Source organism: Bacteroidota bacterium (assembly GCA_017303905.1).
Classification (GTDB): Bacteria; Bacteroidota; Bacteroidia; order B-17B0; family Aurantibacillaceae; genus JAHEYG01.
The window spans coordinates 57,672-288,357 of record JAFLBH010000005.1 but is presented as its reverse complement, the minus strand read 5'-3'; the positions used below and the strand labels follow the sequence as shown (position 1 = coordinate 288,357).

Annotated in this window: 212 protein-coding genes, 2 tRNA genes, 1 pseudogene and 1 riboswitch (2 of these 216 only partly in view); of the genes and pseudogenes, 113 read left to right on the top strand and 102 right to left on the bottom strand. The window is 36.8% G+C overall.

Features of this window, described 5'->3' with window-relative positions; genetic code table 11:
* Both J0L69_16610 and J0L69_16605 read left to right on the top strand, forming a co-directional pair.
* Positions 1–1,285, top strand: partial view of a SurA N-terminal domain-containing protein gene (locus J0L69_16610; GenBank protein ID MBN8694818.1) — the 3' portion only. Its footprint begins 875 nt before the window's first position; 1,285 of the gene's 2,160 nt are visible here — the last part of the coding sequence; its start codon lies beyond the left edge, outside the window; the stop codon is at positions 1,283–1,285.
* A 59-nt stretch (positions 1,286–1,344) separates the two neighbouring features.
* Positions 1,345–1,674: a 2Fe-2S iron-sulfur cluster binding domain-containing protein gene (locus tag J0L69_16605; protein MBN8694817.1), complete on the top strand. Its 330-nt coding sequence runs from the start codon at positions 1,345–1,347 to the stop codon at positions 1,672–1,674.
* Here the strand turns inward: J0L69_16605 and J0L69_16600 are convergent.
* From J0L69_16600 to J0L69_16585, 4 genes are read right to left on the bottom strand one after another with little or no spacing between them, the layout of a single operon-like run.
* Positions 1,667–2,848, bottom strand: a complete 1,182-nt coding sequence (locus J0L69_16600) for a serine hydrolase (protein ID MBN8694816.1) — start codon at positions 2,846–2,848, stop codon at positions 1,667–1,669. The genes J0L69_16605 and J0L69_16600 overlap by 8 nt on opposite strands.
* A 3-nt stretch (positions 2,849–2,851) precedes the next feature.
* Positions 2,852–3,580, bottom strand: a complete 729-nt coding sequence (gene lipB / locus J0L69_16595; GenBank protein MBN8694815.1) for a lipoyl(octanoyl) transferase LipB — start codon at positions 3,578–3,580, stop codon at positions 2,852–2,854.
* A complete protein-coding gene (locus tag J0L69_16590) occupies positions 3,581–4,561 on the bottom strand; it encodes a bifunctional phosphoglucose/phosphomannose isomerase (protein ID MBN8694814.1) in 981 nt (326 codons plus the stop codon).
* A 36-nt stretch (positions 4,562–4,597) separates the two neighbouring features.
* Positions 4,598–5,149, bottom strand: a complete 552-nt coding sequence (locus tag J0L69_16585) for an NUDIX hydrolase (protein MBN8694813.1) — start codon at positions 5,147–5,149, stop codon at positions 4,598–4,600.
* A gap of 157 nt (positions 5,150–5,306) precedes the next feature.
* Here J0L69_16585 and J0L69_16580 point away from each other — a divergent pair, with 157 nt between their 5' ends.
* The 4 genes from J0L69_16580 to J0L69_16565 all read left to right on the top strand — a co-directional run bounded on the left by J0L69_16580 (position 5,307) and on the right by J0L69_16565 (position 17,468).
* Positions 5,307–13,823: a gliding motility-associated C-terminal domain-containing protein gene (locus tag J0L69_16580; GenBank protein ID MBN8694812.1), complete on the top strand. Its 8,517-nt coding sequence runs from the start codon at positions 5,307–5,309 to the stop codon at positions 13,821–13,823.
* A gap of 1 nt (position 13,824) precedes the next feature.
* Complete coding sequence (locus J0L69_16575) at positions 13,825–14,739, top strand: type IX secretion system membrane protein PorP/SprF (GenBank protein ID MBN8694811.1); 915 nt, start codon at positions 13,825–13,827, stop codon at positions 14,737–14,739.
* 113 nt (positions 14,740–14,852) lie between these two features.
* Complete coding sequence (locus J0L69_16570) at positions 14,853–16,451, top strand: Ig-like domain-containing protein (GenBank protein ID MBN8694810.1); 1,599 nt, start codon at positions 14,853–14,855, stop codon at positions 16,449–16,451.
* Positions 16,452–16,934: 483 nt separating this feature from the next.
* Positions 16,935–17,468, top strand: coding sequence for a hypothetical protein (locus J0L69_16565; protein MBN8694809.1), 534 nt, complete (start codon positions 16,935–16,937; stop codon positions 17,466–17,468).
* A 46-nt stretch (positions 17,469–17,514) separates the two neighbouring features.
* On the opposite strand, the gene gldC is transcribed toward J0L69_16565, so the two are convergent.
* Entirely contained in the window at positions 17,515–17,838 is a 324-nt protein-coding gene (gene gldC / locus J0L69_16560) for a gliding motility protein GldC (GenBank protein ID MBN8694808.1), read from the bottom strand.
* A 10-nt stretch (positions 17,839–17,848) separates the two neighbouring features.
* Positions 17,849–18,859 (bottom strand): hypothetical protein, encoded by a 1,011-nt coding sequence (locus J0L69_16555; GenBank protein ID MBN8694807.1) that lies wholly within the window; start codon positions 18,857–18,859, stop codon positions 17,849–17,851.
* 45 nt (positions 18,860–18,904) lie between these two features.
* On the opposite strand from J0L69_16555, the gene J0L69_16550 reads away from it, so the two are divergent.
* From J0L69_16550 to J0L69_16540, 3 genes are all read left to right on the top strand, one after another.
* Entirely contained in the window at positions 18,905–19,771 is an 867-nt protein-coding gene (locus J0L69_16550) for an outer membrane beta-barrel protein (protein ID MBN8694806.1), read from the top strand.
* Positions 19,772–19,834: 63 nt separating this feature from the next.
* A complete protein-coding gene (gene nadE, locus J0L69_16545; GenBank protein MBN8694805.1) occupies positions 19,835–20,614 on the top strand; it encodes an NAD(+) synthase in 780 nt (259 codons plus the stop codon).
* A gap of 2 nt (positions 20,615–20,616) precedes the next feature.
* Entirely contained in the window at positions 20,617–20,922 is a 306-nt protein-coding gene (locus J0L69_16540) for a YbaB/EbfC family nucleoid-associated protein (GenBank protein ID MBN8694804.1), read from the top strand.
* On the opposite strand, the gene J0L69_16535 is transcribed toward J0L69_16540, so the two are convergent.
* Both J0L69_16535 and J0L69_16530 read right to left on the bottom strand, forming a co-directional pair.
* The gene (locus tag J0L69_16535; protein ID MBN8694803.1) at positions 20,923–21,438 is read right to left on the bottom strand and encodes a GNAT family N-acetyltransferase; all 516 of its coding nucleotides are present in this window, start codon (positions 21,436–21,438) and stop codon (positions 20,923–20,925) included.
* 10 nt (positions 21,439–21,448) lie between these two features.
* Positions 21,449–22,609, bottom strand: coding sequence for a SpoIIE family protein phosphatase (locus tag J0L69_16530; GenBank protein ID MBN8694802.1), 1,161 nt, complete (start codon positions 22,607–22,609; stop codon positions 21,449–21,451).
* 196 nt (positions 22,610–22,805) lie between these two features.
* Between J0L69_16530 and J0L69_16525 the strand changes: the two genes are divergently transcribed.
* Positions 22,806–23,171, top strand: a complete 366-nt coding sequence (locus tag J0L69_16525) for a group III truncated hemoglobin (protein MBN8694801.1) — start codon at positions 22,806–22,808, stop codon at positions 23,169–23,171.
* On the opposite strand, the gene folE is transcribed toward J0L69_16525, so the two are convergent.
* Both folE and J0L69_16515 read right to left on the bottom strand, forming a co-directional pair.
* The gene (gene folE / locus J0L69_16520; GenBank protein ID MBN8694800.1) at positions 23,172–23,798 is read right to left on the bottom strand and encodes a GTP cyclohydrolase I FolE; all 627 of its coding nucleotides are present in this window, start codon (positions 23,796–23,798) and stop codon (positions 23,172–23,174) included.
* On the bottom strand, positions 23,798–24,214 hold the full coding sequence (locus tag J0L69_16515) for a 6-carboxytetrahydropterin synthase (protein MBN8694799.1): 417 nt from the start codon (positions 24,212–24,214) through the stop codon (positions 23,798–23,800). The genes folE and J0L69_16515 overlap by 1 nt, the downstream gene beginning before the upstream one ends.
* A 35-nt stretch (positions 24,215–24,249) precedes the next feature.
* Here J0L69_16515 and mqnB point away from each other — a divergent pair, with 35 nt between their 5' ends.
* The 10 genes from mqnB (at position 24,250) to J0L69_16465 (ending at position 35,829) form a co-directional block, all read left to right on the top strand.
* Complete coding sequence (mqnB, locus tag J0L69_16510) at positions 24,250–24,903, top strand: futalosine hydrolase (protein MBN8694798.1); 654 nt, start codon at positions 24,250–24,252, stop codon at positions 24,901–24,903.
* Between the two features lies 1 nt (position 24,904).
* Positions 24,905–25,777 carry a 1,4-dihydroxy-6-naphthoate synthase gene (locus tag J0L69_16505; GenBank protein MBN8694797.1) on the top strand — a complete coding sequence of 291 codons (873 nt, stop codon included), beginning with the start codon at positions 24,905–24,907 and terminating at the stop codon, positions 25,775–25,777.
* A 2-nt stretch (positions 25,778–25,779) separates the two neighbouring features.
* Positions 25,780–26,346, top strand: coding sequence for an aminoacyl-tRNA hydrolase (locus tag J0L69_16500; protein ID MBN8694796.1), 567 nt, complete (start codon positions 25,780–25,782; stop codon positions 26,344–26,346).
* Between the two features lie 33 nt (positions 26,347–26,379).
* Positions 26,380–27,453, top strand: a complete 1,074-nt coding sequence (locus J0L69_16495) for an alpha/beta hydrolase (GenBank protein ID MBN8694795.1) — start codon at positions 26,380–26,382, stop codon at positions 27,451–27,453.
* Between the two features lie 36 nt (positions 27,454–27,489).
* Positions 27,490–31,335: a 1-acyl-sn-glycerol-3-phosphate acyltransferase gene (locus J0L69_16490; protein ID MBN8694794.1), complete on the top strand. Its 3,846-nt coding sequence runs from the start codon at positions 27,490–27,492 to the stop codon at positions 31,333–31,335.
* A gap of 81 nt (positions 31,336–31,416) precedes the next feature.
* The gene (locus J0L69_16485; protein MBN8694793.1) at positions 31,417–32,508 is read left to right on the top strand and encodes a M42 family metallopeptidase; all 1,092 of its coding nucleotides are present in this window, start codon (positions 31,417–31,419) and stop codon (positions 32,506–32,508) included.
* 7 nt (positions 32,509–32,515) lie between these two features.
* Positions 32,516–34,048: a GH3 auxin-responsive promoter family protein gene (locus J0L69_16480; protein ID MBN8694792.1), complete on the top strand. Its 1,533-nt coding sequence runs from the start codon at positions 32,516–32,518 to the stop codon at positions 34,046–34,048.
* A 1-nt stretch (position 34,049) separates the two neighbouring features.
* The gene (locus J0L69_16475; GenBank protein MBN8694791.1) at positions 34,050–34,688 is read left to right on the top strand and encodes a LysE family transporter; all 639 of its coding nucleotides are present in this window, start codon (positions 34,050–34,052) and stop codon (positions 34,686–34,688) included.
* A complete protein-coding gene (locus tag J0L69_16470; GenBank protein ID MBN8694790.1) occupies positions 34,685–34,957 on the top strand; it encodes a DUF493 family protein in 273 nt (90 codons plus the stop codon). The genes J0L69_16475 and J0L69_16470 overlap by 4 nt, the downstream gene beginning before the upstream one ends.
* A complete protein-coding gene (locus J0L69_16465) occupies positions 34,957–35,829 on the top strand; it encodes an aldose 1-epimerase family protein (GenBank protein ID MBN8694789.1) in 873 nt (290 codons plus the stop codon). Before J0L69_16470 ends, J0L69_16465 begins: the two co-directional genes overlap by 1 nt.
* Here J0L69_16465 and J0L69_16460 read toward each other — a convergent pair.
* From J0L69_16460 to J0L69_16440, 5 genes are all read right to left on the bottom strand, one after another.
* Positions 35,816–36,739, bottom strand: coding sequence for a hypothetical protein (locus J0L69_16460; protein MBN8694788.1), 924 nt, complete (start codon positions 36,737–36,739; stop codon positions 35,816–35,818). The two genes, J0L69_16465 and J0L69_16460, sit on opposite strands and share 14 nt — an antisense overlap.
* Before the next feature lie 76 nt (positions 36,740–36,815).
* The gene (locus J0L69_16455; GenBank protein MBN8694787.1) at positions 36,816–37,190 is read right to left on the bottom strand and encodes a hypothetical protein; all 375 of its coding nucleotides are present in this window, start codon (positions 37,188–37,190) and stop codon (positions 36,816–36,818) included.
* On the bottom strand, positions 37,191–38,231 hold the full coding sequence (locus J0L69_16450; protein ID MBN8694786.1) for a c-type cytochrome: 1,041 nt from the start codon (positions 38,229–38,231) through the stop codon (positions 37,191–37,193).
* Positions 38,232–38,233: 2 nt separating this feature from the next.
* Positions 38,234–39,016 carry a hypothetical protein gene (locus J0L69_16445; protein ID MBN8694785.1) on the bottom strand — a complete coding sequence of 261 codons (783 nt, stop codon included), beginning with the start codon at positions 39,014–39,016 and terminating at the stop codon, positions 38,234–38,236.
* Positions 39,017–39,169: 153 nt separating this feature from the next.
* Entirely contained in the window at positions 39,170–39,538 is a 369-nt protein-coding gene (locus J0L69_16440; protein ID MBN8694784.1) for a hypothetical protein, read from the bottom strand.
* Positions 39,539–39,654: 116 nt separating this feature from the next.
* Between J0L69_16440 and J0L69_16435 the strand changes: the two genes are divergently transcribed.
* Positions 39,655–41,094 (top strand): XylR N-terminal domain-containing protein, encoded by a 1,440-nt coding sequence (locus tag J0L69_16435; GenBank protein ID MBN8694783.1) that lies wholly within the window; start codon positions 39,655–39,657, stop codon positions 41,092–41,094.
* Here the strand turns inward: J0L69_16435 and J0L69_16430 are convergent.
* The gene (locus J0L69_16430; GenBank protein ID MBN8694782.1) at positions 41,091–42,566 is read right to left on the bottom strand and encodes an NAD(P)/FAD-dependent oxidoreductase; all 1,476 of its coding nucleotides are present in this window, start codon (positions 42,564–42,566) and stop codon (positions 41,091–41,093) included. The two genes, J0L69_16435 and J0L69_16430, sit on opposite strands and share 4 nt — an antisense overlap.
* 129 nt (positions 42,567–42,695) lie before the next feature.
* On the opposite strand from J0L69_16430, the gene J0L69_16425 reads away from it, so the two are divergent.
* The 7 genes from J0L69_16425 to J0L69_16395 all read left to right on the top strand — a co-directional run bounded on the left by J0L69_16425 (position 42,696) and on the right by J0L69_16395 (position 50,821).
* Positions 42,696–45,485 (top strand): sodium-translocating pyrophosphatase, encoded by a 2,790-nt coding sequence (locus J0L69_16425; GenBank protein ID MBN8694781.1) that lies wholly within the window; start codon positions 42,696–42,698, stop codon positions 45,483–45,485.
* Between the two features lie 127 nt (positions 45,486–45,612).
* Positions 45,613–46,857: a U32 family peptidase gene (locus J0L69_16420; protein ID MBN8694780.1), complete on the top strand. Its 1,245-nt coding sequence runs from the start codon at positions 45,613–45,615 to the stop codon at positions 46,855–46,857.
* Positions 46,857–47,084 carry a ferredoxin gene (locus tag J0L69_16415; protein ID MBN8694779.1) on the top strand — a complete coding sequence of 76 codons (228 nt, stop codon included), beginning with the start codon at positions 46,857–46,859 and terminating at the stop codon, positions 47,082–47,084. Before J0L69_16420 ends, J0L69_16415 begins: the two co-directional genes overlap by 1 nt.
* Positions 47,085–47,121: 37 nt before the next feature.
* Positions 47,122–47,580, top strand: coding sequence for a hypothetical protein (locus J0L69_16410; protein ID MBN8694778.1), 459 nt, complete (start codon positions 47,122–47,124; stop codon positions 47,578–47,580).
* Positions 47,577–49,205, top strand: a complete 1,629-nt coding sequence (locus J0L69_16405) for a T9SS type A sorting domain-containing protein (GenBank protein MBN8694777.1) — start codon at positions 47,577–47,579, stop codon at positions 49,203–49,205. Before J0L69_16410 ends, J0L69_16405 begins: the two co-directional genes overlap by 4 nt.
* Positions 49,206–49,230: 25 nt before the next feature.
* Positions 49,231–49,965 carry a 23S rRNA (guanosine(2251)-2'-O)-methyltransferase RlmB gene (rlmB, locus tag J0L69_16400; GenBank protein ID MBN8694776.1) on the top strand — a complete coding sequence of 245 codons (735 nt, stop codon included), beginning with the start codon at positions 49,231–49,233 and terminating at the stop codon, positions 49,963–49,965.
* 1 nt (position 49,966) lies between these two features.
* A complete protein-coding gene (locus J0L69_16395) occupies positions 49,967–50,821 on the top strand; it encodes a hypothetical protein (GenBank protein MBN8694775.1) in 855 nt (284 codons plus the stop codon).
* Here the strand turns inward: J0L69_16395 and hemL are convergent.
* Complete coding sequence (gene hemL, locus J0L69_16390) at positions 50,804–52,084, bottom strand: glutamate-1-semialdehyde 2,1-aminomutase (protein ID MBN8694774.1); 1,281 nt, start codon at positions 52,082–52,084, stop codon at positions 50,804–50,806. The two genes, J0L69_16395 and hemL, sit on opposite strands and share 18 nt — an antisense overlap.
* A 107-nt stretch (positions 52,085–52,191) precedes the next feature.
* Between hemL and J0L69_16385 the strand changes: the two are divergent.
* The 12 genes and pseudogenes from J0L69_16385 (at position 52,192) to aroA (ending at position 63,825) form a co-directional block, all read left to right on the top strand.
* A pseudogene (locus J0L69_16385) lies at positions 52,192–52,569 on the top strand (GxxExxY protein).
* Positions 52,570–52,647: 78 nt separating this feature from the next.
* Entirely contained in the window at positions 52,648–53,910 is a 1,263-nt protein-coding gene (kynU, locus tag J0L69_16380) for a kynureninase (GenBank protein MBN8694773.1), read from the top strand.
* A 192-nt stretch (positions 53,911–54,102) separates the two neighbouring features.
* Entirely contained in the window at positions 54,103–55,542 is a 1,440-nt protein-coding gene (locus J0L69_16375) for an anthranilate synthase component I family protein (protein ID MBN8694772.1), read from the top strand.
* Entirely contained in the window at positions 55,520–56,086 is a 567-nt protein-coding gene (locus J0L69_16370; GenBank protein ID MBN8694771.1) for an aminodeoxychorismate/anthranilate synthase component II, read from the top strand. Before J0L69_16375 ends, J0L69_16370 begins: the two co-directional genes overlap by 23 nt.
* Positions 56,087–56,158: 72 nt before the next feature.
* Positions 56,159–57,145, top strand: coding sequence for an anthranilate phosphoribosyltransferase (gene trpD, locus J0L69_16365; protein ID MBN8694770.1), 987 nt, complete (start codon positions 56,159–56,161; stop codon positions 57,143–57,145).
* Positions 57,142–57,948, top strand: coding sequence for an indole-3-glycerol phosphate synthase TrpC (gene trpC, locus J0L69_16360; protein ID MBN8694769.1), 807 nt, complete (start codon positions 57,142–57,144; stop codon positions 57,946–57,948). Before trpD ends, trpC begins: the two co-directional genes overlap by 4 nt.
* Positions 57,938–58,558 carry a phosphoribosylanthranilate isomerase gene (locus tag J0L69_16355; GenBank protein ID MBN8694768.1) on the top strand — a complete coding sequence of 207 codons (621 nt, stop codon included), beginning with the start codon at positions 57,938–57,940 and terminating at the stop codon, positions 58,556–58,558. Before trpC ends, J0L69_16355 begins: the two co-directional genes overlap by 11 nt.
* 1 nt (position 58,559) lies before the next feature.
* Positions 58,560–59,744, top strand: a complete 1,185-nt coding sequence (gene trpB, locus J0L69_16350; GenBank protein MBN8694767.1) for a tryptophan synthase subunit beta — start codon at positions 58,560–58,562, stop codon at positions 59,742–59,744.
* A gap of 2 nt (positions 59,745–59,746) precedes the next feature.
* Positions 59,747–60,520 (top strand): tryptophan synthase subunit alpha, encoded by a 774-nt coding sequence (locus tag J0L69_16345; protein ID MBN8694766.1) that lies wholly within the window; start codon positions 59,747–59,749, stop codon positions 60,518–60,520.
* Complete coding sequence (gene aroF / locus J0L69_16340; GenBank protein MBN8694765.1) at positions 60,517–61,521, top strand: 3-deoxy-7-phosphoheptulonate synthase; 1,005 nt, start codon at positions 60,517–60,519, stop codon at positions 61,519–61,521. Before J0L69_16345 ends, aroF begins: the two co-directional genes overlap by 4 nt.
* Positions 61,522–61,532: 11 nt before the next feature.
* A complete protein-coding gene (aroB, locus tag J0L69_16335; GenBank protein ID MBN8694764.1) occupies positions 61,533–62,606 on the top strand; it encodes a 3-dehydroquinate synthase in 1,074 nt (357 codons plus the stop codon).
* A complete protein-coding gene (gene aroA, locus J0L69_16330) occupies positions 62,593–63,825 on the top strand; it encodes a 3-phosphoshikimate 1-carboxyvinyltransferase (GenBank protein ID MBN8694763.1) in 1,233 nt (410 codons plus the stop codon). The genes aroB and aroA overlap by 14 nt, the downstream gene beginning before the upstream one ends.
* Before the next feature lie 49 nt (positions 63,826–63,874).
* On the opposite strand, the gene J0L69_16325 is transcribed toward aroA, so the two are convergent.
* Entirely contained in the window at positions 63,875–65,353 is a 1,479-nt protein-coding gene (locus J0L69_16325; GenBank protein MBN8694762.1) for a T9SS type A sorting domain-containing protein, read from the bottom strand.
* Positions 65,354–65,509: 156 nt separating this feature from the next.
* Between J0L69_16325 and tatC the strand changes: the two genes are divergently transcribed.
* The 3 genes from tatC to J0L69_16310 are packed head-to-tail and all read left to right on the top strand — an operon-like array spanning position 65,510 to position 67,869.
* Positions 65,510–66,352, top strand: a complete 843-nt coding sequence (gene tatC / locus J0L69_16320) for a twin-arginine translocase subunit TatC (GenBank protein ID MBN8694761.1) — start codon at positions 65,510–65,512, stop codon at positions 66,350–66,352.
* Positions 66,352–66,693 (top strand): carboxymuconolactone decarboxylase family protein, encoded by a 342-nt coding sequence (locus tag J0L69_16315; protein MBN8694760.1) that lies wholly within the window; start codon positions 66,352–66,354, stop codon positions 66,691–66,693. Before tatC ends, J0L69_16315 begins: the two co-directional genes overlap by 1 nt.
* Before the next feature lie 33 nt (positions 66,694–66,726).
* Positions 66,727–67,869, top strand: a complete 1,143-nt coding sequence (locus J0L69_16310; GenBank protein ID MBN8694759.1) for a T9SS type A sorting domain-containing protein — start codon at positions 66,727–66,729, stop codon at positions 67,867–67,869.
* 1 nt (position 67,870) lies between these two features.
* On the opposite strand, the gene J0L69_16305 is transcribed toward J0L69_16310, so the two are convergent.
* Positions 67,871–68,857: a hypothetical protein gene (locus tag J0L69_16305; GenBank protein ID MBN8694758.1), complete on the bottom strand. Its 987-nt coding sequence runs from the start codon at positions 68,855–68,857 to the stop codon at positions 67,871–67,873.
* A gap of 60 nt (positions 68,858–68,917) precedes the next feature.
* On the opposite strand from J0L69_16305, the gene J0L69_16300 reads away from it, so the two are divergent.
* The gene (locus J0L69_16300; protein MBN8694757.1) at positions 68,918–69,118 is read left to right on the top strand and encodes a hypothetical protein; all 201 of its coding nucleotides are present in this window, start codon (positions 68,918–68,920) and stop codon (positions 69,116–69,118) included.
* A 51-nt stretch (positions 69,119–69,169) separates the two neighbouring features.
* Here J0L69_16300 and J0L69_16295 read toward each other — a convergent pair whose 3' ends face one another.
* The 6 genes from J0L69_16295 to J0L69_16270 all read right to left on the bottom strand — a co-directional run bounded on the left by J0L69_16295 (position 69,170) and on the right by J0L69_16270 (position 74,013).
* Positions 69,170–70,186 carry a BtrH N-terminal domain-containing protein gene (locus J0L69_16295; GenBank protein ID MBN8694756.1) on the bottom strand — a complete coding sequence of 339 codons (1,017 nt, stop codon included), beginning with the start codon at positions 70,184–70,186 and terminating at the stop codon, positions 69,170–69,172.
* Positions 70,186–70,584 (bottom strand): hypothetical protein, encoded by a 399-nt coding sequence (locus J0L69_16290; GenBank protein ID MBN8694755.1) that lies wholly within the window; start codon positions 70,582–70,584, stop codon positions 70,186–70,188. The genes J0L69_16295 and J0L69_16290 overlap by 1 nt, the downstream gene beginning before the upstream one ends.
* A 3-nt stretch (positions 70,585–70,587) precedes the next feature.
* Positions 70,588–71,721: a beta-ketoacyl-ACP synthase III gene (locus tag J0L69_16285; protein MBN8694754.1), complete on the bottom strand. Its 1,134-nt coding sequence runs from the start codon at positions 71,719–71,721 to the stop codon at positions 70,588–70,590.
* 18 nt (positions 71,722–71,739) lie between these two features.
* Entirely contained in the window at positions 71,740–73,431 is a 1,692-nt protein-coding gene (locus tag J0L69_16280; protein MBN8694753.1) for a hypothetical protein, read from the bottom strand.
* A gap of 166 nt (positions 73,432–73,597) precedes the next feature.
* Entirely contained in the window at positions 73,598–73,891 is a 294-nt protein-coding gene (locus J0L69_16275; GenBank protein MBN8694752.1) for a GIY-YIG nuclease family protein, read from the bottom strand.
* A 45-nt stretch (positions 73,892–73,936) separates the two neighbouring features.
* Positions 73,937–74,013: transfer RNA gene (locus J0L69_16270), tRNA-Ile, on the bottom strand.
* Positions 74,014–74,208: 195 nt separating this feature from the next.
* On the opposite strand from J0L69_16270, the gene J0L69_16265 reads away from it, so the two are divergent.
* Positions 74,209–74,838, top strand: a complete 630-nt coding sequence (locus J0L69_16265; GenBank protein MBN8694751.1) for an HAD family phosphatase — start codon at positions 74,209–74,211, stop codon at positions 74,836–74,838.
* Here J0L69_16265 and J0L69_16260 read toward each other — a convergent pair.
* Positions 74,825–75,595, bottom strand: a complete 771-nt coding sequence (locus J0L69_16260; protein ID MBN8694750.1) for an alpha/beta fold hydrolase — start codon at positions 75,593–75,595, stop codon at positions 74,825–74,827. The two genes, J0L69_16265 and J0L69_16260, sit on opposite strands and share 14 nt — an antisense overlap.
* 124 nt (positions 75,596–75,719) lie before the next feature.
* Between J0L69_16260 and typA the strand changes: the two genes are divergently transcribed.
* Positions 75,720–77,528, top strand: coding sequence for a translational GTPase TypA (gene typA / locus J0L69_16255; protein ID MBN8694749.1), 1,809 nt, complete (start codon positions 75,720–75,722; stop codon positions 77,526–77,528).
* Positions 77,529–77,605: 77 nt separating this feature from the next.
* Here typA and J0L69_16250 read toward each other — a convergent pair whose 3' ends face one another.
* The 21 genes from J0L69_16250 to J0L69_16150 all read right to left on the bottom strand — a co-directional run bounded on the left by J0L69_16250 (position 77,606) and on the right by J0L69_16150 (position 95,363).
* Positions 77,606–77,926 (bottom strand): hypothetical protein, encoded by a 321-nt coding sequence (locus J0L69_16250; protein MBN8694748.1) that lies wholly within the window; start codon positions 77,924–77,926, stop codon positions 77,606–77,608.
* A 10-nt stretch (positions 77,927–77,936) separates the two neighbouring features.
* Positions 77,937–78,332, bottom strand: coding sequence for a hypothetical protein (locus J0L69_16245; GenBank protein MBN8694747.1), 396 nt, complete (start codon positions 78,330–78,332; stop codon positions 77,937–77,939).
* A 97-nt stretch (positions 78,333–78,429) separates the two neighbouring features.
* Positions 78,430–78,885, bottom strand: a complete 456-nt coding sequence (locus tag J0L69_16240; GenBank protein ID MBN8694746.1) for a hypothetical protein — start codon at positions 78,883–78,885, stop codon at positions 78,430–78,432.
* Positions 78,886–79,098: 213 nt separating this feature from the next.
* Positions 79,099–79,794 (bottom strand): response regulator transcription factor, encoded by a 696-nt coding sequence (locus tag J0L69_16235; protein ID MBN8694745.1) that lies wholly within the window; start codon positions 79,792–79,794, stop codon positions 79,099–79,101.
* 108 nt (positions 79,795–79,902) lie between these two features.
* Positions 79,903–80,496 carry a bifunctional phosphoribosyl-AMP cyclohydrolase/phosphoribosyl-ATP diphosphatase HisIE gene (locus J0L69_16230; protein MBN8694744.1) on the bottom strand — a complete coding sequence of 198 codons (594 nt, stop codon included), beginning with the start codon at positions 80,494–80,496 and terminating at the stop codon, positions 79,903–79,905.
* A complete protein-coding gene (gene hisF, locus J0L69_16225) occupies positions 80,493–81,248 on the bottom strand; it encodes an imidazole glycerol phosphate synthase subunit HisF (GenBank protein ID MBN8694743.1) in 756 nt (251 codons plus the stop codon). The genes J0L69_16230 and hisF overlap by 4 nt, the downstream gene beginning before the upstream one ends.
* Before the next feature lies 1 nt (position 81,249).
* On the bottom strand, positions 81,250–81,996 hold the full coding sequence (gene hisA, locus J0L69_16220; protein MBN8694742.1) for a 1-(5-phosphoribosyl)-5-[(5-phosphoribosylamino)methylideneamino]imidazole-4-carboxamide isomerase: 747 nt from the start codon (positions 81,994–81,996) through the stop codon (positions 81,250–81,252).
* Between the two features lies 1 nt (position 81,997).
* Positions 81,998–82,591 carry an imidazole glycerol phosphate synthase subunit HisH gene (gene hisH / locus J0L69_16215; GenBank protein MBN8694741.1) on the bottom strand — a complete coding sequence of 198 codons (594 nt, stop codon included), beginning with the start codon at positions 82,589–82,591 and terminating at the stop codon, positions 81,998–82,000.
* A 31-nt stretch (positions 82,592–82,622) separates the two neighbouring features.
* Entirely contained in the window at positions 82,623–83,018 is a 396-nt protein-coding gene (locus tag J0L69_16210) for a four helix bundle protein (GenBank protein MBN8694740.1), read from the bottom strand.
* A 15-nt stretch (positions 83,019–83,033) separates the two neighbouring features.
* A complete protein-coding gene (gene hisB, locus J0L69_16205; protein ID MBN8694739.1) occupies positions 83,034–84,140 on the bottom strand; it encodes a bifunctional histidinol-phosphatase/imidazoleglycerol-phosphate dehydratase HisB in 1,107 nt (368 codons plus the stop codon).
* Between the two features lie 37 nt (positions 84,141–84,177).
* Positions 84,178–84,546: a four helix bundle protein gene (locus tag J0L69_16200; protein MBN8694738.1), complete on the bottom strand. Its 369-nt coding sequence runs from the start codon at positions 84,544–84,546 to the stop codon at positions 84,178–84,180.
* 23 nt (positions 84,547–84,569) lie between these two features.
* Positions 84,570–85,625 (bottom strand): histidinol-phosphate transaminase, encoded by a 1,056-nt coding sequence (gene hisC / locus J0L69_16195; protein ID MBN8694737.1) that lies wholly within the window; start codon positions 85,623–85,625, stop codon positions 84,570–84,572.
* A 16-nt stretch (positions 85,626–85,641) separates the two neighbouring features.
* Positions 85,642–86,919 (bottom strand): histidinol dehydrogenase, encoded by a 1,278-nt coding sequence (gene hisD / locus J0L69_16190; protein ID MBN8694736.1) that lies wholly within the window; start codon positions 86,917–86,919, stop codon positions 85,642–85,644.
* Positions 86,919–87,773: an ATP phosphoribosyltransferase gene (locus tag J0L69_16185; protein MBN8694735.1), complete on the bottom strand. Its 855-nt coding sequence runs from the start codon at positions 87,771–87,773 to the stop codon at positions 86,919–86,921. Before J0L69_16185 ends, hisD begins: the two co-directional genes overlap by 1 nt.
* 195 nt (positions 87,774–87,968) lie before the next feature.
* Positions 87,969–88,637, bottom strand: a complete 669-nt coding sequence (locus J0L69_16180) for an SGNH/GDSL hydrolase family protein (protein ID MBN8694734.1) — start codon at positions 88,635–88,637, stop codon at positions 87,969–87,971.
* Between the two features lies 1 nt (position 88,638).
* A complete protein-coding gene (locus J0L69_16175) occupies positions 88,639–89,892 on the bottom strand; it encodes a homoserine dehydrogenase (GenBank protein MBN8694733.1) in 1,254 nt (417 codons plus the stop codon).
* Positions 89,893–89,904: 12 nt separating this feature from the next.
* Positions 89,905–90,960, bottom strand: coding sequence for a homoserine O-acetyltransferase (gene metX, locus J0L69_16170; GenBank protein ID MBN8694732.1), 1,056 nt, complete (start codon positions 90,958–90,960; stop codon positions 89,905–89,907).
* A 1-nt stretch (position 90,961) separates the two neighbouring features.
* Entirely contained in the window at positions 90,962–91,189 is a 228-nt protein-coding gene (locus J0L69_16165; protein MBN8694731.1) for a hypothetical protein, read from the bottom strand.
* A gap of 293 nt (positions 91,190–91,482) precedes the next feature.
* Positions 91,483–91,616, bottom strand: a riboswitch (SAM riboswitch).
* Between the two features lie 114 nt (positions 91,617–91,730).
* Positions 91,731–92,783, bottom strand: coding sequence for a 4-hydroxythreonine-4-phosphate dehydrogenase PdxA (pdxA, locus tag J0L69_16160; GenBank protein ID MBN8694730.1), 1,053 nt, complete (start codon positions 92,781–92,783; stop codon positions 91,731–91,733).
* Positions 92,784–92,793: 10 nt separating this feature from the next.
* A complete protein-coding gene (locus tag J0L69_16155) occupies positions 92,794–93,921 on the bottom strand; it encodes a hypothetical protein (protein MBN8694729.1) in 1,128 nt (375 codons plus the stop codon).
* Positions 93,922–93,923: 2 nt separating this feature from the next.
* Entirely contained in the window at positions 93,924–95,363 is a 1,440-nt protein-coding gene (locus J0L69_16150; protein MBN8694728.1) for a peptidase M17, read from the bottom strand.
* Between the two features lie 78 nt (positions 95,364–95,441).
* Here J0L69_16150 and mqnC point away from each other — a divergent pair, with 78 nt between their 5' ends.
* Positions 95,442–96,569: a dehypoxanthine futalosine cyclase gene (mqnC, locus tag J0L69_16145; GenBank protein ID MBN8694727.1), complete on the top strand. Its 1,128-nt coding sequence runs from the start codon at positions 95,442–95,444 to the stop codon at positions 96,567–96,569.
* Between the two features lie 109 nt (positions 96,570–96,678).
* Here the strand turns inward: mqnC and J0L69_16140 are convergent, their stop codons facing one another.
* The 3 genes from J0L69_16140 to J0L69_16130 all read right to left on the bottom strand — a co-directional run bounded on the left by J0L69_16140 (position 96,679) and on the right by J0L69_16130 (position 99,990).
* Positions 96,679–97,944, bottom strand: a complete 1,266-nt coding sequence (locus tag J0L69_16140; GenBank protein ID MBN8694726.1) for an aminopeptidase P family protein — start codon at positions 97,942–97,944, stop codon at positions 96,679–96,681.
* 116 nt (positions 97,945–98,060) lie between these two features.
* On the bottom strand, positions 98,061–98,732 hold the full coding sequence (gene clpP / locus J0L69_16135; GenBank protein ID MBN8694725.1) for an ATP-dependent Clp endopeptidase proteolytic subunit ClpP: 672 nt from the start codon (positions 98,730–98,732) through the stop codon (positions 98,061–98,063).
* A gap of 115 nt (positions 98,733–98,847) precedes the next feature.
* Entirely contained in the window at positions 98,848–99,990 is a 1,143-nt protein-coding gene (locus J0L69_16130) for a hypothetical protein (GenBank protein MBN8694724.1), read from the bottom strand.
* Between the two features lie 44 nt (positions 99,991–100,034).
* Here J0L69_16130 and pheS point away from each other — a divergent pair, with 44 nt between their 5' ends.
* The 7 genes from pheS (at position 100,035) to folB (ending at position 109,537) form a co-directional block, all read left to right on the top strand.
* Positions 100,035–101,060: a phenylalanine--tRNA ligase subunit alpha gene (pheS, locus tag J0L69_16125; protein ID MBN8694723.1), complete on the top strand. Its 1,026-nt coding sequence runs from the start codon at positions 100,035–100,037 to the stop codon at positions 101,058–101,060.
* Positions 101,061–101,381 (top strand): tetratricopeptide repeat protein, encoded by a 321-nt coding sequence (locus J0L69_16120; protein ID MBN8694722.1) that lies wholly within the window; start codon positions 101,061–101,063, stop codon positions 101,379–101,381.
* A gap of 15 nt (positions 101,382–101,396) precedes the next feature.
* The gene (locus J0L69_16115; protein ID MBN8694721.1) at positions 101,397–101,969 is read left to right on the top strand and encodes a MarC family protein; all 573 of its coding nucleotides are present in this window, start codon (positions 101,397–101,399) and stop codon (positions 101,967–101,969) included.
* Positions 101,969–102,337, top strand: a complete 369-nt coding sequence (locus J0L69_16110) for a DMT family protein (protein ID MBN8694720.1) — start codon at positions 101,969–101,971, stop codon at positions 102,335–102,337. The genes J0L69_16115 and J0L69_16110 overlap by 1 nt, the downstream gene beginning before the upstream one ends.
* A 46-nt stretch (positions 102,338–102,383) precedes the next feature.
* The gene (locus tag J0L69_16105; GenBank protein ID MBN8694719.1) at positions 102,384–106,490 is read left to right on the top strand and encodes a gliding motility-associated C-terminal domain-containing protein; all 4,107 of its coding nucleotides are present in this window, start codon (positions 102,384–102,386) and stop codon (positions 106,488–106,490) included.
* Between the two features lie 168 nt (positions 106,491–106,658).
* Entirely contained in the window at positions 106,659–109,184 is a 2,526-nt protein-coding gene (locus J0L69_16100; protein ID MBN8694718.1) for an outer membrane beta-barrel protein, read from the top strand.
* Positions 109,184–109,537 carry a dihydroneopterin aldolase gene (gene folB / locus J0L69_16095; protein ID MBN8694717.1) on the top strand — a complete coding sequence of 118 codons (354 nt, stop codon included), beginning with the start codon at positions 109,184–109,186 and terminating at the stop codon, positions 109,535–109,537. The genes J0L69_16100 and folB overlap by 1 nt, the downstream gene beginning before the upstream one ends.
* On the opposite strand, the gene J0L69_16090 is transcribed toward folB, so the two are convergent.
* Complete coding sequence (locus tag J0L69_16090; GenBank protein ID MBN8694716.1) at positions 109,534–110,097, bottom strand: hypothetical protein; 564 nt, start codon at positions 110,095–110,097, stop codon at positions 109,534–109,536. The two genes, folB and J0L69_16090, sit on opposite strands and share 4 nt — an antisense overlap.
* 16 nt (positions 110,098–110,113) lie before the next feature.
* Entirely contained in the window at positions 110,114–110,764 is a 651-nt protein-coding gene (locus J0L69_16085) for a hypothetical protein (protein ID MBN8694715.1), read from the bottom strand.
* A 93-nt stretch (positions 110,765–110,857) separates the two neighbouring features.
* Between J0L69_16085 and J0L69_16080 the strand changes: the two genes are divergently transcribed.
* From J0L69_16080 to J0L69_16040, 9 genes are all read left to right on the top strand, one after another.
* A complete protein-coding gene (locus J0L69_16080) occupies positions 110,858–111,832 on the top strand; it encodes a T9SS type A sorting domain-containing protein (GenBank protein ID MBN8694714.1) in 975 nt (324 codons plus the stop codon).
* Between the two features lie 17 nt (positions 111,833–111,849).
* The gene (locus J0L69_16075) at positions 111,850–113,661 is read left to right on the top strand and encodes a T9SS type A sorting domain-containing protein (GenBank protein ID MBN8694713.1); all 1,812 of its coding nucleotides are present in this window, start codon (positions 111,850–111,852) and stop codon (positions 113,659–113,661) included.
* A complete protein-coding gene (locus tag J0L69_16070; protein MBN8694712.1) occupies positions 113,662–113,982 on the top strand; it encodes a hypothetical protein in 321 nt (106 codons plus the stop codon). It abuts the gene before it with no gap.
* A 109-nt stretch (positions 113,983–114,091) separates the two neighbouring features.
* On the top strand, positions 114,092–116,959 hold the full coding sequence (gene gcvP / locus J0L69_16065; protein MBN8694711.1) for an aminomethyl-transferring glycine dehydrogenase: 2,868 nt from the start codon (positions 114,092–114,094) through the stop codon (positions 116,957–116,959).
* A 22-nt stretch (positions 116,960–116,981) separates the two neighbouring features.
* A complete protein-coding gene (locus J0L69_16060) occupies positions 116,982–119,129 on the top strand; it encodes a tetratricopeptide repeat protein (GenBank protein MBN8694710.1) in 2,148 nt (715 codons plus the stop codon).
* Between the two features lie 108 nt (positions 119,130–119,237).
* Complete coding sequence (locus tag J0L69_16055) at positions 119,238–124,493, top strand: GAF domain-containing protein (protein MBN8694709.1); 5,256 nt, start codon at positions 119,238–119,240, stop codon at positions 124,491–124,493.
* A 62-nt stretch (positions 124,494–124,555) separates the two neighbouring features.
* Positions 124,556–127,336 (top strand): TonB-dependent receptor, encoded by a 2,781-nt coding sequence (locus J0L69_16050; protein ID MBN8694708.1) that lies wholly within the window; start codon positions 124,556–124,558, stop codon positions 127,334–127,336.
* A gap of 151 nt (positions 127,337–127,487) precedes the next feature.
* On the top strand, positions 127,488–128,648 hold the full coding sequence (hppD, locus tag J0L69_16045) for a 4-hydroxyphenylpyruvate dioxygenase (GenBank protein ID MBN8694707.1): 1,161 nt from the start codon (positions 127,488–127,490) through the stop codon (positions 128,646–128,648).
* Between the two features lie 62 nt (positions 128,649–128,710).
* Positions 128,711–129,580 carry a hypothetical protein gene (locus J0L69_16040; GenBank protein ID MBN8694706.1) on the top strand — a complete coding sequence of 290 codons (870 nt, stop codon included), beginning with the start codon at positions 128,711–128,713 and terminating at the stop codon, positions 129,578–129,580.
* Between the two features lie 45 nt (positions 129,581–129,625).
* On the opposite strand, the gene J0L69_16035 is transcribed toward J0L69_16040, so the two are convergent.
* Complete coding sequence (locus J0L69_16035; GenBank protein ID MBN8694705.1) at positions 129,626–132,070, bottom strand: TonB-dependent receptor; 2,445 nt, start codon at positions 132,068–132,070, stop codon at positions 129,626–129,628.
* A 48-nt stretch (positions 132,071–132,118) separates the two neighbouring features.
* Positions 132,119–132,649, bottom strand: a complete 531-nt coding sequence (locus tag J0L69_16030) for a hypothetical protein (protein MBN8694704.1) — start codon at positions 132,647–132,649, stop codon at positions 132,119–132,121.
* Positions 132,650–132,737: 88 nt separating this feature from the next.
* On the opposite strand from J0L69_16030, the gene J0L69_16025 reads away from it, so the two are divergent.
* The 8 genes from J0L69_16025 to J0L69_15990 all read left to right on the top strand — a co-directional run bounded on the left by J0L69_16025 (position 132,738) and on the right by J0L69_15990 (position 138,642).
* On the top strand, positions 132,738–133,091 hold the full coding sequence (locus tag J0L69_16025) for an aspartate 1-decarboxylase (protein ID MBN8694703.1): 354 nt from the start codon (positions 132,738–132,740) through the stop codon (positions 133,089–133,091).
* 11 nt (positions 133,092–133,102) lie between these two features.
* The gene (locus tag J0L69_16020) at positions 133,103–134,119 is read left to right on the top strand and encodes a flippase-like domain-containing protein (GenBank protein ID MBN8694702.1); all 1,017 of its coding nucleotides are present in this window, start codon (positions 133,103–133,105) and stop codon (positions 134,117–134,119) included.
* The gene (rfaE2, locus tag J0L69_16015; GenBank protein MBN8694701.1) at positions 134,106–134,621 is read left to right on the top strand and encodes a D-glycero-beta-D-manno-heptose 1-phosphate adenylyltransferase; all 516 of its coding nucleotides are present in this window, start codon (positions 134,106–134,108) and stop codon (positions 134,619–134,621) included. Before J0L69_16020 ends, rfaE2 begins: the two co-directional genes overlap by 14 nt.
* Positions 134,622–134,788: 167 nt before the next feature.
* On the top strand, positions 134,789–136,276 hold the full coding sequence (locus J0L69_16010; protein MBN8694700.1) for an oligosaccharide flippase family protein: 1,488 nt from the start codon (positions 134,789–134,791) through the stop codon (positions 136,274–136,276).
* A complete protein-coding gene (gene dut / locus J0L69_16005; protein ID MBN8694699.1) occupies positions 136,276–136,710 on the top strand; it encodes a dUTP diphosphatase in 435 nt (144 codons plus the stop codon). Before J0L69_16010 ends, dut begins: the two co-directional genes overlap by 1 nt.
* 37 nt (positions 136,711–136,747) lie before the next feature.
* A complete protein-coding gene (locus J0L69_16000) occupies positions 136,748–137,941 on the top strand; it encodes a phosphoglycerate kinase (GenBank protein MBN8694698.1) in 1,194 nt (397 codons plus the stop codon).
* A gap of 22 nt (positions 137,942–137,963) precedes the next feature.
* Positions 137,964–138,155, top strand: a complete 192-nt coding sequence (locus J0L69_15995; GenBank protein MBN8694697.1) for a hypothetical protein — start codon at positions 137,964–137,966, stop codon at positions 138,153–138,155.
* Between the two features lie 4 nt (positions 138,156–138,159).
* Entirely contained in the window at positions 138,160–138,642 is a 483-nt protein-coding gene (locus J0L69_15990; protein ID MBN8694696.1) for a 2-C-methyl-D-erythritol 2,4-cyclodiphosphate synthase, read from the top strand.
* A 13-nt stretch (positions 138,643–138,655) separates the two neighbouring features.
* Here the strand turns inward: J0L69_15990 and pcaF are convergent, their stop codons facing one another.
* The 5 genes from pcaF to J0L69_15965 form a co-directional block, all read right to left on the bottom strand.
* Entirely contained in the window at positions 138,656–139,861 is a 1,206-nt protein-coding gene (gene pcaF, locus J0L69_15985; protein MBN8694695.1) for a 3-oxoadipyl-CoA thiolase, read from the bottom strand.
* Between the two features lie 77 nt (positions 139,862–139,938).
* Positions 139,939–140,382 carry a hypothetical protein gene (locus tag J0L69_15980; GenBank protein MBN8694694.1) on the bottom strand — a complete coding sequence of 148 codons (444 nt, stop codon included), beginning with the start codon at positions 140,380–140,382 and terminating at the stop codon, positions 139,939–139,941.
* Positions 140,383–140,450: 68 nt separating this feature from the next.
* Positions 140,451–140,861 carry a hotdog fold thioesterase gene (locus J0L69_15975; protein MBN8694693.1) on the bottom strand — a complete coding sequence of 137 codons (411 nt, stop codon included), beginning with the start codon at positions 140,859–140,861 and terminating at the stop codon, positions 140,451–140,453.
* A gap of 1 nt (position 140,862) precedes the next feature.
* Positions 140,863–141,420: a cob(I)yrinic acid a,c-diamide adenosyltransferase gene (locus tag J0L69_15970; GenBank protein MBN8694692.1), complete on the bottom strand. Its 558-nt coding sequence runs from the start codon at positions 141,418–141,420 to the stop codon at positions 140,863–140,865.
* 34 nt (positions 141,421–141,454) lie between these two features.
* The gene (locus J0L69_15965; protein ID MBN8694691.1) at positions 141,455–143,833 is read right to left on the bottom strand and encodes a TonB-dependent receptor; all 2,379 of its coding nucleotides are present in this window, start codon (positions 143,831–143,833) and stop codon (positions 141,455–141,457) included.
* A gap of 213 nt (positions 143,834–144,046) precedes the next feature.
* On the opposite strand from J0L69_15965, the gene J0L69_15960 reads away from it, so the two are divergent.
* From J0L69_15960 to J0L69_15930, 7 genes are all read left to right on the top strand, one after another.
* On the top strand, positions 144,047–147,616 hold the full coding sequence (locus J0L69_15960; protein MBN8694690.1) for a PKD domain-containing protein: 3,570 nt from the start codon (positions 144,047–144,049) through the stop codon (positions 147,614–147,616).
* Between the two features lie 238 nt (positions 147,617–147,854).
* Positions 147,855–148,229, top strand: coding sequence for a response regulator (locus tag J0L69_15955; GenBank protein ID MBN8694689.1), 375 nt, complete (start codon positions 147,855–147,857; stop codon positions 148,227–148,229).
* 89 nt (positions 148,230–148,318) lie between these two features.
* Positions 148,319–150,223, top strand: a complete 1,905-nt coding sequence (locus tag J0L69_15950; protein ID MBN8694688.1) for a PAS domain-containing sensor histidine kinase — start codon at positions 148,319–148,321, stop codon at positions 150,221–150,223.
* A 159-nt stretch (positions 150,224–150,382) separates the two neighbouring features.
* Positions 150,383–150,700 (top strand): hypothetical protein, encoded by a 318-nt coding sequence (locus J0L69_15945; GenBank protein ID MBN8694687.1) that lies wholly within the window; start codon positions 150,383–150,385, stop codon positions 150,698–150,700.
* Positions 150,701–151,142: 442 nt separating this feature from the next.
* On the top strand, positions 151,143–151,367 hold the full coding sequence (locus J0L69_15940; GenBank protein ID MBN8694686.1) for a hypothetical protein: 225 nt from the start codon (positions 151,143–151,145) through the stop codon (positions 151,365–151,367).
* A complete protein-coding gene (locus J0L69_15935) occupies positions 151,346–152,164 on the top strand; it encodes a hypothetical protein (protein MBN8694685.1) in 819 nt (272 codons plus the stop codon). Before J0L69_15940 ends, J0L69_15935 begins: the two co-directional genes overlap by 22 nt.
* The gene (locus J0L69_15930) at positions 152,148–152,804 is read left to right on the top strand and encodes a response regulator transcription factor (GenBank protein ID MBN8694684.1); all 657 of its coding nucleotides are present in this window, start codon (positions 152,148–152,150) and stop codon (positions 152,802–152,804) included. The genes J0L69_15935 and J0L69_15930 overlap by 17 nt, the downstream gene beginning before the upstream one ends.
* A gap of 6 nt (positions 152,805–152,810) precedes the next feature.
* Here J0L69_15930 and J0L69_15925 read toward each other — a convergent pair whose 3' ends face one another.
* Both J0L69_15925 and J0L69_15920 read right to left on the bottom strand, forming a co-directional pair.
* Positions 152,811–153,443 (bottom strand): response regulator transcription factor, encoded by a 633-nt coding sequence (locus J0L69_15925; GenBank protein ID MBN8694683.1) that lies wholly within the window; start codon positions 153,441–153,443, stop codon positions 152,811–152,813.
* 136 nt (positions 153,444–153,579) lie between these two features.
* On the bottom strand, positions 153,580–155,343 hold the full coding sequence (locus J0L69_15920) for a SpoIIE family protein phosphatase (protein MBN8694682.1): 1,764 nt from the start codon (positions 155,341–155,343) through the stop codon (positions 153,580–153,582).
* Positions 155,344–155,574: 231 nt separating this feature from the next.
* Between J0L69_15920 and J0L69_15915 the strand changes: the two genes are divergently transcribed.
* Positions 155,575–156,198, top strand: a complete 624-nt coding sequence (locus J0L69_15915) for a hypothetical protein (protein MBN8694681.1) — start codon at positions 155,575–155,577, stop codon at positions 156,196–156,198.
* A 111-nt stretch (positions 156,199–156,309) separates the two neighbouring features.
* A complete protein-coding gene (locus J0L69_15910) occupies positions 156,310–156,690 on the top strand; it encodes a response regulator (protein MBN8694680.1) in 381 nt (126 codons plus the stop codon).
* On the opposite strand, the gene J0L69_15905 is transcribed toward J0L69_15910, so the two are convergent.
* From J0L69_15905 to J0L69_15895, 3 genes are all read right to left on the bottom strand, one after another.
* Complete coding sequence (locus tag J0L69_15905; GenBank protein ID MBN8694679.1) at positions 156,673–158,100, bottom strand: hypothetical protein; 1,428 nt, start codon at positions 158,098–158,100, stop codon at positions 156,673–156,675. The genes J0L69_15910 and J0L69_15905 overlap by 18 nt on opposite strands.
* A gap of 92 nt (positions 158,101–158,192) precedes the next feature.
* Complete coding sequence (locus tag J0L69_15900; GenBank protein ID MBN8694678.1) at positions 158,193–158,597, bottom strand: response regulator; 405 nt, start codon at positions 158,595–158,597, stop codon at positions 158,193–158,195.
* An 8-nt stretch (positions 158,598–158,605) separates the two neighbouring features.
* Entirely contained in the window at positions 158,606–160,006 is a 1,401-nt protein-coding gene (locus tag J0L69_15895; GenBank protein ID MBN8694677.1) for a PAS domain-containing sensor histidine kinase, read from the bottom strand.
* A gap of 251 nt (positions 160,007–160,257) precedes the next feature.
* On the opposite strand from J0L69_15895, the gene J0L69_15890 reads away from it, so the two are divergent.
* From J0L69_15890 to J0L69_15845, 10 genes are all read left to right on the top strand, one after another.
* The gene (locus J0L69_15890; protein MBN8694676.1) at positions 160,258–164,895 is read left to right on the top strand and encodes a PAS domain S-box protein; all 4,638 of its coding nucleotides are present in this window, start codon (positions 160,258–160,260) and stop codon (positions 164,893–164,895) included.
* Positions 164,896–165,076: 181 nt separating this feature from the next.
* A complete protein-coding gene (locus J0L69_15885) occupies positions 165,077–165,631 on the top strand; it encodes a hypothetical protein (GenBank protein ID MBN8694675.1) in 555 nt (184 codons plus the stop codon).
* A gap of 22 nt (positions 165,632–165,653) precedes the next feature.
* Positions 165,654–167,174, top strand: coding sequence for a T9SS type A sorting domain-containing protein (locus tag J0L69_15880; protein MBN8694674.1), 1,521 nt, complete (start codon positions 165,654–165,656; stop codon positions 167,172–167,174).
* Between the two features lie 262 nt (positions 167,175–167,436).
* Positions 167,437–168,165 carry a GAF domain-containing protein gene (locus tag J0L69_15875; protein MBN8694673.1) on the top strand — a complete coding sequence of 243 codons (729 nt, stop codon included), beginning with the start codon at positions 167,437–167,439 and terminating at the stop codon, positions 168,163–168,165.
* A gap of 42 nt (positions 168,166–168,207) precedes the next feature.
* Positions 168,208–169,269 carry a PAS domain-containing sensor histidine kinase gene (locus J0L69_15870; protein ID MBN8694672.1) on the top strand — a complete coding sequence of 354 codons (1,062 nt, stop codon included), beginning with the start codon at positions 168,208–168,210 and terminating at the stop codon, positions 169,267–169,269.
* Between the two features lie 147 nt (positions 169,270–169,416).
* Positions 169,417–170,073: a DUF5343 domain-containing protein gene (locus tag J0L69_15865; protein MBN8694671.1), complete on the top strand. Its 657-nt coding sequence runs from the start codon at positions 169,417–169,419 to the stop codon at positions 170,071–170,073.
* Complete coding sequence (locus tag J0L69_15860) at positions 170,070–170,654, top strand: hypothetical protein (GenBank protein ID MBN8694670.1); 585 nt, start codon at positions 170,070–170,072, stop codon at positions 170,652–170,654. The genes J0L69_15865 and J0L69_15860 overlap by 4 nt, the downstream gene beginning before the upstream one ends.
* Positions 170,655–170,815: 161 nt before the next feature.
* Positions 170,816–171,529, top strand: coding sequence for a hypothetical protein (locus J0L69_15855; GenBank protein MBN8694669.1), 714 nt, complete (start codon positions 170,816–170,818; stop codon positions 171,527–171,529).
* Positions 171,526–171,801 carry a hypothetical protein gene (locus J0L69_15850; protein ID MBN8694668.1) on the top strand — a complete coding sequence of 92 codons (276 nt, stop codon included), beginning with the start codon at positions 171,526–171,528 and terminating at the stop codon, positions 171,799–171,801. Before J0L69_15855 ends, J0L69_15850 begins: the two co-directional genes overlap by 4 nt.
* A 171-nt stretch (positions 171,802–171,972) precedes the next feature.
* A complete protein-coding gene (locus J0L69_15845) occupies positions 171,973–173,604 on the top strand; it encodes an SIR2 family protein (GenBank protein MBN8694667.1) in 1,632 nt (543 codons plus the stop codon).
* Positions 173,605–173,736: 132 nt separating this feature from the next.
* Here J0L69_15845 and J0L69_15840 read toward each other — a convergent pair whose 3' ends face one another.
* The gene (locus tag J0L69_15840) at positions 173,737–174,639 is read right to left on the bottom strand and encodes a SiaC family regulatory phosphoprotein (protein ID MBN8694666.1); all 903 of its coding nucleotides are present in this window, start codon (positions 174,637–174,639) and stop codon (positions 173,737–173,739) included.
* 261 nt (positions 174,640–174,900) lie between these two features.
* On the opposite strand from J0L69_15840, the gene J0L69_15835 reads away from it, so the two are divergent.
* The 4 genes from J0L69_15835 to J0L69_15820 all read left to right on the top strand — a co-directional run bounded on the left by J0L69_15835 (position 174,901) and on the right by J0L69_15820 (position 178,077).
* On the top strand, positions 174,901–175,443 hold the full coding sequence (locus J0L69_15835) for a dihydrofolate reductase (GenBank protein ID MBN8694665.1): 543 nt from the start codon (positions 174,901–174,903) through the stop codon (positions 175,441–175,443).
* A 313-nt stretch (positions 175,444–175,756) separates the two neighbouring features.
* The gene (locus tag J0L69_15830; GenBank protein ID MBN8694664.1) at positions 175,757–176,662 is read left to right on the top strand and encodes a pentapeptide repeat-containing protein; all 906 of its coding nucleotides are present in this window, start codon (positions 175,757–175,759) and stop codon (positions 176,660–176,662) included.
* Between the two features lie 217 nt (positions 176,663–176,879).
* A complete protein-coding gene (locus tag J0L69_15825; GenBank protein ID MBN8694663.1) occupies positions 176,880–177,416 on the top strand; it encodes a hypothetical protein in 537 nt (178 codons plus the stop codon).
* A complete protein-coding gene (locus J0L69_15820) occupies positions 177,391–178,077 on the top strand; it encodes a hypothetical protein (GenBank protein ID MBN8694662.1) in 687 nt (228 codons plus the stop codon). Before J0L69_15825 ends, J0L69_15820 begins: the two co-directional genes overlap by 26 nt.
* A 124-nt stretch (positions 178,078–178,201) precedes the next feature.
* On the opposite strand, the gene J0L69_15815 is transcribed toward J0L69_15820, so the two are convergent.
* The 9 genes from J0L69_15815 to J0L69_15775 all read right to left on the bottom strand — a co-directional run bounded on the left by J0L69_15815 (position 178,202) and on the right by J0L69_15775 (position 188,507).
* Entirely contained in the window at positions 178,202–178,663 is a 462-nt protein-coding gene (locus tag J0L69_15815) for a hypothetical protein (GenBank protein MBN8694661.1), read from the bottom strand.
* Positions 178,644–179,117, bottom strand: a complete 474-nt coding sequence (locus J0L69_15810) for a helix-turn-helix transcriptional regulator (protein MBN8694660.1) — start codon at positions 179,115–179,117, stop codon at positions 178,644–178,646. Before J0L69_15810 ends, J0L69_15815 begins: the two co-directional genes overlap by 20 nt.
* The gene (locus J0L69_15805; GenBank protein ID MBN8694659.1) at positions 179,104–179,685 is read right to left on the bottom strand and encodes a hypothetical protein; all 582 of its coding nucleotides are present in this window, start codon (positions 179,683–179,685) and stop codon (positions 179,104–179,106) included. The genes J0L69_15810 and J0L69_15805 overlap by 14 nt, the downstream gene beginning before the upstream one ends.
* A 165-nt stretch (positions 179,686–179,850) precedes the next feature.
* Positions 179,851–180,186 carry a single-stranded DNA-binding protein gene (locus J0L69_15800; GenBank protein ID MBN8694658.1) on the bottom strand — a complete coding sequence of 112 codons (336 nt, stop codon included), beginning with the start codon at positions 180,184–180,186 and terminating at the stop codon, positions 179,851–179,853.
* A 205-nt stretch (positions 180,187–180,391) separates the two neighbouring features.
* Positions 180,392–180,724 (bottom strand): single-stranded DNA-binding protein, encoded by a 333-nt coding sequence (gene ssb / locus J0L69_15795; protein MBN8694657.1) that lies wholly within the window; start codon positions 180,722–180,724, stop codon positions 180,392–180,394.
* 322 nt (positions 180,725–181,046) lie between these two features.
* A complete protein-coding gene (locus J0L69_15790) occupies positions 181,047–184,109 on the bottom strand; it encodes a PAS domain S-box protein (GenBank protein ID MBN8694656.1) in 3,063 nt (1,020 codons plus the stop codon).
* 185 nt (positions 184,110–184,294) lie between these two features.
* The gene (locus J0L69_15785) at positions 184,295–184,912 is read right to left on the bottom strand and encodes a PAS domain-containing protein (protein MBN8694655.1); all 618 of its coding nucleotides are present in this window, start codon (positions 184,910–184,912) and stop codon (positions 184,295–184,297) included.
* 144 nt (positions 184,913–185,056) lie between these two features.
* Positions 185,057–186,400, bottom strand: a complete 1,344-nt coding sequence (locus J0L69_15780) for a serine/threonine-protein phosphatase (GenBank protein ID MBN8694654.1) — start codon at positions 186,398–186,400, stop codon at positions 185,057–185,059.
* Between the two features lie 4 nt (positions 186,401–186,404).
* Positions 186,405–188,507, bottom strand: coding sequence for a tetratricopeptide repeat protein (locus tag J0L69_15775; protein MBN8694653.1), 2,103 nt, complete (start codon positions 188,505–188,507; stop codon positions 186,405–186,407).
* Positions 188,508–188,597: 90 nt separating this feature from the next.
* Here J0L69_15775 and J0L69_15770 point away from each other — a divergent pair, with 90 nt between their 5' ends.
* The 4 genes from J0L69_15770 (at position 188,598) to J0L69_15755 (ending at position 190,851) form a co-directional block, all read left to right on the top strand.
* Complete coding sequence (locus J0L69_15770) at positions 188,598–189,377, top strand: helix-turn-helix domain-containing protein (protein MBN8694652.1); 780 nt, start codon at positions 188,598–188,600, stop codon at positions 189,375–189,377.
* Positions 189,378–189,681: 304 nt separating this feature from the next.
* On the top strand, positions 189,682–190,062 hold the full coding sequence (locus J0L69_15765) for a hypothetical protein (protein ID MBN8694651.1): 381 nt from the start codon (positions 189,682–189,684) through the stop codon (positions 190,060–190,062).
* 7 nt (positions 190,063–190,069) lie between these two features.
* On the top strand, positions 190,070–190,450 hold the full coding sequence (locus tag J0L69_15760; GenBank protein MBN8694650.1) for a hypothetical protein: 381 nt from the start codon (positions 190,070–190,072) through the stop codon (positions 190,448–190,450).
* A gap of 5 nt (positions 190,451–190,455) precedes the next feature.
* Positions 190,456–190,851, top strand: coding sequence for a hypothetical protein (locus J0L69_15755; GenBank protein ID MBN8694649.1), 396 nt, complete (start codon positions 190,456–190,458; stop codon positions 190,849–190,851).
* A 171-nt stretch (positions 190,852–191,022) separates the two neighbouring features.
* Here the strand turns inward: J0L69_15755 and J0L69_15750 are convergent, their stop codons facing one another.
* Entirely contained in the window at positions 191,023–191,442 is a 420-nt protein-coding gene (locus tag J0L69_15750) for a hypothetical protein (GenBank protein MBN8694648.1), read from the bottom strand.
* A gap of 91 nt (positions 191,443–191,533) precedes the next feature.
* Positions 191,534–193,159 carry an ATP-binding cassette domain-containing protein gene (locus J0L69_15745; GenBank protein ID MBN8694647.1) on the bottom strand — a complete coding sequence of 542 codons (1,626 nt, stop codon included), beginning with the start codon at positions 193,157–193,159 and terminating at the stop codon, positions 191,534–191,536.
* 88 nt (positions 193,160–193,247) lie between these two features.
* Here J0L69_15745 and J0L69_15740 point away from each other — a divergent pair, with 88 nt between their 5' ends.
* Positions 193,248–194,081 (top strand): carboxypeptidase-like regulatory domain-containing protein, encoded by an 834-nt coding sequence (locus J0L69_15740; protein ID MBN8694646.1) that lies wholly within the window; start codon positions 193,248–193,250, stop codon positions 194,079–194,081.
* Here the strand turns inward: J0L69_15740 and J0L69_15735 are convergent, their stop codons facing one another.
* From J0L69_15735 to xerD, 5 genes are read right to left on the bottom strand one after another with little or no spacing between them, the layout of a single operon-like run.
* A complete protein-coding gene (locus J0L69_15735) occupies positions 194,082–194,885 on the bottom strand; it encodes a 3'-5' exonuclease (protein ID MBN8694645.1) in 804 nt (267 codons plus the stop codon).
* A 5-nt stretch (positions 194,886–194,890) separates the two neighbouring features.
* Positions 194,891–196,126: a 4-hydroxy-3-methylbut-2-enyl diphosphate reductase gene (locus J0L69_15730; protein ID MBN8694644.1), complete on the bottom strand. Its 1,236-nt coding sequence runs from the start codon at positions 196,124–196,126 to the stop codon at positions 194,891–194,893.
* An 8-nt stretch (positions 196,127–196,134) separates the two neighbouring features.
* On the bottom strand, positions 196,135–196,392 hold the full coding sequence (locus tag J0L69_15725; protein MBN8694643.1) for a type II toxin-antitoxin system RelE/ParE family toxin: 258 nt from the start codon (positions 196,390–196,392) through the stop codon (positions 196,135–196,137).
* Positions 196,392–196,595 carry a hypothetical protein gene (locus tag J0L69_15720; protein MBN8694642.1) on the bottom strand — a complete coding sequence of 68 codons (204 nt, stop codon included), beginning with the start codon at positions 196,593–196,595 and terminating at the stop codon, positions 196,392–196,394. Before J0L69_15720 ends, J0L69_15725 begins: the two co-directional genes overlap by 1 nt.
* 48 nt (positions 196,596–196,643) lie before the next feature.
* On the bottom strand, positions 196,644–197,555 hold the full coding sequence (xerD, locus tag J0L69_15715) for a site-specific tyrosine recombinase XerD (protein MBN8694641.1): 912 nt from the start codon (positions 197,553–197,555) through the stop codon (positions 196,644–196,646).
* Positions 197,556–197,589: 34 nt separating this feature from the next.
* Here xerD and aroQ point away from each other — a divergent pair, with 34 nt between their 5' ends.
* Positions 197,590–198,009, top strand: a complete 420-nt coding sequence (aroQ, locus tag J0L69_15710) for a type II 3-dehydroquinate dehydratase (protein ID MBN8694640.1) — start codon at positions 197,590–197,592, stop codon at positions 198,007–198,009.
* Positions 198,010–198,079: 70 nt separating this feature from the next.
* Here aroQ and J0L69_15705 read toward each other — a convergent pair whose 3' ends face one another.
* Together J0L69_15705 and J0L69_15700 are read right to left on the bottom strand one after the other, a co-directional pair.
* Positions 198,080–199,099, bottom strand: coding sequence for a T9SS type A sorting domain-containing protein (locus J0L69_15705; protein ID MBN8694639.1), 1,020 nt, complete (start codon positions 199,097–199,099; stop codon positions 198,080–198,082).
* 87 nt (positions 199,100–199,186) lie between these two features.
* Positions 199,187–199,810, bottom strand: a complete 624-nt coding sequence (locus J0L69_15700) for a threonylcarbamoyl-AMP synthase (protein ID MBN8694638.1) — start codon at positions 199,808–199,810, stop codon at positions 199,187–199,189.
* Positions 199,811–199,915: 105 nt separating this feature from the next.
* Between J0L69_15700 and J0L69_15695 the strand changes: the two genes are divergently transcribed.
* From J0L69_15695 to J0L69_15685, 3 genes are all read left to right on the top strand, one after another.
* Positions 199,916–201,202 carry a T9SS type A sorting domain-containing protein gene (locus J0L69_15695; GenBank protein MBN8694637.1) on the top strand — a complete coding sequence of 429 codons (1,287 nt, stop codon included), beginning with the start codon at positions 199,916–199,918 and terminating at the stop codon, positions 201,200–201,202.
* 89 nt (positions 201,203–201,291) lie between these two features.
* The gene (locus J0L69_15690; GenBank protein ID MBN8694636.1) at positions 201,292–202,599 is read left to right on the top strand and encodes an aminotransferase class V-fold PLP-dependent enzyme; all 1,308 of its coding nucleotides are present in this window, start codon (positions 201,292–201,294) and stop codon (positions 202,597–202,599) included.
* Positions 202,599–203,048 (top strand): RidA family protein, encoded by a 450-nt coding sequence (locus J0L69_15685; GenBank protein MBN8694635.1) that lies wholly within the window; start codon positions 202,599–202,601, stop codon positions 203,046–203,048. The genes J0L69_15690 and J0L69_15685 overlap by 1 nt, the downstream gene beginning before the upstream one ends.
* Here J0L69_15685 and J0L69_15680 read toward each other — a convergent pair whose 3' ends face one another.
* Together J0L69_15680 and truA are read right to left on the bottom strand one after the other, a co-directional pair.
* Positions 203,049–204,803 carry an ABC transporter ATP-binding protein gene (locus J0L69_15680; GenBank protein MBN8694634.1) on the bottom strand — a complete coding sequence of 585 codons (1,755 nt, stop codon included), beginning with the start codon at positions 204,801–204,803 and terminating at the stop codon, positions 203,049–203,051.
* Positions 204,784–205,560, bottom strand: coding sequence for a tRNA pseudouridine(38-40) synthase TruA (gene truA / locus J0L69_15675; protein MBN8694633.1), 777 nt, complete (start codon positions 205,558–205,560; stop codon positions 204,784–204,786). Before truA ends, J0L69_15680 begins: the two co-directional genes overlap by 20 nt.
* Before the next feature lie 48 nt (positions 205,561–205,608).
* On the opposite strand from truA, the gene rlmD reads away from it, so the two are divergent.
* Both rlmD and J0L69_15665 read left to right on the top strand, forming a co-directional pair.
* Positions 205,609–207,015: a 23S rRNA (uracil(1939)-C(5))-methyltransferase RlmD gene (gene rlmD / locus J0L69_15670; protein MBN8694632.1), complete on the top strand. Its 1,407-nt coding sequence runs from the start codon at positions 205,609–205,611 to the stop codon at positions 207,013–207,015.
* 44 nt (positions 207,016–207,059) lie between these two features.
* Positions 207,060–207,644, top strand: coding sequence for a tRNA-(ms[2]io[6]A)-hydroxylase (locus J0L69_15665; protein ID MBN8694631.1), 585 nt, complete (start codon positions 207,060–207,062; stop codon positions 207,642–207,644).
* Positions 207,645–207,979: 335 nt separating this feature from the next.
* Here the strand turns inward: J0L69_15665 and J0L69_15660 are convergent, their stop codons facing one another.
* The 6 genes from J0L69_15660 to J0L69_15635 form a co-directional block, all read right to left on the bottom strand.
* Positions 207,980–208,636 carry an SCO family protein gene (locus J0L69_15660; protein ID MBN8694630.1) on the bottom strand — a complete coding sequence of 219 codons (657 nt, stop codon included), beginning with the start codon at positions 208,634–208,636 and terminating at the stop codon, positions 207,980–207,982.
* Complete coding sequence (locus tag J0L69_15655; GenBank protein ID MBN8694629.1) at positions 208,620–209,288, bottom strand: hypothetical protein; 669 nt, start codon at positions 209,286–209,288, stop codon at positions 208,620–208,622. Before J0L69_15655 ends, J0L69_15660 begins: the two co-directional genes overlap by 17 nt.
* Positions 209,289–209,369: 81 nt before the next feature.
* Entirely contained in the window at positions 209,370–210,407 is a 1,038-nt protein-coding gene (locus J0L69_15650) for a T9SS type A sorting domain-containing protein (protein MBN8694628.1), read from the bottom strand.
* A 48-nt stretch (positions 210,408–210,455) separates the two neighbouring features.
* The gene (locus J0L69_15645; GenBank protein MBN8694627.1) at positions 210,456–211,466 is read right to left on the bottom strand and encodes a T9SS type A sorting domain-containing protein; all 1,011 of its coding nucleotides are present in this window, start codon (positions 211,464–211,466) and stop codon (positions 210,456–210,458) included.
* Between the two features lie 92 nt (positions 211,467–211,558).
* Positions 211,559–212,788, bottom strand: a complete 1,230-nt coding sequence (locus tag J0L69_15640; GenBank protein ID MBN8694626.1) for an MFS transporter — start codon at positions 212,786–212,788, stop codon at positions 211,559–211,561.
* Between the two features lie 58 nt (positions 212,789–212,846).
* Positions 212,847–213,362 (bottom strand): DUF1905 domain-containing protein, encoded by a 516-nt coding sequence (locus J0L69_15635; protein MBN8694625.1) that lies wholly within the window; start codon positions 213,360–213,362, stop codon positions 212,847–212,849.
* A 68-nt stretch (positions 213,363–213,430) separates the two neighbouring features.
* On the opposite strand from J0L69_15635, the gene J0L69_15630 reads away from it, so the two are divergent.
* From J0L69_15630 to J0L69_15615, 4 genes are all read left to right on the top strand, one after another.
* A complete protein-coding gene (locus J0L69_15630; protein MBN8694624.1) occupies positions 213,431–213,700 on the top strand; it encodes a zinc ribbon domain-containing protein in 270 nt (89 codons plus the stop codon).
* A 129-nt stretch (positions 213,701–213,829) separates the two neighbouring features.
* Positions 213,830–213,903 (top strand) — tRNA-Pro (locus J0L69_15625).
* Positions 213,904–214,188: 285 nt separating this feature from the next.
* Positions 214,189–215,451, top strand: a complete 1,263-nt coding sequence (locus J0L69_15620; protein MBN8694623.1) for a site-specific integrase — start codon at positions 214,189–214,191, stop codon at positions 215,449–215,451.
* Positions 215,452–215,667: 216 nt separating this feature from the next.
* A complete protein-coding gene (locus tag J0L69_15615) occupies positions 215,668–216,801 on the top strand; it encodes a hypothetical protein (GenBank protein ID MBN8694622.1) in 1,134 nt (377 codons plus the stop codon).
* Between the two features lie 98 nt (positions 216,802–216,899).
* On the opposite strand, the gene J0L69_15610 is transcribed toward J0L69_15615, so the two are convergent.
* Entirely contained in the window at positions 216,900–218,351 is a 1,452-nt protein-coding gene (locus J0L69_15610; protein ID MBN8694621.1) for a T9SS type A sorting domain-containing protein, read from the bottom strand.
* Positions 218,352–218,569: 218 nt separating this feature from the next.
* Between J0L69_15610 and J0L69_15605 the strand changes: the two genes are divergently transcribed.
* Entirely contained in the window at positions 218,570–219,613 is a 1,044-nt protein-coding gene (locus J0L69_15605; protein ID MBN8694620.1) for an alpha/beta hydrolase, read from the top strand.
* Positions 219,614–219,620: 7 nt separating this feature from the next.
* Here the strand turns inward: J0L69_15605 and J0L69_15600 are convergent, their stop codons facing one another.
* Positions 219,621–219,722, bottom strand: a complete 102-nt coding sequence (locus J0L69_15600; protein MBN8694619.1) for an LPXTG cell wall anchor domain-containing protein — start codon at positions 219,720–219,722, stop codon at positions 219,621–219,623.
* A 223-nt stretch (positions 219,723–219,945) separates the two neighbouring features.
* Here J0L69_15600 and J0L69_15595 point away from each other — a divergent pair, with 223 nt between their 5' ends.
* On the top strand, positions 219,946–220,464 hold the full coding sequence (locus J0L69_15595; protein ID MBN8694618.1) for a DUF4199 domain-containing protein: 519 nt from the start codon (positions 219,946–219,948) through the stop codon (positions 220,462–220,464).
* A gap of 17 nt (positions 220,465–220,481) precedes the next feature.
* Here J0L69_15595 and J0L69_15590 read toward each other — a convergent pair whose 3' ends face one another.
* The 6 genes from J0L69_15590 to J0L69_15565 all read right to left on the bottom strand — a co-directional run bounded on the left by J0L69_15590 (position 220,482) and on the right by J0L69_15565 (position 227,141).
* Entirely contained in the window at positions 220,482–221,204 is a 723-nt protein-coding gene (locus tag J0L69_15590) for a hypothetical protein (protein MBN8694617.1), read from the bottom strand.
* 329 nt (positions 221,205–221,533) lie between these two features.
* The gene (locus tag J0L69_15585) at positions 221,534–221,854 is read right to left on the bottom strand and encodes a hypothetical protein (protein ID MBN8694616.1); all 321 of its coding nucleotides are present in this window, start codon (positions 221,852–221,854) and stop codon (positions 221,534–221,536) included.
* Between the two features lies 1 nt (position 221,855).
* Positions 221,856–223,271, bottom strand: coding sequence for a beta-lactamase family protein (locus J0L69_15580; GenBank protein ID MBN8694615.1), 1,416 nt, complete (start codon positions 223,269–223,271; stop codon positions 221,856–221,858).
* A 119-nt stretch (positions 223,272–223,390) separates the two neighbouring features.
* On the bottom strand, positions 223,391–223,720 hold the full coding sequence (locus tag J0L69_15575; protein MBN8694614.1) for a hypothetical protein: 330 nt from the start codon (positions 223,718–223,720) through the stop codon (positions 223,391–223,393).
* Positions 223,721–223,740: 20 nt separating this feature from the next.
* Positions 223,741–225,336: a T9SS type A sorting domain-containing protein gene (locus J0L69_15570; GenBank protein ID MBN8694613.1), complete on the bottom strand. Its 1,596-nt coding sequence runs from the start codon at positions 225,334–225,336 to the stop codon at positions 223,741–223,743.
* On the bottom strand, positions 225,333–227,141 hold the full coding sequence (locus J0L69_15565; protein MBN8694612.1) for a T9SS type A sorting domain-containing protein: 1,809 nt from the start codon (positions 227,139–227,141) through the stop codon (positions 225,333–225,335). The genes J0L69_15570 and J0L69_15565 overlap by 4 nt, the downstream gene beginning before the upstream one ends.
* A gap of 252 nt (positions 227,142–227,393) precedes the next feature.
* Here J0L69_15565 and J0L69_15560 point away from each other — a divergent pair, with 252 nt between their 5' ends.
* Positions 227,394–228,056, top strand: coding sequence for a hypothetical protein (locus J0L69_15560; protein MBN8694611.1), 663 nt, complete (start codon positions 227,394–227,396; stop codon positions 228,054–228,056).
* Here J0L69_15560 and J0L69_15555 read toward each other — a convergent pair.
* The 3 genes from J0L69_15555 to J0L69_15545 all read right to left on the bottom strand — a co-directional run bounded on the left by J0L69_15555 (position 228,043) and on the right by J0L69_15545 (position 230,307).
* Positions 228,043–228,753: a response regulator transcription factor gene (locus tag J0L69_15555; protein MBN8694610.1), complete on the bottom strand. Its 711-nt coding sequence runs from the start codon at positions 228,751–228,753 to the stop codon at positions 228,043–228,045. The two genes, J0L69_15560 and J0L69_15555, sit on opposite strands and share 14 nt — an antisense overlap.
* The gene (locus tag J0L69_15550) at positions 228,734–229,738 is read right to left on the bottom strand and encodes a histidine kinase (protein ID MBN8694609.1); all 1,005 of its coding nucleotides are present in this window, start codon (positions 229,736–229,738) and stop codon (positions 228,734–228,736) included. The genes J0L69_15555 and J0L69_15550 overlap by 20 nt, the downstream gene beginning before the upstream one ends.
* Positions 229,739–230,157: 419 nt before the next feature.
* Positions 230,158–230,307 (bottom strand): hypothetical protein, encoded by a 150-nt coding sequence (locus J0L69_15545; protein MBN8694608.1) that lies wholly within the window; start codon positions 230,305–230,307, stop codon positions 230,158–230,160.
* Between J0L69_15545 and J0L69_15540 the strand changes: the two genes are divergently transcribed.
* Positions 230,306–230,686 carry the 5' portion of a hypothetical protein gene (locus tag J0L69_15540; GenBank protein ID MBN8694607.1) on the top strand. The gene runs 246 nt beyond the window's last position, so only the first 381 of its 627 coding nucleotides appear in the window; the start codon lies at positions 230,306–230,308; the stop codon falls past the right edge of the window. The two genes, J0L69_15545 and J0L69_15540, sit on opposite strands and share 2 nt — an antisense overlap.

The window sequence follows — 230,686 nt, the reverse complement described above, 5'->3', positions numbered from 1 at the left end:
AGATTCATCTTATATTGCTCAGGAAAGTGAAGAAGGACAAGTAACCATCAGTGATTTAACAAAGAAGACAATGATCATTCGTGATTCATCAGTTTATACAGATCCTGTTGGAACAGTTTATGGTCCTTACAACGAAGGCGCTTACTTTAAAGTTTACAAACTATCCGGTGTAAAACAAGTAGCTGATTCAGCTCGTGTTCGTCACATCTTAATTGGATTAACAGATACCCGCACTAATCAACCGCGTACTGCTCCTGTTGCAAAACGTATGGCTGATAGTATTTTAACTTTATTAAAAAACAAACAAGTTGTATTTGATTCTAATTATGTAAAAGCAGTGAGTGATGATCCGGGTTCTTTTGGTAATGGTGGAGATTACGGTTGGTTTGATGAGAACAAAGGATTTGTTGAGCCATTTAAAAAGGCAGGTTTAGAAGGAACTAAAGGAAATATCAGCGTTGTAGAAACACAATTTGGTTACCATATTATCGAAGTGTTAGATGTTTCTAAAACTTCACACACTGCGTACCGTGTAGCTCAGATTTTCAAGTTAATTGGTCCTAGTCCTGAAACAACCAAAGAATATTATAAGCTTGCTACTGATTTCGGTGGACAAAACAACACTTCTGATTTGTTTGAAAAAGCTATCGAAAAACAAAAGTTAAATAAGCGTATTGCTGATAACATTAAGGAAAACGACAAAACTTTACCAGGACTTGATAACGCGAAGGAATTAGTTAAGTGGATGTATGCTGCTAATAAAGGAGATGTTTCTTCTCAAGTGTTTGAGTTCAAAGATAAATTCGTTGTTGCGCACTTAACAGGAATCAGAAATAAAGGCACTTTACCTTTGGATGAAGTTCGTGAAGAAGTTATCGTTAAAGCACGTCGCGATAAGAAAGCTCAGGAAATGATGAAAGAATTTACTGCTAAAGCAGGAGGTTCAAAATCTATTGATGAGATTTCTTCTAAGTTAGGTTTAGGCGTTGAGAATATGGAAAACTTAACATTCACTTCATTTAATGTGGTAAATGTTGGTCGCGAAGACGCATTAATCGGAACAGCAAGCGGATTAAAAGCCGGAGCTATTTCAAAACCCGTGATTGGAGAAAACGGTGTGTTTATTGTTGCAGTTTCTGCGGTAAACGAAGCTAAAGTTCCAACCACAGTAGCTGATGCAAAAAATCAAGCTGAGCAAGTATTAGTAGGTCGTTCTGATTATGAAGTTTACAACGCAATGCGCGATGTAGCTAACATTGAAGATCACCGTGCTAAATTCGAATAATATTAATTGATTATTTAAGCCCTGTCGCCACACGACGGGGCTTTTTTTTAAATACCAACATGGCAGATATTACAATAAACATTCAAAATCCTGATAACACAATTACTTCTTTGGTTGCTCCAACCGACATGGGATTAAGTTTGATGGAGTTTTTAAAAGGTAACGAATACGACATTCTTGCTACTTGCGGAGGCATGGCTTTATGCGCAACATGTCACGTTGAGGTAATAACAGGTTACGATAATTTGCATGAAATAAGCAATGATGAAGGAGCAATGCTCGATACATTACCTAACATCACAAACACTTCACGTCTTTCTTGTCAGTTGAAGTTGAATGATAGTATGGATGGCATTACCGTAAAAATTATGGGCGACGGCCTTAGTTAATTTTTGAAGGATACATTTTCTCAAAGGCTTCAATACACATTGTTACGTCATCCGGACAATGATTATCATTTAGTTTAGGACGACGTTCTCTTCCCAATTTTACTATCACTAATTTGTATTTTGGAATACACATAATGTATTGTCCTAAAATTCCTCTTGCGTAAAATACCTCCAGGTTATTATAGGATGTAAGCCACCAACTGTAACCATACGTTCTGTTTTTGCAACCATCACTTTCATTGCAATCATATGGTAAAATACTTTGATGGATATAAACGGAATCTATAATTTGTTTACCATTCCATTTCCCAAAATTTAAATACAACATGCCTAATCGAGCGAAATCTTTAGCATTGCTGTTTAAGCAACAAAATCCTTTTTCGTAGCCATCTTTTTTATCCAAACTCCACCAGGCAGGTTGTTCGCAACCTAATTCCTTCCATAAACGTTCACTCAAATAATCCGACAAAGGTTTACCAACCGCTTTAGAAATGCAAACGCCGAGAAGGGCTGTATTACCGCTCATGTAGCGAAATGTTTTTCCCGGTTCCTCTCCTAAAGGATATTTGGTAGATGCTTCTAGTAAATTTTCGCCGTAATAGCCTTCGGCAGGATAGGCAAACGGATTGATATAGTTTTCATCAAAATCAACTCCGGAAGTCATGCTTACTAAATGTTTTAAAGTAACATGTTCGCGGCCCTTCTCTTTAAATTCGGGAATAAATGTTGAAACAGGTTCGTCAATAGTTTTTATGTAGCCATCCGTTAAAGCACAACCTAATAAAGCACTAACATAACTTTTCGAAACGCTAAATGAATTTGTATGTGAAGTGTCAGAATAACCATCCCAATATTGTTCATGTAATAAACTATCGTTATGTAATATCACTAAGGCATGGGTAGCATAATTCTCTAATGTTTTTTTCGTTTCTTCAGGAAGAGGAACACTATTATAGTGTTTGGAAAGATGTAGTGGAGTAGGTGAAAGCGCATGTATTTTTCGATTCTCAAAAATTTGAAATTCAGTCGCGGAAGGGCCGGTTCTGCCTTTGAAGTAGGTATTCCACATGCCTTTGTATAAATACAACTTACCGCTTACTAAAATAGCGATATTGAAAAGGACGAAGGCTCCTATTATAAAGTAAACTAAAAACTTAACTATTTTTTTGAGCATAATTTATGGTAAAACGATCGGTTCTTCCACTATATTGCATTCGAACAATGCCGTGAAGTGTTTTTTTAACTTTTGTTTTACTTCATCAAGATTTACTTTTTCAACGCCCAACTCTTTATGTAAACTCGTTACAGCTTTGTTCTGAATGCCGCACGGAACGATATTATTAAAATAATCAAGATTTGCATTTACATTGAAACCCCATCCGTGCATGGTTACCCAACGGCTGCATCTTACACCAAACGCACAAATTTTACGGGCTTTTAGAGGATCGTTCACATCAATCCAAACACCTGTTTCACCTTTGCTTCTTTCACCTTTAACGCCATATTCTGCAATTGTTAATATAATAGTTTCTTCCAATAAGCGCAGATATTGATGAATGTCGGTGAAGAAATTATCGAGATCCAGAATAGGATAACCAACTAATTGCCCGGGTCCGTGGTACGTTATATCTCCACCGCGGTTAATTTTATAATAAGTTGCTTGCTTTTGTTTAAGAGCCTCGTCGTTAATTAATAGGTGGGCGGCATCGCCGCTTTTACCTAAGGTATAAACATGTGGGTGCTCAACAAATAATAAATAATTTTTAGTTGGAATTGAGGTGTTATTGTTACGATTGTAGATTTTTTGTTCAATCGTAGTATTAAACAAACTCTCCTGGTAATCCCAACAGGCTTTGTAATCCATTAAACCAAGGTCGCTGAATATAACCTCTTTGTTTTTGGACATTTAAAATTTTGAGAGTTCGTTTTTAAGATGATTGATAATGTTTACTTCAACCGCATCGATATTTTTAATTTCCGCGATGTAAACACTAATCCAATCTCCGATATTAATGAGATAAATAAATTGTTCTAACTTATTTTGGCCTTTTGCCATTACATCAATTACGCCTGAAGAATATTTTTCAAAAACGGGTTTGCACACTTCATAACGTTTTTTAGTGCGGGCATAATCAAACGAAGTGTGGAAAGTAATAACTTTTAAAGCATCATTTTTTGAAGTCCAGCCTACCAATTCATTGTGATTCATTTCAGGAAATACATGATGCCAGCAAAGCATTTTACTGTTTTCATTAATTTGTTGTCTGAATCGAACACACACACCTTCACTTCCTCCTAAAGAATAAATAATCGGTAATTTGTTATTTAATTCTTTCGCAATATGAAGGGCTTCCTGAGTGATATGAGTTTTTTCTTTTTCTAATAATGTAACGCAGCCTTTAACTTCATTTAGTAATGATTCCGGCGCGAGCTTATAGAAGGTAAATATTTTTATTAGTTGAACTAAAGAATAACCAATACAAGAACGTGGTGGATTTCCTCCGGGAATTGTAATCACATCAAAATTATTTTTTGAAGCTAATTCAGCCACTTTACCGCCGCTGGTAACACAAACCACTTGTGCTTTTTTTGCAATGGCTTGTTCCATGGCTTGTAGTGTTTCTTCCGTATTTCCGGAGTAGGAAGAAATAATCACTAAAGTATTAGGGCCGGTAAATGCCGGTAAAAAATAATCTTTGTTAATGGTAACAGGTACAGGACAATTATCTGAAACAAGTTCGCTGATAATAGTACCTCCAATGCCTGAGCCGCCAAGCCCGGTAATGATAACATTTTGAATATTGTTTTTAGGAGATAATTTTGCTCCATTCGCAATATCAAATGCTTCACGTAATTGGTTTGGAAAATTTTCAACTAGCTTTTTCATAAAAAGGGAAGCTAAAGGTAAGAATAATATCGGACATCAAATGAGGCCTTGCTCCATCATAATTTTTGTTTTTAATATAGCAGCAACAGAGATGGCATCCGTAATTTTCCCTGTCATTACCCAATCGTAGGCTTCATTCAGATGAATTCGTTTTACTTGAAGAACCTCGCTCTCTTCAGGTTCGGCCGATTCAAAATCTAAATTTTTAGCTAAATAAACAATGGCTAATTCATTAGTGGCCGAGTTGCTTAAATGCAAACGCATAATTTCTTGGAAGTCTTTGGCAACAATCCCGGTCTCTTCTTTTAATTCGCGTTTGGCAGAATTTAAAGGATCAATTCCAAGAGGTCCTCCGCCTTCCGGAATTTCCCAGCAGTACTCTTCCAATGGATAGCGCCATTGTCCAACGAGCCATGTAAAGCCTTCATTATCAATGGGTAAAATTCCAATGGCGAGGTTTTTAAAATTAACAACGCTATAAGTAGCCGGTTTTCCGGCTGGGTTTAAAACATCGTGTTTCACGACTTTAATCCAAGGAGATTCGTAAACATCTTCAGATTTTTTTGTAATCCAGGGGTTGTTTTCCATTGCGTAATTGAAAGGTTTAACTAATTGTATAATTCCGTTCGCTAAGTAATAAATAGATTTCCAACAAGCAAATTGTTAATTACCTGTTTATTGCATTAATTTTTAGTAACTTTTAACACTTAAATTCGTACAACTTTCAAAGTTTATGACACTTCGCGTGAAAAGACATTTATACTCACTTCTATTATTTTTCTTCTTAACAACTTCTTATGCTCAAACGTATTATTGGGTGGGTGGTTCCGGTAAATGGAATGATCCGAAACATTGGTCATTAACAAGTGGAGGTAATCCGGTTTTTAAAGCGCCGGATATTAATTCAGATGTAGTTTTCGATAATTACTCAGCAGACAATGTTATTGAATTGGTGGGTAAGAATGAAGTGCGTTCGATTTACTTTAATAATAAAACAAAGATTTATGTTGTCGGTGATGCAAGTACTGAACTTGCGATTGCAGGAAATTTTAAATTAAGTAACGCTACACGTTTCGATGCTCAAACCAAATTAGTTTTTAAGAGTAATTCAAGTCAGAAGAACACAATTTACTCGGCCTTTGGAGAACTTAACAATGATATTGTTTTTGAAAATGGTAGTTGGGAAATATCTCAATTACAAACCAAAAAGAACATTTATGTGAATGGCGGAAAATTTGAGTTATTAAACGGGTATTTAAAATGTTATGATTTTATTGCCACCGATAATTCGAATGTTTCATTTATTAATTCGGGAACTACGATTATAAATAAAATCAGTATTTCGAATTTAGCTACTGTGAACGCTAAAGATTATTTTTTATTGGCGAAAAAATCAAATCCATTATTATATAAAGTTCCTCCTGTATTTAATGATGTATCTAAAGTAAAATCAGGAGAGCAGATTTTAGCCTGCGGCATTACTACTGCGGTTACGCTTCCTACTTGTCCTAATATTTGTAATGGTGTAATCTCTTTTACTTTTGATGCTGGTTGTCTTTCTAATCCGTATTTTATTTCTTATCCAGGATGGCCGGCGGCTTGTACGGCCGCACCAACTGCAACTTCCATTAATGCTCCAACAACTTTTTCTTTAAGCAATCTTTGTAAATGCGGTTCCTTATATCAGATTGCAGTAACGGATGCAACTCTTGGTGTGGTTGGTTTTTTTCAGGTAGCGATGGTAATGGCTGATTTGGATTTTACGCCATTATCAGTAACACAACCAAGTTGTAATGCTGCATGTAACGGTTCTATCAATGGATTTATTTCAGGTGGTACTCCAAATTATTCAGGTACTGTTACGCCGGGCGGACAAACATTTACAACGGCCATTGGCGCCAACTTAACTAATCTATGTGCTGGTAACTATACTTTAAATATTACAGATAGTAAGGGTTGTGCTTATAGTGAAACTGTAACAATGACGCAACCAAATCCTATTTTACCTAATTTAGTTACACAAAGTATTTCATGTTTTGGTCAATGTACGGGTTCAGCTTCCGTTTCTCCAACCGGTGGTAATCTTGGTACATATACTGCAACTTGGCTTCCTTCAGGAACAACCGTTTCCATTCCTTCTGGTAATACGGCCGGATTAAATGGCCTATGTGTAGGTAATAATACCGTTATTATTCGCGACGTTAATACATGTAGTGTCAGTACTACTTTTTCTATTTCTCAACCTGCAACATCAGTTACAGCAACACAATCACAAACAAATGTGACTTGTGGTGGATTATGTAATGCAAGCGCATCCATAACTGCAAGCGGTGGTTCTCCGGGTTATACATATACATGGTCGCCGGCACCGGGTGGCGGACAAGGAACAACATTAGCAACCGGTTTGTGCGGTTCTTTAACACCCGCTCCTGCTAATTATACTGTTTCCATTGCAGATTCGAAAGGATGTACTATAACAAGAACGTTTTCAATCACTGCTCCTCCAACACTCACAGCAAATCCCACATTTACTAATGCTACTTGTAATGGAACCTGTAATGGTTCTGCGAATGCAAATCCAAGTGGAGGAGTGCCGCCGTACGTTATAAGTTGGTCTGGTCCTTCCGGATTTTCTTCAACATCAGCAAACATTACCAATTTGTGCGCAGGCAATTATACTTTAACAGTTACAGACGCTTCTTTATGTGTAACTACACCTACTGTTATTACAATCACTCAGCCGCCACCTATTACGCTTACGGTAAACTCGGCAAGTATTACTTGTTTTGGTGCATGTACAGGTTCAGCTGTTGCTAATGCTTCCGGTGGAAATGGTGGTTTCACTTATACATGGTCGCCGGGTAACCCAACCGGACAAGGCACACCTACTGTTACTAATTTATGCGCAGGAAATTACACTATTGCGGTAAGAGACGCAAGTTTGTGTGCGGCAAACACAACCTTCACCATTTCTCAACCCATTCAAATTAATCAGAATGTTACAACAACGAGTTTAACATGTAATAATGTATGTACAGGCGTAATTAACTCTACACCTAGTGGAGGAAGTGGAGCGCCTTATACCTTTACTTTAGCATCAGCAAGTTCAACCGTTACTACCAATCCGCCTTATAACGGATTGTGTGCAGGCGTTTATACATTATTTGTAAGAGATGCCGGTGGTTGTGTACGAACACAAACGTATAATATTGCCCAACCTAACGCGTTAACTATTTCTGCAAATACAACTTCAATTTCTTGTTTTGGAAATTGTAACGCTTCTTTATCTGGAAGTGCCGGTGGGGGAACACCAATATATACATTCGTTTGGACAACTCCTACTTCAACTATTAACGGTGCAGTCATTAACGGACAATGTGCAGGAAATTTTACTTTAACTGTAACGGATGCAAACGGATGTGCCACAAACACGGCAGTAACAATTACGCAGCCTACTGATGTTACCGTAGCTTTAACACCTAATCCGCCAAGTTGTAATAATGGTTGTAATGGTTCCATTACCTCAACTGTTTCCGGCGGTACTCCAGCTTATACGTATAATTGGTCAACCGGAAGCACACTTACAACAGTTGGTTCTTTATGTTCGGGGAATTATACTTTAGTCGTAACTGATAGCAGAGGGTGTACAAAAACTACAACCACAAATATTTCGAATCCGTTGCCAATTGCTATTACAACAACAGCTGTACCTACGAATTGTGCCGGTACTTGCGACGGACAAGGCTTAGCACTTGCATCGGGTGGTACACCCGGATATAATTATAGTTGGAGTACAGTTCCGGTTCAAACCGGAACGGTTGCATCTAATTTATGTAGCGGAAACTATGTTGTTACCGTAACGGATTCTCAAGGATGTACTAATTCTGCTAACGTAAATATCACATCGCCGCCAACATTAACAGCGGCTATTACAGGAATACAACCAAGTTGTAATGCGTGTACGGGTGCCGCAACAATTACGGCCGGAGGAGGAACACCTGCATTCACTTATTCTTGGATTCCATCTTCACAAACAAATTCGGTGGCCACCAATTTATGTGTTGGTCAACAAACAGTAATTGTTTCCGATAGTCGCGGATGTACCGTTACCAGAACAGTTAACATTGTACAAACGGTAAGCGTAAATATCACAACAACCGGTACAGTTTTAACTTGTAATAATGGTTGCACAGGTGCCGCAAGCGCTAATGCAAGTGGTGGAACACTACCTTATACTTATACATGGACTTCTGTTCCGACACAATCAACGCAAGTTGCAAGCGGATTGTGTGCCGGCTTATATACTGTTACTGTTGCAGATCAATTAGGATGTTCTAATACCGGAACGATTAGTTTTGTTAATCCACCGGCAATAAATGTAACATCTACTGTTACAGCAGCTACGTGTAATTCGGTTTGCAACGGTGCAATTAGTGTTACCGCTAGTGGTGGTACAGGCGCACTTTCGTATACATGGTCGCCGGGTAATCCAACCGGACAAGGAACACCAAATGTTACAAATTTATGTGCGGGGAATTATACAGTTGATATTCGAGATGCGAATAATTGTATTCAAACACGTACGTTTACGATCTCAGAGCCAAGTGCAATTACATCAACATTTACTTCCGTTAATCCAACAACATGTTCTGGAACTAACGGTTCGATAACTGCTACAATTGGTGGAGGAACACCGGCATATCAATTCACCTGGACACCGGGCGGATCCACATCGGCAACATTAACTAATGTAGGCGCAGGCACATATACTCTAACTATTCGTGATAATGCAGGTTGTACGCAAACCTTAGTGACAACTTTAAGTGACCCAACAGGTCCAACTATAACAGTTACTTCTTCATCTGTTACATGTCCTGCATTATGTAATGGAACTGCATCGGTTAGTGCAGTGGGTACAGCACCAATAACTTTTAGTTGGTCAACCGGCGCTACCACTCCAAACATTAGCGGATTATGTCAGGGAACATTTGCAGTAAATGTTTCGGATGCTACAAATTGTACCGTTAGTCAAACATTTGCAATTGCACAGCCACCAACGTTTAGTTTAAATGCAACTTCATTTAATGCAGGATGTAATTCATCATGCAACGGAAGCATTACTACCTCACCGGCAGGTGGTACGCCGGGATATACTGTAACTTGGTTACCAGGTTCTGTAACTACACAAACCTTAACAAACCTTTGTGCGGGAACGTATTCCGCTAATGTAACCGATGCGAATGGTTGTGCCTATGCGCAAACATTTACAATTACTCAGCCAACATCAGTAGCGGCTTCAGTTACGGGAACAAATGTTTTATGTAATACAGCATGTAACGGATCAGCATCTGTAACACCTTCCGGAGGAACTGCGCCGTACACCTTTACCTGGACACCTTTACCACCTTTCGCAGGATCGTCTTTCCCAACAGTAAACGGATTATGTCCGGGTGTATATAGCGTAACAGTTATTGATGCCAATCTTTGTCAGACAACAGCAACTGTTCAGATTACAGAGCCTAGTGCTTTAACAGGAACTGTTAATGTAACGAACGCTATTTGTAATTCACAATGCAACGGATCGGCATCGGTAACAATTGGTGGAGGAACACCAACTTATACTTTCAGTTGGTCAGGCTCAGCATCAACAACCAGTGTAGCTTCCAATTTATGTGCCGGAACTTATTCCAGTATTGTTACCGATCTTAACGGATGTTCAGTAACAACAACATTTGCAATTACGCAACCTTCTCCAATATCAGTAACAGCTACGCCAACTAGTCCACTTTGTAACAGCGCATGTAACGGTAGTATAACAACTAATGTAACCGGTGGAACCGGTGCTTATTCTTATACATGGATTCCAACCGGAACCGGTGCGAATCCAACAGCTTTGTGTCCTGGTTCATATACAGTATTTGTAAGAGATATAAATAATTGTTTAGGACAAAATGTAACAAATCTTGTGAATCCTTTGCCGCTGCAAGCGAATGCTACCTTTACTAATCCTAGTTGTAATAGCAATTGTAATGGTGTTGCTATTAGTAATCCTGCCAATGGAACCGCGCCATTCTCTTATACCTGGACTTCAGTTCCAAATCAAAATACACAATCGGCTACGGCGCTTTGTGCAGGTACGTATAGTGTATTTGTATCTGACTTCAACGGTTGTTTAGATACACAACAAGTTGTTTTAGTATCACCTCCATCATTAACAATTAACCCATCTACCAGTGCCGCTACCTGCGGTACGTTATGTAATGGGTCAATTAATGTTGCTCCTTCCGGCGGTACACCTGCTTATACATTTACGTGGACGCCTTCAGTATCTACAGGATCTGTCGCTTCAAATATCTGTGCAGGTATCTATACAGTAATTGTGCGTGATGCCAATAATTGCTCAACTACTTTCCAAATTCCATTGAGTAATTCAAATGGTCCAAGTAGCGCGGTGGTTACTTCTACTAATGTAAATTGTAACGGACAATGTACAGGTGCCGCTTCAGTAACAAATCCGGTGGATGGTACAGCGCCTTATGTTATCGCGTGGGTACCTCCTGTTACTTCAACTGTCAATCCTGCAACAAGTTTATGTGCGGGCACATACACAGCACAGATAACGGATGCAAATTCCTGTATATTATTCCAATCTGTTACTATTACAGAACCGCCATTGATTAATGCAAACACTACGGTTAATCAACCATTATGTGCAGGAAATTGTAACGGAACAATTACAGCAAACGCTTCCGGTGGTTCACCGGCATATACTTATAGCTGGAGTACCGGTGCAACAACATCTTCAATCACGAATATCTGTCCGGGTAATTACACATTAACTGTAACGGATGCTTTAAGTTGTGCGATTACTCAAACGTTTAATTTACCGGGATTAGTTAGTATAACATCCACAACTATTGTAACTAATAATCTTTGTAATGGAACATGTAATGGTAGTATTCTTGCATCTGCTGTTTCAGGAGGCATTGGTCCATATACATTTAGTTGGAGCGATCCATTAGGTCAGAACACACAACAAGCTATCGGATTATGTGATGGTACTTACTCAGTAACTATCACGGATACGCAAGGATGCTTTAATGTCTTCCCGGGAAGTATCACATCACCGGCAGCAATTACAATGACTTCAGCAATTACACAACCATCGTGTGGTTTATGTAATGGCTCTTCAACAGTAACAGCTATTGGTGGAACAGCGCCATTCACCTATTCATGGAGTAATGGTGCAACGGGTGTATCTAGTAATAGTTTGTGTGCAGGTGTTTACATGATTACCATAACAGATAACAATGGTTGTGCTCAGAATGTCAGTTTACCAATTAATAACTCAAGCGGAATTACAGGTGAGACCATTAATATAACGAACGAGGCATGTTTCAATCAGTGTAATGGTGCTGCAACTGTTACAGCTGTTGGTGGAACAGCACCAATCACTTATAATTGGTTAAGCCCTGCATCCACATCTAATACACTTACAGGTTTATGCGGTGGAACATATTTTGTTCAAATGACCGACGCGCAAGGTTGTATTAGAAATGCATCCGTCACCATAAATTCCGCAACCGATTTAACTTTAACTCCAACTGTAACGCAGCCTAGTTGTACCGTTAATAATGGTTCAATAGTAGTAGCGGTAACAGGAGGAACCCCAACGTATACCTTCGCTTGGTTACCTGCAGGTAGTACTGCTACGTTAAGTAATATTGGTCCGGGTAATTATACAGTAACAGTAACTGATAATTCAGGATGTTCAAAAACATTAACGTTCCCAATCAATAATCAGAATGGACCAACATTAGTAGCAAATACAACCAGCGCAACATGTAGCGGAACATGTAATGCAGTAGCAACTGTTAGCGTAACTTCAGGCACATCACCATTTACTTATAACTGGAGTAGTGGAACAGTTGTAAATTCCGGCACCATCAGTACATCAAGTGGATTATGCAGTGGTGTTGTGAATGTAACTGTAACCGCTGCGAATGGTTGCGTTTCGTTACAGAATTTAAATATTTCGCAGCCAACACCTATTGTAGCAGGCTTGCCAATAACAAGCGCACCTCAGTGTAATGGAGATTGCAATGGTAGTATTAATCTAGTGCCAAGTGGCGGAACATTGCCTTATACATATACATGGAGTCCTTCCGGTAGTACAAATCCTTTAACAGGATTGTGTTCCGGAACTTATTCGGCAACAATAACGGATGCTAATGGATGTAATATTTCTTCCACATTTACACTCGTAGACCCTCCTGTATTAACACTAACAACTTCCGTGGTTGACGCATCATGTAACACTGCAAACGATGGTGCCATTACAACTACTGTTACCGGTGGTGTTCCTGTTTACACGTATACTTGGACAGGTCCTTCGGCATTTACAAATACTAATAGTAGTGTAACAAATATTTTACCAGGTACCTATTCATTAACATTGATTGATGCGGCAGGTTGTAGAAAAGACACTAGTATTACCGTTACATCAACCCTAACAGTTTTAGCAGTTGCCGGTAATGATTCAACTTTCTGTCAAACATCAACATTTACACTCAACGGTAGTAACTCAATTAATGGAACTACCTTTAATTGGTATCAAGTTCCATCAGCTTCACCAATCGCAACTGTAGTTACAACAACAGTTAATCCTCCTGTTGGAACAACAACATTTGTTTTAGAAGCAATAAATGGAGCATGTATACATCGTGATACAATTTCCATTACTTCAAATCCTTTACCAATTGTTGATGCCGGACCTAACTATACCATTACTGTATTGACCTCAACCATTATTGGTGGTTCACCAACGGGTCCTGCCGGAAGTACGTTTACCTGGATTCCTTCTTCTACATTAGACAATCCAACTTCATCAAATCCTGTCGCGTCCAATTCGGTTAATACAACTTACACTGTAATAGTAACAGATTCGAATGGATGTGTTGCTTCGGATACAATGCATGTACACATTTTCCCTGAAATTGTAATTCCAAACGGATTTAGTCCGAATACAGATGGCAAAAACGATACGTGGGTAATTGATAATATTATTCAGTTCCCGGATTGTGAAGTGGAGGTATATAACAGATGGGGTGAGCAATTATTCTACTCTAAAGGTTATGGTGTACCATGGGATGGTCGATTCAAAGGAAAAGACTTGCCGGTGGGAACTTATTATTACATCATCAATTTAAATCATAAAAATTTCCCTAAAGCATATACGGGACCTTTAACTATATTCAGATAACATGAAAAGATTTATTTACATACTATTCGGAATACTGTTATTGGCAAGCGCCAATGCGCAGCAATTACCGCAATACACGCAATACATGTTAAATGAATTTGCGATTAATCCTGCAGTAGCCGGGAAAGAAGAATTTGCAGATGTTCGTTCTAATAACCGTTACCAGTGGGTAGGTATTACCGATGCGCCACGCACCTACATGTTAACTGTTCATGGTCCGATGAAATTAAAGAACATGGGATTGGGAATGAATTTATTTACGGATATCGTTGGTCCTACCCGTCGTGTGGGTTTAAATTTTTCTTACGCTTACCATATTAAATTGAATGAGGAAACAAAAGTATCTTTAGGATTAAGTGCAGGTGTTTTGCAGTGGGGAATCGACGGACATAAATTGCAATTACATGATGCAGGCGATGAGAATTTATTAACCCAATATCAAACTACTTATGTGCCTGATTTTGGTGCCGGGGTTTTAGTGTATTCAAAAAAGTATTACATCGGAATCGCTGTTCCGCAGATGTATCAAAGTAAAATTAATTTATATCCCGGTGTAGAAAGCAAATCAAAATTGGTGACTCATTTTAATGTAAATGGTGCCTATAAGTTTAATTTAGATGATGATTTTATAATCGAACCATCCTTTATTTTAAAATATGCTACACCGGCGCCAATGAAACTGGATGTTGGAGTGCGAGGTATTTACAGAGAGCAAGTTTGGTTAGGAGCAGCATACCGACATAATGATGCTGTTACTGCACTTGTCGGATATTTATACAAGAACTACTTAATGATTGGTTATTCTTACGATTTTTCAACTACAAATATCCGTCGTTACAGTTCAGGAACACATGAAGTAATGCTTGGATTGAGATTCTCGCGTCAGCACAATCGTGCCTGGGTTGCCGATAAATAATAGAGCTTCTTTTGTTTTTTTAATAATTGTAATTCGCAGGATTGATTAATTTTATGCGAGTTTATTGTCTGGTAAAGTTTAAGCACATAATTGTATTATTTCTGGCCCTTTTAATGTGGCGTTGCGCTCAAGTAGCACCGTTAACAGGAGGTCAGCGAGATAGCCAAGCACCGAAACTGCTTAATGCCATTCCTCAAAACATCAGTTTAAACTTTAAGGCGAAGTTTATTGAGTTAACCTTTGATGAATATATTCAAGTAAAGGATATCGCCAATCAATTAGTTATTACCCCGCAATTAAAAAATCAGCCGGAAGTAGAAGCAAAGGGAAAGAAGGTAATAATAAACTTAAGTTATACAGAGTTATTGCCGAATACAACTTACCGCTTCTTTTTTGGAAATTCAATTCAGGATATGCATGAAGGAAACACGCTTTCCAATTTTGAATATGTGTTTTCAACAGGAGATAAAATCGACTCCCTTATTATCGAGGGAAAGGTTAATAATGCGTTTAATTTAAAAGCAGAATCGGATATCACTGTTGGATTATATAATAGTAGCGAAAGTGACAGTGTTGTGTGGAAACAAAATCCACTTTATTTTACAAAGACCAACGCAAACGGGATTTTTAGTATAAATTATTTGCCTACTGGCGATTTTAAAGCCTTTGCGTTCTCTGACAAGAACAAGAACCTTAAGTATGATGGCGGGGAAGAGATGATAGGTTTTTTAAACAATACGATTAACACAAATGTGGATTCAAATCTGATCTTTACTTTATTTAAAGAAAAACCGATAAAGTTCTTCGTGAAAAAGGCTTTTTCTCTTTATTATGGAATGGCCAAAGTGATTTATAATGCGGAGCAGGATAATAATGTTAAAGCCTTCCAAGAATCACAAGATAAGTTATTATGCACAGAAGGCGGCACTAACGATACGTGTTTAGTGTATTATCATGATATATTTGATACGTTAAAGCTTGTGGTTAAACATGCCAATAAATCTTTAATCGATACAATTTCTATCAATCTTCTTTCAAAGGAGAAGTTAGAGAGATTAAAGCAAGAGCGAAAACTTTTATTGGATATTGAGCTCAAGCCATTGGTAAATGGTGTAATGCCGTATTACGAAACTGCTGCACTAAAATTTAATGCGGCTATGGATTTTACCAGTATCGACATGACCAAGGTTAGTTTAACCAGAAAACAAGATACCATCCTTACTAAACTGTCTCCTCAATTTAAGGCAGAGGGTTGTGATAGATTATTACTCTTAGAAAAATTATCGGAAGATGCAGTTTATGATCTGGTAATAAAGTCAGGCGCCATTAAAACTAAATTTGGCTTACCAAACGATTCGGTTAAAATCAGCTTTAGAACTAGTTTGCCGGATGATTATGCTTCATTACAACTTAAATTGTTATTTCCTGATAAGAGTGATTACATTATTCAATTAATGAATGATAAACAGGAAATAGCTCGAGAATTGTACTGTGAACAAAGTATTTCTTCAAGCGCAGAACAAACTTTTTCGTTTAAAAATTTGTTGCCGGGTAATTATTATGTGAAGTTAATACGTGATGAAAACAAAAATAAAATGTGGGATACAGGTCATTTATTACAAAAAACACAACCTGAAACAGTTTATTTAAACGCCATTCCAATAAAATTATTAGCAAATTGGGATTCGGAATCGGAGTGGAAAGTGAAATAAAAAGCTTACAAAACTGAAAATTATTTACGCAGAAAAAAATATGACATCCTCTGAAACACCAGTAAAATCAATGCTTGCAGAGGATCAACAAAAAAATATTTTTTATTTCTTCATTGGAGAAAATATTTTAGCGGAACACACGATTTACGTAATTAACAATATCAACATTTTGATGTTGAAAAAATAATGGGTTAATATTTAGTAGAGAACGATTTATTTTATTACTTCGTATTAACAAAAACTCAAAAACAAGAAACCATGGCAAAAAAAGCAACAAAGAAAAAAGCTGCTCCAAAGAAAAAAGTAGCTAAGAAAAAAGCCGCTCCAAAGAAAAAAGCAGCTAAGAAAAAAGCTTCTAAGAAGAAGTAATAAAAAGCCCCGCTCAGCGGGGTTTTTTTATGTCCATACTTTTCTATTTGCCCTATTGTTGCAATTAATTCCTGAATTAATTTATCTTTACACAAATTAAAAACAAACACATCAATGAAAAAGCTATTATCAATTATTTCTGCTATCGCGATCATTGCTTCGGTTCAAAGCTGCGGCGATAAAAAAGAAGAACCTGCCGCTGTAGTGGCTCCTGCAGGTATGATTACTCTTGATTTAAGTAAATACGGTAAGCCGTTTACTATTTTCGTTCCGGATACAACTAACTCTAAAATGGAGATTATGGAACAAACCTGGGGAGCACTTGAAATTAAAATCGGTAAGGATTTTCAGTTATCGATTACAGAAGATCCGGGTGATATGGAATTACGTAAAACAGATATCCAAGGTGATGAGGTGAATAAGTTCAAATCATTCGTTGTGGATGAGCCAACCACAATTATGTGGGAAAGCGAAATTACCAAACCTGAATTCCATTTTTATTCAATTCAGAAATTAGGTAATTCAACCTATGTGTACGAAGATATTAAGAGCACAGAAGGTGAGCCATTATCGAAAGAAGCAGTTCAAAAGATGGTTGACGCTGCAAAAAGCATGAAAGAGGTAGTTAAAAAAGCACCAGAAGCTTAATCGAAATATTAAATAACAAAAAAGCCGCAGTTTACTGCGGCTTTTTTTATTGTATAATGCCTAATTTCCGGCCCACATCGCTTATTAATGCCTTTACTTCGTCAGCGGTAGCCGTGTCGCTGGTGGCTCTTGTATAAGTATCAGTCAGTGTCATGATGTTTTGTATAAAGAATTTCTTCATTTCATCAACACTCATGTCTTTGGTCCATAAATCAATTCGAAGCGTATTGTTTTCTTTAGCGTCCCACAATGCAATCATGGCGCTTTTACATTCGCTGGTTTCTCCTGCGTCTTTGGCTTCCCACTTTATATCAATCGGTAAATAATTCTCATCTACCGTCACTTTAAAATTAATCTCGCTTGTTTTCATGTTTTATGTATTAAGGCCTGTATTTGCTTTTATTTAATATTTTTTGAGCGTCTTTCTCATTCAATAAATCCTCTAAACTTACTGTTTCATTATTATCCATATAACTTCGTACAATTTGCCATCCAATCCACATAGCAACCCTTGGAGGACAATCTTTACTAATTGCGCCGGTAAACGGACCATCACTTGTAAACTCAGTTATGGTTTTAAGATTGTTTTCATATAACCTGTTTTCTTGAGCTAAAAATCCCCAAACATTCTTCTCATACTTCTCACAATAGTTCATTTGGGCAGTAGAATAATTCACTTTTAAACTATCATGCATATCAGGTAAAAGCGCATCCATTGTATAAAAAAGCTTTCCGTAAAATATCATGTGATGCAATAAGGTATTAGTTGGCTCCGAATTGTCGAATTCGGTAATTAACCAGCCTCTTACTAAATTCGGAAGCATATTTTCTTTGGTCATCGACCTCACCTGATATTGTGGCCACTGCAGCATCTTATAATATTTGTTATTATTACCTAAATACATCTCCAAGCTAATGCCTAAAGTAGAATCCGGATATACAATGTTATAATTATAACCGCTGAAATAAGCTACATGCTTCAATGGAAGTTTGCGTTTCGGGAAAAAGTACTTGAATCTTTTTTCGCAAAATGTTAATTCTTCAGCAAGTTTACTAATGTCTTCATCTTTTATGTTTTTTTGAACTTCTTCATAGCTTCCACGCATATCTTTATCCGTTACAAAATGCAATAGATAATTCGTATCGGCTTTGTTGGCATTTATTATAGTATAAACAAACTGACGATAAAAGGTGCCGTACTTATCAATAAGTTCTTTCTCTTTTGTTAAATGGTTTTGAGGTGTAATGGAAAACAAATCCCTGTCAAGTCTTTCAAATTTAACAGGCGCTATTTCAATACCTGAAATATCCGCTTCTAAGCGATTGTTTTTACATCCTATAAATAACGTAATAACAAAGCTTGCTATGGATAACTTAATAAGGTTCTTCATTAAAAAAGTTTATCTTTGTAAAGATAATTTTTAAATATAAAGAAAATGAAAAAGATTTTTTCACTTGCTGTAGCCTCATTGTTAATTACAAATGTAATCTTAGCAGATGATGACGCGGATAAAAAATTCCGATTTGGCTTAAAAGTTACCCCAACTCCAACCTGGTTAAGAAGCCAGGACAAAAAGGTAGTTGAAAGTACCGGCATCAAATTTGGTTTTGGCTTTGGTTTACAATTAGAATTTCGTCTTAATTCTACAGCTCATTTCGTAACCGGTATTGGTGGCGATTTTTTAGGAGGAAAACAAACGTTTAAAAATGGACAAGGATATGTTTTAACTAAAGATAATGCGTACGTAAATTCTACAGATCAAGCGATTATTTGGGAAAGAACGCCTTTAGATATGAACACAGACGCTGGCACGGAAAGAAAATTCTACGAAATAAAAAGCCGCGATGTAAAAATGACTTATGTAACGCTTCCTGTATTATTAAAATTAATGACTAAGGATATTGGAGGGTTTAAGTACTTTGGTATGTTTGGCGGGAATATTGCTATTCAAACTAAATACAGAGCTACAGATGAGATTGTAGAACTCCAATATAACTCTACCAGCAATCATTTCGAAACTGCCGGAACAAGTACCATTACCGATATGCGTCCGAAAGGAGATTTAATTCCGTTTAATGTGGCTTTAAATGTTGGTTTAGGATTTGAATATAATCTTTCCGGTTCAACCTCAATTTTTGTAGGGGTTAACTATATCCGTGGCTTTATTAATCAGTATCAATCGAATTCCGATATTATGGTTGAGAAATTAAAGGATAACTTAAATAATTCAATTAGACCTGCAACAGCTAAACAAAGTGGTTTTAGTGATGGCGTTCAGCTTAACATTGGCTTCTTATTCTAATAATTATCATCTCATTTAAATCCCGGAAATTCTCCGGGATTTTTTATTTTTATACCATCCATTATGAAAAACAAAGAAGTTATAAAATACATTACGGAATGGCTTAAAGGTTATTGTGAAACATCAAAAACCCAAGGGTTTGTGATTGGTATAAGTGGCGGTATAGATAGCGCTGTTACTTCAACACTTTGCGCTCTTACCGGTAAGAAGGTTATCGCGCTGAATATGCCAATTCGCCAGCATAAATCGGAATTCGACAGAAGTACAGAACACATGAATTGGTTGAAGCAAAATTTTAAGAACGTAGAGTCGGATACAGTTGAACTTACTGCTCCTTTCGAAAGTATTGAGAAGGCACTGCCTGCGAGCATCCAGGATTTTTTAACCATGGCTAATGTTCGTTCGCGCTTACGCATGATCACTTTATATTCGTTCGCTTCTCACCATAAACTTTTAGTGGCAGGTACCGGAAATAAAGTCGAAGATTTCGGAATAGGCTTTTTTACCAAATACGGAGATGGTGGTGTTGATTTAAGTCCGATTGCCGACCTTACTAAAACAGAGGTGTATGAATTGGCTAAGGAATTAAATGTTATCGATAGTATTCAGAATGCAAGACCAACCGATGGTTTATTTGCGGATGGAAGAACTGATGAAGATCAAATTGGCGCAACGTATCCTGAATTGGAGTGGGCGATGGCTTACATTGAAAATATGGAAAACTATGCGCTTAATGATCGCCAAAGGGAAGTAATGAAAATATACACAACACGTAATAAAGCAAACCGACATAAAATGGATCCAATCCCGGTTTGTTTAATACCTCACGATTTAAAAAAATAATTATGTTCGGAAAATTTGGAGACATGATGGGCAAGCTTCAGGAAATGAAGCAAAAAGCCGATGAAATGAAAAGAAAGCTGGATGATACAATCATTTCAACAGAAGGTGCCGGTGGCGATATTAAAATTGAGATTACCGGAAACCGCGAAATAAAGTCATTAAGCATTGCTTCTTCTTTGCAACATGGCGATAAAACTGAATTGGAAGAGCAGTTATTGGTAACACTCAATAAAGCGATTTCAAAAGCCAATTCAATTAATGAGGAAGAAATGAAGAAGGCAGCTTCGGGATTATTACCGGGATTGTAATTAAAATTCTAAATACATCCAATAATTCGGATTACTGTGGGTGTCACTGATTTTAAAATAAGTTTCACCCACAATTTTAAACCCTTGTTTTTCATAAAAACGTAAAGCTCGCGGATTACCCGTCCAAACATAGAGCCAAATACCTTTTTGCTGATGTTGCTTCGCAATTTCTACGTTTAGGTCAAACAACACTTGTCCGATTTTTTTATCGAAATATTCTTCCAGTACGTATAACCTGTCCATTTTACACACCTTTTGCTCCGCGATATTCGGATTCGGACAATTTAAAGTAATCTTCGAATAAGCCGCAGGTTGTTGATTGTAATAAGCAATTTGAAAGATGGAATTGTCATCTGCCAGCTCTGATTCTAATTGAGGAATATTAAATTTTGACTGTACATAATTGCGTATGTCTGTTTCGGATGCACTCTTTCCATGCGATTCAATAAAGCTTCGCGCGCCAATATCGGTAATTAGAGCTGCATCATTTATGTTTCCCGTTTTAAATTCCAACATTTATTAAATATCATAATTTTATTCCAATCATCAATACATCATCTGTTTGTTCTTCTTGCTGTTTCCAGTTATTGAAAGAGTATTCTAAAAACGCCTCTTGTTCTTCTATCGGCATTTCAAAAGCAGTTTTTAGCAATTCCTTAAAATTAACTCTGTTCATTTTTTTGCCTCGCAAACCGCCAAACTGATCGGCAAAGCCATCACTGCCCAAGTATATACAAGTACCTTTGTCGTAATGGATGATCGCTTTTTCAAAGTTCTTCTTCACTTCGGGATAAAATCCAAGCGGATAGCGACTGCCTCTTATTTCACTGACACCTGAACTGTCGGAAATGAAAAGTGGGCGTAATGCACCCGAAAACTGAAGTTCATTTCTTGATTTATCAATTCTGATTAACGCTACATCCATACCATCATTAAAAGATTCGGTTTGATTTTTATGGATGGCCTTTTCTAACTCCTCATCTAAAGCGTAAAGAATTTTATCGGTTTCCATTTCCTTCCTGTTAAGAAAAACTTCTTTAAATATCGAGTTAGCTACCATGCTCATCATCGCGCCGGGCACACCATGTCCGGTGCAGTCTACTGCAGCCACATATTTATAATTTTCGTTTTCATAAAACCAATAAAAATCACCGCTCACGATGTCTTTTGGTTTGTATAACAAAAATGATTCTTCAAGAATACTTTTTACAGATTCTTTACTTTGAAGTATAGATTCCTGAATGCGTTTTGCGTAACGTATGCTGTCGGTTATATCTTTATTTTGTTCCGATAAACGTTTGTTGCTTTCTATTAATCGCTTTTCATTCAGTTTTTTTTCGGTGATATCATAACCAATTCCAACTAACTGCTCCTCGTTTAATACAGAAACATTCCAGTTAATCCATTTTTGTCCGCCTTGCGATGTTTTAAGTAAGTGCTCAAAAGTTTGCACACCACTATTACGATTCTTGAAAATGGATTGTAGTTTTCTTTTCACTTCAATACCTTCAGGTTTCGAAAAGCGGGTGGCAATCCACCAATTGTTACCTAATAAATCATCGGGTTCGTAGCCCAAAAGCTGGCGAGCCGATTTACTTACATAATCCACACTCCCGTCGTTATTCAAAACAACTATGAGAGTATTTAATTTATCCAGGATTTGCTCCTGTATGTCAAGCGCTACCATGTGAATGGATTTTTTTGGGTTTGTAAAATGATTAAAAGAAAAAGGACAATAGATTAACACACACAGAACGCCATAATGGAATAATTCGGCGTAATGCTATTAATGAGAATAATATTTGTGTTAAATGTCATTTTGATGGCACAAATGTAGAGGCTTTTTTGATGATTGCAAAAAAATAAGTGAAATTTGAAGCCGAATGAGCAAGCATGATATTAGAAATAAAGAGGATATTGAGTTAATGATGCGGACTTTTTACGGATCATTACTTACCAACGAAACCATAAATCCTGTATTTGCGCATACTGATTTTGAAGCGCATATGCCTCAAATGATTGCGTTTTGGAGTTTTGTTTTATTGGATGAGGAAGGATATAAAACCAATGTGTTCGAAAAGCATCTTCATCTCGATATCAAGCAAGAGCATTTCGCCATCTGGCTACATCATTTCATGAAAACTGTAGACGATTTATTTGAAGGTGAGAAAGCCGATTTAGCCAAACAGCGCGCGCAAACCATTGCTTACACCTTTGAAATGAAATTAAAGCAGATGGGTAGAATCTGATTAGTGTAATACCGAACCAATTAAACTGATAAATTCTTTACGCGTGGTATCCTTTAAAAACTCACCCGTAAAAGCAGAAGTGGTGGTAACACTGTTTTGTTTTTGTACACCGCGCATTTGCATGCACAAGTGACTGCACTCCATTACTACGGCTACACCCAAAGGTTTTAAAGTATCCTGAATGCAATCGCGAATTTCGTTAGTTAAGCGTTCTTGTACCTGTAAACGACGCGCAAAAGCATCAACTACTCGCGGCAATTTACTTAACCCAACAATATGTCCGTTTGGTATATAGGCAATATGTACTTTACCGAAGAAGGGTAACAAATGATGCTCACATAAACTATACACTTCAATATCTTTTACAATCACCATCTGACTGTAATCTTCTTTAAACATGGCTGAGCGTAAAATCTCTGCAGGATTTAAATCATAACCATGGGTTAAATATTGCATGGCCTTCGCCGCGCGAACCGGTGTTTTTAATAAACCTTCACGTGTAGAATCTTCGCCTACATCACTGAGTATGTTTTTATACATATCGGAAATGGAATCAATCAGTTTATCGTTATACTGATCTACCTTTTTATATCCGGTTGCGTCTAATTCAAATTCTTCGTTAAGCATTATTTACCTCCAAAATATTCTACGTAATTGTTTTCTGTTTCGCGTAATTTCACACAATGTAACTCGGCGCCCATTAGCGCTATTTTAGGTTTTAAAATATCCCAAATAAAAATAGCCAAATTTTCGGTAGAAGGTAATGTATTTAACAATCCTTCCACGTCCATATTTAAATTTTTGTGATCTAATAATTCCGTAATATCTACTTTTATTAAATCACCTAAATCTTTCAAATTAACAACAAAGCCGGTCTCTTTGTTCACTTCACCTTTAATGGTGACTTCTAATTCATAATTATGACCGTGCCAGTTTTTATTGGCGCATTTACCAAATACTTCATAATTCTGAGCTTCGGTCCAGTTCGAATTGTATAGTTTATGAGCCGCGTTGAAGTGCTCCTTGCGGGTAATGTAAATCATGCTGCAAATTTACGTATTATACTTAACTTTACCGTATGCCAAAAATTCTCATAGTTGCCGCTACCAAAGCAGAGGTGGAACCTATCCTAAACTATTATAACATAAATGTTGTAGGCGAGGGTTTGTTTATGGCTGAGAGCGGAGATGATATTTCAGCTTTAATAACCGGAGTGGGGATGGTAAATACTGCATTTTATATGGGAAGGTATTCTCATAATGCTTTTGATTATGTCATTAATTTGGGAATTGCCGGTGCATTTAACCGAAGTATTAAGCTGGGTGAAGTTGTAAATGTAACAGCAGATACATTATCTGAAATGGGTGCCGAAGACGGAGATGATTTCATTAAATACCCGGATTTAAATTTAGGCGGAACAAACTCGTATATAAATGAGTCGAATCTTAACAACACACATTTATCACGATTAAGAATAGTAAAATCCATTACAGTGAATAAGGTGCATGGTAATGACGTGAGTATCGCGAATGCCGTAACATTATTTAACCCCGATATAGAAAGCATGGAAGGCGCGGCCTTTATGAAGGCAGCTTCTCGCTTATCAGCTGATTTCATTCAATTGCGCGCTATTTCTAATTATGTGGAAAAAAGAGATAAGAGTAAATGGGATATTCCTACAGCGATTAAGAACCTCAATACGGTGGCCTTAGAATTCATTCAAAGTTTGTAACATGAAATTAAGTTTAGGTTTTTCTCCCTGTCCAAATGATTGTTTCATTTTTGATGCCATGGTGCATCATAAAATCGATACGGAAGGTTTGGATTTTGAGGTAGTAATGGAGGATGTGGAAGCCTTAAACCAACGCGCCTTAAAAGGCGAATTGGATATTACGAAACTCAGCTTTCACGCTTATTTATACGCTATGCAAAATTATATTTTGCTTCGTAGCGGAAGTGCCTTGGGGTTTAATTGCGGACCATTATTAGTTGGTAGTTCGGAGTTGGTAGTTCGTAGATTGAGAGACCAGCTTAACAATAACACAGAATTCCCAACTCCCAATACAGAATTGTCTATCGCGATTCCGGGCAAAAACACAACCGCAAATTTTTTATTGTCTTTGGCTTTACCTCAGGCAAAAAACAAAGTTGAGTTATTGTTTAGCAATATTGAACAAGCGGTTTTGGATGGAAAAGTTGATGCCGGATTAATTATTCATGAAAGTCGATTTACTTACGAGCAAAAAGGTTTGAAGAAGATAATGGATTTAGGCGAATTTTGGGATGGATTAATTCATGCACCGATTCCTTTGGGAGGAATTGTTGCAAAAAGAAAATTTGATAAAGAGCTTCTTCAAAAAATAAACCGTTGCATTCAAAAAAGCGTTTTGTATGCGTTTGCCAACACACAAGATGTAATGCCTTATGTGCGTTGTCATGCTCAGGAAATGAGTGAGGAGGTCATGAAAAAGCATATCGATTTATATGTTAACGAATTTTCAATAGATTTGGGGAACAAAGGAATGGAAGCGATTGGCTTGATGATAAACAAAGCAAAAGAAAAAAAACTGATTACTTCAATTACAGAACCTATAATGATTGATTAAACATGTCGAAATTTTTAATAGTTGGATTAGGAAATATTGGTGAGGATTATGAGCACACCCGTCATAATATTGGTTTTGATGTGGTAGAGTTCATGGCAAATGAAGCGGGCGTGAAATTTGTCAACGACCGCCATGCTTATGTAGCTGAAATGAAATTTAAAGGGAAAACTTTGGTGCTAATTAAACCAACTACCTATATGAATTTAAGTGGTAAGGCGGTTAATTATTGGTTGCAAGCCGAAAAAATTCCGGTAGAGAATATGATGGTGATTGTGGATGAGCTGGCACTTCCGTTCGGTAAAATCCGTATCGGACCAAAAGGAAGTGACGGAGGCCATAACGGATTAAAAAACATTCAGGAAACTTTAAATACTTCCAGCTATCCGCGTTTACGATTTGGAATTGGTAACGAATTCGGAAAAGGTTATCAGGTTAATTATGTGTTGGGAAAGTGGAACGATGAGGAGAAGAAAACGTTGAGCGAGCGAATTAAAATTGCCTCAGATGCAATTAAAGCCTTTGCTTTTGCCGGACTTCAACGCTGCATGAATGATTATAATACCAAATAGTGAACATAATTTTATTTGAACTGTTAAACCCTCGTGAAACCTTTTAAAGTAATTTTATTCTTAGTTTTCTTAACGAAAGCACTGTGCTCACAACACAATGCCTACTTCTTTAAAAGCGATTGGGAAAACGTAAAGCTCGAAAAGGAATATATCCCCACAAAGGATGATACCTGCATTACTTTCGCGTCTGTTCGAACATGTTCCGAGAGCGAAAAAAATTTCATGGGTTATGATTGCGATAAGAATGTAAATATTAAATATTTCAATATTTATTTTAACGGTGATAAATGGAGAGCAGTACCAAAGAAAAGTCTTCAGGAGTGTTTAAATGGTGAAGATAGTTTGCATGCGGTAACCTTTGTTGAAGGATTTGGAAGAACCTTTCTTACGGCTTTAGATAGAGCTACATTATTTAGCCGGCAATACGGATATCATATCATTATGTTCGATTGGCCAACCTATCGTCCCGCCATGAAAAGCGGTAAAAATTATAAACTCACATTAAAGGAAAGTGAAACGTTAGCCCCTTATTTCTCACAATTTCTGAGTGAATTAAGCACTTTGAAGAATAATCAGCCGCAAACTTTTAAAACCTTATCCTTACTCATGCACAGTATGGGAAATCTCTTAATGATGCATGCGGTTAAAGGCAATCAGATTACGGTAAAAGACACCTTGTTTAATAGCATCATCATGAATTCTTCCTGTGTTCCACAAAAGAAGCATCGTGTATGGGTAGAGAAAATCAACATACAGCAACATTTATATATTACACGCAATAACCGCGATCGTACCTTAAATGGAGCAAAAATTATTTCCGGCTTTAAACGTCAGTTAGGAGAACGGCCTCGTAAACCTTACGCTAAAAACGCACTTTATTTAAACTTTAGCAGGGTTTTAGATCGGGAACATAATTACTTTTTGTACCCTTCAGTATTAAAACGAAAGCCATATATTAAGGAGCTTTATCGTGTATTACTCATTGGTAAGGAGCCTGATTTTAATGACGAGAACCGTTATATCAAAAAGCCGAAACGGCATGCCATTGATTTGTTTGATTTGGAAGAGGCTCAGAAGGGCGGAATCAGTCTTGGTGTTGGTATGTAATTTTCTCTAATAGGCCATAATTGTTATTTTTGCACAATGCAGAATTGGCCCTATCTGGTTTATCTTTTTTTTACCAAACGTAAGTTGTTTTTTACGCTTTTGGTTTTGGCTGTCTGTGGTGTACTTGGTTTTTATGCTTCCAAAATTAGGTTAGAAGAGGATATCACGCGCTTCGTCCCCAAAGATAAAAACACCGCTAACATCAATTCGATTCTCAGTAATTTAAAATCAAAGGATAAATTAGTTCTGCATTTTTATTCGGATTCAGGTGATAAAATTGATAAAATCATTGAATCTGCCGATGCGGTTTACGATTCTATTCTTAATCAATTACCGGATACTGCGTATGCAGGCATTACCTATAAGGTTTCTGATAACACCATGCAGGGTGTTTATGATATTTTCTATCGCAACTTGCCTTTTTATTTGAACGAAAGCGATTATGAGAGGTTAAGCGGACTAATCAGCAAAGACAGTGTTGATTACACACTAAAACGTGATTATGAAGCTTTATTAAGTCCCAGTGGCATTGTTCTTTCTAAGTATATTCGTCGCGACCCCTTAAACATTGTTCCGCTTGCCTTAAAAAAAATCAACAACATTCAGCTGGATGAAAATTTTGAAACGCATGATGGCGCCATCGTAACAAAAGACCATAAGCATTTGCTAATGTTTGTAACACCGGCTTATGCTGCAACAGAAACAGCGAAGAACAAGCCGTTAATAGATACAGTAAAATCTTTAGCAAAAAGATATAGCAATGCAGAAATAAAAGTAGAGCCATTTGGAGCCTGTATGGTTTCATTAGGAAATGCCGAGCAATTGAGAAAGGATACAATTCTCACAACGACGATTACGGTTATTTTGATTTCCCTGCTTATAGGTTTGTACTTTAAAAATCCTTTTCCAATTGTATTTATTTTTTTACCGGTTGGGTTTGGCATGGCGTTTTCATTGGCCATGTTGTTTTTATTTAAAGGCGTTGTATCAGCCATTGCAGTAGCAGCAGGCGCGGCGGTACTAGGAATTGCCATCAATTACAGCTTACACTTCTTTACACATTACAAACACGTTCGAGACGTGAAGGAAGTAATTGCTGATTTAACTGTTCCAATGCTCATCGGGTGTACAACAACAGTTGGTGCATTTTTTAGTTTAGTTTTTACCAAGAGTGAAGCTTTACATGATTTCGGACAATTCGCAGGCTTTTGTTTAATCGGAGCCCTGCTATTTTCGGTTTTGGTATTACCACATTTATTGAAATTGTCGTTTAAAAAGGAAAAGGAGGAAGAGGTTCATCACGATTCCTGGTTAGATAAATTAGTGAGTTATCGTCCAGATAAAAATAAATTGGTTGCATTGGCCGCGCTCATTATCACGATAACACTCAGTTTCTTCGCTTCCAATGTTGGTTTCGAGAGTGACATGAACAAGATGAGTTACATGGATGAGGAAACGCGGTTAGCAGAGAAACATTTAGATGAGATTAACAATTTCGCTGCCCGTTCGGTGTATATTTTTGCAAGCGGCAATACCTTGCAGAAGGCTGTAAGTTTGAACGATAAAATTTACACGCAGTTAGATTCTTTAAAGCAGAATAATGAGATTAAACGGGTAAGTTCGATCGCTTCTGTATTTCCTTCTCAAAAAACGCAGAAAGAGAGATTAAATAAATGGAATGCTTTTTTTACCAATGAAACAAAGGATAGCTTAAAGCAACACATTATTACATACGGAGCAAATTACAAATTTAAACCCGAGGCATTTCAGTCGTTTTACGATTTAATGCAGTCTGATTTTAAGGAAATCCCGCAAGAAGATTTGGATTCCATTAAAAAGAATCTCTTGTCAGAATATGTTTCCATTGTAAAAGGCAAGCCAACCGTGTTGACGCACGTAAAGGTAGATGCGGAGAAAAAAGAAAAGTTGTACGAATTATTTAAGGATAATGAAAACATTATTGTATTCGATCGTCAACACCTTACTTCGCAATTTGTAGATGTTATCAGTTCTGATTTTTCAACCATACTTTGGATTACTTCCATTTTGGTATTTGGTTTTATGCTTTTATCACACGGACGATTAGAATTAGCGATTATCAATTTTATGCCAATGTTTATTTCGTGGCTGTGGATTTTAGGTTTAATGGGGATTTTGGGAATTAAATTCAATGTCATCAATATTATTATATCCACTTTTATTTTTGGTTTGGGCGACGATTATTCCATTTTTATTATGGATGGTTTGCTCACCGAATATAAATACGGAAAGAAAAACTTAAGCAGTTACAAAACCTCCATTTTACTTTCTGCCTTAACAACAGTGATTGGAATTGGTGTAATGATTTTCGCGAAACATCCGGCTTTGCAATCCATTGCGCTCATCACCATACTAGGAATGATTTGCGTTGTTTTGGTATCCTTCGTTATACAACCTTTTCTTTTTAATTGGTTAGTGTTGAACAGACGTTACAGAGGCTTACAGCCATATACATTAAAGTACTTACTCATTACGTTTTTCGGTTTTATAATGTTTACTGTTTTCTCATCTATATTAACCTTATTAGGATTATTAATCATTACCATTTATCCGGCAGGGAAGAAAAAGCGCAAGCTCGCATTTCATTATGTGATTGCCTATACATTCAGAGCCGTTCTGGGTATTTTCTTTAATGTAAAAAAGAAGATTATCAATGAAAACAAAGAAGATTTTTCTAAGCCGGCGTTAATTATTGCCAATCATCAATCGCATATTGATTTAGCATTAACGCTGCAGTTGCATCCTAAAATTATTGCTTTTACAAACGATTGGGTTTATAATTCTCCATTTTACGGATGGATTGTAAAGATGGCAGATTATTATCCGGCTTCCGCTGGCTATGAAAATAGTTTGGAGAAATTAGAATCGATGGTGAAAGACGGTTATTCTATTTTAATTTTCCCTGAAGGAACAAGAAGTATTGATGGAGAAATTCATCGTTTTCACAAAGGCGCATTTTTACTCGCGGAAAAATTACAATTAGATATTTTGCCGGTGTTGTTACATGGTGCCGGTGATGCTGTCACCAAGAAAGATTTTCATTTTAAAGATGGGGCTTTAACAGTGAAGTATCTGCCTCGCATAACGCCAGACAATAAAACATTCGGCAATACTTATCAGGAAAGAACGAAAGGTATCTGTAATTACATGCGTGTTGAATATGATAAGATGCGGGAAACGTGTGAGCCGGTGGAATATTTCCGCTCACGATTAATTAATAATTATATTTATAAGGGTCCGGTTCTCGAATGGTATTGCCGTATTAAAACTGCCCTGGAAGGAAATTATAAATTGTTCGAGAGCCTAATGCCAAAGCAAGGAAAAATTATTGATGTTGGTTGTGGCTATGGATTTTTGCCATACATGCTGATGTATAAGAGTAAGCACCGCGAAATTTTGGGATTGGATTACGACGAAGATAAAATTGCAGTGGCGGCTAATTGCGTACATAAAACCGAAAAAGTAAATTTTGAAACAGCTGATGTAACAGTCTTTGAATTTCCAAAGGCAGACGGAATTATCATCAGTGATGTGTTACATTATTTAAATCCGGAACACCAGGTGTCTGTCGTAAATAAATTAGCCGGAAGCTTAAATAAAAATGGTGTGTTGGTAATTCGCGATGCAGATGCTGATTTAAAATCTAGGCAGGCCGGAACATGGTATACCGAATTTATCAGTACAAAAGTGGCAGGCTTCAACAAAACAAAAGAGGAAGGATTACATTTTGTGAGTGGAAAATTAATTAAAGATACCATTGCTAAATTTCCGGATTTGAGTCTGGAAGTAATTGATAACACCAAGCTTACTTCCAATATAACCTATGTGATTCGTAAGGCCTAAATGGCTTTAATTTTTTAATATTTTTTGCTTTTAAATGCCGATTAATTTGCCTTAATTTAGGAGTTGTAATTAATTAAAATTATGGCTAAGCAAAAATCAATTCTGAACGATAAATCCTTAAAGTTTTTACGTGAATATTTAAATAATCCATCACCAACCGGTTTCGAGTCGGGCGGACAAAAAATCTGGTTAAATTATTTAAAGCCTTATATCGATGATTATTTCGTTGATACCTATGGCACTGTTGTAGGTGTCATCAATCCGAAAGCGCCTTACAAAGTAGTGATTGAAGCGCATGCAGACGAAATCAGTTGGTTTGTGCATTATATCACTAAAGACGGATTTATTTATTTACGTCGTAATGGCGGAAGCGACCATCAAATCGCACCTTCCAAGCGAGTAAATATTCATACAGACAAAGGCATTGTAAAAGGAATATTTGGTTGGCCGGCTATTCACGTGCGTGATGCAGCAAAAGAAGAAACGCCAACTTTAAAGAATATATTTTTAGATATCGGTTGTAAGTCAGACAAAGAAGTAGAGGCTTTAGGCGTGCATGTTGGATGTGTTATAACTTACGAAGATGAGTTTATGGAGTTAAACGATCGTTATTATGTAGGTCGTGCTTTGGATAATCGCATCGGTGGTTTTATGATTGCCGAAGTGGCCCGTTTGCTTAAGGAGAAAAAAGATAAGTTACCATTCGGATTATATATTGTTAACTCTGTTCAGGAAGAGGTTGGATTAAACGGTGCTCAAATGATTGCCCGTAAAATTAATCCGAATGTGGCTATTGTAACAGATGTGTGTCATTGTACGCAAACACCAATGATGAACAAAATTACAAGTGGCGATCAGGCTTGCGGCAAGGGTCCTGTGTTGAGTTACGCGCCGGCTGTGCAGAATAATTTATTGAAATTAGTCATCGATACTGCTAAGAAAAATAAAATTGAATTTCAACGTCAGGCAGCTTCGCGCGCAACAGGAACAGACACCGACGCATTTGCTTATAGCACCGATGGTATTGCATCAGTGTTGATTTCTCTACCGTTGCGTTACATGCATACCACAGTTGAAAGTGTACATAAACAAGACGTAGAAGACGTGATCAAACTCATGTATCACTCTTTAAAATCAATTAAGAACAATCACGATTTTCGTTACATTAAATAATTTGTAAATGGCCGCTATTTTAGGTTCTATAATTAAACGCACCATTGATATTCGCGGAAAAATTCCGCACTGGAAAAATCCGTACAAACTTCAGGTGAAGCAATTACGTAAATTGTTAACCAAAGCTCAGAACACGGCATTTGGACAGCACTATAAATTCGACCGTATTTTATTGGAAGACGATATTATCAAAGCTTACCAAAAAAACGTAAAGATTTATGATTACAGCAGTATTTACAAAGAATGGTGGCACCGTAGTTTGAAAGGTGAAGCTTATGTGTGTTGGCCCGAGCAAATAAAATATTTCGCTTTAAGTTCAGGTACTTCAGAAGCTTCGAGCAAATACATTCCTGTAACAAAGGATATGTTGAAGAATTTTAAGAAGGGAAGTATTCGTCAGATGTTAGCGATGGCGCATTATGATTTGCCTAAGGAACATTTCCAAAAAGGTTTTTTAGCGATAGGAGGAAGTACTGCTCTTGATTTTAATGGAACATACTACGAAGGCGATTTGAGTGGAATTACAGCGGCTAATATTCCAACCTGGTTCCAGCATTTTTATAAACCTGGTAAGCAAATTTCTAAATACAAAGATTGGGATACCAAACTTTCTGAAATTGTAAAAGCAGCTAAAGATTGGGATATCGGAATTATTGTTGGCGTACCGGCATGGGTTCAAATCTTGATGGAAAAAATCATAGAACATTACAAGGTCAAAACTATTCATGATATCTGGCCCAATCTCCGAATTTATGTTCACGCAGGTGTGTCCATTGCGCCTTACATGAAGAGTATTAGTAAGCTAACCAGATTCCCTTTAATTTTTTCGGATACATATTTAGCATCCGAAGGATTAATTGCTTTTCAGGAAAGACCTAATGTAGAGCAAGGAATGCGCATGTTATTGGATGCAGGATTGTTTTACGAATTCGTTCCTTTTAATGAAAGTAATTTCGATGGAGATGGAAACATTAGACCGGAAGCACAAGCTTTGTGTATAAAGGAAGTTGAGGAGGGAAAAGAATACGCCTTGTTATTGTCCAGTTGTTCCGGTGCTTGGCGTTATTTAATCGGCGATGTTGTTAAGTTCACAAGTTTGGAACACAGTGAAATTGTTATTACGGGTCGTACTAAGCATTTTTTAAGTTTATGCGGCGAACACTTATCCGTTGAGAATATGAGTAAGGCCATTAGTTTTACAGCGGAGCAAATGGGCATAGAGATTAATGAATTTGCCGTTGCCGGAATTCCGCACGGTAATTTGTTTGCACACCATTGGTATATTGGTTCTAACGTAAAAGTGAGTGCAGATGCTTTACGTGAAAAAATCGACGAGCATTTGAAAGTCATTAATGATGATTATAGAGTTGAGCGCAGTTCAGCTTTGAAGGAAGTTATCGTAACTGTTCTGCCTGACGATGCCTTTATTGATTTTTTAGCAAGCAAAGGAAAATTGGGATCGGCTCATAAATTCCCTCGTGTGATGAAGGGTAAACAATTAGAAGAATGGCAGGAATTCATTAAAAAATATCAGGCGTAAGTTGATTTTAAGTCTCATATATCAAACCATCATCATTGTTATTCTTTTGACCTTTTCGTTTGGTCCGGCATTTTTTGCATTAATTAATACCGGTATTAAACACGGTTACAGACCCGGAGCCTTACTCGCGGCGGGTGTTGTGTTATCCGATTTGTTTGTATGTATGATTATTATCGCGATGGTTCATTTTGGCGCCGTTAATTTTTTACAGGATGAAAAGAATCAGCGCTTCGCGGGAATTGTGGCGGGTATTATCTTAATTGTTTTTGGTGCGTTTTATTTTAGAAAGCCGGTAACAAAATCAGAGGAGAGTATTGAAATAAAAGTGCCTTCACCATTGATGTTAATTTTAAAGGGATTTTTCATGAACTTATTTAACCCTGCTGTCTGGTTTTTATGGTTAGGTAACGTTACTGCTGTTGGGAAAACATTCGACTATTCAATGATAAAAATGATAATTTATTTTTCGATAGTATTAGGGTTGGTATTGTTGGTTGAATTATTCAAAGTGTTTTTAGCTGGTAAAATCAAAAAGTTTCTCACCGATAAAATTATGTCAACAATTAATCACGTTACAGGCGCGGCATTAATTGTATTTGGCATCGTATTAATTTATAATCACTTTTTTTGGCATAAATGAGCAAGGTAAATTTCGAAGAACTAAGAAAAAAATTGAACGAAACTCAAACCTATCCTTCTGTGTATATGTTTAAGTTTATAATGAGTGCCGAACATCGTAAAATAGCGCTCATCGAAAATCTGTTTGGCGGCGATGCTGAGATCTATACAAAGGAGAGTGATAAAGGGAAGTACATTAGTATTACTGTGAAAGAAGTGGTAATGAGTACGGATGAAATCATAGATATATACAGTAAGGCGTCCGACATTGAAGGCGTTATGTTTTTATAATGGCGGTTTATTCCATCAATAATAGTTTTCTTGAAGTAAAAGTTAATTCATTTGGCGCGGAGTTAATTTCGTTATTAACCTCCGATGGAACTGAATTATTGTGGCAAGCCAGCAAAGATATTTGGCCACGATTCGCTCCGGTATTGTTTCCTATAGTCGGACGATTAAAAAATGGCCGTACCGAGTATAATGGTAATAGTTATAATTTAAGTCAGCATGGTTTCGCTCGCGATAAAGAGTTTGTTTTGATAGAGCAATCCAATAGTTGTTTGAAATTTGAACTTACGGCTGATGAAGCTACCCTTGAATTATTTCCTTTCCACTTCTCGTTAATCATAGCGTATACTTTAACAGACAATACGCTCGACGTGTCTTATCAGATATTCAATCCGGATAATAAGGAATTATTATTTAGTATCGGCGCGCATCCGGGATTTTCAACTACGCGATTCAGCGAAGAAAACATACACGATTATTATTTGGAAATAGACGGACTTTCTCATTTAACTGCGGAGCGATTGCAAGACGGTTTACTCAGCGGCAGTACTTATAATATCGATCTTGATAAAGGCGTATTGCCTTTAAGTATTGAGCTTTTCAATAATGATGCTTTGGTTTTTAAAAATAATCAGATTAACAGCATCAGACTTAAATCAAAAAAATCGAAGAATGTAATCGAGCTGATTTGTAAGGATTGGCCTTATTTTGGTATTTGGTCAAAAAAGGGATGTGATAAGTTTGTTTGCTTAGAGCCTTGGTACGGTATAACGGACACTACGAATAGCAAAGGAGAATTACAAAGCAAAGAGGGAATTATTAAATTAAATCCCTGCACTGTAAAAGCTGTAAGCTATCAAATTAGTTTACTTTAGGTTTTTTATTCAGGAGGTATTTAGTTTGGTTAAAATTGTAACTCAATCCAGCCATTACCCTACCGGCATTTTGTAAATTATCTCCTTGTTCTTCTTCATACGCACAAAACTGGTAAGCCAAGTTCAATCCAATATTCTTGTAGACTACATCAAGTCCCGGACCTAACATTAATGCATTCATTTTTGTATTTGATTGTAATATGTTTTTAACGATTAATCCATCTGTGTATTCGTAATACGATTGTATGGAAGGAATAACAAACCAGTTCTTTAGTTTAATACGGGCGAATATATTAAAGTATGTAGAGAAACTATTTGCGATTCTTTCTTTGTAATAGTTCTGACCATTGAATTTATACATCACATTGAGATTTATCCCAATTATTTTGTAGCCGGCAATGTAATTCATGTAAGTGAAATAATCTATGCTACCTGTACCTGTTTGTAATAGAAGGGGAATTCGGTTTCCTGCGGCATCTTTATCGTAATAATTTCCGCTTGGGATTTTTATTCCTGCACCCACTATTAAACGTTGCTGTATCTTCTCAACTTCAATTTTTCGGATGAGATGATAGCCAATAAAAAAGTTAGGGTCACCTATACCTAAAGTTGTTGCTATTGCAGTATCTTGTTTGCTTTTATTATAGTTAAATGGAACAATCCCATTAAGTTCAATTCTTTTATGAATATAATACTTCACACGTAACTCGTAAGTTTTGTATGATTCATAATCCTTCGAGGAATACGTTTTTTGGTATCCAGTTGTTGAACCGTGTTCGCCATGGGCTAATTTATAAGCTCCGGGCGTAAATAAATTACTTTTCTGATTATAAGTTCTGTAACCATTAAATGCTCTGTAGCGATGTAAAAAAGAAATTTGACTTTGATTGTCATATGGTGTGATTCCCATATAACAACCACATATGTCACATGCTTTTATACCGGAAAAATAAAATATGAACAGTAATATAGCTAAGCGGAGTTTATTAGTCGCCTTCTGTAACATAAATATCTGTATTTATTTCTTCGTTTGTTCTTAATTTAATGGGAACTCCACCGACAACTTCATAAGGCGCCGGTATTGCGTAATCTTTACCAACGGCATATAAGTAATAGCTTCCTTTATAAAATTTCACCGTGTAATTCCCTTCGGAATCTGCAATTACTTTGTCATCATAAACTGATACATCTTTCCCGGGGAATTCAGTGGCATTAAACTTAATATAAACAATTGCTTCCGGAATTCGTTTAGAGTGATGGAATACGGTTCCTTTCACTTCACTTTTTCCTCCGGTTTGATTTTTTTTGCAGCTAGCAAATAAAAGTATACTTAAAACTAATAAGCTTATGGTTTGTTTCATTTAGTTAGGGTCTTTAAATCGTTCGTCATATAAAAAATCATAATCACTTAGCGTAGATAGAAATTCAATAATATCTGCTTTCTCTTGCTCTGTAAGCGGAATACCTGTACTTAGTAATGGATCGAGTGTACTACTTGTATTAATCCCTGTGTCATAATGATCCAACACTTGTTTTAATGTAGTAAAGCGTCCATCGTGCATGTAAGGCCCGCTTTGCAAAACATTTCTTAAGGTTGGAACTTTAAATTTATAAAGATCGTTTAAGTCGCCTGTAATCCGCGCTCTGCCTGAATCTTGTAACGAGGCGTTGATGCTTAGTCCGTTATTCCTGTAAGTGAAATCAGATAATAATGGTTCGCTATGACACTGTGCACATTTGGATTTAAATAAATTGTACCCGCTTGTTTGCTGTGCAGTAAATTCTCCGCCTTGTTCTCCATTAATGTGTAAATCATACTTGCTTTTATAGCTATAAAGCATACCCATGAATTGCGCCATCGACTTAAAAATCCTCTCCGTATTTACAGTTTCATCACCATAGGCATTTTTGAATAAATTTTTGTATTTCTGGCTATTGCTTAATTTGTTAATCACATTCTGCATGGTTTCATCCATCTCTACCGGATTTGTAATTGGCGCCAATGGTTGTACTTCAATATGATTAACCCCTCCGTCCCACATAAAAGCTGGATGCCAATTTAAATTAAACAGCACAGGTGAATTACGGTTGCCTAATAAACCATCAATACCATGACTCACATCGTGTTCAGAATGAGCAAATGCAGCAAATTGCTGGTGACAACTTCCGCAAGAAACGGTATTGTCACGGGAAAGCATTTCTTCATAGAACAATTCGCGGCCTAATTTAAAACCATCTATAGTTAAAGGATTGTTTTGAAATTGATAGACAGGCTGAGGCCAACCCTTTGGAATTACCTGCTGAATGTTATCAGCAGGTAATTCGGGTTTGATTTCAGGATCAACCTTACAGCTAGTTAGTATAGTAATACTAAAAAGAAATATGATTTTTTTCCTGGTCATTATTAGTGATTATGAATGTGTTCAAGAGAAAACATATCGGCATAATTATCAGCAATCATTTTTGCCATGGTGCCGGGCATATGAACTGTGTGCATTGTAGCAAAGCTTACGGTATTAGGTGTTTTAAACCATTGCGAAAGGTCTGTTTTAAAATGCACAGTTGAACCATGCTCACCATTAATCGTTGCGGTAGAAGTACCAAACGACGGACTCACCGTTTTTAAAGTATTGTTGACTCCTGAGAATCCACCAACATGAAATTTCAAAGCTTTGCTTGCGTTTCCGGATTGTGGTGAAGTCCCTTCCATCTTAGCCATAATGTATCCGCTGCTCCAACTCCAGAACATTCCGTTAACCGGATCTAATGCTCCTGATTGAACACCGCTTACATTACGAGTAGAATCAACTCCTATTAAAAAGGTAATTGCTTTGTATGTTCCATTAGGAACTCCACCAATACTTACCACCGGATTTGAGGTGCCATTATGCGTCACCAAGTAGTAGCTATTAGGTACAGTATACGTGCTATTGTCACTTTTGGTTAATACAACATTACTGATGTAATATTTAAATAAGCTTACATTAAAAGTATCTCCATTTGCATTAAGGTAATTTTGAGTGTTAAACACTAGGGCGTTGGTGTCAACCATAGCCTCAAATTCAAGTTCCAATGTACCTTCGCTTGCTTCATGGGTGTGGTTATCTTCAGGTTCAACCGGGTCTTTTTTACATGAAATAAAAGCTACACTTAAAAAAAGTGTGATGATTAATAATTTAGTTTTCATAATTTTTTTGTTTTTTGTGATTTAATTTTTTTAATATTTTAATAATATCTAAATAAATGCCAACCAATACGGCAAGCATAATAATTGCGATACCGCCTAACAGTTTCATAAATAATTCTAATAAGTGAATAAATGATTTTTAGAAAATAAAAATCAAGAAATCTGGGGTGGATGAAAAATACTCAAAGGATAATCCTTGGTTGGCTTATCCATATAAATAAAATGAATATTTGAAATTATTTGACCTGTTTCTATTGTTTGATTTAATTGGACCGGGATATAAAAAGTTTCTGATTTATCTTTGGGTAAATTAGGAAGCGGGCTTTCTGATTTTTCTTCTTTCTCCAATGATTCTTTTAAACAACATCCACCCTCACAATCATTGTTCGCAATTTCTTTCTTAACACACAAATTTTTGGCAATGAAGTCTTGATTTAATTTAAAATTTACATAAATGATAAATTTAGCTGAAGCTTGAATCAGGAAGACAGAAAGAAGTACTATGGAAATTAAGTTCCTCACGTTGTAAAGATACTTCCTAAAATATCTAAAACCTAGCTTTTTACTCAATAGCTAACATAAATCACTAATTTTGTTTACTTTAGTGTAAAGGTTCTTGATTCGATTAATTATGAGCAATGCCTGAAAACCTTAAAGAAATAAAGCGCTTAAAACGCATCATTGAAGAATTAAGTGAGGAAAACGCCGATCTTAAAAAGCAATTACTAAAACCTGATAACAAACCAAAGGTAAGTGCGCCGGAGGTATTTAAACCTATTTTCAAAAAGGCAGAGGAAACCGTAGGCGCTTATTTTAAAAATTTAAAGTTTTCTCCTTCGGAAGGTACAATTGAAATCAACGATCAACGTTATGTGCTGGTGCGGGCGTCGGCGCTCTCTTATGAGTTTTTAAATTCCTTTGTTCAATTGTATAGCAATAGAGGTGAGGACGAAGCGATCGGAATTGCAAAGAATATTTTATTTGACTTAGCACATTTAATCGGAATGGAGGATGCTAAAAACTTCCACAAGAAAATGAAGTTGAAAGATCCAATTAGCAAGTTGTCTGCCGGACCTGTTCATTTTGCTTATTCTGGTTGGGCATTTGTTGATATTCTTCCTGAAAGTAAACCAAGTCCGGATGAAAATTGCTTTTTGAAATATCATCATCCGTTTTCATTTGAGGCCGATAGTTGGATAAGGGCCGGTAAAAAGTCAAAAACACCGGTTTGCATTATGAACTCAGGTTATTCCAGCGGCTGGTGTCAAGAAAGTTTTGGTGTTCCATTAACTGCTGTGGAAATTTCTTGCAGAGCGAAAGGCGATAAGCATTGTACATTTATTATGGCGCCGCCTCATAAAATTGATGCCTATCTTAAAAAAGCAAAGCGAGAAAAAAAGAGCGATGCAATTTCCATTCCTGCTTTTTTGGAAAGAAAGAACATCGAAGAAAAATTAAAATCTTCGCTTAACGAAAAAGAATTTTTGATTAAAGAAATTCATCACCGGGTGAAGAATAATTTGCAAATCGTTTCCAGTTTACTGAATTTACAGGCGGAGAAAATCAACGATTCAGAAGCAAAGGAAAAATATACAGAGAGCATTGGTCGAATCAAGTCAATGGCGATCATACACGAGCTTTTATACCGATCAAAGAATTTATCGCAAATTAATATTAAGGAGTACTTACAAGAATTAGTCAGTTTTATTTCTTCTACTTACCGTGTTAATAAGGATATAAAAGTAAACCTGAAAGTTTTGGTGAGCGAACAGTTTATTGAGATTGATAAAGCGATTCCGTGTGGCATTATCATCAATGAGCTTCTTTCTAACTCTTTTAAACATGCATTTAAGAACACAACTAAAGGGCGCGTTGATATTTTATTTGCTACTCGAAAAAACGCGAAGACACATTATTTATTAAAAGTCTCTGATAACGGTTCCGGAATAAAAGGAAAAATAAATTTGAAGAATCCTTCCACTTTGGGCTTGCAATTAATTACAGCTTTAACGGATCAATTAGATGGTAAATTAAGAACCGAAGTTAAATCCGGTACCGCCTTTACTTTCGAATTTTAAACCAAACTATTGATTGGCGTACATACGCCATTTTCACAAACGTAACATTTTAAACGATCGTTGAAGATGTACGGTTTGTAAATGGATTTATTAAGTAACATACGTAAACATTCCTGAACACCTTCAATAATACTTGGATGCGGATGCATCATGTCGGCGAGTTCACGTATTCCCTGATTGGTATGAATTAAATAGGCCACGCCTTGAATGGCACTACTGGCATGTTCACCAACTACGCGCATTCCTAATATGCGCATACCACTATCATTAGTTACAATGATTTTAAAAAAGCCTTTTGTTTTTCGCATCGCAATGGCGCGCGCATTGGTACTATAATCGAGCTTCACTACTTTATGCGGAATTCCTTTGGCATTGCATTCTTGTTCATTCATTCCAACGGCGGCCACTTCCGGATTTAAAAACATGATAGTAGAAATGTTTTTGTAGGTAAGCGGTTTAATAGTAGGACCAAACATTCTTACTACGGCATGTCGCGCTTCGCGTTCGCCAACATTTACTAAAGCCATTTCAGTTGTTACATCGCCGGCAACATATATATTACTAATGTTGGTTTGTGTATCGTCATCCCAAACACAACCACGCTCATTTAATTTCACATCTGCATTTTCCAAACCTAAATTCTCAATATTCGGAACACGTCCTATAGAGACCAAGGCTTTCTCAACTCTTAAAACTTCATTTCTTCCGTCTTTGTAGGTTAATTCGTATTCTACACCCTCCGGCTTAATATCCATACGTTTTAAAGAAGCGCCGCTATGAACCACGGCCCCATTCGAGGTTAGATTGTCCGTGACTACTTTTGCTACATCTTCATCTTCAAAAGGCAAAATACGTTCGGCTTTATCAATTAAATAAACTTTAGTTTGTCCGAGGTTGGAAAAGATTGTAGCAAATTCGCAACCAATCACACCGGCACCTAACACAACAATACTTTTCGGAATTGTTTTTAAATTTTTTATGCCATCGCTTGTAATGATGGTTTGTTCGTCGACCGTTATATTCTGCGGAATGCGAGGTCGGCTTCCGGTTGCTATTAAAATATGATCTGCAGTAAATTCTTTTTTGGAACCATCCTCTTTTGTAACGAGTACGGTATGCTTATCAACGAAGGCTGCCGTTCCTTTTTCGTAAAAAAATAAATGGTTTCTGAACTTTTGAAGCAGGTGCAAGTGAATCGTCATTTGCGATTTGCGTTCAAATACGGCTTCATTCACTGTTTTAGACAATTCGGAATAGCTTATTTTGTAATCCGGAATAGTTTCACGGATAGAAGCTACTTTCATCGAACTTTCCCACAACGTTTTGGACGTAAGAACGCCGTCGTAAACGCCTGCACCACCTATTTTTTTCTTTTCGATTAATAGAACCTTTTTCCCAAAATCAATGGCGCGCATGGCCCCCGCATATCCGCTCGGACCGCCGCCAATAACTATTAAATCGAAGTGTTGCATAGCAAGTGCTGCAAATATAAAGGTAAAGGACCTAAATCACTATTTTATGTAAGTTATTGATATACAAATCAATATATAATTTCATATTTCCAACAATTTTCCTATTTTTGCACCCCTATATTATTAATTATGAACGAGAACGTTATTTATTTGATTCCTGTACTTGGAATTATCGGTTTGTTAGTAATGGCAGTAAAATCGGCTTGGGTTAGTAAACAAGATGCCGGTGATGCCAATATGAAAGAGCTTGCAGGTTATATTGCCTCAGGCGCTATGGCTTTTTTGAAAGCTGAATGGAAAGTTTTAGGTTATTTCGTAGTTGTAGCGGCTATCCTTTTGGGATGGAGCGGTACTATTCATGAAGTAAATGGCCGCGAAATCCACTCACACTGGATTATTGCTGTTGCATTTATTATTGGTGCCGTTTTTTCTGCAACTGCAGGATATATTGGTATGAAAGTAGCTACAAAAGCTAACGTTCGTACTACTCAAGCAGCACGTACTTCTTTAGCACAAGCTTTAAAAGTATCATTTACAGGTGGTACTGTAATGGGATTAGGTGTTGCTGGTTTAGCAGTGTTTGGATTAGGCGGTTTATTTATCGTATTCTATGGTATGTTTGTGGATAGCGTTACCGGCGAAGGTATGCAACGTGCTATCGAGGTATTAACCGGTTTCTCTTTAGGTGCTGAATCTATCGCGTTATTTGCACGTGTTGGTGGTGGTATATATACAAAGGCTGCTGACGTTGGAGCTGACTTAGTAGGTAAAGTAGAAGCAGGTATTCCTGAAGATGACGTTCGTAACCCTGCAACAATTGCAGACAACGTAGGTGATAACGTAGGTGACGTAGCAGGTATGGGTGCCGATTTATTCGGTTCTTACGTTGCTACCATTTTAGCAACAATGGTATTAGGTCAGGAAATTGATGCAACCGGCGATAAATTCAATGGTCTTTCTCCGATTTTATTACCAATGTTAATTGCAGGTTTAGGAATTATTTTCTCTATCATCGGTACCATGTTTGTTCGTGTGAAGGGTGAAAAGGATTCTGTACAAAACGCGTTAAATCTTGGTAACATCATTTCTATTGTATTAACCGTTGTAGCATCATATCCTTTAGTAAAATGGATGTTGCCTGAAACTCTTAGCTTACGTGGATATGAATTCACCAGCATGAGTGTTTTCATTGCAATTTTAATTGGTTCTATCGTTGGTGCGATCATGAGTTGGATTACTGAATACTATACCGCAATGGGTAAACGTCCGGTAAATTCTATCATTCAAAAATCTGCAACCGGACACGCTACAAATATTATCGGTGGTTTATCAGTTGGTATGGAATCTACTGTTGTTCCTACAATCGTATTAGCTGCAGGTATCATGAGTTCTTATTATTTCGCAGGTTTATATGGTGTGGCTATCGCTGCTGCAGGTATGATGGCAACTGCTGCTATGCAATTAGCAATTGATGCTTTCGGTCCGATTGCTGATAACGCAGGTGGTATCGCTGAGATGAGTCAGTTACCTCCTGAAGTTCGTGAGCGTACGGATAATTTAGATGCAGTTGGTAACACCACTGCAGCAACCGGTAAAGGTTTTGCTATTGCTTCTGCAGCTTTAACTTCATTAGCTTTATTCGCAGCGTTTGTTGGTGTAGCAGGAATTTCTGCTATCGATATTTATAAAGCTAATGTATTAGCAGGTTTATTTGTTGGTGCAATGATTCCATTTATCTTCTCGGCTTTAGCAATTGCTGCTGTAGGTCGTGCTGCAATGGACATGGTACAGGAAGTGCGTCGTCAGTTCCGCGAAATTCCTGGTATTATGGAATACAAAGCAAAACCTGAGTACGAAAAATGTGTGGCTATCTCAACAAAAGCTTCGATCCGCGAAATGATGATGCCGGGTGCTATCGCTTTAATTACTCCGGTAATCGTTGGTTTCATTTTCGGTCCTGAAGTATTAGGTGGTTTATTAGCAGGTGTTACTGTATCAGGTGTATTATTAGGTATCTTCCAAAATAATGCCGGTGGTGCTTGGGATAACGCTAAGAAATCTTTCGAAAAAGGTGTATTAATTAACGGTGAGATGTTCTACAAAAAATCTGAACCACACAAAGCATCTGTAACAGGTGATACAGTTGGTGATCCATTCAAGGATACTTCAGGTCCATCTATGAATATCTTAATTAAATTAATGAGTATCGTTTCTTTAGTTATCGCTCCTTATATCGCTGTTACAGGTGGTGAAGGTGGAGAATGTTGCGAAAAAGGAATGGTGACTGAAGAAGTATTAAAGTGTAACATTAACGGACAAGAATATACTTGTACCAGCAAAGAACAATGCGACAGCATCATGAATGCTAACAAAAAGAGCATCGATGAATTAAACGGTGCTTATGAAGTAGATGCTTCTCATAGTTCAATTGCTTTCAGTGTACGTAACGTGGTTACGGATGTGAAAGGTACAATTCAAATTGATAGCGGTTATGTTAACTTACAAAACGCTAACGGACCAAAAATCTTTATCGTAATGAATATGGAGTCAATCAACACTCAAAATTCAATGCGTGATGGTCACTTAAAAGAAAAACCTGAATTGTTCGAAACAGCTAAATATAAAACAGCAACTTTCGAAGCTTCTGAAGTTGTAAAAGACGAAGATGCAGCTGCTGAATACGCTTACATCGCAAAAGGTAAATTAACTTTAAAAGGTGTAACGAAGGATTTCGAATTGTATTTTAATTACATGGGAACTTCAATGCAGGATTATGGTGATCACGGTAAATATAACATCGCAGGTTTTGAAGCGCGTGGTGCTATCAGCCGCGGTGAATTTGGAATCGGTGGTGGCTTAACAGTTGGTGAAAACGTGAAGTTGAACATTACTGTTGAAGCAATGCAGCCGGCAAAATAATTTAACGAATCATTTTAAAAAGCCTCCATAGAAATATGGGGGCTTTTTTATTGATTTTTCATTGGTAAAAATGACTTTAGTCATACACATTCTTCTGTGTTTGTCATAATTTCACGCGACAAATTCCATGAACAATTCAAGTCAGAAAATAGAATTAATGTCGCCGGCCGGTTCGTTCGAATCGTTAATGGCGGCTATTAAAGCAGGATGTAATTCTGTTTACTTTGGTGTTGAACAATTAAACATGCGTGCACGCAGCGCCAATAATTTCACACTGGAAGATTTAAAGCAAATTGCTCAGATAGGAAAAGATAATGATGTAAAGACGTATTTAACGCTTAACACGGTGTTGTATGATCATGATATTGCTTTAATGAAAAGTATTGTGAATACAGCTAAGGAAAGCGGTATCACGGCCATTATTGCCTCTGATCATGCTGTATTGAATTACGCGAAGAAAGAAGGCGTTGAAGTGCATATTTCAACACAGGCGAATATTTCAAACATTGATACGATAGAGTTCTACGCCAATTTTGCGGATGTAGTTGTTCTCGCCCGCGAATTAAGTTTAAAGCAAGTTGCGGAAATCACCCGTGAAATTAAACGTAGAAACATCACCGGTCCGGCAGGAAGATTAATTGAAGTAGAAATCTTCGCGCACGGCGCCTTATGCATGGCTATTTCAGGAAAATGTTATTTGAGTTTGCATTCGAATTACGCTTCTGCTAATCGTGGTGCCTGCATTCAAAATTGCCGCAAAAGTTATATCGTTACCGACAAAGAAGACGGTGTAGAATTTGAAGTTGACAACGAATACATCATGTCGGCAAAGGATTTATGCACTATTGATTTTCTTGATCAAATTTTAGATGCCGGCGTGTCTGTTTTAAAAATTGAGGGACGCGGACGCTCTGCAGATTACGTTTACACGGTTACCAAATGTTACCGTGAAGCCATCGATTCCTATAATGAAGGGACTTACACCCAAGAGAAAATTGAAGACTGGAAGAAACAATTAGAGACGGTTTTCAACCGCGGATTTTGGGATGGCTATTATCTTGGAAAGAAAATGGGAGAATGGAATAAAGAATATGGAAGCAATGCCACCAAGCGTAAAATTTATATTGGTCGCGGATTAAAGTATTTTGAAAAATCCGGTGTGGGAGAATTTAAATTGGAATCTCATAATTTAAACGTGGGCGATGAAATCATGATTACAGGACCAACTACCGGTTATATTGAAACTAAAGTTGCTGAATTAAGATTAGAGGATAAGGCAGTGGAGAAGGTAAACAAAGGTGATGTTTTTACTTTTCCGGTTTCAGAGAAAGTTCGTCCTTCCGATAAATTATATAAAGTTGTGGATGCCTGATGGTACGCATTATTCAGCAGCGCGATAAATGTATTGGTTGCAATGCCTGCGTAGAAGCAGCATTTGATCGTTGGCGTGTTTCGCGAAGGGATGGGAAATGTACTTTGGTAGGCGGTATTGATAAAAAAGGATTTTATCAGGTTTTAGTTAACGACCACGAATACGAAGATAATTTAAGAGCCGCTGCAAATTGTCCGGTTAAGATTATTCAGGTAATGAAGGTTTAGGTCTTTACTTTTTCAACTTATTTGCTTAGCTTTAACTATGGCAAATAAGGAACTCTTCTTCACGCAGGAATATATTCCTCTTCTTAAAAAACTAAACGGTAACGAAAAGGGCAATTGGGGTGTATTGTCGCCACAAGGCATGATAGAACACATGACCGATTCCATTGGTATAGCCTGGAAACGTGTTGAGCACCCGTTGCAAACGCCTGAAACAATTTTGGAGAAAGTGAGAAGTTTTGCTTTAAGTGATAAGGAGTTTAAGCCCGGCACCAAAAATTCCTTAATGACAGAAGAGGCTGCGCCCTTACGTAATTTCAGCATAGAGGCGGCCATTACAGAAATTGATAGAGAAATCAAATCCTTTGTCGATTTCTATAAGAAAAATCCCAATGCTGTTGTAATGAATCCATTCTTTGGCGATTTTAATTACGAGCAATGGTTGCATTTGTTACATAAGCATGCTTTACATCATTTGAAACAATTTAATTTAGCTTGAGAAAAATCTTCTGCATAATCGTAATCTTAATTGCTTTATTCTCAAATGCACAAGTTCCGAATTGGCAATGGGCAAAAAGTCACGGCAGCACAGCTTCAGAAAATATTTCAGGTCTGGCTGTAAATAGCATCGGCGAATCTTATACTTGTGGTTATTATTTCAGTTCTAATTTTACAATCGGCACATATACTTTAACCAACAATGGTAATTACGATTCTTATGTTGCCAAGTTTGATGTGAATGGAAATCCATTATGGGTAAAAAGTTTTGGCGGCGGTTTTGATGATAATGCCAATGCTATTGCCATAGATGCTATAGGTAATTCGTATGTTGTAGGAAGTTTCATTAGTGCAAGCATGGTTTGCGGTACCACAACCTTAACTAATTCTGCTTTCGGTGACATGTTTATTGTAAAAATGGATGTGAATGGAAATATATTGTGGGCGAAAAATTTCGGGGATGGCGGAAGTACCGTTGCTAATGCAGTTGCAGTTGAAGCTAGCGGTAATGTATTGATAACGGGCTATTACAACAGTGCCACCTTAACCATGGGAACTTTTACTTTAAACACTTTCGGAAACAATGATGCTTTTGTTGCTAAACTGGATGCCAGCGGAAATGTAATGTGGGCACAAAGCTTTGGTGATAATCTCGCTGAAAATGCTAATGGGATTACGGTTGACCCTTCCGGAAATTCTTATGTTACCGGATTGTACAAAAGTTCAAGCCTAACGGTTGGTACCACTACGCTTAACAACACGTCTCCTGCCAGCGCAGATATTTTTCTGATTAAATTGAATAACATGGGAAATGTTTTAACTGCAACAACGTTTGGAGACATGCTGGATGAGGTAGCAACCGGAATAACGCGTGACATCAATGGAAATATTATTCTAACAGGATATTATTTTAGTCCGAGTTTAACGATTGGCACATCCACATTAAGTAATTATGGTAGTCGCGATATGTTGGTAATTAAAACCAATTCGAATTGTGTTTCGCAATGGGCACAAGGTGGGGGTGGTAATAACGATGATTACGGTTATGGTATTGGGGTTGATGCGGTAGGACGAATTTATGTAAACGGACATAATCACAGTTTCCTGGCTTCATTCGGAACTCAGACTTTAAGTTTTGGTGGAGTGGGCGATGCTTTTTTAGTAGCGTATAGTCCAACCGGGACAGCCTTATGGGCGGACGGCGTAGGCGGAGGAACAGATGATGGTTGGAATGCCTTGGCTTTGGACGGCGCCGGAAATATTTATTGCGGGGGCTATTTTTCAAGTACGTCGGTGAGCTTGGGAGCTACTAGTTTAAATTGTAATGGAAGCGGTGATTTGTTATTGGCAAAAATGTTGAATACAACCGGACTAGAAGTTATAGCTAAAAATGAGAATGATTTTGTCATGTATCCAAATCCAAGTTCGGGTATCGTTAATTTCAGATTATTACCGGAGGAGGGTTTTGATTTAGAAGTTTACGATGCGCAAGGAAAATCACTTATCAATTTTAACCACCAACCGGCTAGTTTGGCTTTGGATTTTAGCAATTATCGCAAGGGAATCTATTTGGTTCGTGTGACTAAAGGTGAATTTGTTCTCACTAAAAAACTCATCATTAATTAAATTTTAATAAGTACCTTTACCGCACATGAATGAAGGTACACTCATATTCGGAATTCGCGCCATTATTGAAGCGATAAACGCCGGTAAAGCCATTGATAAAATTTTATTACAAAAAGGATTATCCAATGAATTGTTTAATCAGTTACGTCAGGCATTGCGTGGTTCTGAAATTCCGTTTCAGTTTGTGCCTCCTGAGAAACTAAAGCGACTTACCGATAAAAATCACCAAGGTGCCATTGCATACATTGCCGAAGTAAATTATTACAGCACGGAAGATTTATTGGCAGAAGTTTTTGAAGCCGGCAAAACACCTTTAGTTTTAATTCTTGATCGCGTTACTGATGTGCGCAATTTCGGTGCCATTGCCCGCAGTGCCGAATGTGCAGGTGTTGATTTTATTGTTATTCCCAGCAGAGGAGCAGCGCAAATTAACGGTGATGCTATCAAAACCAGTGCAGGAGCTTTACATCGATTAAAAGTTTGCAGAGAGGATAATTTAAAGCACACCATAGAGTATTTAAAGGAATATGGTTTGCAAATAGTAGCCTGCCACGAGAAGACAGATAAATTAATTTACGATGCCGATTTCAAAAAGCCAACAGCCATTATTATGGGCTCCGAGGAAAATGGAATTAGCGGGGAGTATTTAAAGCGCAGCGATGTACAGGTTAAAATTCCTATGACCGGAAATATCGCATCTTTAAACGTATCTGTAGCCACAGGCGTGGTGTTGTTTGAAGTAGTTCATCAACGTTTATAGATTGTCACAACAAAGCAAAATATCTAACTCGTTTTTTGATTTCTTCGGCTTTTCAAATTTATTTCTTGCTATTGCCGTTTGTTGTTCAACGTTTCAAGGCGCATTCATTTTTGACAACATTGCACAACCTTCTTTTTCATTCGCGATTTTAAATTTCGCCGCGGCTTTTTTTCTTTACAATTTACAGCGTGTGTATCAAAGCACTTTACCTACAACGGATCATCGTTTGCATTGGTATAGAAAGAATAAGAAATGGATTTTTACACTGGCTATTCTTTTTGTTTTCGGATTTTGGGAAGTGGTATGGCGTATTTTTATGACCTATAGTGAAGGTATATTTGTTTATAGCATTTGTGCTTTTTTAAGTTTGTTATATTTTCTTCCCCCTCTCAGTTTACGAAAAGTGAAATTCGTGAAGCAATTTGCCATCGCATTTGTATGGGTCACCGTTTGCATTGTTATTCCTTTTATGTTTCATGACAATGAATTTACGGGCATAAGAGCTTTTACCAAAGACGAGTGGCTATATGTAATATCTCAATTCTGTTTTATTGCCGCGCTGTGTATTCCTTTCGATATCAGAGATTACGTGAAAGACAAATCGGAGGGAACTCAATCATTCCCTGTTTCTATTGGAATTAAGAACAGTAAGCGAGTGGCAATAGGATTAATGCTGATTTATTTTATCCTGTCTTTTTTTATTGAGGTAAGAAGCCTGATTGTCATTCGCGGATTAATTTTTATGGTAACAGTAATCGTGATTACTCAGGCCAACGAAAAACGCCATCCGTATTATTTTGTTTATTTAACGGACGGAATAATTATTCTGCAAACATTACTATTGTACGTGTTGTAAGGCTTTATGAAAAGCTGCAATGGTTTTCGTGATGTCATCATCGCTGTGCGCTTCACTCATAAATCCAACTTCATAACCGGAAGGTCCCATGTAAATACCATGTTCTAATAAATGATGGTACATGGTACGGAAGTATTGCATTGAATCCGCATCAATATCTTCTGCTGTTTGAATTTTGTCTTTATCTGTAAATGCAATCCAGAAAATACTTCCAACTGAAAACACTTTAAAGTTTTTTGTTTTGAATTGCGATAATCCGCTTAGTAATTTCTGAGTTTTACTTTCCAGTTTTTTATAGAAGTTAGGCTTTAAGCATTCGCTGAGTTGCGCGATACCGGCACTCATGGCAACAGGATTTCCACTTAAAGTTCCCGCTTGGTATACGCCACCTTCCGGAGAAATTTTACTCATGATTTCTTTACTCGCACCATACGCGCCTACAGGGAATCCGCCACCAATGATTTTTCCATAAGTAATAATATCAGGTTTAATGTTGTAATAACCCGCCGCACCGGTAAATCCTACTCTGAATCCGCTGATCACTTCATCAAACAATAAGAGCGTTCCGTTTTTTGTACAAATATCTCTGAGGAATTGTAAATAATCTTTGTCTTGCAATAATAATCCATTGTTAGCAGGAATCGGTTCAATAATAACGCAAGCAATCTGATTATGAAATTGCGCAAACGCTTCTTCCACTGCTTTTTTATTATTTAATGAAACAACAATAGTTTCATTAACAAAACTCTCAGGTACGCCTGCAGAAGATGTATTACCAAAAGTAACTAAACCTGAACCCGCTTTTACCAACAAAGAATCACTGTGGCCGTGATAACATCCTTCAAATTTTAAAATTTTATTTCTGCCTGTAAATCCTCTTGCTAATCGGATGGCGCTCATGACTGCTTCTGTTCCGCTACTGACAAAACGAATTTTTTCAATAAATGGATTGTTACTTAAAATTAATTCGGCCAATTCATTCTCTAGGCGTGTCGGAGCTCCAAACGAAGTACCGTTACGCATGGTTTTTTCCACCGCATTAAGAACTTTTTCATTCGCGTGTCCTAAAATCAATGGACCCCAGCTACAGCAATAATCTACTAATTCATTCCCGTCAGCATCCCAAATATGCGAACCTTTACCCTTTTCAATAAATAAAGGTGTTCCGCCCACGCTTCTGAATGCGCGTACCGGAGAGTTTACGCCACCGGGGAAGAAATTTTTAGCTTTTTCGAATAATTGTGCAGAGTTGCTGTTTTTCATAGAAAAAAATTTAGGTGCAAAGTTATATATTTGTTAGCTAACAATATAATTTTTAGTTTCACGCAGAGACGCAAAGGCGCAGAGAGCTGTATGATAGGTAAAGTTTTATGACAGAGAATGAGATTTCAGGATATTTGTTGGACTTATTTATTAAGATTCATACGCAGCTTGGTCCTGGCTTATTAGAGAGTGTTTATGAAGAGGTTATTTGCTTCGAACTAAGTCAGTCTAAAATTCCGTTTAAGAAGTAGTGTGGAATACCGGTAGTGTATAATGGATTTAAGCTTGATTTGGGATTTAGAGCGGATATAATTGTAGATGAGAAGGTTATTGTTGAGATTAAATCTATCGAACAACTGGCTCCTGTGCATCATAAACAATTGCTCACTTATTTGAGATTAACTAATATTAAATTGGGTCTTTTAGTTAATTTTAATGTAGATTTAATGAAGAACGGATTTCATAGAATAGTAAATAAATTATAAATAGTTTTAATAAAAAACTCTGCGTGCTCCGCGCCTCTGCGTGACACTTTTAAAATGAGTTGTAATTGAATTAATCATATGAACTTTCAAAACACAAAAGAATTTGCACAACAAAGTGATAAAGCTGATAAATTAAGTGTTTATCGTCAACGCTTTTTATTTCCACAACATAACGGACAAGATGTAGTGTATTTCACTGGAAACTCTTTGGGATTGCAACCTAAAACAACCCAGTCGTATATACAGCAAGAATTGGAAGATTGGGCGAAGTTTGGTGTGGAAGGGCATTTCCTGGCTAAACATCCATGGATGCCATACCATGAATTTCTTACCGATAAAATGGCAAAAATCGTTGGGGCACTTCCTGAAGAAACAGTCATGATGAATCAATTAACTGTTAATCTTCATTTATTGATGGTTTCTTTTTACCGACCAACTAAGCAGCGTTATAAAATTCTTTGTGAGGCAAAGGCGTTTCCTAGCGATCAATATGCTTTACAATCGCAAATAAAATTCCACGGTTATTCTATCGAAGATGCTTTAATAGAAATTTCTCCAAGAGAAGGTGAGTATACCATTCGTCATGAAGATATTTATTCTGCGATTGAGAAGAACAAAGATTCATTAGCATTGATAATGATTGGTGGCGTGAATTATTTTACGGGTCAGGTTTTCGATATGAAAGCGATTACGGAAGCCGGACATAAAGCAGGCGCCATTGTAGGATTTGATTTAGCGCACGGCGCCGGAAATTTAAAATTAGCATTGCACGATTGGGGTGTTGATTTTGCTGCATGGTGCAGTTATAAATATTTGAATAGCGGTCCGGGCAGTGTTGCGGGAGCCTTCGTACACCAAAAACATTTAAAGAATACGGATTTGCCAATGTTTGCAGGATGGTGGGGCCATGATAAGAAAACCCGTTTCTTAATGGACAAAACATTTGTACCTATGCAAACGGCTGAAAGATGGCAAATGAGTAATGCGCCAATTTTTGCAATGGCAGCATGTCGCGCCTCATTAGATATTTTTGATGAAGTAGGCATGGATGCGTTGGTGGAAAGAAGCAAGCGGTTAACTGCCTATCTTGAATTTATTGTTGGAGAGGTGAACAAGCAAAAAAATAATTGCTTGGAAATTATTACACCAAAAGAAAACAGAGGATGTCAGATTTCAATTGTTGCGAATGGATACGGAAAGCCATTGTACAATAAATTAATCGAAAACGGTGTGATTCCGGATTGGCGTGAACCAAACGTAATACGTTGTGCACCTGTGCCTTTATATAATTCTTTCGAGGATATTTTCAGGTTCGGACAAATCTTAAATTCGCTTTTATAAAAATATTTTTTTGGTGAATTGATTTTTTTAATACTTTTGAAGCGTTAATGAAAAAACAATTTGTAAATAATTCTTGGTGGTGGTTCGCGACACATGTTGTGAACAGCTAGATTATTTACCTATCTATACAGGCCATTTTGAAGCCCGCTGTTCCTCTACAGCGGGCTTTTTGTTTTAAATAATAATTGAAAAATGAAATTACACACACAAATAAAGAAAATACTCTCAGATAGATATACGCCGGTCTCGCTCTACATGAACCTGCGCGATCATTATCAAAAGCCATTGCTTCTTGAAAGCTGTGACTATAATTCACGGGTAGGTCATTATTCCTATATCTGTTTGAATCCGCTTGCGGATATTACCTTGAAGGGCGGAGTACTTAAAACCAAATCAGAATTGGCAGAGAATTCTAACAAAGTATTTAATTCGGCAGAAATTATCCGGCAATTAAATGCATTTTATAAATCGTTCGAATTCGAAACGTATCCGTTTGATTTCTGCTATGGCGGATTATTTGGTTTCATGGCTTATGATGCCATACCTTATTTTGAAGACATCCGTTTTAATAAGGAGAAAGAACTGGATTTGCCGGAGATGTATTATGCCTGTTATTCCCTTCTGTTGGTCTTCGATCATCAATCGGATAGTCTTTATCTGATTAGTCACGCCATCGACAACAAGCAATGTCAAATTCAATTGTCGGATCTGGAACAAAAGATAAAATCAGGAAAGGAAGTATGCTATCCGTTTTCGGCTATTGGTGGTGAAGAGGTCAATTGTACCGATGATGAATTTAAGGCCATGGTAGAAAAAGCCAAATACCATTGTCAGGCCGGTGATGTGTTTCAATTGGTGTTGTCAAAACGTTTCAGTCAGAAATTCGCCGGTGATGAGTTCAATGTTTACAGAGCACTTCGCAATTTAAATCCATCGCCATACTTGTTTTATTTTGATTTAGGGAATTATAAGTTTTTCGGTTCTTCCCCTGAAGCACAACTGGTCATCAATAATCAATCGGCGGAAATTCATCCTATCGCAGGTACTTATAAACGCACCGGTGATGATGCGCAAGACACTGAAAGCGCCGCTCAGTTATTTCATGATCCAAAAGAAAAATCAGAACACATGATGCTGGTGGATCTAGCACGAAATGATTTGAGCAAGTATTGCAAGCAGGTGGAAGTAAAAAAACTGGCGCAGATACAATTCTATTCGCACGTAATTCACCTGGTAAGCAAAGTAGAGGGCCGATTGAAAGATGAGTTTAGTCCTTTTGAACTTTTAACCGGAACATTTCCTGCAGGTACTTTGTCAGGAGCACCGAAATTCAGAGCGATGGAATTGATTGAGGAAATGGAACAAACATCGCGGGAATTTTATGGTGGTTGCATTGGTTTAATTTCGCATTGCGGCAAAGTGAATCACGCCATCATGATCCGTACATTTTTAAGTAAAGATTATTGTTTAACCTATCAGGCCGGTGCCGGGATAGTGATAAATTCCGATCCTGAGAGCGAGAACAATGAAATTTACAATAAAAGGCGTGCTTTAAAAAGAGCCGTACAGCATGCCGAAAAATTTAATAATATTACAAATCAAATCAGCCATGAAATTATTAGTGTTGGATAATTACGATAGTTTTACTTACAACCTCGTGCATTTAGTAGAAAAGGTAAGTGAAATCCCCTTTGAAGTTCATCGTAATGATAAGATTACCTTGAGCGAAGTGGCTGCATTTGATAAAGTACTTTTATCGCCGGGACCGGGATTACCAAAGGACGCAGGCATCATGCCTGAACTTATTAAGCAATACGCTTCTTCCAAATCCATTTTTGGAGTTTGTTTAGGATTGCAGGCAATCGGCGAAGCTTTCGGCGCTCAACTAAAAAATCTGGATACGGTTTATCATGGCATTGCTACTCCAATTCATGTTACCGGGAATGATATCCTGTTTAAGGATTGTCCCGCTACTTTCACAGTAGGCCGCTACCATTCCTGGGTAGTGGATAGAAATGCGCTAACCTCTGATTTAATAATTACTGCTGTTGATGAGCAAAATGAAATCATGGCACTGAAACATCAGTCGTATGACGTGAGAGGTGTGCAGTTTCATCCTGAATCTATTCTTTCTGAATACGGAGAAACCCTGCTCCGCAATTGGCTTAAAGCCTAATCGTTTAAACATAGTATTGAATTAATCATGCAAGCTTCAAAAGGAGCTTGCGACGTATTTATTATTTCCATTATGAAAACATATTTCGAAAAATTATCACAGGGCTATGCCCTCACACAAGAAGAAGCCTACTCCGCGATGACAGGCTTAATGCAAAAGGAGTTAAATGCAACTCAAACCGCAGCTGTATTGGCTTTCTATCGCGCAAGACCAATTACGCTGCAGGAATTAAGTGGTATGGCAGCGGCACTGGAAGAACATTGCATCAAAATAGAATTTGAGCAAGAAACAATGGATGTATGTGGAACAGGCGGAGACGGAAGAAACACTTTTAATATTTCCACTTTAAGCGCGATTGTTTTAGCGGCAAGCGGCATTCCCGTTGCCAAACACGGTAATCATGGCTCCACATCAGTCAGCGGATCATCCGACATCTTAAAATATCTCGGGTATGAATTTACCAATGACATCAATGTGTTGCGTCGTCAGCTCGATGAAAACAATATTTGTTTTTTGCATGCGCCATTATTCCATCCTGCTTTAAGCAGTGTAGTCTCCTTAAGAAAGGAAATTGGCTTCCGAACTTTTTTTAATCTTATCGGACCATTAACCAATCCTGCTAATATATCGGCCAAGTTTGTTGGCGTATATAATCAGGAAACCGCACGATTGTATCATTACTATCTGCAAACACAAAACATCCGCTACACGATAGTCAATTCAATTGATGGGTATGATGAAATCAGTTTAACCGGCGCGGTTAAGTCTTACTCCAATCAATCCGAAAAACTTTACACTCCCACAGAATTATATTTTGAAGCTGTAATGCCTGAGGATATTGTGGGCGGCCATAGCATGGAAGAATCGGCAAGGATATTTGTGAACATATTACTGAATAAAGAAACTCATCAACGTAAACATGTGGTGCTTGCTAATGCCGCCGCCGCATATTGTTGTTATTCGCCTCAAACTCCTTTTCATCAGGCAGTGGAAATCTGTAAAGAAGCAATTGATTCCGGAAAAGCATTTAACGTATTAAAAAATATAACTAAAAAATGAAAACACTATTTGACATTGTAGATTTCAAAAAACAGGAAGTTGAACAACGTAAGCAGCTTTATCCTGTTCGTTTATTAGAGACCTCCATTTATTTTGAAAGCGATTCCGTATCTCTCAAAAAGTATCTTTTGCGTAAGGACAAGAGTGGTATTATAGCGGAGTTCAAGAAGCAGTCGCCGTCTCTGGGCATCATTAATAAATATGCTGAAATTGAAAAAATATCCATCGGTTATATGCAGAGCGGTGCCAGTGCTTTATCTGTTTTAACCGATTCGAAATATTTTGGCGGGAGCAATAGCGATTTAACACTGGCGAGGAAGTTTAATTATTGTCCCGTTTTACGCAAAGATTTTATAATAGATGAGTATCAGATTCTGGAGGCAAAATCCATTGGAGCGGATGCTGTTTTGTTGATTGCATCTATATTAACGTCTCAGGAAATAAAGAACTTTACCCGTTTAGCGCATCAGTTGAAAATGGAAGTTTTGCTCGAGTTGCATGGTGAAGAAGAAATAAATAAAGTTTACGGCGACGCAGATGTGATTGGCATCAATAACCGCGATTTAAAAACCATGTCAATCGATCTTACACATTCCGTAAGAATGAAAAAATTACTTCCATCCAATGCAGTGTTGGTATCGGAGAGTGGTATTAATAAACCTGAGGATGCTTTACTGCTTAAAAAGGAAGGTTATAATGGTTTTTTAATTGGCTCACATTTCATGAAACAAGCCAAACCACATGAAGCCTGCAGGACTTTTATTGCAAAATTTAATCAGTTAATACAAAGCCATGAAAATTAAAGTATGCGGTTTAAACAATCCGCTTAACATAGTGGAATTGGCCGGCGCAGGTGTCGACTTGTTCGGATTTATATTTTACAAGAAATCGCCGCGCTATTATAACAGTTCACTGGATAATCATGTTATCAGGGATATGTATCACTCGATACAAAAGGTGGGCGTGTTCGTTAATGCCAACGAGTATGAGATAATGGATGCGGCGGCTAAATATTATCTGGATTATGTGCAATTGCACGGGAATGAATCTCCTCAATTGTGTACAAAGCTCAATCAACATGTCAAAGTGATTAAAGTATTTTCTGTAGAGAACAAACTGAATAAAGCGTTTATGGAAAAATATAGCGAAGTCTGCGATTATTTTTTATTGGATACCAAAACTAAGTTGCATGGCGGCTCCGGTAAGCAATTTGATTGGCACGCCCTAGAGGATTATGATTTCAAACAACCGTTTTTTCTGAGCGGAGGTATAGGAATAGAGGATGTGGAGACTATCAAAAGGATTGAACACCCTAAGCTTTATGGCATCGATGTCAATTCCAAATTTGAAATTATTCCAGGTACAAAGGACACGCAATTAGTAAAAGAATTTATAAAACAAATCAACTATTAAAATGAAAACAGAAATACTAAACAGAAAGGGATATTACGGCGAATTTGGAGGTGCCTATATTCCTGAAATATTATACAACAACGTGCATGAATTAGAGAGTTACTTTCTCGATATCCTATCTTCTCCCGATTTTAAGATAGAGTATGATCATTTGCTCAAAGAATATGTGGGCCGTCCAACACCTTTGTATCACGCGAAAAATCTGTCTGAAAAATATAAAGCCACCATCTTACTGAAACGCGAAGATCTTAATCATACGGGTGCACATAAAATTAATAACGCTGTTGGGCAAGCATTGCTTGCAAAACGTTTAGGCAAGAAAAGAATCATTGCGGAAACCGGCGCGGGACAACATGGTGTTGCCACTGCTACCGTATGCGCACTAATGAATCTGGATTGTGTTGTGTACATGGGACAAACTGACATTGAACGGCAAGCTCCTAATGTGAGCAGGATGAAAATGCTGGGTGCAAAAGTTATTCCGGTGCATTCGGGAAGTCGATCACTTAAGGATGCAACCAATGAAGCTATTCGTGACTGGATGAATAATACAGAGGATTCCTATTATCTAATTGGCTCCGTGGTTGGACCGCATCCTTATCCCGATTTAGTGGCACGACTACAAGCTGTAATTAGTGAAGAGATTAAGCATCAATTGAAGGAGAAATTTAACCGCAGCTCTCCTGATTATGTGATAGCGTGTATTGGCGGAGGCAGTAATGCCGCAGGTGCCTTCTATCATTTTATTGATGACGCTAAGGTTAAGCTCATTGGTGTTGAGGCGGCAGGAAAGGGCATACACTCAGGACTAACGGCTGCTACATTAGCCATTGGTAAACCGGGTATTATTCATGGCTGCAAAACCTATTTAATACAGAATGCCGACGGACAAATAACGGAACCGCATAGTATATCAGCGGGGCTTGATTATCCGGGAATAGGACCGCTGCATGCAAACTTATTCAAAACACAACGCGCGCAGTATTTAAGCGCGACTGACGAAGAAGCTTTGGAAGCGGCTATGGAATTAACGCGAAGGGAAGGCATAATTCCTGCTTTGGAAAGCGCGCATGCACTGGCGGCGCTTCAACAACTTCAGTTCAGGAAAGAAGATATTGTGGTAGTTAATTTATCCGGAAGAGGAGATAAGGATTTGAATACATACATCAATCATTTAAATTATTAAACATGAATAACAGAATAGAAAAATTATTTCAGAATAAAGACAGAGATATTGTCTCGATATTTTTTACCGCGGGTTATCCCAATTACACTGATACTTTGGAAATTGTGAAGGCGCTTGATTCGGCAGGTGCCGACTTAATGGAGATAGGAATTCCGTTTTCTGATCCATTGGCGGATGGAAAGACCATTCAGGAAAGCAGCAGTAAGGCAATCGCCAACGGTATGACGCTATCCAATTTGTTCGATCAGCTAATTGTGCTTCGGAAAAAAACACAGAAGCCGGTTATTTTGATGGGCTACTTAAATTCCGTTTTGCAATACGGTATAGAATCATTCTACGCCAAATGCCATGAATGCGGCATTGACGGTGTGATTCTTCCTGATTTACCGATTGAGGAATATGAAGGTGAGCATAAACAGCTTGCTGATAAATTTAATGTGATTATGATTTTTCTGCTATCTCCCTTATCACAACATAACCGTGTTGAGGAAGTAAAAAAAGCAGCTAAGGGATTTGTTTACCTGGTGTCTTCCAATTCAACTACAGGGAATGAAATTAAAAATTCGCATCAATTGGAAGAGGTTATTCCTCGCTTCAATTTAAATCTGCCGGTGTTAATCGGATTCGGGATAAAAGACAAAGCAAGTTTTGAAACAGCCTGTAAAGCGGGCAACGGCGCCATTATTGGTTCTGAATTTATCAGAAGAATAGGACAGTCTGAAAATATTAAAAGTACAACGGAACAATTTATTAATGAATTAAAACATCAGTCATGATCATACAGCTTAAAGAAAATATTTCCTCGACAGAAAAATCCGGCATCGGAAATTATTTATCAGAAAAGAAATTTGCTAGCAAAGAAGTCAGAACCCAATTAGGGCATTATCTGGTTTGTATTGGAAAAACAGACTTCGATATCAGAACCGTTGGAAATATGAATGGGGTAAAGGATATCCATGTTGTTTCCGACAGCTATAAACTCGTAAGTAAAAAGTGGAAAACCAATAACACAAAGATTCATTTGGATGATGAATTGGTGATTGGCGGTGAACGTCCTGTTATTATGGCCGGTCCATGCTCTGTAGAAAGTGAGAAGCAAATACAAAGCATAGCGGAGCATTTGGTAAAAAATGGAGTCAGAATAATGCGTGGCGGTGTGTTTAAACCAAGAAGTTCTCCTTATGCCTTCAGGGGAATGGGTATTGAAGGTTTGAAATTAATGCATGCTATTTGCAAACCGCTCAACATAAAAATCATTACGGAGGTGATGCAAGAATCACAACTGGAACAGATGGAACCTTATGTGGATATTTTTCAGGTGGGGGCGCGTAATTCGCAAAATTTTAATTTATTGGATGCATTAGGAGAATTAGATAAGCCTGTATTAATAAAAAGAGGCATCAGCGGAACCATTGAAGAGCTGCTTTATTCGGCGGAGTATGTATTCAGCAAAGGGAACGAAAAATTAATTTTGTGTGAAAGAGGTATCCGTACATTCGAAAATGCGTATCGGAATACATTTGATATTAATGCCATTCAGGTTTTAAAAGATAAGTCACACCTGCCGGTCATTGCTGATCCCTCGCATGGCGTTGGAATAAGGGATTATGTGTCGAAATTAGCCTTAGCAAGTTTAATTAGTGGCGCGGATGGTGTTATTTATGAAGTACATGAAAAACCCGAAGAGGCTTTATCGGATGGGCAACAAACATTAAATTTTGAGGAATCTAAATCGTTAATTGATAAAATTCATGTTTTAAGCAATTCATTCATTTAGTATATTTAAGCATGAAAGCAATCGCCTCAATCGGATATAAAGTTCATTTCGGTAAGAACGTTTTTAAGGAGCTTAATTCTTTTCTTACAAAAAATAAATATTCAAAGTATTTTGTGATTTGTGATCAGAATTCGTTTCATAATTGCTACACCGAACTGCTAACAAACTGCAAGAAATTACAATCTGCGGAGATTATAGAAATTGATCCGGGCGAAAGTTCAAAAAACCTGGATACCTGTGCTCAGATATGGGAAACCATGCTGGAGTTAAATGCTGATAGAAATACATTGGTTATAAATTTAGGTGGCGGTGTTGTTTCCGACATGGGAGGTTTTATCGCTTCCGTTTACAAGCGTGGTGTAGATTTTATAAATATTCCAACTACCTTGCTCTCGATGGCCGATGCAAGCGTTGGTGGAAAAACGGGAATAGATTTCGCTAACCTCAAAAATGTTATTGGTACCATTACACAACCCAAAGCAGTTTTTGTTAATATAAACTATTTGTCTTCCCTGTCGCAACGAGATACAAAAAATGGAGCGGCGGAAATTTTAAAAATGGCTTTGATTAGCGATAAGGTGCTGTGGAAGAAAATGAAATATGATTACGAACTTAAAAGCATTGGTGAGTATTTATATAGGAGTGTAGAATTAAAAAATAAATTTGTCAAAAAGGATCCATCAGAAAAAAATGTACGGAAGGCGTTAAATTTCGGGCATACGATTGGGCATGCAGTAGAAGCTGTTTTATTGGGTACCGATGATGAACTGCTGCATGGTGAAGCAGTGATAGTAGGAATGATTGCAGAAAGTTTTATTTCATATAAGAAAAAATTGATTTCTAAAAACGAACTTGATGAAATCGTGAGTTGCTTTAAAAATACGTTTACATTAAGTCCGGTTCATCCGCAACATTTCACCGCGATGGATTTACTTATCTTAAACGATAAGAAAAACAGCAACGGCAAAGTACTCTTCTCACTGTTGAACAAAATAGGTTCCTGTAAAATAAATCAGATTGTTCCCGCTTCATTGGTAAAATCCTCTCTGGAATATTATAATTCAGTTGTGCATGATAAAAATTAGCACGCCAAATAAATCGATAAATACCGAAATTCATATTTCGGGTTCTAAAAGTTTGAGCAATCGCCTTTTAATGGTGCGTGCAATTTCAGGATTGGATTTACACTTCAAAAATTTATCCGACTCAGACGATACCATCACGATGGCAAAGGAACTTGGTTTGGTAAAGGGGAAAACTTCTTCCGTAATTGATGTCGGGCATGCAGGAACCGACATGCGGTTTTTATCAGCGTATTTAAGCGGTAAAATTGGCGACTGGACTTTAACTGGATCGGAGCGGATGCAACAACGTCCGATTGGTGAGTTGGTAAATACATTGAGAAAGCTGGGCGCTAATATTACTTATCTGAATAAAGAAGGCTTTCCTCCTTTAAAAATTGTTGGGAGTAAATTAAATGGTGGTGCAATTGAAATCGATGGAAGTGTAAGTAGTCAATTTATTACAGCTTTATTATTAATTGCACCAACCCTTGAAAGTGGATTAACCCTTCAGATAAAAAACGAATCAGTTTCGAAGCCGTACATTAAAATGACGATTGAAGTGATGAATCAATTTGGTGTAGCTGTTGAACAAATCGGTAATGTGATTAAAGTTCCTTCTGCTCATTACAAAAAAGACGGACTTGATTACTATGTAGAGTCCGATTGGTCATCTGCTTCGTATTGGTACAGTTTTGTGGCATTAGCAGATGAAGCAAAAGTAACACTACGGAATTTCAATAAGTCCAGTTTTCAATCGGATTCTATTGTTCAATCTTTATATGAGAAATTAGGAGTAAAAACACACTGGGATGCTACCGGGATAACTTTAACTAAGCAAGCTTCATCTATATCGGAGTTGCAATATGATTTTCTTGACTGTCCTGATATTGCGCAAACAGTAGCTGCTACTTGTGTTGGATTAGGACTTAAAGCGCATTTAACCGGACTACAAACATTACGCATTAAAGAAACAGACAGAATTGCTGCCATGAAAGCCGAACTCGAAAGATTTGGCGCAGCAGTTGAGATGACAGATAGTTCAATTAAGATAAACCCTAATGCATCACCATTAACACCAACCGACGAGATTAAAACTTATCATGATCATCGCATGGCCATGAGCATTGCGCCACTTGTGATGAAATGTAATACACTTACTTTCGATGATGAAGACGTGGTGAATAAATCTTATGCGGCGTTTTGGGATGACTTACAAGAAGCCGGTATCGATGTAGAATAAAAAATCCCCAACATTTCTGAAGGGGATTTTTTTGTCGAAGAAAACTATTCTATTCCTTAATGATTTTGTTTTTGTAAACCTGTTTTTCTCCTGACATCAAGCGGATGTGATAAATTCCGGACGCGTATTCGGAAAGATTAATTTTTGAATTCAATTCTTTCACTTCTTGTTTTTTAATCAATTCACCTAAGCTGTTGTAAATTTCAATTACATTATTGAACTGACTTGAATTTACATTTAAATTGAATTCTCCGTTGGTCGGGTTTGGATATAATGAAATCGAAGTGTTTTTAGTGTTACTCTCGATGTTCGTACAAACATTAACTGTAATCGCAACTATTGTGGAGCTGGAACATCCGCCGGGTCCTGTTCCTGTAACTGTGTAGTTAGTGGATGTGGTAGGGCTCACAACCGTTGTAGGTCCGCTCGCTCCTGAACTCCAGCTATACGAACTTACCGGGCCAATGGCAGTGGCAGTAAGTGTTGAACTTTGTCCGGCACAAATGCTGGTAGGGATTCCCACAGCAACAACAGTTGGTGTCGTATTAACTGTTACCGTTACTGCTGCAGTTTGTGAACAGGCACCACTGGTACCGGTTACAACGTAAGTAGTAGTGAAGAAAGGTGACACGGAAATACTCTGTGTTGTTTGGGACGTGCTCCATGAATAGGAGGTAGCTGAACCGCTCGCGTATAAATTTGTTGAGTTGCCGCTACAAATAACAGCAGGACTGGCAGTAACCGCAACAGAAGGCATTGTGCCAGATCCAACGTTAACAGTTTGTGTTGATTTACATCCATTTCCATCTGTAACTGTTACAGAAAAGTTACCCGGTACCGGCGTGATGGCCACACTTGTGGTTGAACCGGTTGACCATGAATAAGAAAGCGGTCCGGTACCAATAGCCAAGGCTGTTAAAGTTGCATGTTGTGTTGGAATACAAATAGCCGTTGGATTAGAATTGATTAATACGGTAGGAGGTGGTATTACGGTGGCTACAGCACTCTGTGTGTTAGTACACCCGTTACTGCCGGTGATAACACAGGAGTAAATGGTGGTTACTGTTGGAGAAGCATTAATGCTAAATGTGGTAGCTCCAGTGTTCCAGCTATAAGTAAATGGCGATGGCCCTACCGCAATCACCGAAAATGTTGCCGAACTTCCTGAACATACAGAAAGAAAATTTGGCATCATGGTGGCAACAGGGTTGGCGTTTACAGTAATGGTTTTAATTACTGGTAAGCTTGAACCGGATAAATTAAAAGCAGTTAGTCCAACTGTATAAACGCCTGCTGTATTATACAATACAGTTGGGTTTTGAACGGTCATAACAGAGGGCGTAGCACCCGCTAAGGTATAAGACCAAATTACCGGCGCATTGGTTGACATATCAGTGAAACTTACTGTGGAACCAGCACAAACAGGGTTGGGCGAAAAAGAGAAATTAGCAACCGGAACCTGAGCAAATATCCTTCCTGTAAGAAGAAATAAGCAAGCCATGATTAAAAAGTGTAATTGTTTTTTCATAGGTTTTGTTTTATACAATACTATTAAAATTTCACTTGTCATTTGTGTTTTTTACTCGATTAATGAGGGGATTGCCTCATTTGGGGGCTTGTCCCTACGATATGAATAAGCCAATTGCTTAAGACCGACCTAAATCGTACATTTGTCGCTCTTACAATGGCCTTATTCGGAAATACAGATAGTAACGGACAACCAAAGGAAATGTCATTTCTGCAACACCTTGAGGAATTGCGTTGGCATTTGGTAAGAAGTGCTGCTGTAATTGTTGTTTTCGCGATTGCCATTTTTTGTTTACCCGGAATTTTTATTGATGAGATTTTTTTAGGACCAATTAAGCAGGATTTCATTTCATACCGCGCCTTATGTGCCTTAGGTCATAAAATCGGAGCGGGTGACGTGATGTGTATGCAGGTGAAAGAGGTGAAGTTGCAAACACTTGGTATATCAGAACAGTTTTTTACACACATGTGGTTTGCCTTTATGGGTGGATTAATTTTAGGTTTCCCTTTCTTGTTGTGGGAGTTATGGAAGTTTGTTCGTCCGGCATTAAAAGATAAAGAGATTGGACCTGTGAAGATATTTGTTGTTATCGCTTCTCTTTTGTTCTTATTTGGAATTTGTTTCGGTTACTTCATTATGTTTCCAATGTCTTACAATTTCCTTATCAACTATCAAATGTCGGATAGCGGATTGATTGAGACGAATCAAACCTTGGATGATTATTCATCTTTTATTACTACCATGACTTTGGTATCGGGAATTATTTTCGAGTTGCCAATATTGGTTTATTTCCTTTCCCGCATGACATTGCTAACCCCGGCATTCATGCGTAAATACCGCAAGCATGCTGTTGTTATTATTTTAATTGCAGCGGCAGTCATTACACCAAGTCCGGATGTTACTTCACAAATGGTTGTTGCTGTTCCAATGTATTTGTTATATGAAGTAAGTATTTATGTTTCTAAGTACGTCGTAAAAAAATATAAACTCGAAGACTAATGAGCAATCCTGTACAAGAATTTAATGATTATCGTTCGCGTATGAACGATGTATTAATGAGTAAAGATAATCTGGTTTTAAAACGATTATTTAATCTCGATACTAACACATATGCAGAAGGCGCATTAAATGTAAAAACAAAAGAGATGCTTGGACTTGTTGCCAGCATGGTGCTTCGCTGCGATGACTGCATAAAATATCACCTGGGAAAATGTAAAGAGCAGGGATGTACCACCGAAGAAATTTATGAAATTTTTGCCGTTGCAAATATTGTAGGAGGTACCATTGTTATTCCACACACACGCCGTGCTGCTGAGTATTGGGAAGAGTTGTGTAAATAATATTTTACTCTTTAATTTTACTAAATTTAGATTATGAAACGGTTTTTAATAATCTTAGTATCTGTTGTTTTTTTTAATTCGGCAGCTAATTCCCAGACTTTAGTAAAAGGACTTTACGTCGATAAATTCAATTTGATTTTAGGTAATATTCAAAAGGAAGATAGCTTATTAAATTATGCACAAAGTCAAGGTTTTAATTATCTTGCTTTGTACAATTTGTGGAATGTACATACAACTGCCAGCTTAACAAACACTACAACCGCTTTGCCATTAGCGAATTTTATCAATAAAGCAAAAACAATGTATGGCATCACAAACGTTGGCGCAACCGGCGAAAGTTTTTGGTTTTTTAGTAATGTAATTCATGTTTATAATCAACAACACACTAATCCTAATCATAAATTTGATGTATACAATCTTGAATTTGAATTCTGGATTAATTCATCTGTAAATACAGGCGGTATTTATTGTACTACATATCTTCAGCCTCAGGGTTTCACTTGTGATACGTCCGGTGCTTTTAAGTTTTTTAAACGTGAATTAAGACGAATCGATTCTTTGGGAAACACCGTTGGTGTAACGTCAGAGACCTATATAGGCTGGCCAAATGCAGGACAAGCAAAAGCAATAGTTCAAAATTGCGACAGGGTATTGATAAGTGCTTATGTGAATAATCAATCTACTACATACACCTACACGCGTCCACGGTTAATTGATTTAGCCGGAGCTAGTGTTCAGGCAAAAGTCATGCCCATATTTTCGGCAGAACCTGTATTCATGGGGCCTTGGGTACAAAGCAATACACCACTTCAGGCATTTACTAATTACAGTGTGAATTTCACAAACGAAACTGGTTTGTGGAAGAGTAATATTTCCTTGTTAGGGTATCAATGGTTTGCTTATAGTTTTATGCCAAAAACATTTTCTTTGAATCTTAATGAAATATTTCATGAGAGTAAAATACAGGTTTATCCAAATCCGGTTATCGATGGTAAATTAAAAGTAAAATGTAGTGACTGTGAAATAAAAATTTTAAACAACATGGGTCAAATTGTAAAAACTAAGATAATGCCCCGTGAAGGAAAAGGTGAAATCGATGTGAATGACCTTGAAAATGGAATTTATTTTGTTTCTATAAATAATTCTTACAATAAAATAGTTGTCAGTAAAAATTAGTTTAAAGCAGATTCATTTTCATTAAGAGCAATAAGAAACTACTCGCGATAAGCAAAAAAAACAATGTATTCGCTACTTTTAATTGCTTTATGTTATAGAAATAATCGCTCAGTAAAATACTTATTGGGATAATAGAGGCGATAAGCGGAAAGTAATAACTGTTGTCCTTTGCGAAAAAATTGATTACCGAAAAAAGCATTAACCAATACATAAGTCCGAGATTTTTTTGCGTTTTAATTCTGGAGCCTAATCCTCTTGTGGCATGTTTCGAGGCCGTTAGTAACAGTAAAATGATTAAAACAATAAACAACGGATAGAAAAATTCAGATATCACCGGTTTCCGGAAGTTAGTCAATAAACTACCAAGATTATTCAGGTAATCATGAAAGTCATAGTTCGCTAAATATCCAACAGAACTATAAATTAAAAGAGGTGTTGATAATCCCATAAATCCGATGGTCCACTCGCGCCAGTTAAACGGACGTAACACCAACAAACAAATGATAAGCAGGAAAGCGTAAAAGGCATAGTTGATGTAGAAGAATGTAGCTAGTGAAATAAAAAATGCAGCTTTAAAAATCATTGGTAATACATTATCTTCACGATAGGTTTCAATCAAATAAATCAATGCCAATAAAATAAATACATTGGCAATTAATGAAGGGTGAATTAATGCAGATCCTAACTCTATACTTCCAAAGAGTAAATAAAGAAATCCCGGAATGTAATTGGTTTTTTCAACCATTTCCTCGCGAATGGCAAGTATTGAAATAAGTACTGCGCCAACGGCTAAGGACGAGAGGTTGACTAAACTCACCGCAAGTGTTGACGAAACATTACTGAGAAGTAAAGTATAAAAAACACTCTCGTAATTATCAGATTGTGAGTTAGTTGTAATTAAGAAGTTGAGTGCGCTTGCAACAAGAAAATATATAATAATCAGCGGTAGTGCCCCTTTTAATCCCTTTTTTAATGTACCGACTACCACAATTTTTTAGATTTCTAATTATTTATATATTTGTACGGTAAACTTACAAAATTTATACAAATGAAACTTTTAATGATTACTTGGACAGATATCTTTGAAGGAACAGGAACTTTCTTCTACTGGTGTTTCAAAGGTATGCGTGCTTTAAGCCAAATGCCAAACGTTTTGATGGGTGGATTTGTTATTTTTCTTTTAGCTTATTGGACATTACGTTTGATGAAGTACAAGAAAGAAGCAGTTCGCAACGGAACTTACGAGTAATCTATCATGATAATAAAAAAAGCCCTTAAGAAATTAAGGGCTTTTTTTATTCTAGTATTTTAAGGTCATATTCTTTAGCTCTCGAAACGCGCCTTTTTCAATTGCAGAAATTTGATTGAGCATATCGGCACATTCGTCATAATATTTCTGATCGTCTAATCTTCCTTTATAGATTCTTCCCATTTGTACTGCACTTGTTCTCCATAAATCACCGGCTTTTGTAAATTCATCTGATACTTTTAATAACCGATCGTCGCTGAGGTATTTTGATGCTTCTTCTAAAAATGCAGCGTATATAAAACGGAATCCGCCGCCACCGGTTCCGATTTCTTCTTGCATACGAACAATTTGTCCTAAATATAAAGCAGCTTTTTTAGCGCCTAATTTATCGCGCCATTTACGAATGTGTTTAGCTGTATAATTAATACCAGAAACTCCTGCGATTGGTCCGGGAATATAAAGCATATCACGCGAAGCACGTTTAATGCCTTTCACAATCGCTCGCCTGATCGTTTCGTCACTCACTGCTTTTATGTTTTCAGGGTAATATACATGACCATTTGGAGCGAAAGGTCCTTTTGCAAAGCGAACTTTCATCATGTCTTGTTCTGTCAAACGTGTTACGCCTTCCATTACAGGATCACTAACTAAATATTCATTTCCTTCTTTTGCAAAAGTGATTAAGTTATGTGCGTTAAAATGGAAACGATATTCAGGCGGAAAGTATGGTAAGTTGAATACACCAACCTGACAGCCCACCGGCTCACCTAATTTTATTTTGTTGTCTAAAAACTCTTTTGCGCGCTGTTCGTTGCTGAATTTTTTTCTGGTTACACTTAGCCCCAATAGTTTTGCTGCACGCGAGAAAATAAATCCCGGCATCGTACGGTAAGAAACCGCCGGCCCGCCGTTAATCATTAAGAATGGAATATGAATGTAAAAAATCCCTGAACCCATTCCGAACACTAAAGGTTCAGTTGCAAAATCTAATCCGTGATATCTTAATAAACTCGTGGCAACGCCGTTTTCGCAATGCGCGGCTTGTATGTGCTTAAATTCTTTCTTCACTATCCTTTGAAATTTTTTAATTCTTGTAATGTAATATCGAATGCTTTTGCATAGCGTGACAGTTTCTCATCACTAAGTTTGGCAAATACGGATGGTTTCATGTGACGCTTGATATTAAATTTCCAAAAACCTGTATATGCAGAAAGTAGAGTTAAGTCCATTAATTTTAATTCCATATAATAAGCGACCGGACTTTTTTCTCCGTTTTTCACCGCTAATGCAGTTTCTTTCACGCGTTCATTAATATCTTCCCATGCGTTATCCAAGGCCACTTTTTTAACTTCCCATCCTGTGCTTAGTGCAGTGGTGTATTTCCCATCCGCATTTTTCACATACAACATATCGCGCGTGTATTTTTCAAGCGCTGATTTATCTTGCGGTATTTCTTCTTTTTTCATGAATTAATAAGCGGTTAACAAAGCGTAGGCGTATGTAAAGCGCGCGCTCTCAGGAACCATTAATAAAATCTTATCGCCCTTTTTTAATTTACCTGAATTCATTAATTCTTCAATCATTAAATATACCGAGCCCGCTCCAACATTTCCTAATTGAGTAAGGTTGGTAAACCATTTCTCCTGCGGGATATTGATATTGTACTTAACAATTTCTTCCGCAATTTTATTTCTGAAAAATTCTGATGACAGATGAGGTAAAAAATAGCTGATTGTATTTATATCCAGTTTATGTTTTTCAAGAAGGTCTTTCAAATACAAAGTTCCGGTGGGTACAATGTGTTTTCCCAGTAACTTCACATCCTGTTTTAATGCGAAAGTAGAATGAGCCATCCATTCGTCAGGTGTCATCTCTTTCCAGCCGGTGGTTGTTCCATCTGCATTTTTATCAGCGCCCGCATACATACAGGTTTCAATTTCATTGGCAAATGATTTTATTTCTAACCATTCGATTTTTAATGATACAGGACCTCTTGGTTTGTTTTCTAACAAAACTGCACCTGCGCCGTCAGAAAGCATCCATCTTAAAAAATCTTTTTCGAATGAAATGAGAGGTTGTTGTTCAAGTTCAGCTAATTTTTCAGTTTCTTTTTCAAACTGTTCAGAGCGCAACCAAGAAGATGTTTTTTCTGATCCGGTACACACAGCGTTTTTTGTGTTACCTGAAGCAACCGACATGTATCCGTATTTTAAAGCTTGCATACCGGCACAGCAGGCACCTGAAGGAGAAACGAGTTCAACAGGACTGGCTTTTAATTCGCCATGTACCATCGATGCATGGGAAGGTAATAAGTTATCAGGAGTAGTTGTTCCACAAGCTATCAATTCAATATCCGCTAATTTAAAATCTCCATTGGCTAATTTTTGAATTGCCATAGCCGTCATTTGAGCATTGTTATGCGTAGAGTGCCCGTTTTTGTCAATGGAATAATATCTTGATTTTATTCCATTATTGCGTAGTGTAAGACTTTTGCCTTTGGAAGGTTTTCCATCAATAAGACCTAAGTAGGCATCCATCTCATCATTGGAGATGGGATCATTCGGTAAAAATCGGGAGGCTTTTGTTATATAAACTTCAAACATAAAAAAAGTAACAAGGTGTTAAATTAATTCTTTCTCTTTATAAAACCACATAACCTTAACATCTTTTGCAATTTGTTCATCATATGGTAATGCGTCTTTGCTGGTTGTATCAGTAGTGCCATTTTCAAGATCAACAGTGTAAGGATTTACTTTCATATCCAAATCAGTTCCTTTGGCATGGTGACTCACTAACCTGAAAATTTCAGCCGCCACTTTTTCTAAAATAGCAATGTTTTCTGAAACTTTTTTCAATAAATTTTGCGAATTGCCATGTTGCACATCAATTCCTTGCTGGAAGTTTTTCAAGAAGTCTAAATCAAATGGGTCGATGTAACGGTTCTCAAACACTTCCGTATCGTAAGGTTTCCATTGAATAAAGAAATTCTGCATTTGAATGTGAAGCTTAGTGAATTTTTTTCCTAATCCGTTTTCGGAGGCAAATAGTTCTTTCAACACTTTTAAATCTGTAAACGCATTATTGGTAAATAATAAAGCTAACACCGACCAATACACCGCCCAGTCCCAAAAGATTTTTACAACCATGATTTGCGTATTTCCCCACAGTTGATATTTGTTCTGGTAAATCTGTGTCCAGGCTTCAAAAATATTCAAGTGTGTTTGTTCATACACCAATGTTCTTAGTGCGATATCTTCACCGGCAAGATCGCGTAAAATTAAATCGCTCAGCCAGGTATTATTTAAGGAAATAAAATCTGTACCCGGAGAATAGAATGGGTCTAAGAATGGTCCCGACTCACCTGTTGTTGCCCAGCGTTGTTCGGCTGAATATATTTTTTGTGTGGAGTGTCCATAATGTTTTAATATCAGAAAATCCATTAAGCCATCGCCTTTTCCTAGAGGCTCCAACATTTTATGGCAAAGCGGTTCATTTTTTTCTAACCACGCAATTGCCTTGTGATATTGGTTAAGTTGATCGAAGGGATGAATTTTTTGATCGGCAACAATTCCAATACTTGTATTTTCTGTTCCTAATGGAATCACCCACACCCAATAACCTTTATCCATAAAATGGACAGTGCTTAAATAGCGCAAACGTGGTTTAAGTTTGTTTTTCCACTCCTGATTATCGGTCCACTCGTCAATATCAATCACACCTTTCAATCGCCACCACACTGCATTTACATCATGATCCCAATCTTTTTTAAATCCTAATTTGTGTTTTAAAACATTACCGCGACCGGATGCATCCGGGGTCCATTTGCCTCTTGCTTTGAATTCTTCTTTATTAACTGTGTAGGTTACTTCATTATAACCATCGCAAAATCCAACATCTTTTACACGCGCACCTAAAACCACTTCTGTGCCTAATTCTTTGGTGCGTCGGAATAATTCATTCTCTAGTGTGCCTCTGTCGAGTTGGTGACTTGGAACAAATAATTTTTCACGAGGGCCCAATTCAACACGAGAAGCAATGTCAGATTTATTGTGGGATGGAAAGAAAAAGCGTAGTCCATGTTTAGGTAATTCGTCTTTCTCTAAATAATCTTTTAAGCCAAGTACTTCACGTAAATAATAACTTCCCAATTCAACAGTTGATTCTCCCACTTTGTGAGCAGCTTTTGGTGCTTCTGTTTCGCGTTTTTCCAATACCAAAATACTGATATCGGGTTTAGATTTTTTCAACTGAATAGATAAGCAAAGGCCTGCAAGCCCGCCACCCATTATCACTACGTCGTATGTTTTTTGCATCGAAATTTGTATTGAATAAATATAATAAATAAATGAAAGAGAGACGATAATTGTTAATACGTATGTAAATGAAAAAGCCTGATTAAAAAATCAGGCTTACTTTTCTTGGTGCTCTTATCTGTGTATTAATAAGATGGAAAGATTCTTGAAATTTCGGTAATATCTTTTAGTCTTTAAACTTATTCAAAAGTTGCAGACTGATATCGGGATATTTGGCTAAATTCCTTATGTACACACGACTCTTCATGGCCTTTATGTGCTTTTCAATTTTAACGGCTTGCGAGTAAGATTCGCAATCAATTAAAAAAAACAATATCCAATCACTTGCTTTAGCGGTAAACCGATGATTGCCGTAAGTGTGATTGTTGTGTTTTAGAATGCGTTCATTAAGGTCGTCTTGACAAACACCAATGTAAAATCGATTAAGTTTTTCGCTAAATAGAATGTAACAGCATTTCATCTATAAAAACAAAACCCCTAAGTATTGTTTACTTCAGGGTTTAAATGGTGGGCCCACTTGGGATCGAACCAAGCACCCACAGATTATGAGTCTGTTGCTCTAACCGAATGAGCTATGGGCCCTTTAATTAATTTATATTTTAAAGAACATTTTTTTCTTTTCTGCACCCTCAGTCCCGATAGCTATCGGGAGAGTCTGATGCTCTAACCGGCTGAAGTCCCGATAACTATCGGGAGAGCAAAATTCCGGTTTTTTGAATGGTTTCTTGCGAAACGGATTGCAAAAATAGATATTTGTAAAGATATTACAAATTATTTATGCAAGGGATAAAAAACGTGATTTTTGATTTAGGCGGGGTGATAATAAACCTTGATGTAAACAAAACTATAGCTGAATTCAATAAGCTCAGTAAAATACCGTTCGAACAAATTTATACTCAGAAGCAACAAACCGATTTATTTAATGCCATTGATAAAGGTGAGATTTCCGAAAAAGATTTTTTCAAAGAAATCGCTAAACAAATTCAATTTGATGGTTCGCACGATAAATTATTGAAAGCGTGGAATGCCATGTTGCTCGATGTGCCGGAACATCGTTTGGATACTTTGGTGACCATGAAGCACAATTACAACACCTACTTATTAAGTAATACTTGTGAACCGCACATCGAAGCTTTTGAAAGGGAATTAGAGCATAATTACGGCATAAAAAATTTTAACGACTACTTCGATAAAGTCTATTATTCGTGCCGGATAGGCATGCGTAAACCTGATGCCGAAATCTTCGAACATGTTTTGCGCGACAATCATTTGAAAGCTTCGGAAACAATTTTCATTGACGATTCTCCACAACATGTGAAAGGAGCGGGGGAGTGCGGAATCAATGCGTTTTTACTAGAGAAAAACAGAGAAATATCCGATTTACTCGAGGAGCTTAAGCTTTTATAAAATTCATCACTACATCAAAGAAATCATTTGGTTTTTCGGCGTGAACCCAATGACCGGCATCTTTAATTTCGCTTAATTCATAATTCGGAAAATGAGATTTAATATCAGTTAAATCCTTCTCGGTTATATAATTTGATTTTTCTCCCTTTACAAAAAGTGTTGGTACATCGCTGAACCCTTCCGGAATGGCAACACTGATGTTATCGTATTCTTTAGAAATGGTTTTTAAATTAAAACGCCAATCCATTAAGTTATTTTCAGAATCACGCCAATAAATGTTTTTGAGTAAAAACTGTTTTGTGCCAAAATCATCAATATGCTCGCTTAATACAGATTCTGCTTCTTTTCTTGTTTTAATTACATCAAATTTTACGCTATGCAGAGCTTTTAATACTGCATCGTGATGTGGTTCGTAAGCGCGAGGCGCTATGTCGGCAACAATTATTTTTTGAGCTACACCGCTGTACATTAACTCAAAAAACATCACGGTTTTTCCGCCCATGCTATGGCCAAGTAATATAGGATTCTCTAATTGATGTTGCTGAATAAATTCATTTAAGTCCTCAGCCATACTTTGGTAATCCCAAACATCACTGTGTCCTGATAATCCATGATTGCGTTGATCAACGGTAAACACTCTGAATCCTTGCTCTCCAAAGCGTTTGGCGAGCGTATTCCAATTGTCGCTTTGTCCGAATAAACCATGTAAAATAATTAAAGGCGTGCCTGTTCCGTATTCCTTGTATGCAAGTTCCATAAACTAAATATGATGCAAATTTACTGCAAAAAGCACCTAAATATTTAAAATAAAAGCAATTATGTGTATAAATTATTGATTTAACAGGATAATTAATGTATCTTTGCGCCCTTAAAATCAGTACATGTCAAGTATTAAGAACATTGCAATTATTGCTCACGTTGACCACGGTAAAACTACTTTGGTTGACAAAATTTTACACACCTGTAAATTATTCCGAGATAATCAGGAAACAGGCGAACTTATTTTAGATAACAACGATTTGGAACGCGAACGTGGAATTACCATTTTAGCAAAGAACGTTTCTGTTGTTTATAAAGGAACAAAAATTAACATCATTGATACTCCGGGCCACGCCGATTTTGGCGGGGAAGTTGAGCGTGTGATGAACATGGCCGACGGCGTAATTTTATTAGTGGATGCTTTTGAAGGCCCAATGCCTCAAACACGTTTCGTAACGCAAAAGGCAATTGCTGCAGGTAAAAAGGCTATTTTGGTTATTAATAAAGTAGATAAACCAAATTGTCGTCCTGATGAAGTGCATGATGCAGTTTTCGATTTGTTTTTCAACCTGGATGCTACCGAAGATCAGTTAGATTTTCCAACTGTTTATGGTTCATCAAAACAAGGTTGGATGGGTCCGGATTATAAAACTCCAACAGAAGATATTACTCATTTATTAGATGTTATTTTGGATAAAATTCCGGAAGCGCCAAAACGCGAAGGAACTTTACAAATACAAATTACATCCTTAGATTATTCATCATTTATCGGACGTATTGCTATTGGTCGCGTTTATCGCGGCACCATTAAGGAAAACATGCCGGTGAGTGTTGTGAAACGTAATGGCACCATTCAGAAATCACGTGTAAAAGAATTATTCGTGTTTGATGGTTTAGGAAAAGTAAAAGTTCAGGAAGTACAAGCCGGAGATATTTGTGCATTTACAGGAATTGAAGGATTTGAAATTGGTGATACAGTTGCTGATTTTGAAAATCCTGAAGCTTTACCAAATATTTCTATTGACGAACCAACAATGAGTATGTTGTTTACAATTAACACCTCTCCGTTTTTTGGTAAGGATGGAAAATATGTAACCTCTCGTCACTTGCGCGACCGTTTATATAAAGAATTAGAGAAAAACTTAGCGATGCGTATTGAAGAAACCGGTTCTCCCGATTCGTATTTAGTATTTGGTCGCGGTATTCTACACTTATCGGTATTAATTGAAACGATGCGTCGTGAAGGTTACGAGTTACAAGTTGGTCAGCCACAAGTAATCATTAAAGAAATTGATGGCGTAAAACACGAACCTGTTGAGGTTTTAACAATAGATGTTCCTCAAGAATCATCTAGTAAGGTAATCGACCTGGTAACGCAACGTAAAGGCGATATGTTAATCATGGAGCCAAAAGGTGATTTGATTCATATTGAGTTTTCAATTCCTTCTCGTGGTATTATTGGTTTACGTAACAATATTTTAACTGCTACAGCCGGTGAAGCTATTATGGCGCACCGCTTTAAAGCATTTGAGCCATGGAAAGGCCCAATCCCTAATCGTATTGCTGGAGTTTTGTTGAGTAAAGAAAAAGGAACATCTGTTGCATACAGTATGGATAAATTACAGGACAGAGGACGTTTCTTTATTGATCCAGGTGAGGAAATTTATCCGGGTATGGTTGTAGGTGAACATATTCGTCCGGATGACTTAGTAATTAACTTATGCGGCGAGAAGAAATTAACAAACATGCGCGCAAGTGGTACTGATGAGAAAATGCGTATTGCACCTAAGGTACGTTTCAGCTTAGAAGAAGCAATGGAATATATTCAGGGGGATGAATACGTAGAGATTACTCCAAATCACATTCGCATGCGTAAAATTATATTAGACGAAAACGAAAGAAAGCGTGTTTCAAAAGCAATGACAGCTTAATTAAAAGCCCCGGAAATTTCCGGGGCTTTTTGCTGCACACAACATTTACGATTAATCGTCAAACAAGCAGCCATGAATTATTTAAATCGTGAAAGAGTATTTACGTATCTACTTTCTAATCTTCTTCTTCTATTATTTTGATAATTGCGTTTAATTTGTTTGAAATATGCAGAATTAATTTCTTTTTTATTTGCTAAAGCACCAATAATAAATATCAGCAAATTAAAACTCACAACAATAATTGCAGCGTATATAATTGTCAAAAGCATTTCGTAATTATCAAAGTATTTTTTGATCTGTTGCGCTAGGTTGTTTTCAGTAATAGTTAAAATTAGAGCAGATATAAATAACAGACTTATTGCTATAATTATTGCGTTTTTTACAGGAGATGATTTCATGAGATTGATTTTAGGTGGCTACTTTTTGATTAATTGTTTTTAACCAAATTCTTGCTTCCGTTACATTTGAAAAGAATTTAGTTTTTATTGACTCACTACTGATATTAAAGTAATCTAGCCAGTTATTAGGGATTGTGCTCCTAGAAATTATCGCTCTGGAAAGGACTTTATCCGCTCGTTTACTCCATTCATCGGCTAAAAAATTTATTGCATCTTGACTTATATTTATATTCTCATTAAAAATCAAGAGATAGTTAAGTTTTCTTTGACACGATAGCTGTTCGGTAATTAAAATATGTTCAATCAGGTCTGTTTTGTCAATCTCTTCATTATCGAAATAATTAATTTCAATTGTTAGTGGATCAATTAATCTAAAGCTTGCAGTGTCTGAAATATACTTTATCATAATTTTATCTTTTTAGGTTATTTATTCACTTACAGTCTCAGAGTTATTCTTTCTGAATCAGGAGAAGTCATCAAGCAACATCTAATGGAGTGTATATTTAATGCACTGCGTAAAGATCTTTTATGATTTGGTCGTTATTTGCTTTATTCTTTTTAAATAAAAAATGTGACTGATGATGTTTGTTTTCGATATGAATAACTACTCTTAGCGACAGTGCACCAACTAATGATCCCCAGGCGGTAGTTGCCATATCAGCGGTACTATATGTTCCTCGATTCATGGCTTTATCATAAATAATTTCTTTGCCTATTCCAATTGCAGCACCTGTAACAAATCCTGCTAAACTGGATAATACAGGTTTTTTAGTTAAGAAATTCATAGTGTAACCAACTCCCGCCGATATACCGTTACCTGCTAAATAATGTAGTTGATCATCTGAAATTTTTACTGCTTGTTTTCTTGTTTCTTGTGCATTAATTGCAAAGCTGATTACTAATAATGCGGTTAAAATTGTTGTTTTCATGGCTTTTTGTTTTAGGATGAGTTTTCCCATCTTATTTTTTATTATTTTATTTTTTAGAATTTCTATTCGTTGAATTCTGATACAATATTACGGTGGTTTAAAAGGGGGAGTGGAAGTATTCGTTAAAAGGCGCCGGGTTTTCGAAGTTTGGCGCAAATGTTTCGGAGTATGGAATTGGTCAAAAACAAAGAACCCTTGGTTTTTAACCAAGGGTTTAGCGAGAAAAGAGTATAGATAGTATTATTACATAATATTTAACCTTGAATAAACCTGAGTTTTGTAAGTTTTTCCAATAGGAATATTTTTTTTACCATATCGTATACTATCATCTTCAATAACTTCAATCTTATCAATTCTTATAATGTATGAACGATGTACTCGGATAAATTCTTCTGACGAAAATTTTTTCTCCATAGCTTTCATAGTTGAGTGTATCGTGAATTTTTGATCAGATGTGTATAAATTAACATAATCTCCAATACATTCGATTAAGCCTAGGTCTTTGATGTTCAATTTTGCAATTGTGTCACCATTTTTAATGAAGAGAACACTGTCTTTATTGCTTTTTTGTGTTTTGCTTTCTTTAATATTGTCTTTTACTTTTAAAATGGCATTACAAAAAGCAGGATATTCGACGGGTTTAATAAGGTAGCCGGTTACATTGTATTTGAAAGCATTAATGGCGAAATCTTTATAACTGGTTGTGAAAATAGTTTGTGGTAATTTTTTATTCAATAACTCTATAAATTCAATGCCGGTCATTTCGGGCATTTCAATATCAAGAAACAATAAGTCAAAATCTGTATTATTCACGTAATTAAGTGCTTCAGTCGGATTATTGAATTCGTTTAGTAAATCTAATTCACTATCCTTAGAAATGTACTGTTTAAGTAATAAACGAGCAGTCGGATCATCATCTATAATTACACACTTTAACATATCGTATATATCAAAAATACAATTTTTGGCTTCTTTTTGAAAATTATTTACGACAATAAATCAAACTTGTAATGACCCAAAGAACGCTTAACCACTAACTTTTCGGGATTATTTATGTCTCTTTTTCAAAACATTAATCACTTGATCGAGGTTTTTGTTTTTAGCTTGAAGTAATATTAAATAGTGGAATAACAAATCTGCAGCTTCCCCTAAAAATAATTCGTCATTATTATCTTTCGCTTCAATGACAATCTCTACGGCTTCTTCACCAACTTTCTGGGCAATTTTGTTGATGCCTTTTTTGAAAAGGGAGGAAGTATAAGATGAATCTGTAGGATTATTTTTACGGTCGTTAATAATGCTCTCCAGTTTATATAAAAATGCGACATCTGCGTTGCTTTCATTAAAGCAGGTATCGCTGCCGGTATGACAAACCGGACCAACAGGATTTGCTTTAATGAGAAGTGTATCATTATCACAATCGATAGTGATAGATTGAACGTTTAAAAAATTACCGCTTTCTTCACCCTTCGTCCAAAGTCTGTTTTTGGTACGGCTGAAGAAAGTTACTTTTTTTAATTCCTGTGTTTTGTTCAATGCTTCGTTGTTCATGAAGCCTAACATAAGCACATTTTTGGTGGTTGCATCCTGTATAATTGCCGGAACTAGTCCGTCTTTATATTTATTAAAATCCGGTTTCATAATCTTACTTCAATAGTTGAGTTTTGTAATTCTTTTTTTAATGGTCTAATGTTTATTTCTCCAAAGTGAAAAACACTGGCGGCTAATGCGGCATCTGCTTTGCCTTTCATAAAAGCGTCTTTAAAGTGTTCCATAGTGCCTGCGCCTCCACTGGCTATCACCGGTACGCTTACATTTTCTGAAATGAGCTTAGTAATATCGTTGGCAAATCCTGCTTTGGTACCATCATTATTCATGGAGGTAAGTAGAATCTCTCCAGCCCCTAAGCGAACGCCTTCTCTGGCCCAGTCCAGGGCTTTTGTTTCTGTTTTTACTTTTCCGCCATTTAAGTATACATACCAATCGCCGTCTTCAAATTTTGTATCGATCGCTAAGACCACACACTGACTGCCAAATTGCGCAGCCATATCAGCAATTAATTGTGGGTTCTTAAAGGCACTTGTATTAACAGATACTTTATCAGCGCCTGAGTTCAATAATACAGAAACATCTTCTACACTGCTTATGCCGCCTCCAACAGTAAATGGTATGTTTATATTTTGAGCAATGCGCGATACTAATTCAGATAATGTTTTTCTTTTTTCATTGGTTGCAGTAATATCTAAAAATACTAATTCATCGGCACCTTCTTTACAATAGCGAATTGCTAATTCTACAGGATCACCTGCATCGCGGATATTTTCAAAGTTCACACCTTTCACGGTACGACCATCTTTAATATCCAAACATGGTATAATTCTTTTTGTAAGCATATTAATTTCCCGCAGATTTCGCGGATGATCGCAGATTAAATTCAGTTATTTCTTTCATAGTTATTCGTTGCTCATAAATGGCTTTGCCTACAATAACACCGCCACAACCTATTTTTTTCAAGGCTAAAACATCTTTCATGTTGGATACTCCACCGGATGCAATGATTTTTAAATCTTGTATTTCTTTCATGATATTCATGTACAGGTCTAAGGCTGGTCCTTGTAACATGCCATCCTTTGATATATCGGTACAGAATATATTTTTTATGCCTTTGTAAAAATTGATTTTAATAAAATCTATAACATCAATGTCTGTAGTCTTGAGCCATCCGCCAATCGCGATTTTATTATTGCTTACATCCGCGCCAAGCATAATTTTGCCGGCACCGTATTTTTCAATCCAGCTAAAAAACACTTCAGGTTCTTTTACGGCCAGACTTCCTATTGTTGCAAGATTAGCACCAGCAGTAAATACACTCTCCAACGATTGTTCGGATTTAATACCACCGCCAAAATCAATTACGAGCCCGGTATTGGAAGCAATTGTTTCGAGAACTTTCAGATTAACTATTTCTCCTTTTTTGGCACCATCTAAATCCACCAAGTGTAATCGTTTAATTCCAATGTCTTCAAACTGTTTAGCAACTTCCAAAGGGTTTTCATTGTAAATGGTTTTCTTGTCGTAATCGCCTTGGGTAAGTCGTACGCATTTTCCATCTATTAAATCTATTGCAGGAATTATATCCATTTTACATTTTTATAAAGTTTGCTAATAATATTTCACCGACTTCGGCCGATTTTTCGGGATGAAACTGAACACCAAAAAAATTATTTTTATTTAAAGTGCTCGAGTAATTTATTCCGTAATCTGTAACGGAGATAGTGTCATTGCATAAATTGGCATAGTATCCGTGAACAAAATACATGTAATCTTTTTCTTTTATTCCTTTAAACAAATCAGATTTGAGATTAAAAATTTTATTCCAGCCGATTTGCGGCACTTTTAATTCGCTATCTTTTCCAAAGTTAAATTTTTTAATTTCAGCATCAAATATCCCTATGCAATTGGTATCACCTTCTTCCGAATGTTTACACAATAATTGCATACCAAGACAAATTCCTAATACAGGTTGTTTAAGTTGTTTAATAACCTGATCAAGTTGTTTCTCTTTCAAATAATTCATGGCGCTTGAGGCTTCACCTACACCCGGAAAAATAACTTTATCGGCAGAAAGTATATCGTTCACATTATCGGATACAATCGGCTCTATGCCTAATCGGTTTAAGGCAAACTTCACCGACTGTATATTTCCCGCGTTATATTTTATTATTACTATTTTCATTTAGTGTAAGGAGAAAGTATAAGGAGTAAGGTTAGTTGTTTTTGGAAACACCAATGGAGTATCCGTTTATCAACCTGCCGACCTCATTACACATGTTTTCTAAATTATCATATTCTTTTTCTGTAATGTATTCCAGATCTTTTGACAAGAGTATATAGTACTTTACTTCTTCCAATGACCCTTCTGAAATATTCAGAAAATTCAATTTGCTAGCTTTAGTTTTCTTTTTATAACCTTCAGAAATGTTAGCAGCTATTGAAACAGATGCACGTCTGATTTGACTAGTAAGTGCATAAACTTCTTCTTTTGGATAGCTCTTTGTTGTTCTGTATATTTCTAATACTAGTTTGTGACTCTTTTGCCACACGATTAGTTCCTTAAATGTCTTGTTTTTTCCATAATTTGTTTTGTGTAAATATTTACTGATACTTACTCCTTAACTTCACAGAAGCCCCTTAGTAGAAGGTAATTCCATTCTCTCCGGATCCCTCTTTAAAGCAAATTTCACCGCCTTGGCAAACGATTTAAATATCGCTTCAATCTTATGGTGCTCATTTTCGCCTTCTGCTTTAATATTTAAGTTGCATTTTGACGCATCACTAAAGGATTTGAAAAAGTGAAAAAACATTTCTGTTGGCATGTCACCAACTTTTTCCCTATTGAATTTTGCGTCCCATTCAATCCAGTTTCTTCCGCCAAAATCAATAGCCACCTGTGCTAAGCAATCATCCATCGGCAAACAAAAACCATAGCGTTCAATTCCTTTTTTATTGCCAATGGCTTTTGTGAAGGCTTCACCAAGAGCAATACCAATATCTTCAATGGTGTGGTGCTCGTCAATGTGCAAATCGCCTTTCGCTTTTATGGTTAAATCAATTGAACCATGGCGTGCAATTTGTTCCAGCATGTGATTAAAGAAATTCAGGCCGGTATCAATATTTGCTTTTCCGGTTCCGTCAAAATTGAGTTTAATATTAATATCGGTTTCGTTTGTTTTGCGGGAGTGTTCTGCAATCCTCGGAGGAAGTTTCAGAAGGTTGTAAATCTGTTCCCAGTTCTCCACAATGGCTTCTATTGCTTCGTGACCTTGTGGAATGTCGTTATTTTTTATGAGTATGGCTTTGCATTTAAGATTTGCTGCCAATTTAATATCGGTGAGTCGGTCGCCAATTACAATGGAGTTTTGTAAATCGTATGAACCGTCCACGTATTTCGTGAGCATACCTGTGTTAGGTTTGCGCGTAGGTTTATTTTCAAACTCAAATGAGCGGTCGATGCAGACATCAGAAAAAACAATGCCTTCGTTGGCTAAACTTTCAACCATAAAATTCTGAACCGGCCAAAAGGTGTTTTCGGGAAAAGAATCTGTTCCTAATCCATCCTGATTGGTTACCATTACCAGTTCATAATCCAGTTCCTTTGCAATTTTACCCAGCCAGGTGAATACGCCAGGCAGGAATTTTAATTTTTCGAAACTGTCAATTTGAAAAGTATCCGGTGGTTCCCAAATTAAAGTTCCATCGCGGTCAATAAATAATACTTTTTTCATAAATAAGAATATAGTGTTTAGAATACAGAAGTTAGAATTATTTGTTAATTGAATTACGAATAGCTATTGAATATGCATTAAGTAATTTTGATACTTCTTCACTCAGTTCAAATAATTTATCGTATTCGTTTTTTATAAATTTCAAGTCACGTATTAATATTAAATAATATTTTGTTTCATCAAGTGAGCCTTCAGCAATATTTAAAAATCTTAGCTTGTCAGCTTTACCTTTTTTTCTGTAGCCCTCTGAAATATTGGCCGCAACAGAAACAGAGGATCTTCTTACCTGAGAAGTAATTCCATAGGTTTCTTCTTTAGGGGAGTCTTTAGATAGTTTGTAAATTTCTAAAACCAAAGCATGTGCTTTTTGCCATACTATAAGTTCTTCAAATCTCTGTGTTTTCATTGTCATACTTCTTTCTTCTGTTACTAATTACTAATTTCTTTAAGTGTATCAATTAATTTTCTATTCTCTTCTTTAGTTCCAACAGTAATACGTAAACATCCTTCACATAATTCTACTTTGCTTCTGTCGCGTATGATGATTTTCTTAGTTACAAGGTAATTGTAAATTGCCAAAGGATCGTTTGTTTTAACCAGTATGAAATTTGCATCGCTCGGGTATACTTTAATGATAAAAGGAAGCATAGCTAGTTCAGCGCTGAGTTTATCTCGCTCTTCAACGGTTTCTTTTATCCAAGCATTAATTTTGTCTGTATTGTTTAAGGCTTCTAAAACTAATTTTTGCGAAGCGATGTTAATGTTATAGGGAGGTTTTATGCGGTTAAAAATATCGATAATGGGTTCAGAAGCAAACGCCATTCCTACACGTAATCCTGCAAGTCCCCATGCTTTGGATAAGGTTTGTAGAATAACCAGGTTAGGATAATTTAAAAGTTCGGGAATCAGACTTCTGTATCTGGCGAAGTTGATGTAAGCTTCATCAATAATGACTAGTCCTGAAAAATTCTCAAGTATTTTTTTAATGGCTTCCCATTTTACACCGTTCCCTGTAGGGTTGTTCGGACAACAGATGAAAATTAATTTAGTGTTGTTGTCGATTGCCTTTAAGATGTTTTCTGTGTCTAATTGAAATTCTTCAGATGTTAACGGAACTCTTTTAATTTTTACATCGTTGATATTTGCCGACACTTCATACATGCCATAAGTAGGCGGACAAATAATGATGTTATCTACTCCGGGATTACAAAACGCCCTGAATAAAATATCAATCGCTTCATCACTGCCATTGCCAAGAAAAATGTTCTGAATAGGTAAACCTTTTATTTTACCCAGTTTTTCTTTTACATCTAATTGCAACGGGTCGGGGTAACGATTGTAGTTAGCGTCCAATGGAGAACCAAATGAATTCTCGTTAGCATCTAAAAATATTCCTTCTTTGCCTTTAAACTCGCTGCGTGCTGATGAATAAGGCTTAAGGTTTTTTATGTTTGTTCTTGTAATAGTATCTAAATTGAATTCCATATTAATATTTTTAATCTTAATACTTTAATCTGATTGAAACTGCATTTTTGTGCGCATCAAGTCCTTCTGCTTCTGCCATTAACTCGATGGTTTTTCCAATTGTGTTGATTCCTTCTTTGCTTAATTTCTGGAAAGTAATTTTCTTTACAAAACTGTCTAAAGAAACACCGCTATAGGCTTTCGCATATCCATTGGTTGGCAAAGTGTGATTTGTTCCGGAGGCATAATCACCAGCACTTTCACAGGAGTAATTGCCAATAAAAACAGATCCTGCATTTACTACTATTCCTGCTAATTCATCTGCATTACTACAAGCAATAATTAAATGCTCTGAAGCATATTCGTTTAGCAATTCCAATCCTTCTTCTAATGAATTGACAAGAATGGCTTTGCTGTTTTGTAAAGCTTTTTCAGCAATAGTATTTCTGCTAAGTGCTTTTAATTGCAGCTCTAATTCCTCATTTACTTTTTTGATTACATTTTCAGAATTGCTTACTAAAATAACCTGACTGTCTGCTCCGTGTTCTGCCTGTGATAGCAAATCAGCCGCTACAAACGCAGGCACACAAGTTTCATCTGCAATAACAGCTACTTCTGATGGTCCGGCCGGCATATCAATAGCTACACCTTCTTTATTAATGAGTTGTTTAGCACAAGTTACATATTGATTACCCGGTCCAAAAATTTTGTAAACCTGTGGAATGCTTTCGGTACCATAGGCCATTGCGGCAATAGCTTGCACACCGCCAACTTTAAATATTTTGGTAACACCTACTAATTGTGCTGCAAATAATATAGCAGGATTAATATTTCCATTCGAATCAGAAGGAGTACATAAAATAATTTCTTTGCAGCCCGCCAGTTTAGCCGGAACCCCCAACATCAACACAGTAGAGAAGAGTGGAGCAGAACCGCCGGGTATATATAATCCTACTTTTTCAATGCCCACAGATTTTCGCCAGCAATTTACGCCGCTAGTTGTTTCTATTTGCTGTGTTTCTTCTTTTTGAGCAGAGTGAAATTTCTCAATATTGTTTTTGGCATTTTGAATGGCGTTCTTTAATTCAGTACTTAGTTTTGTTTCAGCCGACTTAATTTCATTCTGATTTACTTCAAATGCATTTAAATTGGCCTTATCAAACTGTAAGGCATATTTCTTCACCGCGCTATCCCCATTTGATTTGATGTCTGCTAAAATGGATTTAACAGTAGTTTCCAATGAAGTTGAATCAAGCGCAGGACGCTTTAATATTTCTTTCCAAGTGGATTTATCCGGATAATTAATTGTAATCATTATAAAATCATTTTTTCAATTGGTACAACTAAAATTCCCTGCGCGCCATTCGCTTTTAATTTTTCAATTATATCCCAAAACTGATTCTCTTCTACGACAGAGTGCACTGAACTCCAGCCTTTGTCGGCTAAAGGCAAAATAGTCGGACTTTTCATTCCCGGTAATATTTTACAAATGGCATCCAGTTTGTTATTTGGAGCATTTAATAAAATGTATTTGTTGTTTTTAGCTGATCTTAATGCTTTAATACGGAACAATAATTTATTCAGTAATTCTGTTTTCTCTTTGCTTAATTTTTTGTTGGCAATTAAAACCGATTCTGATCTCAATATGACTTCAACTTCCTTTAATCCGTTACTTAAAAGTGTACTTCCTGAACTTACTAAATCACAAATGGCATCAGCTAATCCAATGCTTGGTGCAATTTCAACGCTTCCGCTGATTTCGTGAATTTCAGCCTTTACTTTATTTTGTTTAAGGAATTTTGAAAGTATGTTAGAGTAGGAGGTAGCAATACGCAAACCGTTTAAATCTTTAATTGATTTGTAATTTTTATCCTTTGGAATTGCCAGAGACAAGCGGCATTTACCAAATCCTAATTTGTCTACTGTTTTAACCTGTTTGTTTTTTTCCAGTAAAACATTTTCACCAACGATACCGATATCAGCAACACCGTCCTCAATGTATTGCGGAATATCATCATCACGTAAGAAATAAATTTCTAGCGGAAAATTATAAGCTTCGGTTTTCAATTTGTTTAAGCCGTTATTAATATCGATGCCGCATTCCTTTAGAAGACGCAATGAGTCTTCGCTAAGTCGTCCTGATTTTTGTATGGCAATTTTTAGTTTCATAATTTTTGTGTCTATTAATTTAATAAAAAAAGGCTTACCGTATTTGGTAAGCCTTCGTATGGTTGTTGTTTGTTATCTAAGTTATATACCAATACCATCATGACCTACCTGGGTAAGTGAAGCGTGATGATGGATATGGCTCATTAATTTCATTTGTGTGACAAAATAATGGCAAAAAAACCGATTCTCCAAATATTATTTTTCTAAAAGCGATTTAGCAGCCGGAAAAATGAGTTTTTCCCATTCGGTATACTCTTTAGCGCTTGGGTGTAGTCCATCAGCAGCCACTAGATCAGGCTTATTCCCCATTTCCTTAGATAGTTTGAAAATATCCACTACCGGAAGTTTTCGCTTTGCAGCTTCCGTTTTGATAATCGTGTTAAATTCATTGATGCCTTCAGAAATGTTCCGCCCGTTTCCATAATTTTTACCCTCGGGCGTCACACCAAAGTCAGGAATAGTTATCAGTAGAATTTTTGATTTATCCTCTAGTTTCGCCTGAACTTTATCTAAGATGAATTGAAGATTTTTGGTATACGTTTGTTTGTCTACGTTTCTCACCCAATCATTTACTCCAATAAGTAAAGTGACAAAATTTGCTTTTGATTCTTCAAAAACAGAAAGCTCATAGTCAATAAGATTTTGAGTGCTGAATCCATTCGCGGATGGGTTGGCTATAAGCTCAATGTCAATTCCCGCATCCTTCAAATGTTTGCTCAACAGAACCGGCCATGCTTCACTCGGTTTTGCCCCTGTACAAATTGTATACGAATCGCCCAGCGCCACATATCTTATTTTCTTTTTCGACTGCATGATGAATGAGCAGAAAATAAAAGTAAGTAAAACAATAGATATGTATTTCAATTTAAGCAAAAGCAACTTGTTTTTTAGCAGACTCATTTATGTTTTCAGATTTGCCAATTAATTTGATGTCATCACCAACGGAAGCTACAAAGAGTTTATTCTTCAAAATGAATTCCTTGTTTTTTATAAGTGCGGCAAGTTTAATCACGCCAATAACATAATGATATTCTCCGCCTGTGTATTGTTCGTTGATGCTGTCAAATACAAAATTCTTTAGTTCCTCCTCGTTATTATACCTTAAGTAAATTTTTAGTGTAACATCGTTAGTGAACTGAATTTTTGGATTTTGTTTTTGCTTTTTGTACTCGTATTTATAACCATATGACAACGCGGAAATGTCGGATAATACAGCAGCTCCTGTTGGGTGTCCGCCTGCACCGCGACCTTTCAGGAACTGTTCTCCAGAAAATTCTCCGTCAACAATCACACCATTAAATTCATTATCCACACTAAACAAATGATTGTTGTTGTTAACATATTTAGGAAGAACAAAAATGCTCACCTTATCATCAGCAACCTTAGTTACAGTTGGAATTAATTTAATCTTGTAGCTTTTTTCGGCTGCATAATTGATGTCATAATCGCTTAATGTGGTGATGCCGATATTCAATACGTCTTCCGGTTTCGCAAAAACACCAAAGGCGTGTAAGGCAATAATGATGGCTTTGAATTTTGCATCAAAACCTTCCACATCATTAGTTGGATCGCTTTCAGCAAATCCTTTTTCCTGGGCTTGTTTTAAAGCTGCTTCATAGGATAGTTTTTCTGAAATCGTTTTTGTAAGGATGTAATTCGTGGTTCCATTAAAAATGCCGCTCACTTTTTGAATTTGTTCGTTATCGAAATATTCCTCCAATGTTCGGATGATAGGAATACTTCCACAGCTGGATGCTTCATATAAGAACGAAACGTTTTTCTCATGTTGCAGATTGTACAATTCCTGTAAATGCTGCGCTACCATTTTTTTATTGGCCGTAACCACATGTTTGCCTTTGCTCAGAGCGTACTTAACTATATTGTAAGCTTCATCTGCATCGTCAATTAATTCAACTATTACGTCGATTTCAGGATTGTCTAATATCTCAAACTTATCAAAGGTGAAAACGCCTTTATCTAAGGGACGATCTTTCGATTTGTTCTTAACTGCAATTTTTACAATATCCGCTTTGAATCCCTTGCTGTTGTTTAATACGTGGTATAATCCCTGACCAACACAGCCAAATCCGAATAATCCTATTTTTAAATTCTTTGCCATTTTATTTACTAATTAAATTAAGGTTAATAGTTGTTTGTTCTTTTTTGTTGTACTAGAGTAAAATTCCTTTAGTAATTCTGTTAATTGTTTTGTTTCCAGTAAAAATCCATCGTGTCCGTAAAATGAATCAATGGTTTTAAATTGCGCGTTCGGTATATGTTTTGCCAAAAATTCCTGCTCGCTTGGAGGAAATAGCAAGTCGGAGCTGATGGCAACAACCAATGTTTTGGATTTAATGGTGCTTAAAGCATGCTCGGGCGTTTCGCTTCTGTTGCGCGCAACGTTATGCGCATCCATTGCTTCGGATAAACGCACATATGAGTAAGCATTAAATCGTTTCACTAATTTTTCACCCTGGTAACGCTGATACGATGAAGAAGCAAAATCGTTTATTTTGTTATGATTTGTTTCTTGCTGTGTATTATGATAGGTGTGATAATTACGGTAACTCAACAAAGCAATACTTCTTGCGGCTGCTAATCCTTTTTGTCCGCCGTCTTCGGTGTTCGAATAGTAAGTTCTATCGGCTTTCACCGCTAAGCGTTGCGATTCATTAAAAGCTACTCCCCATGGAGAATGTTTAGCATTGGTAGCAATTAAAATTAAATTTTCAACCAGTTCCGGTTTTAATAAACTCCACTCTTGCGCAATTTGTGCACCTTGAGATCCACCAATTAAAGTTTGTATTTTATTTATTCCCAAATGTTCGCGTAAAACATCCAGCAATCTTGCCTGATCGCGGGTAGTGATGTGTGGGAAATAACTAAACCAGGATTGATTGGTATCAGGATTTATACTTAAAGGACCGGTTGTGCCATAGCATGAACCCAAGTTGTTTGCACAAACAATGAAATGTTCTTTGGGATTATAGAAATCATTTTCACCGAATAATCCTTTCCACCAATCAAACACGTCGCTGTTGGCAGTGAGCGCATGACTAACCCAAATGACATTATTTTTTTCTTTGTTTAAAGTGCCATAGGTGTTGTAGGCAATCTCCAATCCGGGAAGTGAAGCTCCTCCTTCTAACTGAAATACTTTATTGTATTTATAAACAGATGTGCTCATTTTAATTACCAAAGATTATTTCGTTAAACACTAATTTTTTTAATTCAGCACTTTCGAGAATGTTAATGTTACTCACTAATCTTTTTGACTGAGATGATTCGTAAAATGGAACTTTTGTTCCACCTCTTTGCGCGAAACCGTAGGTAGCTTGAATTTCCAGATACTGCTTATAGTTTTGTTGTCCGATTAATTCGGCACTTGATTTTATGTTTGTTTTATTTGTTTTCATGTTTGTTTTATTTGGCCTCCTTCATCTTTTTTAAGGTGAATTTGGAATTAATTAAAATAAATTTGACCGGACTTTTTGTGCCCGGCATTACTTAATGAATTAAAAAAGTAAAATGACTAGCACATGCAGCAACAGCAGCACATACAACACATGAAAGTATGTCGCGAGGCTTGGCTCGCGATGGCGATTGAAACATCGCCAATGAAAGAATAAGATGTAATTACCGAGCGCGTGCAGGTGATGCCGCCGCCAATTCTGTTTGTTGAGATTTGTTTTTTCATTGTTTCGTATTTAATTTATTTTTCCCTGCTCTCTCATCAGGGTAGGAATTGGCACCGGTTTTCCAATAGCGAGGTAAATACTCGCTACTTTTAGTTGGTTGCCAGTGGGTCAGTGAGCCTATTCTCTCGCCACTTCTTTATAAACTAACTACGCACTGGGTGGGTAATTAATTCGATGCAAATATAAATCAATAATTTAATTGACTCCAAATTTATTTTGTAATTGCACTTAAAAACAGACAATTAGAGCGATTTGTACTCTATCTTTCCTTTTTAATAGTCGTATGCTGTAAAGGATTGGCGTTAATTTCCTGGTAAAGTTTTCTGTTCTTATAAATATCAATAGCTGTATAGATAGCCTTTTTAAAAGATGACTCGTCTGCCAGGTTTTTTCCTGCAATATCATAACCTGTTCCGTGATCAGGACTGGTTCTAACATAATTTAAGCCTGCAGTAAAATTGACACCACTATTAAATGCTAAAGTTTTGAATGGAATTAATCCTTGATCGTGATACATCGCAAGCACAGCATCAAATTGTGATTGCAAACCTTTTCCAAAAAATCCGTCGGCAGAGTAAGGACCATAAACCAATTTATTTTCATCTAATGCTTTTTGAACTGCGGGCGCTATTAATTCTTTATCTTCAACACCAATCACACCATTATCGCCGGCATGTGGATTTAATCCTAATACGGCGATTTTAGGTTTTCGTATTCCAAAATCTTCTTTTAAAGATTTATAGAGCTGATTAATTTTTTGGTAAACTTTATCACTTGAAATTTTTGAGGCTACATCTTTTAAAGGAACATGTCCGGTAACAACAGCCACCTTTAAATCATCAGAAGTTAAAAGCATTAAAGGCTCGCCACCCAATTTTGCACCTAAGTATTCTGTATGTCCCGGAAAATTAAATTCAGCACTTTGAATGTTGTGTTTGTGAATTGGTCCGGTTACTAAAACATCCACTTGGTTGTTTAATAAAGCCTGCGTTGCTTTCTCTAAAGAATTAAGCGCATATTTTCCGCTCAACTCAGTGGCTTTACCAATCTCAATATTTACCTCTTCTTCGTAGCAAACAAAAACATTTACTTTTTTGTTGTTAAACTGACTGAAGTCGCGAATAGGATTGAAATTAAACTCATCAAGATTGAGTGCCTTACGGTGATAAGACACTGTTTTTTGAGAGCTAAATAAAACGGGCGTACATATTTCTGTAATTCCGGGTTCCATTAACGTTTTTAAGATAACTTCAAGGCCAATGCCATTGATGTCTCCTTGAGAAATTCCAACCTTTATTTTTTCGTCTGACATAATCCTATCTTTATTCTTTTATCCAACCAATCAAAGCTACCACATCTTCACAGTCTACTGATTCCCATCCCGGCTTTGTGTTATTCCAAACCGACATACCTTGTTGGTAGGAATCTGTACCGATTACTAATTCTTTAACGATGGCGGCAATGTTGTTTTCTGTTTTGAAATTTTTTAATTGAAAATGATTTTTACCAATTTCTTTATCATTTAATTTGATGAGTCGTCCGTAACCTTTTTTCGCGCATTCCACAGCAAAACCATTTTGCGGAACAGTAAATAGGATTTCAGTTACCGCGTTCTTCTCTACATCAATTGTAAATTGTTTCTCACCAATAACAAAGAGTAATTGCGATTTTGAAAGTTTTGTAAAGGTACCGGCTTCACTTTGTGGCTTAATAACGCCTTTACCTATAACGGTTGACGCCTTACTCTCTATGTTTATTTTCACAAATTCAACCGCGTTATTTTCTTTATTGAATTTTGCATAAACTAAATTACTGTTATCGAGCCAAGCTAGGGCAGGATCCGGTTTTTTACCATCTATGATTTGTCCGAAACCGGCATCCGTAGTTAAAACCACCTTAGGTTTGTTTTGAGGATAATAGTTGATGATGTAGGGCGCATTGGTTTTATCAAATTCCACATCTTGACCAACAATGGCTTTAAACGTTAGCTTTTTTACTTCTGCGTATTGTTTGGTGGTGAAATTATAAACTGAGTAAAATTTTCCTTTGAAAGCATCATTCGTGTAATAGATAGCGCTGTCATTACTGCATCTTACTAAATTTGCTCTTTGATCAAATAAAATTTTCTTTTCCTTTAAGTCAACAATGTGTCCCATACCGGTAATCATGTAACGGTTTTGATAAATAAAATTGTTACCCTTATCTGTCCTTACATAATCAGCATTGTTTACTCTGCCTTTAAATGACATCAGTTCCTCACGTCCGGTAAAATGCCCGTTTAAAAAATGGTAGGCATAAACTAATTGTTTAAAATCAGTTTTGCTGGACGGGTCATAATGAATTACAATCAACGCGTATTTACTGTCTTGTGCTTTAAATGAGAATGAAATTCCATTAAGCGTTAACAGTAAAAGGCAAATTAATTTGTATTTTCTTACTGAACGAAACATTTCTATTTATACAAGTTCGAAAAGAAATCAAATAATAATCGTACACCTACACCGGTGGCGCCTTTAGTGCGATAAGCGTCTTTTCCGGCAATGAAAGCAGGTCCAGCAATATCTAAATGGTAATAAGGATAGTTTGTAAACTTCGCCAAAAACTTACCTGCAGTAATAGCACCACCGTAAGGTCCGCCAATATTTTTTTGATCCGCAATATCAGACTTCATTAACTCATCATACTCCTCCCAGAAAGGAAATTCAGCTAAACGCTCATGAACTCTGTGTCCGCTATCTTTCAAGCGATTCGTATGACGTTCTGCCGCTGTACCCATAGACACAATTCCGTATTGTCCGATCGCTGCCGCAGCTGCGCCTGTTAATGTAGCTAAGTCGATTGTTAATTCGGGTTCGTATTTTTTCGCAAAGTGTAATGCATCTGCTAAAATCATTCGGCCTTCTGCATCGGAGTTTAACATCTCTACAGTACTTCCATCCATCATCGTGATAATATCACCCGGTGCAAATGCATTAAAGCCCGGACGATTATCAGTGGCAGGAACTAAACCTACAACATGAACATTCAATTTGGCTTTAGCAATTGCATACATGGTTGCTCCAACAGCAGCAGCACCGGCCATGTCGCATTTCATAGAGTCCATGCTGTTTGGGGTTGGCTTTAAACTTAATCCACCTGTATCATATACCACGCCCTTGCCAACTAACACGTAAGGTTTTTTGTTACGCGCATTTTTTGGTTTGTATTCCATAATGGTAAAGGTTGGTTCGTCAACACTTCCTGCATTCACGGAAAGTAACCCTCCCATTTTTAACTGTGTGATTTTTGCTTTGTTGTAAACTTCTACTTTAAAACCCGCGCTCTTGCCGAAATCCTTAAACGCATCTGCTAAGCCTTGAGCATTTAAAATATTTACAGGTTCGTTTACTAAATTTCTTGCTTTGATGGTAGCATCAACAACAATATTTAATTTGCTTATTTGCTCATCTTTTAATCTGCTGTCAACTATAGAAACAGATTCGAATGTGTTAGCTCCTTTTTTAGCGCTAGGTTTGTGCTTGATGAATTGGTAATTTCCTAAAGCCAATCCTTCAGCTAATGCCAACGAATGAGAACTTTTTGCAGTTTCGTTTATAACGGTAAGGTGTTTGCCTTTTGTGCCATTAATAGCATCAGTAATGGAACTTCCGTTCTTTCGCAAACCTTCATGGGTTTTATTAATGTCTTTTTTAGGGTCGATAATGATAACATAAATCAATTGTCCAAGGTGATTTAAAGAAACAAACTTCTTATCGGGATCGGATAATTGTTTAGTGATATATTCAGTCACAGAATTATCAAAATGATAAGTCGGTTTATTCTTAAATTTTTCGCAAATAATGGCCAGGTTAGAACCTTTTACCGGATTGCTTGTTTTCTTAATTGTTATCATAATAAATTGGTGCCTACGAATATACAAATTTGTAATTATTAACCTAAAATATGAAGGCTTTATTGTAACTTTGAGGTGATGAATATCAGCGACATTTTAAAGAGGGCTTTGAACCTCGAATTTTTGAGTATTGAAGAGGGCGTTTTTTTGTTTGAAAACGCTTCTACAACTGAATTAATGTTTGTAGCCAATGAGATACGTAACATTAAGAAGAATAACTCAAAGAAGGTGACCTGGATCATCGACCGAAACCTTAATACTACCAACGTTTGTATTGCCAATTGTAAATTTTGTAATTTTTACCGAATTCCGGGACATGCCGAGGCTTATATCACGGATATGTCGACTTACAAGGCTAAAATTGAAGAAACAATAAAGTACGGAGGAGAGCAGTTATTGTTGCAAGGCGGACATCATCCGGATTTGGGGTTAGAGTACTACACCAAAACTTTCCGCGAGATCAAAAAAATGTTTCCGCAGATAAAATTACATGCACTTGGTCCGCCTGAAATCGCTCACATTACTAAGCTTGAAAAATCAACACATACAGAGGTTTTAAAAGCATTGATGGAGGCCGGTATGGATAGTTTACCGGGAGCCGGTGCTGAAATTTTAAATGACAGGGTGCGTCGATTAATTTCTAAAGGAAAATGTACCGGGCGTGAATGGTTAGAGGTTATGAAAGCCGCTCATCAATTGGGATTAACAACATCTGCCACCATGATGTTTGGGCATGTTGAGACGATTCAAGAACGCTTTGAGCATTTAGTGTGGTTACGCGAAGTACAAGCGCAAAAACCGGAAAGCTCTAAAGGATTTATCGCTTTTATTTTATGGCCATTTCAGGATGACGGTACTTTATTGAATCGTTTGAAAGGAATTAAGAATAATGTTAGCTCCGACGAATATATACGTATGTTAGCCTTAAGTCGTATTATGTTGCCAAATATTGAGAATATTGGAGCATCGTGGTTAACTGTTGGCAAAGCAACAGCGCAAATTTGCTTACATGCCGGCGCTAACGATTTTGGAAGTATTATGATAGAGGAAAATGTAGTGAGTGCAGCAGGTGCACCGCATCGTTTTACCTACAAAACAATTCAGGATGCGATTAAAGAAGCAGGCTTCGAACCTCAGTTAAGAAATCAGCAATACGAAGACCGTAAGTTGCCGGAAGGAATAGAAGAGCAGGTGATTAATTATTAAGAATATTCTTAAAGTTTTTTGTTAATTCACTTTTATGCTGTCACTTCGAGCGAAGTCGAGAAGTGATTTTGCAAATGATAGGTCTCGACTACGCTCGACCTTACAAGGCTTAAAACATCACTTCCAGACTTTGTTGTTTCGGTAATAATAATTTAGCGCCGTTTTCGGTAATCAGCATTTCGTCTTCTATGCGAATGCCGAATTCATTCAATAAATAAATGCCCGGCTCATTGCTCATCATGTTGCCTTTTTCCATCAGTCGTTTATTTCCTCCAACCACATAATACCATTCGTGGCCATCCATCCCAATGCCATGACCTAAACGGTGTGTGAAATATTTATAACCCGGACCATAACCCGCATCACTGATAACTTTTCGAGCCACTGCGTCAACCGATTCAAAACTTACGCCGGGTTTTGCAAACTTCAAAGCTTCTTGTTGTGCTTTTAAAACAATTTCAAAAACATCATTCATTTTTTTAGAAGGTTTTCCATACACAACCGTGCGGGTAATGTCTGATTCATAACCTTCAACCGAACAGCCACCATCCATTAATACAATATCATTTGCTTTTAACTTAACCTCTTGTACTAAACCATGTGGATGCGCGCTAGCTTCACCAAATAAAACCAAAGCACCGCCGCCTACACCAAACTCTGCAAATAAATCGGAGATAATTTTACCATATTCTCCTTCTGTCATTCCTTCTTTTAGTTGCGTAACCGCCACTTTGTAAACTTCCATCGCCATATCATTGGCAATTTGCATGAGCTCAATTTCATGTTCTGTTTTTACACCGCGACAACCGGCAGTAATAGGTGTGGCGGAAGTAATATTGAGATTAATGTTAGTGTTTTTTAGTCCCTGTGTAATAAAAAAGCGTGTAGTTTCTTCCATGCCAATGGTATTGAAACCGGAGGCAATTTCTTTAAAGAGTTTGTTTAGTAATTCAAACGGACTCTCATGTTCTTCCCAGCAAAATAATCTGGCATTGCCTATTTGTTCTTTTGCGCGTGTTTCTTCAAATTTGGGTGAAATGAAAATTGGCACGCCGTTTTTCAGAAGCAGCATTCCGAATAGTCTTTCCGAGCGACCCCATCTTACGCCGGTGAAATAATCTAAACTGGTACCGCCTTCCATAAAGATGGCATCCATTTTATTTTGCGCCATTAATTTTTGGGCTTTTTCAATTCTCAAAGAACGTTCTTCCGAAGAGATGGGAACAATGCGTGAACGTAACTTCTCAATGATTTCAGGATCGATTAAGTTTTTCTTATCGTTCGTTGAAGAAATAGTTTGTGCAAAAGAACTAGTTGATGTAGCAGCAAAGGCACTCACTAATCCGGTGGTTTTTAAAAATCGGCGTCTGTCCATATTATTGTCTGCATTAAAAGTAGTAAAACGGAATTATTTTTCATCCATTAAACTACACGAAAAACAAAAAACCCCGACAATTAGCCGGGGTTTTTTATTTCTATTTAATCCGAAGTTTATTTCTTCAATAAAACCTCATCAATCATACCGTAAGCTTTTGCTTCTTCGGCAATCATCCAGTAGTCACGGTCACTATCCGCCCAAACCTTATCATAAGTTTGTCCACTGTGATGCGCAATGATTTCATATAATTCTTTTTTCAATTTCTGAATTTCACGTGCAGTGATTTCGATATCTGAAGCTTGTCCTTCTGCGCCGCCTAATGGTTGGTGAATCATGATGCGTGCATGTTTTAATGCTGTACGCTTTCCTTTAGCACCGGCGCATTGTAATACCGCACCCATTGAAGCGGCCATACCTGTACAAATTGTTGCCACATCCGGACGAACAATCTGCATGGTATCATAAATACCTAAGCCTGCATAAACAGAACCACCCGGAGAGTTAATATAAATCTGAATATCTTTCTTAGCGTCTACCGATTCTAGGAATAACAACTGCGCCTGAACGATATTTGCTACCTGATCGTTAATACCTGTTCCTAAAAAGATAATGCGATCCATCATCAAACGCGAGAACACGTCCATCTGTGCAACGTTTAACTGACGTTCTTCGATGATATATGGAGTAAGAGAGGAAGTTATTCTTGAGCTATAGCTGTCAAAAGTTAAGCTGTTAATGCCCATGTGTTTTGTGGCATATTTTCTGAATTCGTTATTGTCAAACATAAATCTGGTTTTTTAATTGTTTCAAAGTTAATTGTACAGGTGGATAAAGCAAATGTTGTGCAAAAAGAGTTTTTAACCTTGTTTTGTCATAAAGTATGACAAAGTGCCGATTCTTCTAGTTTAAAGCTTTAACATTACCGTTCTTAATAATATAATCTACACCGTTAATACTGAATTTCTTACCTGTTCCTTGGTTAATTAAATCGGTAATATCTTGTTCAATGGTATGTACCGAGCCTTTGGTTTTGTAGGCTATGTTCAGATAGTCGGCATTAATTTCCATGCCTTCGGTAACACCACACAGTAAAACTCTCACCGGCACTTTAACACGCGGCAGTAAATTTATATCGCGCACTTTAGCCCAATTGTCGGCAATTAAAATCACATTCTCAACCGTTTTCTTTTTCTTTAACCCGTACAAAATTGCCTCAATCACATTTTCCGGCGCATCGCCACCTTGTCCGTTGCGAATGGTTAAGTTCATGGCTCTTACCAATTGATCCACATTAGTTGCCGTACAAAAATAAACACCACCTGTTACTCCAACTTTTTTCTCCTCATCTTTTTTATTGTCGCCATCATTAAAAAACACAAAACTCTGACGGAGTGAATCACGCGTAAAATGTAATTTTAACCAGGTGCTTACTTGCTGGGCGTAGGGATACATACTACCTGTTAAATCAGCAACAATCAGTGTTTTCTTCCAATTGTTTCTTTTAAAAACATTGAAAACAATGTTAGATAATGTGTCATTATTTGGATTAATATTTGTTTCGGCGTCGGAAGTTCTGCTCTCAAAGCTGAATTGTCCTTTACGATTGTAAACACGGTAATAACCATCCAGGTTTCCGTTTTTGTATGTTCCTTCAGCCTTCGTGTTTCCATTGCTGTAATACTCAACTTCCAATCCGTGTTTAACACCATTTTTATAGTGTTCATAAAAATCTTTACGGCATTTTTTGGAGTAATGAATTAAGATGCCATCGAGTTTTCCTTCTTTATAAAAAGCTTCTTGCTCAACGCAATCGGGCGAATCATACCAAATGATTTCCAGTCCGTTTTTTTGTCCGTTTTTATAAGTGGTTTCGTTTTTTAAATCTCCATTGGGCCAGTATTCGCGCCACACCCCTTGTTTTTGGTTGTTGAGGTCAATGATATTAACGGTATCCAAATCCTGAACTTCATACTTCAGGTATTGCGCATTTATTTGAAAAAAGGCGCAAATAAGTATAAAAAACAGATAGGATCGAACTGTCATATTGCTAATAAAATTGCTTAATTTTGTGTTCATTAGCAAATAATATGCTCGAAAAAATAAATAACCTGCTTTTAGAAGTAGAACAACTGGCGGTTAGCACCAAGGAACAGGTTGAAGAATACCGTATTAAATGGCTCAGTAAAAAAGGACAAATTACTGTTCTCTTTGATGAGTTTAAAACGGTAAGTCCTGAATTGAAACGTGAGATGGGGCAAAAGCTAAACGAATTAAAGGTAAAAGCGCAAGAGAAAATAAATGCTTTAAAAGAAAAATTTGAAGCAGCGGAAGATTCAGGTAAAGGCGGAGCAATTGATCTTACATTACCCGGCGACCCTAACATATTATTAGGATCACGTCATCCTTTAAGCATCGTTAAAAACGAAATCATCAGTATTTTTTCTAAAATTGGATTTACGGTAAGTGAGGGAAGAGAAATTGAAGATGACTGGCATAATTTTACTGCTTTAAATACACCTGAGAATCATCCGGCACGCGACATGCAGGATACGTTTTATGTGAACATTAATCCGGAGATGGTGTTGCGTACACAAACTTCCAGTGTGCAAGTGCATATTATGGAAAAGCAAAAACCACCAATTCGAACTATTTCTCCCGGAAGAGTGTATCGTAATGAAGCGATCAGCGCACGCGCGCATTGTCAGTTTCATCAGGTAGAAGGATTATACATTGATACAAATGTTTCTTTCGCGGATTTAAAGCAAACGCTTTTATATTTTGCACAGGAGATGTTTGGTGCCGATACTAAAATCCGTTTGCGTCCGAGTTATTTCCCGTTTACAGAGCCGAGCGCAGAAGTGGATATTAGCTGTACATTATGTAAAGGCAAAGGATGTAATGTGTGTAAGTATAGCGGCTGGGTGGAAATTTTGGGTTGTGGAATGGTAGATCCTCAGGTGTTGGAGAATTGTGGAATTGATAGTAATAAATACAAAGGCTTCGCATTTGGAATGGGTATCGAGCGTATTACCATGCTTAAATATCAAGTGAAAGATTTACGATTGTTTTTTGAAAACGATGTTCGTTTCTTAAAGCAATTTACTTCTGCTTAAATGGACAGATTATCGAGGATAAGCATGTTGCAAAACATGTTGGTGAAAGAACCCAACGATGTTTTTACCAATTACGCATTAGCCCTTGAGTACGTTAGCGAGGCAGATTATAAGAAGGCAGAAGATCAATTTTTAAAAGTTCTGGAAATTGACAGAAAGTATTTGCCTTGTTATTATCAACTTGGACAACTAAAAGAGAAAACAAACGAGACAAATATAGCTTTAGAGTTTTACAAGAAGGGATTGGAGTTAGCAAAGGAGCAAGGAAACAATAAAGCCATAAATGAGATAAACGAAGCAATTTGGATGTTGGAAGATTAAGACAAGAGAATTTAGATGGAATTAAAATTTGACATAATAGAAATACTAAAAGTAACCATGGTGTTATTTGCGGTAATTGATGTGATTGGTTCAATTCCTGTTATTTTGACTTTAAAACAACGTAACGGACAAATTGAAGCAGCGAAAGCGTCGTGGGTTTCGTTGGGAATCATGGTTGTGTTTCTGTTCTTGGGAAATTATATTTTGGATGTGATCGGAATTACCATTGGAGATTTCGCTATTGCAGGTTCTATATTATTATTCATTATTGCCTTTGAAATGATTTTAGGAATTAAAATTTCTAAGGATGAAATGAACAGTTCTGCTTCTGTTGTTCCATTAGCATTTCCACTCATTGCAGGAACCGGTACTTTAAGTACTTTACTTTCTATTCGCGCTGAATACAACATTGTTTCTATTTTGATTGCCATTGTTATTAATGTTGTTGTTGTGTATTTGGTACTTCGTTACCTCAATTTAGTAGAAAGAGTTCTTGGTCCAAGCGGAATAGCAATTCTCAAAAAAGTATTTGGTATAATTCTTTTAGCTTTAGCTATAAAATTATTCCGCAAGTATACAGGGTTATAATGCGAGGTATTTATACCATATTATTGCTGCTCGCCTCCAACACCTTTATGACCATTGCCTGGTACGGTCATCTGCGTTTTAAGGATATTTCATTTTTTAAAAACACCGGATTAATTGGTGCTGTTTTAATAAGCTGGGGAATTGCTTTAATTGAGTATTTATTAATGGTTCCGGCCAATCGTTTAGGAAGCAATGTAACCGGTGGCCCTTTTAACATGTGGCAATTAAAGATAATTCAGGAAGTTATTTCCATTAGCATTTTTGTGATTTTCACCCTGGTTTTCTTTAAACATGACACGCTAAAATGGAATCATATTATCGGTTTTGGATTCCTGATAGCTTCTTTGTTTTTCTTCTTTAAAAAGTAAAAGTTAAAGGTTTTATTTTCCCATCTTATTTGTTATATTTGATTAGATGAAATTCGTTTTCAGGCTTAGCTTACTTTTCCTTTTGTTCTGTAGTCAGTTATTTGCACAGGATAATATTGTTATTCCCAAAACAGACCCTTCACTTTGTTTTACTGAAAATTTAGGCCAATGGGATTCGAAAATTTTGTACCGCTCTAAATTTTCCGGAGGAACTTTGTACATGGAACCGAATGGCATGACCTATGCTTTCTTTGATAAAAAACAAAGAGCCAGTATACATTTAGGTGGATTGGGTTCTACCAAAGATGCCAAACTAAAAGCGCACTGTATTAAGTTGGAGTTTTTAGGTTGTAATTCAAATTTCATTAATCAGCATGAAGATGAGGGGGTGTTTTATGAAAACTTTTATCAAGGCAGCGACCGATCTAAATGGAAGAGTCATGTAAACAATTATCATAAGGTATGGTATAGAAATATTTATAATGATATCGATTACGAAGCCATTACAACAATTAAAGGCATCAAGTATAATTTTTATGTTAAGCCGAATGCCAATCCTGAATTAATAAAACTTAAATATAGTGGTGCCAAGAAAATCAAATTAGTGAAAAACGAATTGATGATTATAACGAGCATTGATTCTATTGTAGAAAAAGCGCCGTATGCCTACCAAAACATAAAAGGAAGAATAGTTGAAGTTCCCTGCAAATACGCTTTGAAGGATAATGTTGTTTCTTTCGAGTTCCCTGAAGGCTATGATAAGAACTATGAATTGGTGATTGACCCTATTCTTGTTTTCGCGGCACAATCGGGTTCACTGGCAGATAATTTTGGAATGACAGCCACTTACGATAACAACGGAAACTTATATACAGGCGGGACTGTTTTTGATAATGGTTATCCAACTACACCGGGCGCTTATGATATAACGTTCTCCGGACCTCCGGCATTCGGAAATACGGATGTGGTTGTAACGAAGTTTAATGCAACCGGCACAACCCTGTTATTTTCAACTTATCTGGGTGGTTCGGGTAGTGAGATTGTAACCAGTTTGATTGTTGATCAAAATAATAACGTTTTTCTCTACGGTGCAACGGGCTCCGCTAATTTTCCTACCACAGTAGGAGCGTATGACAATACATTTAATGGCGGAAACTATTTGTTTTTCATGTTTAATGGAACAGAATTTGCAAATGGAACCGACATATTCGTCTCCAAATTTAATCCAACCGGAACAATGCTAATGGGTTCAACCTATGTAGGCGGTAGTGATAATGATGGGGTAAATTATACCAATGCAGTCGTTACTTATACGGTGGCATACTCAGGCACTGTTACACCGGGCGGTCCAACTTCAACAGCGGCTTGCGTTTCTACTGGAGGTAATTTTACACTCAATGAACATAAAGCCGATTCATTGCAGTTTAATTATGGTGATCAATACCGTGGTGAAATCCAATTAGACAAAAACGGAAACGTATATATCGCCAGCTCTACGCGCTCATCCAATTTCCCAATCGTTGGCGGATTCGATAATACATTAGGAGGAAAGCAAGATGCAGTTGTTTTAAAATTCAATCCAAATCTTACAGGAGTTGTGTGGAGTAGTTTTTTGGGCGGTAGCGAAAACGACGCCGGATACTCTTTAATTGTAACAGATTCACTTTTTACATATGTGACTGGTGGAACATACAGTATAGATTTTCCAACTGTTGCCGGATGTTACAATACGACCTATAACGGAGGTAAGGCAGATGGTTATATCGTAAAAATTAATCCGACAGGAAGCGCTATTTTGAAAGGAACTTACATTGGTACGAATTTATACGATCAGAGTTATTTTATTCAGAAGGACAAACAAAACAGAATTTACGTGTACGGACAATCGGATGGGAACATGATTACAACACCCGGTGTTTTTTCTGTCCCAAACTCCCATCAATTTATTACGCGTCTCGATGGACAATTGGCTAACGTAAACATGGGTACTATCTTTGGTAGCGGACTTCCACGTATTGATATATCGCCGTCAGCTTTCTCGGTAGATAATTGCGGTAACATTTACATTTCAGGATGGGGTGGACATCTTATTTACGGACCTTCACTAACCGGAATGCCTGTAACCGCCGGTGCATATCAAACAGCATCGGCCAACGGTTTTGATTTTTATTTAATGGTATTGTCAGCTAATGCCACTTCATTATTGTATGGTTCCTATTTTGGTGGCGCTTGTAGTCCTGAGCATGTAGATGGCGGCACTTCTCGATTTGATCCGCGTGGAATTATTTACCAATCAGTATGTGCGGGTTGTCAGAATAACGAAGATTTTCCTGTTACCCCGGGCGCGTGGCCTAATACACCAGGTAATAATAATAAATCCAGCAACTGTAATAACGGTGTGTTTAAATTTGATTTTCAAATCAAAATTACCAACGTAAATATTACAACTAATACCATTACCGGTTGTCAGCCTTTAACCGTGAACTTTAATAACAGTTCATATACTTCTGGAACATTCACATGGAATTTCGGAGGAGGAAACACCAATACGACAAGTATAAATCCATCATTTACTTATACAAATCCGGGTACATACACAGTAAGTTTAGTTGTAAGAGATACGAGTAGTTGTAATAAGATTGATAGTTCATTTACTTACATAACGGTTTATCCGGGGGTGAATGTGAGTGCTACAGCTTCTTTGGTTCCTTGCAGTGATAGTGTGCAATATAATGGGAATGCTGTTACAAGTGGCACGCTCTCAACATTTCAATGGACTTTTGGTAGTGGAAGCGTAAGTACAAGTACGCTTACCAATCCAGTTAATACCTACACGGCGGCCGGTACCTATACGGCCCAATTACTCGCAATTACAAATAATGGTTGTAGAGATAGCGTCGTAGTTCCGGTCACGATGAGTGTTATCATTCCTTCGGTCAATTCAGGCACTATGTGTCAGGGAAGCTCGGTAAATCTAAATGCCACTGGTGGCACATCTTATCAATGGCAGCCGACCACAGCATTAAGTAGTACAGCGGTTGCTAACCCTATTGCCAATCCTACGACAACTACTATTTATTCGGTTACCATTACTAATACTTTGACAGGTTGCGTACGTACGCTTACCACTCAGGTTACGGTGAATCCAAAACCAACAGCTGATTTCACCTTCACAACCAATCCGTGTGGCGGTGGGGTAAACTTCACCGATAATTCAGCGGCTTCCATCACACAATGGGCCTGGGATTTCGGGAATTCACAAAATTCAACTGTTCAAAATCCTTATCAGTTTTATTCTACCGGCGGAACTTACAATGTGACATTAGTTGCAGGTAATGCATTCAATTGTTTTGATACGATTGTAAAGCCTGTAACGGTTGGTAACCCTCCGCCGGTAAGTGTGAGTCCGAGTCAAACAATTTGTTTAGGCAATTATGTAACATTATCGGCTAGTGGTGGAATTTCTTATTCGTGGGCACCATCAACCGGATTAAGCAATCCTAATTTCCAAAATCCTATTGCTAACCCTACCGTAACCACTCAGTATTCTGTAACGATAACTACATTAACGTCGTTAGGAGATACCTGTAAGTTTATGTTGGTGACCAATGTAAATGTTACGCAAGTTTCTGCAATTCCAATTCAAGTTTCAGCTAATCCCGATACTGTAGTGGCGGGAGGAACTTCAGTACTTACTTTAACCGCCACGCCAAATGCCATTGCTACCTGGTATCCCGGCGGTACAACAAGTCCTTCTACTGGATATACAGTTACCACTATGCCTCCGCGCACTACGACGTATACTGTCGTTATTCAACGCGGACCATGCTCTGAAACATTAACGGTAACAGTTTGGGTGATTGAAGACGGATGTGAGTCATCGGATGTTTTTATTCCTAATACATTTACACCAAACGGAGATGGAAGTAATGATTTAATGTTTGCGCGCGGCAGCAAAATTCAGGAAATGTATTTCGCTATTTACAATCGTTGGGGCGAACTGGTTTTTGAAACCAGCGATAAAAATGTTGGTTGGGACGGTACATTTAAAGGTCGTCCGGCCGATGTGGGTGTATTCGGTTATTACATTAAGTTTAAGTGTTATAACGGACTCGAATCATTTAAGAAAGGGAACATCACTCTTATCCGTTAAATTCCTGTTAAAATAGGTTAATCACCACCTAAAACCACCCCAAATGGGTTAGAGCCATTCATCCAAAATATGCTTTTTATTAGCTTTTCTTAGGTACATTTGTCACCGAAATGTCATGAGAAAGACGTTTTTAATGTAATTAGCTTTATGACACAACTACTTAGTTCAATGAAAAAAAATATTCTATTTCTGATTCTCGTTCTGTTTGCATGCAGTCCTGCTTTTTCACAAATGCCACAAGGTAATATGCAAAGCATGATGAAAAATGCCAAAAACATGAATATTGGCCGTTTTTACGGTAAAGTGATTGACGCGAAAACAAAGAAGCCTGTTGAATATGCTTCGGTTGTTTTGTTATGGTTTAATAAAGACAGTTTAATTGCAGGTGGTTTGGCAAAAGAGAATGGTGATTTTTCTTTGGATCAATTACCACCTTATGGAGGTTATCGTTTACGCATTTCGTTTATCGGGTATAAGAATTATGAGGCCAAAGTTTATATTGTTCCTCCAAATAAAATAGAACAAGATTTAGGAGATATCAAATTAGAGCCGGATGAAAAAGTATTAAAGGAAGTAGAAGTGAGTGCCGAGAAAAGCACTTTTGTGATGAGTGTGGATCGTAAGGTGTACAATGTAGATAAAGATTTATCGGTGAAGGGTGGAACAGCTTTGGACGCATTAAAAAACATTCCAACCGTTTCGGTAGACGCTGAAGGAAATGCTACTTTACGTGAAAGTGCTGTGCGAATTTATGTAGATGGAAAACCCACAACGCTTACACTTCAACAAATCCCTTCTGATCAAATTGAACGCATTGAAGTTATTTCAAATCCTTCTGTAAAGTTTGAAGCGAACACAACAGGAGGAATTATTAATGTGGTATTGAAGAAAAACAACAAGCCGGGTTATAACGGCATGTTAATGGGTAATATCGGTACCGGTGATCGTTACGGAGCGATGGGAAATATTAACATCAAAGAAAATCCATTTAATTTTTCGTTGATGTACAATTACAACTCAGGAATTAATAATACCAATGGTTATACGAATCGCATCGATTTATATAACGATACGATCATTGATTATTTTAATCAGAATAATCAAAGCTTAATGCGTAATCAGTTTCATTTTGGAAGGTTAAGTGTGGATTATAATATCAACAACCGTAATACAATTACTGTTGCAGGAAATTTAGTGAAAGGAGAATTCAATACAAGTGATGTTCAGGATTACGAATATTTATCCGGAACAAAAGTGCCTGTTATGGGAGGTTATCGTATCAATGATTCGAAAGCAGGCTTTGTTAACGTAACATCGCAATTAATGTATCGCAAAACCTATCCTAAGGTTGGAAAGGAATTAACCATTGATTTAAATAATAACACCAGCAATTCAGGCAACCAATACCAGTTCAATTCTTATGATAAGGATACCGCAGGTAACGACATGCCATTTTCTCCTATTCTTCAAAAGAACAAAGGTGGAACCGATGCGAGTCAGTGGATATTACAGGTGGATTATGTAAATCCTATTTCCGACAAAGCAAAATTAGAAATGGGAATCAGAGGCTTTTATAAAAAGTCAAACAGTTACAATAACACGTCTAATTTTAATTATGCTATTAATGATTATGAAAAAGATTCCATCATGAGTAATAATTATGTGATTGATGACATGGTGAATGCTGCCTACATTAATTACATGAGCAAAACATTTTGGGATATCGGTTATCAAGCCGGCTTACGTTTCGAGCAAACGTATTTTAAAGGTACGCTTACTGATAAAAATCGTTCGTTCGAATATATCTATCCGGGAAGTTTAAATACTTTGCAAAACAGTTTATTCCCTGCCATTTACTTAACTAAAAAATTTGGAACCAAACATGAAGTTCAATTTAACGTGTCGAGAAAAATTGAGCGCCCGAATTTCTTTATGGCCATGCCATTTGTGATGTTTAGTGATAAGAAAAACTATCGTATTGGTAATCCAGAGTTAAAGCCGGAGTTTATCAATATCGCTGAAATTAATTACAACAATTTGTTTGATAAAGGAAATTGGTTGGTGTCTGCTTATGGAAGATATTCTGAGCAACCAATTACGAACACAGCCTATCGTTCAGCCGCCGATACAACTGTACTAGTAAATACGTTTGTGAACGGGAAAAACAGCTTACGTTATGGAATGGAAAACACCTTGCGATATACCTTCTTCAAAAAGTTAACAGCCACCGCAAACGTAGATGTGTTTTATGTATATCTTACCAGCGGAATTATCGAAAATCAACCTTCAACTGTTACAGAAGGGTGGAGCTATAAAGGTAAGCTTACTTTGAGTTATCAGTTACCTTGGCAATTAACAGCTCAGGTGAATGGAACGTATGAAGCACCAAAGGTTATCATCAACGGCCGCACCTTAGATTATTATTTCATGGATATTTCATTAAGTAAAATGATTAGCACAAAATGGGTGTTTAATTTAACTTTAAGCGACGTGTTCAATACCAAACGCATGGGTACACATTTAGATACTGATTTTTATACGCAGGATTTATCCCGTCGTCGTGAAACACGCTACTTACGATTTAGCGTCACTTATTTATTCGGTAAGTTCGATTCATCTATCTTGAGAATGCGTGGTAAAAAAGGAAATAATAATCAGGATATGAGCGGCCAGGATGGCATGGGTGGTTTCTAATGGAGCACAGAATAAACATAGAAGGTATTAAGCTGTATGCTTACCACGGTTGTCTGGAAGAAGAAGCAAAAATTGGTGGTAATTATATTGTTGATGTATACATGACGACTGATTTTTCAGAGGCTGCTAAAACAGATGATTTAAGTAAAACAATTGACTACTGTGCTATTTATGAAATAGCAAAAGCGGAAATGGCCATCCGTTCAAAATTAATAGAGCAGGTTGGTCAACGTATTTTTGATAGAGTAAAATCTGATTTTAAATCCATAAAATCGCTGCGAGTTAAAATCACCAAATTGGTACCACCGATGAATGGAGATGTAGAGCAGGTGAGTATTGAAATTGAAGGTTAGTTCAACGCGTTGAGGTTTTTACTCAACAAGTGATTACCGCCTACCACCAAATGTTTCATGATTTTTTTATTGCGAATGATTAAAGCGTTGGTGTTGTATTTGTCAACCACAAAATCATATTCGGTAGTACCGTGACTTTTATATTCGATGGCGGAGAAAACCAAAACATCATGCTCATTTAAAATACCTGATTTTTCAAGTTTAAAATTCCAATACTCTTTTTCCTTTACCTTAAGATAAGTGAATTTTCTATTGGGTAAATTGGACAAAGTACTGGTGTAATATTTCATTTGATAGGTTCCGTTGTTATTGTACACTACGAATTTCTCAGTGATGCTTATTTTTTTACTTTCTCCCTTTATTTTTTCACCGTTAGATTTTGTAATTTCTGTGACAGCTTCTTCCACATGACACTGATAAAACAACAGGGAGTCGCCACTTTTTAATTCTGCCAAAGCTGTTTTAGCATATGCTTCCGGAAATTTTAAGCTAACAGTTTCTTGAGCTTGAGCGCAATTGAACAGTAGAATAAATCCTGTAATGTATAGAGTTAACTTCATACCGACTAATGACGCTTTAGTTAAAAGTAAATTTTCCGTTTTTATAATCGGTAGGATAGAAATCTTTTAAAGCAAAATAGAAGGCATAGCCGGCTAGCAATCCTACTGTACCACCCAAAAGAGATTTTAGTTTTCGTTTATAGCGTGCGCTCCGTTCATAGCCTAAAATATAAGGATCATGATCGATGTAGTTTGGATTAGAAATGGTATTATGTCGTATACGAACTTTCGGCGCTCCCGACAAAGCCATATATCCATAAGGTAAAACGGGTGCAAAAAACGAACCGGTGGCTCCGCCAATAAATCCAAAGAGACCGGCGCCTATCATTGCTCCATTAGCTTTAAAACCTTTTCTGCCGTCTTGTTCACCTTTAATAAAAAAATGCATTTCATCGCGGGTAAACCATTGATATCGTAAAGTATCTTGTCGGTAATAATAACGTTTGTTGCCATTGCCATAAAGAATCACATAGAGGTCGTCGTATTCGTAATGAATTTTTTTCTCCGGTTTGGTGGGATGGTATATAGTAACAGCTCCGAGTAAAGTGTCAATCACTCTTTCAACTACCACATTACCGTTCATTAATATAAGAGTGTCTTTTTTTTGTTGAGCGTTGGCTAATGTAAATGAAATACAAAAAACAAGAATTAACAGGATTCTAATCATGACATAAATTTAAATATTATTTTAGTCTTAATTCTTTATTTATCCCTTTTTTCTTAATTTTAAGAAAACTAAAAATCTAATTGAATTTAAGAAATGAAAAGTATTTATTTAATCGTAATTGTTTTTTTGTATTCAAGTATACATGTTAAAGCAAGTCATGCAATGCCACTGGTTAATTACAGTGTACAGGCAAGTGTATCAGGTTTTACTGTGTCCGGTAATTCGGATCCTGCTACGTGCGGAGGCGGGCCGTATTGGATGGAGACAATTATTACACCAAATAAAGCAGCTTTAGGGAAACCCGCCACCGCTGCAGTTTATAACACTTTATTGAATTGGAGTAGTACAAGTCAATTTTATATTTTTCAAGATCATTACTATAGTTTACTAAATGTTCCTAACTATAATATATCAAGTTCGTGGCCTGACAACTGTTCAACCGAGCCTTATGCGGACTTAATCATTCCATTTTCAACATTATGTCCCGGTACAAAATATTATATTCAATCAAGAGAAGCGGTAATGGGAACTAATACTTACGGCACATGGTCAGTTATTGATTCAATAATTACTCCCGGCGTTGCTCCTGTACCATTTCCTTTTTCTGTTAATTCATCTGCTAATCCATTATGCTCCGGACAAAGCGCTACCTTAACTGCTACGGGGGGCACCTATTATTTTTGGAATCCTCCGGCATCAAGTTCTATGTCAGTTGTTGTCAGTCCGAGTGTTACTACAATTTATACAGTCGTCGCAACAGATAGTGCTAATTGCGCATCAACTCAAACGTTTTCCCTAAATGTAAATATTTGTACAAGTATAGAAAGTCAGACTTTGAAGGATAGGTATTCGTTGTATCCAAATCCGGTTGTCGATTATATTAATATTACGGGTATTGATGAGGCAACTATCACAAAATTTAAAATTTGTAACATACTAGGAACAATTTTAAAGGAGTCCGAATTTAACTCCAGGTCAATTGATGTTTCCGAGTTGCCACATGGAGTTTATTTTCTCATTTTAGAACGAGATAAAAAGACTATTCAAACAAGTAAGTTCATCAAATAACAATGATTAATTTTCTGATGAAACATATAAAAGTATTCATTTTTGTAAGTTGTTTAGGTAAAGTGGCATTCGCACAAACAAAACTTCAAACAACCACCTCATTTCTTCCCAATTCAGGTTTTGCTATTTCAAAACCATTAATAGAAATGCCAGTTATTAATGAGGAATTAGAGGAAAGCGAGAAACAAACTATCAATCCCCGTCGTAAATCTAACGCCATTAGTTATAACAAAACACCGCAACCGGATGTTGATCCTATCGTGCAAAATGAAATGGGAAATAAAATGACATCTCCACCCATTGTAAATTGGCAAGGCACTTCCGGCAATGCATCTCCTCCTGATCCTTCCGGTGCAGCCGGCCCCGCGCATTACGTTCAGGCAGTAAATATTCGCTATCAGGTATACAACAAAACAGGAACCAGTTTGGGTGGTCCATATGCATTAAACACTTTATGGGCAGGAAGCACCAATATGGGCGATCCGATTGTGATGTATGACAGGTATGCCGACCGTTGGTTTGTATCTCAGTTTAATGGCAGCGATAAAATTTTAGTAGCCATATCCACTTCTTCAAACCCATTAGGAAGTTATTATACATATACATTCGTTCCTTCTGCAGGTAATTTCCCTGATTATCCAAAATTTTCTATTTGGGCCGATGGTTATTATTGTACCAGCAATATTGGTGGAACAGAAAAATTCGCTGTGTTTGATCGTACTAAAATGCTGGCGGGAAACCCTACTGCAGGAATGATTTCACTTACCGTTCCTCCAACACCAAATTATTATTTTTTCTCTCCATTACCGGCTGATGCCGACGGTCAATTACCGCCTTACGGAACACCATGTCCGATTTTTTGTTATGAAGACAATGCATGGCCGTCAGCAACTACTGATCAAATACGAATTTTTAAATTTACGGCTAACTGGACAACTCCGGCTGCTTCAAGTTTAGCGTTGGATCAAACCATTCCAACCAGTTCAATTAATGCACTGTTTGATGTGAACTATGATGATGTCACACAACCTGGTACTTCACAAAAAATAGATGCGATTGGCGGTGTGTTTATGTATAGAGCGCAATATCGCCGTTGGACGGGTTATAACACTATCTTGCTAAATCACGCGGTGATTGTAAATTCAACAACTAAACAAACAGGTATTCGCTGGTATGAATTAAGACAAAATACAACTACAGGTGTTTGGAGTATCTATCAGGAAGGAACTTATGCGCCGGATTTGCATAGCCGATGGATGGGAAGCATGGCTATGGATGATAACGGAAGTATTGGAATTGCATATGCTGTTTCGAGTGGAACAGTTTATCCTTCGATTCGATATACCGGTAGATTAGCCACCGATCCTTTAGGACAATTTACATTTGCTGAAACAACTGCCGCCATCGGAACCAGCTCGCAAATGACGCACAATCGTTTTGGTGATTATTCACAAACGAGTTTGGACCCTGATGGAATTACCTTTTGGCACACCGGTGAGTATTTATCGAGTGGAGGGAAAACCAGAATTTTCTCTTGGCAAATACCACTTTCAACCACAGGAGTAAATGATATTGAAAACAAACCTGATTTGCTCGTTCATCAAAATGAAAACATGTTAGAAGTGAAAGCAATTCGTTTGTTGGAAGCGAATGAAGTGCAAGTGGATTTATTTGATGTGATGGGAAAACAAATAGCATCTAAAAAGTTAAACACTAATAATGGAAATGCTGAATGTAAATTGGATGTTTCGGGTTTAGCTAAAGCGACCTATTTAGTGAGAGTAGGAAATGAGAAGTTTCAGAAGGTTGTAAAAGTAAATATTCAATAAATGCGCATCTTTTACTTTTTAGTTTTTTTCTCGGTAAGCCTTTGGTTAGGAGCTCAAAATGCAGACGTGTCCTTAGAATCTGAAGGTAAAACGGTGGGAATTGTCACAACTAAATTCAAAAAAAAGGGTTGTGGTTCTTTGGTAATGATTATTTCCGGTGGCAAAAAGATATATCTAATGCCAAAATCTCCATTAGAGAAGAAATTTGATAAGAATAAATTACGTATAAAATTCACTTACCGTCGTTTACGAATGCCAAGTCCGGCTAATTGCGAATTCTGCTACATGGTGGAATTAAAGGAAGTGGAAAAAAGTAATTAACAAGCCTGTTTACATTTTTACCTGATTTAGGTCAATTTGAGACGAAGCAAACGCTCAATAGCCCGCTTTTTTTTGTAAATTTGTTTCTCTTTTTAAACCCGTATAATCTATGGATACATTTGTTTCCCGCCATAATGGCCCACGTGAAAATGAAGTAAAAGAAATGCTTAAGAAAATTGGTGTTTCTTCAGTTGATGAATTAATCAACCAAACCGTACCTTCAAACATCCGATTAAAGGAGCCATTAAAAGTTGGCGCAGCTTTAACCGAGTTCCAATACTTAAAGCATTTGCGTGCACTTGGTAAAAAGAACAAAGTATTCCGCAGTTATATTGGCTTAGGTTATTACAATACAATTTTACCTTCCGTAATTCAACGAAATGTTTTAGAAAATCCGGGTTGGTACACTGCTTATACACCTTATCAGGCGGAAATTGCACAAGGACGCCTTGAAGCGATTTTGAATTTCCAAACCATGGTGATGGATTTAACAGCTATGCCAATTGCTAATGCAAGTTTATTAGACGAAGCAACAGCAGCAGCAGAAGCTGTATTTATGTTCTACAGTAATCGTAGTCGTGAAAAGCAAAAAGCAGGCGCACACAAATTATTTGTAAGCGAAACATGTTTCCCTCAGGTAATTGATGTTATTAAAACGCGCTCTAATCCGGTAGGAATTGAAGTGGTGGTTGGTAACGCAGCTTCCTTCTCTGCAGATGCTTCTTTCTTTGGCGCAATTATTCAGTATCCGGATATTAACGGAGAAGCGAACAACTACAAATCATTTGTAGAAAAATGTCACGCTGCTGAAATCCAAGTTGCCGTTGGTTCTGATTTATTAGCACTTGCTTTATTAACGCCTCCGGGCGAATGGGGTGCTGATGTTGTTTACGGAAACTCACAACGTTTTGGTGTGCCATTAGGTTATGGCGGTCCTCATGCTGCATTTTTTGCATGTAAGGAAGATTATAAACGTTTAATTCCGGGACGTATTATTGGGGTAAGTGTGGATGCAGAAGGAAATCAGGCATTACGCATGGCTTTACAAACGCGCGAACAACATATCAAACGCGATAAAGCAACATCAAATATTTGTACCGCGCAGGCTTTATTGGCTATCATGGCGAGTATGTACGCAGTTTATCATGGTCCTGCCGGAATTAAGGCAATTGCTCAGGAAGTAAATAATGCAACGGCTACAGTAGCAGAAGAATTAAAGAAACTTGGATTTGAAGTCAACACAAAAGTTTACTTCGATACCATTGTTGTTACTTGTGATGCTGCAAAAGTAATTGCTGCTGCAGAAGCGAAAGAAATCAACTTCCGTAAAATTAGCGACAAACAAGTTGGTATCAGTTTAGATCAAACAGCAGAAGCGGGTGATGTAAATGATGTGATTGCAGTGTTTGCTTCGGTTTCAGGAAAATCAGCAGTTAACGTTGCAATTAAAAATTCATCGGTTATTTCTTCTTCCGAATTAAACCGTAAGTCTGCTTACTTAACACATCCTATTTTTAATTCTTTCCACAGCGAAAGTGAAATGATGCGTTACATAAAGCGTTTAGAGAACAAAGATTTATCATTGGTGCATTCGATGATTTCATTAGGTTCTTGTACGATGAAATTAAATGCAGCTTCAGAACTATTGCCTCTAACATGGCCTGAATTTGCAAGCATTCATCCGTTTGTTCCTGCAAATCAAGCGGCCGGTTATGCTGAATTAATACAAACTTTAGATAAAGATTTAAGTAACATTACCGGTTTTGCGAAGATGAGTTTCCAGCCAAACTCAGGTGCTCAAGGTGAGTACGCAGGTTTGATGGTTATTCGTCAATATCACATTGCAAACGGAGGAGCGCACCGTAATGTAGCGTTAATTCCTTCATCGGCGCACGGTACCAATCCTGCAAGTGCCGCTATGGCAGGCATGGATATCGTAGTTGTGAAATGTGATGAAAAAGGAAACGTTGATATTGCTGATTTAAAAGCAAAAGCTGAGCAACATAAAGATAAATTAAGTTGTTTAATGGTAACATATCCAAGTACACATGGTGTGTATGAAGAAGGTATTACTGAAATCACAAAAATTATCCATGATAATGGTGGTTTAGTATATATGGATGGTGCCAATATGAATGCTCAGGTGGGCTTAACTTCTCCTGGTAATATCGGCGCGGATGTATGTCACTTAAACTTACATAAAACATTTGCTATTCCACATGGTGGTGGTGGTCCCGGCATGGGCCCAATCGGTGTAGTGGAGAAATTAGTTCCATTTTTACCTTCTCATCCTGTTGTTAATACAAGTGGTGATAAAGGAATTCCGGCCGTTAGTTCAGCACCATATGGTAGCGCGTTGATTTTATTAATCAGTTACGGTTACATTAAAATGTTAGGCAGTGATGGATTAAAAGCTGCGACTGAAACAGCTATCTTAAATGCTAACTACATGAAGGAGGTATTGAAAGATCATTACAAAATTTTATATACAGGAACAAAAGGACGTTGTGCACACGAAATGATTTTAGATTGTAATGATTTCAAAATGGCAAGTGGCGTTGAAGTAGCTGATATGGCAAAACGTTTAATGGATTATGGGTTCCACGCACCTACTGTTGCATTCCCTGTGGTAAATACTTTAATGGTTGAACCAACTGAGAGTGAAAGCAAGGCAGAGTTAGATCGTTTCTGCGAAGCCATGATTACCATCCGAAAGGAAATTCAGGAAATCATTGATGGCAAAGCTGACAAAGTAAATAACGTAATTAAAAACGCACCACACACCGCTAAATTAATTATCAGCGACAAATACGATAAGCCATATAGCCGTGAAAAAGCTGTATATCCGTTAAAGTGGGTGAAAGAAAATAAGTTTTGGCCAAGTGTTGCTCGTGTAGATAATGCATATGGCGATAGACATTTAGTTTGTTCTTGCGCTCCAATCGAATCGTATATAAACGAAGCGGTGGAAGCTTAGTTTTATTAAAGCAACAAGTCGAATGAACAGTATTAAAAAAATCCTATTCTCGATTTGTTGCTTTTTGTTTTTTGCAAGTACGATTTTTTCTCAAAACGACAGTTTAATTGATGTTTGGAATAATGCAAATCGTCATGACACGGTTCGCGCTATGGCTATGCATGTTTATTCGCGTCGTTTAGCATTTAATAATCCTGATACCACATTAATTCTCTCCAATCAATTGTTGCAATTCAGTAAGGAGCGTGGATTGAAAAAATTTGAAGTCGGCGCGCGTAACAACATTGCATTAAGTTATTATGTGAAGGGTGAATATAAATTAGCTATCGATAACTATAGTGAAAGTGTTGCTGAGTTGAAAGCATTAATATTCGGACAAGACACCACTCTGAAAGTTTTTGCAAAAACTTTACTGGGTAAAACCTATAATAACATTGGTAATGTTTATTTAGATAAAGGTGATTATCCTTTGGCACTAGATTTTTATTTTCAAAGTTTGAAGGTGGTAGAGGAAATGGGCGATAAGAAAGCGCAATCAATTGCCTTAGGGAATGTTGGAATTATTTATGGCATTCAAAAGAATTATGAAAACTCTATTAAATATTTTGTCAAGAGTTTGCAGATGGATAGCTTGACGGGTTTCAAATCCGGAATGGCCAGCAATTACAGTAACATCAGTAATCTTTATCAGGAAAAAGGCGACTTAAAAATTTCATTAATCTACCAACTAAAATCACTCGATTTAAGGAAGGAAATTGGAGAGAAAGATGGAATCGTACTTTCATTGGTAAGTTTAGGCAGCTTAAATGCGGAGTTCGGATATACAGCAGAACGCGAAAATAAACCGAAAGAAGAAGTAACGGCTCATTTCAACGACGCAGTGAAATATTTTTCGGAGGCATTAAATTTGGCGCGTGAAATTGGAGAACAAAGAAATGAAGCAGTTGCTTTAATGGGTTTAGGAAATTGTGCCATTAAATTGGGTGATCCTGCCAAAGGCGTAACACTGTGTGAAAATAGCTTGACAATTGCTGAGAAAATTCAATCGGATGGTGAGATACGTGATGCGTGCAAATGTTTGTATTATGCGTATTCTGCTCTTAAGAATCCTGCAAAGGCATTACCTTATTTTGAGCGTTTCATTTCAATTCGTGATACTTTAAACAGTGCCGAGCGTATTCGTGAAATAGCGCAAAAGCAATTCGAATTTGATTACACTAAAAAAGCCGCTGCTGATAGTTTGCGTGCCCATGAACAAAAAATATTAATTCAGTCAGAGTTGAAAAACGAAAAAACCCGAAGGTATTTTTTGTATGGAGGTTTACTTCTTGTAATTGTGTTTGCTGCTTTCATGTATAGCCGCTATAAAATTTCTCAAGAGCAAAAGCAAATTATTGAGAAGCAAAAAACATTGGTGGAGGAAAAACAAAAGGAAATAGTTGATTCTATTCAGTACGCAAAAAAAATTCAGAAAACATTATTGGCACACGACGCTTTCTTGAATCAGGAACTCAACGACTATTTCATTTTATACAAACCCAAAGATATAGTGAGCGGTGATTTCTATTGGGCAACGAAAAAGGAAAACCGTTTTTATTTTGCCGTATGTGATAGTACAGGTCACGGTGTTCCCGGAGCATTTATGAGTTTGTTGAACGCTTCTCTATTAAATGAAGCAATTGTAGAAAAGGGGATTGAGAAACCCGGGGATATATTTAATTATGTTCGCGCTAAATTAATTTCCAATATGTCGGCGGAAGCGCAAAAGGACGGAATGGATGGAGTTTTAATTTGCATCGATAAGGTTTCGGGCGAAATTTCTTACGCTGCGGCCAATAATAAACCTTTACTCATGACTTCAAACGGTGCTTTAGAATTACCCGGCGATAAAATGCCGATAGGTATTGGAGAAAGGAAAGATGATTTTACAACACACAACATATCCTATTCAAAGGGCGATCGTTTGTATTTATTTACCGACGGTTATGCCGATCAGTTTGGTGGAGAAAAGGGAAAAAAATTCAAGCATAAACAATTAGAGCAATTAATTACAGAGATTAACCATAAATTCTCTAACGAAAAGAAAGAAATTTTAAATACTACTTTCGAAAATTGGCGAGGCTCACTCGAACAGGTAGATGATGTGTGCATTGCAGGATTGGTATTATAATTTTGTGACAGTGCATTCTTTTTAATAAGTTAATATTTAAGTTATTGAAAAACAATATCTTAAATCAATTTAAGACGCTGGATTTTTTAGATAAATATTGTATCTTACATGATTGTAATGCAAGATACTTTAGTACAAATAGATACACTCGCAATTGATGAGTTAAATTCTAAGGCTTGGGCGCTAAACCGAAAGGATGCGTACAAGGCCATTGAGTTAAGTACCGAAGCACTTACAAAATCAAAAGAAATAGATTATAAACGTGGCATTGCACACGCTTTAAAAACCTTAGGCACTTCGCAAGTTTGGATTTCTAAAAATGAGGAGGCGCTCACGACTTTATTTGAAGCTATTTCTATCTTCAATGAACTTGGTGATAAAAAGAACGAAGCGGAAACTTATTATTATGTGGGTGCTAACTTCCGATACCTTTCCGATTACGATTCGGCCATAAAATATTACAATGAGTGTTATAGCATCAATAATCAGATTGGTGATGAAATGGGAATGGCGGATGGTTTGAATGGATTAGGTACAGTTTATTACTCCATTGAAAAGAACGATAAATCACTCGAAGTTTTACTTGAAAGTCAGAAGTTGTGCCTTAAGCATAATGATAAAGAAATTTATGTAAAAGTATTGGATGGGTTAGGAGAAACCTATCATAATTTAAAACAGTATGATCTCGCATTGGAGCATTATAATAAATGCGCTTCTATTTGTGCCACTACCGGAAATAAGCAAGTCGCTGCTTTTGCACTGGATGGTTTAGGTCGTACTTATTCGGCTACCAAGAAATACCGGGAAGCACTTGATAAATTTAATGAAAGTCTCAACCTGCGACGTGAACTTGGATTTAAAGCAGGAGAAATCATTACACTTTATAATATTGGTGTTTTATATATTGAAAAGGGTGATGTTGTGGAGGGCGTAAAATTTCTAGAGCAATCATTTGAATTATCGCAAAAAATTCACTCCAAAGAGGGAGTTTATAAGGCGAGTGAAAAATTAGCGGAAGCGTTCGAGAAAGCCGGCAAATTAGATTTAGCGATTAAGTATTATAAAATATTTCAATCCACACGCGAAGAAGTTCGTAACGAGAAAACGAATCAGCTGGTAAAGAGCGTTGAGATGCAACACAAAATGTTGCAATCACAAGCCGAGAAATTTTTACTGGAAGAAAAAGCGAAAGAACTTGAGAGTTATTCCAATAACCTTGTTTTGATTAGCGAAATCGGACAGCAAATTATTTCGCAGCATACGGTCGCTGAAATTGTAGAAACGGTTTACGACAGTGTCAATAATTTAATGGATGCCGCGGGTTTTGGTATTGGTTTGTTTGATGCTAAAAAACAACAAGTGATTTTCCCTCTCTACATTGAAGGGGATGAAAAATTCAAGGATCTTACCTATGACGTAAAGGATACTGAAAAGCTTACTGTAAATTGTTTTGTAAACAAACGCGAAATTGTTATCAATGATTTCAGCAAGGAATATCACCTGTATTTTAAAAATTATGTAGCCCCATCCTTTGGAAAGGCGGTTAATTCAATTATCTACCTTCCTTTAAATGTACGGGGTAATACGGTTGGTGTAATTACTGTACAAAGTTTCAATGCGAATGCATACAAGCAATATCACTTGAACATTTTGCGTAATCTGGCCTCTTATTCGGCAATTGCTTTAGATAACGCGCAGATTTATGAATTACAAGAGAAAACTATTTTTGCGCGTACACGTGAAGTTATTTCACAAAAAGAAGAAATTGAAAAGGCCTATCAAAACAATAAATTATTAAGTGAAGTTGGTCGTGAAATTACATCTACATTAAATTTCGAAGAGATATTTGATAAGCTTTACAGTTACGTAAACCGATTAATGGATGCCACTGTTTTCGGTATCGATATTTATCATCCTGATAAAAATTTAGTTGAATATAAATTCAGTATCGAGAAAGGTGTTAAATGTAATACAGTTGACACCGTATCAATGGATAACGATAATAACTTCTCGGTATGGTGTATCAAAAACAAAAAGGAAATATTCATTAATGATAATATTAAGGAGCATACTAAATACGTAAAACAAATTAATGTGATAAGTGGCGATCTTACGCATTCCTTAATTTTCTATCCGATAATGTATGGCGAGAAAGTGTTGGGTGCCATCACGATTCAAAGCTTCGAAAGAAACGCATACAAAGAACATCATCTGGATACTCTAAGAACGCTTGCCAGTTACATTGCTATTGCTTTTGAAAACGCTTCTCTATACGAAAACCTTGAAGAAAAAGTGAAGGAACGTACGTTGGAGGTTGTTAAGCAGAAAGAGGAAATTGAAAAGAATAACGATAATACAAAGTTATTAAGTCAGATTGGTCGCGAAATCACAAGTACCTTTTCTACGGAAGAAATTATCAGTAAAGTTTATAAGCACATTAACCAATTGATGGATGCAGCTGCATTCGGAATTGGTATCTATGACGAACCTTCAAAGCAATTAGTATTTAAGGGTGTTATAGAGAAGGGTGTAAAACTCTCTGATTTCTCTTATTCAATCAACTCAACTGATCGTCCCGCTGTGTGGTGCTATAGTACACAGCAAGATTATAAGATTAACAATTTTAACGATGAATTCGTTAAGAGTAAAAAGGTAACAGATTATCAGGCGAAGGCAGGCGAGAATCCGGAATGTATCATGTACGTTCCAATTACACAAAAGGATAAGCGCATTGGTGTTGTTACCGTTCAAAGTTTTGAGCGTGATGCATACAGCGACTATCACTTACAACTTTTAAAGAGTTTAGCTGTGTATATGGCTATTGCTCTCGATAACGCAGCCTTATATGAACAACAAGAAAAAGTCATTGCCGATCGAACGAAAGAGGTTGTTGTTCAAAAGGAAGAAATTGAAAAAGCGTACCAAACCAGTAAATTATTAAGTGAAATAGGTCAGCAGATTACTTCTACTTTAAATTTTGAGGAGATTTTTGACAAGTTACATTATTACGTGAATCAACTCATGAACGCCGACTGTTTTGGTATTCGTTTATATCATCCTGAAAAAAATGTGGTAGAATACAAATATGGTATTGAGCGTGGAGAAAAGTATCATAGCGTTGCTTCCGTTTCAATGGATGACGATGATAATTATTCGGTATGGTGTATTAAGAATAAGAAGGAGATATTCCTTAATGATAATCTTAACGAATATAAAAAGTATGTTAAGCAGATTAAGGTCGTAAGTGGTGATATGCCTCACTCGTTAATTTTCTACCCGATTATGATGCAGGAGAGAGTATTGGGTGTGGTAACTATTCAAAGTTTCGAGAAATTCGCCTATAAAGAGCATCATCTTGATGTTTTGAAAACTTTAGCCTCTTACATTGCTATTGCTCTTGAAAACGCTTCACTCTACGAAAACATGGAGGATAAGGTGAAGGAGCGCACTTTGGAAGTTGTTAAACAGAAGGAGGAAATTGAAAAAACATATGAGAATACACGCTTGTTAGGTCAGATTGGTAAGGATATTACTTCCACTTTATCGGTGGATGAAGTTATAGAGAAAGTGTATTCGAATGTGAATTCATTGATGGATGCTTCTGTATTTGCCATTGGTTTATTTAATGAAGCACAACAACGCTTAGTGTTTTCAGGAACCATGGAGCGGGGTAAAAAATTAGATGACTTTTCCTATACATTAACCGACGATACACTTGGTGTATGGTGTTATAATAACGAGAAGGAAGTTTTAATTAATGATTATCCTGCCGAGCATACAAAATATATTAAGCAAGATTATATCGCAGCGGTTGGCGATGATACCCTATCGATGATTTTCCTTCCTATTTATGGAAAGGATAAAAAATTAGGCGTGTTATCTGTACAAAGCTTTAAAACACATTCTTATTCTGATTACCATTTAAACATTCTCCAAAACTTGGCTGTTCATATTGGCATTGCATTAGACAACGCGTCGCTCTATGAAAATATGGAAGAGCGTGTTGAGGAAAGAACCAAGGAGATTGAAAAGAATTATAACGACACAAAATTATTGAGTGAAATTGCTGAGGATATTAGTTCTTCACTTTCTGTTGAGACAATCATTGCAAAAGTGTATTCGAACGTAAACAAACTGTTAAAGGCAGATTGTTTTGGTATCGGTATGTTTAATCCGTTGAACGGATTTTTAGAGTTTAAAGGCTTCGTTGAGAATAATCAGTTAATGGATGATTTTGGTTATCCGGCTAACGATCCAAATCGACTCGCAGCTATTTCATTTACTAATAAGCGTGAAATATTTATTAATAACTACGCCCTCGAATACGGTAATTATATTAAAGGTATTCAAGCGCCGGTGTCGGGAAAAGATTCAGCCTCGATTATCTACTTACCAATTTATTCAAAGGAAATTGTAATCGGTGTATTAACGGTGCAAAGTTTTGAAATTAATGTTTACACCAATTATCATTTGAATATCTTAAAGAGTTTAGCTATTTCTATAGGTATTGCCTTAGATAATGCCGCGCTTTACGAAAACCTGGAGGAGAAAGTGAAAGAGCGTACAACAGAAGTGTTCGAGCAAAAGGCTATTATTGAAGAGAAGAATAAAGATATTACCGATAGTATTCGCTATGCTAAAAAAATTCAATTGGCCTTAATGCCGGATACGGATTTATTAAAAACGGCGTTTGCCGAAAGTTTTGTTTATTATCGTCCGAAGGATATTGTGAGCGGAGATTTTTATTGGATTGAGTTATTTAAGAATAACGTGACTGTATTTGCCGCGGCTGATTGTACCGGTCACGGTGTGCCGGGCGCTTTCATGTCGTTAATTTGTAACGATTTGATGAATCAAGTTATTAAGGACCAAAACGTAACTACACCGGCTCATGCACTTACTGTATTAGACGAGCGTTTACGTGCTATGTTAAATAAGAGTTCTGATCACTCTTCGAACGATGGCATGGATATTGCTCTCTGCGCATATCACCCTAACCAAATGATTATGCAATTTGCCGGTGCCCACCGACCGTTATTACTGATTCGTGACGGAGAATTAATCGAATACAAACCAAGTAAACATTCTATTGGCGGCTATTTAACCGGAAACAAAGTGTTTAACGATAACGTCATACAATTGAAAAAGGGCGATCAGGTTTACGTGTTAACGGATGGTTATGCGGATCAGTTCGGTGGCGAGAATGGAAAAAAATTCAAGTTCAAGAAACTACAAAAGTTGATTCAAACCATTGCACACATGCCGATGAAAGACCAACACGATTTATTAGAAGAAGCTTTTGTAAGTTGGAGAGGTAAACACGAACAGGTTGATGACGTTTGTGTAATCGGTTTAAAAATTTAATTTCCTTTTCAGTCGTGCCAAGGTTGTTCTATACCCTTACATTTATTTTCTTTTTTTCTTTTATGGCACTTGCACAGAGCTATTCTGTAAAGGGCAGTTTATTTGAAAAGGACAAATCTCCGGTTATTGGCGCTTCCGTTATTTTATTAAATCCAAAAGATTCTTCCTTTATTAAAGGTACTACCAGTAACGAAAGCGGATTGTTTGTAATCGAAAATGTAACGCCTAAGAATTATATTTTAAAAGTATCTTATCTCGGTTATAACGATTATTTTAAATCTGTTTCAATAAATGATAATTTGACTTTGGATGCAATCCAATTGCGTACCGGTGCAAAAAAATTGCAGGAAGTAAACGTTGAAACGCAGGCTGTAATGGCCACCCAAAGCGGTGACACCACAAGTTATAATTCAAAAGCTTTTAAAACAAATAAAGATGCGAATGCTGAGGATTTGATTACAAAGATGCCGGGTGTAACAGTGGTGGATGGGAAAGTACAAGCACAAGGCGAAGATGTGAAACAAGTATTGGTAGATGGTAAGCCATTTTTTGGTGATGATCCTAATTCGGTGTTGAAAAATTTACCGGCGGAAGTGATAGAAAAGGTTCAGGTGTTTGACAAGAAAAGTGATCAGGCGCAATTCACAGGCTTTGATGATGGTAATACAAGTAAAACCATCAATATTGTTACAAAAGCTCAATTCAGAAACGGAGTTTTTGGAAAGGTGTATGGTGGTTATGGTTATCAGGATAAATACAAAGGCGGTGGTGTAATCAATCGTTTTAAAGACAAACAGCGCTTTACGGTATTGGCCATGACAAACAATATCAATGAACAAAATTTTTCAACCGAAGATTTATTGGGTGTTATGAGCAGTAGTGGCGGAAACAGCAATAGAAGAAATTTTGGTGGAGGAGGAAGAGGAAGTAGCGGACGAGGCGGCTCACAAAATAGCGCGGAAAGTTTTTTAGTGGATGTGAAGAATGGAGTAATTACAACTTATGCACTTGGTTTAAATTATTCTGATAGTTGGGGAAAGAAAGCAAGTTTTTCCGGAGCTTATTTTTATAACCGAACCGAGAACATTGCCGAAACTGATTTATTGCGACAATATGTTTTGGGCGGCAATAACGGTTTATCGTATGTGGAGAACAGCGATGCTAAAACAACCAACGATAATCATCGCTTAAATTTCAGATTAGAGTTGAAGCCTGATTCTCTTAATAGTTTCATTTTGCAGCCCAAAGTTTCCTTGCAAATTAATAATGGTAATAATCAGTTATCAGGCATTAATTCGGCCTCCGTTACAATTAGCGATATTGATAATTCCTATCGCACTAATTTATCCGGTTACAATATTGCTTTTCCGGTTTTATTCCGTCATTCATTCGCGAAAAGAGGAAGAACTGTTTCACTCAATTTAAATCCAAGTTATAACACGAGCGTAGGCGGCAGTCGTTTAGAAACGTATAATCGCTATTACACGGATTCGGTTTACACAGATAGTATCGACCAGAAATCCATATTAGATAAAGTAGGATTTAATTCAACAAGCAATATCACTTTTACGGAGCCATTAGGTAAAACGGGATTTTTATCAGCCAATTATATTTTAACGTACAATTTTTCCGATTCAAAAAAGAACACTTATAACCGAAGCCCTTCTGATTATACTTTTTCCGAAACGGATTCTTTATTATCGAATGTGTTTAGCAATACGTATATGGCACATTCGGCAGGTGTGAATTACCGCTTTAATGAGGAGAAATATAATTTTTCTCTGGGTCTAAATGCACAGCAAGCCGAATTAGACAAGCAGCAGACTTTTCCTACTGAGTTTGAAGGGAAACGAACGTTTCAATCGCTTTTACCTAATGCGCACTACCAATATAAATTCAATAAAAACGATAATTTCAGAATTAATTATCGAACCAGTAACACGCCGCCAAGTATTGATCAATTGCAAGATGTGATAAACAATTCTAACAGTCTTCAACTTTCAACCGGTAATCCTGATTTAAAGCAAAATTTTCAAAATAATTTATTCATGCGATATACGGGCGTGAACACGCTTAAATCAACTTCCCTTTTTATAATGCTTGGTGGTACCTACACGCAAAATTATATTGGGAACAGCACTATCATTGCGAATAATGATACGACAGTTTATAATAATGTTTTCTTGGCAAAGGGTTCGCAAATTACCCGTCCGGAGAATTTAGATAATTATTACAACTTACGTTTTTTCTTTAATTATTCTTTTGCTGTAAAGAAATTAAGGTCGAACATTAACATTAACGCGGGATGTAATTATAATAATGTTCCGGCCTTAATCAATAAGCAAGTAAATTACTCCAACACAACAGCACCATCGTTTGGATTAGTGATTAGTAGTAATATTAGCGAGAAGGTTGACTTTACAATTTCTTCTAACTCGGCTTATAATATTGTGACTAATTCCTTGCAATCAGATTTAAATTCTGAGTATCTCAACCAAACTTCCAGAGTTAAGTTGAATTTAAATCCGTGGAAAGGTTTAGTTTTTACAGCAGAATATAATAATCAGATTTATACGGGTTTGTCGGATGGATTTAATCAGAATATTTCATTATTGAATGGCGCTATTGGCTATAAATTCCTAAAAGATAACAGTGCTGATATTCGTTTGTTTGTATTCGATGTTTTAAATCAAAATCAGAGTATTCAGCGGAATATCACCGAAACGTATATTGAGGATACCCAAACCAACATATTACAGCGCTATTTCATGTTAATATTTACCTATAATATTAAAAAGTATTATAAAAATGAGGCTAAAAAGCCCTCTGGAGCTGGACAGTAGACTCTTTTTTTAGTACTTTAGCAACAATGTTTGAAGTCAGTACAATATCTCCGGCCACACAGGCTCAACACATGGCTCAATGGTCTAATTAAATTATTTTTCAGTAAATAATTTATTCATTCATTAAACAATCATTAAACAAAAAATTAAAATGGCAAAAGAAGTAAAAAGCGTAGAATACGGCTTAGATAAAATATTTGAAGGAGCACAGGATTTTCTTCCGCTCTTAGGAACTGATTACGTAGAATTCTATGTGGGTAACGCAAAACAATCGGCTCACTTTTATAAAACTGCTTTCGGTTTTCAGTCGCATGCATATTCAGGTTTGGAAACAGGAAACCGTGAGAGCGTATCATACGTGTTAAAGCAAGATAAGATTCGTTTAGTATTAACAACGGCTCTGAATAGTAAATCTCCCATCGGTGAACATGTAAAAAAACATGGTGATGGTGTGAAGGTAGTAGCTTTATGGGTAGAAGACGCGCGCAAGGCATTTGAAGAAACAACCAAGCGTGGAGCAAAGCCTTTTATGGAGCCAACCGTTGAGAAGGATGAACACGGTGAGGTTGTGCGTTCCGGTATTTACACCTACGGAGAAACTGTGCACATGTTCGTAGAACGTAAAAATTATAAAGGCACTTTTTTACCCGGATTTAAAGAATGGAAGAGTGATTACAATCCAACACCGGTTGGCTTGAAATTTATTGACCATATGGTAGGTAACGTAGGGTGGAATCAAATGAATACATGGGTAAAATGGTATGAGGATGTAATGGGCTTTGTCAACTTTTTATCATTTGACGATAAACAAATCCATACCGAGTACTCTGCCTTAATGAGTAAGGTAATGAGTAATGGTAACGGTCGAATTAAGTTCCCGATTAACGAGCCTGCAAAAGGAAAGAAGAAATCTCAAATCGAAGAGTATTTGGATTTTTATGAAGATTCAGGAGTGCAGCATATCGCTGTTGCTACCGATGATATCATTAAAACGGTAGCTGAATTAAAAGCGCGTGGCGTAGAATTTTTACCTCCTCCGCCTCAAGCTTATTACGATGAAATTCCACAACGTTTAGGTGTGCATAAAGACATGATGAAGGAAGATATTAAAGAGCTTCAGAAATTGTCGATTCTTGTGGATGCCGATGAGGAAGGATACTTATTGCAAATCTTTACTAAACCTGTTGAAGATCGTCCGACTTTATTCTTTGAAATCATTCAGCGTATGGGCGCTAAAGGATTTGGAGCCGGAAACTTTAAGGCTTTATTTGAATCCATTGAACGCGAACAAGCTTTACGAGGTACTTTATAATAAGTCAATAATTAATGCTAAGGGGAAATTGGTAATTCAATTTCCCTTTTTATTTTTAGAGTATGATTACATATAACCCAAAAGACTGGTTTAAGTTAATTTTTCAGTTTCACAAGAGTGATACATTTAGAATTTTGTTGCCCAATATGCTTTTATTAGGTGTATTAACCGGCGGCCTGGTATATTATGAAATCACCCATGATGTTACTTTTAAAAGCTCAACCATCTTTCATCAAATACTCGGCTTTGTATTATCAATGTTATTAGTGTTCCGAATTAATTCGGCTTATGATCGTTGGTGGGAAGGCAGAAAACATTGGGGAGCGCTCGTAAATAACACTCGCAATTTGATGGTAAAGCTGGATAGTATTATACCGGAAGAAAATCGAAATGATAAAATTTATTTAAAAAATTTAATCATCACTTTTGTATTCTCTTTAAAAGATCATTTAAAAGACAACAAGCAGTTTAAAGATATAACTGATTTTGAAGGATTCAATCGCGAAGAGTTTGATAAACGAAGCCATAAACCAAACTATGTTGCGGGATTAATTATGAAGCATATTGAGAAATTAAGAAGGCAAGGTGTTATTAGTGATGAAAGAATGTTGTTCATTAATGCTGAATTGCAATCTTTTTTAGATATTACCGGTGCCTGCGAACGCATCAAGAATACGCCGATTCCTTTTTCATACAGCATGTTTTTGAAGAAAATAATTTTTATTTATGTCATCACCATGCCGATTGCTTTCTCAATCGATTTTAAATATTGGGCCATTCCTGTTGTTATGCTCATTTTTTACGCCTTCGCTTCAATCGAATTAATCTCTGAAGAAGTGGAAGATCCTTTTGGTGATGATGCTAATGATTTGCCAACACAGGAAATTTCAGAGAAAATAAAAGCAGGACTCAACGAAATTTATCCATCATAAAAAAAGCCATCCTTTAAAGGATGGCTTTTTTTTATTGACTGTTTTTTACATTTTAAACCTTAAGCTCACGATGAAATTTCTTCCGGGAGCATTAATGCCACTGGCAAAGACGCGATAACGATTATCAGTAATGTTTTCGCAAGCTACATTTAAACGGAGATTTTTTGTAATGTTATAACCGGCTCTTATATTTAGAGTAAACCATCCCGGCATTCCGTTTGCAGTTGCATATTGTAAATTGTCTTCACCACTCGGACTATAATCCGATAAAGCTTTTTTCCCGTTGTAACGAACAAAGAACTCAGCATCGGTATTTTTGTTTTTGTATATCAAGCTACTTTGACCGTACACCGGTGCAATATGATCTAATGGATAAATGGTGTCTTTCACTACATCCGAGTAACGTCCATAGGTATAGTTTAAAGTACTTTTAAATGAAATGTGATCATTGAAATCAAGCTGACATCCAACATTAAAACCATAAATAAAAGCACGATCGGTATTTTGCATCGCTTGTACTTTGTATTTATTTCCCTGATAAGTGATGCTATCTTGTCCGTTAACTTTAAAATCACGAAGTGTCATGTAGTTTTCTACAATGGTATAAAAACCTGTAACGTCAAATTTAAAACGTGAATTCATAACCTTACTGATGTTTAATTCAAAATTGTAGGCGTACTCAGGTTTTACTTTTGGATTCGCAACAATTAAGATTCCTCCTCCGGATTCAAATAATTTACTCATGTCATCAACATTTGGTGTTCTAAAACCGGTGTTAGCGAGTAAAGAAACTTTATAATCATTTTCAGCTTTCCAGGTAAAACCTAAACTACCTGTTACAGCCTGACTGTTTTGTTTTGCAACCGGATCCGGAAATTTAAATGGAATAGTATCAATGAAATTACAAACTACCGATGCATTGGTGTAACGAATGCCTTCCGAAATAACAAAGTTTTCGTTCACCTCAAAGTTATGCGATAGGTAAGCTGCAAACGTATTCATTTTATTTGTTGCCGCGTAACGTGTGTTTGCTCTGTAAGTACTGTCTTTAACAATGTCATAGTTATTAGCAGTGGATTTTACATCATTAGAAGTAAACTCAAGGCCATAACGTAATTCGTGTTTTTCTTTAATATTTTTCATCAAATCAAGATTTGCAGAAATTACTCCTACATCTTCCATTTGTGTAGTGCGATTGTTTTTTCGGTAATTGCGAGTAATGCGATCTTGTTCTATATTTTGATAGGCTAAAATTAATTTTATGTTATCGCTGATAGCTGTTTTAGCATCGTAATTAAGGGTATATGCGGCAAGAAGTCTGTTTTGCTCATACCTGTTTTCTGCAAATTTTAAATTCGGGCCATTATAATCTCCCGCTAATCTATCATATCGAGGTAAATCAGGATTCATGCTTAAGTGAAAATTTAAATTATGATTTAAATGCTCTCCTGTTTTAATAGCGAAGCGTTGTAAAATGTCGATTTGCTTGTAGCCGCTGCCAACTAGTTTATTGTTATTCGGATTTTCAACCATAGTATCTCTTCCCGCAGTTGTTTGTCCGCCTGATACTATAAATTCATCCGGAATCTTTTCACCGCGTTGTATTACATAATAGTTTCTATCCCACTTATTTGTATAACCATTTAGCTTCACACTACCGCTGGTTAAGTCCCCGAAATTAGAGTAAGTGATATTTGTTAAGGAAGCAAACTTTTTGAATCCTAAATTAATATCCAGGTGTCCGGTTGTTTCATTATTGACGCTGGCATAACGCGCCATGGCATTTGCTTTAACCAACATTTTTTCATTAGTACTAAACTCGGCATTTTTTGTATAGAAATGCATAACACCACCCAAGGCATCGCTTCCATACATAGTAGAGGAAGGTCCAAAAATGACTTCAGTTCTTTCGAGCATTTGCGCATCAAGCGTCATAACATCCTGCAAATGGCCCGATCTGTAAATGGCATTATTCATGCGAATACCATCAATTACAATTAGTACCCGACTGGCTTCAAAGCCTCTTAAATTTGGACTACCGCCACCTAACTGACTTTTTTGCACGAATACATTTCCGGTATTCATTAACAGGTCGCCGCTGGTGGGTTGGTTACTAAACTCAATATCCTTTTGTTTAATAACTTCAATAGCATATGGAACATCGATTTTTTTCTCGCGTGTTCGGTTGGCGGAAAAAACAATTTCATCTAGCATAACTAACTTAGCACTTAGATTTAAATTGATATCCTGATCACCGGCTATAATCTTTTTTGTGAAGTATCCGATATTGTAAATTGAAAGTGAATCTGATTTATCAAGTTCACTTATTGAAACTTTGCCTAGAATATCAGTGCTAACCGTTTTATTGTTTTTGTCTTTGATGATGACATCTTTAATGGGTTCACGACTTGAATTATCGCGAACAGTAATATTTTGCGCCTTGGTATAAAGCGAAATGCATACCAAAGGCAATAAGTATAATTTTCTCATTGCGGAATTAATTTTTTGTAAATAATTTTTTTGTATTGAATCGGATATTTACAAAAAATCGGGAGGAGGAGTTAATGAATTAGAAAATCCTTTTGTTGTTTTAGAATCAAAAAAAATAAAATAATAAAGAGAGGATTCGCGAATGTCAACGCAAATATTTTCATGTGAAAGATATTTAAAAGCGAAAAAATCTTTAGCAACTGAATTTTGCTTTTTACCGGAAGAAGATGAATACATAACATCGAATTGTTCTTTGTACTTATTCATTAATTCTTTTTCCTGTGTATCTTCCACTACGGTCAGTACCACTTTTACTCCCTCGCTTTTAAGCGAAATGATATCATACATGATATCGTTCATTAAAACTTCTTTGTTGTTATCAAGCCAAGTAATACGCGAATTATTTGAATAAAGTTCACTGGGAGAGATGGAAATTGTTTGCGTTTTAGCATAACGTGAGCGGATAAAGGCTTTGAATTCCTTCTTATGAGCCTTAGTAACCTGCTTATAAATAAAGTAGTTGCCTGTAATCAGGACAGTTATAATAAGGATTGTGAATATAAAAAAGACTTTTCTCAATTTGCTTAACCAAAAATAACAAAATCGAGAGGTTTTTACCAATAAACTAACCTATTATTTAATGAAATAGTTATACCTTTGCAGGGCTATGGAAATACAGGTGCTAAAATCTAAGCTTCACGGCGTTACGGTTACTCAGGCCGAATTAGATTATATAGGAAGTATAACAATTGATGAAGATTTAATGGATGCTGCCAATTTGATCGAAAATGAGCAGGTTCATATTCTTAATAAGAACAACGGCGAACGTTTTATCACTTACGTGCTGAAAGGTGATCGCGGTAGTGGTGTGATTTGTCTTAATGGTCCGGCTGCTCTTAAAGTAAAGTTGGGCGATGTGGTGTTAGTTCTTTCTTACGCCAACATGGATTTCGAAAAAGCAAAAACATTTAAACCATGGGTTGTTTTTCCGGATACTGCAAACAATAAGCTCAAAAAATAAAATTCTTTCCATTGAAGAAGCTAACTGCCAAATCCATTATTCAGGTTGTTGTATTACTAGGGCTTGGCGTATTACTTGTTTGGTTGGCGTTAAGTCAGGTTGCCGAAAAGAAAGAAGAAATTCTCTTAGCATTTCAGAATGCCAATTATTTTTGGGTAGCCATTTCAATTATCATAGGTTTTATCAGTCATTTTTTGCGCGCGTACCGTTGGAATTATTTATTGGAACCTCTAGGGTACAAAACAACTTTGTTTAATTCGAATGCCGCTGTTTTCATTGCTTACTTCTCAAATTATGCGCCTATTCCGCGTATGGGCGAATTATACAGAGCAACGATTACCGATCGTTACGATAAAGTACCTTTTCAGGTAGGATTCGGAACCGTAATTACAGAGCGAATTGTTGATACCATTTTAATGCTAATCATCTTTGCGCTTACCATGGTTTTTCAATTTTCCGAATTAGCCGGCTTATTGGAAAAATATGTCTTTTCAGGATTAAGAAATAAATTTTCAGGACTTATGGAACGCCCTGTTTTAGCAATCACTCTTCTCGTAATTGTTGGCGGCGGTGCCATTGTTTTATTTATGTTCAGAAAAAAAATAATGAGCAAATTAAAAGGGAAATTCGGTAAGGTTATTAAAGGTTTTGTGGAGGGTCTGTCATCCATTCGTAATATCAAACACGCCGGGCGCTTCATTGTTTTGAGTTTACTGATTTGGGCCGCGTATTTTTATTCGCTTTTTTTCTGTTTAAAAGCATTACCTCAAACAGCTTTAATAAATCAATCACAAACCTTAACCTTAATGTTATTCGGAACCGTTGGAATAATTTTTACGCCGGGTGGTTTAGGTATGTATCATATCATCATTATGGAAATTCTAATGTTTTATGGCGTTGATATAGTACCTGCCGCTGCATTTCCATGGTTAGTTTGGACATCTCAATTTATCATGATAGCCGTACTGGGATTAATTTTTATGGTGGCACTTCCAATTGTAAATAAAAAGAAACATGCTGTATCATAACAAACTTTCGAAAAAGATTGTGAGTCCTGAGCAATTACAAGTTGCATTAAATGTATTGCGTTTCAAGGATAATAAAATTGTGTTTACGAATGGATGTTTTGATATTTTACACCGAGGCCATGTAGAATATCTGGCAAAATCCCGCGACTTAGGTCAAGTGTTAGTTTTGGGTTTAAACACAGATGATTCTGTGCGCCGCCAAAATAAATCGCCGGAAAGACCGATAAATAATGAGGAAACCCGAGCTACTATTGTGGCAGCCCTCGAGTCGGTTGATTACGTTGTGTTTTTTAACGAGGATACACCTTACGAATTAATTAAACTGATTCAGCCTGATGTGTTGGTGAAGGGTGGCGACTACGATGCGAATGAAACAAACACGTCAAGCAAAAAATACATAGTAGGTTCTGATATTGTTAGGGCAAAGGGCGGACAAATCGTTACCATTGACCTTACCGCCGGTTTCTCAACAACAGGACTTATAGAAAAGATGAAGAAGTAATTTTCAATCCCTCAAAAGGTGAATGACCTCCTTCAGCTTTTGCTTTTCTTCACCCTCTACGAACTCCGAACTTTCAACTACCAACTACTTATCGTTAATATCTTAACCATTATTCACATTTGCACGTTTTTCTATTCTCTAATTTTATTGAACTAGAGAATTATCACGTGAGCAATCCATTAAAAAAATTGGCAGGTCAAACTGTTATTTACGGATTGGGCAGTATTATGCCTCGGATTGTTAATTACTTGTTTTCACTCGCTCTCACTTTTATTTTTAAAGTTCCATCTGATCTCGCTTCCAATACCGAATTCTATGCTTATATCAGTTTCGTTAATATCATTTTCACTTACGGAATGGAAACTGCGTTCTTTAATTTTGTAAGTAAGTCCGATGAAAAAGATAAAGTGTATTCTACCGCATTGATTTCTTTGTTTTCAACTACATTCGTTTTCACATCTGCTTTGTGTTTGTTCTCCCAATCACTGGCTAATCTAACGGATTACCCAACGAATCGTGATTATGTTATCTGGTGTGCTATGATTGTTGCCACTGATACAATGATGGCGCTTCCTCTGGCAAGAATGCGATCTAATAATCAGGCAAAGAAATTTGCAATGATGAGAATTATCAATGTTACACTATATCTGTTAGTGAGTATATTTTACCTTGTATTTTGTAAAAATGCCTATGAAAAAGGTGAGATCGGTTTTTTAGCAGACTGTTATAATCCGAATGTTGGTGTTGGTTATGCGTTCCTAGCCCAATTGGTTGCAAATTTGGTTACAATGTTACTAATGGCGAGAGAATTTACAGGCTTTGCTTACGTATTCGACAAAGCGCTTTGGAAACAGATGATTAGTTATGCATGGCCCTTATTGTTTTTGGGACTAGCAGGAATGATTAACGAGACCTTTGATAGAATCATTCTTAAATATTTATTACCTGAAGATATTGCTAAAACAGAATTGGGGATTTATGGTGCATGCTATAAAATTGCCATCCTAATGACAATTTTCATTACTGCATTCCGTTATGCAGCCGAACCTTTTTTCTTTAATCAGGCGGCCGATAAGAATTCAAAGAAGGTAAACGCTTTAGTAATGAAATATTTTGTGATTTTTTGTTCTTTCCTATTTCTGGTTACCATGATGAACATTGATATAGTGAAATTGGCTATCTATAAGGATTATCATTCGGGCCTGGGAGTAGCGCCAATTTTGCTGCTTGCCAACTTGTTTTTGGGGGTGTATTTCAATTTATCTATCTGGTATAAATTAACAGGACAAACTCGCTATGGAGCGGCTATAACCATAATTGGAGCGGTGATAACCCTTGTGATTAACTTTGGGTTTATAGGTAAATATGGCTATATGGCTTGTGCATGGGCGACCTTTGCGGCGTATGGATGTATGATGATTATCTCGTATTATCTCGGACAAAAACATTACCCGGTGAAATATAATCTGAGGAGTATGTTATTCTTCTTTTTTGCCGCTCTCGCATTTTACTTTATTTCGCTCACTTATAGCTCTATGGAAAATGTCGTTTTAAAGGTGATTTTGAATAATTTGTTCGTAATACTATTTGCATGGTTGTTTTATAAATTGGAATTTTCCAATTTAAAGAATATCAAAAACCAATTGCAATCATGATCACTGTAAAAGTCGTTAATCAATCAAAACATCCATTGCCTGAATATGCAACCGATCATTCGGCAGGTATGGATTTAAGAGCTAATCTCGATTCTCCAATTGTATTAAAGCCTTTGGAAAGAGCTCTCATCCCAACCGGTTTGTTTATTGAACTGCCTCAAGGACATGAAGCGCAAATTCGTCCGAGAAGCGGCTTAGCATTTAAAAACGGACTTACCGTGTTAAACTCTCCCGGCACCATCGATGCTGATTACAGAGGGGAAGTCAAAGTGCTTCTTGTTAATCTTTCTAATAATGAGTTTACGGTAAACGATGGCGAACGAATTGCTCAAATGGTAATTGCGCGTCATGAAACCATCGAATGGTATGCTGTTTTGCAACTCGAAGAAACAAAACGTGGCGCCGGCGGATTTGGCCATACCGGTACCAAATAATTTTTTTATTTTTAAATTCTCATTCCAGATACTAACTATGAAAACTGTTGATTCTATAAATTTCTCAAACAAGCGCGCATTAATTCGCGTAGATTTTAATGTGCCTTTAAACGATGCATTTGAAGTTACGGACGAAACCCGTATTAAGGCAGCTATTCCAACCTTAAAGAAAATTCTGAAAGATGGAGGAAGCATAGTGCTCATGTCTCATTTAGGTCGTCCGAAAGAAGGACCAACCAATAAATATTCATTAAAGCACATTGTAAAAAATGTTTCGGCACACTTGGGTGTTGAGGTGCAGTTTGCTGATGATTGCGTTGGATCAGATGCCTTCGCAAAATCTGCCGCATTAAAACCGGGGCAAGTTTTACTTTTAGAAAACCTACGTTTTTATAAGGAAGAAGAAAAGGGTAATGAAGAGTTTGCACAAAAATTAAGTAAGCATGGTGATGTGTATGTGAATGACGCTTTCGGAACCGCGCACCGCGCCCATGCTTCAACGGCTGTTATTGCTAAGTTTTTTAATGACGATGCTAAGTGTTTTGGTTATGTGATGGCTGGAGAAGTTGCAAGCATTGATAAAGTATTGAATAATGCAGAAAAACCTTTTACAGCCATTATAGGTGGTGCGAAAGTGAGCGATAAAATTTTAATTATTGAACAACTGATGAATAAGGCCAATAATATTTTAATTGGCGGAGGCATGGCATTTACATTCGTAAAAGCTATGGGAGGAAAAATCGGGAAATCCCTGTGTGAAGATGATCGTTTGGAAATAGCAAAATCTTTATTGGAGAAAGCAAAGGCAAAGGGTGTAAATATTTACATCCCAACAGATGCTGTGATTGCCGATAATTTTGCGAATGATGCCAATAAGAAGGAATGTAAAATCACAGAAATCCCTGATGGATGGATGGGACTAGATGCAGGTTCTGAAACCGTGAAGATGAATGGGGAAGTCATTAAGAATTCAAAAACGATTTTATGGAATGGTCCGATGGGTGTTTTTGAAATGAGCAGTTTCGAAAATGGAACGAAGCAAGCAGCAAATGCAATTGTGGAGGCTACAAAAAACGGAGCCTTTACTTTAATTGGCGGTGGCGACAGTGTAGCTGCGATCAATAAATATAATTTGGCAGATAAGGTGAGTTATGTAAGTACCGGAGGCGGAGCCTTATTAGAGTATATCGAACAAGGCAGTTTGCCGGGCGTAAAGGCAATAGAAGGATAAAATAATTTGTTATCTTTAATACATGCTAAGTAAAAAAATAATTTTTGTCGTTACAGTTGTTGTCTTTTTGGCATCCTGTAAAAAAACTTACATGTGTGAGTGTACAAACAGCAACGGTAGTTACGATGCCGGTGAAACAGAAGGTACCAAACGTCAGGCAAAAAAGCATTGCGAGAGTTTATCAAGTGGCGCAACTACCTGCGGATTAAAATAAAATTATGGTTAACATTAGAGTTGGATTTGGTTACGATGTACATCCTTTAGGAGAGGGGAGAGAATTGTGGTTAGGCGGTATTAAATTGGAATTTGATAAAGGATGTGTTGGCCACAGCGACGCGGATGTTTTATTACACGCTATTTGCGATGCCTTGTTAGGTGCCGCTAATCTTCGGGATATAGGTTTTCATTTCCCGAATACAAATCCTAAATACAAAGGCGCTGATAGTAAATTACTCTTACAAGAAGTAGTTCGCCTATTAGATGAAAACGGTTACGCGGTGGGTAATGTAGATGCTACACTAAGCATGGAAGCACCCAAAATAAATCCGCACATTTCCGCTATGCAAACTGTTTTAGCGCCGATTTTAAAAGTAAGTACCAACGAAGTTTCCATTAAGGCAACTACCAATGAAAAATTGGGTTACGTTGGCCGACAAGAAGGCGTAAATGCTTACGCGGTGGCTTTAATTTATAAGAAATAATTTCTCTGAATATTTAGCACTTTTCAATTACAGCTGCGTAGCCTTGTCCAACACCTATACACATGGTCACCAAAGCATACTTTTTGTTTTGTAATTGTAACTCAATAGCCGCTGAATTTAAAATGCGGGCACCACTCATGCCTAATGGATGTCCGAGGGCAATAGCACCACCGTTAGGATTAATACGAGGATCATTATCATCCAACTTCCATTGGCGCGTACAACCTAAACTCTGAGCTGCAAAAGCTTCATTCAGTTCAATGATATCAATATCCTTCCAGCTTAAGCCTGCTTTTTTAATAGCTTGATTACCTGCTTCAACCGGACCCAGACCCATGATTCTTGGTTCAATACCAACAACTGCGCTTGATACAATGCGAGCCAATGGTTTTAATCCAAATTGCTTGATTGCATTTTCTCCCGCCAATAATAATGCAGCTGCGCCATCGTTTAATCCTGAGGCATTTCCTGCAGTTACAGTTCCGTCTTTCTTAAAAGAAGCCTTTAATTTTTGTAATCCTTCTAAAGTAGTATTTGGTTTAGCAAATTCATCTTTTGAAAATTTAATTGGATCGCCTTTTCTCTGAGGAATATCTAAAACAACAATTTCTTTATCGAATCGTCCTGCTGCTACTGCTTTCGCTGCCTTTTGCTGACTCCACAAGGCAAATTTGTCTTGATCTTCGCGATTGATTTTATGTAACTCAGCTACATTTTCGGCGGTTTCACCCATGGCATCTACACCAAATAACTCTTTCATTTTTGGGTTGATGAATCTCCACCCGAAACTACTATCATACATTTGTTGATCGCGACCAAAAGCAGAACTTGCTTTACTCATCACCCACGGACCGCGTGTCATATTTTCCACACCACCGCTAATCATTAACTCAGCATCACCTAACTGTATGTACCTTGCGGCATCTATACTTGCGCTTAATCCGGATGCACATAAACGGTTCACAGTGACTCCCGGAACTGTAATGGGTAATCCGGCCATTAAACCTGCCATACGGGCAACGTTACGGTTATCTTCGCCGGCTTGATTAGCACAACCTAAAATAACATCACCTACCTGTGACCAATCAACTGAAGGATTTTTTTTAATTAACTCTTGTAATACAAAAGTGGCTAAATCATCAGTTCTTACAACTGATAAAGTTCCTCCGAAATTTCCGATGGCGGTGCGAACACCGTTTATGATATAGGCTTGTTTCATAAGCTGAATTAATAAGCCACTAAAGTACAGATTTTACAAGCAATAAAAAACCCCGGAATCGCTCCCGGGGTTTCAGATTATTCTGGTTTGTATTCTGTTTTGTGTGTGTCGTTCGTTTTATAAATATCATCCACATCGTCTTCATCCTCCTTCAGTTCGTGGTGTTTCTCCTTATCCAAATCAATATTCACGATAACAGTTGGGCGAGCCGGTTGTGATACCCATACACCTGCATTCCAAAATACGTAATGGTTTCTCCAATTGTCCCAATAGATATTATACTTAGGGAAAAATACCCAACGGCGATGAATAGCGCGTTTTGGTCCCCAATAAGGATGATAGACTACCACTTTAGCCGGACGAAACGGACTTGGTTTTATTATCACCTTTTTATGTGGGTGATGATGCACTTTATGCGGATGGCCATGATGGTGTTTGCCACCTTTTTTTTGTGCGTTAAGAGTGAATGAAGTCAGTAGCAATCCAATCACCAACGGTAAAATTTTTACAAGCCTTTTCATAACAATGATTTTATGGTTTGATGATTTGACGACAGGAAAATAGAAAGGTTTAATCTTTTAACAAAAATTTACCAATCCTTGGAGGTACGGTATACGGTGCCTTTGAAGAGAGCGACCACAGAATTATCTATGGCCTTAGTTACTTTAATAGTATATACACCAATTTTGTTGGAACAATTTTCTTCTTTGGCTTCCGCAACGATTTCATCTCCCTCTAGTAAAGAAACTAAATGGGAAATGGACGTTTCAACGGAGACTGCTTTTTTTCCGTGTGAATTTGAGGCAAAGGCCAAAGCGCTATCAGCTAAGGAGTATGTAATGCCGCCATGTGCAATGCCAAAGCCGTTCAGCATTTCTTTTTTCACAGTCATTTTTAATTTAGAAGTGCCATGAGCTGTTTCTAAAACTTCAATGCCCAGCCACTGACTAAAGTAATCTTTAGCCATCATCATCTCTACAACATCCTTTGGGGTTTTCATTTTACACTTTGGGTTTCCAGGGAATTTCGTTGGCTTTAAAATCAACAGTTAATTTGCGGGAGAGAACAAATAAATAATCCGAAAGTCGGTTGAGGTACTTATAAATGATTTCTTCTACTTTCTCGTTTTCTGCCAGTTTTAAAACGGCGCGTTCGGCTCGGCGACAAACACATCGCGCTATGTGACAATAAGAAACAACTGTGTGTCCGCCCGGCAGAACAAAACTTTTCATTTCCGGCAAGGTTTCATTCATTTTATCGATGGCTTTCTCAAGAATTAAGACATCCTCTTCATTTATTTCAGGAAGTTTCATTTTAATATCTTTTTCAGGATCGCTTGCGAGATGAGAACCAATAGTAAATAAACGGTCTTGAATCGCAATCAATAAATCAAACAATTCTTTCTCTTGTATATTATCGCGTATTAATCCCAGAAATGAATTTAATTCATCTACGGTGCCATACGCTTCAATTCGAATGTGATGTTTTGGTAAACGTGTACCGCCAATTAAAGAGGTTTCTCCTTTATCGCCGGTTTTAGTATAAATTTTAAAGGCCATAGAATAAAGGTAAAAAAAAGATTAAACCTTTCAATTAAAAGCTAAGGCTTAAGTTAAGATTCGGTAGTATCGGTAATTGATTAATACGTTCGAAAGTAAAGCGATTCACGTAAAAAATATTTTCACGGTTATAAGCATTTGTTGCGCCTCCGCTTATTTCTAAAATTACTTTTTCTGTCCAGTTATAACGGTACTTAAATCCAATATCTAAACGGTGATAATCCGGCAAACGAACTGAGTTTAGGTCGCCCGGTAAATAACCAAGTTCGGCATTAGAAGTTGTATAATCATAATTAAGATTATTGTTGAAATTGATTGCAGGATAATATCCTTGCGTTGGCGTGGTAGGGAACGGAGAACCATAATTCCAACGTACATTCACTTCGAAATTTCGTTTTTTACCGAATGTATAAGAACCCACTAAGTTAACATTGTGGCGACGATCGAAGTTAGGAGGATAATTGATGATAGTTCCTGTTGCTGTATTACCTTGCCAGCGATCATTGAGTGTAAGAGAGTAAACGCTCCATAGATAAAAGCGTTTGTATTCAAATTTTAAAACCACATCAAAACCACGTGCGCGCCCTTGTTCAACTACGTAATCTTTTTTAAGCGCGTCCGGCTTACTTGTATTTTCCGGTGTGTCATCAAATAGTTTATCACGATTTGTATTTATAACCTGATTAAAATTCTTCTGATAAACCTCCACGTTTAAATCGATGTATCTCATGATGTCGAATTCAAATCCGGCTACTACATGATTTGCTTTTTGAACGGAAGAATTCACCTTTTGTGTTTTACCATCTTTATCAAGATAAGTAGAAGGCATTTGTTGATTTTCTGGCGCATTAATGAAACCGTAGAATAAATTCACTACATCTCTGTCAGAACTCGCACTCATGAGAGTTTGGCTGTATAGACCGGCAGCTCCCTTGAAACGAATTTTAGGCGTGAAATTAATTTTAAGGCTGGCGCGCGGTTCAGGTGAAAAAACATTTAAAGAGGCGTAATACATTAAGCGAAATCCGGGTTCAAAAATGAAACGCTTTTTTTGATCAACATATTTATACTTCACATATCCTGAAATATCAGTCGTCGATCTTTCTGCGGTAACTTTTGTAAAGAAAGGATTTTGTAATTGATAAGTTGTATTGGTAATAATGCCTTCAAAACCAAATTTCACTTCGCTTCTTCCCACAAAACGAATAAAATTAAAACCACCATTAAATCCGCTTACACCACTTTTTTTAGAATCAGTTTCAATTTTTGGATTTTGATAACCGATGTTGTAATTCGAAAATGCAAATACACCTTCAATTAAAAGATTAGAACCGGAAGGAATTAATACAAAATTAGAACCCGCGCCTGTAGAAGTCCAGTTATAGGTTGCGATATCCGGATAATCTACTTTGTCATTAAAATTAAATCCAAAAACGCTTACTTTACTTCCGTTTGTGGCATTAATAGAAGCTTTGCCATATATATCGGTAAAGTAAAATGGAAGTCCGTCTTTATTCGCGTATTGGTATAATCTTTTTGAAGTTTGAGGAAGGTAAGAATGTTTCGCTGATACAATGAATGAAGCACTGCCTTTACCATCTTCTTTTAATTTCACGAAAGGACCTTCGAGTACCATTTTTGCCGCAAAAGTAGAGGCGGCTATTTTGCCGCTTAAACGTTTTTTATTTCCGTCGCGGGTGGTGACATCCATCACAGAAGAAGTTCTTCCGCCGTATTCAGCATTAAATCCGGCCGAATAGACATCCGCGTTTTTCATGATATCGTTGTCAAATACAGAGAACAAACCGATAGAGTGGAAGGGGTTATAAATCTGCATACCATCCATTAAAACCTTGTTTTGTACAGGCAATCCCCCGCGAATGTACAGTTGTCCGCCCTGATCGCCGGTAAAAACAACACCAGGTAAAACTTGTAAGTATTGCGCTAAATCAGGTTCGCCCACACTGGGTAGTTTAGCAATAATTGTTGGATCGATTTTTTGAACGGCAACGGTAGTGTTTTCGATTTTCTCGGCTTTTTCGGCGCTGATTTCAACTTCCTTTAATTTGATACCGCCTTTGGTGCAATAATATTTTTTGGAAAGAATTTCACCGGCTGTTATGGTGATGTCTTCCGTAATGGTATCAAAATCAAGATTCGTTATTAAGAGCGTGTATTTTCCCGGAGGTACTTTAGTAATAGAGAAAAATCCGTTGAGGTCGGTATTCGCGCCAATTGTAGTTCCTTTAAAGTAAACATTACTGAAGGGCACTGCTTCTCCGTCGGATTTATTGTAAACAAACCCGCGAACAGAGCCGGTTTGAGCAAAAACAAATTGAAACAGGAAGATAAATGCCGCTACGAAAGTATAACGGCTATATGATTGTGATTTAGAGAGATTCATTAATTTCAAAAAACGGCTAATTTACCAAAATATTATAAGCTTGGTGATTTCGGGTACGTTTTTTAACTAAAAAATTTAGTAGCCATAGATTGAATGAGTGATCAGAATTCAAAGGCCTTTCGTCTTACAGATGCAAGAATTTAATCGAAAATGATGGTTATATTTTTGCTTTGCAGACCTTTATTTTATATATTTACTCTTACAATGTAAACCCTCAGTATCATGAAAAGTATTTTTACTAGATTTTTATTAGTTATTATAATGGTGTTAGCGTCATTTGTAACAAAAGCACAATTACCATATTCCGAGACTTTCGGAGGATCGTGTAATACAAGCTTCCCGGGGAACTGGACAACTGCCGATCCTGACTGGATTATTGATGATAATAGTACAACTTGTTTTGGTGGTGTGCCTGAATGTAATGTGGTGGGTTCTTCCGGAGGAAGTATGATGGCCGGAGCGGATGGTTCCAGTGGTTTAGAAACCACTGTTACTGCTTCAGTAAACGCCTCAGCCTTTACAAATTTAACTTTAGATTGGAATGGCTACCGTTCTACAGGTGCTCCTGCCATGACGGTTGAATATAGTTTTGATAATTCTAGTTTTACTTCTGTGGCATTTACGGATGTAGCTACTGACGATCAATGGCATGCTGTAACAACAGTGAATTTGCCCGCAGCTTGCGATAATGCACCGGTATTGTATATTCGTTTTTCATATACAGGTACTGCAGCAGGAGCGTTTATTGCCATTGATGATATTGTACTTAATGGAACTTCTCTTACAACTTTTTATTGGAATGGTACAGGAGCTCTTCATCAAACTACTTCATGGGGTGCGTTTCCGAATGGAACCGGTCCAAATCCACTAAGCTTCACTGCTGCGGGTCAAACATTTAATTTATATAACAATACAGCCGCAACATTCAATGCCGCATTAACTGCGCCATGGGCTGTTAGTGGTGGTACCGTGTTTTTAAATCTTGGTAACGGAACAACTATTAATACAAACCTCACTATTCCGGCAGGTTCAGCGTTATCATTAACAAATGCTACTTTGAACGTGAATAACAGTTCTACTTTAACAATACAAAATACTACATTTCCGGCAGCAGGAAATGTGAGTGTTTTAAGTGGTTCTACAATAGATTTTGCTCAAGCCGCGCCTGTTACTTTATGGAATAAGACGTATCATAATTTGACTATTTCGGGAGGTGCAAATAAAACGCAGAATGGTAATACTACAATTAATGGTGTTTTAAATCTTGCATCTGCCACTTCTAATTTTAGTATGGTTAGCAGTCCGCTTTTAAATTTAATTTTAAATGGATCAATAACAGGTACAGGATCTATTTTAACAGGTAACACGCGTGTTACAATTGGCGGTAGTGGCGTATTCGGAACGATTCGTTTTGGTGTTGGTGCAACTAACCGCACAATTAATAACCTGACGGTGAATCGTCCTTCTGGTGATATTACCTTAGGAAGTAATTTAACTGTAAATGGTTCTGCTGCTTTAACTAACGGAACAATAAATATTAATAGTAATAATCTGACTTTTAACGGTGCAGTTACTTTTCCGGTTGCTGCCTCTAATGGTGTAATGGTTGGTTCAACAACTTCTACGCTCAATATTTTAAATACAGGAGCAGTTAATAACAGTTTGTTGATGGATCAAACTTCTGCAACCACTTCTGCATTGCGCGATTTAACTTTTAGTCGTTCGGGTGGAACTTTAAATCTTGGTAACCCATTAAATATTTGGGGAACCATCACGCCTTCAGTTGGTACAATTGCTTCCGGATCTAACTTGACAATTAAGAGCGATGCGAGTAATAAAGGACGTGTTGGAATCATCGGAGCTTCTGCCAGCTTAACCGGTAATCCAACGGTTGAAGTATTTAAGAAAGCTGGTTTAACTAACTGGATAAACTTATGTTCGGGTGGTGTTATTGGTGGAAATATGGCAGGTTGGAATTCTAGTTTCGCAATCACTTGTTTAACTTGTCCTGACGGAACGCAAGTAGGAGGTGTAACATTTACTTCAATTTATACCTATGATGAAACGACTTTTGTTGGTGATGAAACAAACGCATTGCATTACGTAGAAATTACAGCATTAACAGGCATTAACTCGAACGAAGGATATTGGGTATTTATTGGAAATGGATTTCCAAATACAACAGCAATTACAATACCACTTCAGGGATCAGGTGTTAATACAAAGAATTCAGCTTCATGGAATTTAAGTTTAACAGGAGGTGTTTCTCCTAACAACGGATGGCATTTAATTGCAAATCCATTCCCTGCTCCAATTTCAGTTGCTAATATGTTAAGTGCGATGGGAACAGCCTCTGCAAATATCGATAACACATTCTTTGTTTACGATTCAAACTTGGAGACAAACGTTCCTTTTAGTGCTTCAGGTTCTAATTCAGTAATTCCAATGGGACAAGCTTTCTCTGTACGTTCGTTACAAAATGGATTATCATTTAGCTCGAATGAATCTTGGAAATTGGCCGGAACCAATAACTCGGATGTATTAAAGATGAACGCCGCTACTCCTTATTTCTGGGATGATTTCTTATTGGATGTTACAAGTACATCATTTAGTAAGCCTTTCTTCGCTAATGCATACTTTACTTTTGACCCGGCAGCAACAACAGGTTTCGATAACGGAAAGGATGCTTACTTTACAGGAAATTCCGTTAATCCAGGTTTGCCGGTAATTTATAGTACTACAGGAAGTCAGAAATTTTTACGTAATGCCTTACCAAGTTTAGGAGGAACCGTAACTATTCCGATTACCGTAAATACGGCCACAGCAGGAGTATTCCAAATTACAGGTGTAAACTTTAATAAGTTACCGGCCGGTGCTTGTGTTACATTATATAATATAGCCAATGCAACATCTCATAATTTAAAGTCCGGACCTTACACAGCTACAGTGAGTGCCAATGTAACTACACCGCAATATGAATTGAGAATTACCGTTAATCCGGGTACATTATCCTCCAATGTTAACAATCCTTTATGTAAGAAGGGTAATAATGGTTCGGTAATTGCTCAGGGTACTTCTACTTCCGGACCATGGAACTATACTTGGAAGGATGCAAGCAATAACGTTATTAAAACATCCCTAAACAAATCAACAGCCGATACATTATTAAACGTTGGAGTCGGTAATTATCAGGTTGATGTAAATACTGTTGGGTCTTGTGATAACGCAAATGCCAGCTTTGTTCTTAATAGCACAGCACCATTACCTGCATCAGCATTTACAGTAAACTTTGATACTTTGAATGTTAATGGTACAACCCAATTTGTGTTTACAAATAATTCAACGAATGCAGATACATACAGTTGGCATTTTGGCGATGGTAATACATCAGCGCAACAAAATCCTTCTTACATGTACTCAACTGCCGGTAATTATAATGTAAGTTTATATGCTATTAATTCTACATGTGCCGATTCATCCATGTTTACCTATCAGGTGCATGCAGTTAATAGCCCTACATTGTCCGGAGTTTTAGCTTACCAAAATTTGGATAACACCATTAAGGTAGGGAAAGATGCCCGCGGTATTTATGTAGACTTAGCGTTTGATAAGAGTACAAAAGCTACAATCAGCGTAAATAATATTTTAGGTCAGGTGCTGATTTCTCCAATGAATGTAGAAACAACAACGGAGAGATACTATCTTGATTTAAATGCTAAGGAACAAATCGTATTCGTAACTGTAACAACTACTGAAAAACGATTTACGCAAAAGATATTCCATAATCAATAGTTAAATTTTATTTCAAAAATTAAGCCCCGCAATTGCGGGGCTTTTTGTTTTCATGGATATTCTCAGTTTTGTTTCTTTGATGCAAACGTCTTTTATATGCAACTTACACGCTGTTTTATTAATTTTGTAGAATTATATCTACAAATCGCACGTAAAAAATCATAGGCATTTGGGTGTTTTCACACTTTTTTTTTAAATAATATGGGGGTAATTTTGTATCAGATAGGCAGATAAAAAAATGGATAATAACATCATATTCTATTTAGTTGATGATGATGAAACAAGTAATTTCATCAGTGAGTATCTCATACTGGCACAATTTCCAAAAGCGGTCATAAAAAAGTACACCGATCCTTCCCGGTTTATCGATGATGTTTCTAAAACCGGAATAGAACAAAATTCTATTGTATTACTTGACTTAAACATGCCGCAAATGAATGGGTATGAATTAATAGGTAAAATTGAAGAGCTGGGTATTGAAATGAATTTTATAATATTGACTTCTTCAAGCAATTTGATTGAACGCGATTACTCTAAGCAATTTAAACAGGTAAAAGCATTTTTGAACAAACCTCTTAATGCTGAAGCAGTCTACTCTTTATGTATTAATTAGAGTGTCTAAAAAGTGAATTATCAGGTTATGGAAGTGTCCATAACGCGTAAACGATACACCGTTCCGGATAATAAAAATTCCGGTTTTATATGATAATTGATGACAAAATTAAAGTGCTCGACGACTTAAAGAAAAGTGAAGCGTTAAACCGTGGAATTTTATCTGTCCTTAAATCCCAATTAGCGGTAATAAATAATTTCGGTAATATTATATTCGCCAACGAATCATGGTTTAATTTCAGCAATAAAAAAGTAAAGAATACATTGGTAAGTGGTAAGGTGGGCGACAACTACCTCGATGTATTATTTTTAAGTTCAACAAAAAAAAACGCCAATGCCCTTAAAGTGCTGGATGGAATTTATAAAATTTTAAATGGCAAGCTCAATTTTTTTCAATTAGAATATAAAACAGAAATAGCTAATAAGGAAAAATGGTTTTTACTCTCTATAACCGGGTATGATGAGTCGGATCTCAAATTAGTAATAAGGCAAGTCGACATTACGGATCGTATATTATTTTCAAGAAAAATTGCGAGAAGCGAGTCGAGGTACAGAGAAATACTCGAACGGAGTAACGAATTAATCTTTTCGTTTGACTTAGAAGGAAAATTCGTTTTTTTAAACAACTATTTTAAAAAAGCATTTCTTTATAACGACCAGGAAATTGAGTTGGTTAATATTTTCAATATTATACATAAAGAATCATTCGTACCCTTTAAGCGCTTATTAAAAAAAGTTTTGGCCGGAAAACCCGTTAAAGTACCCGAAACCGCGTTTGTTACAAAAGCCGGCGTGAAAATATACATCGAAGGAAACTGCTCGCCTTTATGGGAGGATGAAGTGCAGATTGGTGTACAATGTTTCTTCAGAGACATAACAGAGCGCAAACACATGTTGGATGTATTGGTTAAAAATGAGCGTAAGTATAAAAATCTTGTAGAAAACATTAATGATGCGATTGTTGTGCGCGATTTATCGGGGCGGGTAAAATTCGCAAATAAGCGTTTTTTAGAATTAATCGGATTAGAAGAGATCGAGTTGATTAATCTTAATTTGGAAGAATATATTGCCCCCGGATGGCAAGCGGGATTACGAAAGCATTACGCAGATTATATACACGGATATGAAAAAGAGGTTTCATTTGTGTACGAAGGACTCACAACCGCCGGAAAAAGATTGTGGTTAGAAGACAGGTTGTCGCCGGTTATAGAAAAGAATAAGTTAGTTGGAATACAGACAATTATTCGCGACATAACTGAGATAAAGAATAAGGAATTCGAAATGAAGAAACTCATTAACGAACTTACGAATAGAAACAATGAGATGATGCAGTTTAATTATATTGTTTCTCATAATCTCCGATCACCAATAGCCAATATTATTGGTTTAACAAGCATTTTAAATCAGAGTAATATAAACGAAAAAGAACGTGACAGAGTTCTTTCGTTTATCAGAGAGGCCTCCTTGAAAATGGACGAAATCGTGAAGGATTTAAGCTCAATTCTTTATGCCAAATCCAGCATCAATCAAAAGCGAGAGAAGGTTTATTTTCATAAATTATTGCAGGGCATACTTGAAACGCTTGAACAGGAAATTCTGAACTCGGGTTGTTTATTGTGTATAGATATAGATGAAAATGCAAGCCACATGTTTACCATCAAAAGTTATCTGGAAAGCATATTCTATAACCTCATCAGTAATGCTATAAAATACCGATCGGTACAGCGTGTATTGAAATTACATATAACGGTCGCTAAAAAGGGAAATGAAATTGAAATAAAGATATGTGATAATGGAATTGGGATAAATTTAAAGGAGTATGGTGAACATTTATTTGGATTGTACAAACGATTTAATTTTGATACGGAGGGTAAAGGACTTGGCTTGCACATGACCAAAACACAGGTTGAATCGATGGGAGGTGTTATTAATGTTGAAAGTGAGCCCGATGCCGGAACCTGTTTTACCATTTTGTTTCCGATGGCCTACGTATAACTGTTCTGTAGTTGTATAACTACAAAAACGTGTGTGTTTTTACGTCACTGATTTTTTAAACCAATCTAAATCAAACAATTGTTTTTCAGGTGTTTCAACACACGTAGGGTAGCCTTGAAATAGCTCTAATTTTGGTTAAACTTATAAAAAAATACAATTATGGCTTTTACAGGAAATGAAGGAGAAATGGTTTCTCTTGAAGACGCTGCCAGATGGACAGCTAATTATCGCAATAGCGAGCACTTTGATGGTGTTAATGCAATTTTTTATGGAATTAATCACCTAAACAGTTTGTTAAATCAACGTGCTTGTCAGGGCATTCGTATTTACAAAGCAATTGATGATGATGGAAATCCTATTATGGTGTTGGTAGGAACTAATGAAGACGGAAATGACATGACCGACGGTTATATTTTGGAAAAGGGATTTGGTTGTCCACCATATTGTGATGGAAATGGAAGTCAGTTAATGGGTTAATTTGTTTAAATTAGGGACTTTTGGTCCCTTTTTTATGTCGCTTATTTTATACTTTGTTAGCTTCATGATGTTGATTCCAATTTTTATTGGTCTCGGTAAATCAATCTATAAGTCTGCGGATTATAAAAGTGTTTTTTGGCTTTTAATTATTTCTTTAGGAATAGAAATAATTACTTTAATTCTTATGAAAAGAAACATAAATACGCTAGGTATTTTCAATTGTTTTACAATACTGGAGTTTGTTTTCTTGTCATTTTTCTATTCAAATTTTACAAATAGTGTCAAGAAAACCTATTTTAATAAAATAGTATTATTGGTTTTTTTGCTAATTGCCCTTATTGATCTCTTTTTTATTAATGGGTTTAAAAGAGTTAATACTTTAACGGTATCAATAGAATCCATCACCCTCATTGTTTACTCCCTGATTTCTTTTTATCTCATTATGAGTCGGATGTTATTCGATAAATTATTAGATGCGCCTTTTTTCTGGATTAATATTGCTGTACTTTTTTATTTTTCGGGTAGTTTGTTTTTATTCCTGTTTGGAAATTATCTGATTAGTCAGGGTAATAAAACGTACATGGAAATGTATAAAATTCACACCTTTGTAAATGCGGTTTGGTATTTATTTATTAGTATAGGATTTTGGAAGGTAAAGAAGGCATAGATTTTACGGTTATCGTGGTATTAGGGAGTTTGGGCATGCTTACCCTGGCTTCTTTTATTGTTGTATTTGTTATGTACTATCAAAAGCGCATGTTGGCTAACAAAACCATTCTTCAGGATAAAGAAAATGAATTTCAACGTCAGCTCCTGGATGCCTCCGTTGAGGTAGCTGAGGCCGAACGAAAAAAAATTGCCGGTAATATACACGATGATGTGGGTATGACTCTCAATGTGATTAAACTTAATTTTACGAAAATTAAAAGAAACATAAACGACACAAACCTTACTCTGCAATTGATTGAAGACAATCAAAATATTTTGGAAGATTCCATTTCTACATTGCGCGCTATTTCCCACGACTTAATGCCGCCCACCTTATCCATCCTTGGTTTAATAAAGGGATTAAAGGAACTGTGCCGTCAATTGGATTTAAGTGATTTGGTAAATGTAGAATATCAGAGTAACGATGTGGAAGTTACCTTTAGTAAGAAAAATGAATTGCAGCTGTATCGTTTAATTAAAGAGCTTCTTAATAATGTAATTAAACACAGCGGCGCAACATCCATTAAACTGGAGACAAAAGTTCAGGATAAACTTTTAATAACCACCATTTTTCATAACGGTGTAGGCATCACTAACGATGTAATAAAGGAGTTAATTCAGGCGGGTAGGGGAATAGGGCTTAAAAGTATTCAAAGCAGAGCTCAGCTTACCTCCTCCGAATTATCTTATATGAACGGAGCAGAACATCAACCAAAAATTACGCTTAAAACACCGATTTATGACGGAAAAAATTAATGTAGCCATTGCTGATGATCAGCATCTGTTCAGAAAAGGAATCATTTCACTTTTAAAGGAGTTTGATGAAATTAACATTCTGTTTGAGGCGGTAGACGGTAAAGATTTAATGGATCATTTAGAAAAATCAGAACAATTACCGGATGTAATATTGCTCGATATTGAAATGCCGATAATGAATGGAATTGATGCGCTCAAGAAAATCAAATCAAAAGGTTATCCAACCAAAGTGATTATTTTAACCATGCATGATGAGGAGGAAATGGTGATACATTTGATTGAAACAGGTGCAAATGGATTTTTACCTAAGAGCGAGGACATAGATAATGTGGTGAATGCCATTAAATCGGTGGTTGAAAGCAATTATTATTTTAACGATAAATTTTCGAAGGGTATGTTGCGAAGTTTGATTTCCAACGAGAAAATTACCCCTAAATTTAATTACAATCAGCTTTCTGATATTGAAACTGAAATTACCCGGTTAATTTGCGAAGAACTTACCAATAAGGAAATTGCCGCGATACTTGATTTAAGCGTACGTTCAGTGGATGGACACCGTGAAAGAATTCTGAAAAAGATTGGAGCGAAAAATACGGCCGGTATTGTTATGTACGCCTATAAATGTAAACTGATTAAGTAAAACTTTTTACACCAGGTTGTAGTCGATGGCAATTTTAATAAGTTGCGCATTGTTTTTTAGGCCTAATTTTTTCAAGATACGCAAACGATACGTACTTATTGTTGTTCCCACCAGTTTTGTTTCCTGTGCAATCGTTTTATTCGATTTGCCGGCAGCCAAAAGTTTCAGCACCTGTAATTCTCTGCTGCTTAATTGCTCAATGGATAATTTTTTTTGCTTGCGGGTTTTTTCCATTAAACTCAGGAGAGTATTTGAAGAAATATACTCTTTACCGGCCAGCAAATATTTTACAGCGGTTTTAAACTCATTGATTCCTGAACTTCTGGATAAATATGCCATCGCTCCGGATTTTAATACTTTATAAGAATAGGAGTTCTCCGGATAAATACACATTACCAATATTGGTAATTCCGGATAGGAATTTTTAATTCTTCTGATAGCGGAAAAATGATTTTTGCCTACTTCCGATTGACTAAGTATTAGTAAATTAAATTTTTTGTCAAACAGCAGCTTGTCAATTTTATGAAAGGTGTCGGCTTCAGAAATTATTATTTTATCATAATCCCTGCGTAATAAATGAACTATTCCGTTACGGCTTAAAGGATAATTATCGGCAACTAAAATTCGGATGGTAGACATATTCTCAGTACTTAGTGATACTAATATACTAATAAACGAGAAATCATTCTTTTAATTTAGCTCAATAGCTTGTTTTAGGCGTTGACTTTGTTAACGATTTGAGGTGCTAAACTGAGTATTTGAGAGCGTATCTGTTCTATAATTTAACGCCCAGTAAAGTAACATCATCCACCTGAAACTGATCGCCTTTCCATTTTTTAAAAGCATGCTCATATATTTTTCCCTGCGTATTAAAGCTTTCGTGAGTATTTTGCTTTATTAATTCCAATACATTTTTTCGCATTAGTTTTTTGCCTTTCGGTCCGCCAAATTGATCGGGTAAGCCATCGGTAAACATATATAACGAATCGCCTTTTTCATAGGATATAACGCTTTTATGAAACGGTTTTATTTCATCTCCGTGTCCGCCAATCGAGAAGCGATCGGCTTCTAATACCAATATTTCATCATTTCTGAATATATATGCGTTATTATACGCGCCTGCAAACGAAACAGTCATGTTGGATTTGTCTACGATGCAAAGTGATAACGACATGCCGTCTCTTAAGCCTTCTTCAATATTTCCTTTCTGAAACATTTTGGTAATGGATCTATCGATTTCATGAAGTATCATTTCAGCATCATCAATTTTCCGATCTGTAATAATGTAATCTAATAATTGATTCCCAACCATCGACATTAACGCGCCGGGTACACCGTGCCCCGTACAATCGGCACAAACGTAAAATACTTTATCGCCCGAATTATGCAACCAGTAAAAATCACCGCTGATAATGTCTTTTGGAAGATATAAAACAAACGCTTCATCAAAGGCTTCATTCACCATGCTTTCAGTTGGTAAGATGGCTCTTTGTATACGGTTCGCGTAATTGATACTGTCGTTAATGTCTTTGTTAATGGATATAAGTTTACCATTCGCTTTTTTGAGCTCTTGTGTACGTTCCTCAATTTTCCCTTCCAATTCAACCAGCATGTTTTGTAAGTTACGTTCCGTTTCCCTTTTATCTAACCACGACTTAAGCATCACGCTTAATGTGTCAATCAAGTTATGAGCTTCGGTAAAGGAAGGCCCGATTGTTTTTTCCGACAGCTCGTTCTTGTAAAATAGTTCAATTTGTCCTTGTTTGCCCGATGAGGTTTGAAAGGAGGAATTTAAAAAGTGGAATGATTCATTAAACTGCTCTGTGCAGTAAGTTAAGTTGTCAAACGTTATTCTGGCGCTAATTTCATCCGGTAACCGGCAGCCGGAAGGAAGTAAGCTCACGATATTATTTAATGTGGTATTTACATTTTTATTACTGTTTAGCAGATTAAAAACAGTATAAAGTAACTGTTGTTCCTTTATTCTTTCTTCATAGGTTTCCTTTTTACGTGCCAGCTCTTTGTAGAGTTTTTCCTTTTCCTTTTCAATTGTTTTAGCTTCCGAATTATCTTTCATGATACCCATGTATTTAACAGGCGTGCCGATTTCATCCCATTCCGAAGCGCTTCCGGTGCTGAATATCCAGATATATTGTTTGTTTTTGTTCAGCATTCGCATATTAAAATGGAATTCCTGTTTTTCGCCCGATAGCATTTTAGAAAACGCGTCTATCGCATTTTCTAAATCCTCCGGATGAATCAATTCATGCATAATGCCATAAGTGCCATACGCGTGAAGTTCTCTGCTTGTATAGCCAAGAATTTTAGCGTAACTGTCGTTAAACGAAATCATATTGGTAATAGTGTCATATTCCCATAAGCCCAGTTGCGCGCATTCCAATGCGTTTTCAAGTTTTTTGGCGGCATGCTCCTTTACTTTGGATAATAAACCGCTATCATTGGTAGAAAAGGAAAGTTTATTATCCTTAAAATGAATACTGATAGGATTGTTGTTTTGATTAATGTGTTTTGCTTTCATGGTGATTTTATTTTGAAGCAAAGTAAAGGCAAGTATAAGGCATAAGCGTAAACACAAAACACGAAAATCTTACATGTGTTATAGAGTTTTGTGAAATAGGAGTGAATACCGTCGTTTTTAAAACAAAAAAATAATAAATCTTACATGCACTAAGAATGTAAGATTTATCGGCTTTCCGGCGCAGGATTGCTGCCGTTACTTTGTTCCATAAATTTTAAAAAACAATTTACCATGAAAACAACAGTAAACAAAACAGCAAACAAAATGCAATTAACATTAAAAGTATTAGCAGTAGTATTAGTATTTATCTCAAGTCAGGTTTTTTCTCAAGACCGCCTTATTAATGTAGGTATAGGAGCTTCCAGCACTGTAGGAGGTTGCGGATTCGGTACGATGTATAATCCAAGCATACATGTAAGTAAGGGCCCGATGCAAATTGAACTCTCTGCCAATATTCAAAAGCGTAAACTTAACTTTACGGGAGCGCAATTATCATTAGAATATTCCATTTTTGACGGATGTAATAATATACTGGATGAATTTGCACGCGAAGGATTTCAGGTATTCCTTTTTACAAGCGCTAATTACAATCACGGCGCTTATTTAGGGAAATCACAATTGAAGGTAGAAAAGCGTGTGGCCAGTGATAGCGAAGTTAATTTCGACGCTTTAAGATATAACACCGTGGACATGACTGCGGGTTTTGGGGTTAAGCTTCAGTTTTTAAAGCATTTTAAATGGGTTAATTCAATCGGATTTACCGGCTGGCAAACCTTACAGGGCGAAAAGGCTACTTACAGAGAATACGCTTCCTTTTGCTTAAAATTAAAAAGCGGTATAACATACGATTTCTAGACGTAAAACCTTAATTATTTTCAAAATTGAAGCGGCTTTTTATTATATTTGTTGGTAATGACACGGAAAACATTGAAGATTAAAAAACCGGCGAGTAAATTTTCGACAGTTATGCTGATTGATGATAATGAAATGGATAACTTCATTAATCAAAAGATAATTGAAGCAAACTCATTTGCCACCGAGGTTTATACCAATACCAATGGATTAAGCGCTTTGGAGTTTCTTAATAATCTGGCCGTAAAGAAGGATACGCTGAATGAAATGTTGCCCGATGTAATCTTTGTCGATTTAAATATGCCTCTCATAAATGGCTTCCAGTTTATCGAAAAGTTCTATGAAATGCCCGATGAATTTACCTCAAGAAGCAAAATAGTTATTCTTACCTCCTCATTAAATGAAGGCGACAGAGAAATAGCGAGAAGATTAAATCCGGGAATTGTGTTCCTGAATAAGCCTTTAACTACAGAAGCTTTATCGTCTCTTGGTTAAAGCCAACGATTCAAGTTCGTGTTGTAAAAAACTGAGTATTTTACGCCCTTTAAAATTGTAATAGTTCAATTGTTCCAGCGTGTCTTTGTACTTTGCAAGCGAATTTTTCTTATCCAAACCATCTGAAATAAGATACATCAATTTAATGGCTTCCTTAACGTTTTTAAGTCCGTCATTTCCAAGAGAAGCCACCTTACGACTTAGTCCTTTCAGCGTGTTATCGGCCATTTCAATATCGTCTTGTAATATGTACAAATAAGCAAGCGTTAATTTAATTTCCGTTTCAACGGTAAAGTAATTTTTAAAACTAACCTCATTAAGTAAGTCGTTTAGTAAAGTGATACTGTTTTTAACTTTTCCGCTAAAATAACTCGAAACACCATTGTAAAATTTATAAATCACATGCGTGTGTAAATCATTGCCGTCGTAAAACACACTCTTTTCTGAGTCGCCAATTTCCTCCTTGCGGTTCATGGCAATCAGAAAATCAATTTTTGAAAGCAAAAATTTAAAGGAAAGGCACAAATTGTTCTGGAGCAGCCATCGCTCAAATAACACATCGATTTCTTTATAATAGGTACTCGCTTTTTTTAGTTGGTTCAGTCCGAAATAATACTCAAAGTTTAAAAAATTAATAACCGGCTTGTACAAGCCCGTACGATTATCTTTCGTAAACAGGTTGATGATGTTTTCACTTCGCTTTAATAAATCCTCTACCGGCGGAGCTTCTTCAATTTCAATTTTAGCAAATAATTCCGACTGAATTAAAATGATGTTGTAAATAATTTCAATACGGGGCGATTTATAGAGTGAATAAAGATTTTTAATTTCTTTAATAAGTAATTGCAGTAAATCCGCGTCTTGCGGCGCGGCGGAGAAGTAGTAGGAGGCAAGTGTTCGGTTAAAATTACAAAGCGTTTCTTCCGCTTTTTCTAAGGCTAGCGCGTAGGCCACCTGATTATTGTATAATTGAGAATAATGGTAATATTTATCAGAATAAAAATTCGCCTTTTTAAGAGCGCTGTAAACGTTTATTAATTCGCCCGGCGAATCGGAATTAATATATTTATTTTCCAGTTCCTTCAGCATGGCAATGGCCGTTTCAACCGGATGCTCATACAGGTAAGTACTAAGGTTAGATACATTGCTTTCGTTTCCTATTTGTACCACCGAAGTATTATGATCCAGCAAAAAGCGCTGTATTTTATCGTATAATCTTGATTTAAGTACGTAATAAGAGTTATCGGTACATTTCAGTTCTTCCTTAATCTCTTCATCACTTAATGTCCCTTCTTTATAGTTTTGCAAAAGTGAACTGAATTTAACGGAATTAGTGCCTTTCAAGCTTTCTTCAAACTCTTTAAACTGCTCCTTGTTTAACTGACTAATTATTTTTTTAAGTTTATTCATAAAATACTGTAAAAAGCAAACTCACTTATTCTGTACTGTAGAGCGACTCGAAAAGTAAATATATAAAAAATCAAATATTTTAATTCATGTTGCTATCCAAGAACGTCCATAATGTTGTTGAAATTATCAACTGTTATGGGTTTTATAACATATCCTTTCACTTCAGAAATATCCCTGGCTTTCGAAATATCCACAGGATGCTCAGAAGATGTTACAATGTAAATAATGATTTGCTTTTCAATATTACTTTTCAAAGGCAAAAATTCATCCAAAAATTGCCAGCCGTCCATTACGGGCATGTCAAGATCTAAAAAAATCACATCAGGAAGATTGTCCGAGCTTTTTTTGTTGTCACAGAAAAAATCAATTGCGTCTTTTCCGTTCGAAAAAATCATTATTTTTTTAGTGCGCTGAGTTGTTTCAATGGTTTTGCGACAGAGAAACTGGTAGATCTCATCATCATCAATTACACAAACTGTTTTTTTAGATTCTTCCATACGTAAATTTAGAAAATTATTCGAAATGTGCAACCTTTATCCGGCTCGCACTCCGCGGTAATTTGTCCGCCCATCGATTCAATTTGTGTTTTTGTAATGAACAAACCAACCCCTTTTGCATCGGGATGCTTATGAAAAACCTTATTTAAACCAAATAGTTTATTGCCATGTTTGTTCAGGTCAATTCCCATCCCGTTATCACTCACCGTTAACATAACTTTACCGTCTTTAATAGATGTTTTAACGCGTATTATAGGCTTTCTGTTAACTGAGGAATATTTTAATGCGTTATTAATTAAATTGTACATGATGCTTTCCAGATATACCGTCGAGTATTCAACACTTGGGGCTTCTTTAAAATCGGTTTCAATATGCGCGTTTGCGTCATTAATCATTATCTCCATTCCGGATTTGATTTTAAAAAAGACATTCTCAAAATACACAGTTGAAATAAGCGGTTTGTTTCCGTGTTGTATCACCAATACATCCATTAAATTATTTAATGTTTCTCCCAATCGCTGCACGGTAATCTCAAATTTGTCGAACATGATTTTGCGTCCCTCTTCCGTTTTCTCGTTTTTATAAAATTGCAAAAGCGAATTTAAGTTAGAAACCGGCGAACGTAAATTATGTGAGGTGATATAGGCAAAGTCTTCTAATTGCTTATTTTTCGCCATCAAATAATCGGTCATGAAGCGTTGTGTCACATCGCGTATGGCTGCTGCTACTAAGCCTTCTTTTTCAATCGGACTCAAACTAATCTCTATCGGAAATTCGCTGTTGTCTTTTTTACGTCCGAATAATTTTAATCCCGTACCCATGGGGCGAACATGCGGATTTTCGAAAAAATTCCCCCTGTGTCCGGGATGTTTGTTGGCAAACCTTTGCGGCATCAATATCTCTACTTTTTGTCCGATTAATTCGGTACGCGAAAATCCAAACATTTTTTCGGTTTGTAAATTCACCAATTCAATAACACCTTGTTTATTTACTATTACCATGGCGTCGGGCGCCGATTCAAGCAAATTCTCAAAACGTTCGGAAAGCTTTGTTTTTTCGGTTACATCACGAATAGCCGCCGCTACCAATTCTTCTTCTTCAATCGGACTTAAACTTATTTCAACAGGGAATTCGGAGCCATCTTTTCTTTTGCCGTATAATTTAATTCCTGAACCCATCGGACGAACATGTGGCGAAGCAAAATAACCATTTCTGTGTCCGCCGTGTTTTGGCTTAAATCTATCCGGTATCAACATTTCAATGGCATTACCAATTAACTCGTTTTTAGGATAACCAAATATTTTCTCGGCTTGTTGATTGGCTAATTCAATTATGCCTTGTTTGTTCACAATTATCATGGCATCAGGAGCGAACTCCAGAACCTTTTCGAAATTTTGAATCCTCTTCATTTAATGATATGTATAGTTGTTTTGAGCTTAAACCGCCCGCCTTTCTAAATTTTCAATTTTAACCCTCTTAAAAATATTAATCCTTTGTCTTTCAGCTGTTTTTTAAACCTGAAAAATCTTACACGTGTAAGATTTTGGTGTTTTTTGTAGGTTTTTGCGTAGGCTGTCCTTCTACATTTACGCCAAACTAAGAGCTGTTGGCATGGTGTTAATGGCAAACAAGTTTTTATATTAGTATACTTATAACTTAAATGAGCTTCGGAAAAAGCATATATCTTGAATTTAACGAATACTTAATTATTACAAACGCGTATCCCGAGAGTAATTGTCGTTTGTTGCAAAATCCGGAACAAGTAAAAGATCAAAGTGTCTGGATTACCTTTCCTTCTTTGCAGGCATATAAATATGAAGGCTTTTTAAAAAAATGTATTCAGGAATCAAAACCTGTAACTTTCGAAAATTACGCGCCTGAATATTCGGCATGGTTAAGATGGATGTTCTATCCTAAAGACAACGGACTAGGCTGTCTGGTTACCGACATCACCTCTGAGATTGAGGAACAAAAGCAATTATTAGATTATGAAATAAAAATGGCGGCTTTGCTTGAAAACACGCATGAAACCATTTTGTTTTTAAGCCCCGACTGCACAATTATTAACTTTAATAATACGGCCTTCGATCGTATCAGAGTTAATCTGAATAAAGAATTACTTATCGGTGCCTCATTTAAAGAATACATTTATCCCGGTTATGAAAGCGATTTTTATGAAGCGTTTCATCAGGCACTAAAAGGCGAAACACGCTCTACGGAATTGCGCATTAATTTACAAGGCAGAGATTATTTTATCCATTCAACACATACTCCCTTGTATGATGCCCAAGAAAGAATAGCCGGCGTTACGATTGTAAGCAGTGATATCAGTGATAGAAAGCTGGCCGAATTATCAAAAGAAAAAAACGAAATGAATCTGTCTGAAATGGAGATTAAATTAAAATCCATTTTAGACAGCACACAGGAAAATATTGTTTTACTTTCCAACGATTATAAAATTCTATGTTACAATAAAACAGCCGAAATTACTTTTAAATCCATTCAAAATAAATCCATTTGTGAAGGCGATGATTTCAGAAATTATGTGATTGATGAAAATAAAGCTGAATTTCTGAAAGGTTTTGAAACTGCTAAATCCGGACAACACATCGTTATTGAGCGCCCCGGCGCAAAAGGTGCCGGCGATTCCTGGTTCGAACATAAATTTAGTCCGGCCTACGATAATAACGGCCAATTAATAGGCGTTACCTTAGTTTCATTAAACATTACACAAAGAAAATTAGCCGAAGAACAATTAAAAATTTCAGAGACTAAATACCGCGATTTATTTACCAACTCTCCTACCTGTAATTTTATTTGGGAACCCGAAACATTAAATATTCTGGAAGTGAACGACGCCGTTATTGAAAAATACGGCTATACAAAAAGTGAATGGTCGAAAATGACAGTTTTGGATTTTCGTCCGGCTGAAGACCGCGAAAAGGTGAAAGAAAGTATAGCCGGTATGGCCACATCAGGCTATCATCAGCACGGTCGATGGCGCCACATTAAAAAGTCAGGCGAAGAAATATTAATGGATGTTACATCCTATCCGATTATCTATAACAACAAACCCGCGGTATTAACTTCGGCCAACGATGTAACGGAATTGGAAGTGGCAATCGGTCAACTTAAAAAAAGCAAAGACCGGTTTTTGCGTGTGTTACAAAAATCACCTTTAGCCAAATGCATCACGCTTAAAAATAATAAGGTGATTTACTTTAACGATCAGTTTGTAAAATTATTTGGCTATACAATAGAAGATATTCCTTATCTCGACAACTGGTGGCCTTTGGCATATCCCGATATACAATATCGCGAATATATTAAAGGTGAGTGGACCAAAAGAATTAACGATGTTAAATCGGCCAATGGCTTTGAACCTTTTGAAGCCAGCGTAAGATGTAAAGACGGTTCGTTTAAGGATATTGAGTTTAATTATGCCGATTTAGGCGAAGAGTATGTGGTTGTGTTTAAAGACATCACTGAAAGTAAAAAAGCGGAAAAACTAATTCGGATAAGTGAGGCGCGTTACAAATCTATTATTTCTGTATCCAATACCGGTGCATGGGAATACCATATAGATACAGGTTTCTTATGGTGCAGTGCCGAATATTTTTCTATGCTAGGACGTGATGTAAATGATTACGACTTATCCGGAAATAATAATTTGCAGCAAACCTGGCTGGACTTACTTCACCCTGAAGATAAAGCACGGGCCAGCAATCATTTTGCTGCATATTTGAAAAATGGTTCAATCGGTATCTATGAAAATTATTTTCGAATGCTTCACAGTAACGGAGAATGGGTGTGGATTTGGTCACGCGGACAAACCCTGCGCGACGCGGATGGTGTTATAACTACGCTTACCGTTGGAACTCATATCGACATCACGCAACGTAAACAAGCGGAGATTGCCATTAAGCAGAGTGAAGAAAAATTCAGGAATATAATTGAATTCAATCCTCTGCCCATGTTAATTATAAATGAGGAGTTAAACATAGCTTTCTCTAATCCTGCCGCGTGTAATTTATTAGGATATACCAATGAGGAACTTTCCAGTCTCTCATTAAAAGATCTCTCCTCCGAAGAAGAGAACGGACACGAAGACTTGTTAACCATGCGTGAGCGGCAATTACAAAATTATGTAAAAGGGGAAGTGATTGAATTACGTAAAAAAGATGGTGAACATTTTTTCGCAGAAGCAAAATTCGGAACTTTTGAAAGCGATGCCGAAGGATATACAGTACTTACTTTACATGATGTTTCCGACCGTATCAAATTTGAAATAGACATTACCAAATACAATCACGAACTAAATTTGCTGAATGAGATTAATGACAACATCCTTAATTCACACAGCGAATTCCAGTTATACGACAGGGTATGCGAAACACTTATTGGCGATGATGCTTATTGTTTAGCCTGGATTGGTTTACCACCCGAAGCCGGTGATACCGAAGGAATAATTAAACCAATTTCTAACGCCGGTGTTATTACGTATTTAAAGGGAATCAATTTATCGGTAACCAATCCGCTCACAAAAAACGGTCCAACAGCTACCGCTCTAATGAATGGCACAACCGTGGTTACGAATAATACAGTAAACACAGATTATTATAAACCCTGGTCGGAAAGAGTGAAAAAGTACGGAATAGGATCTTCGGTGGCTTTACCGGTAAAATATAATGATGATATTTTCGCCGTACTCAATGTGTATTCGCCAAGCCCCGGCGCTTTCGATAAAGATGAAGTTAAAATTTTAGATAGATTAGCAAGCAACCTCGCTGTGGCCGTGAAGGGCATTAAAAATAAACAGGAAAAAGAAAAGACCGCCTATCAATTAAATGAGCGAGTTAAAGAAATCAAAACCATTTATGAAGTAAGTAGTCTTTTAAAGGAAGAAGAGCTGGAATTTACCGAAATACTTTCTGATGTAGTGAACAAATTACCCAACGGTTTACAGTTTCCTGATAATTGCGGCGCACTTATTTGCTTTAATGAGGCCTGCTATCAGTCGGCACTTTATAAAAGCTCGGAGTTTAGTATGCGCTCCGTGAAAAAGGCCGATGATGGAAAATTACTGCAGATAGAAATGGTGTACCTCACGGAAACACCACACGAACACGAAGGCCCTTTCTTAAAAGAAGAACGCGATTTATTGGATAATGTAACCGAATTACTCATTACGTTTTATAATAAGAGCATCATCCGCCAAAAACTTAAAACATCAGAGGCGAACCTGAACTCCGTATTCGAAAATACGGAAGTGGGGCATTTACTCATTGATAAAGCGTACAATATTATTTCCTTCAATAACAGTTTTAAAAACGGTTACGCGGCCATCAGTGGCATTCATATTGATTTACAACAAAAGATAACAGAGCTTTTACCCGATCCAAGAAAGGATAGATTCATAGAAATACTGGAATCCGTTAAGCAAAAGAAGATGCCATATTCGTACGACATCGCTTATTCCTATAATAAAAGAAACTACCACTTTAACATGAACATTGTTCCGGTACTCGATAATAACGAACTCAACGGGTATAGTATCTCAGCCTATGATATTACAGCCCTCAAAAAACTGGAAACCGAGCGCCAAAAAATAATCGATGATTTATTGCAGCGTAACCGCGACCTCGAACAATTCTCCTACATCGTTTCTCATAACATACGTTCACCATTAGCCACGCTCTTAGGGTTTAGCAACCTCCTTAAATCAGGTATGAACGAAAAGGAAATGAAATTTGTTTTTAAAGGCTTGGAAGAATCCGCATTAAAACTCGATAATACCATTAAAGACGTCAACGAAATCCTAAATATTAAGAAGGAAATTTCTCAATCGAAGGTACGCGTGAACTTAAATGAATTAGTACAAAGTGTTTTAGGAAGCCTCGACACTAAACTAAAAAGTACCGGCGCTATTATTGATTACGACTTTAAGGAAATCAGTGAAATTAATACCATTAAACCATATATACAGAGCGTATTCATAAACCTAATCACCAATGCCATTAAATATGCGCGAAGAGGCGTGCGTCCTGAACTATTTATTTATTCCACCAAACAGGATGCGAATGTTATCATTACATTTAAAGATAACGGAACGGGTATCGATTTAGCTAAATATGGCGACCAGCTCTTTGGTTTATACAAACGATTTAACCTCGATGTTGAAGGGAAGGGCATGGGTTTATACATGGTAAAAACCCAAATCGGCGCCATGGGTGGTTCTATCGATATTGAAAGTAAATTAGGTGAGGGTAGTACCTTTATTGTAAAACTCCCTCTGTAAACTTCTCTTTTTCTCTCTTCTTAAACACTTAAAAGCGCCCCAAAGGCGCTTTTTTTTTATTACAAGTTTCGCGAAAATCTTACATCGGTAACCTTACACGTCTTTTGAAATTGCCCACGCTTTTTTACCGCCGTTACTTTGTATCAAATAAAACAAATAACAATAATTAAAAACAAAAGCCATGAAAACAAAATCAACAATCGTAAGCATCATCATTACAGTAATGATTATGTCATTTAGCAAATTAGTTGCTATTCCAACCGACACTACTTCTTATGTGTATCACAAATTACCTTTATTGGAAGTAACCGGAAAAATTAAACGCCCTTTATTAGCGCAAAGCGGTTTTTACAAAGTAGAACTCATTGAAGGAAATACTGTAATTGATACCGTAACCTGCCACGACAGAGGCGAATTTAACTTCTATTTAACCGAAGGAAAATTTTACGCCATTAAAATTTACAAGCAAGGTTACGCGCCTAAATTAATCAGCTTAAATACTTCAGTTAGCAAGCGCTCTTACCTTAACTGGCAATATCAATTGGAATTTACTGCCGAATTAATTACCGAAACCGAATTCGCGCAATTAGATAAAGAAACTCAGGATTTCCCATCGGCAGTTATCGAATTCTCTAACAAGAGAGAATTATTTAACTACAACGAAGAATACACCAAAAACATTAAACGTGCCTTATACTCTTCACCAAACGGTTTAGAAAGATTATCGTCACGCTAAATAAAACACAAAAAAATCTACCATGATCAACTACCTAAACATATTTATTCATACGGCCTTTAAAAAAATCCTGCCGCTACTCTTTATCGCGGGATTTTTAACCGCCACGAGCGCAAATGCCCAGGCTAACTTCGCCGGACAAATTAAGCTCACGCTCCTTGGAAACGGAACTTCCGATCATACCACCATCGGATTTAATGCCGCCACCACCGCGGGTTACGATGCGGGTTACGATGTAAGCAAAGCACCGCTAACTAATTCCTTGAATCCGTATATCTCCGTAGTAAACGCGGGCAACGATTTTCAAACGAATTATTACAAATGCGGACAAGCCTCATACAATATTCCTGTAAGAGTAAAACAAGGTGTAGCCGGAAAATGTGTACTCATTCGCGATTCGTCGCTGGTACTACCTTCGCAAGCCTGTATGTTTCTCGAAGATAAAAGCACAGGCCTATTCGAAGATTTTATCGCCGGCTCATCGTATTCGTTTACCATCAGCGATACAACTACCGCGCCGCTATTTGTTTTGCACATCATGAGCGCGGTTGATTACACTGTAGCGCAACCCGCTTGCAGTTATTCAACTAACGGCTCCATATTTGTGCAAGCCCCGCAAGCCGGACTCTGGGATCTTACGCTTAAAGATGCCATTGGAAACAGCTTAACAAATCATAACGGCATCACCAATATCGATTCACTGAAAAATTTGTCGCCGGGTGTATATCCCATCGAATTATCAGGAAACATTTCATTTTGTCCCAATCTGGAAGATACCATTATAATTACCACTCCGGCACCATTGCAAGTAAATAGCGTTACAGGTTGGACCAGTTGCCGAACAAGTAACAACGGATTTATTAATGCAAGTAATGTAGGCGGAGGCACCGCGCCCTATACCTATCATTGGAGTAATTCCCAAAGTAGCGCCATTATCAGCGGATTGTATCAGGGAGTTTACACACTCATACTCAGCGACGCCAATGGTTGTAAAGACACCAGCTATTACGCGGTAAAAAGCTCATCCAATTTAAAGGCGGCATTTGATACCGATAAAGACACCGTAACAGTACAAAACGGAACCATTCAAACGCTTAACAACAGTATTCATTACACCAATTTACAATGGAATTTTGGCGACGGTACTATTATTAGCAATCAAACTAATCCTTCACACACCTTTATTTCGGCAGGTATTTATACCGTAGAGCTTACCGCTTCCGATAATATTTGTGCCGAAAAAGTACAAAAAACAATTGTGGTGAACGGATTCAGCGGCATTAACGAACAACAATTGAATCAGCAAATTTCCATTCACTATTATCAAAATAAAGCTCAGGTAAAACTGGAGCTTAACCAAATAAGCGATGTGCGCATCAGCGTTTACGAAGTAAGCGGTAAACTGATAGCACAAAAAAATGTACAAGTCATGAACGGTGTAGAAGAAGTTGAACTTAACACCGCGGACGGCATGTACTTAATTGAAGTGTGTACCAATAATGATAAAACTGTAAAAAAGATCATGGCTTTACAAGGTTTTTAAATGTTGGTTTGTTTTCATGTGTGATATTGTGTAGTTTTTTTAGGTAGATTTTACTGCGCAATAAACGAAGGCTGTTCCGGGGGAGCAGCCTTTTCGTTTTTACGGACAATAAACCATTTTCATTGCGGAAAATCCGGCCAAATCAACTTTTTGTAGAATAAGAACTACAAGGCAGACGTAAAAATACACATAATCTGAGTGGTCTAAATCACTACATTAGTTCCATCTAAAAAAAACAATTTTACTTATTAATGGATCACTTATGGAGATAGGTAAATTAAGATTACTCGTTAATACCGTACAACAGCTCTCACTGGCGCGCGATATCGAAACCATAACCGATATTGTACGTACAGCCGCGCGAAAAATTACCGGCGCCGACGGCGCCGCCTTTGTTCTGAAAGACAACGACAAATGTTATTACGCCAACGAAGACGCTATTAGTCCCCTGTGGAAAGGTCAGCGTTTTCCTTTACACTCCTGCGTGAGTGGCTGGAGCATGACCCACAAAGAAGTTGCCATCATCCCCGATATATATCAAGACGAACGGGTACCGGTAGAAGCCTACCGACCAACCTTTGTAAAAAGTTTGGTTATGGTACCCATTCGTACTTTGAGTCCTATTGGCGCCATTGGCAATTATTGGGCCAAGCACCATGAGCCAACAGCCGAAGAAATAGAATTACTGCAATCACTCGCCGACATTACATCCGTTTCCATTGAAAACGTGTACGCGTATAACGAATTAAAAATGCAGAACGAGATGCTCTACGATATCGCCTTTATGCAATCGCATCAGGTAAGAGTACCCATCGCGCATATATTAGGTTTGCACGACCTGTTTAATTTCGAAAAACCCGAACATCCGGGCAACCGCGAAATTATGCAGCGCCTCAAAACATCCATTGTTGAACTCGATAAAATGGTAAAGCAGATTGTAGACAATACCTACAACATTAAAATGCAAGCGGCAAAAAAAACGGCGGAATGAAAAATGGCATTCAAATAAATTACTAAGCGCGCAAAAGAATAAGTGGAGATACAAGAAAAGTATATGGAACCCATGTTGAAAAATAAGCAATACCGGGTAGAGTTTTTTGAAAACTCCGATATGCTGATTTCCATTTACGACCGGCACCTTAATTTAGTAGATGCCAACAAAGCTTTTTATGAAGCACTCGGCCTCAAAAAAGAAGACACCTTAGGGAAAAACATCAATGTCATTTCTCCCGACTGTAAACCCTCCGGCCGTTACGCCATTTACCAAAACATCATTGAAAACGGCGGCACTTACGAAATTGATCAATTAAAACTACACCCTAAATTAGGCGGCATATACATACGCTTGCGCGCCTTTCAGGTAGGCGACGGTTTATGCATAGCCAGCAAAGAAATTACCGACTTAGTAGAAACCATTGATGATTTGGAAACCTTTATTTACAAAGCCTCACACGATGTACGCTCGCCCATTACCACCGCTTTAGGATTAATAAACGTAGCGCAGTTTGAATTAAAAGACAGCTCTAAAGCCCTGCATTATTTGAACATGATTAAACAGCAAACCGAACTCATGGACAAAGTAGTGAGCAGTTTGGTGGAGACCACACGCATACGACAAGGCGATGTAAAACATGAGCCCATTAATTTTGAAGAAGTACTTAACGCGGTAATTTACAGTTATCCTTCGCCGGAGGGCATGAGTAAAGTAAGAATGGACAGGTATATTGATGTGGAAGGAGAATTTTGCACCGACAAAACTTTACTCACCACCATTTTTACCAACCTCATACAAAACGCCGTGCACTACCGCGACAAGAGTAAGAAAAACCCATTTGTAAAAATTAAAATAGTGAGCGAAGGGCGTGGCGTAAGAATAACAGTAGAAGATAATGGCATGGGCATGAGTGAAGAAGCACAGAAAAATGTTTTTAAAATGTTTTTTAAAGGCACCAGCATCAGCGAAGGCAGTGGACTTGGTTTGTACACGGTAAGACGCTGCGTAAAAAAATTAGGCGGACACATAGCCATGGAAAGCAAATTAAAAACAGGTACTGTGTTTAGCATTTATTTGCCTAATGGTACTTTAACCAATTAGGGAATGCGCTTTAATAATGAGTGAGGAAATTGACGTGGGGGAGAGGATGGAGTAGATTTATGTATTATGAGAATTCAAATATTTATTTGAGCTGACAATAAGCTTTAAAGCAGCAATTAATAAAAGAGACAGAATTATATAAACAATATGGCAAAAGAATTACCTCCCTATCTAAATTCGACAGGACAACTTCAGGATTTACTGAAAAAAATTCAGGAGGCCCCTCCTCCTGCTCGTTTTAGTCACGATTTTCTTTTTACAAATTTAAAATTCACAAAGTCAGGTAGTACATTACCTTTCATTCCGTTCCTTAAGAGAATTGGTTTTATCTCAAACGACGGGACACCTAGTGATATATACAAAAAGTTCAGAAATCCAGATAAAAAGATATCTGGCAACGCGATGGCTCAGGCGATTAAAGTGGCCTATAGCAATCTTTACTCTCGAAACGAATATTTCCATAATCTAAATAAAACAGACCTTAAAAACTTTCTTATTGAGGTTCTTGAGCTCGAAGCAAATTCGGTCACACTAAATGCATTGATTCGGACAATCGATACACTAAAACTTTATGCGAATTTTGATATTACAAGTGCTATAGAAACAAAGACTTTGGAAAATGGTATTAGCAAAGGCGAGCATGATACCGATGACACCGACGAACATAAAGAAAAAAGAAAGGTTTCTGAACTTAATGGCATAAATCTGTCCTACACGATAAATTTAAATCTACCCGAGACGTCAGATATTAAGGTGTTTGACGCAATATTTAAGAGTTTAAAAGAAAACTTATTAAAGAAATGAAATTGAAAGATTCTGAAAACCTAATAAAACTCTTCGGTATAGCAAATCAATTTACAGAGCTAGACCTGGATAGAGTTGAGTCTTCGCTCCAAGTTGATCTAGGTCGAAAAAAAAGTAAAATTGAAAAGGACAATGTTTATTATCCGCAGTTCGAGTTGGATATCCGTAACGAAGCAAAGTCAATGGCTAGGCATTATGAAATATTTTACTGTTTGGAAAAATCAATAAGGGACTTAATTACAACTGCACTGGAAGCTTCAGGACAGAACTGGTGGGACGAAAAAGTCCCTACAATAGTAAAAGACGAAGTAAAAAAAAGAATTCAAAAAGAAATTGACTCAGGTGTGACGCTTCGTTCAGAAGAGCCGCTAGACTTCACTACGTTCGGTGAATTAGGTGAAATAATAAAAAGTAACTGGGCGGTATTTGGAACAATTTTCAATAGTGTAAAGGCTGTAGAAAAGGTAATGTCAAGTCTTAATACTCTTCGTGGACCAATTGCGCACTGTACAAAGTTGGCTGAGGACGAAGAATTGAGACTTCAAATCAGCGTTAGGGATTGGTTTAGACTCATGGAATAAACTGTCACTTGAAGTAGCTTAGTGTTATTTTACAATTGGATGATGGTTTGGCTAAGTTGCGGTTCGTTTGGATAATTAGTTCTGTAAAGTCAACACCAAGTCTCAAAATGTTATCAGTAATTCTAAAAGATGATTATAATAATAAGTATTAAAAAGTGAAAATGGAAGATGCAATTGATAATCCGAATTCTGAAAGTCCTGTAACCGGCCAGGATACTGAGCCTTTAGAAAAGAAGGGTAAGGATAAATCAGAACGAGCCTACAAAATATTTTTAAGCGGAATTAGACGCGCTGAAAATCTCCACAAAATCAATATTGACGAAAAAGGGCATAAACTTCCGATTCCGGAGGACAAAATTCTTGATTCGTATCGTGCTGTTGTGGTATTATCAATCTCGGCTCTTGATGCTTATGTAAAAACCTTTTTGACAGCTGAGATTAAGCAGCGCATAACTGATAGAACGCTTTCATCAGATTTGAAGGCCTATATTAAAGATGAGCTCTTTAATAAGGAATCACTTTACCATGTTGTTCTCGATGCAGATTTTATTGATAAGGTGATTGAGAAGTTTGATCTTGATTTTGAGAAGAAGTCGTTTCAAGGACAAAAGTCAATTGATAAGTATATGAAGTTGGCTGGTATTGGTCAGGTGTTTAAAGAGATAACTAAAAGCGCCAACGTTAGTCCAGACAACTTGATTGGTGACTTAGAACGATACACGACAATGAGACATTTAATTGTTCATTGTGGCGACCATGATTTAAATCAAACGGATTTAACTGAAAATAAAATTTGCGAAAAAGATGCTATTAAGTGCATTGAACTTGTTAAGTTAATTGCAACGGAAATCCATAAAATTTATCAAGCAAAATGAGGGCATTAATCATAATATATGAGTTTCAGAACTCAATTATAAATAATCGGAAAGTATTTGAAGAGAAAATTAGACAATACGGGCAATATGCTTTCTTGACAAATAATTCTTGTTTGATTTTTACAACCGCTACGGTTGTTTCTGTAAGAGATTATTTGAATGTAGGGTTGTCAAATGGCGATAAATTATACGTGGGAGAAACAAAAGCGCCCGCTGCTTGGAATAATTTACACAGTGAAGTTTCTGATTATGTAAAACGAAATTTGAAATAGCAACGGAAGTGACAGTCATTAATAGATTATCTTCTTAAAGGCAGAGTTGAGAATATAGTTCTAAGCAAAGTAAATGTTAGTAATGGTCAATTTAAGGTTTCAAAAGCATACTAATATAAAGCCCTAATCAATTATGGCTTATTATAAAACGACATTATTAAAAAAAAGACAATGAGTAATTACAAATACATACCTCTTTTTCCTAAACCATTCCTAGAGGATTTAGTAAAAGGACGAGTTCTCCCAATAATTGGAGCTGGTTTTTCAAAAAACGCACAAATTCCGAAAGGAAAAAATATTCCTGACTGGGAGGAACTTGGTAAAACATTTGCCAACTTAATACCCGACTATAATTATAATGGAGCAATTGACGCCATTTCTGCTTACGAACATGAATATTCTAGGGCGAAGCTTGTAGAAAAATTAAGTGATTTATTGCTCACTGGTCAACTAAAAGCTGGTAATGCCCATAAATCTTTTTGTAGCCTCCCCTTTCAATCTGTTGCGACTACGAATTTTGATTTTTTACTTGAAGAAGGATATGGGCTAGTTTCAAGGTATTGCCGACCAATAATTGAAGAAGAACAGTTGTCAATTGCCAACGGTAATCCTAAAGATATCGCACTTTTCAAAATTCACGGTGACCTGCATCACCCAAAAAGAATTGTTGCTACAGAAGAAGACTATGATGGTTTTCTAAATAGATACCCAATGATATCTACGTTTCTAGCAAATTTATTCATTTCAAAAACGATACTTTTCATTGGGTACAGCCTTGACGACCCAGATTTAAGACAAGTTTATCAACTAATAAAAGATAGACTTGGAAACCTCAAAAGACAAGCTTACACATTACGCATAAATAGCACGCCACAAGAGATTACAAGATTTGAAAGAAGAGGAGTTAAGGTTATTAATATTCCCAAAGGAACCAAATCATACAGCCAAGTTCTTGAAGATGTCTTTGAAGAGTTAAGAGATTATTGGACAAGAGAATACCCTAACATAGCCACAATAACGGAAGAGGATCCATTAATCGAACTAACAATGGAGAAGGAGTCTTCTGAAACAAGTAGACTTTGTTATTTTTCAGTTCCCTATAATACATTAAGTCTTTACAAAAAATACATTTTCCCAATAGCAGAAACTTATGGCTTTGCGCCAATTACTGCTGATGATGTATTAACCCAAGGAAATAATATAGCTGCAAAAATCTCAGCTTTAATTGAACGGTCAAGTGTTGTTGTAATTGACATATCTAACCAAACATCATTATTTGAATTAGGAATCGTAAAGTTAATTCAAGCAAAAAAGAAAAAAATAAAGACAATTTTAATTTCAGAAGAAGGCTCATCAATACCAAACGAGTTTTCAAATGAATATTATTTAATAAGACCGAACAATATTTTTGAGAACATTGATGACTTTACTGTTCCATTAGAAAAAGCCTTTTCACAACTTTATCAAGAGCTACAAGCAGGCTTTGAAGATGAACCACAAAGATTATTGTCTAAGAAAGAATATAGAGCTGCTGTGATTTCTGCTGTCACTCTACTAGAAACACAATTAAGAAGTAAAATAGAAAAGAAAATTGATTTAAGGTTTAAGCCTTACTCAATGCGACAACTTTTGGAATTGACATTTAAAGAGGAACTAATAAATAAGAATCATTATAAAGACTTAATGGAATGGGTTATGGTAAGAAATAAACTAGTACATACTCAAGGGCATATTGATGGCAGACTTGCTAAAAGAATTGTTACAAGTATTAATGAAGTTCTAAACGAATTGAAAGAGAAATAACAAAAACCCAAATAGACGTTTGGATCAGTGGCGGATGACATGGTTAATTGAATATTCTGCCTCGAATCAACCTTTGTAGTGTATTGACAGTTTTGTGCTCCGAAATCTATCACTGCGCCACGCCCCAATACGTTATTTGTATCGTTCAAGCCAATTTTTGATATCCAAATGATCCTTTAAATCTAATTTTGTCTCGATTAAATTCCTTTCCTTAATTGCATCTTTTGTAAAATATGATGAGGTAACAATCAAACTTTTATTCGGCTTAAAAATTTCGTTAACCCCAACAACTTGTCTAATAATGTCTACACCTACAGGACGATCAGGGGCATAATGTTTGCATTCAACAAACATTAATATATTTGTTAGACTATTTCTTATTCTTGCTATAATGTCCCTACCACCATCCCTTGAGATTTTTGTTAGCTCTACATCAAACCCAAAATCTTTTAGAATGTCTGCGACTAATTCCTCAAACTTTCTCGGTGTCAAATCATGTAAATACTCTGGATGTTTTGCTAAATATTTAAGTATTTCCTGATTAATATCAATTATTAGGGTTTTATGTTCTTTGGGATCTTCTGCATTTTCTTCATAATAGGTGTCATCCATTTCTAGTGGATTATTATGCTGCACCATTTTGAATGGAATGTCAATAATTGCCTGATAATCTTCACCGGCTTCTAACATATCTTCATCTTCTTCTTCGTGTAGCCAATTTACATTTATATTACTACCTCTTTTGTGATAGCCCTCTAGCATCTTGAATAGATCAAGAATTTCTTTTGAGCAATGAGTGTTGAAATAATCAAAGGCTACATTTACATTAACAGATTTTGAAAAATCAGAGGAGTTGTGATCAATCCATTTTCTTATATCGCCAAATAAAGTATTATCAGAGGTGCTAATAGCCTTGCCTTTAATATCAATAATATTCCTTTTTGCATCCAATAAAACTCTTGGTGTAACGTTAGTGCCTTTGATATAAGCTGTCTTTACATTAGTGTTAAATGTACATTTCGAATTTTCTTTCATTTCTAAAGTTTATTCTAAAGTTTAATAAATATATAAAAAAGAAGCCATAATATATTGTTAGAACTTTCAACCCCGTTCGCGCGGATTTGTAATCCGTGCGCCGCAATTTAAATGATACGCTTCGTGCATTTGTTGTAGTCACTCTGTTTTTATACTTTAATAACCTTTATAAATCCAAAACAAAGTATTTGTAAATTAGTACCATCAAATGAATGGCGCCGGCACAAAATAATATAGGCAAGAACAAAGAAAGAAACGACAATGCGAAAATTATCACTTTTTATAGCGACAAGTTTAGACGGGTACATTGCAAAACCAAATGACGACCTGAGTTTTCTGAATATAGTTGAAAAAGAAGGGGAAGATTACGGTTATGCAGAATTTACGGCAAACATTGATACCTTAATTATTGGTAGAAAAACTTATGATTATGTGCTGAAAGAAATTGGGTCTTCTCACTACGACAACGGACAACGAGACGTGTATGTAATAACAAGAACTGAGAGACCAAGTGTTGGTAGAACTACATTTTATTCAGGTAACTTGACAGAATTAGTACAACGACTAAAATCTGAAAAAGGAAAAAACATTTATTGTGACGGTGGAGCAGAAATAATCAATGAACTTCTACAGCACGACTTGATAGATGAATTTATAATTTCTGTTATACCTATTTTGGTGGGTAACGGGACACGACTATTTAAAGACAACAGACCTGAACAAGAACTTGAATTATTAAATGCAAAATCATTTGAAACAGGGCTGACACAACTTCATTACAAACGAAAAAGACAGATTGAATGATAAACCCCATTCGCGCGGATTTGCAATCCCTGCGCCGCAATTTATGAGGATACTTTGTAAATTTACTATAGCTATAAGTTTTTTTACCTTAATAAGCTTTAAAAAGTCCAAAACAAAGTATTTGTAAATTAGTACCATCAAATGAATGGCGCCGGTATTTTGTGTGCCTAAACACTAAAAAATAAGTAATACAACTTAAAGTGGTGGCAAAACAACCAAGAGTAGGGTATATACAACCAATGGTAGCGGCTAAAATTTGTACTAGGGCAATGGAGCGAAATAACTTTGCGGCATCTTAAAAACATAAATCATGATGCTAAATTCAAAATCAATTGGTAATAAAATTACCGAAGCTAGAAAGAAAATGAACTTTTCCCAAGCCGAACTGGCGCAACAGGTTTCCATTAGTCCGCAAGCCGTGGGTAAATGGGAGCGCGGCGAGTCGTTGCCCGATATCACTACCTTACATCGTTTGGCCGAAATTCTGGGCGTTGACCTTAATTACTTCTCCGGTTCCTTTCAAAGCGAAGACCTCGTAAAAACAAAAACAGAAAACACGGCTCAACTAGGTGAAGAAATTCCCGGCATTCAGTCCAAAAAGAAATTCGACTGGAATTGGGACATGTCGCAAGGTAATTGGGCCGACGCGGATTTTTCGGGGCTAAAAAACTTAAAAGAAAAATTCAGCTCTTCCAACATGAAGAACTGTAAGTTTATGAATGCGGATTTATCAGGCTTAATTCTTGCCAAAAACAATATTGAATTATGTGATTTTACCGCTTCTAATATCCGCGACAGTCAAATTCAGTCTTCCAATTTGTTAAATAATCAGTACAACAAATGTTCCTTTATCGACGCTAAGTTTTTTAAAGCCAATATTGAAAAATGCAATTTCACGGGCGCCGATTTTTCAGGCGCGGAAATTCAGGAATCGAATTTAGAGAAGAACAATGTAGATGGCGTGGTATGGAAGTTCACCAAATTTTTTAAATCAAACATCAGCGATATAGTTTTCACAGGCACCTTTGAGGATTGTCATTTTGAGCATTGTTCGTTTTACGGCGTCACCTTTCAAGACACCACTATTTTAAACACCTTTTTTAAGTATAACGATAGGTTTAAAAAAGTTCAGTTTGTAAACTGTAAAGTGGATAGCATCACGTATGCCTTCTTAAAAAATAACCAGGCGAACCTGGAAGGTATTACCGTATTATCGTAAAGAACTTGATAATATAAATAAAAACCCGAATCATCTGATTCGGGTTTTTTAATTGGTGCCGGTGCGGTTCCGAAAACTATTGTCAGGTAATTGTCCCAAACCCTTTCGTTTCGGGTTTATTCAGTAACCGGCTGATAATTAATCAGTTTTTTTGTTTGTTGTTAAATTTTCGCATTTCGCGATTTGCGAAATGCGAAAATAAGCTTATATTTGTGCTATGAGAAAGCATAATGGCATGAGGCCGCAGGATATTGCTGTTCTAATGAAAATAGTTTCATTAGGTAATCAACCATGGCAACTCTCGATGCTTTCAAACGCTTTAGCTATTAGCATTTCCGAAATTTCCGAATCACTCAACAGAAGCAGGCAAGCTAAATTTATTGATTATGAAAAAAAGAAAATAAACCGGCAAAATTTGTTGGAGTTTTTGGAGCATGGTATTAAATATGTTTTTCCTCAACAACCCGGTTCGATGGTAAGAGGAATTGCAACAGCGCATTCGCATCCTTTCTTAAAAGAAAAATTTATAAGCGAAATGAATTACGTTTGGCCTGATTCAAAAGGTGAAGTGATAGGTTTATCAATCGAGCCTCTTTATCCCCGGCAAATTCATGCCGTAAAAGATAATCCTGATTTTTATAAATTGATGGCATTAATTGATGTTATACGAGTGGGAAAAGTAAGAGAGATTAAGTTTGCGGTTGAAGAATTAAAGAAACAAATATTAAATGAGCCATCATCCAAACGTAGTTAGAATAAAGGCGGTACATAATCATTTGGCCGATCTGAAAGACAAGGTGGTTTTTGTTGGTGGCGCAACTACATCGCTCTACGCCGATAGACAAACTCAGGAAATAAGACCAACGGATGATGTAGATGTAATCATTGAGCTTATAAGTTACAATGAACGAACCAAGCTCGAAGAAAAATTAAGATCAATGGGTTTCCGTCACGACATGGAATCAACGGTAGTTTGCAGATTTATAATTCAGGGCATAATCGTGGACATTATGCCTACAACTCCTGATTCAATTGGTTTTAGCAATCAATGGTATCCTGATGGTTTCAAAAATGCAATCGAATATAGGATTGACGATAATAACACGGTTAAAATTCTGAGTCCGCCTTATTTTATTGCCACTAAACTTGAAGCATTTAAAGGCAGAGGCGCGGGTGACGGAAGAACGAGTCAGGATTTTGAAGATATTGTTTACGTTTTAGAAAACAGACAAACAATTTGGGATGAGCTTAATGGTACAAGGGGAGACATTAGAAATTATTTAATAAATGAATTCAGGCAATTAAGGAACAATGTAAATTTATTTGAGTGGATAGATTGCCATGTTGAATATGGGTCTCCTCCTGCAAGTTATTTTATAATTGAAGAAATTGAGAAGTTTATAGCAAATCAGTAACTGTATGCTCATTCGCGCGGTTCCGGCGGTAATCGGCATATATCCGTACATTTTTAAACAGAATCTATTTTACATAAACAAAAAATCCCTCTCGCTATGAGAGGGATTTTTGCTTAGCAGTGTATTATTTCTTTTTCTGTTGTTTAAAGAAATCGTGCGGGTCAATAATGGGTAAGAGCGCATTGGATAAAGTGCTGCCTTTTAATTTTTCTAATAATATACCGCGGCTGGTGGAGTAGGAGATGCCAATTAGTAAAACAATTAATTCTTTATCACGTTCGTTAATGAATTTCCATATGCCGTTTGCATCTTGTGTCACATAGTTGCTAAAATCGATGATGCCATAAGTAAAAACTAATTCTGTTTCTACAATTAAAGCGGATGTGGCTTTAATCAGGGTTTTTATTTGCATGGTTATAACAATGCGGTTGTTGTCAACATCAAAATGTACAATGGGATGTATGTTGTGTATGATGTCGTCTTTACGCAAGGTTTCGGTACCGGCTCCAAAAAAATTGAAGAGCTGAGTTTCCACACTTTGCAGGTTGTATTGTATCAACTCGTTTTTATTTTGCACTGTTACCATATAACTCAATGGGTTCTATGTTTAAATTCGTTTTGCTGTAAAATGGTTTTAAGTACATAAGCTTACCGGTTTTGAAGGCGTCGTTATGTGTACTGTCTGCCACTACTTCATTGGTAATGTTTAGCGTGTTTTCACTTAATGAAGGTGTGTTCATTGGAACTTCCAGCAGTTTTATTTTTAAAACTTTTTGTAAAGCGGCAATTGTTTCTAGTGTTAGATTTTCACGGCCCTTTAAAATTTGAGTAATGCGTTGGGGTGTAACGCGAAGTTGTAAAGCTAAATCCTTCTGTGAGAGTTGCTGTTCTTTAAGAGCGTTCAGTACTTTTAATGCAATACGAAAAGACCAGTCGAGGGACACCTCTTTTTCTTTACGGGCTTTTATTTTGCCCATTAAGCCTGAAGGTTTAGGAGAAATAATTTTCTCCAACTTCTCTTTTATTTTATTCGATTTCATAATTTCCTGTATGTACGTTTTCAAACTCTGCTAATCCTTCTTCGTCAAAAATTCCTCTTTCCTTTAAATAATCGCGGCATTGATCTAATTTTCTGATTTGTTCTTTGGTATGTTCTCTTTCATCCATACGTAAGGTTAATTTAATAGTGCCGCCTGTTATAACATAACTTTCGTTACCTACCCGAACGGCATATATCCGCAACCATTTTGCTTTTGCTTTATTTCGTTTAAGTTCAATTTGTAAATCATAATCCGATAATGGCATAAACAGTACATTCAAGGCTTCTCTTTTTTCAGAGATACTCAGCGTTTCTATTTCACTTAATCTTTCAAAAAGTTCATTCGCTTCTTCACGCGTTTGAAGCACCGCTTCGTCAACCGTTAGATTGTTGTAATAACCATTTTGTAAATCGCTTTTGTTGTTTTCAAAAAACGCTTTTAAATATTCCGGATCATTCCATTGCTCGTATAAGTTTTCCAGCTCAGTTATTTCTGTCGTATTATCGAGGGGCATTGATAATAAAACAGGTTCTGTTTCCTCAGCAAATATACGAATTAATTTAAGCAAATCAATTTAAAACTTTATTTTAATATATTGAATTATAAAATGTTAACAAAAACATCAAAAAAAATGAATTATTTGTACATGTCTTAAGAAACCGAAAGGTTTTAAATAAAATCCCCCTCAGATTTACCGAGAGGGATTTTTATTTACCGAGGTTTCTACTGCACACTACTTCTTATCCAACATCAACATTTCATTCGCCACTATTTCGGTAAAGTATTTTTTAGCGCCTTCTTTGTCGGTGTAATTGCGGTTGCTGAGTTTACCTTCAATCACTACCTGTGATCCTTTTTGTAAGTAGCGTCCCGCGATGTCGGCAAGCTTTCCCCAAATCACAATGTTGTGCCATTGGGTTTCGTTTACTTTTTCGCCTTTTTTGTTCACGTAGTATTCGGAAGTAGCTAATGAGAAGCGTGCTACTTTGTTGCCGTTGTCTAAATCTTTTACTTCCGGTGCCGAGCCTAAATTGCCGATTAACTGTACTTTATTTTTAATTGCGTTCATGGTATATAATGTTTCTTGTTATTTATTTCTTGTTATTTATTTCTGGTCGCGAGGCTTTGCTCGCGATGGCGAGTATACCTTGCCATTTTATGTTTTTTGTGAGTAGGAGGGTTCGTAGTCTTTCTTCTTATTTATCTTCAACCATCTCTCAACTACGAACTCCCAACCCCTAACTCCTTACTCCTGTATCCTTTCTCCTGAATCCTTACTTCTTATTCACTAAAAGTTCTTGAGCGATGACTTCAGTGATGTAACGTTTGCTGCCGTCTTTAGCCGTGTAACTGCGGGTGCTTAATTTCCCGTCGATGATCACTTGCTCGCCTTTTTTTAAGACTTGCTCGGCAATACCGGCGAGTTTGCCCCAGGCTACAATGTTATGCCATTGCGTGGTGGTAATTTTATCGCCTTTCTTGTTTAAATAATCTTCCGAAGTGGCTACCGAAAATCGCGCTACTTTATTTCCGTTCTCTAAGTTTTTTACTTCGGGCATTGCACCTAAATTTCCTGTTAACTGTACGCGGTTTTTAATTGAATTCATAATCTTTGTTTTTTTTGTGCCCGTTTTATTCCGGGCGGGTTTTACGTTATTAATTATTGTTTTTATTTTTTATGTCTTATTCAATTTCGTTGCAACGGTTCTTTGATTTCGACGAGGACAAAGGTATGGTGACAAAAAAACGGGAGTCGTATTTTAAACGATTAAACACGGAAGAAAGTATTTGTAACCGTTTGTAACCGATAAATAAATTACTGTAATTTTATTGAAAGCAGGAACTTAGAATGATTTTTCAGAGGGAAAAGAACAAAATGTTCAGAGAGTGAAATTGAACAAACTGTACACGAATTTTTTTGGAAAAAAATTATTGCGCCGGAAATTCAATGCAAAATTCGGTCCAGTGATTAACTTCACTTTGCACTGAAATGCTTCCGCCCAGTACTTCAACTTGTGTTTTCACCATAAATAATCCCAAACCTTTTCCTTCGGTATGTAAATGAAAACGTTTATACATGCCAAATAAACTCTTGCCGTATTTTTCCACATCAATACCCAAACCATTATCTCTGAAATACAATTTTATTTTATTGTCTTTTAATTCCGAACGTATGGAGATGTTTAATGGTCCGCTTGTTTTACGGTACTTGATGCTGTTATAAATAAGGTTATAAAAAACGCTGTATAAATAAGGCTTAATGCTTAGCATGCGGTCTACTTGCTTAAAATCGGTATTAATGCTGATGTTTATTTCCCGCACTATTTTTTCTATGCTCAACAAAATGTCTTTTACCAGCGCTTCAAATTCAACCGTTTCTTTATTGATGAAGTTTTGATTTTTTACGGTAAGTATTTCGTTCATGTCTTTAATTACTTCATCTAATCGAACGGCTGCGGCGTAAACGCCGGTCATTACTTTGGTTAAATCTTCTTTGCCAAGCGTTTTTATTTTTAATACTTCCGCGAGTCCGAGTATATTGGTTAAGGGCGCACGCAGGTTATGCGAAACCATGTACGAAAACTGTTCCATGTTTTTATTACGCTGAATGAGGTCGTGCGTCATTTTTTCGCGTTCCTGCTCAGCTAATTTTCGGTCGCTGATGTTTTCGTGCGACACTACAATCATATCTTCCTTGCTGCTGAATTTTACTACGGAAAGCGAAAACCATCGTAATTGCTCGGGAGAATGGCAAGGGTATTCGTAATAAAAACTGTTGAGCTCGCCGTTTAATACTTGTTTCAAACCTTTTAGTACTTCACCGGCAATTTCATCACCGTTGTTCATGGCTTTTAAGCACACTTCAAAATAATTGCTTCCTTTCGAAGTTTTGTTTAAATCTGTTTCTCCGTTTTGCAGCGAGAATTGATTCCACGAATCGTTGGTTTCAACAATGATGCCTTCCGAATTTAAAACGGCAATCTGCGAATTCAATGATTTTAAAATACCGCGGTTAAATGCTTCGCTTCGGGCAAGACTGATTTCGGCTTTCTTTTGCAAGTGTATATCCTGAAAACTGCCGTATAATTTAACGCAACGATTGTCTTTAAACTCGGCTTCACCAATGGTTCTTACCCAGCGTTCGTTATTATTGCAAGTAATAATAGGTAGTTCTTCGTCCCAGCTAATCCCTTTTTCGATAGCGTCCATCGCTTTTTGCGTAATCAAATCGCGAATGGAACCTTCTTTATAAAATCTGAGAGCTTCTTCTAAGTTGGGTGTATAATCGGCGGGCGCTTCGTGTATGTCGCGTGTAATCTCGCTCCAGTAAACGGTGTTTTTAATCAGGTCTATTTCCCATTGCCCGATTTTGGCAAGCGCATTGGCGCGTTGCACAAGGCCTTCGAGTTTTTTTCTTTCCGAAATATCAATTCCAACCCCAATGATATAATTGGCATTGTAAATGTTCTGAAAGTAACCGTTAATATAATAAGGTATTTTTTTGCCGTTTTTGGTTAGAATCATTGATTCGGTTTCGGCCGATCCATTATCCAAAATGTGATTTACCGTATCGATGAGTAATTTATTTTCCGGCGCGTCGAAAAAATCGGTGAAGCGCATGTTTTTAATTTCATCTTTGTTATATCCCGAAATGGTTTCAAAGTTTTTATTCCAGCGTACAAATTCACCTTCGGTATTTATTAAATAAAAAATGCCGGGCAAGCTGTTAACGATGGAGTCGGATAATAGTTTCTCGTGCTGTATTTCCAGTTCAGCGTTTTTTTGTTTGGTAATGTCTCGGTAAAAAATGGTAATACCGTCTTTTGCCGGATACATTTTCGCGTTAAACCACGCGTTTAAAGGTTTGTAAAACGATTCAAGCTCCTGAACTTTTGTGGTCGCTAGCGCTTCATAATATTTATCATAAAAAGCGGTTTCCTTTAATTCGGGGTGTATCTCCCAAATGTTTTTTCCAATGACATGTTCTCTTCCACCCGGATGCTGAAGTAAAGCTTCATCATTTAAATAAACGTAATTGTTGTTTGTGTCGAGCGCGATTACGGCATCGCTTACCCTTTCCATTACGTTTTTAATATTAGTTTCGGCTTCCGCTATTTTGGCCGATTTTTCATTTACCAATTGTTCTAAACGTTGTGGCTCTCTGGCAATGTACCAACCCCATAATCCACATACCAATGAAAATAAAAGAGAAAGTACAATAAATGGTAAAACTCTGCTAAAGGCTGTTTCTGTTTTTAATTTCACATACACGTTCCAGTCGCCTTCGGCTATATTTACCGAATACGTGGAGTTACTGTTATTCTGAATCGAATTCGAAAGAAAAAATTCTTCCTCTTTGGTGTTGGGATTGAATTTGGAAACCTGATAGATAAAGTCGGGGTCTTCGCCTTCGTTTATTCCCACCGCTTTAAATAGTGTGTTTAATTTAATAAGTACAACCGAGAACCCGAAAAATTCATTTTTAATAAATATCGGCAATCGGCCCACTATGCCGCTGCCGCCTTGTTTTAAGTTAATTGGTCCGGCAAAATAAAGTTTGTTTTTTTTAATAGCTCTAAAGGCTTCTTTATTTGTTTTAGGATCGGCAAGTATATCGTAACCAATTACCGATTCATTTCCCTTTAGTGGATACACATGGGTAATTACACCTTTTTGTGTGAGTTCAATGGCATCAATATTGGTATTCGTATTGAGCAACAATCTGGCAATACTGTCGAAATCATTTGGTACGCCATAATTTTTTATGATGAAGGCAAAGGTTTTGGCCACCGCAAGGTCTTTAGCCATTTCTTCCTGAAAACGATCTTTAATGGATTCGGTTTTTTTTATGAGTTTTTCATTGTCTTCTTTTTCTATGATGCGGTAACGTTGGTATACTAACGATAAAGTCAAGAGTATGGTAAATACAAAAACCACTATTCCGAAAAGGATAGGTTTTTTGGTTGGTATTAATTTATAAATACTACTCATTTCAATACTCAAAAGATAGGCAATAATACTCGCTATTTATGGAATGGCTTAGCGAAATTAGACGAATTGCTTAATTTGTCGGTTTGTTTGATTGAATAACACTTAAGCGATAAAATAGTTCATCGGGATTAATCTTACTATTCAATTCAGATTTTTTTTGATACCGTTTTAAATCGCGCAAGTTTTTAAATTTCCTTACGTGTGTAAGACGGACTCAATCTTAGATTATTCATTTTTTTGGTAAGTTCTCTCGAAAACATTTCCAGATTATTTATGGACTCCCGCATGTAATCAGCGGCTTTCAGTAATTCATTTTTATTTATGGAGTCGGAGAGCAATAATCCGGATAGTCCGCTTATATTAGTAATGGGTTGCCGTAAATGATGTGAAGTGTAAAATAAAAGTTCTTCCAGATTGTCGATGTGTTCTTTGCGAAGTTCTTCCGATTTTTTTCTAGCGCTAATATCCATCGATAAAATGAAAATACCTTCATTCACCGGTTCAACTCTTAATTCAAACCAACCTTTAGAGCCATCCGGAAACGTAAATTCATTTTCCATCACCTCCGATACCCTTTCATTCATACATTTTTCAAGTATGCGAAACATGTCGGTTTTTTCAATGCCGGGAAAACACTCCATCATGGTTTTGCCTAATAAGTCGGATTTATCGTTGCATTTACTTTGTTTAACGATGGCATCGTTTACGTAAAGATATTTCCATTCTTTACTGATTAACTGAAACCCTTCCAATAAATTATCGAAGGTGTTCAAGTAATTTTTTTCAAAATCTTTATAAGGCATAGGGTATAGATTATAGAGATTGGTATAAATAAATGTAGTCAATTTATTTACGCGATATACAGGAAAAAACTGATTTTATATCTGAAAAATGGTGATTTCACTCATTTGAGGGGATGTTTTTTGGCTTTATTTTAGCAGTTTGGGCTAAACCTTTATTCCAATCACACACACATCATCGGTTTGTTCCAGAGCACCTTTCCAGTGATGTAATGTTTCTTCTAATATCTTATGTTGATCCTGCATGGACTTATGTTTATTGGCTTGCAGTAATTCACTTAATTGTTTGTACTTAAATTTTTTTCCTTTGGGTCCGCCAAACTGATCGGCATAACCATCACTGAACAAATAAACAATATCGTCTTTTGATAATTGAACGTGTTGAGAGGTGAAATCTTTTTCATTAGCATGCGCCCCTATGGGTTGCTTATCCGCTTTTAATTCTATCAGTTCGTTTCCTTTCAGTATCCAAGCCGGATTATTGGCTCCCGAAAACCATAAGTCATGGGTATCATCATCCATTTTTATTAATGCAATGTCCATCCCGTCTTTTTGTCCGGTACCTGCGCTTTTTAAATTTTGTTTTACCAGTCGGCGTGTTTCATCCAATATTTTTTCTGTATCGTAAATTTTATTGTTCACCACAGCTTCATTTAAAGCATTGCAACAAATTACACTCATCAAGGCGCCGGGTACGCCGTGTCCGGTACAATCAGCTACCGCGCAAAAGCGAACATAATTTTTAGTGCTTTCTTTTTGCACGGCGTAAAACCAATAAAAATCGCCGCTTACTATGTCTTTTGGTTTAAAGAATAGAAAGGCATTGCTAAACGCGCGATGAAAAACTTCGGGCGAAGGCATGTATGCCGACTGAATTCTTTTGGCGTAGTTAATGCTGTCGGTGATTTCTTTATTTTTTTCGGCAAGTTTTTCGCGACCTTCATTTAACTCGAGTTTAAATAAAAACACAATGCCAATGCTTGTGGTGAGTACAATGAAAAGATTAAACAAAAATATTGCCATGGCAAAAGGAACGGTATCGATGGGTTCAATAAATACATTGCCTACAATGGAAAGCGCGAGTAATAGAACGCATAAAATAATATACGCGAGTGCTTGTTTCGATTTAGGATAAACGATGATAGGCGGCACGGAGATAACTAAAAATCCGAGAAAGAAACCGGTGTCTTTTCCACTCACAACGGATGCAGTGCCAAATACAACAGGAGCCATCGCACACACAAAATTACGGGCCGCGTTTAAGCCCATGGTTTTAATGAGTAAAAATGGCAATGAAAAAACGATTAAACCGCCAATAAAAGTGAGCGCAATGTAAAAGTGGCCGGTTATACCGAATAGCAGTACAAATAAAACACTAATGGGCACACCTAAAAAACTGATTCCATTAACGAGTTTAACTTGCTCTTTAATTTCATCCGGCATTTCGGGACGAATGCCAATTTCGGTGACGCGTATAAAAAGTTTTTTCAAGTCTTTAAAATTTTATTCCCATGATACACAAATCATCTACTTGTTCCAATTCACCTTTCCAGGATGCAATTGTTTTTTCTAATTCGTTCTTTTGTTCTGATACCGATTGCGTGTGCAGATTCAAAAGCATATCATTTAACTGACGGTACTTAAATTTTTTTCCTTTGGGTCCGCCAAACTGATCGGCATAACCATCGGTATAAATGTAAAGTGTATCGCCTTCGTTGTAGTTTAAGCTGTAAAGTGTAAATGGTTTTTCGACAATGCCTTTTCCTACCGGCATTTTATCTTTATCTAATTCTTTTAATGAATTATGGCTGATAAATACGGGCGCGTTGTTGGCGGCGGCGTAGGTTATTTTTTTGTTTTGCTTATCAATGCAAAGTAAAACGCCGTCCATACCATCCTTTTGTTCGTCTTGCGAAAGATTTTCAATTAATTTTTTTCGCACGTAATTAAAAATCTCGTTGGGCTTGGTAATGTTTTTTTCTTTGATGGCTTCGTTAAGGAAACCAATGTTAAGCACACTCATGAATGCACCCGGCACACCATGCCCGGTACAATCGCAAACGGCTACGTAAATAGAATGATTGTGTTCAATAGCCCAGTAAAAGTCGCCGCTTACAATATCTTTTGGTTTAAATAAAATAAAATGCTGGGGGAGGGCTGTTTGCAAAAAATCGGAGTGGGCAAGAAGGGCGTATTGTATGCGTTTGGCATAGTTGATGGAGTCGAGAATTTCTTTTTGTTTTTCTTCTACAATATTTTTTTGTTTTTCCATTTCGCTTTTTTGCGAACTGATAATTTTGTTAGCCGCTTCTTTTTGTTTGTAGGCTTTATAAATAAAAATGGAGAGCACAAATACCACAAGTAAGAAAATGGAAATACTCCAGATGATAATACGCTGCGTTCGTACTTCTTCTTCGTGCTTAAGTCTTACTTGTTCATTCTCGAGTTCAGTAATTTTTTTATCCTGTTCAATTTGATAATTGTATTCGAGTGAGGATAATTTTTTTCCTACCTCGGCGTTATTCATAGAATCTTTTATGACCTTATGTTCGGTATAATAATCCAGCGCTTTTTTGTAATCGGCTTTCAGACGATAAATTTTAGATAAGCCGGCCAATGCTTCGGAGAGTTCTGAAGTCCATTTTGCTTTTCGTGTGTAATCTTCCGCTTCTGTATAATATTTAAGGGCTTCTTCAATATTATTCATTTTAAGATAGGCCGAGCCCATGCGAAGTAAAACGGAAGAATATAAGTCGGCATCCTCGGAGGATTTAGCGATGGCATAAGCCCGTTTATAATAATCTAATGCGGCCGAGGGTTCATTTTTTTTAAAGTAAATAAATCCTATGTTGTTATAGCTGTAAGCTTGTCCCACTATGTTTTTTTGTTTGGTTTGAATACCGAGCGCTTTATTATAGAAGAAGAGAGCGGAGTCGTGACGGTTTAAACTTGTGTAGGTGTTGCCGAGGTTTAAATAGTTAAACGACATTTTGAGTTTATCATCCACATCGGTATTAAACTTTAAAGCTTTCGAGAAATAGTGAATGGCTTTCGCGTATTCTTTTTGTGTACTAAAAATATTACCTAAGGAATTGTAAGAGGTAGCCAGAAATTTTTTGTTATTGGTTTTTTCGGCATAGTTTAAAGCTTTGTAATAATATTCGGCGCCTTGTGTGTAATTGCCTTCCTCGTTATAGCATTTACCAAGCGTATTGAGTATTCTGAAAAAATCATCATCGCTTTTTAATTTCTCGCATAAAGGCAAAGCGTCGTTAAGGTATTTTTTAGCGATATCGTTTTTTCCGGTGTTACTAAATATGTTACCTGCATTAAAGCGGGCGCGTAAATTTCCTTTGAGGTAATTGAGTTTTTCGGAAAGCGCGATAGCCGAATCGATATAGCTTTTTATTTCATCGGTCGATTTTTCGGTACTCACATAAACCTCATACGAAAGAGCATTTAATAAATTAACCTTAGCGGTATCGTTTTTCGAAACGTTAAGGGCTTTTTTGAGTGAGTCAACAGTTCTGCTTTGCGCGAACAGTGCCGAGCTTCCGAAAAGGAAATAAAAGAGTAAAAGTATAAGGTGTTTGGGCATAAATCGCTTAAACGAATATATGTATTTATAGGGGGATTTTGAAATAACTATAATTTGTAGTATATTTGTGCTACAAAACGTAGTAATATGATTAATAAGATAGCCAACAACATTAAGTACCTGCGTCAGCTAAAGGGCTTATCGCAGGAGCAAATGGCCGATGAGTTGGAGGTAACCCGTTCACGAATTGGTGGGTACGAAGAGGGGAGAAACGAGCCACCAATTGATTTACTGATAAAATTATCAGAGTATTTTCATATTGCCATTGATGCCCTTATTAAAGGCGATTTGAAGAAAACCAATCCGGATGCACTCATGAAAATCGGTAAGAACCGAATTTTATTTCCGGTGATTATTGATAATGAAGGCGATGATATGATTGAATTAATTCCGGTAAAAGCCTCGGCGGGTTATTTACGCGGCTATTCCGATCCGGATTATATTGAGCGTTTACCGCGCATGAAATTACCTTTTCTTCCGGTGGGCAAACACCGCGCCTTTCCTATTAAGGGCGATTCGATGCCGCCATTAAAGGATGGTTCTTTTGTGATTGGTAAATACCTCGAGCGTTTAGATGACATGAAGGATGGTAACACTTACATAGTTGTTACCAAGGACGATGGTTTAAGTTATAAGCGTTTACATAATGTAAACAAGAAAGAGGGTACGGTAGAGTTGCATTCCGATAATAAAATGTATCAACCTTATAAAGTAAGGCTTGATGAGGTTTTAGAATTGTGGGAATACACCTGCAGTATTAATATAGGCGATTATAAAGATGAAGAATTAAATCTCGATAGCATCATGAATATGTTACGCGGATTAAAAATTGAGATTGAGCAAATCAAAAAAATTAGCAAGCCTAATTGAAATTATTTTTTCAAAAGCACTTCTTATAAAATCAGTAAACAGGTAAGCAAATCGCTTGCCTGTTTTTGTTAGCGGAGTATCAAATCCATTGTTATAAATAGTAAGTCGGCCGTAAAACTCACCTTAGTTCCAATAAAAAAGGCTGCATTCTTGCTAAATATCTGAACAGTAATTGATTAAGATTAACGAATTTCTTACATAACTAAGTATTTTTCTTTTTTTTCCTTTTCTAATCTGATTTAGAATCTTATATTTATCATAGGTTTTCATAGGGTTCATCCTGTTAAAATCATAATTGGTCGATATGAAACAATTTGAAACAAACACCATTAAGTTATGTGTCCACAAAACCGGGTTTGTTGAATTAGTGATTAAGAATAATGCCGTTTTTGATACTGCCGACATCATTGAATCTAAAAAATTTATTACACAAGTTTTAGGAGAAAAGAAAGCTTACATTTTGATGGAAGCGGAGGGCACTTTTTATACGTCGCGTGAAGCGCGTGAATTGGCTGCGTCGCCCGAGCATTCAACACACCACGGAGCCGTGGCCTTTTGCAGTGATAAATTAGCGTATAAAATATTAGGAAAGCTTTATATAAAAATTAACCGTCCGAAAGTCCCGACAAAATACTTTACAAAACGAAAAGAAGCCGTAAAATGGCTGGAAACGTTTTTAAAGTAGAATTTAAATGAAAAAATTTGAGAACGATATTTATACAATGAACATACACGATGATTTATTTTTAGAATTCATTGTGAGGAAAGATGCTACTTTAAAAGAATCGGATGTTTGGTTATCGAAACAACAAGCAGAGGAAGCCTATCCGGGAAAAAAGTTTTATGTGTTGTTGGGTGGTGAAGAGTTTTTTCAGGTAACAAAAGAAACCCGAGAGGCAGTGGCCTCACAAAAGTTCAGCACGCACCTGGCGGCCGTTGCCTTATTTAGCAACGAGCTTGCCATGAAAATTCTTGGTAACCTGTATATAAAAATAAATCGCCCCGAAGTGCCAACAAAATTTTTTACTGACAAAAACAATGCGGAACTTTGGTTGCGATCTTTCATGAAATGAAAACAATGAATCACCTAAAACAAATACAACTTTCACATTCCAAAGTTTGGATGCGGGAAGATGGTATTGTGGTAATTGAATTTGGAGATCATGTAGATCTTGATGTAAAGGAGGCGAGAGAATTAGTACAAGCAACCAAAGAATTAGCGGGAGGCAAAAAGGTATTGATTGTAAATATAGCCGGCAAGCAAACTACAGCTACATCGGCTGCGAGAAATTTTGCCGCATCCCCGGAAGCAATTGAATATACACTCGCGGAGGCTTATGTGGTAAACAATTTGCCGCAAAAAATCATTGCGAACTTCTACATCAACTTTCATAAACCATTAGTGCCTACCAAAATTTTCAATAATGCGGAAGCAGCTATTGTGTGGTTAAAATCGCTTGAATTAAAAGCATGATAGCGCGATTTATCCCATTGAGAAATTAAAAACTACCGTTTCTTCTTTTTATTCGGATCGCAGTTTTTACAGTCGGGATAAAGGGCCGATCGTAAAAAAAATATCCGGTGGATATTTTTAGCGAGGAGCCGGTCTGTGTGAGCGCGATTTATCCCAATGAGAAATTAAAAACTACCGTTTCTTCTTTTTATTCGGATCACAGTTTTTACAGTCGGGATAAATCAAAATCCCGCACGCATCGGGTAGTTTCTGCTGATGTCCTTCTTCATCTTCCGCCACAATTTCTTTTAAGCATAAATTCGTGGCTTTGGTTCTTTTCTTTAAATACTTTACAGTCTTATCCGGAAATTCATTACCAACTACTTTACTTTGAAAATGACCATCTGTATCCTGAAAAGTGATAACAAAACTTTTTATCGCTTTTTCGTAGGGATTTCCGTATTTGTCTAATGCAATGACTTTGTAATTGGTGTAGTCAAATTCAGCTTTAAAAAAAGGATCTTCTTTCTTGATTTTTATTTTTTCTACTTCCTGCGAAAACACAGGTATCGAAAAAGCCAGAGCGAGCAAAGTAAGGATTAAGTTTTTCATTGTTTTCAATCTTACATAAAATTAAACAGGATATCCAACAAAAAAACAATAACGTTTGCCGTGTATTAACCGCGCTTTGTCAATTACCGGATTACTTTGCTAAACTACCATAGAGCTTTTCTCTCTGCTCTTTTACAGCCGCGCTTTCAAGGTACTCGTCGTAAGTACAAACTTTATCGATGATGCCATTTGGTGTTAACTCAATAATTCGGTTAGCTACCGTTTGCACTAACTCGTGGTCATGACTGGTAAATAAAATAGTTCCGGTGAAATCTTTCATGGCATCGTTATAGGCAATAATGCTTTCCATGTCTAAGTGATTGGTGGGTTCATCCAGAATCAACATATTCGGATTAAACAGCATCATTCTACTGGTCATGCAACGTACTTTTTCTCCACCCGATAATACATTACATTTCTTTAATACTTCCTCACCGCTGAATAACATTTTACCTAAAAACCCGCGTATGTAACTCTCGTCTTTATCCTTGCTGAATTGTCTTAACCAATCCATTAAGTTTAAATCGCTTTTAAAGAACTCAGAGTTGTCGTTTGGTAAATAAGCTTTATGTATGGTTGTACCAAATTTGTATTCTCCTGTATCCGGTTTTTCAACTTCATTAATAATATTAAATAATGCGGTAATGGCTAAATGGTTACGACTTAAAAACGCAATTTTATCTCCTTTACGCACATTAATGTTGGCTTTTGAAAATAATAAACCATCCGCATTCGATTTTGATAAATTCTCAATGTGTAAAATCTGATCGCCGGCTTCACGTTCCTGCTTGAAAATAATGCCCGGATAGCGACGCGTACTCGCCGGGATTTCATCAATCACTAATTTCTCTAATAATTTTTTACGACTGGTTGCTTGTCGCGATTTACTGGCATTCGCGCTAAATCTTCTCACGAAATCTTGTAACTCCGCGCGTTTATCTTCTAATTTTTTATTTTGATCAGAACGTTGACGCAAAGCTAACTGACTCATTTGATACCAGAAGCTATAGTTACCCGTGTAGGTTTTTAATTTACTGTAATCAATATCACAAATGTGTGTACACACCGCGTCTAAAAAGTGACGATCGTGGGAAATTACTATAACGGTATTCTGAAAATCAGCCAAAAAGTTTTCGAGCCAGGTAATTGTTTCCACGTCTAAGTCGTTAGTAGGCTCATCCATTAACAGAATGTCGGGATTACCAAACAAAGCTTGCGATAAGAGAACTTTTACTTTTTCCTTACCGGTTAAATCTTTCATGAGTTTGTAATGACTCTCCACATTCACACCTAAATTGCAAAGCATTTCGGCGGCATCACTCTCTGCGTTCCAACCATTCATTTCAGCAAAATCCGCTTCTAATTCAGAGGCTTTTAATCCATCGGCTTCACTGAAATCAGGCTTAGCATAAATAGCTTCTTTTTCTTTAATGATTTTGTAAAGCTTTTTATTACCCATTAAAACAGTATCTAACACAGTAAATTCATCGAACTCAAAGTGATTTTGTTTTAATACACTCATGCGTTGACCGGGCGTTATACTAACCTGGCCTTTTGTAGGCTCAATTTCTCCGGAAAGAATTTTCATAAAGGTTGATTTACCGGCACCGTTTGCGCCAATAATGCCATAGCAATTTCCGGGTGTAAATTTTACCTCTACTTCGTCAAATAAAACACGTTTGCCATATTGCAAACTCACATTCGATACTGTAATCATGTTACTGAAAATAAGGTGGCAAAGATACACATTTTAGGCTAAAGCTCAGGTTTTTAAAATATGCGTAAATTCAGGCTTTTATTTTGCCTTGTATAGGATACTACTCATACTTTTTTGCTGTCACTGGTCGCTTGGTCAGGTTGCTTTGAGCGGACGAATTACCGAGGAGAAATCGGGCTTACCGGTGCCTTACGCTTCTGTGGGAATTTCCGGAAAACATTACGGAACACTCAGCAATTCGGATGGTTTTTTTACTTTAAAACTACCTTATCTTACCGAGAAAGACACACTCAAAATTTCGGCCATTGGGTATGAACCGGCAACCTTTGCAAAGCCCGATTTGAAAGGGTTTACCAATAAAGTAATTTCTTTAAAGCCCGTGTTAGTTGAATTGAAGACGGTTGACATTAAAGCAAAAATTGTAAAACGAAAAGTATTGGGAACCACTAAATACAGTACTAAAAATTGCACGGCTTTTGTAACAGAAGATGAAAACTGGCTGGGCTCTCAAGCGGCCATTTTAGCCGGAAACAAAAAAGGACAATCGGTATACATCGAAAACTTCAGCTTTTACATCATAAAAAACACATTTGAAGATTCGATAAAATTCCGACTGATGTTTTACGCGGTGTCTCCCAAGGGCTATCCGTATCAATCTTTTTTAAAACGTCCGGTTATTTTTAAAACCAATGTGAAGCAGGGGATAGTCACGGTAGATTTAAAGGATTACTATATCACAACGGATGATGATTTTTTCATCAGCTTAGAATGTCTGGAAGAAAAAATGGATGCCACTAAATTTTGTTTTGCAGGATCTGTCAATACGCCTTCTTATTGCAAGACGAAAGTATTTGGTTATTGGCGTAGGGTAAAAGGTGGTGGAGCCGATTTTAATGTAACGGTTTCTTATTTGAAGAAGTAATTATTTCTTCATGCGTAACCGTATCTGCGTAATGATTTTTTTGGTGTAAAGCGGAAAATCGCCATTCATCATCCAGCTGTAATACGAAGGTTCTTTTTCAAAAACTTCTACAACCGGTTTGTCTTTATGTTTTCCGAAAGCAAAAACTTCTACACCGGCGTCGTTGAAAATAATTCTGCCTGCTAAATCCACATTTTTTGTTTTAGCGGTCAGTTCACTGAGTACCTGCATATCGTTTTTTACAGGCTTAACTAAATTGCCTTTCGCATCGGACACTTCAGTGTTTTCGTATTTTTTCAGTTGCGCTAAAAACACTTCGTATGTTGCTTTTATATCAGCCTCTGCACTGTGCGCGTTTTCAATGGATTTATCGCAGTAAAATTTATACGCTGCAGCCAATGTACGCGGTTCCATGATGTGAAAAATATTCTGCACATCTATTAACCGACGATTCGATAAATCAAAATCAACTTCAGCGCGTAAAAATTCTTCAAGTAATAAAGGCACATCAAATTTGTTCGAGTTGTATCCCGCTATATCGGCATTACCAATAAAATTCGCGAGTTGTGCGGCTACCTGTTTAAATGCGGGGCAATCTTTCACATCGCTATCGTAAATTTTATGAATACGCGATGAAGCATCAGGAATGGGTATTCCCGGATTGATGCGCATGGTTTTAACTTCCGTGCTATTATCGGTATTTACTTTTAAAATACAAATCTCAACAATTCGATCGCTGGCCACATTCACACCTGTAGTTTCCAAATCAATAAATGCCAAAGGGCGCGTTAAATTCAGTTTCATGTTTTTTAAGATAAATGGATGGTGCTTATGGCGCTTAACATCTCTTGCACAGACTTCACTCCGCTGTAATAAGAATTAATTTTATGCATGACTTCATCGAGCAGAGAATCCGGACAAGAAGCACCGCTGGTAATAATTACTTTAAGCGGTGTTTTCGATGGTAAAAAGTTTTCGGTGCTGAGGTGTTTTTTATTCGGGTAATCGAAATGATGAATGCGTGTGTTGCTTTCAATTTCTTTTGCAGATGAAATAAAATAGGTTGGGAATTTTTTCTCCAGCAACTCCACCAAATGTGAAGTGTTACTGCTATTATAGCCGCCTATTACAATCGCCAAATCCGCATCCGATTTCATTAAACCGTAAGTCGCATCCTGATTTTCGTTGGTGGCATAACATAACGTATCATGCGTATCTGCGAAATGATTCTTAATTTCTCCCACACCATACTTCTCTTCCATAACCGATTTAAAATAGTTGGCAATTTCCTCTGTTTCGGAAGCTAGCATGGTTGTTTGATTAATAACACCAACTTTTTCAAAATCTTTTTTGATATCAAATCCTTCAGAAAATTTGCCACTGAAGGTTTTCTCAAAATCAGCCTGACTTTTATTTTCTAATATGAAGGAAGCCAAAACTTTCGCTTCTTCTAAATCACGAACAACAACAGCTTTACTGTGCACACTGCTTCTCGAAAATGTAGAGCGCGTTTCTTCGTGATTGTATTTACCGTGAATGATAATGGTGTGATTGGTTTTTCCTATTTGCTCGGATTTTTTCCAAACTCTTTCCACAAACGGACAAGTCGTATTATACTTTTCTGTTTGAATTCCTTTTTTCTCAAGTAACTCCAAAATATTAAGCGGTGCTCCAAAAGCAGGAATAATAACAACGTCATTCGCAGTGAGCGTATCAAATGAAATCAATTGTTCGCCATGTGTATCTTGCAGAAACAAAACGCCTCTCTCCGTTAGGTCTTTATTTACTTCCGGATTGTGTATCATTTGACTGAGCAAGAAAATTCTTTTGCCCGGATTTTCATCTAAAGCTTTAAATGCAATTTCAATGGCGTTTTCTACACCATAACAAAAACCGAAATGTCGCGCGATGTAATATTTAACCGGACCAAAATCCAGAACAGTCGGTGAATTATCTTTCTTGCGTGGGTCCTGTGTTTTACGATAGGTTTTTACAGCCGAAATAATCGGACTGCGGTAAAACTCAGGAACATTGAAGGTTTTCATTTGACTTGTTATTCGTAAATATTTTTTCTGTGTCCAATTGCAATAACCGCTACCAATAGAATTTGATCATGAATTTCATAAATAATTCTGTAGTTTCCTTGCCGTACCCTAAAGGCGTCACGACCCTTCAGTTTTTTATAACCATGTGGACGTGGATTTAGGGATAATTTTTTTATTGTTTTAATAATTGGAAGAGCAACATTATCCGGAAGCTTGTCTAGTTGTTTTTGAGCTGTTTTAGACAAAGTAACTCTATATGGATTCATTATTGCTTTTTGCTTTTTCTTGTTTTTAGATATTCAGTTAACTCAACGGAAGATTCGTTTTTTGATTTAACCTTATCATATAGGCGGATATCTTCCAATTCTTCAAGTTCATTCAGCAAAAAGGTATATTCATCAATAGATAAAACAACCGCCTGTTTTTTTCCCGCGGGATTAGTAATATATTTTGGATGCAAGGTCATTATCACAAATTTACAAATAATTTAATGTGCACGGGAACTAAAAAATGAAATTTAACGCTTTTTATTACGCGGATGATAGCTCAGAATATTATCCCTCAAATATTGTCTGTCGAGATGCGTATAAATTTCAGTTGTAGTAATGCTTTCGTGGCCCAGCATTTCCTGAACGGCTCTTAAATCGGCGCCGCCTTCCACTAAATGGGTGGCAAAGGAGTGACGGAAGGTATGCGGACTCATCTTCTTCTTGATACCGGCTTTATTGGCCAAATCCTTAATGATGTAAAAAACCATCACGCGTGAAAGCGGAGAACCGCGACGATTTAAAAAGATGAAATCACCGGCATTTTTTTTAACCGGCAAATGCACACGCACATTGTTAATGTAATTCAGTAAAAGTTTTTTTGCTGTCTTGCCAATGGGTACTAGTCTTTCTTTACTCCCTTTACCTGTTACTTTAATGTAATCTTCGTTAAGGTGCAAGTCGCTAATTTTTAAAGTTACCAATTCACTTACGCGTAAACCGCACCCGTACATGGTTTCTAGAAGCGTGATGTTTCTTTCTCCTTCGGGACTGCTGCGATCAATTTGCGCGATGAGTTTATCAATTTCTTCAATGCTCAAAAAAACAGGCAACTTACGGGTTGTTTTGGGTGCTTCCAGTAATTCGGCCGGACTCTGCTTCAATTCATTTTCGAGAAGAAGAAACTTGTAAAAGGTTTTAATACCCGAAATAATGCGTGCCTGAGAAGTGGGGGTAAATCCCATTTCAGAAATGTATTTTACAAAGGCTTGTAAGTGTTTTAAATTGAGCTGAAGCGGTGATAAGTTATTTAGTTCTGTTTGAGAAAATAATTCCAATTTGTTCAAGTCATCGGCATAGGCTTCAATAGAGTTTTTAGAGAGGGAACGCTCCAATTGAAGGTACTGCTTAAACCGTGTTTTATAAGATGACCAGTTACTCAATTTATTTACGTATTTTTATAACGAAAATTACAGTATGAAGTTAATCATAATTAACGGACCAAATTTAAATCTTTTAGGGATAAGAGAGAAAGAGGTTTATGGTAATAAAACCTTTGATGATTATTTTGAAGAGTTGAAGGAAAGGTATCCTCAGGTGGAGTTGGAGTATTATCAAAATAATGTAGAAGGCGAATTAATAAACGAGATTCAGGAAAAAGGATTTTTATACGACGGTATCATTTTGAATGCCGGAGGATATACGCATACTTCGGTAGCTATTGCGGATGCCGTGAAAGCCGTGAAAGCCCCTGTGGTGGAAGTACACATCAGTAATATTTTTGCGCGTGAAGATTACCGTCACGTTTCCTATTTAGGTAAAAATTGCGCAGGAAGTATTTCCGGTTTCGGATTGAAAAGCTACGATTTGGCGATTGAGTATTTTTTGAAAAATTAAAAAGTGTTCCCGCAGATGCCGCTGATTAGCGCGGAGATGATGAGATTTATTTGTGAGGTATTGTACTCATTCAACTCTTTATAAACTTTATCGCTTTTATTATAAGCCCCTTCTTAACCACTTCTATAAAGTATGTTCCATTACTCAGACTTGAAATTTCAATATTTTGAGTATTGTAAGTGGTGAATACTATCTCCCCAAGAATATTTTTAATGTTAAGCGTGTATTCTTCATGATTGTCCAAGCCCTTTATGTTTATTTGAGAGTTTGCAGGGTTAGGAAATACATAAATCCTCTGGTTTTCTAAATCATTTTCCTCAATTCGAATTGTTGTATAATCAGGACATGAAATTGGTACCTGGCATAAAGTGATACTATTGAGTGTTCCTGTGTTGAGATCAAAACTTCCTGAGTTAAAGCTTGTCAGATCACAAATATCCATATAATAAATACTACCGGAATTAATGCTTTGCTCTTGAATTATTATTTTAGAATATTTTGGACTGCTTAATGATGTAACGGTAACATAACCTTTATTATGAAATAGTGAATCCACGTAAATTGTGCAGCCATTAAAGAGACGTGATGAAGAATCCAATAGGAATTGATTTTTGCACCGTATCATATACTCATTCCTTATTCGGGTATCTGTAACATTTAGTTTTCTATTAATAAATAAATGACCAATATTAAAGTAATACCATGATTTATTCATTTCAAGATAATCTGTTTTGTGAAGAACCCAATTATCGATGTTTCCGTCTACACCAATGTAGGTGTACATAGCGTCAATAATGTGGTAGTTATGAATATCACCAATAGTATCAACAAGGATAGAATCAGATTTTATATTTCCGAAATTTTCAAGCTTGCCATTAAAACCCAACCAATTTCCTTTTAATTTAATTTTAGAGTTTGTAATGTTGCCGCAGTTCACAACTCTGGAATTTATGACATATAAATTGCCAATCAGGTTTGCGGTTGAATCGATTAGAACAGTATCTCCGTTCGTTACATAAATATCTGTTGCAATATTACCACTTAGGGTATACGTGTATTTGCCTGAGGCACATTGGCTTTTTGAGTCCAATGAATATATAAGCCATAATAAGAGTAAAATACGCCTAATGGATGTTTGCATTCATCATTAACGTAAAGGTGAAGTGTTTATTGTTTGTTAATCCAACACGTCCAAACTTCCCAAGCCTTCGCGTATCACTTCAATTTCGGGTTTTGAGCAGTCTATAACGGTCGACGCATAGATGTTTCCGTGTCCGCCATCAATAACCATATCTACCATATCGCCATATTGTTGATGTATCATTTCAGGGTCGGAAAAATATTCGAGTATATCATCGGTGGTATCCACGAGGCTGGTAGAAATTATCGGATTACCTAAGGTATTGATGATTTCCCGACAAATAATATTATCCGGTACACGAATGCCAACGGTTTTTCGTTCTTGTTTAATCATTTTTGGCACATTGCTATTCGCTTCCAAAATAAAGGTGTAAGGTCCGGGCAATGCCTTCTTCATGATTCGAAAAATGTGGTTTGGAATTGGCTTACTGAATTCCGATAAATGGCTTAAATCACTGCAAACAAATGCGAATTTTGATTTTTCAGGTTTAATGTTTTTGAGTTTGCAAATTCTTTCAAGTGCTTTGTTTTGTGTTATATCACAACCTAAAGCGTATACTGTATCGGTAGGATAAATGATGATACCTCCGTTTTTTAAACACGTGGCAATTTGAGAAAGTGTTTTAGAATCGGGGTGTTCATTGTTCAGGCGAATAAGCATGGTTGAAAAAGTATTTTAACTTTTGGTGTTAATATCATTGATAAATATCATAAAATAGTAGGTACAATCCGATTAACTTTGTATTAAATTCTTAACATCTATACCATGAAAAAAATCTACAAAAGTAATTTAATGCTGGCGGCAATTGTTGCCATCGGAATGAGTAATGCGGCAAATGCGCAATGCACCGCGCCGCCAACACCAACCATTAGCGGTAATTCAATTTGTACCGGTGATTCGGCTGTATTAATGGCGACGGAGCCTTCTTCAGTGCTTACAGGTTGGTACCAATTTCCATATGGCGGAAATGCCATTGCAACAGGTTCGGTATACACAACACCAACCTTAACTGCAAATACTGTTTATTATACCGCGCAATTATCTCCAACAGGAACAGCTTCTTTAGCTTTACCAAATCAAACCTCTACATTCTCAGGAAATGTTCGTGGTTATTGGTTTACGGCTCCTTCTGATTTTGTTATAACCGGTGTTCGCGTTCCAACAGATGCTAGCTCAGGTAACTCTAATATTGCTATTGTAAAGTTACCTACAACTCCTCCTTTGTATTCAGCCACAACAAATACCTTTGATGTATTGTATTTAACGCAGAATAACACATCAGGAACCGGCACCATTTCTGTAAATATTCCGGTTTATACCGGCGATATTATCGGAGTATTAGGGAATAGAAATGACGTAAACTCTTATGCATCTCCGGCGCCATTTAATACTACATTAGGCACATACTCTGTAACTTTAACTCGTTTAGGCATGCAGTTTAATTTATCAACTACGGCGCCTCAACAATTATGGATGGAAGCAAGCGGAAGTATTTCACGCGTGGAATTATATACAACACTTGGTTGTTTAAATTCTATCACTGCAACAACTGTTTCAGTTAACAGCGCACCAACAGTTTCTGCATCAACCAGTGCTTCTTTAATTTGTACAGGTAATTCAGCAACATTAACAGCTAACGGTGCAACAACTTATAGCTGGAGCAGTGGTTCTACTTCAGCTACAGCTGTAGTTAGTCCAACTACAACTACAACCTATACAGTTGTTGGATACAATGGTGGTTGCGAAAGCACACCTGTTTTTGTAGTTCAAAACGTTTCAGCTTGTACAGGTATCGATAATATGTACACTAATTACAATGGCGTAGATGTTTATCCAAATCCTGCTGTTGCTGCAATCAACATTTCAGTTACCGACTTAAATAATACTCCGGTAGTTGAAATTATGGATGCTTTAGGAAAACAAGTGGCCATCATCGAAATTAAATCGAATACCACTTCAATAGATTTACAAGATGCTAAAGCCGGTGTTTATTACTATAAAGTATATAACGCTAATGAAACTTTACGTATCGGTAAATTTGTAAAGCAATAAATCATTCGTTTATTTAGAAGGCCCTAAGAGTAATCTTGGGGCTTTTTTATTGTACTTTTTTTGATACCTTTATTACTAAAATTCATCTCATGAACCGTCGCGATTTTTTTCTTAAAAGTGCAGGTGCTACAGCCGGACTCACCTTCCTGTCAGCAATCGATAAAGTATATGCCGCCGAATTGGAGAATCAGGTGAACCGCATTGAAGGTTTATCGGCCTGTGATGCCGCTGCCGACGAAGATTTTTGGGGATGGGTACGAGAAAGCTACACGGTTTCTCCAAATATCATTAATTTAAATAACGGTGGTGTAAGTCCGCAACCCAAAGTGGTACAAGACGCGCATATTCGCTTCTATCAATACAGTAATGAGGCGCCTTCTTATTATATGTGGCGCATCTTGGACCAAGGCCGAGAAGGTTTACGCGAAAAACTCGCTGAACTCTGTGGTGTTTCCATGGAGGAAATCGCTATCAATCGTAACGCTACCGAAGGTTTGAATACAATAATTTTTGGCTTGAATTTAAAGGCTGGCGACGAAGTAGTTTTAAGTAAATACGATTACCCAAACATGATGAACGCCTGGAAACAGCGTGAAAAGCGGGATGGTGTAAAATTAGTTTGGATAGATATTCCTCAACCATGTGAGGATGATAAACAAATTATTAAGCTGTATGAGGATGCTATTACATCTAAAACAAAAATCGTACACATTACGCACTTAATTAACTGGACCGGCAATATCGTTCCGGTAAAAGCCATTGCTGATATGGCGCATAAAAAAGGCTGTGAAGTGATTGTAGATGCGGCGCATTCGTTCGGACACATCAATTTTAAAATCGAAGACACCGGCGCTGATTATTTTGCTACTTCTTTACATAAATGGTTGTGCGCGCCCTTTGGAAGCGGATTGATGTATATTAAGAAAGATAAAATTAAAAACATCTGGGCTTTGCTTTCGGCAGGAGAACCTGACGGAGATGATATTCGCAAATTTGAAGTATTGGGAACTCGTTCCTTTGCATCGGAAATGGCTATAGGTACTGCGGTTGATTTTCATAATGTAATTGGCGCGAAACGTAAAGAAGAAAGATTACGTTATTTAAAAAATTACTGGTACAATAAAGTGAAGGATTTGCCGAATGCTAAATTCTGGACCTCACGCAAAGATCAATATTCTTGTGCTATTGGTGTGATTGGATTTGAAGGCTGGAAGGCAAATCAGGTGGAAGCAAAGTTAATGGAGAAACATAAAATTCATTCCGTCTCGATGATCTACGAAAAAATTGATGGTATTCGCGTAACACCGAATGTGTATACTTCCATCCGTGATCTGGATGTATTAGTGAAAGGCTTGAATGAAATTTCTAAAATGGAACCGCCTAAAGATTCTAAGTAATGATTCGTTTAATTTTTGTTTTGGCGGCTTTAGCTCTAGGTGTGTTTGCTTATTTTTTTGATGGCAATGAAACAGAGCATGAGGTAATCTTCACCGCTTCGGCACCCATGCCTATTGGTCCGTATAGCCAGGGCATAAAGGTGGGAAATACTTTATATGTATCCGGACAAATAGGAATGGATACCAACGGAAAATTAGATTCGGCAAGTATACAAGCAGAAGTGATGCAAGCTTTGAAAAATGTGGAAGCCATTGTGAAAATGGCAGGCATGGAAATGAAGCATGTAGTGAAATCTACTTTGTTTGTTAAAGACCTAAGTCATTTCGCGAAGATTAATGAAGTGTACGGTTTGTTTTTTCCGATTGATCCACCGGCCCGCGAGACGGTTCAGATAAGCGCATTACCGAAAAACGCACACTTTGAAATTTCGGTGGTGGCGGTGAAGTAATTAAATTACTTCTTCAAACTGCATCTCGTACAATTTTTTGAAAAGCCCGTCTTTTGAAAGTAATTCTTGTTGTGTTCCTTGCTCTGCAATTTCTCCTTTCTCAAATACCATGATTTTGTTGGCATTTTTTATGGTGGCTAAACGGTGCGCAATGATAATCGATGTTCTTCCTTTGCTTATTTTGTCCAAGGCTAATTGCAACAATTGCTCGGTATGCGTATCAATGGTTGAGGTGGCTTCATCCAAAATAAATATTTTCGGATTGTAAACATAAGCGCGAATAAACGCGATTAATTGTCTTTGTCCTGCCGATAAAGTAATTCCTCTTTCTTTTACTACATAATCATAGCCTCCCGGCAAGGTTAAAATAAAATCATGTAAACCGATTTTCTTGGAGGCTTCAATCACTTCTTCACGCGTAATGCTGTCGTTATGCAAGGTAATGTTGTTCACGATGCTGTCGTTAAACAAATGCACGTCCTGCAATACAACACCGGTATTTTTACGCAATTCTTCTAAGCTGTAATCTTTAATGTTTGTTCCGTCTAAACAAATCTCACCTTTATTTATTTCGTAAAAACGGCTTAATAGATTTATAACGGTCGACTTACCTGCACCCGTGGCGCCCACCATGGCTACTGTTTCTCCCGCTTTAATATTGAACGAAACATTTTTTAACACATAGTGCTCGTTGTTATAGGCAAACCAAACATTTTTGAATTCAATATCTCCTCTTACATTCGCTAAATCTTTGCTGCCTTTATCTTCAATAATTTCATTGGTGTCTAATACCTTAAACACACGGTCGGCCGCAACAATTCCCATTTGCAAAGTGTTTAAACGATCAGCGAGCATGCGGATAGGACGGAATAGCATATTCACCATCATCACAAAGAATGTAATGTCGCCCAATCCTAAGTTCATCGAATTGTTTTTTACACCGATGTACCAGAGCAATAAGGCAATCGCAATGGCGGATAATATTTCTACTACAGGGAAAAAGATAGAGTAATACCAAATGGAACGTATGTTGGCTTTGCGGTGCTTGTCGTTAATTTCAATGAACTTTTCGTATTCCTGTTCCTCCCGGTTAAATAATTGAACAATACGCATGCCGGTAATGTGTTCCTGTGTAAACGTATTTAAAGCAGCAACGGCATTTCTTACTTCGGTAAATGTTTTCTTTACGCCATTCTTAAATAAGTTGGTCGCAATCATTAAAAGCGGAATGGTGCTTAGTACAATTAATGTAAGCACCCAATTTTTATAAAGCATTACACTCACAAATGTGATAAGCATTAAAATATCGCCGCTAATAACAATAAAGCCTGAGGAAAATACCTCACTTAAACTTTCAATATCCGAAATGGCGCGTGTAACCAAAGTACCCACCGGCGTATTATCAAAATAAGAGTTTTTTAATTTGAGAATGTGGTTGTACACCTGATTGCGCAAATCCTTTACAATATTTTGCCCTAGATAATTGGTAACATAAATATTCGCGAATTGCATCACTGCTTCAAATACTAACGCGCCAAAAATTAAAAATCCTATGGTATTTAATGCCGAAAGATTCTGTGTATCGCCTACAAATTGATTGAGCGCCTTATTAATTAATAAAGGTCGCACCACGGCAAAACCGGATAGTACCAATGTAATAACCAAAGCCGCAATGAAATGTTTCTTATACGGATTCGTATAAGAAAGTAATCTCTTTAAGAGGCTTAAGTTTAATTTATTTTTTTGCTCGCTCAAGGAAAATGTTTTTTGGATATTGAATATCGGTTAAAAATAAAGCGTGTGCCGGAGCCGACATGCCGGCTTCTGTTCTGTTTTTTTGTTGAATGATTTTTCGGAATTCATCCAATGTAATTTTATTTCTTCCCACTTGCATGAGTGTTCCTACAATTGCTCTTACCATGTTGCGTAAAAAGCGATCGGCGGTAATAACAAAACACCATTCATTCTCGTCGAGTTGCACCCACTGTGCTTCCGAAACATAACAGATATTGGTTTTGGTTTGGGTATTCACTTTACTAAAACTGGTAAAATCTTCAGTCTCTAACAAAATATCCGCAGCCATATTCATGAGTTCAAAATCAATATGTCCGTATTGGTACCAACTCAAATTTTCTATAAATGGATTTTTATGTTTATGTAAATAATAATGATACGTTCTTTCGGTAGCATCAAAGCGGGCATGCGCTTCTTCTTGTACAGGAAGTATATCAAAAATGCTGATGTCATTGGGTAAAACTGTATTTAGCTTATAAACCCAATGTTCTATTTGTTCTTCAAAACCAGGAGCCGAATAATCGAAATGCGCGTAATAATTGCGGGCATGTACACCGGTATCCGTTCTTCCGCAGCCCACCACTTCAATTTTATCTTTGAGAAGCATGGTTAGTTTTTCTTCCAGAACCTGTTGTATGGTATTCGGTGTATTATGCTGCGTTTGCCATCCGTTATAGCGGGTGCCATTATAAGCAAGCTGAAGAAAATAACGCGGCATCTCTGTCTGATTTCGTTTAATTATTAATACCTTTGTGCCTCACAAATTATGGGCAAAGTTAGCAAGAATATTGTTTTAAATGATGTAGAAATTATTGATACTTCCGCGGAAGGTAAATCGGTAGCCAAACACGAGGGAATGGTGATTTTTTGCGACGGCGGTGTGCCCGGCGATATTGTGGATTTAAACATTTACCGCAAAAAAAGTAAAATGGCGGAAGCAAAGGTGATTGCGATTAAGAAACCTTCGCCCAACCGTATTGAGCCTGTGTGTAAGCATTTTGGCGTTTGCGGAGGTTGTAAATGGCAGGCCATGAGTTACGAATCGCAATTAACATTTAAGCAAAAATTTGTGAGCGATGCTTTAGTGAGAATTGGGAAATTAGATATTCCTGAAATCACGCCTATTTTCGGAAACCACGAAGCTTACTTCTACAGAAATAAACTGGAATTTTCGTTTAGCAATAAAAAGTGGCTAACGGATGATCAGATTAAAAGCGGCGAAGAAATCAGTAATCGTGATGCTTTGGGTTTTCACATTCCGGGACGTTTTGATAAAGTTTTGGATGTAGATAAATGTTTTTTACAGCCCGATCCTTCCAATGATATTCGTAATGCCGTGCGAGATTATGCGCACAAAAATAATCTTACTTTTTATGATATCAGAGATAAAGGCGGTTTTTTACGCACTTTAATGATTCGTATAACAGGAATCGGTGAAGTGATGGTATTGGTAGGCGTGTATGAATGGTTGGAGAAAGAGCTTTTCGCTTTGCTGGAATTTCTCAAGAATCAATTCCCTCAAATAACATCTTTACAGTACACACATTCACATAAAGCGAATGATAGTTTTGAAGGCTTAGAGATAAAAACATATGCGGGCCGTGATTTTATTTACGAAGAAATGGAGGGATTGAAGTTTAAAATCAGTGCCAAGTCATTTTACCAAACCAATTCTAAACAAGCGTACAATTTATACAAGTTTACCCGCGATTTTGCAGGTTTATCAGGTAATGAATTAGTGTATGATTTATATACAGGTACAGGAACCATTGCCAATTTTGTGGCGCGCCATTGCAAGAAAGTAGTAGGGGTGGAGTACGTTGAAGATGCAGTGAAGGATGCGCGCACCAACTCTAAGGAGAACGGTATCACAAATACCTATTTTGTGGCCGGTGATATGAAGAATATTTTAACGGATGCTTTTATTGCAGAACAAGGAAAACCGGATGTTATCATCACAGATCCTCCGCGTGCAGGTATGCATGAGGATGTAGTAAAAGTTATATTGAATGCAGCGCCTGAGAAAATAGTTTATGTAAGTTGCAATCCTGCCACACAAGCGCGCGATTTAGCCTTGATGCAGCACATGTATAAAGTGGTGAAGGTTCAACCGGTGGATATGTTCCCTCAAACAGCGCACGTAGAAAATGTTGTTTTGTTAGTTAAAATCTAATCTCGAAATCAAGGAATCATTAACATGTAACTAGAAATAGAATCATGCTTGGATTAAAATTAGAAACCGATCATCGCTGGATAAAATTAGTAGAGAGTAATATCAGTGAAATTCTCACCGATCATGCCTGGTGCGAACAAAAGGCAGCGAGCAATGCCATTTCTATTGTTGTAGGTTGGCCGGAGCATACGGATTTAGTGGATACCATGCTGAGTATTTCAAAGGAGGAACTCACGCATTTTGAAATGGTGCATGAAAAAATTAAGCAACGCGGATTTAAATTGGGAATGGAACGAAAAGATGATTACGTGAATGATTTGTATAAGTTCATGCGCAAGGGTTATAAACGCGATATCGTTCTCATTGATCGTTTGTTGTTTGCGGCTATGGTGGAGGCAAGAAGTTGTGAGCGTTTCCGGATTTTGTCGGAACAAATTAATGACGAAGATTTAAGAAGTTTTTACCGCGAATTGATGATTAGTGAAGCGAATCATTATACCACATTTTTAGGTTTCGCCCGCCAATACGGAAATGCGGTGGAAGACGTAAACAAACGTTGGCAACAATGGTTGGATTATGAAGCGGAAGTGATTCGTAATTACAGCAAAAAAGAAACCATGCATGGTTAGTAGCCACTAATCACACGAATAACCACTAATTAATAATCTGCGAAAGTCTGCGTACTCTGCGGGAAGTAAAAAACACCACGGAGAAACGGAGAACACGGAGGTTGTTTGGTTAAAGAAGTAAGCGATAAACGCTGATGTACAATCTGCGAAAATCTGCGCTTTCAGCGGGAAGTAAAAATCACCACGGAGAAACAGAGAACACGGAGGTTGTTTGGTTAAAGAAGTAAGCGATAAATGCTGATGTACAATCTGCGAAAATCTGCGCTTTCAGCGGGAAGTAAAAATCACCACGGGAAAGGCAGAAGTGGTTCATGAAGCGAATTACTTTGGTAAAATTAGTGCGATTCGTGGCTGTCTTCCGTTTTCAGAATTTTAATATCAGCAATTAATTTATTTACCTGCACACTGTCGGTACCGTCATACATACCGCGAATACGTTTTTGTTTGTCGATTAGTAAAAATAATTCGCTGTGTAAAAATCCTTCCGGTGTTCCATCATCTTCCAAAGCATTCACTAAATAATCGTGACGCGCTAAGTCATAAATTGTTTTTTTACTGCCGGTTAAAAAATGCCATTTTCCGGGAATCGCCTGGTATTTTCCCGCGTAGGCAAATAAAACTTCAGCGGTATCATGTCCGGGATTAACAGTATGAGATAAAATCAAAAAATCTTTATCATCCTTAAATTCATTTTGAACGCGGATTAATTGCGTACTCATTTGCGGACAAATACTCTGACAGGTTGCGAAGAAAAAATCCGCCACATAAATCTTATTGTTGGTTATCTTTTCGCTGATGCTGTCTTTATTTTGATTAATGAGTGTGAACTCGCCGACAGTATGGTAAATCGTATCCCGGCTGTTTTGTCCGCCGTGTTTCTTTTCTCCGAAAACAGGTAAAAGTAGATGCGCTTGTTCCGGTGTTTCTTTGGTTTCGGTACAGGCAGTAAATAAAACAATCAATGCTAAAAAGTAATTAATGCGATGCTTCATTTTTAATTTCATTTTCCTGAATCATTAATTTTTTCTCTTCTTTAATACGAAGGTGTTTGTATTCCGCTAATAAGCGTTTAACTTCCGCGGAATATCTTCCGTCGTAATAGCCTCTAATGTTTCTTTTTTTATCTAATAACACAATAAAACTATAATCAATATAGATTGGTTTTTCTTTAAAGAAGGTTACGTTTAAACTGTCATAAGATTTCACATTCCAAAAGCATTGTTCCACGTTTGGTAATTGAATTTTTAAACTATCGCGTAAATTAAAGGTTGGCGTCGCGATGGTATCGATGGTTTTCGGATAGATAATTAAAAAAGGAATTTTATCAATGTCCTCACGTTTATGCATGGTATAATCCAGTAAACCTTCCAGTCTGTAATTTTCATTTACATAACGCTCACGAATAAATGTAACGGCAATAATCGGATACTGTACTGTGTCGTACAGTTTAGTATTTATTCCGTTTGAAGAAACTGTAGGAAAAGAAAGAGTTCCTAAAGAATAATAATCGGTATCGTGTCCGTTAAACTGTTTAGGACCGTAATGAGGTAACTTTTTTGAATTGATGGTGCTTGTTTCTAAAATAACCCAAAACACAGAAGGGAACAAAACGATGAGCAGGAGCAACCACTTTTTATTTTTCATAATGCGTGTAAAGGTACAACAGCAGGGGCAAATAAAAAACCCCAATCTTGCGGATTGGGGTTTAAATTAAACTTTAACAGTTTATTTGATAATTAACTTCTTGGTGTGTGAGTTCTCACCAATTGAAGTTTTAATATGATACATGCCTGCAGGTAAATCAGCAGTATTTAATGCATGTTTTACTTCGATAGCAGTACCTAAGTCAACAGATTTAACAGTTTGACCTATTGCATTGATTACTTCAATAGAAACATTTTCAGAATTTGCATTAGTTAAATCGATGTTTACTAAATCAGTTGCCGGATTTGGATACACATTGTAGTTAAGTGCATCGATGTTTACATCATTAATTCCGGTTAATACTGCATTATTGATGCGAATGTTTGCAGAAGTTGTAACACTTGGACCGCTAATGGAGTTAATTGTTTGTCTCTCGTAATTCACTTCAATTAAAGGGAATTTTTGCGTATTATGGTAATAGCTGTAGCTTGTTCCTACAACATCTACTGTAAATGCTAAAGGAGCAGTACCTAAAACCATATTTAATCGGTTTACAGTACTTACTTGTAAACAGTTACTGAATACCAAGCTTCCCGGTAAAGTAACGGTACCTGAACCTGGTGCAGTAGTTGTGATAGTTCCGGTAGCAGGACCAGTTAAGGTGCTTAACGACCCACTTCCTGCATAAGCATCTGTATTATTGTATCCAAAAGCAACAGGCCAAACTGCAGCAATAGCAGAGTTAGTAAAAGTAACAGCGTTACCTGCACCATCAGCAAATCCTAATAATTCATAATTTGAAGTAGTAGCACGCCAGTAGGTGTATTGTCCGCTTCCGTCATCTTCAACAATAGTTGCAGTTGGGAATAAGGCAGCACTTGGTGTAGAAGCAACAGTAGTAAATGTTGTTACTTCAGTTACGGTGTTGGTTGTTAAAGTAGAGAAGTTCCAGTTTTGTCCTGCACCAGTAGCTTTAGGAATAACACCGGTTGAGTCATAACCTTTTTGAGTGTTAACGTTTCCGATAGTAGGCTCGTTAAAAGCTTTAGTTAAAGTTAACTGTGCATTAGCTGTTATTGCGAATGCACCTGCTAAAATAGATAAGTAGATTTTTTTCATGTGTATTTTGGTTTTTAGTTGTTTTTGATTTGAAAAATTAATCAAGGATTAATCCTTGATTAATTTTTTTACGGATGATTTATTTTCAGAAAGAGTTTTGACAAAGTAAACGCCACTGCTCAAGTCAGAGATATTGATGTTGTCATTCTTACTCTCGATGTTTACAGTCTTTACTACTTGTCCGAATTGATTAATGATCTCAACTTTGGCACTATTGGAATTGTTTAAATGAATAGTGATATTATTAGAAGCCGGGTTCGGATAGATCACTAATGAGTTATCTAAATTGTATTCATTAATTCCTGCGTAAATATTATTGTTTACATCAATTGTAGTTGTAACTTGGTTACCAGCTAATGAATTAAGTCTTGATATAGTAACTGTTAATAATGGAAATTTTTGACTGGCATCATAGTACTGGTAATTAGTAATGTTTAAAGTTGCAGTAATTGGAATCGGAAGTAACGTGCCGGGAATGGTTGCGTTTATGTTCATATATGACACCAATTGTAAAACATTATTATACGTTCTTCCCGGTAGTAAAAGTGTACCGGTTCCCGGAGCAGTAACTACAGCGTTTCCTGAGAAAGTACCATTGCCGAAAGATGATGAAAGAGTACCTGCAATGGGGTCGTTGTTGGCGTAGTTGTAAGTGATTGGCCAGTTTGCAACAACACCTGTATTTGTGTATGTTAAAACTACACTCGATGCTGCCATGCCAAGCATTTCAAATGTTGTAGCGGTAGATTTATAAAAACGCGGACTGGTACCATCAGTTTGTGCAATGGTTGCAGTTGGATGCGCAGTTCCTCCCGGTACGGATGATGGAGTTGTATAGGTATTCGCAACGGCCGCTGCAGTACCTGTAGTTAATGTGCTGAAATCCCAAACTTGTCCTGGCCCGGAATTGTTTGGAATAGCATTAACTGTATCCATGGCTTGGCGATTATCAACATCACCGATTACAGGTTCATTTGCAGCTTTAGTTAAAGTTATTTGAGCCTTAACAGCTGTGTTAATTAAAAGAACCCCAAAAATTAACGTGTAGATTTTTTTCATGTAATAAATTTAAGTTTAACAAAAATAAAAAAAATCCTGAATGAAGGATGGAAAATCGGATGTCTTAACAAATAAAAGGGGGTGGCTCAGACTTAAGCCTGTTTTCTTTGAATAAAGCTATTAATGTTATTCATCATAATGAGTGTGATGATCATACTCACGATCACTACATAACCTAAAACATTGTAGTTTTCTATGGCTTTTCCTTCGGTTTGCACTACAATCATTCCCGCAACGGCAGAGGCAACGCCTCCCGAAATTTGCTGTATCGATGAATTAACGCTCATAAATGCGCCTCTGTCTTGTGGCTCCGGAACCGCGGTCATGAGTGCTTGCGCCGGCACAACTCTGGATAAAACACCTGCAAATAATAAAATGTTTAGCAGTAAAACCAACCAAAATGGAGTAATTCCTAAGTTACAGTAAATGGATACAACAATCATGGTGAGTACAGAGCCTCCAAAAAAGACACTTATCTTACTGGTTTTATCACTCAATTTTCCGGCTAAAGGACCAACAGCCATTGAAAACAATCCGGTGAACATATATAGCATAGGAAGATCGTCTATTTTTAATCCGAGATTGTTTACACTAAATGCGCTGGCGAATGGCATTAGCATAAAACCTCCTGTTGCCAACAATACTGTAGCGCCAAAGGCTTTGATGTAACCGCCATTTGTAAAAATTTTTGTGAGATGTTGGAAGGCTGTTGTGTTTGATTTTGTTTCGAGATGTGCGTTAATGGGTTTCATTTTTATCAAAATCACTAAAGCTACAAGAATGCTTAATCCAACAATAATGATGAAGGGTGAATGCCAGCCGAGTTTATTAGCAAAGTATAACCCAACAGGAATACCTAACACCTGACTTCCTGCAAACGACATTTGTACAAAGCCCATCACGCGGCCTCTTTGTTGCATCACAAATAAGTCGGTAATAATCGCAAATCCTATAGAGGAAATTACGCCACCAAACAAGCCGGTTACAATACGCGCCATTAATAAAAATTCGTAATTGGGAGCAATGCCACATAAAAATGTGCCAATGATAAATCCCGTATAAAAAAACAATAATAATTTTTTGCGATCGAATTTATCGGCAAAGCCTGCAGCTAATAATCCGGAAGCACCTGCGCTAAAAGCATAAGCCGAAACAACCAAGCCAAATTGTTGTGTGTTGATGTTTAATTTCTCGAGCAATAAAGCTCCGAGAGGAGAAAGAACCATAAAATCTAATACAACTGTAAATTGCATGATTGCCAAAATAGCGACCATGAATTTTTGATAAGGCGTGAAATTAAAATTGGGAGCGTTTTCAGACATAAAAGCGCAAAGTTAACTTTTGCAGAGATACGTCAGGCAAAATTAACAGAATTAGGCTTTAGTCATTTTGCTTTTGCGACTTATAATAACGGATCATTTCAGGATAATTCATTTTCATTTTAAAACCGTTAATGCTTTGAGCTATACGTTTAGCTTTGGTGGCTTCTGTTTTCGCACTTTCAATCCATTTGCTGTAATAGTTTTGGTGCGATTTAGGTAATTTATCGAAGAATGCTTTAGCTTCTTTTTCTTCTTTTAAACAATCCAAAAAATCGGATGAAATTTTTAATTCTTCTTTATCTTCTTCTATTTGTACGGTAATTTTTTCGCCTTTTATTTTTTTCAATCCCTTACGCATATCGGCATTGATAGCCATGATATAATCTCCTTCGCCCATTGGAACAAGACTCACGCTTTTAATAGGGAATGTGTCTAACTTACCTTTTACACGAAACGATTTTTTTGTATCAGGTTTGATTTTATTGGCAATTTCTGATGGAATGTCAATATAGGTCCAACCAGTCTTCTCTCCTTTTTTGCCAAATTTTTCGAGTATTGCCGTAAATTTTACCATCTGTTTAAAAAAGTATAATTTATTAAGAAGAATTAGATTTAAATTTAAACAAACTAATAATATTAAGTATGGAAAAAGAATATAAAATGTGTCAGAGTTGCAGTATGCCACTAAATAAAGATCCTAAGGGTGGAGGTTCCAATGCTGACGGAACTAAAAGTAAAATGTATTGCAGTTACTGTTATGAAAACGGAAAATTTTTACAGCCTGATGTTTCCGCTCAGGAAATGCAAGCGTTTGTAAAAGCTAAGTTGAAGGAAAAAGGTGGCTTTTTAGGATTGTTTGCGGGATTTTTCACTGCCGGAATTCCCAATTTAGAGCGTTGGAAGAATAAATAATGCCTGTTTTTTCAAAGCGAACTACCTGCAAAACCTCTATTTCCTGATAATTACATAAAGAATTGGTATTTTTTTTTGACATTATTAAAAAATGCTATATTTGCACTCTCAAATTTTTTTTGAGGAGTTCGGGGTGTAGCGTAGCCCGGTATCGCGCCTCGTTTGGGACGAGGAGGTCGTCAGTTCGAATCTGGCCACCCCGACACACGCCGAATCATAATGATTCGGTACCGGAAAGAAGCCCGCAGAATCAATGGTTCTGCGGGTTTTTCTTTTTTTCCGCATCATATCAAACCTATCCGCATCATCTCCAATCGATACCTTTTCGGTGACCTTTTCAAAAAATACCTTAGAGGTCCCAAAATCAATGAAACTATCTGATAACAAGGATTTTCATTCATTTTAAACTTGTTTAATACGCTTTAAAAAACTGGTGATTCCGAGCAAATCCGGGACCTCCACTCTTTAAAAACTTAAACAAAAACTATATGAAAACAGGTAACTCTTTTGGTGTATTATTCTACTTGAAAAAACATAAGGAGGTGGATGGCTGCGCTCCGTTAGTTGTAAGAATTTCAGTCGATGGAATTCGCGCTGAAATTTCTTTGAAGCAAAGAATTCAAGTGGAAAAATGGAATAAGCATAAGGAAATGATTATGCTTAATGATCAATCTTCAAAAGACCTCAACATGTACATTAATCAGCTCCGAGCGCGAATATTTGAAATCTACCGAGGTATGCAACTCAATCAAACTTTGATCACAGCAGAAGCCGTAAAAAACGCTTTTCTGGGCAAAGATGATAAAGAGCACACCCTACTTAAAATCATCCAGTATCATAACGATAATATGAAAGATACTCTTGCCTGGGGTACTGCAAAAAACTATTACACTACGCAGAAATATGTAAAGGAGTTCCTGTCAGTAAAGCTAAAAACAAGTGATATTTATTTACGCCAACTCAATTATAAATTCCTTACCGATTTTGAGATGTTTCTTCGTAATCATGTTCCCGGTGAAAATCAAAGACCTTGTTCCAATAATACTGTAATGAAACACATTGAGCGTTTTCGCAAGATTGTTACAATGGCAATAAAAAACGAATGGTTGAAACAAGATCCGTTTATCAAATTCAAACCAACATTCATTCGTAAGGATCGCGGGTTCTTAACAGAGGAAGAATTGTTCGCAATTGAAAACAAAGAAATTGAAAATGAAAGCCTACGCGCAGTAAGAGATATGTTTATTTTCTCATGTTACACAGGTCTAGCATTTGCTGATGCTTACAATTTGAAACAAGAACATCTCAATAAAGGTATCGATGGCAGGTTGTGGATTACAATTCACCGTCAGAAAACTGATGTAAAATCACAAATTCCTCTTTTGCCAAAGGCGGTTGAAATTGTAAACTCCTACAAAGAACATCCGAAAGTAAAACAGTTCGGAACCCTCTTACCAATGCTCACTAATCAGCGTTTCAATTCTTACTTGAAAGAAATTGCAGTAATCGCTGGAGTAAATAAAAATCTTACTCATCATTTAGCGCGTCACACTTTCGCTACTACAGTTTGTATTCAAAATGGGATCACTTTCGATGCACTTAAAGGAATGTTAGGTCACGCCTCAATTCGTACAACTCAGATCTACGGCAAAGTATTACCAAAGCGTATTAGTATGGAAATGGATATACTCTTTAATAAATTTGATAAAGAAAAATCTTCTGCTGGCGAATTTGTTCGGGAAGCTCAATAGATTCATTGATGCCTGTTTTTCGATAACGAATCAAAGCTGTTTTAACAACCGGAAAGGAATTGGACATTGGTTTTGACCCTATTTCTAGTGTGATAACTCTGTTTTTTGATTAAGGACGTTCATCACTTTAATCTAGAGTGCTCGTTTAATTGAATTATCTTGGTTATTGAAAAACCTGTTCTCAATATATAGTCGATCAAATGTAGTCTGTCATTCATGATTCAAAAAATAAAATTATATGTGTTCAGAGTTCTCAAGTTTTTTGCTCTTGCTTTTTTAATCTTTGTCATTTCGCTGTTTATAGAGCATAACTTCTCAACTGAGTTACCAAAACCAACAGGCGTATTTCCGGTTGGTCGTTCTGAACTTAGAATTAAGAGTAATAAGTACCAGTATGCCATCATTAGAGAGTCATTTGCATGGGTTTGGTACCCGTCTTCCATATCTTCTGTACCAAATGCTAGTTATTTACCTGCAAACTGGATGAATGCTTTAAATCAGCACAAATTCTTTCTGTCAAATCTCATAAATCGCGATTTATCAAAAGTTCACCCTCATAGTTTATCTTCTTCTCCCATTTCTGATGTAAAAGAAAAATATCCCATTATCCTTTTTAGAGGTGGCTTGGCAACTTTGGCTCCGGAGTATTCCACTTTATGTGAAAACTGGGCAAGCCATGGGTACATTGTCGTGGGAATTGATGCTCCGCTTTTAAGTAGATTATACATATATGAAAATGACAGCGTAGTCAAAAGGCCAAATAGGAATAATCCGGAAGTGTATACGGAAACTTTAGAGCTTTATCATACCTTGATCCCAAGATTAGTTAACGAATGGACTTCTGTTTCTTCTATAACTCTTGATTATCTTGATAGTTTAAGCAAAAAGAGCAGTATCCATGAATGGTCTGGTCGTATGGATTTAAACAAAGTTGCAATGATAGGTCATTCTCTGGGCGGAGCTGTAGCTTTACAGTTTTGTCAGAATGACTCTCGCTGTAAAACCGCTATTAATATCGATGGTCTTCTAACTCCATCAATAGTAAACAACGGCTTGTCAAAACCGACGATGTTTATTTTCTCTGAGCATTCCAAAAGTGATGACACTAATCCTTTGAACATTAAAATAAGATCAGATATTCAGTTTATTCAAAGTCATTCAAACGATTCTTTACTTTTTATTACAGAATATCCTACTGCAAACCATTACAATTTTAGTGACGGTGCGCTTACCAAGAGCCATCTTTTAATGTCTTTACTACGTTTATTTGGAGTTGTCAAGGAATCTCCGAATGAACAACTGAGTAAAACCGCTACGATTACAAATCAGTTTTTGGATAAGAATCTCTAGTTGACTTGAACCTTTAACTGTTTCGGAACTACTCTTCTAATATTCACTAATTTGTTAAATTAAACTTGATTCCCTCTATATACCCACAAGTCCAAAGCCTACTCTTTCAAAAACGACTGCACCACATTCAACTCCTTGTGTCGTACAAAATGAATTCCGCTTTGTAAGCCGCTAATATCAATCGTATTTGTATTCATCATAGATTTTTCAAGAATAAGTTTTCCCTGCGCATCAAATATCTGAACACTCTTGTTTTCTGAATTATCAATTTCAATATAATTAGCGGCAGGATTAGGAAAGATCCTTAGTTTAGCCTTAGCACTAATTTCTTTTATATTGGTTGCAATACTGCATGAGTTACTGTATTTTTCAATTCTCCATTCATTATCACCAAACGAAATATATTTCATGCCCGCTACATAAACTCCACTACCATCAACAATAGTTGCAAAAGCTTTATCATCATTAGGACTTGGATCTGAGGTTACGCTACAAGTAAGGGCTCCGGTATAGAGATCTCGCTTTTCAACTCTCCATTCAGCGTTACCGGGAGTATTGTCAATCCCGGCAGCATAAATTCCACTTGTATCTATGGTCATCCCGTTTATTTCATCTAAACCACTGCTAATATTACTTATAATCACTCCACCTGATCCAAAACTATTTATTGGAAGACCTGATGAAAGATTTCGTTTTTCTATTCGCCATTGTGAATCTCCTGATACATTTATGTCATAACCCCCAATGTATATTCCTGAACTGTCACAAACAACAGATTTAGCAACATCATCCAATGAGCTTGGATTAACTGTATGGGTCCAAATTTGCGATCCGGTAATCAAATTTCTTTTTTCTATCCTCCATTGTGCGTTTCCTGCTAAATAATCAGCGCCTGCAACATACAAGCCTGACGAATCGAGTGTAATAGAGTAAGGCGTGTCGCCTAACGGGCTTATATCCCATGTATGTCCCCATATAAGTGAACCTGTGGTCAAGTCTCTTTTTTCAACGCGCCACGCCCAATTTAAAAATGAGATTCCAACTGTTCCAACAATATAAACTCCACTTGTGTCTACCGCAATAGCATTTGATCCATCCGGATTTATGCTTGGGTTACTAATCTGAAACCATATAATCCCACCGGTATTCAAATCTCTTTTTTGTATGTGCCACTTCGAATCGCATCCGAAACATTGATTTTCTATTCCGGTAACATAAATTGCATTTTGGTCATGTGTAATTCCTTTTGCAAAATCATCACTGGAGGTAGGATTAGTAAATACAACACCACCTGTTCCAAAAGTTGGAATATAGTTACCAGTTGTCAAGTCTCTTTTTTCTATTCTCCAATTGCTGTTCGATGCAGAATAGTCAAAGCCGGCAACAAATATGGCATTACTATTACTTGTAATTGCCGTTGCTTCATCATCAGATGCAGTTGGGTCAACACTTTGACTCCAAATTGGCGCAAGCTGGCCTGACAAATTAATAGGTGAAATAATTGCCCCAACTAATAGGGCAAAAAAACGAAAAATAGATTTAGCTTTCATGTAATGATTAATTTAAATAATTAATTTCAGTGCAATTATTCAGCGTTACCAAGAATTGGTCAAGTTACAACGCTTTACTTTTATACATTAAAGTTAGACTCTTATTCCTCTGAATAAATTATTTTGTGACAAAGTCATTTCGTCATACAGTTAAGCTTTCAATTCTTCTACTCCTTAACTTTATAGTTCAATCAAAATCAATGACACATTCATCTCTATTGGTCTCTGTATTTCTTTTTATTGCCACTAATCTCTTTTCACAAACTAATCCATCTTATCAAGATCCAACTCTTAATAATCTGGTTCATCCAAAAGGGTATAAAAGCTGTAAAATCGGTGAGCTAGGTTCTGTAAAAAAATATGGTAAAGGTAAAAAGCCTATGATAATAGTCGCCGGCATGGGTTTCAGTGATAATGAATACAGCGGAATCATTAGCAATTATAAAAAAGAGTTCACGGTCTATTTCGTTACACCTGCCGGTTTCGGAAAAACTAAAGCGCCTAACATGCCGGATACTTCTGTGAAGTATGCTTCTATGGCTTGGACTTACGGAATTGTTGATGGTATCTTGAAACTCATTTCAAAAGAAAAACTCAATAAGCCCGTCGTTATCGCTCATTTTATAAATGCAACACACGTAGCGCTAAAACTTGCATCGGACTATCCTGATAAAATAAGCAAAATTGTCATCTTATCGGGATCACCGTATAGGTATTATGCGATGCCTAAAAACAAGTCTCAAACAGAATATGATTGGGAAAAGGAGTATAAAATGTCTGCCAAGCAGCGTTCTATGATAACCGAAACTTTTATGGCTCCAAAGTGGTTTAAAACTGTAACAGAGAAAACATGGGATTCGTTTATGTGGACAGCAAATGATTATTGTAAGGATAGCCTCACCGGAAATCAATTATTTAAAAGCATTGCAAATATTCCAATGCAGATCCTTATTCGGTATATGATCGAATGGGGAGCATATGATGACGCGAACATATATCAAAATATTAAGGTTCCTACGCTGATATTAATACCTGATTTTAAAGGTATCCTTGATGCAGATCCAAAAGACACAATTTCTTGTAATAGAGCTTCTGCTAAGCAGTATCTTAAATATTATTTCCAGTTTCCATGGGAAAAGGCCAAGTCTTCCGGTAACTCATTAATACAAACAAACACTGTTCCTGATACCCGGCTATTCATGTGGTACGATCGACCCAAGGAAGTATATCAAATTATGAGTGATTTCCTAACTAGGGAATAATATCTAATTACCGCGACTCCTTATCCTTCGATTTCTTCCTTCGGTTTACAACAAACCATCCTCCAAGAACAACTACAACAAATACTCCGGCAAAAATTGCTATATTCATAATCTTAATATTAGGTTAATTTACTTCACTTTATTTGGACTGTTTTAAAGTCCTTGATTCAAATTTATTAAACGAGAATCCATTAAGCTAAAAGGTGTCTATAATAATGATCGCTTTGTGACGAATTCCCTTTGTCATAATAGTGAAATTGACTGAAGCATATTTAATACCTTCAATAATAATTTAACGTTTAATTTCACTCTAAACTCTTGCGATAATTGACATGAAAATATTTCTAAAATTTGGTTTGATTCAAGCTGCTATATACATTACTTGGTCTTTGGTGATCTACATAACAGGTCTTGATACGACTTATATTCATATCGGATACATAAGTGACTATCTTGTATTACTTATTCCGATTATTGTCACCTATAAGGGCCTCAAGGCAGATGCATTAAGTCTACCTCAAAGTTACACTTTACTTAACGGATTGAAAACCGGATTACTTCTTAATCTTGTTTGCTATTCAATCTATATGCCATTCCTGATTGTATATCATACTTTCATTAACCCTGAGTGGTTAGATTACGTTTTAAAATTAACTGAAACAAAACTCTTAGAAAGAAATGTTGCTCCGGAGGCCATCAAAGTAAGTCTGGAAACAATTTCCAAACAAAGTACAATAAGCAATCACATTATCTCCGGTTTGATATTTGGTGTTATACTAATTGGTGGATTGATTTCAGTTATCTCAACCTTAATAATACGCCGCAAACTCAAACAGAAACAAATCAGTTAATTTACCTGATATGATTATTATTTGCCGCTCTCAGAGGCAATTCGATTATTGATTTCTGCAATAAAAGAATCAGGCTCATCAACACTAAGTAAAATTTTATTTGTGACTTTCTTAATGCCATAGTACCCGGTAACTACAACAGGTTCTTTCAAGATCAAAATGCAATCAGGATTTCCTACTAGAACACAATTTAATCCTCCAACCTTTATTTTCTCCGTTTTCGATGATTCCTTAACTATACTATCCACATTGCTAATATTAATTTCCGCATTCCATCTTAAGCCCACCCTTAAATAAAAGGTATTACTCTCAGTTATTGATAAAGGCCTCCGAATGATTGCAATGAAATCACCTAGAAGAAACAGAATCCCGTAAGCGCTAAGTATGAATGCGATTACAACTACGATCATTCCAAATCTCCATAACAATAGATGAACCGAGAATAACTCTATCAGCATCACAAATCCTATCACACCCATCACCACCTTGTACGAATTATTCTTGTACCCTGTAAAAGTTACATCACCTGGAGTAACTTCATCCCTTATCTTCCAAAAGAAGAGACTGTATCTTAAACTCTGCACTTCACTTTGAATAATCGATGTTGCAATACTGTTACCAAATAGTTTTTGAAATGTTTGTGTAAGGCTCCATACAAAATCATTTCTTTGCAACGCAAATTCAGCATACGTCTTCCGTATGCTTCTAATTTTAACAATGCCGTAAATAAGGAGAGTCAATTCCGTAACGAAAAGCAAGTACTTTAATTTGTCAAGGTAAAATTGATCTTTATCAGGAAGTATAATGGTTGCAATCCCGAGGCATGCGATAAATATCACAAGGGTAGTAACTGACGGTGCTCTTAATTTTTTAGCGGCAATTAAGTAATAAATTAACGGGATAATCAATCCAATATCTATGGTTAGAAATAGTGATAGAAGTTTTGAATGAGTTGTGTAATGTTCCGATTGAACTACTAACCAACTACACAATAGGATAATTGCTACAGTAAATAGCAGAATAAATAGCCAAATATTGGCTCCCTTAACTATTGCAGACTTGGCGGCTATCATGCAACATTTATTCTTGATTTCAAATTAAGCACAATTCCTATAGTACAGATTACTTTAATTAGCAAAGGTGTCACATCAGATTGCCATATAAAACTGAGCCCTAACAAAACAGCGCAAAAAAAGATAAAGTGCAATATTTCCTTCTTTGGTATTAATTTAAATGTGATCAAGAGCAAAGCAAACCACTCAATAATTTTAATCTCAAGAGGATGTTTGAATACATTGTATATATCCAAAGCAAATACAATCATCACAAAAAGACCTATGTAAATGAATGTTTTCTTTACACTCTTAAACTGTTCATTAATCTCTTTCATATTATTTCATTAAATGCTTTATTATTCCAAACCCAACCCGATCACAACTCATTCCACTGTTACTAAGTACAACAACACCAAACCCCAATTCTTTTATAAATCCGCATACACTACTAAACCCGGCGGTTCTTCCGTTATGCCAGATAAACTGCGCGGTGTCCTTGCCGGGAGAGATAACCCAAGCCATTCCTTGAGCATGCTGCCCTTGATTATAAATCTTCTTATGTGAAAGTGAAGCCGCTTTGTTATCAGATTTTAAGTTCGTCTCAACATATTTTGCCATGTCTTGAATATTCGATTTTATTCCTCCTGCACCCGCAATTGACTTCCAATTCCAATATTCTGCCTCCAATCCTGTGTCTGCCGTATAACCAATCGCCATCTCTTCTGATCCTTTAGCTATAAGCGAAGTGTTGTTCATTCGGTTAGGTTTCGTAATATACTTTTCAAATAATGATTCCAGTGGTAATTTGTAAACTTTCTCAAGTATGTTAGCTAAAAGTGCAAAACCTACATTTGAGTATTCATATTTCGATCCAGGAATTGTATCAAGTTTAATAGTCTTTAAGTATGCGAATAGCATTTCACTAGTGTAATTCTTATACGGATCAGTAGCTTTAAATCCTACTTGATTCTCAACATCCATTGGAACAGAAGGTAACAACGAAGTATGAGTACATAGATGCTTTATTCTTATAGGTTCATTTTTGTAACTAAGATTACTGTAGTCATTACCAATATATTTTCTTATATCATCTTCTAATTTAATTTTCCCTTCCAAAACTGCATTAGCAAGCATAATTCCAGTGAATGTTTTTGTAATAGATCCTATTTCATATATAGTCGTGAGTGCAGGCAGCCTCTTGGTCTTCTTATCTGTTTCTCCATAGTTATAATATCTGATCTTACCTCTATGTAGTACAGCAATACTCATACCACTGGTATTTGCTTCTCTAAGGTAATCCAATACAATAGAATCAATTTTTACATCCAGTACATCTGCCTTTTTATTATCACTCTTTATTTCCTCTATATTTCTTTTAGGAGTTTCAGCTTGGTCAGGCGGCAACCATTGCACACTCTCAATACCATTTTCACTTACTCTTAACAAAAGAATTAGTTTCCCATTCTCAAAATTGGCTATATAAGCATCTCCATCTTTATTGCTGGATTTCCTTTCAATACTATTCAATTTACCATAAGCAGCTTTAATGCTGTTCTTATAAAATTCATGGTGTATTTCTTTAGGAAATTCCTTTTGAAAATTACTTGCAAGTAGAAAATATAATGAATCGAGATCGTTATCGTTATAATGTTTTATGATAAGATTCACATGTGAATTAGCACTTTGTTGCGCGTTTCCATTATATATCAAAAACGATAAAAGTATAAGGCAATTAATTTTAAGTGTTTTCATATCTACAAAATTAGTTCAATGATTTTCTTTAAACCGGCATTATTACACAAACGGTTTATATATTTTACAGGTTAACCCTATTAAGGCTATCTGGTTACTTCATCTTTTCAGTTAATATTTTATTCGTTCCTGAAAATATCCTTATCCCATTTCCGATAATCGTAGTACTTAGACTTTGGCTCACCGGTCCATCCATTAATTCCCTTTCTTGGAAGCATTATCATATGAATATAAAGAGCAGGAAGCATAGCAATAAATAAGAAACCCATTGCCATAACTCTTCCAAAAAGGCACGAAATTCCAACAACTAGCCCTAGAAATAATAAATACTTGGCAAGCTTTTTTGCTCTTGGTGTTCTTTCTTCAAAATGCCCGAATAAAATTTGTCCCAAAGCTATTACAATACTTACAATAGCTATCTCAAACCAAAGCGAATCAACATTCCACATAATCAATTATTATATTAAGTCTATTCCTTCGCAATGAGTATTTTCTTAGATACAACCCTTCCGCTTTCAGTTTTTATGCGAACTATGTATGTTCCGGTACTTAGATCTAATGTTAGGTCTAGGTTACTTAAACGTGATTTATTATTTTCGGTATGCACACGCCTTCCGATCAAATCGAATACCGTTACTTCAGAGATCAAATCTCCTATAGATTCAATATGAAAGTTTGAGCTTGTTGGATTTGGATACATGAGTAAATCAATTTGAATTTCATTTTCTGGAAGATCCGTGGTTATGAGAGAACAAATCGTAGTATCGTTGTAAAATGAAACATTGGTTAATGAGTGACTGGTTTGTGTTAAGCTTATTATATTACTTGTCAATGTCAAACTTTGTATAACCGGTGTGCTTGTTACGGTTAAGATACTTGGTGTGTAATTTATACAGCTGGCGGTACTATAACTGTGTTTAAAGAAATAATAATCATCCTGACTGTTCATCTGGTCGTATTCGTATCCAACGCCTATAAAATCTGAAGGCGATTGAATGATTGAGTTTATACGTTCAATTTTAAAACTGGCTGACGTATCACCTGCAGCCCAACTGCCTAGGAGTATACCGGTAGTATCTATTGATAACAAAAGACCATCACTTTGCGACGGATTACCAATCCCTCCCGATTCACCGCACAGTATCAATTTATTTGTTACAGGATTGTAATTTGCATCGTATAACCAGTCTATTTGATTGGTCCCGTAATAAGTATTATTAATGAGCGCACCGTTACCTGTAATTTTTGTCACTATATAATCCATTGCTCCCGACCCAAAGTAATCACTGTAACCGCTTAGAAGAATATTGCCACTCGGCAATTCTGCTGCGTGATAGAAAGATGAGTTTTGAGAATTAACATTGTCGTAGTTTATTATTTCGCTCCAAATTAAATTACCAGTTGAGCTTACTCTATAGGCAACAGCGTTATTCATTTGAAACCCTAAACCTATGCTCCCCGTAATCAGGAAATCATTATTAGATAGTTGTAGTAAATTATCGGAAGTGAGAAAGCCTGAGCCTGAATATTCCATGATCCATTGAACGACGCCATTACTATCAAGTTTACTTAAGAAATTGATGTTGTTATTCATGTTATCGTAGTAACCGCCTAAAACTGCAATGCCACTATCATTTGTATTCACAATCGAAGTGAAATAGGTTTCATTCCCCATCACGGAGTACGTTTTCTGCCAAAGTATTGTTCCTGCCTGATTCTGCAATTGAAGATAGCCATCACTAATATTCTGGCTGCCAACAATTTTTCTTGTTGTGCCCCCACTTAAAATCTTGCTTCCATTTAAGTTAACTAAATCGGCTGTAAAATCATTTACATTTCCTTGCGCAATGCTATTCCATAGTTGATTGCCATTCAAATCTGTCTTAATTACCTGAATATGGGATGTGCCTAAGGAATAAGTATTACCGGCCAGGTAATAATTGTTATTTAAGGCAATTATCTTTTTCAAATGATCGATGTCATTTGCACCCGCTTTTCTAATAAAGCTCTGACTGTTTCCAACGAACGCGGAAAGAATCATAAATTGTAATAATAAGTTTTTCATGGGTTATGGTTTATTATAAGTTTATAATTTTTGTTGTCTATTCTTAAGATATAAACACCATCTGCCAGGTGGCTTACTTCAAGTGAATTTGTTTCAAGCCCTTTTTCTAAAATTAATTGGCCTATATCGTTGAAAATTTCTATTCGATCCAATCGTTCATCACTTTCAATTTTTAAGGTATGGTCTGCCGGATTGGGCCATATTTTGACTTCAGGATTACTCGTATTAAATTTTACGGCTCTTATAGGGCTTAGACTGTATTTTCCATCAAAATCCACTTGCCTTAATCTGTAATAGTTCGTGCCTTCTAAAGGAGAAGTATGTATGTAATCGTATTTCATCTGTTGCGTGCTTGTGCCCACGCCATCTTGCATATTTATAACTGTAAAATCAATAGCATTCATGGAATGATGTATTTCAAAAAAATCATTGTTTAGCTCGGTAGCGGTAACCCATTCTAATAGTACAGATGATCCCTTTTTGAAGGCTTCAAACGAAAGTAGTTCAATAGGTAATGGGCCTGAAGAAAGTGTATTGCATGTAATCGTTGATCCGTTGGCAGCATAAAAGGTTGTTGGATCATCATTCTTTCCTCCGTTACCTGGGTTAGTATTCAAGTTTACACCAACTGGTAAATTGGTAGAATGTAATACCACGCCTGTTCCGCCACCGCCACCACCCCCATGTACAAATGGTGATTGTACATTACCTCCATCACCGCCATTAGCATTCAAATTCAATTGACAGGTAGGAGAAATCACCCAATTATTTACTTCAAGCACAATGCTTCCACCACCACCTCCTCCTCCTGAACCATCTGCAAAGCTTGGAAAGGTTATAGATGTTCCATTAGCCGAAATATTATATCCTCCGCAGATTCCACTGGTTGATATGGTGTTCGCTTTTACTAGGATAATTCCACCACCATTACCTCCTCCGGTCGCATTACCCTCATTACCCTCTCCCGAACCGCCTCCTCCGCCCATAAATACTCTTCCGGCATTTATGTAAGTTGATAATGATATTCCTCCTTGTCCTCCAGCAGCTGGTGTACAAAAAGGAAGGTCCGCACCTGGTCCCCCATCGCCACCGGTCGAACAATTTGATCCGCCACCGCCACCGGAGTTATGTGAATTCCCACCACCGCCACCATTAAGTATCTTTGCTCTCGCACTTGTAAAATTTGGATTTACTCCGGTATTAATTCTATAAATACCTTCCCCTTTCAAACCAAAATTCGCACCCGTGTTTGCCATGTAGGTTGTAGAATTACATCCTCCCGCAGTGCCTAAATTCTTCGCGCCGCCTCTAAATCCATATCCACTGGCGTCTATGTTATTGTTTATTGAAAGTACGCCACTAACATTGAAAGCTATCACACCTCCTATATTTCCATTCCATGTTATTGGGTTAATTACTGAACTGAGGTTATAATTCGGGCTTCCTAATGTCGGAAAAGTAATGATCTGAACTGATGAATTACTTCCTATGTTATAACTGTTCCCCAATGCAGAAGCAAAAGTTATAGTGGTCGGTATTCCTCCGGTTTCTGTATGCGATTGTATCTGCACAACTTCGTACAATCCCGCTGAACCGATGGACGATAATGAGCCAAACGTAGCAACATTTGTTGTAAAAGATCCTATTACATTATCTTGCATCTGCATTATTATTACATATTCCCCATCTTCAAATGAATCATTCACCTCGTTAACATTGGCTACTGTAACCGTAGTACCTGCTAATTGACTAACACGGGCGTATCCATTAACTACTATCCCGTAGCCTTGATATACTTGAAACATTAAAATTGCAAGTAGTACAACCGTCTTATTGTGCATAAACTAATCATTGCTTATCAAAAATAAACTAAAGCATAACTTTATGGCGTATTTTATGATTAAGTCCTTTTATCATTTGTGGCAATAAAATGGTGCTAATAAAAGCGTAGATAGGCTAATGAGTGTTTTAATAATTGTGACGAAAGACATTTGTCACAATGTAAGATATTCGGTTAATAATAGAACTTCCTGGTTCTATTTTTGAGATAATTAAGAATGAAAAAAATCGGAGGATTATCAGCCTTAACTATAGGTGCCTTATATATAGTAATTACATATTTATATGTTTCATCTGGTAAACTTCCTGATGATCCGACCAAAGCGCTTAAACATTTAAATACCTACCGCTGTGAATGGATTGGAATAATTATACTTTCAATCATTACAGATATTTTATTCATCCCTTTAATTATTTCTCTATTTAATAACTTAAGTAAAAATAATTTGTATCAAGTGTCCGTAGGTTCCGCTCTTATTATTTTGTTTGTTGTTATTGACCTTATATACACATGGCCTGGCTATATTCAACTGTTAAGATTTAGCGAAGATTCAAAATCTTTCCTCGCACTTAGCCAAAATTCATTCATTTTACTTTCTTCGTCCTCATTAATCAAGATGCTTAATTCCCCTCTTTCAGCATTTTACTTGATCTCTTTGCCTTCAATAGGTATTGCTTTAGTTTGTCTTGGCATTCCCAAATCAAGCTTCGGTTCTACCGGTAAAGTTCTTGGCTATGTCATTGGTATTACTGGTGTGATGTCTTCAGTAGGATTTACTTTCTTCAAACCATTTGGTATTGGATTTATCTTAACCTCAATACTTACTATACTTTGGTTATTTGCTATTGGTTACAAACTGCTAAAGCTTATTGATCCTTAATTTTGCTTTTGAAGTATTTTTTAAATGTCTTTCCAATCGGGATCTTGGTTTCATTTACAACAATAAAATCTAAAGCGGTCTTGTTTATTTTATTGATGTTCACGATAAATGACTTGTGCACTCTAACAAATGTGTTTGGGTTTAACTCGTCCTCCAACTCCTTAGTTGTCTTTAGAAACACATAACTTTTTGTAGTAGAGTAAAGCTTAATATAATTTCCCAAACTTTGAAAATAGCTGATTTCAGATGTAGGTATACTTACTTTTTCACCATGCAATTCAATATTAAAAATGTCCTGATTAAAATTATCAAGGCTTACTAATTGCTGATTGCCTTTAAGTGCCTTAGCTTTATCTATTGCCTTTGCAAATCTCTCAAAGCGAATTGGTTTAAGCAAATAATCTGCAACATTATATTCATAACTCTCCAAGGCATATTCGCTATAGGCTGTTGTTAAAATAACTAATGGCGGTTCTGTCAACATTTTTAGGAGGGCAATACCCGAAATTTCAGGCATGTTTATGTCTAAAAAGACAATATCGATCTTCTTTTCTTTTAAAATATTCATAGCTTCAATTGCGTTCTTTGCTGTGTCTGTCAACTCCAGTTCTTCAAAACGCTTAACAAAACGCTCAATTATTTTTCTTGCTGGCGCCTCGTCATCTACTATAAGGCATTTAAATGTCGATGTACTCATTTCTCAATTCAATTTTTAAATCAACTTTATAGGTCCCATTTTCCTTTGTGACTAGAAGCGAATGTTTATTTGGATAAAATAAATCTAGCCTTCTTTGCACATTCTCCTTGCCGGTACGTGTCGATACAATGTCCGCATTCAAAATTCTGTTCTCAATAATAACACTCAAAGTGTCATTCACTTCCCTAACTTTAATGTTCACAAAGCATTTCTCCATCGTATTTGTGCCATGCTTAAAGGCATTTTCTATCAGAGGAAAAAACAATAATGGTTCAATCGCTCTGTTGGGTTTGTTTATTTCGCATTGATAGTTTATCTCACATCTGTCTTCAAGCCTTTCCCTTTCAAATAAAAGATAACTATCTAAGAACGATAACTCCTCCTTTATGGTAATCTTGGGTTTCTTATTGAATTCGTTTAAGAAACGAATAAGCTCGCTTAGTTTGAGAATCAGTTCAGGTGTTCTCTTACTCTCTTCTAAACTATAATAGTAAATATTGTTTAATGAATTGAAAATAAAGTGAGGGCTCAATTGGTTCTTGAGGTACTTTTGTTCCATCTCAACAATATAAAGCTTGTTCTCGAGTATTTTTTGTTGCTCAATGAAGTATAAATAAGTAAAATATACAATTGCACCCAGAAAGAAATTGTAAATGGCAACATAGGTTAAACTAATAAAACGCTCCTTTAGCAGGATTTGATTATACATGACACCCTGCAAGAGAGAGTAAACAATGATCAACACAAGTAAAAGAACTAAATATAATAATTTACGATTCTTTAGAAGTAAGCCATTAATAAGTATTCTGTTGTGAAAAATTATAAATATCAAGAGAATTAATTGAGAAACTGTAGCCTTAACTTCACCAAGTATAGTGTCTTCAGGATTAAAAATAAATCTTGCAAATAGAAAACAAATGAATACTAAGACATTCCTTAGCCAGAAATTTTTAAGTATTCTGTTCCAAATGGTTTTCTGTTTCATAAATCAGTTTTATACATGACTGAATCTAATACAAAGATAGTTTTTGTTTCGTATTAAGTCTGCTCTCTTAGTGTTAGTATTCAGGACTAAGGGTGTTAGAGTATATTCTTCTAGGTTACTTTTATTCTGTTCACGAATATAATGGCTTTTAAGGCTTTTAATTAAAATATAGGGTTTGGGACAAAAGCCGTTTGTCATAATAGAGAGACTAAGCCTTTCAGGTATATTATCTTTGTATTAGCTGCTAATTTTCACTAATTGATTAATGAGAGGGTTAAAATAATTCTAGGCTCGTCAGCCGTTATCCTAAGTAGCATTTTTTCTACATTATGGTCGTACTGGGGTATTGTTGAGAATTTTCATGAAGGATGGTACTACCAAAGCCTTATTATGAATCTTTTCCTGTTTTTTCGTCAGTACTATGCCTTCGCTTTAATTTTTATCTTATTGCCAATGCTTGCCATTTTTAAAAGAAAACTTGGAGCTTGGCTTCTTATACTTGTTGGAGTTGCAATCCCTCTTCTTTGGGTTAGATCTTCAGCTGCCTTGGTCATATTCTCTCTCCCCATGATCTTAATTGGCGTTCTTTTCTTATTAGGCTCCAATGGTGGTAAAAACTGGAATCGTTCAATACTTTTAGCTCCGCCTTTATTGGCGACATTGATTTTCGGTTTTGAGCCTGCTCTTAGAGTTTCTAAACGCGTTAACGATGGCTTTAAAGGAGCTACAGAAGTAAAGGGCAATAATGTAAATCTCATATGGGCACCGGCTGGTCCGGGCTGGCCACAAACTTCGTCTGACCTTAACTATACATCGTGGAATGATGTAAATAAAATTTGTGCCCATCTTTCTGAAGACGGTTTAAAATTGGAGGATACAGTTGTAGGCGTCTGGCGTTTGCCTTCTATAGAAGAAGTAGTTGCTTCTTTAACCAGAAACGGCAACAAC

What these genes read in the sequence shown, in the direction of transcription:
- lipB (MBN8694815.1), bottom strand. Translation starts at nt 3,580, where the DNA reads ATGTCCAAAAACAAAGAGGTTATATTCAGCGACCTTGGTTTAATGGAT.
- J0L69_16370 (MBN8694771.1), top strand. Translation starts at nt 55,520, where the DNA reads ATGAAATTATTAGTGTTGGATAATTACGATAGTTTTACTTACAACCTC.
- J0L69_15695 (MBN8694637.1), top strand. Translation starts at nt 199,916, where the DNA reads ATGAAAAAAATCTACAAAAGTAATTTAATGCTGGCGGCAATTGTTGCC.
- J0L69_16555 (MBN8694807.1), bottom strand. Translation starts at nt 18,859, where the DNA reads ATGAAGAACCTTATTAAGTTATCCATAGCAAGCTTTGTTATTACGTTA.
- J0L69_16420 (MBN8694780.1), top strand. Translation starts at nt 45,613, where the DNA reads ATGAACAATTCAAGTCAGAAAATAGAATTAATGTCGCCGGCCGGTTCG.
- folB (MBN8694717.1), top strand. Translation starts at nt 109,184, where the DNA reads ATGGAGCACAGAATAAACATAGAAGGTATTAAGCTGTATGCTTACCAC.
- J0L69_16140 (MBN8694726.1), bottom strand. Translation starts at nt 97,944, where the DNA reads ATGGACAGACGCCGATTTTTAAAAACCACCGGATTAGTGAGTGCCTTT.
- J0L69_16100 (MBN8694718.1), top strand. Translation starts at nt 106,659, where the DNA reads ATGAAAAAAAATATTCTATTTCTGATTCTCGTTCTGTTTGCATGCAGT.
- J0L69_16155 (MBN8694729.1), bottom strand. Translation starts at nt 93,921, where the DNA reads ATGTTTCGTTCAGTAAGAAAATACAAATTAATTTGCCTTTTACTGTTA.
- J0L69_16430 (MBN8694782.1), bottom strand. Translation starts at nt 42,566, where the DNA reads ATGCAACACTTCGATTTAATAGTTATTGGCGGCGGTCCGAGCGGATAT.
- J0L69_15830 (MBN8694664.1), top strand. Translation starts at nt 175,757, where the DNA reads ATGCTAAATTCAAAATCAATTGGTAATAAAATTACCGAAGCTAGAAAG.
- J0L69_15810 (MBN8694660.1), bottom strand. Translation starts at nt 179,117, where the DNA reads ATGAAATCGAATAAAATAAAAGAGAAGTTGGAGAAAATTATTTCTCCT.
- J0L69_15785 (MBN8694655.1), bottom strand. Translation starts at nt 184,912, where the DNA reads ATGCCTTATAAAGATTTTGAAAAAAATTACTTGAACACCTTCGATAAT.
- nadE (MBN8694805.1), top strand. Translation starts at nt 19,835, where the DNA reads ATGAAAAACAAAGAAGTTATAAAATACATTACGGAATGGCTTAAAGGT.
- J0L69_15815 (MBN8694661.1), bottom strand. Translation starts at nt 178,663, where the DNA reads ATGGTAACAGTGCAAAATAAAAACGAGTTGATACAATACAACCTGCAA.
- J0L69_15760 (MBN8694650.1), top strand. Translation starts at nt 190,070, where the DNA reads ATGAAAAAATTTGAGAACGATATTTATACAATGAACATACACGATGAT.
- truA (MBN8694633.1), bottom strand. Translation starts at nt 205,560, where the DNA reads ATGCCGCGTTATTTTCTTCAGCTTGCTTATAATGGCACCCGCTATAAC.
- J0L69_16470 (MBN8694790.1), top strand. Translation starts at nt 34,685, where the DNA reads ATGAGCAAGGTAAATTTCGAAGAACTAAGAAAAAAATTGAACGAAACT.
- J0L69_16525 (MBN8694801.1), top strand. Translation starts at nt 22,806, where the DNA reads ATGAGCAAGCATGATATTAGAAATAAAGAGGATATTGAGTTAATGATG.
- rlmB (MBN8694776.1), top strand. Translation starts at nt 49,231, where the DNA reads ATGAATGAAGGTACACTCATATTCGGAATTCGCGCCATTATTGAAGCG.
- J0L69_16165 (MBN8694731.1), bottom strand. Translation starts at nt 91,189, where the DNA reads ATGAAAACAAATAAAACAAACATAAAATCAAGTGCCGAATTAATCGGA.
- J0L69_15685 (MBN8694635.1), top strand. Translation starts at nt 202,599, where the DNA reads ATGATTCGTTTAATTTTTGTTTTGGCGGCTTTAGCTCTAGGTGTGTTT.
- J0L69_16265 (MBN8694751.1), top strand. Translation starts at nt 74,209, where the DNA reads ATGCAAGGGATAAAAAACGTGATTTTTGATTTAGGCGGGGTGATAATA.
- hemL (MBN8694774.1), bottom strand. Translation starts at nt 52,084, where the DNA reads ATGAAAAACAGCAACTCTGCACAATTATTCGAAAAAGCTAAAAATTTC.
- J0L69_16355 (MBN8694768.1), top strand. Translation starts at nt 57,938, where the DNA reads ATGAAAATTAAAGTATGCGGTTTAAACAATCCGCTTAACATAGTGGAA.
- J0L69_15620 (MBN8694623.1), top strand. Translation starts at nt 214,189, where the DNA reads ATGAAAACAGGTAACTCTTTTGGTGTATTATTCTACTTGAAAAAACAT.
- J0L69_16505 (MBN8694797.1), top strand. Translation starts at nt 24,905, where the DNA reads ATGAAATTAAGTTTAGGTTTTTCTCCCTGTCCAAATGATTGTTTCATT.
- J0L69_16085 (MBN8694715.1), bottom strand. Translation starts at nt 110,764, where the DNA reads ATGATTAGAATCCTGTTAATTCTTGTTTTTTGTATTTCATTTACATTA.
- J0L69_16415 (MBN8694779.1), top strand. Translation starts at nt 46,857, where the DNA reads ATGGTACGCATTATTCAGCAGCGCGATAAATGTATTGGTTGCAATGCC.
- J0L69_15790 (MBN8694656.1), bottom strand. Translation starts at nt 184,109, where the DNA reads ATGAGTAGTATTTATAAATTAATACCAACCAAAAAACCTATCCTTTTC.
- J0L69_16605 (MBN8694817.1), top strand. Translation starts at nt 1,345, where the DNA reads ATGGCAGATATTACAATAAACATTCAAAATCCTGATAACACAATTACT.
- J0L69_15565 (MBN8694612.1), bottom strand. Translation starts at nt 227,141, where the DNA reads ATGTTTCAAGTATATCAAGGCTACGGGATAGTAGTTAATGGATACGCC.
- J0L69_15575 (MBN8694614.1), bottom strand. Translation starts at nt 223,720, where the DNA reads ATGTGGAATGTTGATTCGCTTTGGTTTGAGATAGCTATTGTAAGTATT.
- J0L69_15775 (MBN8694653.1), bottom strand. Translation starts at nt 188,507, where the DNA reads ATGCCCAAACACCTTATACTTTTACTCTTTTATTTCCTTTTCGGAAGC.
- J0L69_15585 (MBN8694616.1), bottom strand. Translation starts at nt 221,854, where the DNA reads ATGAAAGAGATTAATGAACAGTTTAAGAGTGTAAAGAAAACATTCATT.
- J0L69_15910 (MBN8694680.1), top strand. Translation starts at nt 156,310, where the DNA reads ATGCTGATTGATGATAATGAAATGGATAACTTCATTAATCAAAAGATA.
- trpC (MBN8694769.1), top strand. Translation starts at nt 57,142, where the DNA reads ATGAAAACACTATTTGACATTGTAGATTTCAAAAAACAGGAAGTTGAA.
- aroQ (MBN8694640.1), top strand. Translation starts at nt 197,590, where the DNA reads ATGAAGTTAATCATAATTAACGGACCAAATTTAAATCTTTTAGGGATA.
- J0L69_15555 (MBN8694610.1), bottom strand. Translation starts at nt 228,753, where the DNA reads ATGAGTACATCGACATTTAAATGCCTTATAGTAGATGACGAGGCGCCA.
- J0L69_15615 (MBN8694622.1), top strand. Translation starts at nt 215,668, where the DNA reads ATGATTCAAAAAATAAAATTATATGTGTTCAGAGTTCTCAAGTTTTTT.
- J0L69_16530 (MBN8694802.1), bottom strand. Translation starts at nt 22,609, where the DNA reads ATGGTAGCGCTTGACATACAGGAGCAAATCCTGGATAAATTAAATACT.
- J0L69_16055 (MBN8694709.1), top strand. Translation starts at nt 119,238, where the DNA reads ATGATTGTAATGCAAGATACTTTAGTACAAATAGATACACTCGCAATT.
- J0L69_16465 (MBN8694789.1), top strand. Translation starts at nt 34,957, where the DNA reads ATGGCGGTTTATTCCATCAATAATAGTTTTCTTGAAGTAAAAGTTAAT.
- J0L69_16540 (MBN8694804.1), top strand. Translation starts at nt 20,617, where the DNA reads ATGTTCGGAAAATTTGGAGACATGATGGGCAAGCTTCAGGAAATGAAG.
- J0L69_15930 (MBN8694684.1), top strand. Translation starts at nt 152,148, where the DNA reads ATGACGGAAAAAATTAATGTAGCCATTGCTGATGATCAGCATCTGTTC.
- hisA (MBN8694742.1), bottom strand. Translation starts at nt 81,996, where the DNA reads ATGGATATAATTCCTGCAATAGATTTAATAGATGGAAAATGCGTACGA.
- J0L69_15845 (MBN8694667.1), top strand. Translation starts at nt 171,973, where the DNA reads ATGAGTAATTACAAATACATACCTCTTTTTCCTAAACCATTCCTAGAG.
- J0L69_16090 (MBN8694716.1), bottom strand. Translation starts at nt 110,097, where the DNA reads ATGAAGTTAACTCTATACATTACAGGATTTATTCTACTGTTCAATTGC.
- J0L69_15840 (MBN8694666.1), bottom strand. Translation starts at nt 174,639, where the DNA reads ATGAAAGAAAATTCGAAATGTACATTTAACACTAATGTAAAGACAGCT.
- J0L69_16080 (MBN8694714.1), top strand. Translation starts at nt 110,858, where the DNA reads ATGAAAAGTATTTATTTAATCGTAATTGTTTTTTTGTATTCAAGTATA.
- J0L69_15880 (MBN8694674.1), top strand. Translation starts at nt 165,654, where the DNA reads ATGATCAACTACCTAAACATATTTATTCATACGGCCTTTAAAAAAATC.
- J0L69_16185 (MBN8694735.1), bottom strand. Translation starts at nt 87,773, where the DNA reads ATGAAACTAAAAATTGCCATACAAAAATCAGGACGACTTAGCGAAGAC.
- J0L69_15820 (MBN8694662.1), top strand. Translation starts at nt 177,391, where the DNA reads ATGAGCCATCATCCAAACGTAGTTAGAATAAAGGCGGTACATAATCAT.
- J0L69_15950 (MBN8694688.1), top strand. Translation starts at nt 148,319, where the DNA reads ATGATAATTGATGACAAAATTAAAGTGCTCGACGACTTAAAGAAAAGT.
- hisD (MBN8694736.1), bottom strand. Translation starts at nt 86,919, where the DNA reads ATGATTACAATTAATTATCCGGATAAATCCACTTGGAAAGAAATATTA.
- J0L69_16060 (MBN8694710.1), top strand. Translation starts at nt 116,982, where the DNA reads ATGAACAGTATTAAAAAAATCCTATTCTCGATTTGTTGCTTTTTGTTT.
- J0L69_16240 (MBN8694746.1), bottom strand. Translation starts at nt 78,885, where the DNA reads ATGGGAAAACTCATCCTAAAACAAAAAGCCATGAAAACAACAATTTTA.
- J0L69_15915 (MBN8694681.1), top strand. Translation starts at nt 155,575, where the DNA reads ATGAAAACAACAGTAAACAAAACAGCAAACAAAATGCAATTAACATTA.
- J0L69_16260 (MBN8694750.1), bottom strand. Translation starts at nt 75,595, where the DNA reads ATGGAACTTGCATACAAGGAATACGGAACAGGCACGCCTTTAATTATT.
- hisH (MBN8694741.1), bottom strand. Translation starts at nt 82,591, where the DNA reads ATGAAAATAGTAATAATAAAATATAACGCGGGAAATATACAGTCGGTG.
- J0L69_16345 (MBN8694766.1), top strand. Translation starts at nt 59,747, where the DNA reads ATGAATAACAGAATAGAAAAATTATTTCAGAATAAAGACAGAGATATT.
- J0L69_15700 (MBN8694638.1), bottom strand. Translation starts at nt 199,810, where the DNA reads ATGCTTATTCGCCTGAACAATGAACACCCCGATTCTAAAACACTTTCT.
- J0L69_16590 (MBN8694814.1), bottom strand. Translation starts at nt 4,561, where the DNA reads ATGAAAAAGCTAGTTGAAAATTTTCCAAACCAATTACGTGAAGCATTT.
- J0L69_15980 (MBN8694694.1), bottom strand. Translation starts at nt 140,382, where the DNA reads ATGAAAAGGCTTGTAAAAATTTTACCGTTGGTGATTGGATTGCTACTG.
- J0L69_15570 (MBN8694613.1), bottom strand. Translation starts at nt 225,336, where the DNA reads ATGAAAAACTTATTATTACAATTTATGATTCTTTCCGCGTTCGTTGGA.
- J0L69_16455 (MBN8694787.1), bottom strand. Translation starts at nt 37,190, where the DNA reads ATGAAACAAACCATAAGCTTATTAGTTTTAAGTATACTTTTATTTGCT.
- hisC (MBN8694737.1), bottom strand. Translation starts at nt 85,625, where the DNA reads ATGGAATTCAATTTAGATACTATTACAAGAACAAACATAAAAAACCTT.
- gldC (MBN8694808.1), bottom strand. Translation starts at nt 17,838, where the DNA reads ATGAAAACAAGCGAGATTAATTTTAAAGTGACGGTAGATGAGAATTAT.
- typA (MBN8694749.1), top strand. Translation starts at nt 75,720, where the DNA reads ATGTCAAGTATTAAGAACATTGCAATTATTGCTCACGTTGACCACGGT.
- J0L69_15940 (MBN8694686.1), top strand. Translation starts at nt 151,143, where the DNA reads ATGAGTCGGATGTTATTCGATAAATTATTAGATGCGCCTTTTTTCTGG.
- J0L69_16460 (MBN8694788.1), bottom strand. Translation starts at nt 36,739, where the DNA reads ATGGGAATCACACCATATGACAATCAAAGTCAAATTTCTTTTTTACAT.
- J0L69_15560 (MBN8694611.1), top strand. Translation starts at nt 227,394, where the DNA reads ATGAAAAAAATCGGAGGATTATCAGCCTTAACTATAGGTGCCTTATAT.
- J0L69_16570 (MBN8694810.1), top strand. Translation starts at nt 14,853, where the DNA reads ATGTGGCGTTGCGCTCAAGTAGCACCGTTAACAGGAGGTCAGCGAGAT.
- J0L69_15690 (MBN8694636.1), top strand. Translation starts at nt 201,292, where the DNA reads ATGAACCGTCGCGATTTTTTTCTTAAAAGTGCAGGTGCTACAGCCGGA.
- J0L69_15850 (MBN8694668.1), top strand. Translation starts at nt 171,526, where the DNA reads ATGAGGGCATTAATCATAATATATGAGTTTCAGAACTCAATTATAAAT.
- J0L69_15975 (MBN8694693.1), bottom strand. Translation starts at nt 140,861, where the DNA reads ATGAAAACCCCAAAGGATGTTGTAGAGATGATGATGGCTAAAGATTAC.
- J0L69_16230 (MBN8694744.1), bottom strand. Translation starts at nt 80,496, where the DNA reads ATGAAACCGGATTTTAATAAATATAAAGACGGACTAGTTCCGGCAATT.
- pdxA (MBN8694730.1), bottom strand. Translation starts at nt 92,783, where the DNA reads ATGTCAGACGAAAAAATAAAGGTTGGAATTTCTCAAGGAGACATCAAT.
- J0L69_16200 (MBN8694738.1), bottom strand. Translation starts at nt 84,546, where the DNA reads ATGAAAACACAGAGATTTGAAGAACTTATAGTATGGCAAAAAGCACAT.
- J0L69_16275 (MBN8694752.1), bottom strand. Translation starts at nt 73,891, where the DNA reads ATGAAATGCTGTTACATTCTATTTAGCGAAAAACTTAATCGATTTTAC.
- trpD (MBN8694770.1), top strand. Translation starts at nt 56,159, where the DNA reads ATGAAAACATATTTCGAAAAATTATCACAGGGCTATGCCCTCACACAA.
- gcvP (MBN8694711.1), top strand. Translation starts at nt 114,092, where the DNA reads ATGGATACATTTGTTTCCCGCCATAATGGCCCACGTGAAAATGAAGTA.
- J0L69_15945 (MBN8694687.1), top strand. Translation starts at nt 150,383, where the DNA reads ATGGCTTTTACAGGAAATGAAGGAGAAATGGTTTCTCTTGAAGACGCT.
- J0L69_15750 (MBN8694648.1), bottom strand. Translation starts at nt 191,442, where the DNA reads ATGAAAAACTTAATCCTTACTTTGCTCGCTCTGGCTTTTTCGATACCT.
- J0L69_16115 (MBN8694721.1), top strand. Translation starts at nt 101,397, where the DNA reads ATGGAATTAAAATTTGACATAATAGAAATACTAAAAGTAACCATGGTG.
- J0L69_16600 (MBN8694816.1), bottom strand. Translation starts at nt 2,848, where the DNA reads ATGCTCAAAAAAATAGTTAAGTTTTTAGTTTACTTTATAATAGGAGCC.
- aroA (MBN8694763.1), top strand. Translation starts at nt 62,593, where the DNA reads ATGATAAAAATTAGCACGCCAAATAAATCGATAAATACCGAAATTCAT.
- J0L69_15865 (MBN8694671.1), top strand. Translation starts at nt 169,417, where the DNA reads ATGGCAAAAGAATTACCTCCCTATCTAAATTCGACAGGACAACTTCAG.
- J0L69_15920 (MBN8694682.1), bottom strand. Translation starts at nt 155,343, where the DNA reads ATGAAAGCAAAACACATTAATCAAAACAACAATCCTATCAGTATTCAT.
- J0L69_16450 (MBN8694786.1), bottom strand. Translation starts at nt 38,231, where the DNA reads ATGACCAGGAAAAAAATCATATTTCTTTTTAGTATTACTATACTAACT.
- ssb (MBN8694657.1), bottom strand. Translation starts at nt 180,724, where the DNA reads ATGAATTCAATTAAAAACCGCGTACAGTTAACAGGAAATTTAGGTGCA.
- J0L69_16315 (MBN8694760.1), top strand. Translation starts at nt 66,352, where the DNA reads ATGAGCAATCCTGTACAAGAATTTAATGATTATCGTTCGCGTATGAAC.
- J0L69_15990 (MBN8694696.1), top strand. Translation starts at nt 138,160, where the DNA reads ATGGTTAACATTAGAGTTGGATTTGGTTACGATGTACATCCTTTAGGA.
- J0L69_16050 (MBN8694708.1), top strand. Translation starts at nt 124,556, where the DNA reads ATGGCACTTGCACAGAGCTATTCTGTAAAGGGCAGTTTATTTGAAAAG.
- J0L69_16130 (MBN8694724.1), bottom strand. Translation starts at nt 99,990, where the DNA reads ATGACAGTTCGATCCTATCTGTTTTTTATACTTATTTGCGCCTTTTTT.
- J0L69_15970 (MBN8694692.1), bottom strand. Translation starts at nt 141,420, where the DNA reads ATGGCCTTTAAAATTTATACTAAAACCGGCGATAAAGGAGAAACCTCT.
- hisF (MBN8694743.1), bottom strand. Translation starts at nt 81,248, where the DNA reads ATGCTTACAAAAAGAATTATACCATGTTTGGATATTAAAGATGGTCGT.
- J0L69_15550 (MBN8694609.1), bottom strand. Translation starts at nt 229,738, where the DNA reads ATGAAACAGAAAACCATTTGGAACAGAATACTTAAAAATTTCTGGCTA.
- J0L69_16070 (MBN8694712.1), top strand. Translation starts at nt 113,662, where the DNA reads ATGCGCATCTTTTACTTTTTAGTTTTTTTCTCGGTAAGCCTTTGGTTA.
- J0L69_16310 (MBN8694759.1), top strand. Translation starts at nt 66,727, where the DNA reads ATGAAACGGTTTTTAATAATCTTAGTATCTGTTGTTTTTTTTAATTCG.
- J0L69_16110 (MBN8694720.1), top strand. Translation starts at nt 101,969, where the DNA reads ATGCGAGGTATTTATACCATATTATTGCTGCTCGCCTCCAACACCTTT.
- J0L69_15580 (MBN8694615.1), bottom strand. Translation starts at nt 223,271, where the DNA reads ATGAAAACACTTAAAATTAATTGCCTTATACTTTTATCGTTTTTGATA.
- J0L69_15800 (MBN8694658.1), bottom strand. Translation starts at nt 180,186, where the DNA reads ATGAACGCAATTAAAAATAAAGTACAGTTAATCGGCAATTTAGGCTCG.
- J0L69_16105 (MBN8694719.1), top strand. Translation starts at nt 102,384, where the DNA reads ATGAAATTCGTTTTCAGGCTTAGCTTACTTTTCCTTTTGTTCTGTAGT.
- J0L69_16300 (MBN8694757.1), top strand. Translation starts at nt 68,918, where the DNA reads ATGAAACTTTTAATGATTACTTGGACAGATATCTTTGAAGGAACAGGA.
- J0L69_15640 (MBN8694626.1), bottom strand. Translation starts at nt 212,788, where the DNA reads ATGTCTGAAAACGCTCCCAATTTTAATTTCACGCCTTATCAAAAATTC.
- J0L69_16285 (MBN8694754.1), bottom strand. Translation starts at nt 71,721, where the DNA reads ATGTTTGAAGTTTATATAACAAAAGCCTCCCGATTTTTACCGAATGAT.
- J0L69_15645 (MBN8694627.1), bottom strand. Translation starts at nt 211,466, where the DNA reads ATGAAAAAAATCTACACGTTAATTTTTGGGGTTCTTTTAATTAACACA.
- tatC (MBN8694761.1), top strand. Translation starts at nt 65,510, where the DNA reads ATGGCCTTATTCGGAAATACAGATAGTAACGGACAACCAAAGGAAATG.
- rlmD (MBN8694632.1), top strand. Translation starts at nt 205,609, where the DNA reads ATGGGCAAAGTTAGCAAGAATATTGTTTTAAATGATGTAGAAATTATT.
- J0L69_15825 (MBN8694663.1), top strand. Translation starts at nt 176,880, where the DNA reads ATGAGAAAGCATAATGGCATGAGGCCGCAGGATATTGCTGTTCTAATG.
- aroF (MBN8694765.1), top strand. Translation starts at nt 60,517, where the DNA reads ATGATCATACAGCTTAAAGAAAATATTTCCTCGACAGAAAAATCCGGC.
- J0L69_15860 (MBN8694670.1), top strand. Translation starts at nt 170,070, where the DNA reads ATGAAATTGAAAGATTCTGAAAACCTAATAAAACTCTTCGGTATAGCA.
- J0L69_16290 (MBN8694755.1), bottom strand. Translation starts at nt 70,584, where the DNA reads ATGAAAAAAGAAGAAATACCGCAAGATAAATCAGCGCTTGAAAAATAC.
- J0L69_16040 (MBN8694706.1), top strand. Translation starts at nt 128,711, where the DNA reads ATGATTACATATAACCCAAAAGACTGGTTTAAGTTAATTTTTCAGTTT.
- pheS (MBN8694723.1), top strand. Translation starts at nt 100,035, where the DNA reads ATGCTCGAAAAAATAAATAACCTGCTTTTAGAAGTAGAACAACTGGCG.
- J0L69_16485 (MBN8694793.1), top strand. Translation starts at nt 31,417, where the DNA reads ATGGCTAAGCAAAAATCAATTCTGAACGATAAATCCTTAAAGTTTTTA.
- J0L69_15835 (MBN8694665.1), top strand. Translation starts at nt 174,901, where the DNA reads ATGCGAAAATTATCACTTTTTATAGCGACAAGTTTAGACGGGTACATT.
- J0L69_16000 (MBN8694698.1), top strand. Translation starts at nt 136,748, where the DNA reads ATGAAAACTGTTGATTCTATAAATTTCTCAAACAAGCGCGCATTAATT.
- J0L69_15730 (MBN8694644.1), bottom strand. Translation starts at nt 196,126, where the DNA reads ATGAAAACCTTCAATGTTCCTGAGTTTTACCGCAGTCCGATTATTTCG.
- folE (MBN8694800.1), bottom strand. Translation starts at nt 23,798, where the DNA reads ATGCTTAACGAAGAATTTGAATTAGACGCAACCGGATATAAAAAGGTA.
- J0L69_15960 (MBN8694690.1), top strand. Translation starts at nt 144,047, where the DNA reads ATGAAAAGTATTTTTACTAGATTTTTATTAGTTATTATAATGGTGTTA.
- J0L69_15995 (MBN8694697.1), top strand. Translation starts at nt 137,964, where the DNA reads ATGCTAAGTAAAAAAATAATTTTTGTCGTTACAGTTGTTGTCTTTTTG.
- J0L69_16480 (MBN8694792.1), top strand. Translation starts at nt 32,516, where the DNA reads ATGGCCGCTATTTTAGGTTCTATAATTAAACGCACCATTGATATTCGC.
- J0L69_15600 (MBN8694619.1), bottom strand. Translation starts at nt 219,722, where the DNA reads ATGAATATAGCAATTTTTGCCGGAGTATTTGTTGTAGTTGTTCTTGGA.
- J0L69_15955 (MBN8694689.1), top strand. Translation starts at nt 147,855, where the DNA reads ATGGATAATAACATCATATTCTATTTAGTTGATGATGATGAAACAAGT.
- J0L69_15890 (MBN8694676.1), top strand. Translation starts at nt 160,258, where the DNA reads ATGAGCTTCGGAAAAAGCATATATCTTGAATTTAACGAATACTTAATT.
- J0L69_15925 (MBN8694683.1), bottom strand. Translation starts at nt 153,443, where the DNA reads ATGTCTACCATCCGAATTTTAGTTGCCGATAATTATCCTTTAAGCCGT.
- J0L69_15595 (MBN8694618.1), top strand. Translation starts at nt 219,946, where the DNA reads ATGAAAATATTTCTAAAATTTGGTTTGATTCAAGCTGCTATATACATT.
- J0L69_16150 (MBN8694728.1), bottom strand. Translation starts at nt 95,363, where the DNA reads ATGATAACAATTAAGAAAACAAGCAATCCGGTAAAAGGTTCTAACCTG.
- J0L69_16425 (MBN8694781.1), top strand. Translation starts at nt 42,696, where the DNA reads ATGAACGAGAACGTTATTTATTTGATTCCTGTACTTGGAATTATCGGT.
- hisB (MBN8694739.1), bottom strand. Translation starts at nt 84,140, where the DNA reads ATGAAAAAAGTATTATTTATTGACCGCGATGGAACTTTAATTTGGGAA.
- J0L69_15665 (MBN8694631.1), top strand. Translation starts at nt 207,060, where the DNA reads ATGCTTGGATTAAAATTAGAAACCGATCATCGCTGGATAAAATTAGTA.
- rfaE2 (MBN8694701.1), top strand. Translation starts at nt 134,106, where the DNA reads ATGCTGTATCATAACAAACTTTCGAAAAAGATTGTGAGTCCTGAGCAA.
- J0L69_15635 (MBN8694625.1), bottom strand. Translation starts at nt 213,362, where the DNA reads ATGGTAAAATTTACGGCAATACTCGAAAAATTTGGCAAAAAAGGAGAG.
- J0L69_16245 (MBN8694747.1), bottom strand. Translation starts at nt 78,332, where the DNA reads ATGATAAAGTATATTTCAGACACTGCAAGCTTTAGATTAATTGATCCA.
- hppD (MBN8694707.1), top strand. Translation starts at nt 127,488, where the DNA reads ATGGCAAAAGAAGTAAAAAGCGTAGAATACGGCTTAGATAAAATATTT.
- clpP (MBN8694725.1), bottom strand. Translation starts at nt 98,732, where the DNA reads ATGTTTGACAATAACGAATTCAGAAAATATGCCACAAAACACATGGGC.
- J0L69_16410 (MBN8694778.1), top strand. Translation starts at nt 47,122, where the DNA reads ATGGCAAATAAGGAACTCTTCTTCACGCAGGAATATATTCCTCTTCTT.
- J0L69_16250 (MBN8694748.1), bottom strand. Translation starts at nt 77,926, where the DNA reads ATGAAATCATCTCCTGTAAAAAACGCAATAATTATAGCAATAAGTCTG.
- J0L69_15885 (MBN8694675.1), top strand. Translation starts at nt 165,077, where the DNA reads ATGAAAACAAAATCAACAATCGTAAGCATCATCATTACAGTAATGATT.
- metX (MBN8694732.1), bottom strand. Translation starts at nt 90,960, where the DNA reads ATGAGCACATCTGTTTATAAATACAATAAAGTATTTCAGTTAGAAGGA.
- J0L69_15895 (MBN8694677.1), bottom strand. Translation starts at nt 160,006, where the DNA reads ATGAAGAGGATTCAAAATTTCGAAAAGGTTCTGGAGTTCGCTCCTGAT.
- J0L69_15545 (MBN8694608.1), bottom strand. Translation starts at nt 230,307, where the DNA reads ATGGGGAGAGAGAATATGACCAAGGCAGCTGAAGATCTAACCCAAAGA.
- J0L69_15725 (MBN8694643.1), bottom strand. Translation starts at nt 196,392, where the DNA reads ATGAATCCATATAGAGTTACTTTGTCTAAAACAGCTCAAAAACAACTA.
- J0L69_15900 (MBN8694678.1), bottom strand. Translation starts at nt 158,597, where the DNA reads ATGGAAGAATCTAAAAAAACAGTTTGTGTAATTGATGATGATGAGATC.
- J0L69_15745 (MBN8694647.1), bottom strand. Translation starts at nt 193,159, where the DNA reads ATGATTACAGTATCGAATGTGAGTTTGCAATATGGCAAACGTGTTTTA.
- J0L69_16075 (MBN8694713.1), top strand. Translation starts at nt 111,850, where the DNA reads ATGAAACATATAAAAGTATTCATTTTTGTAAGTTGTTTAGGTAAAGTG.
- J0L69_16575 (MBN8694811.1), top strand. Translation starts at nt 13,825, where the DNA reads ATGAAAAGATTTATTTACATACTATTCGGAATACTGTTATTGGCAAGC.
- kynU (MBN8694773.1), top strand. Translation starts at nt 52,648, where the DNA reads ATGAACTTTCAAAACACAAAAGAATTTGCACAACAAAGTGATAAAGCT.
- J0L69_16280 (MBN8694753.1), bottom strand. Translation starts at nt 73,431, where the DNA reads ATGCAAAAAACATACGACGTAGTGATAATGGGTGGCGGGCTTGCAGGC.
- J0L69_15765 (MBN8694651.1), top strand. Translation starts at nt 189,682, where the DNA reads ATGAAACAATTTGAAACAAACACCATTAAGTTATGTGTCCACAAAACC.
- J0L69_15655 (MBN8694629.1), bottom strand. Translation starts at nt 209,288, where the DNA reads ATGAAAAATAAAAAGTGGTTGCTCCTGCTCATCGTTTTGTTCCCTTCT.
- J0L69_16550 (MBN8694806.1), top strand. Translation starts at nt 18,905, where the DNA reads ATGAAAAAGATTTTTTCACTTGCTGTAGCCTCATTGTTAATTACAAAT.
- J0L69_15855 (MBN8694669.1), top strand. Translation starts at nt 170,816, where the DNA reads ATGGAAGATGCAATTGATAATCCGAATTCTGAAAGTCCTGTAACCGGC.
- J0L69_15905 (MBN8694679.1), bottom strand. Translation starts at nt 158,100, where the DNA reads ATGAATAAACTTAAAAAAATAATTAGTCAGTTAAACAAGGAGCAGTTT.
- J0L69_16535 (MBN8694803.1), bottom strand. Translation starts at nt 21,438, where the DNA reads ATGTTGGAATTTAAAACGGGAAACATAAATGATGCAGCTCTAATTACC.
- J0L69_15660 (MBN8694630.1), bottom strand. Translation starts at nt 208,636, where the DNA reads ATGAAGCATCGCATTAATTACTTTTTAGCATTGATTGTTTTATTTACT.
- J0L69_16585 (MBN8694813.1), bottom strand. Translation starts at nt 5,149, where the DNA reads ATGGAAAACAACCCCTGGATTACAAAAAAATCTGAAGATGTTTACGAA.
- J0L69_15630 (MBN8694624.1), top strand. Translation starts at nt 213,431, where the DNA reads ATGGAAAAAGAATATAAAATGTGTCAGAGTTGCAGTATGCCACTAAAT.
- J0L69_15755 (MBN8694649.1), top strand. Translation starts at nt 190,456, where the DNA reads ATGAATCACCTAAAACAAATACAACTTTCACATTCCAAAGTTTGGATG.
- J0L69_15650 (MBN8694628.1), bottom strand. Translation starts at nt 210,407, where the DNA reads ATGAAAAAAATCTACTTATCTATTTTAGCAGGTGCATTCGCAATAACA.
- J0L69_15735 (MBN8694645.1), bottom strand. Translation starts at nt 194,885, where the DNA reads ATGAAACTGAATTTAACGCGCCCTTTGGCATTTATTGATTTGGAAACT.
- J0L69_15610 (MBN8694621.1), bottom strand. Translation starts at nt 218,351, where the DNA reads ATGAAAGCTAAATCTATTTTTCGTTTTTTTGCCCTATTAGTTGGGGCA.
- pcaF (MBN8694695.1), bottom strand. Translation starts at nt 139,861, where the DNA reads ATGAAACAAGCCTATATCATAAACGGTGTTCGCACCGCCATCGGAAAT.
- J0L69_16375 (MBN8694772.1), top strand. Translation starts at nt 54,103, where the DNA reads ATGAAATTACACACACAAATAAAGAAAATACTCTCAGATAGATATACG.
- J0L69_16435 (MBN8694783.1), top strand. Translation starts at nt 39,655, where the DNA reads ATGCCTGAAAACCTTAAAGAAATAAAGCGCTTAAAACGCATCATTGAA.
- aroB (MBN8694764.1), top strand. Translation starts at nt 61,533, where the DNA reads ATGAAAGCAATCGCCTCAATCGGATATAAAGTTCATTTCGGTAAGAAC.
- J0L69_16445 (MBN8694785.1), bottom strand. Translation starts at nt 39,016, where the DNA reads ATGAAAACTAAATTATTAATCATCACACTTTTTTTAAGTGTAGCTTTT.
- J0L69_16515 (MBN8694799.1), bottom strand. Translation starts at nt 24,214, where the DNA reads ATGATTTACATTACCCGCAAGGAGCACTTCAACGCGGCTCATAAACTA.
- J0L69_16235 (MBN8694745.1), bottom strand. Translation starts at nt 79,794, where the DNA reads ATGTTAAAGTGTGTAATTATAGATGATGATCCGACTGCTCGTTTATTA.
- mqnB (MBN8694798.1), top strand. Translation starts at nt 24,250, where the DNA reads ATGCCAAAAATTCTCATAGTTGCCGCTACCAAAGCAGAGGTGGAACCT.
- J0L69_16565 (MBN8694809.1), top strand. Translation starts at nt 16,935, where the DNA reads ATGAAAAAGCTATTATCAATTATTTCTGCTATCGCGATCATTGCTTCG.
- J0L69_16175 (MBN8694733.1), bottom strand. Translation starts at nt 89,892, where the DNA reads ATGGCAAAGAATTTAAAAATAGGATTATTCGGATTTGGCTGTGTTGGT.
- mqnC (MBN8694727.1), top strand. Translation starts at nt 95,442, where the DNA reads ATGAATATCAGCGACATTTTAAAGAGGGCTTTGAACCTCGAATTTTTG.
- J0L69_16025 (MBN8694703.1), top strand. Translation starts at nt 132,738, where the DNA reads ATGGAAATACAGGTGCTAAAATCTAAGCTTCACGGCGTTACGGTTACT.
- J0L69_16325 (MBN8694762.1), bottom strand. Translation starts at nt 65,353, where the DNA reads ATGAAAAAACAATTACACTTTTTAATCATGGCTTGCTTATTTCTTCTT.
- J0L69_16120 (MBN8694722.1), top strand. Translation starts at nt 101,061, where the DNA reads ATGGACAGATTATCGAGGATAAGCATGTTGCAAAACATGTTGGTGAAA.
- J0L69_16500 (MBN8694796.1), top strand. Translation starts at nt 25,780, where the DNA reads ATGTCGAAATTTTTAATAGTTGGATTAGGAAATATTGGTGAGGATTAT.
- J0L69_16490 (MBN8694794.1), top strand. Translation starts at nt 27,490, where the DNA reads ATGCAGAATTGGCCCTATCTGGTTTATCTTTTTTTTACCAAACGTAAG.
- J0L69_16035 (MBN8694705.1), bottom strand. Translation starts at nt 132,070, where the DNA reads ATGAGAAAATTATACTTATTGCCTTTGGTATGCATTTCGCTTTATACC.
- trpB (MBN8694767.1), top strand. Translation starts at nt 58,560, where the DNA reads ATGAAAACAGAAATACTAAACAGAAAGGGATATTACGGCGAATTTGGA.
- J0L69_15875 (MBN8694673.1), top strand. Translation starts at nt 167,437, where the DNA reads ATGGAGATAGGTAAATTAAGATTACTCGTTAATACCGTACAACAGCTC.